The sequence below is a fragment of the Paenibacillus sp. J22R3 genome (assembly GCF_056269305.1).
The window spans coordinates 1-230,686 of record NZ_JBWDNS010000001.1 but is presented as its reverse complement, the minus strand read 5'-3'; the positions used below and the strand labels follow the sequence as shown (position 1 = coordinate 230,686).

Sequence of the window (230,686 nt, the reverse complement as noted above, 5' to 3'; positions counted from 1 at the left end):
CTCTTACATCGATCGCGCAAAATTCAAAGTCCAGCAGACCCTTTATCCGTTCACCTTCTGCTACTGCGTTGGTGAATACAATATCACCATGAATCCATTGCTGCGGCAAGCTCTTTATCCGATCTTTTAACAAAGTTAATTGTTCTCGTTCACATAGAAGTCCCTCCAGCCTCTCTCTGCTGTTTAAGAGGCATTCTGAGCGCTCACTCAGCCCCATTAGAACTTCTGTCGACATGGAGCCATGTGTTTCTTCCAGCTCGTAGTAAGGTTTATATTGGGGACCTATTTCCCCATTTACAGATTGCGCCAATGCCTGTGAGAGCTCTCCAGCCGCATTACCTAATCCAAGCAGATGTGAATCGAGCTCTGGCGTCGGCCTATTCCCGTTAATAAACCGATATAATGCCGCCAGCTTGCCATTCGAGCCGATTGTAATCGTACTGTTTAAGTGATTATGTACCGGCAGAGGCACTTCAAAGGATAGCTTCTGTCTCTGAAGCTCATCCAGAATCGCATGCTCAGTACGAATAAGCGCTTCGTCACGGTGGTTCTCGTATATACGGAGCACGAACTTCTCTGCACCGGAGTAAACCATGCGAGTCGTATTGTTCATTCCGCTCTCTTCTTGTACGAGCTTCCGATTCGGATCAAGCCGATATGCATTCAAGTATTCGGCAAATTCGCCCTCATTGATTTGACCCATGTCAGCTGTTGCCTCCCGTTGGTTACCTTCCCAATCCCCGCTGCTGTTACATCTTATTTCTTCACCTGTCGCAAACCCCGTTTTTCGGCCTTCAGTTTCTCCAGCCTGCCGGTAAGTGTTTGCTGCCAACTCGCCGACAGCTCCGCAATGGCAAGCAATGCAAGCATACCTGCCTTGTCCTGTTTATCGATATGCATCACTCGGTTCGCTTCTGCAATCGTAATCGCAGCCGGATGCCTGCTCGTCAGTAGCAGCTTGTCCCCCAGCTTTACATGACCTTCAGTAAGCACGCGCAAGTAGAACCCGGTATAACCGTTCATCTGCACCTCATGTGCAAGCTCAGGCAATTGATGCTTCATCCCGAGCTTGTAGCAGGGCTGTCTCGGCTGGCTGACTTGGACCACGGTATCGCCTACGCTCCAAATATCTCCGATACACACTTCAAGCTCCGTCAGTGCGGATACGGTGAAATTTTCGCCAAAAGCACCTGGGAGAACCTCGCGCTGCCAGCGGTCTTTCCAATAAGGGAAATGTTCGGCCGGATACACGCAAACGGCTTTATCTGCTCCGCCATGAAAAACAAGATCACCTTGCCCATCACCGTTCAGCCCGGTACGAGTGAGATAAATAGGCTGTGTTCCGATCGGTTCCTTATTGATGCCCGTGCTTATATCTTTCTTCCCGAATTGTACGGTTTCCGGCAGACCCGTATTAATCGAGATCAGTGTTCCTAGCTCCATCCCTGCTCCTCCTTCATCAACTACGGTATATTACAACGAATTATACGCCGAAATATGGAAGCCAAGCAATCTTTAATGCCGTTAACAGTAGCGATTTTGACATGTTTTCCCCTATTCGATCAGCTTGTTACAGAACGTGTCGAAAGCGCACTTTTCGTGTTGTTTCATGCGCTTCCCCGGGAAATATTCACGAGCATTTGGGGAAATATTTTCCGATGACAGGTTTATTATTTCCCCATGCTCTTGGCTGTATTTTATAAGATCGAAGGTTGATTTCTAATGTTGCGGGAATTTTCTTTCAATTCTGATACATTCATCGATGGACCTTCGGCTGAACCGAATGGAGCCAACAACCTTGAACGGCAGCTTCTTCAGCAATGCGCGGTATTTCCACTCGATTAGTAAGCCGCCGATCAACACTGCGAAAGCCAAGTAGAGAAGGAGGACAGAATCCATAAATGCGAATGCGGCAGCTGCACTTATCGAAAGCCAGCTGAGCGCGATCGCATCCACATACATCCCATACGCACCGAGATTCCACGGCCCCTTAAGCTTCGCAAGATTCCTATTCGTTATTTCCCCATACAGCTTAGCTCCAATGGGTAATGCCAGTGCAATATGCAGCGCTCCTACACTTAATAAGATCAGCTGTAGAAGAGTGTGTTGCGGAGTCATTGCGCCTGCAGACAACGATTTGAGCACCAATGAGAATACGCCTGCACCTATAGATACGGCAAGCACCGCACGAAGTGGCGTTCGATAGAGCACTGAAACGGCCGAAAGTCTGCCTGAGTAAGGCGCGGCTTCATCTCTCGCCATAGCAAATAACGTACGTGAAGCTGCTGCCATTGAAGCATTCCCATTCATCCACACAAACGAAACGATAAGCAGCAGTAGGATCGCGTTGCTTAGCGCTCCCCATTTGGTCCATAGAGTGACGAACCAAGCACTTATGTCCGAATAGGAGGTCAGCCCCTCACTCCCAACCGGAAACCACATAAACAGAAGCACGAATAATATAAATCCGAATAAACCAAGCATTACCGATGAGAAGAAGATTGACCACGGAACGATAATACGAGGGTCCCTCGTTTCTTCTGCCATCTGCCCTGCAAAGTCGCTGCCCAGAAAGAGCCGCTGCAGCATGAGCATCCCGATTACCATCACTGGTTGACTATCGCCGACAGTAGCGCCTGCGATTGGGTCATTACCAGCCAACATTTGAAACGGATAGCTAGCCGGCCATGCTGCAGCAACGAAGAAAAGAATGATTGTAAACCATAACAACAGCTGCAGTCCGCTAGAAATGCCCGCGATTTTACCCAAGGAGTGAACCCCTCTTATATTCAGAAGAGCTTGCGTGAGAAACAGCACAATTAGGAGCACATAATACAACTCCCCGCCGCCTGCATACCCCAACCGCTGCTCCATCACGTTATAGATCCAATCTGCCAGAAGCAGATTCGTCGTTACCAGCATGAAGATCGTGCCTAGAAAATGCAGCCAGCCCGACCATAAGCCCATTCGTCGTCCGCCGGCCGATAACGCCCAATGATAGCAGCCGCCTGCAGTAGGAACGGCAGAAGCAAGTGCCGCAAGCGAGCTTGCCGTTACGATGCCGAAGCAGGTGAGGATTGGCCAACCGATGCCGATTACCGCAGGGCCGCCTGCAGCTAAGGCAGGACCCATAAACAGGACCGCTCCGCCGATAAACGATAAGGATGTAAAGGACAGCCCAAACAAAGATAAACCGCCGATATGCCGAGTAAGCTGCTGTGCGAATCCGATTCCGTTCAGATCATGCTTATCCTGCATATATCGCACATAGGGCGAGTAGTGATGCAAGGATTGGTGCAAGGACCGCTTAGCGCCGCGTTCCGCCGTCCGTGCGAGGAATAGGGAGAGACCACATGCGCATACGAAAATCAAACAACCTGCCCACAGCAAAAACAATGTCTCCACCCCCATACTTGACTCTATGAGCGAGACAATCCCAACAGCACAACTAAAAAATCCGCCTGCATTGTAGCTGCCAGAACGGATTGGACCTTGCATGATTATTCGATTGGAGATGGGTTATGCTCAACTTTTCAATCCTATTTCCTCAAGCTGTTCAACACATGACACTTTACTTGCTCGATATCAAACGGCTTGGTGAAAAACGATTGCACGCCCAGCTGTTTGGCTGCCTCCATTTTGAGCGGATCTCCGAATGCAGTTATCATCGCGACCTGCACATGTTCGTTCCATTGACGAATCCCTTGCAGCGCTTCTATTCCGTCCATATCCGGCATCTTCAGATCAAGCAATATGAAGTCAATCTCCGTTGAACGAACGGTATCAATCGCAGCAGCACCATTGATCGCCTCATAGACAGTCAAACCTTCAAGCTCGAACAATTCTCGCAGCAGCATACGGATTGCCGCTTGGTCGTCAATGATGAGAATACTGAAATTCGCCAAGTTATCACTTGTATCCGTCTCTTCATCGACTGTCCGTTTACGCTCTGCTGAAGCTTGCTGAGTATTGAAATGGTGCTTTTGGCTTTGATGGTCGCAGTCAATGACGGGTTTATTATTCTCGTGCTGTCTTCGTCTGATCAATGTGAAAGTCAGAATAAAGCATATTGGCAGCAATATGAGAACATAAATCATAAGGATCTCCTCTAGTACAGTTAATTGTTCACATCCATACGGCCAAGTGGACCGTTCGGATTAATGATATCGCTTAGGTCATAGACGGAAATCGGAAAGTACGGAAACCCGAATGCATAAGGAGTAAGCTCATACAACGCAAAATAGATGACAAGCGCGCGATCTGCGATATAGAACGGTTGATCCGGCCGAATGGCGTTGAACGGCTCTAAAGTGGCGATTTGTCTCTCATCGATTTGAGCCTTGATGATATCTGACAGCCTGCCGACATAATTACTGCCTGGTTTGAAAAGCTCCGACAGCGTGTATGACTTGCCTGTGCCTGTATCGAACGTAAGCGACTCCTGAAGCGTTAGCCCATGAGCCCCGCCTGTAAAGGCGTAATTAAACAACGATAAGCTTAGAATGTCCTTCTCGTTCGTCTTGATCTCGAAATACCCTTGCATATCGGCGCGCGGATCCTCAAGAGAGCCTTGATTTTGCACAAGCTCGCTTACCGTTCTGCGTATTTTTCCGTTAATTGAATTGCGTGCCGCTGTGTTGTGAAGTCCGCTTACGACCGGAACCCATAGCTCGGCTTTCGGGAACGTGACGCGGGAGGCATGAATAACGGCCGGAAACTGAAATGCCATGATGGAACACCTGCCTATTCTAGGTTAATGCTCCATTGTATGCCGCTTCCTATTTAGATGACTCTTCTCATCTCATGCCATTCAATGCCCCCGTGCGTGGATGCCGAAACGGCTGCGTATTCGAACCCGAGACCTTCATAGAAAGCGATCAAATGTTGTTCACACATGAGAACGATCGAAGCGAGCTGATCGGATTCGGCTTGTCGTATAAGCGCTCTCATAAGCGCAGTTCCGATGCCGTTGAATCGATGCTCGGGAGCGACTGCGACGGACAGGATAACGAGGTGGTTTCCACCGGTTTCGGCACTGTGCGCACTCTTCACCGCATCACTCTCACAGCTGCTTTCATCTGTGCGAACACCGCAGGAGAGCCCGATAAGCTCGTTGTTCTGCCAAGCCGACCAGAAATAGCCCGGGAAATGCTGTTGTCTGAACGTAAAAGATTCCCTCGTTGCCGCAGCTTCAACAGAATAACAAGCGAGCTCCAGCTTATGGGCGGCATCCAGCTCAGTTTGGTCGATTGGCCGCAGCTCGTAATTGACGGAAGTACTCACAGCAGCATTTTCTCCCGCTCCGTCATTCTTCTTCCCTTAATATCCAGCACGATCTTCCCGTTATTCAAGCCGATAATCCGATCGGCGAAACGTTCTGCCCAGTCGCCTTGATGCATGACCGCAACTACCGAGATCCCTTGCGTCTGGCACATCTTCTTCAAATCGGCCAGCACTTGCTCTGCCGCATGCGGATCCAAGCCGGATACCGGTTCATCAGTAAGCAGCGTCTTGGCGCCGTGGACCAAAGCGCGTGCCATCGCAATACGCTGCTTCTCCCCGCCGCTCAGCTTGTCGCCCTTCTGATGCGCCTTCTCGAGCAGCCCCATCTTCTCGATCATATCCATGGCACCCATGTAGTCATCGCTGCGAATCATGCCTGTCACTCGCCGCCAGATCGGTGTTTGATGCGATGTGCCGATGAGCACGTTCTTAAGCGCGGTACGCTTGCCGATTAAAGTTGGCTTCTCTTCCAAATACGCGATTTCACGGCGGATTTTCATTTTGCCAAGCAGACCTTTTTTGAGAATGTCGACGCCGTCCACGATGTAGGTTCCGCCGCTCCACGACTCTCTCATTGCCAAGCATCGGAGAAGCATGGACTTCCCGCTTCCGCTTGCCCCCTTGATGGCGATGAATTCACCGGGCTCTATGTTAAAGCTGATCCCGGATAGCACCTTCGGCCCGCCCGGAATTTGTTTGGATAATTGATCGACTTTTATCATGAGTGGCGCTCCTTTATGAATGCATTTGCTGTTGAATTCGCAGAGTTCTATGTAAGCTATTAATCTAGTTTAAGTTAAAAAAATAATAGTTTCCATACGAACAAATGTTTGCTATAATAAAAACAAGAACACACGTTCTAAATTCCCGCCAATTGTGAGGAGGCTAACCATCATGAATAACTGTGAAAACTATCGATTTATTGAAACGCATCGACCTTTCCGGGATCTAACTTTTAAGTTTTATTCCAACGGCTCTTTGACCATTATCGACAACAGTGCTGAAGAGGTTATTAGCCCCCGCGAATTGAAAGGGGCAAGCTATGATTTCTATGTTCGCAAGAGAATCGCTTATATTAAGCAGGATCTTACTGCTAAATTAAATAAGTATGCTTAACATCTCACAGTCTCTATATGTGTTCGCAGTTTCCCTTTGATTTCTGACTGCTGTGCATATAGAGACTGTTCCCTGTCCCTGCCCTGCCGTATATATTAAGGCAGCTGTTTGTTAATGCCGTTTAAGCTGGAGGGTCTGCTCGCAAGTTTCTCCAGCTTCTTTAATGAGGAAGAATAATCTCTCCCTTCTGATTCACTGCCATGGTTTTTCTTATTGCTGTTCCGATTTGTTGGCATACATCATTCACCTCCACCTACAGTATTTGTAAATCTTCCCAGTACTATTCGATTTGACGGCGAATCCCAAGATGCGGTAGATTGAATCTACACAGCGAAATCATCTGGGAAGGAGCCGTGCCTAAGATGAAACAAAGTATTTTATTCGATCTCGATGATACGCTAATTTACTGCAACAAGTATTTCTACTTCGTCATTGATCAATTTACAGATCTCATGTCAGACTGGTTCAGAGGTTATGGAATTTCGGCTCAAGAAATTCGTGACAAGCAAACCGAAATCGACATTGCCGGCGTACATGTATCCGGCTTTAAGAGCGATCACTTCCCACAATCCTTTATCGGAACTTATCAGCATTTCTCCGATCTACTGGGCAGAGCACTATCCCCTGTAGAGGTAGACATGCTGTGGAAACTAGGAAGAAGTGTTTATGAACATGAGGTTGAGCCTTATCCGTTCATGGAAGAGACGCTGGACGAACTGGCCTCAAAGGGGCATGAGCTGCACCTGTACACCGGTGGAGAAATGTTAATTCAACAACGCAAAATCAAGGAGATGCAGCTGGAGCGGTATTTTGGTCCACGCATCTATGTGCGTTCAATGAAGAATGTCGAAGCGATGGAGAACATTCTGCGCGAAGGCAAATTCGATCGCAAGTCGACTTGGATGATCGGCAACTCCATCCGTACTGACGTAATACCCGCACTTACTTCGGGCATACACGCTATTCACATGAAGACGGATTCCGAATGGGCGTACAATATTGTCGGCATTGATGTGGAGCCGAAAGGCGCATTCTTCACCTTAGACCAGCTAAGGGATGTTCCGACAAGTATTCATACTTACCTGAACCAGCGCGGTCCTAACTAACCAACAACAAGAGGCTTGTCCCGCACAGGAGCGATTACCACTCCTGTGCGGACAAGCCTCTTGTTCGTTCTTACGGAGCAGGTACAAATTCTACTGCTCCGGTTGTCGTATTCGTTAAGGTTAGTTTGCCGGATTCGCTGGTACCGTCTTCCCGCTTGAACGCGGAAGAACGCGTCGCGCCGCTCACCGCCAGCGCCTTCGCCATCGTTGCCGTTACCAGGCGTCCCTGCTGTTCTTTCCAGATGACGAATGTACAGCCTTCCCTAAATCGCAAACAGCCATAGCCGCGTTTACCTTCCACAAGCTCACCGCCGCAGCCCGGCCGTGGACAAGATGCAATCACCTTCGGCATGCTTGCTGACGGTTCCGGAGATGCTGCAGTACGTGTCGCTGCAGCAGCACGGGTTTGGGAGCTGCCGCTTCCAGTCGTTGAAGTGCTTGCCGACTTCGAGCGAGATGCAGCTGTGTTCCTAGCAGTTGACCCCGAGCTCGACCCAGTCTCCGTAGACTTCGCCGTCTTCCCCTTCGAAGAAGCCCTTGTGCTCTTCTCGCCAGAACCAGAAGCTTTCGCCCCCTTGCCTCTGCCTTTAGCTTCTCCGCCCGCTTGCCCCGGCTCCTCGAATAGGCTCGCATCCGCTTGGCGTTGATGCTTCACTTTGCCGACAATCATCTCGGCAAACTGCTTCACCTTCGCAATGAACTGCTCATCCGATGCTTCGCCCTTCGAGATCTGATGGAGGCGCTGCTCCCACCTGCCTGTCATTTCCGGCGAAGCGAGCAGTTCTACACCGGCGCCGCGAATGAGCTCGATTGCTGCGCAGCCCTTCGTCGTGATATCGAGCCGCTTGCCTGTAGGCTTAATATAACCGACATACTTGAGCCTCTCGATCGTCGCCGCACGAGTTGCCGGTGTACCCAGCCCCGTCTGCTTCATCGCATCTCGAAGCTCTTCATCCTCAATCGCTTTGCCGGCACTCTCCATCGCTTTGAGCAGCGTGCCTTCCGTATACGGCTTCGGCGGTTTCGTCGCCTTCTCCAGTGCATCTGCGCTGTCACAATGGACTGCTGCATCGGCATCTACCGAGAACGGACGATCGGTTTCAACCAGATCATCCTCTTGATCGTCCGTCGCATCATCGGATTTCTTCTTCGACTTGCTCTTTGCTTTGCTCGCGTTGCCGTCATCCTGATCGCCTAACACGACGCGCCATCCCGCATCCAGCTGTTCCTTGGCGCGCGTGCGGAACTGCTCCTCTTCTACCTCTGTCAACACTTCATGATTGTTATAGACGGCAGGAGGATAGTAATGAGAGAGGAATCGTCGAACGATCATATCGTAAATGTGCTGCTCTTCCGTGCTTAAGGTGCCGGGACGCTTAGGCGTCGGCAGGATCGCATGGTGATCCTCGACCTTAGCCGGATTACAGACGGCTTTGTTGCCCTTATGCACTCTGCTGCGATCCGCACCATTAGCAAGATCTCCGTAAGACGTTTGTTTAAGCATGTTAAGAACATTCCCCATTATGGGGAGGTTCTCTTCCGTCACATAGTTGGAGCTTGTCCGCGGATACGTAATCACTTTGTGTTTCTCATAGAGCGATTGCGCGATGTCGAGCGTTTTCTTCGCCGGATATCCATATCTGCCGTTCGCTTCGCGCTGCAGCAGTGTTAGATCGTATAGCCGAAATGGATATTCCTTCGATTCGGTCACCGTATAGCTGATAATCTTAGCCGGTTTTCCGGATACCTTCGCGGCCAGCGCTTCAGCTTGCTCGCGTTTCGTTATCCGGTCTCCCTGCCAGACGCCTTTATAAGTAAAGTCTCCCTGACTGAATGAAGCTTGAACGACGAAAAACGTCTCACTGTCAAAAGCCGTAATTTCTTTATGCCGATCGTAGAGCAGCGCTAATACAGGTGTTTGTACGCGTCCGACCGACAGCAGCGTTTTGTGGCGGATGGTAAATGCCCGCGAAGCATTCATGCCAACCAGCCAATCCGCTTCACTTCGCGCCTTCGCCGCACGTGTCAAATCATCATACTCCTGATCGCTGCGCAGCCCATCAAACCCGCGCCGAATCGTCTCCGGCGTCAAATCGGAAATCCACAGCCGATCTGTCGGCTGCGGCATTTTCAAATATTGCCGGATCAGATGGAAGATAAGCTGACCTTCACGCCCGGCATCGCATGCGTTAACAAGCCGGTCACAGCGCTTCGACAGCTCGCCGATTGTAGCAAGCTGATCCTTCGTCCGCGCATTCGGCCAAAGCTTAAAGCGATCCGGAATGATGGGCAAATCCGCTTCATTCCATCTCTTATACTTGGGGTCGTACTGATCCGGCTCTGCGAGACTGACCAAATGGCCGATCGCCCACGTAATAATGTAGTGCTCGCCTTCCAAATAAGCGCGTTTGTTCTGCGCCTTCGGCTCCACGACTGCGGCGATTGTCCGACCCATATCGGGTTTCTCTGCGATAATCAATGTTTTCAAGCAATCGCCTCTTTACCGTTCGTTAACCGACATAATCTGACGTTTCATCGCTTCCAAAATCGTCCGAACGCCTTTCGACCAATTGACGTCTTCGGCATATTTCGTATTGATCCAAGTGAGTGCGTCGATATCATCAGGTCTTCCTTGACTTTTATGTACAATCGTATTGCTCGCGATCTTCGCAGATTCGCTGATTGTTGTATTAAACTCTTTCCAGCTGTGAAACACATTAAACGGATTGTTGGCGATCTTCTTCGCATCTTTGTGCGTCTTCGGTACAAAAGCCTGTTCTTGTCCGGTTATCGCAAACAGCAATAGCGGATGGATATCATGCTCCTTAGCCGCATTAACGATGGTACTGAGATACGGTTCCTCGGCAAGCAACGACGATTTCCCCGCCAAATACCGCACAAGCCGTTCTTTATTAATTTCCACATACCTCAGCTCATTGGGAAGTTCATTCTTATACTTCTGCACGATCACATCGGGCGGCGGCTGGGAAACCGGGCGGCTCACAACCATAGGTTGTCCTGTCTTAGGGAGCTCTGCAGGAGCAGTTGGCGGATGTAGGGTCCACCAGCCGTAGAACAACGTCGACACGCTTAGCGCCACCGTAAGGAACATATACGTACTCGGCTTGCTTCTGCTGCCAATACGGCCATTACGGCTGCCAGGAAGCGTGATAATCTCTGCCATCCGATCCGGCGCGCGATAATAGCCTGCCACAGTGCCGACCACTGCATCCCAAGCTTCCACTTGCATATGAGGAGAGTTCGCAATATGAATGCCTTCTTCAACGATGCCTTTGAACACTTCAGACTCGATCGTCACGCCAAGTCGCTGCTCTACCCACTCGTGCAAGGCATGGAAAAGCTGAGGATCACGATAATCGAGCCTCAGGCATGCTTCAAAAATATGCTTCTCATGAACAGGAACTTGCTTCCGAACCGCAATGCTCCGCAGCAACTCGGTCGAAACGCTCATCTTATGAGCTTGTGGAAAATCAGGTAATTGTCGCAGGACGATACGCTGCATCGCATCCGCAACGATTTCGGCTCGGCGGTCGCTAGGCAAGTCACCGTACTTATGCTGGACATAATGTCTGATTTTATGAATATCCGTCGGCGTTAGAACACCTGCAGCTGTGGTGCGCAATCGAATCTCCTCCCACCAAGAAACGATAACCTACAGCTCATTTTACCACATCTTACCTTAACCGCCGATAGAGAGATTTGCAATCCGTGCTTGAATTTCTGCAGATTCAATATACGTTCTTATCTGTTCCTTCTCATCAGAGGTGAATTGAAACTCGCAATCGCAGCCCTCATCCAGAGGTACGATCTGAGCAATTACGCCGCTGTGCGTACATATAACTAATGCCGTTAAATCAACTAGCCCGTCAGGGACAGGCGTTGTTTGATCCACGATCATGCGCAGCTCAAGATCAATCCATTGATCGTCACGTCGTTCTATGCGAGGAATGAATGTCATAAATCGCAGCTGAGTAATCTGCTCGGAACCGTATTGTATCATCTTCTTCATTCCACTCCTTCGTAAAACGAAATAAAAGCGCCCGTAGGCGCTTTGCATTCCGAGTTCCTTCGTTCATTAAGGAAGCATCGTTGTTCCCATCAAATAACGGTCCACTTCACGCGCAGCCTCGCGGCCTTCGTTGATTGCCCAAACAACCAAGCTTTGTCCACGGCGCATATCGCCTGCAGCGAATACTTTATCGACGCTCGTTTTGTATTTGCCATATTCGGCTTTTACATTCGAACGACGGTCTTGTTCAAGTCCAAGCTTCTGAATCAGCGTGTTCTCAGGACCTTCGAAGCCGACCGCGATCATAACCAGATCAGCTGGCCAAACTTTCTCCGTACCTGGGATTTCCGTATAGATTCTGCGTCCTGTTTCATCCACAGTACGCTGGATTTGCACGGTGTGCAATTCTTTCAAGTTGCCATTCTCGTCACCTACGAATTTCTTCGTCAGTACGGAGAATGCACGAGGGTCTTCACCATATAACGCGCGAGCTTCCTCTTGTGCGTAGTCAAGCGTGTACACGTTAGGGAATTGCGGCCATGGGTTCTTCTCTTGATCACGTACCAGTGGTGCTTTGCCAACCGTACCGAATTGCGTTACCGATTTACAACCGTGGCGTAGTGCCGTTGCCACACAGTCAGTACCTGTGTCGCCGCCGCCGATAACGATAACATCCTTATCTTTAGCCGAAATATAATTACCGTCTTCCAAGTTGGAATCCAGGTAGCTCTTGATTGTACCGTTCAAATAATCCATTGCCAAGTGAACGCCGTTCAAGTCGCGGCCTTCGATGTCAACCTCGCGAGCCTTAGTAGCACCGCCGCAAAGGACAATAGCATCAAATTCATTCATCAGTTGTTCAGCCGGTACGTTTGTGCCAACCTCAGCATTCGTTACGAAGTTAATGCCTTCAGCTTCCATCAGATCCACACGACGCTGAACCACTTTCTTATCGAGCTTCATAGTTGGAATACCGTAAGTGAGCAAGCCGCCGATACGATCTGCACGCTCATAAACCGTTACAGTATGGCCCGCTTTGTTAAGCTGTGCTGCGGTAGCCATTCCGGCAGGACCGGAACCTACAACGGCAACCTTCTTGCCTGTACGCATAAGCGGCGGCTGTGGAACGACCCAGCCTTCTTCGAAGCCTTTATCGATAATGGACTGCTCGATTGTTTTGATCGTAACCGCATCGCCGATCAGGCCAACCGTACAAGAACCTTCACACGGAGCCGGGCAAACACGGCCGGTGAATTCCGGGAAATTGTTCGTTTTGTGCAAACGATCGAGCGCTTCGCGCCAAAGTCCACGATAGATGAGGTTATTCCATTCCGGAATAAGGTTGTTCACCGGGCAGCCCGATGCGCCTCCCGGAAGCTCGATGCCTGTATGGCAATAAGGCGTACCGCAATCCATGCAGCGCGCGCCTTGCGTTCTTAGCTGATCTTCACTGAAATGCTTATGAAATTCATCCCAATCCTTAATCCGTTCCAGCGGATCGCGGTCAGCAGGCAGTTCGCGTTTGTAGTCCATAAATCCAGTAGGTGTAGACATGATCGCTTTTCCTCCATCCATTTTCCCATTACCGAATGTTCGTTATCTCTCTAAAACTATATCGGGAATCGACATTGAATTCAATATCAAACTTTACCATATAAAACCTGATAACTATTTACAATATCTTAGCAACTTGGCTTAACGCAATAAATGGATTTTCCGTACAATCATTTGCACTTTATCACATAATGTTAGGCTTTTGCCAAACAAATAGTGAATGCTCTACCGAGCGTTCCTGACATATGTAACGATTGTAAAATCATAGGCGTTCTTCTCATCCTTCGAGAAATGCTCCCGATCCTGTACGGTCCACTCATCTATCCGGAAGGTTGGAAAATGCGCGTCCCCTGCCACATCAGCTTCGACTTCCGTTAACCACAGCTTGTCCGCATAGGGCATAAACAGTGAATATATCTCTGCGCCGCCCATGATAACAAGCTCTTCGCCTTCATTGCTGCCATACTGAGTCAACACTTCTTCAACGGAATGAGCAACCTCACAGCCATCCGGCTTGTAATCCATGCTGCGAGTCAGGATCACATTACGACGATTCTTGAGCGGACCGTTAAGCGATTCGAAGGTCTTACGCCCCATTACAACGGTCTTACCAGCTGTAGAACGACGAAAATGGGCCATTTCTGCCGGCAAACTCCATGGCATGCCGTTGTCGATCCCGATCACACGGTTGCGCGCCATTGCGGCAATCATTGCAATAGTCATAATCGGCACCCTCCCCTATATCGCGACTTCAGCTTTAATCGTTGGATGATGCTGATAATCGGCAATTTCGAAATCATCATACACATAATCGAGAATCGATTCCGGCTTCCGCTTAATGATTAGCTTCGGCAGCGGCAGCGGTTCACGAGTCAATTGAAGCTTAACCTGCTCGATATGATTGCTATAGATATGAACATCGGCGCCTGAATAAATAAAATCCCCAACTCCAAGATCGCATTGCTGGGCGATCATATGCGTAAGCAGCGCGTATTGCGCAATATTAAACGGCAAACCCAAGAATGTATCGGAAGAACGCATCGTCAGCATACAAGAGAGTTTTCCGTTAGCCACATAGAATTGGAATACAAAATGGCAAGGTGGAAGCTTCATATTCTCGATTTCGGCTACATTCCATGCACTGACAATATGGCGCCTGGAATCCGGATTATGCTTGATCGATTCTATTACAGCAGCAATTTGATCGATGCGACGACCGTCGGGTGTCTCCCACGCCCGCCACTGCGACCCGTAAACAGGACCCAGATCGCCGTTCTCATCTGCCCACTCATTCCAAATCCGTACGCCATTCTCTTGCAGGTAACGAACGTTCGTATCGCCCTTAAGGAACCAGAGCAGTTCATGAATAATGGATTTCACATGCATCCGTTTCGTCGTGACCAGCGGGAAACCTTGATTCAAGTCGAATCGAAGCTGACGACCGAACACGGATCTCGTTCCTGTTCCTGTACGATCCTCTTTAACAACCCCGTTATCCAAGACATCCTGAAGCAAATCCAAATAAGCCTTCAACGTCCGTTAACCCCTCTCCATCTTTCGACAAAAACCGTTTCCTATTAGTGTACCATTTAAAGGCTCTTCTGTCTGTCCTGTTTTCGCTGCATTCTTAGTTCGTATCGATCCGGTGCGGACAGATGAAGCGCCTGTTCTTCTTCATTCTGCGGAATGATGCCTGGAACAGGGGTCGGCTTGCCTTGCCCATCGAGCGCAACAAAGGTGAAGAAGGCGGTGACCGCTGTTTTGCGCTCCCCCGTGTAGACATGCTCGGTTTGGACCTTCACATAGATTTCCATAGAGCTTTTACGAGTCCATGTTACAAAAGCTTCTACGTCGATCATATCGCCTACTTTAATCGGTGCAACGAAATCCAAACTATCTGTCGATGCGGTTACGACCGGCCCCCGCGCATGGCGCATGCTTGTTATCGCCGCGATCTTATCCATGTATTCCATTACTTTGCCGCCGAACATCGTTCCGTGGTAATTCGTATCCGACGGGAAGATCAGCTGCATCATCGTTGATCTCGATTCGTCCGTTGTTTTCTTCATCACTTCGTTCGTCATTGCAGGCTGCCTCCTTGGCTAAATACTAAAGAAGAAAGAGGCCCAGCTGCAGAACAACTGCGGCGTGACCTCTTGTATTCCTGTAAGCCTTGGTTATATATAGATTAGCTTGTTATTTGGCAATTGCGTGAATCGGATGTCCAAGCGCCACTTCAACCGCATCCAGAACGATTTCGCCAAGCGTTGGATGTGCATGGATCGTCAGAGCGATATCTTCAAGCGTCGCGCCCATTTCGATTGCAAGTCCTAGCTCTGCGATCATGTTGGAAGCTTCAATACCGGCGATTTGGGCACCAAGTAAGAGACCGTTATCCGCATCTGCGATTACTTTGACAAAACCTTCGTTTACGCCAAGGGACAATGCACGTCCGTTGATGTTGAACGGGAATTTGCCGACCTTCACATTGTGGCCTTTATCCTTCGCTTCCTTCTCGCTGTAGCCTACGCTAGACAATTCAGGATCGGAGAATACCACAAGCGGAATGCACTTGTAATCGATTTTGCTTGGTTGACCGGCAATGACTTCTGCAGCAACGCGGCCTTCATACATCGCTTTATGCGCAAGCGCAGGTCCTGCGATAATATCGCCAATTGCGAAGATGTGTGGAATGCTTGTACGGCATTGCTCGTCGACTTCGATCATACCACGATCGGTCATCTTCACATCGATCATATCAAGGCCAAGCTCACCATCTGTATTTGGACGGCGTCCAACCGTTACAAGCAAGTAATCTGCTGTAACTTGTTTGTCTTCGCCACCCACTGTGTACGTAACGGTTACATCGTTGTCAGTTTGTACGGCACTCTTCGCTTGAGCACCTGTTACGATATCTGTTTTGGTGCCTTTAAGCTTCTTCGCTACGAGAGAAGACATGTCGCTGTCAAAGCCGGGAAGAATCGAATCGGAACCTTCGATTACCGTAACCTTCGTACCGAAACGAGCATACATTTGACCAAGCTCGATGCCGATGTAGCCGCCGCCGATAACAACGAGGCTCTTCGGAATTTCAGGCAAGGACAATGCTTCTGTCGAAGAAACGATACGGCCGCCGTAAGGGAATGCCTTCAGCTCGATTGGACGGGAACCTGTTGCAATGATGCAGTTCTTGAAACGGTAGCGCGGAGCTTCTTGCTCATTGAATACACGTGCTTCCGTATCGCTGATGAACATCACTTCGCCGCTGAAGAATTGAATTTTGTTAGCTTTCAACAGTTGGCCAACGCCGCCGGTCAATTTCTTAACTACGCCGTTCTTGAACTCTTGAACTTTGCTCCACTCCACTTTCACATCGGAAGCCGTGATACCGAAGGAAGAAGCGTGAGAGATGGATTCATATTGGTGGGACGCCGAGATCAGCGCCTTGGACGGGATACAGCCGACGTTCAAGCATACGCCGCCTACATATTGTTTATCTACAACAAGCACACTTTGGCCAAGCTGCGCAGCGCGAATTGCCGCTACATAGCCGCCAGGGCCTGCTCCAATGACTAGCAAATCAATATCGAGTGATGCATCTCCTACTACCATGGTTTTAAACCTCCATTACAAGTAATTGCGGATCAGCCAGCAGCTGTTTAATGTAGTTCATGAAGTTTTGCGCTGTTGCCCCATCAATGAGACGGTGGTCAAAACTTAGGGAAAGTGCCATAACCGATGCAGCTACGATTTCGCCGTTCTTCACAACCGGTTTCTCGGAAATACGGCCTGTACCAAGAATAGCAACTTCAGGGAAGTTGATAACCGGTGTAAAGAACATGCCGCCTGCGGAACCAATGTTAGTAATGCTGATCGTGCTGCCTCTCAGTTCGGTAGCTGTAAGCTTACCGTCACGACCGCGAGTAGCCAGATCTTTGATCGCATCTGCAACCATCCAAACGTTCTTACGGTCAGCATCCTGGATAACCGGAACGATCAAACCGTTATCTGTATCGGTAGCAATACCGATGTTGTAGTATTTCTTGTACACGATCTCTTGTTTCTCTTCATCAAGCGTCGCGTTCATGATCGGGAACTGACGGCAAGCCGCAACAAGAGCCTTTACGATGAATGGCAGGTAAGTCAGCTTAACGCCTTTCTTCTCTGCGATCGGCTTCGCTTTCGTACGAAGCTCAACTAGTGCAGTAACATCTACTTCATCCATCAGTGTAACGTGAGGTGCTGTGTAGACCGATTTAACCATCGCGTTCGCAATTACTTTGCGAATCCCTTTGAATGGTACGCGCTCTTCAGCACGGTCGCCGATAACGACTGCCGCTTGTGCAGCTGGTTTCGAATCAGCCGATGCCGATGCAACGGCTGCATCTTCTTGAGCTGCCGGAGCTGCTTGTGCCGCCGTGCCGCCGCCTGCAGCAATTGCAGTAACGTCCTCGCGCGTGATGCGGCCGTTCTTGCCAGAGCCTGCTACGCCGGACAGATCAACGGCTTGTTCGCGAGCGAATTTACGCACGCTAGGCGTTGCCAGAACCAAACCACCAGCTGCTTTAACTGGAGCCGATGCTGGTGCTGGTGCTGCTGGCGCCGGAGCCGCTGCAGTTGTTGGTGCCGGTGCTGCTACTGGTGCTGGTGCTGCCGCAGGTGCCGGTGCACTGTGGCTGTCGCCGGCTGGTGCTGCTTGCTCAGGCACTTCGCCTTCTGCATCAATGATCGCGACGATATCGCCAACATGGCAAACCTGTCCGTCCTTTACGAGCACTTCAAGCACTTTACCATTTACAGGACAAGGAACTTCTACGATTGCCTTGTCATTCTGTACTTCCATGATGATATCTTCATCCGTTACTGTAGCGCCTGGCGTAATATGCATTTTGACGATTTCGCCTTCATGCAAGCCTTCGCCCAGCTCCGGGAAACGATACTCGAATTTTGCCACGTCCCGTGACCTCCTTCTCAGTCTTCACAACCTGCTCTATGGTGGGTTTATCTATTAAAAGTTCAGCACTTGGTTAACTGCTTTAATGATGCGAGCAGGGCTTGGCAGCCATGCGTCTTCCACTTGTGCGAACGGGTAAACCGTATCCGGACCCGCTACGCGAAGTACCGGTGCTTCCAGATGAAGGATTGCGTTCTCGTTGATTTGAGCAATGATTTCCGCAGCTGCACCGGAAGTTTTCTGTGCTTCTTGTACAACGATTGCACGGTTTGTTTTCTTGATCGAAGCAACGATGGTTTCGATATCAAGCGGAAGCAGTGTACGAAGATCGATAACCTCCGCTTTAACGCCGCTCTTCTCAAGCTCTTCAGCAGCCTTAACAGCTGTATGAACCATAAGACCGTAAGCGATGATCGTGACATCGGAACCTTCACGAACAACATTGGCTTTACCGATCTCAACCGTGTACGCCTCTTCAGGCACATCTTGACGGAAAGCATGGTATAGGTTCAAATGCTCCATGAAGAATACAGGGTCATTGTCGCGGATAGCCGCAACAAGAAGGCCTTTTGCATCATAAGGGTTGGAAGGCACGATTACTTTAATACCAGGCGTTTGAATCGCCAAGCCTTCAAGGGAATCGGTGTGAAGCTCAGCTGCCTTAACGCCGCCGCCAAATGGCGTACGGAATACGATTGGCGAGTTATAGCGTCCACCCGAGCGGTAACGCATACGCGCTGCTTGGATAAACATTTGATCCATGGCTTCATAGATAAACCCTACGAATTGAATTTCTGCTACAGGGCGGAAGCCTTGAAGCCCCATCCCTACTGCCATACCTGCAATCGCAGATTCAGCAAGCGGTGTATCGAATACGCGGTCTTCGCCGAATTCGCCTTGAAGTCCTTCTGTCGCACGGAAAACGCCGCCAACCTTACCAACGTCTTCACCGAAAATGTATACGTTCGGGTCATTCTTAAGCTCCACACGCATTGCGTCGCGGATCGCTTCTTTCATATTCATTTGAGCCATTGTCGCGAGTTCCTCCTTAGCTAACTTCGATAGTCATCCCATTTATTGGAAATCGGCCTTTTGCGCTTCCAGGTGAGCAGGTGTGTGCTCGAACATGGAATCAATCAGTCCGTTCACAGTCATTTTCTCTGTTGCTTCTGCTTTCTTGATATGCTCGTTTACAGTCGCTTTCGCTTCCTCTTTCACGCGGGCTGTATCTTCATCCGACCACAGACCCTTCTTCTCAAGGAATTTCGCGAAACGAGTGATTGGATCTTTCAGGCTCCATTCGCCCTCTTCATCCTTCGTACGGTATTTCGTCGTATCATCCGCCATGGAATGCGGACGGAAACGGTATGTCAGCATCTCGATCAGCGTAGCGCCTTCGCCGTTACGGCCGCGCTCTGCAGCGTCGGATACTGCTTTGATAACAGCAAGTACGTCCATACCGTCAACTTGCACGCCGCGAATACCGGCAGCAATTGCTTTGTGTGCAACCGACAATGCAGCCGTTTGCTTCGCGTACGGTGTTGTGATCGCATAACCGTTGTTTTGAACAACATAAATGACAGGGAGCTTGAATGCGCCGGCAAAGTTCATGCCTTCGTAGAAGTCGCCCTCAGAAGAACCGCCATCACCTGTATAAGTGATCGCTACGCGCTTCTCGCCTTTTTTCTTAAATGCCATTGCAACGCCGGTAGCATGAAGAATTTGAGCGCCGATAATGATTTGCGGCATAAGAACATGAACGTCCGCAGGGATTTGACCACCGTGCTGATGACCACGGGAGTATAGGAATGCTTGATACAGCGGCAATCCGTGCCATACGATTTGTGGCATGTCGCGGTAGCCCGGGCAGACAAAATCGTCTTTGTTTAGTGCATATTCGCTTCCGATCATGGAAGCTTCTTGACCCGAAACAGGTGCATAGAAGCCAAGACGGCCTTGTCTGCCCAAGTTTACGGCACGCTCATCCCATGTGCGTGTGAAAACCATACGATACATAATTTCTTTCAATTGCTCATCCGACAAATTCGGCATAAGCGCTTCGTTAACAATTTCCCCTTCAGGAGACAAAACGGAAAGTGGAGTTACAGGCTCCGTCTGAACTTCGTAAGGCAGCTTGCTCATATTGTTCACCTCAGTTGAATATTTGAAAAAACGAGTATCCCTGTTATAGAATGATTATAAACCTGTTTAACCAAAATGGTCAAAGCATAAAGCACAATAAACCGTTGTATTTTGCAACATTTGATCTATTAGCCTGCCAAATTGTATATGTAACAGAACTATTGAACTAGTAGTACAGTATAGTACAACAGGGCATATTTCTAGCAAAAGCTTCATTTGTTTCCTCCCTTTTGTTTACCCACAACACGTCCAAACCATGCAAGGACAAAGGAGTTTTTATTCATGACCGATCCTCGTTATTTGAAAAGAACGATTGTAAAGGATGTCATTACCAGTCGGTTGCTGCCGGAAGGCTCCCGTGATCTACGGGTATATTTACCACCTGGCTACAATGAATTGCTCAGCTACCCGGTCGTCTATTGCCAAGACGGTGAGCAATTTTTCAATTTTGGCCGTATTGCGACGATTGCCAACCAACTCATTCTGGACGAAGGCATTGAGCCTTTCATCATTGTCGGAATCGATGTCGACATTAAGCTGCGCACGGCCGAATATGCGCCTAATGGAGATCGGCATCACGGCTATGTCAGCTTCATCGGCGAAGAACTGATTCCATACATTGAGTCCAAGTACGCAGCCAGACGAGACGCAGGCGCTCGGATCCTTGCCGGCGATTCCTTAGGCGGATCCGTCAGCCTTCACATTGCGCTCACCTACCCCGAATTGTTCCATCAAGTTATTTCCTTGTCCGGGGCGTTTTATCCCGCTTCACGAGAGATTGCTCGGAAAGCTTCCGATCTGAACAAGCTCGAACTATTCATGATCGTAGGGTTGCAAGAAACGGCGTTTAAATCAGACAGCGGCGTATATGATTTTGTCGCGATTAACCGTGAGATGAAAGCAATTCTTGAAGCACAAGGCGCCACAACCCATTACAGCGAGCATGATGGCGATCATGTGTGGGGCTTCTGGCAGCAGCACATTCCGGATGCGCTGAGAACGTTCTTACATCCGGAAGCCTGATTGACTCTCCTATGCAAAAAGACCGCATCCCATCTTTTCAATGGCATGCGGTCTTTCTTTATTTTACAGTTGATGTTCGTGACGAATTCGCTCCAGAAGATTCTCGCAGCCTCTCGATACAAGGCCGTAGACCTCATCGAAATTGCCTGTGTAATACGGGTCAGGCACATCTTTGCTCGATTCATCGGGCAGCAAATCCATGAATTTGAATACTTTGGCATGTAGATCGGAACGGCTCCCGAAGAGCGCATGAACATCTCGCTCATTGGCACTGTCCATGCAAATGATATAGTCGAAGGTCTGATAGTCGTCGATAAGCACTTGTCTAGCTCGCATTCCCTCGTACGAAATTCCGTAACGCTCCAGCAGCCCGCGCGTACCTTCATGCGGCGGCTTGCCGAGATGCCAATCTCCCGTTCCGGCGGAATCGACTTTGATCCGGTCCTCCAACTCACGCGCCTTCAGTTGATGCCTCAGCACCGCTTCGGCCATCGGCGACCGGCAAATATTTCCCAGACAAACAAATAATACGCTAATCATGATCCTTCTCCTTTTTCTTGCTCAATCTTGGCAGCTTCAGCGCGCTCTTTATCCGAATGGACCGACTGCGCGAGCGCGTATTTCAAGGATCGCCTCGGCAGCCGCCAATTGTAATGTACGGATAGCATTCTGAAAATAATGACGATGACGAATAATATCAATAATTCCACAGGGGATTCGAAGAATCCCAAGCCAATCGCAGCGCCTGCGGCGAGCGCCCAGACCGCATAAATCTCATCGCGCAGCACCAGAGGCTTTCGACCCGCCAGCACGTCGCGAATCATTCCACCGCCAATTCCGGTCAGCATGGCTGCAACCATAACCGCACTTAGCGGGTACTTGCCCGTTGCATACAGCGCCCCTTGAATCGCAAACGCGGATAACCCGATCGCATCGAAGAAAGCTTCGCTTTTCTTCCATCGGTTAATCCACTTGACCGGCATGACGAACGCGATCGTCATTGCGATTACGGCCGTCTTCAACAGCATGCCCTGCGTCCATATCGTCGTAATCGGCACATTGATCAATAGGTTACGGATTACACCGCCGCCAAATGCAGTAACCAGTCCGAGCACATACACGCCCAAAATATCATACTCTTCTTCCATTGCTACAATTGCGCCGCTGACCGCAAATGCAATCGTTCCGATAATGCTGAATACGGTAAAAATGTCCATGTCCATCTGTAGATTCATTGCTTGATGCCTCCGCGTGTCTCCGCTCAATATGATCCTTACTCATTTTAGCCGCGGCACGTCGAATCTACAAGCGTTACATTTTTCATTTCGTCCGTATTTCGGCTGGCCAATGATTCTCATGGGAAGTATACTGTCGTAAAACGCTTCTGGTTCTCGAATGAACCAGACTAATGGCAAAGGCAGGACTTCAAATGATTCCTAAACGAATAGTTATTTTTACAGGCGGACGCCTTGGCCCGTGGGCCCTTGATCTCCTCACCACTGACGATGTACTGATCGGAGCGGATGCCGGCGCATTATTTCTAGTCGAGCATGGCTTGCGGCCGCATGTTGCGCTTGGCGATTTCGATTCCGTTACACCGGCCCAATTGGAATACATCCGCGCGAACAGCGGCGAAACACATGATTACGATCCAATTGATAAGGATTACACCGATACGGAGCTCGCTTGGCGTCTGGCGCTGTCTAAGCGGCCGCAGCAAATCGTCATGCTAGGTGCTCTCGGAACAAGGTTCGACCACTCGCTGGCGAATGTTCACCTGCTCCGAATGGCGCAGCAGCAAGGTATTGCCGCCTCGATTGTAGACGAACACAACTGTATACAGCTTACCGCAGATCAGACAAAGCTGTTTAACAGCAGCTACACTTACGTATCCTTATTGCCGTTATCCGAACGTGTGACAGGCATTACGCTGACTGGTTTTCAGTACCCGCTGCATGAGGCTGAACTCGAAATCGGACAATCACTCGGCATTAGCAACAAACTGTTAAGCGAGGAAGGTCAAATTTCCATCAAGCAAGGGCTGCTGCTCGTTATACAAAGCCGGGACTAAAGGTGACTATCATGGAATGAAAAGCCACCTTATCATGCTCTTTCGCCACAATCAAGCTTTTGGCTCATCCGGCGGTATGATGATGGATAGTCCCGGGACATATTTGCGCCCCATCAGCTTGCGCGTTTTACGGTTCTCCTTCGATTCGAACACGATATCCATATCATAGCCCTCTTCCAATTCCGGGTACAGCTGCGTACTCGGAATATAGAGAGACAGCCTCTTGCGGTTGAAGGTCATCTTATTCTTCTGAACCTGCACAACCACATCGCCACGCTCATTCGCAGGTTGGAATACGATTCCCGTCCGTTTGAGTGGATAAATCCAGACACAATCCCCGACTACGAAAGGTTTCTTGGCGCCTGCTTCATTCGCAGCTTCCTCATTTCTCTTAACTTGAGCTTTCGTATCTTCTTTACCAACGGCCCGCTTCAGCTCGTCATCCCATCGTAACGCAGACTTGGAATCAAACTCCGCAGCATTCAACGTCCGATGCTGTTGCGTGGAATGTGCAGATTTGGCTGCAACAACGCGCTCCTCTGCACGTTTAATCACACTCTCAGGCAAACCAAATCTCCTGGCAATTGCAAAAGCATAACTGTCCCCTGCTTCTCCGATTTCAAGCTTGTAGACCGGCTGCAGCGTATCGGCATCGAAAGCCATACGTGCATTCGTGCACCCCTTCATGACGGAGGCAAATCGTTTAATCTCGTTAAAATGTGTCGTGGCGGCCACGAGCGAGCCGCGCTTCAGAAGCTCCTCCAGAACCGCTATGGACAACGCAATTCCTTCGCCCGGATCTGTGCCGGCTGCCAGCTCATCCAGCAGAATTAGCGAGCGACCATTCGCTCTGCGAAGCATGTCGCTGAGACATTCCATGTGCGCGGAGAATGTGCTTAACGATTGCTCGATGCTTTGGCCATCACCGACATCCGCCATAATAGACTGGAATAACCCCAGCTCCGTACCAGCCTCAGCAGGGATAAGCAGCCCGGACTGTACCATTAAGGCGAATAAACCAATAGTCTTAAGTGCGACGGTTTTGCCGCCGGTATTAGGCCCGGTAATGATGAGCTGACGCCATTCGCCGCCGATTTCAATCGTAAGTGGTACTGCTTTGCCGCCTAACAGCGGATGTTTGGCGCCAATTAGTTTCACATATGGTTTGTCTACAATCGCAGCTTTAATGCCGTTATAGGTGCGGGACAGCTTCGCTCTGGCAAATATAAAATCAAACGATGCCATCGCCTCCATATTCCACCTTAGCGAGTCACTCTGCTCCTCCGCCAGATCTGAGAGCTGCGAGAGAATCAATGTTCGCTCGCGTTCCTCCTCACTCTTCCACATTTGCCATTCCGCCTGCAGATCGGCCACGTCGACCGGTTCAACGAACAACGTCTGACCGCTTGCAGACTCATCCCAGACTGTACCCGGCACCTGCCTGCGCAGCTCCCTCTTCACAGGGATCACATAATGACCGTTTCGCTTGCTGACTAATTGATCCTGCAGCGCATTCTTGTATTTCCCCAGCAGTTGATTCAGCTTGCGCTCAATTCGCTCTTCTGCGGCTGCGAGATGCCTGCGAATGTCAGCCAAAGCCGGAGACGCTTGATCAGTCAGCGAGCCATGCCTGATGCAGCGCTGCAGTTCCTTCACAAGCTCAGGACAATCGTACATCGAATCGGCATAACTGCTGATTGTCGGTGCAGTCAATCGTTTACTGTCCATATATCGTTTCATTTGTCCGATTGAGGTGAGCCAAACAGCCAAATTGCCGAGCTCCTGCTCGCTGTAGATTTTCCCCTTTCCCAGCAGTGCCATGAATACTTCCATGCCCTCCATTGCCGAAATCGGAACGCTTGCACCGGTTGCCAGCAGTGCCGCCGCTTCCTCCGTTTCACCAAGCCACGCTTTCACTCGGCCGGGTTCTGCGCTTGGTTCATGCCGTTCGGTAAGGGCTCTTCCGGCTTCAGAAACGGTATATGTGAGCAGCATGGCTTTGATTTTATCGAATTCCAATTTCGTCATTGATGCGTTATTCATTTGGTTACCCATCCTTTTCGATGTTTATATTTACATACAACAAAACAGGGACAGAACGCATACGCATCCCATCCCTGTTCATGGACTTCTCGGTAAACTCCCTCTTCGATTCGACGAGAAAACCCTCTTCCGGCTAGCGGAATGCGGACTGCCCGTAGAACGAAAAAAGGCGTGCTCGAAAGAGCACGCGAATTTACCGTCCAGTAGGAGGCGGAAATTGTCATGTTCTTAACTCATTGGTTCCACGCCTTCGTGAGATATAACCATATAAACCTACTCCAACAGGAGAAAGTCCACTTGTATATCGTACAAAAGCCGTGGATCCGGCCGCGCTTCAGGCGCCGGATAATATCCAATTTAGAAGTTAAGAACCATAACCCGCATCAAAATTTCCCCTTACTGCTTAAAGTTAACTTAATAATAGCGTCATCACTTCGACCAAGTCAAGCGGCAATCGCCTAGACGATGACGGTAAGCCTTGCATGCGCAAATGTAACACCAGCAGGCAATCCATAGTCTCGACGTAGATCAATATCATGCGACATATGCGTAAACATTGTTCTTACCGGCTTTAGCTCTTCGAGTAACACCAGCGCTTCTGTAACATCATAGACGGAACGCGTCTCGAATGGATATGGCTCCTGATAGAAGCTCGTCCCAAGAATAAGGAGATCTAACTCTGCGAGCGGCACCAGCTCTTCGCCCTCAAGCGCAATGGAATCTGAGCAATAGGCGAATGACTTTCCACGCTCGGCATGCGTGAATCGGAACGCGTAAGCATAGCCATTCTTGCCATGGTTCACTTTCCATGTCCGCACTTCCCAGCCGCCGAATTGAAGCGGTCCCGTGATTGGATGAAATTCAATATGAGACCTCAGCCACGGAAAGCGGGTCAATATCTCGTCAATAACATCAGGCATCGCATAAGCTTTCCCTTTGCATCCGAGCCATCTGCATAGATCCGCCCATTCCGGGAGCCCTGCGATATGATCGAAATGAGCATGCGTAATCATAACCGTATCGATCCGTTTGAGACCTGCCGTTTCCATCTGACTGCGCCAATCCGGGCCGCAATCAATCAGCATCGTTCCAAACTCTTCATCGGCGAGATGAACGAGTGAACGCAATCTGCGGTTCACAGCGCCGGATCTCGCTTCTTCACAAACCTCACATGAACAATAGACGCGAGGTACCCCCATTGCATCACCTGTTCCCCAGAAGGTGATTGTCGTCGCCAAAATCGCTTCCCCCATTCCTGCCTGCGTTGTTGAAGCACTGCCTCTCTACAGTGGTTTCAGTGCAAGCTTGGATTGACCCTTCAAGCCTTCGACCATGGCATACCATTCATCCGGTTTATTAGGCAGAGCCGAATAGTATTCCGTTAAGAACGCCACCACAAGCGATGCTTCTAGCTCAGTACGGTTCTCGTCCTGAGGCAAGAAACATAGATCAAGCCCCCCGACAGCCGCACCATCCTCTTCCCAAGATGGATGTACATAAGGGAAGTCAATCCGCATATAGCCGATATGCGACAGCACTTCGCGACGTACAAACGGATTCATCGGATAGACGCCGCCGAATTCATATTCCGCAACCGTTGGGTTGTAAATTTCCGCAAACATGCCTATCGGCTCGGTTCCGCTTTGCTGTGCCAAACGTTCTAAATCACGTGAGCGGTTGCGCATCAGAAACCGACCTACGCCCAGCCCCGGACGACCGACAATTGTAAAGTCCGTCATCGCGACTTGCATACCGGGATAGTACCGATATTCCGTAGTTCCGACAACCTCTCCATCGTGAACCGCTACATAGACATGAATGCTGGGATCTTCAAGTGGTCCAGCCCATTTCTCAAAGGCGAGCACTTCTTCCTTCGGAAAAATCGTTTTCATCAAATCATGCATGCTCTTAAATAATGGATTGTCGATTGATTGAATGCGTATGTAGTCCATGACTTATAACTTCCTCTCTATTCGGATATAAATGGATTCTTCCACTCCATGAGTGCGGCGTATCCGCAGGATTCTTCATCCTCCAGATAGTGCTGGGCAACGCCGACAGGCAGACGACCGCATCGCAACAGAAACGAGATCACGGGATCATTGTACAAGCCCGTAGTAACTCCTGTTAAGTAATCTTCGGCAGATACGGTATCCGAATACCGATGATAGCCAGGCATCCGACCGCCGCCAAGCAGTCTCCTTAACCGGAGATGAATGACGACCTCGTACATGCTTTGCATGAGCCATTTACCGATACCGGCTTTACGCATTTCCGGAATAACGCACAAATCAACAACATATAACGTGGTGCCATCCGGGTCGTGATTGCGAATGTAGCCGCTGTCCGTGACAGCCTCCCAGGTATGTATGCCTTCCAGCAGCTTCTCGCTTACAAGAAGTCCCGTCATAGACCCGATCAATCTGCCATCCATTTCCGCACATAGCGCACCTTCCGGAAACCGGATGATGTGCTCTCGGAGCTGCGCCTCATTCCACCAAAGTTCGGAGGGAAACGGAGGCGGAAAGGATTCTCGTTGAATGGCAATCATCCCCTCTATATCAGAGAAGCTGTAATTGCGAATCACAATCTCGATTGGTTTGCCCATAAGGTAGACAATCAGCCCTTTACGCATCGCTTGTTGTCCCCTTCCTCAGGTAATAATGCCCGCGATTAAGACCAATCACAGTATAAATCCGTGCGGCGATCACGCCAAGTCGTAACCGATCCGGCAGCACGTACATCATGAAGCAGCTGAACATTGAGGTCGGCGACAACAAGCATATCATCATTAATGACACCTTCTGTCATGATGCCGGCAGGAGGGAATGGAATGTCGTTTGGCGAGATGACTGCAGCTTGACCATAATTAGCTCTCATAAAATCAACCTTGCGCAGTGACCCTACCGTACCTGTCGTCACAATATAAACCTGGTTCTCAACTGCTCTTGCATGACAGCAGTAACGCACCCGGTAGAATCCATGCCGATCATCGGTGCAGGAAGGACAGAAAATAATGTCCGCCCCTTTCGCTCTGGCCATCCGGACCACTTCCGGAAATTCGATATCGTAACAAGTAAGCATCGCAATTGTGCCATACTCTGTATCAAATACGCGCAAGGATTCGCCATGCGACATGTTCCATTCCTCGCGTTCGGTCGGCGTCATATGAAGTTTTGCCTGCTGCTCCACACGGCCGCTTGGGTAGAACAGATGCGCAGCATTGTTCAGCTTGCCGCCTCCGGCATCAATGACATGAGTGCCGCCAACGATGTGCACTTGATATTCAGCTGCAAGTGACTTAAACAAATCGACGTATTGTTCCGTAAATTCAGGCAGTCTTTCAATCGACAATGGTCGTCCCTCATCGTCTCCGATCGAGAGCAATTGTGTCGTGAAAAACTCCGGAAACAGAATAAATTGAACTCCGTATTCAGATGCATTACGAACATAGTGCCGAACTTGATCGGCAAACTGTTCGAAGCGTTCGATATCCGCCAGCTTGTACTGGACGGCGCAAACACGCAAACTCCCCATAGTTCTCCCCGCCTTTGTTAGCTTTTGAATATTTATTTGCGCAATGGCAGCGCAATCGAGATGGTTGTACCTTGTTCAGGCTTGCTGAATACATCGATTTGACCTTCATGCAAATCAACAATCCGCTTGGCGATGGACAATCCAAGTCCGGCGCCGCCTGTGGATCGGCTTCTGGCGCTGTCTACGCGGTAGAAGCGCTCGAACAAATGAGGAATTTCGTCCTCGGGAATGCCCATTCCTTTGTCCGAGACCGAAATCCGAATGACGCCTTTATTAGTGCCAAGCGTAACATCGATCGGTTCCTTGCTGTATTTGATCGCATTGTCAATGAGGATGACAAGCAGCTGCCTGATTTTGTCCTTGTCTCCGATCATCCGAACATCTTGTTTGCCTGTATGTACGCGAATCATGCGCTGGAATGTGATGTGCAGCATATCCGCAGTTTCATCCGTCAGCTGAACGAGATTGAAGTTTTCCAAATTAAGCCAATCTTCTTGCTCGGCTTGCGCAAGCTGAAGCATCGATTTGGTCAAATTTTGCAATCGCTGCGATTCCTTGCTGATTGCTTCAATTGCCTCATCACGGATGTTGACGTCATCTCGTCCCCATCTCTTCAGCATGCCTGCATAGCTGGTAATAACCGTTACCGGTGTTCTAAGTTCATGCGATGCATCGGCGACGAACTGCTTCTGCCGCTCGAATGTGCGATCCAGTCTGTCGATCATCTGATTAAAGGCGCGCGCAAGTTGAAGTAATTCAGCAGATTGATCGCGCTGGGCAAGCTCGATCTGTCGCAGCTTCCCGCTGCGGTCAATCTCTCTCATCGTCTGCACCATGTGCTGAATCGGTGACGTTAATCTCGAAGTAAACCAATAGGTGCCGAAGATCGCGAACAAGATCGCCCCGATGCTGGTGATGGTCAGCGCAATAACCAGAACCTGTAAGTAGCTGTCGAGCAGCGTCAGCTTACGGTAGAGCTCGAGCGTACCGATCACTTGACCGTCATGGAAGAGCGGTACCTTCATATACAGCACACGTCGACCTTCAAGGAAGAACATCCCCGTATCATGCTGACCCGAGAATTCCGACTTCAACGCAAGCAACTCGGAGTCGGAGCCTTGTGAATTCACCGTTCTGCCGCTTCGATCGACGATACGAATAAGCTCGCTGATGTTATAGAAATCCCGCAACAGCTCGCCATTGGCTAGCTGCGTGGGGTCAACAATTCGGGGATCCTCGAGCAGTATGTTTACTTTATTCGTCAGCAGTTGGTCCTCACTGCGAATCGTGATTTTTATCACAAATAAATAAACGAAGATGTTAAACAGGATCAATATAAAGATAAGCCAAAAAATCGTAAAAAACGTAAATCGTCTGCGCAGCGTCATGCATCCGGCTCCTTGAGCATATAGCCGACACCGCGAACCGTGTGGATGAGTTTATGGCGGTACCCTTTATCGATTTTCTGGCGCAAATAACGGATGTATACATCCACCAAATTCGTTTCGCCTATGAAATCGTAGCCCCATACCTCGGACAAAATATCTTCTCGTGACTTCTCTTCATTGCGATGCTCAGCCAGATAAACAAGCAGCTCGAATTCACGCGGAGTGAGCTCAATCGCGAGATCCTTACGGAATACTTTGCGCGTACGCAGCTCAATGGAGAGATCGGCTGCCTTCAGCACATCCGGACTCTCCGTCTCCTTCGGCTGCTGCTGGAAGATACGGAGCAAATTGCGAACGCGCGCCAGCAGTTCTTCCATCGCGAACGGTTTGGTAATATAGTCATTGGCGCCATGCTCGAATCCGCTTACCTTGTCCGGGATCGTGTCACGTGCCGTTAATAGAATAATCGGGATTTGATTGCCGGATTGCCGCAGTCTGCGCAGCACTTCAATTCCGTTTAGCTCAGGGAGCATCACGTCGAGCAGGAGCATATCCCATTCGCCGTTGTTGACTTGTTCAAGTCCGCTCCTGCCGTCTGCGGCACGACCGACCGAATAACCTTCATGCTCCAGCTCAAGCTGAAGAACCCGTGCAATGCCGTCCTCATCTTCGATGACAAGAATGCGTTCATTCATTCTCGCTGTACACCCACTTTGTTATAGACTTAATCAGGACTAGCCCGTTCCCACTATCATAAAGAAGCAAATGCGCCATTGCAAGCAGCAAAGCCGCCAAACCTAACGCTTGGCGGCCTTGCTCTCTACCTTCTAGTTCATGGCATGCTGCAGCGACCATTGTTCAACATCCCATACCTTCGTTACCCAATCCTCGTAGAAATCAGGTTCGTGGGAAACCAGGATAATGGTTCCTTTGTAGGACGCGAGCGCACGTTTAAGTTCTGCTTTCGCGTGGATATCCAGATGGTTGGTCGGCTCATCGAACGCAACCCAGTTGCTTTCACGCATGAGCAGCTTACACAGACGAACCTTCGCCTGCTCGCCGCCGCTGAGCTGGTTCAGCGCGCGCGTGATATGCTCATTCTTCAAGCCGCAGCGTGCTAAGGCAGCGCGTACTTCATGCTGATTCATGCTGGAAAACTCGTTCCACACATCATCCAGCGGCGTTAAATTCGGCGCTTTCACCTCTTGCTCGAAATAAGCAGGGAACAGATAGTCACCGCGGTAGATCGTGCCGTCAAGCGCATCGATTTTGCCTAGAATCGTCTTCAGCAAGGTCGATTTACCTACGCCGTTACTACCGACAATCGCAATCTTATCTCCCCGCTCCACAAGCATATTCATTGGCGGAATCAGCGGTTTTCCGTATCCGATCGTAAGCCCTGTAGCCTCGAAAACAGTCTTGCCGCTTGCACGCGCTTCTTTGAATACAAAGGTCGGCTTAGCAGCCTCCTCCGGTTTCTCAATTCGGTCAATCTTATCAAGTTGTTTCTCACGGCTCTTCGCCCGGCCGCTGGTCGAAGCACGCGCTTTATTCTTCTGAATAAATTCTTCCTGCTTCTTGATATATTCCTTCTGTTTCTCATACGCATCGATATGCTGCGCTTTGTTCATGTCCGCCATCGTTAAGAACTTCTCGTAATTCGCCGCATAACGTGTGAGCTTCGTGAACTCCAAATGATAAATGACATTTACGACTTCGTTCATAAATCCCGTATCATGCGAAATAAGAATAAAGGCATATGGATAGTTCTTCAAGTAGTGAGACAGCCATGTAATATGCTCTTCATCCAAGTAGTTCGTCGGCTCATCGAGCAGCAGCACCATCGGTTTCTCCAGCAGCAGCTTCGCCAGTAGTACCTTCGTACGCTGTCCACCGCTTAGCGATGCGACATCACGATCAAGTCCGATGACACTGAGGCCAAGCCCATTCGCCATCTCGTCGACCTTCACATCCAGCAAGTAGAAGTCTCCGATTTCAAGCTCCTCTTGAATTTCGCCCATACGAACGAGCAGTACTTCAAGCTGATCGGAATCGACATCTGCCATTTGGCCGGCGATATCATTGAGCTCCCGCTCCAGTTCCAGCAAAGGAAGAAACGCATCTTTCAGCACATCACGGATAGTCTTGCCTGGTAAGAGCTTCGTATGCTGATCCAGATAACCGTATCTTACGCGAGGCGTCCATTCTACCTTGCCCTCGTCTTTTAGCAATTTGCCTGTCAAAATATTCATCAGTGTCGACTTGCCCGTTCCGTTCGCACCAACCAATCCGACACGTTCGCCGGCGAGCAGCCGGAAGGATACATTCCTGAATAAAGTGCGGTCGCCGAAGCTATGGGATAATTCCTCTATCGTCAATAAACTCATGTTCAAGCTCGCTTTCCAATGATAATTAAGCGCCTTACTTGCGACGCTCGCAACTCATTGTATCACAGGATGTGATGGAATGTGCCGAGAGTTCGCAACTATTTCTTGCAAAATAGGCTGAAAGGCGCGTTCCAGAAGGCTTAGCCAATTTTTGTTGGAGGTTGCCCACTTGCCTGACCATAGCAGTTCGGCTAACTGATCTGCCGGAAGCAGAGGCACAGAACACGCAGGTTTCTCCGGAATAGCGGCCAACCATTCACTCCGATTGCGAAATGACATATCTTTGTTTGCGACCCAATAGGTCCTAAGCCCAACCTTCGAGCGTTCAAAACAAATACGATCGGCCTCTTGCAATCGCTGCGGCGTCCATTTGAATGGAGATGGATCAACAACGAATATCAATTCATCGCGTTGCGTCAATTCCAGCGTTAATTCAGAGGAGTTGGTCCATTTGCCGGAAATATCGGTTAGAACTACAGAAGAGTTCGATGATTCTGATAGCAGCCGATATTTAAGTGTAGGTTCCGCATCTGCAGAATGGCGTTTGTCAGGCTCCAGTGCATGCCATTTCGTATGCCCGGATGGTGAATGAAAGGATCGATATTTGCTTTGCCACGCTTGCTGAGATTTCGAGCGAAGCCGCTTTTGTACTTCCGGCGTGTACAATAAAGCATGCCATTCCGGTTCGAGCTCCAGATGTTCGATCGCTGTACATGAGATGCCCCGCTGCTCGAGTAAATGTGCCAGCGTAATAGTTGCGAAGGTCGCACCTGCGCCCGGTGACAGTGAAGCAACCATGATTGATCGTCGATAATTTGACTGAATAGGAACAGTTTGACCACTTAACTGATGTGATGGAACGGGCTCGTTGCCCAAACAAGCTTCAAGAGCAAGCTTGGCTTCCATCATGGAGCTATATCTGCATACCGGATTTGGATCGAGCATACGGTATATCACTTCGGTCATCTTGATGGGCAAATGATAAGGTAAAGTATTGAGCCTCGGTGGGGCAGTTCCGTCTGTTGTTATGTAGCGATTGCCTCCGCTAAGCAAGTAGTATAGCAAGGCTCCTAAGCCAAATACATCCGTCCGCGCGTCACTCTGGTACTCTCCTTCCTGCTCAGGGGCTGCGAATCCCGGCGTTCCCAGCATAACCGTATCCTGTGCTTGTCCCGGCTTAAATTCCCTGGCAATGCCAAAGTCGATTAACCGCACAAAACCGCCACGATCGATCATCACATTCGTCGGCTTCAAGTCTCGATGAATAATCGGAGGATGCTGGCTGTGCAGATAGTGCAGTGCCTCGCACAGCTGACTTCCGATTGCAAGGGTGTCTGTGAAACGAATATCACCGCCGCGAGATGTCAGGTAAGCTTGAAGTGTATTTCCATCGATGTAATCCATAACCACAACTTCACAGTCCAACTCCTCGACCAGTGGAAAATAATCCACAATCAAAGGCAAATGGGGATGGTTCAAACGCATCAGAAGTTCCGCCTCTTCTGCCCCGTTTACTCCTCCGAGCTTATGGATTGAAGCGACCTTAAGCGCACGGAGCTTCCCATGCAAGCGCAGATCCTCTGCCGCGTACACCTCACCCATTCCGCCTCTCCCAATTAATCCGGCAATGCGATACCTACCTCCAATGATAATGCCATCCTTAAGCAAATCCTGATTTTCATTAGCTGTGCTCATCCACTACCCTCCCAAATGCAAAAAAACATCTCGAATGCACAGACATGGTCTGCTCATTCGGGATGCTTTCCCGACTAAATCGTATCTTCTACCGTTTCACTAAGTATAACGTAATTTCATCGCGATTGTGGAACAATTGCTTCGCTTTCTTCAGCTCAAAGGCCGATTCCAGCTTCGCGATCACGTCTCGAATCGTCTGCAGCGGCTTCTTATGCATCAGCTTAATCGTGATGATTGCAGTTGCTCCATCTGTCAGCGCATCGGTTTTCTCTAACACAAGCTTAGCCATCTGCATCGGGCTCCAGCTCATATCACAGACGAGCAAGTCGAACGTATTCGACGGGAAGTTAACATCCGACGCATTCTTCTTCATTTTCGTAAGACGCGGGTATGCGGACAGTGTTGGATGCAGCTCTGCAGGGTCAATCGCCGTCACGCGCAGTCCGCGCTCCAGCAGCAGATGTGTCCATCCGCCCGGTGCGGCGCCGATATCAAGCGCTTCACGGAACGTTTCGAAGTAGACCTTGAAAGCCCGTTCCGCCTCCAGCAGCTTGAACTTCGCACGCGAAATCTGACCTTCCTCACGTTGAAACCGGACAGCACCGCCCGGCCAATCCGACAACTGCTCGGCTGGAGTCCCCCACCCTACATACAGCTCCTCGGATGCTGCGAAGATGGAGAAAATTTGATCAGGCGACTGCATGGTCGTTTCTCCGCCCAGCTCCATAATCACTGCATCTAACACGGCCTTTGTATCGGCAGCAGAGTAGATGAATGGCGTTCCATCCATCCGTCTGAGATGGATCGCTGTCGTCCCTTCCTCACAGCGCATTCTTGCACTGCGGATTAGCTCCGAGAGTGCATGCAAATCATCGGCATTACCATGAATCGGCAATGCGCGGTCAATCGGCTGTATATGTCTTAAGAAAATCGGTTCGTTCGTCTGGATAAGATCCAGCATCTCTTCTCTGCTTAACGGAACCTCCATCTTGAATACTTCGCCTGCGATAAGCTGCGTAAATTTAATGCCATTAATTTGCCTACGAAGCTCTTCCATTGCAAGCGACGCAAAACCATGATTAGCTGTTCCAATCCAATGACTCACTACTGTTTGCCTCCTGATAATGCTCGAATCCATGGCCGGTCATCGGCCCATTCTACGGCCACCGGCCAGTCGTACGCGCGGCTTAGCCATTCCGGACTAAGCACTTCCTTCTTCGGACCCGCAGCTACGATGCGTCCGTCCTGCACTAATGCCACATGAGTAAATAGCGGTATGATTTCTTCCATATGATGTGTCACGTACACAACGGTAATGTCACGCTCAGCCAGTCTGTTCAAATCAAGCAGCAGCTTCTCACGCTCGTACAAGTCTAAACCCGCACAAGGCTCGTCCATAATAAGCAGCTTCGGATTGGACATCAGCGCACGTGCGAGAAGCACCTTCTTCCGCTCACCTTGAGAGAGCGTAGCCAATGTTTGATCTGCCGTATACAGCAAGCCCACTTCATCTAAGTGACGCAGCGCTTTCTGACGCACCTCTTCATCGATGGTCTGGTAGAAACGCAGAAACGCGTACTCCCCGGTCGCGATAACTTCCCAAACCGGATCTCGCAGCGTCAGTTTCTCCATGACCGCCTGGCTAATATAACCGACTTGCTTACGAATCTCCCGCACATCGCATTCTCCGAAGCGATTGCCGAGCACGTCAACCGTTCCGGAAGAAGGGAACTGGTAGCCGGTCATCATCTCCAGCAGCGTTGTTTTTCCGCAGCCGTTTCGGCCCAGAATAACCCAGTGCTCCCCTTTGTTGATTTGAAGATTAACGCCATCAAGGATTTGTCTTTCTTCACGGCGGAATGTGATATCTTGCAATGTAATCATGTTCACGGTTTTCCCTCCCAGAAGTTCACATGAAGCAGGTCAGCGCTATCTGCTCACCGCAGGCATTGGACCATTATGGATTTGGATGTTTATCGGTGCATGCTGGGTTATCAAATGGACCATTTGCATTCTGCCTGCAAGACTGGACGTATGAAAGTAGCAGGTGCGCGGATATCGTCCACTGGATACGATATATTCTGCAACGGCAAGGCCACTCGGCTGCCCCCAGCCAAGCTCAAAGTCGAGCGAGAGGATATCCACATCCTCATGCTGCAGCAGAAGGATGCATTCAGAAGCCGTCTTCGCAAGAACGAAACCTTCCGGACATGGCCGATAATCGTCTAAATATACGTTAATCATGCTTCGCTCTCCCCTCCTAACCGCTGGATCAGCTCCATCTGTTCTCGGTGCGTACCATCTTCCCCGGATGGAGTTTCCAGCACGAATGGCACCTGCTTCAGCATCGGATGACGCAGCAGCCAGGTCAAGCCTGCTTCGCCAATATAACCTTCACCGATTCTCGCATGACGGTCTCTCTTATCCCCGCTTGGATAGACGGAATCATTCAGATGAATAGCAGTCAGCTCTGAAATCACACCGAGCTCTTGCGCTTTGTCCATCCATGCAGCGTCAGGGCTTCCATCCCAAACTCCACTGGCGAAGAGATGGCATGTATCTAGGCAGAATCCGATCTTGTGCGGGTCTACGCACAGGCTGCGAATTTGAGCCAGCTCTTCCATCGTAGTCCCCATGAAAGTATGATCGCCAGCTTGATTCTCTATGAGCAGCTTCGCTTTACCGGCCCATTGAGATGTAACCGTACTTAACGTAACTACTGCATTGCGGTAGCCCTCAAGTGGATCCGGCCCTTTATAGACGCCAAAATGCACCACGACGCCCAATGAACCGCAAGCTTCGGCAATAGCGAGATCATTCAGCAGAGATTCCACCGTTCTCGCGCGATGCTCTGCATCTTCTGACGCAATATTCGTCGGATAAGGAGAATGTGCAATGGAAACAATCCCGCGCTCCTCACAGAAGACTGCACACTGCTTTGCTTCTCTGTAATCGATGTCTTTAAAGGAAAGACTTCGCGGATTTTTCGGAAAATATTGATAAGCGACAGCTCCATTCGCTGCCGCTCGCCTTGCCGCTTCCCTGTAACCGCCTTTGGTGGAAACATGAAATCCGGTCCGCATCGGCGTCTACCTATCCTTCTGGCAAACCGGGCAATAGAACATCTTGCGCGAGTTGATTTCTTCTTGCACAATCGTTCCACCGCAGTTTAAACAAGGTTCTCCGCCGCGGTCGTAAACCAGGCAATGGTTGTTATAACCGCCGGTAACGGTGTCCTCATTCGTAAAGGGCATCTCCATATAACCGCCATGCGCTAATGCCGATTGCAGCACCTTGTGCATCGCGTTATAAATACGCTCCCACGATTCCGGCGCAAGCGCAGATAGTTTCGCATCCGGGCGAACTCTCGCTTCGAAAGCAATCTCGTCTGCATAACAATTTCCTATGCCCGCGATAACCCTCTGCTCGACAAGGGCTGTCTTCAGCGATCCTCTGCGTCCCTTGAAACGCTCCTTGAATTTCTCTAGCGTCAGCCATTTGTCGAACGGCTCCGGTCCAAGATCGGCCAAACGAGCGATTGTTTCCTTCACCGTCAGCAGATGGATATAACCAAGACGCAATCCGATAAAGCACAGCTCCCCTTGCGGGAAACCGATCATAACCTGCACAGTGCGTTCCGTGCGCTGCTCTGGATCAATGCCCCGTGTTTCATAACGAATCATACCGCCCAGCATTAGATGCAGCAGCAGCCGTTTTCCGTTATCCAGGTGTAGAATCAACATTTTGCCGCGATGCTCCACGAACCAAACGGTTCTTCCGATTAGCTCCTGCTCGAAGGTTTCAACAGGAACGTTAATCGATTTCTGACGCGTAACCTGCACATTCATAATGGGCTGACCGGAGATTCGCTCCGCCAGCATCTTGCGATAATGTTCCATTTCCGGCCATTCCGGCATCGTGCTTCTTCCTTCCTAACGGCTCTGCTGCCCACTTGCCAGCTGATCGCCTATAAACTGCTGCAATGTATGTAAATTATCAATAATGACCGTTGGTTCACAGCCGGCTGCCGCAAGCAGTTCCTTATAATTGTCGCCTGTTGCAAGCCCTGTTAAAACAAGGATCGACGGACAATCTACGGCTTGCGCCGCTGCGATATCCGTTGCTGGATTGTCACCGATCATCCACGTCTCGGATGCTTGAAGTCCCAGCCGTTTCAGTGCAAAGTCCATTAAGATTGCCGATGGTTTTCCTATTACAATAGGTTCGACACCGGATGCTGCCCGAAGCATCGCACCAATAGATCCCGCCCCCGGAACTAAGCCATGTTCAGCAGGTACTAGCAAATCCGGATTCGTCAAAATATAGCTTGCCCCGCTGCGGATATAAGTGACCGCTTTGGCCACTTTATCGTAAGTAAGCTGCTTATCAATGCCTTGCACGACGATATCCGGCTCTTCTTCTACCAGCTGCAAGCCGGCATCCTGCAGAGCTGTTCGCAATCCATGCTCTCCAATGACATGTACTCGTGCACCCGGTTGCCGCTCTGCGATGTAGGCCGCAGCACCTTGCGCCGAAGTACATACCTCAGATGGATTCGTCTGGATTCCCATCGCACTAAGCCGAGCAGCGAAAGCCTCCGGCGTAGCGGAAGAATTGTTCGTTACGAATAAGAATTGAATGTCTAGCCGGCGCAGCTCCGCAATGAGCGCATCCGCTCCCGGAATCATAATGCCGCCATGATACATCGTTCCGTCCAAATCTATGAGCAGACCGCGTAGCGAATTGACGCTCATGAATGTCCACTCCTTCTACGTTGCTTCTGTTATTTTGTTTATCTTCATGCGTAGACGGTCAATCCGTTTACGAAGCACATCGAGCTCAGTTCTCCGATTCCCCTTAAGCCGCACACCTGTAAGGCGCCGCTGCGCGATCGCAAATGCTGTTTCAGCCAGCTCTAGCGCTTCAGCCAGCTGCTTCGTCTTGTGCTCATAATACATCGCAAGCTCAATATGCGCTTCATAATCCGGCCAAGCAGCATGTGCTGCTTCATCTACAGCCTTCTGCCACAATACCACAGCACGCTGCCAATTTCCACATTTCTTGTCTCGTTCCGCCAGTAAACACAAGCCTTTGAGCGTTGGACGGGGATGTTGGGCCGCAGCCGCATACAGCGGCTCAGCCAGGACTGATTTTCCCATTTTCTCCAGCCATAGCCCTGTTCGCAGCAGCTCCTCCGCTTCCTCCGGCATCTGAACCGTTCCTGTTCCTATTCTACCGCCAAGCAAGTGGCCGAACCGGATTGCGAGCGCAGCCAGAGAGAGCATATCGATTTCATTGTGTTGAAATACGCCCAGCAGCGGCTCAGGCTTTCTGTCCGCTAAATATTGAAAATAGATAGCCGGTGCGAGTGAACCCGGTACATCGTCATGTCTGGTAATGCCAAGTCGTTCTTCTTCCACATGACTTAACCGACAGGATACCAGCGTGTTCCGCCAGACAGCTCGGGAAGGATGCAATAAATCGATATGGATTGGCTCCCATTTGAAATTGCGGAAGCCGTTTAGTATAAAACGATTGAATAAGACAGGCCAATCGAAAGTCCGACCATTGTAAGTTACTAAGTGAGTGAAGCTGGGCAGCAGGTTACACAGATATCCGATCATCGCCCGTTCCTCCGCCGGATGACGGATAAGCATTTGCTCGACAATGAACACATCATCCTGCAAATAAGCAAGCCCTACCATGAAAGGGACATTGCCCGCGCCGACTCCGAGCCCGGTGGTTTCTAAATCAAGAAACAACAGATTCGTATAGCCGAGGTCAGCGGAATCGGGTTTGCGAAAAGCATCGAGATTGATCTGAGCTTCGGAGAGCTCGATCAGCTCATGAATACCGTGCTTATGCGTCAGAGGATAGCGGCTTTCCCGTACAAGAAATGCGCCTTCCGTCGATTGCACAATGCGCACACCGAGCTCATCCCACTCCGGAGATAACGTGTCATCATCGGCCTCTGCTGATGGGACAGCACCGACAGATGCTGCATGAGCCTGCTCACCGTCCTGTAAGACAGCTGCCTCGTCACCCTCAGCAATAACGGACGATTCCGCCGAAGTAACCATACCGGCAAGTCGTTCTTCTTGAGCAACTTGCGCGTTCTTTAATCGCAGCAGTCGATCCCGTAGCCCGCTCATAATCCCTCCAAGATGAACAGCGATTTGTTCTTCGCATTCATGCCTACGATTTCCGTGCCGATACAGGAAGGACAGCCCGCTTCACATGGGCATTTCTGAATGAGATTTTTCGCTGCTGCTTTGATATCATCGAATCGCTTATATACGTCTTCCGCTAACCCTATCCCGCCGGGATAATGATCATAGATAAATATTGTCGGCAGCTGCGAATGTTCAGCCCTGATCTGTGAAACGACATGGATATCGCTTCGGTCGCACATGACATGAACCGGCACAATATGCCGGATGACATTCGATATGCCCATTAACAGCTGTTCCAGCGTTTTGGTTTCGATCGAAGGGTCAACCTCGCTAATCTCTACCCAGGTGGCGCTGGTATGCAACTCTTCTTCCGGAAGCTTGATTGGGCCGTATCCGATATTCTCGAAACTCGATAAACGGATTTTTTTGTACATCGTAGCCATGACATTAACGGCCGCGTCGCCGTAATGAATGGATGACATTTGTCTTTTCTTCGATAAATCGATGGACAAGACCTTTAATTTAACCGCCAGATTAGCGTCCGTATAATACTCTACGTCGACTTCCCGCACATAAGCTTTCTTGTGTTCCCAATCCAGCTTCTCTACTTGGAACTGCACGCCTTCATGCAAATAAATCGCTTCATCATGCAAGAGGGTCATGGCGCTGAATCGGTCCATCTCGCCGATAATTTTAACATTTCCTCGTTCGGATTGGTCGATAATGACTACATTTTCTTGCGCTGCGGAGCGCAGGCTCACTTCATGGGCAGGGAAGGACTGATTCGCCCAGTAGAATGCCCCTCCGGCTTGCGTAAGAACTCTCTCTTCTACTAAATATTCAAGAATATCAGTAATTTCCAGCGGACCGAATTCTTCCCCCAATTTGAGTGGAAGCTCGTAGGCCGCACATCGCAAATGGTCGACCAGAATCAATAGATTCTCCGGGTTAATGCGTGCCGATTCCGGGGAACGTTCAAAGAAATACTCCGGATTCTGCACGACATATTGGTCTATTGGTGTATTGCTTGCTACCATCACTACCAGAGCCTCGCCATGACGTCTACCGGCCCGGCCTGCCTGCTGCCAAGTACTGGCGACGCTTCCGGGATACCCAGACATAATGCACACCTGCAACTGCCCGATATCCACGCCAAGCTCAAGTGCATTCGTACTGACTACGCCAACGATTTCACCGTTCCTTAACCCTCGTTCAATTTCGCGGCGCTGATTGGGCAGGTAGCCGCCTCGATAGCCCCGAATGGATTTGGCGCCTAGTTCGTTCTTCACTAGCTCCTGCAAATGACTTAGAATGAGTTCTACTCGGACTCGGCTGCGCGCAAACACGATCGTCTGCACTTTATTGGCCAGGAATTGTTTAGCTAATTGGTTTACCTCTACGGTTGCACTTTTGCGAAGATTTAAAGGCTTATTGATGATAGGAGGATTATAGAACACAAAATGTTTTCTTCCCCTCGGGGCGCCGTTATCGTCAACCAATCGCATGGGTTGACCTGTAAGTTGTTCAGCCAGCTCCTTCGGGTTCGCGATCGTCGCCGACGTACAGATGAAGATCGGGTCACTGCCATAAAACTTACAGATTCTCCGCAACCGGCGAATGACATTGGATACATGACTGCCGAAGACGCCTCGATAAGTATGCAATTCGTCGATGACGATATATTTGAGATTGCTAAATAAGCTGATCCATTTCGTATGATGCGGAAGAATAGCGGAATGCAGCATATCCGGATTCGTAATGACAATATGACCGACGTTCTTAACAATTTGCCGAATTTCCGGAGAAGTGTCTCCGTCATAGGTAAAACTTTTGATGTCGACTCCCATTTCTGCAATGATTTCGTTCAATTCACTCTTCTGATCCTGCGCCAGCGCTTTCGTAGGGAACAAATATAACGCGCGGCTTGCGTCGTCCTCGGCGATCGACTGCAATACGGGGAGATTATAGCAAAGCGTTTTACCCGATGCCGTCGGGGTTACAGCGACCATGTTCTCGCCTTTACGAATGGTTTCGTAAGCGGTGTACTGATGACTGTATAACTCTTCGATTCCTCGTTTACCTAAAGCCGCTTTAATTCTTGGATCTACGCTCTCGGGCATCGGCCTTGTTCTAGCTTCTATCGGTTCAACTTCGTGCCAGTTGATGACATTCTCGTTTGCTCGTAACTCTTGTATGAGATCAGATAAATTCTTCTTGCGCAGCATAATTATAACCCCCGTGATAGAACGACTGTTCCCCTCATTATAACCGCTTGGGTTAAAATAAAAAAAGCCCTATTTTTAACAAACGACAGTAGCCGCCCTCTCGCAGCCTGCGATCGGACGGCTTCTGGACGATCTCCACTAGTCGCCAAGGGTTGTTCTATGTGGAACGCTTCACTTGGAATTCTGCATAATCGTACGCTGCGTCAGTATGCGGGAAAATCGTCCGGGCATCCGCCACCAGCTCCGCTACGGCTTCATCGTCGAATCGCGAGCTGAAGTGTGTGACCACCAATCGCTTAACCCCTGCTGCAGCCGCAATCTCTGCGGCTTGACGAATCGTAGAATGGCCGTATGCAGCCGCTTTCTCCTCCATTCCGCCTGCAAAGGTCGCTTCATGCACGAGCAAATCGGCACCTTCGGCCAGTCGAATCGCATTATCGCATGGCGTTGTATCCCCGAGAATGGTGACAATCCGCCCTGGCAGTTGTGGACCTACAACATCTGCCGAGGAAATGGTACGGCCATCCTCAAGGGTAATGGATTCACCGCGTTTGAGCTTCCCGTATAGCGGACCTGGCCGAACACCAATCTCAGCAAGCCGCGCCAAATGAAGCTGTCCTTGCTGCGGACGCTCGGTGATGCGGTAACCGAAGCATGGCAATCGATGCTCCAGCTCTGCTGCCTCAACTACGAAACGATCATCCGCCGCTATCTCGCCTGCTGTGACCTCTATAACTTCGAGCTCATAACCGAGATGAACCCCGCTATGTTGGAAGATCACGTTCAAATATTCTCTTAACCCGGCCGGACCATAGATCTGAAGCGGACCTGCCCCTTCAAAATACGTCCGACTGCTTAGCAGGCCGGGCAATCCATAGAGATGATCACCATGCAAATGGGTAATGAAAATTCGTTCCAATTTATTAAGCTTCAATCCGCCGTGCAGCAGCCGATGCTGCGTGCCTTCGCCGATATCGAACAGCCAGAACCCGCAATGCGGTTCAGGAAGACAGAATGCAATGGAAGTCACATTGCGAGTTTTCGTTGGTCTTCCTGCGCTTGTACCGAGAAACGTGAGCTGCATGTGCATGCTCCCTCCAATCGCAATCCATATGCTATCTATAACAATACCCTCCAAAGCTGCAGCTTAACACTGCAAGTTCGGAGGGTACCTATGCTATCCGTTACGCCTTCTCTACGTTGAAATACTGCGCTTCCGGATGGGCGAATACCATCGCGGATACGGATGCTTCCGGCTCCATCATGAAACCTTCCGTCAATTGTACGCCGATATCCTCAGGTTTCATCAGCTCAAACAGCGGCTGTTGGTCTTCCAGATTCGGACAAGCCGGATAACCAAACGAAACCCGAATACCTTGATAACGAGCACCATGGCGCTGTTTCATCGTCATTTCCGGATGATCCGGGAAACCCCAAGTATCGCGCATCAAATGATGGACACGTTCGGCCATTGCTTCCGCAACTTCAAGTGCAACAGACTGCAAGGCATGGGAGCGCAAGTAGTCTCCGTTGTCTTTCAGTTCAGTTGCTTTCTCTCTTACGCCTTCGCCCGCTGTTACAACGAGGAAGCCGACGTAATCCATCTCGCCGCTCTCCACCGATTTCAAGAAATCTGCCAAGCAGAGATACGGCTCAACTTGCTGACGAGGGAACGTGAAACGTTTGATCTCGACACCGGGCTGACTCGGATCATAAATAATAATATCGTTGCCCGACGATTGTGCTGGGAAGAAACGGTACATGCCGTTAGCCTTCAGTAATCCTTTGGCAGCATCGGCAAGCAGTCCGTCAACCGTTTCCTTCAAATTCACGGCTTTCTCATTGCCTTCAGCAAGAAGCGTATCCACGTTGCCCTTTAAGCCCAAATGATGGCCAAGCAGCATCTGCATATTAATATAAGGCACGATGTGTGGAATCGGGACGTTACGAAGAACATGACGCTCTGTATCCGGCGGAATATAAACCGGCGCATCCTTGGACACATTCGATTGCACGGCTCGAGTCAGCTCAGGCAGAGGCTTCTTCTCCACTTCTTCCAAGTAGCCGGAAGCTTTGAGCGCAGCCATCTCCTCCTCGTAGACAAGGCGATGTTGTTTGTCCATCAGCTTGTTGGCGATGTCCAGACCATCCATAGCATCCTTCGCATACAGTACCAACCCGTCATATTCCGGTCCGATCCGATGCTTCGTGAATTTACGAGTGAGTGCCGCGCCTCCTACCAGAATCGGAGCTTCAATGCCTGCACTGCGCAAATCCTGCGCGGTCAATATCATCTGCTGCGCCGATTTGACGAGTAGACCCGAGAGGCCAATCGCATCAACCGGCTCTTTGCGGTAGGCTTCAATAATTTGTTCAGGCGGCACTTTAATGCCTAGATTAATAATTTTGTAGCCATTGTTGGATAAGATGATTTCGACCAGATTTTTACCGATATCATGGACGTCACCTTTAACGGTTGCCAGTATGATTTTACCTTTAACGGCTGTTTCATTCTTTTCCATGAACGGCTCCAGATACGTAACAGAAGCTTTCATTACTTCGGCGCTCTGCAGCACCTCAGCCACGATCAGCTCATTTCCATTGAACAGCCGACCGACTTCCTCCATCCCTCTCATCAGCGCGCCGTTGATGATTTCAAGCGGTGCATACTTCTTCAGCGCTTCATCAAGATCCGGATAGAGTCCTTCCTTCGTACCTTCGACAACATAAGAAGCAAGGCGCTCCTCCAACGTCAACGTGGAGATCTTCTCTTTCTTTACAACTTTCTTCTCACGGAAGGCTGCAACGAACGCTGCCAAAGTCTCATCGTTCGTATTATAAATCAATTCTTCAGCAAGACGGCGCTCTTCTTCCGGAATGGATGCATACCGCTCCAGTTTCTCCGTATTCACGATTGCATAATCAAGTCCGGCCTTCGTCGTGTGATACAGATAAACAGAGTTGAGCACTTCACGGCCCGCATCCGGCAATCCGAACGAGATGTTACTTAAGCCGAGAATCGTCTTCGCCTTCGGATACTTCGCTTTAATCATCTTAATGCCTTCAATGGTCTCAACTGCAGAACCGATGTACTGCGGGTCACCGGATCCAACAGGGAACATGTTCGGGTCGAAAATAATATCTTCCGGATTCATGCCATATTTCTCAGTAAGCAGCTCGTACGAACGAGTAGCCACTTCCATCTTCGCTTCGCGTGAAACCGCTTGTCCACGCTCATCGATAAGAATACAAACAACCGCTGCCCCATAGCGATGTATGAGCGGGAGAATTTTCTCGAACTTGGATTCGCCATCCTCCAGGTTAATGGAGTTGATGATCGCTTTCCCTTGGGAATACTTCAAGCCGAGCTCAATGATATGATCATAGGTGGAATCAAGCATGAGCGGTACTTTAATCTTCTTTACAACTTCAGGCAGAAAATGATGCACTGCATGCGCTTCATCAATATCCGTATCCTGCAAGTTTATATCAATAACATGTGCGCCGCCCTTTACTTGTGCACGGGCAATTTCGGACGCTTCATCATACTTCTCTTCTTTAATGAGGCGTTTAAATTTACGTGAGCCGGAAATATTCGTACGCTCACCGATCATTATGGGACGGTTATCTTCTTCAATATAAACCGTCTCGATACCGGAAACCGCCGGCGGATGCTCCCCCGGTTTCGTACGCGGTGCGTAATTTGCCAAGGTTTCAGCCATAGCACGGATATGATCCGGCGTTGTTCCGCAGCAGCCGCCAGCGATATTTATCCAGCCATGCTCGGCAAAATCAGCGATTTTCCTCGCCAGCGATTCCGGCGATTCGTGATAATTCCCATTCTCATCCGGCAAGCCGGCATTCGGATAACAGCTGACTGCAGCATGCGAGATTGCCGAGAGTGAACGGATATGGTCACGCATAAACTCCGGTCCTGTCGCGCAGTTAAGCCCAATCGAGATTGGATTCATATGCTCAAGCGAGATATAGAAAGATTCAATATTTTGTCCGGCTAATGTCGTGCCCATCGGCTCGATTGTACCGGAGATCATGAGTGGAAGCGTAATGCCTGTTTCTTCGAAAGCTTTATGAATACCGATTGTGCCGGCTTTTACGTTCAGTGTATCTTGTGAGGTTTCCAGAAGCATGGCGTCGACGCCGCCTTCAATTAGGGCGAGGGCTTGCTCGTAATAGCTCTCGACCAGCTGATCAAACGTAACGCCGCCTGTTACGGACAGCGTCTTCGTAGTAGGTCCAAGTGCTCCGGCTACATAACGCGGCTTGTCCGGCGTGGAGTATTTATCTGCAGCAGCACGCGCAAGAGATGCCGCAGCAAGATTGATCTCTCTTGCTTTCTCCGGAATATCATATTCAGCAAGAACGACGCTCGTCGCGCCGAACGTATTGGTTTCAAGAATGTCTGCACCTGCAGCTAAATAATCTTCATGGATGCCTTGAATAACATCGGGACGTGTCAGTACGAGCATTTCATTACAGCCGTCCAGTTCTTCGCCGCCAAAATCCTCCGGCCCCAGATCCGCCTGTTGAATCATCGTACCCATAGCCCCATCGAGGATGAGAATTCGTTGTGCGAGCATATCCTGCATTGTCGGTTTCGTCAAAAGATGCACTTCCCTTCCGATAATCCAACTCACTGCCTTTACCCTAGCCAAGGCGTGGTCGATTCAGCAAAAATCATTTCCCTATACTCTACCAGAATTCACCGCGCGTGCAAAGAACCTTTTCAGGTCATTCGTTTTGTTCTATAATTATTCTGATCGGAATTACGATTTTTGTGAAAAGAGGGATTAAACGATGGCAGAAATTCGAATTCGCAGCACGGATGAGCGCATCTCCGGCGAAGAGAACGTCCGCGCCTTTCTAGAGAAGCAAGAAGTACTTTATGAGCACTGGGATGCAAGCAAGCTTCCAACTGAACTTCATAACAAATTTGTATTGAATGATGAAGAGAAGCAAACGATCCTCAGCACTTACGACGATGAAATCCGTGACCTTGCAGCGCGTCGCGGCTACAAAATTTGGGATGTCATTTCTCTGTCTGATGCGACCCCGAACATCGAGGAATTGCTGAAGAAGTTTGAGCAAATCCACATCCATACCGAAGATGAAATTCGCGGCATCGTGTCCGGACGCGGCATCTTCATCATTAAAGGTGACGAGGAAACCGGATATTTCGACGTTGAGCTGGAGGCCGGCGATGTCATATCTGTTCCGGAGAACAAAGCACATTTCTTCACGCTGATGGATAACCGCGAAATCATCGCTGTTCGCCTCTTCATCGAGAAGGACGGCTGGGTTGCCCAAAATATCGAAGATCCTACTTTCGCCTAATAACCTGTTTCGAAATAAGAAGACCCGTCCTCGGACGGGTCTTCTTTGTTGTGGTTTTATCAATGCTCCTTGCCCCCGAGTTACAGAAGCAAAGGCAGCAATTCTTCCAGATGTTTGATTTCATGCGAAGGAATAATTTCATCTGAACGCGTCATGCCGTGGCGATTAATCCAAACGGATGTCATGCCAATTGTATTGGCTCCCAGAATATCCGTTGTGAGCTTGTCCCCTACCATAATGCCATGGTTTGGCTCAACGCCGAGACGCTCTAGGGCATGATGGAAAATCGCAGCAGCAGGTTTGCCTTGGCCAAATTCACCGGAAATAATAATATGATCAAAATAAGGCACGATCGCCGGAACGCCAGCCAGCTTCTCACGCTGAAGATCAGGCGATCCGTTCGTCAGCAGCAGGAGCTTGTACTTGCCTTTGAGCTGATCCAAGATTGCAAACGTCTCTTCATATACATAGGGACGACTGCGACGTTCAGCCGGGAACTGTTCAGCGAGCTGAGCTCCGAGCTCTGCGTCGTCCACGCCGAGCGCCTTCAGGCCACGTGTCCAAGCTTCGCGGCGATAGGCCGGAGCGAGCTGCTGAAGCTTGCGGAACTCTTCTTGTTCCCCTTCCAGAAAGTTCGCCCACAGCCCCTCAAACGGATTGATTCCGATCATCTTGGTGAATGGGAACGTTTCATAGGATTCATAGAGTGCGCGAGCTTCACGGCGTACCGCGTCTTCCAGCGCTTTCGCATCCACTCCGGTTTGTGCTGCAGCGGTTAGACAGGTCGCATCGAATGCTTCCTGTACGCTTCGATCATCCCATAATAGTGTATCGTCGAGATCAAATAATACTGCTTGTTTAGCCATAATCGTGTCTGCACTCCACTTCCGAATTATTTTTCAGTAAACGAAATACCATGTTGAGCGGAGAACGTCCGCAGGCGTTCCGACATTTGATCCGTTGGGAAACGGTTAATGACGCGCGAGAACACCCAATTTCCGCCTTTATGCTGCTCAACAACAATGTAGCCCTTCTGAGAGGAGATGGCTTTAATGTTGTTTACATTGATCGAGCGATCGCCTGTGAACCGGCGGGAGCGGATATAGTCACTGCCAACCGATAGATACGGGCGGCGCAGCGTGAATAGCAAAGCTAGGATGACATAACAACCTACAGTCAGCCAGAACATATTGCCAGTCTGCTTGTACGTATCCGCAGTAACAGTCACGATTACATAGAAAAGGATGAACAACAGCAGGAATGCCGGCATCAAATAGCTTCTTCCTTTAAAAGTGTCGAGCTTCTCTGCACTTGATTTGGCAGCCATGAGCGGCGCCTTTCCATGCTTCTTACGTTGTTTGTTAATTTCTGCTTGATTCTTCTGTACTTTACGTTCCCACGATCTTGACAAGGGTGTTCCTCCTTCATAATCTTCAACACGCTGTAATCGTCTTACTCTAAGTTAGATCGGTCTGGCGAATTTCGCAATAAATCGGTTCGGATACTCGCTTGGCAATGCGCTTACTTCATCCAGCTTGTTCCATACGGAATCCGGCATCGTCCAACCGATCGCACCCATGTTATCTTCAAACTGTTCCAATGTGCTTGCCCCAAAGATTGGAGACGTAATCCCTTTGCGTTGCAGCAGCCAGGACAGCGCAACTTGGGCAGGTGTACGATCTAGTTCCTTTGCTGCGCTTAGCACAGCGTCAAGCACTGCGAAATTACCCTCGTTAGCACGAACTGCCCAGGAGCTCTCGCCTTGCTTGGACGTTAATCTTCCACTTACAGGCTCTTCTTGCGTATATCTGCCTGTCAGAAAGCCTCCGCCTAGCGGTGCCCATGGGATAATTCCTACATTCTCTTCCAAGCATAAGGATAACATTTCGCGGTCCATTTCACGACTGACTAAGCTGTATTGCGGTTGAATGGAGATGAATCGGACATAACGATTCCAATCGCTGGTGGACAACGACTTCATAAGCTGCCAGGCGAAGAAATTGGAACAGCCGATATAACGAACTTTTCCTGAAGTAACCAGATCATCAAGAGCGCGAAGCGTCTCTTCAATCGGTGTTGCGTGATCCCACACATGCACTTGATAGAGGTCGATATAGTCGGTATCAAGTCTCTTCAAGCTTGCTTCGACGGCATCCATAATATGCTTTCTTGAAACACCGACGCCGTTTGGGTGATTCGCAGTCGCGAATCTCACTTTCGTTGCGAGCACGACTTCTGAACGTCGATCTTTGATCGCTTTACCTACAATCTCTTCAGAGCGGCCGGATACATACACGTTCGCAGTATCAAGGAAATTGCCGCCTTTCTCGAAGAAACGATTCATCATCTCTATGGAATCCGTCTCGCTTGTCGTATTACCGAACGTCATTGTACCTAAGCAAAGCTCCGATACGGCTAAACCGCTTCGGCCAAGTAAACGATATTGCATGCTACATGTCCTCCTTCAAATAGACTGCTGCTAATGCTTGATCGTATCTTCCCCGTTCTCTTCATCTTCCACATATTTAATGGTATCGAGTTGATTCCGGAAGTTATTCTTGAAATTCTCAAGGTATAGACGGCGAAGCTCGTCGCGTTCGACCAGTTCCTCCGGCGACAACCCTACGGTTTTGTTCTTTCTGGATAGTTCATTAATACGGGCGATAATCTTTTCCATTTCAAATAAGCTCCTTCCCTGATTCGGCCAACATGTCATTCTTTACTTTGACATTTTTAATTGCCCATTGTCAAGGCGAAATGGCCCTCTCTGAGGCTTGTTTTCACTTGTCTTCTCCATCCTCTTTCCACCTCGGGTGCACCTTATAATTACGTTATGCCGCCAGAAATAAAAAAAGCCTGAGCAATAGAGACTCAGACTTCTGAATGTAGATTCCTATGGATCATTCTTGTAAGTATGTATTGATTCTATTGAAGCTGTTTCGGCGAGCCCAGTTATTCAACAGGGATAATTAAGGATTGTCCGGCTTGCAGCGAGCTGGAGGTTAAGTTGTTCCGTTGTTTCAAGTTAAAAACAACATGACGAATATCTTCGCCTTCCTTACGAATACTGCTAGCGATGTTCCATAGTGTGTCACCTGAGCCAACAACTACAATCTGTTCCGAAGCAGTTGGCGCTGCAGGATATTCACTGTTCGCTTGGCTTGTCATCAGTGAGAGTCCTGTGAACAGCAGTACGAAGAACAGTGTTGCTGCGGCTAGTCTCATTAATAGGCGTTCTGTTCTTCTCTCTTGCCAAGTACGCTTCACAGCGCGAGTATTCCGTGTATTGCGAGCTTCACCTTTATAATTAGAAGAGTAAGTGGACATCGTTGTCATCATTCTCCAGCACCCCAAACGTTTGTTCTATTTGATAAATCAAGAATAACACGAACGTTTGTTTGTGGTCAAGCGTTTTTGGAACATTTGTTCGTAAAAATATGCGAACCTGTGTTTCTCGAACTTATGTTTGTACGAACTCCGGTTCTGTGTTATAATTTGACACAAATGAAACTTTGGAGTGATTCCGGTGTCGAAACTTTCAAACCGCCAGCAGGCGATACTAGAATTCATTAAGACGGAAGTTCGCGAGAAAGGTTATCCGCCTTCCGTTCGCGAGATCGGTGAAGCGGTCGGACTCGCTTCCAGCTCTACAGTCCATGGCCATCTTGATCGCCTGGAGAAGAAAGGCCTTATTCGCCGTGACCCAACTAAACCTCGCGCAATTGAGATCTTGGACGGCGAAGACAACGAGATTCCATTCCCGCTTTCCATTGCTAAGGTTCCTGTGGTAGGTAAGGTAACTGCCGGTGTACCGATTACTGCAACAGAGAACATCGAGGATTACTTCCCCCTTCCGGCTGACAGGGTTGGCGACCACAATGTATTCATCCTGAACGTTGTCGGTGAAAGTATGATCGAAGCAGGCATTCATAACGGCGATTACGTCATTGTCCGCCAACAGCAAACCGCTTCCAACGGCGATATCGTCGTTGCGATGACAGAAGAAGACGAAGCAACTGTTAAGACCTTCTATAAAGAGAAGGATCATATCCGTCTGCAGCCGGAGAATTCCACGATGGAACCGATCCGTCTGCGTAACGTCTCCATTCTCGGTAAAGTCATCGGGCTTTTCCGCGACATCCACTAACAAACAAATGATAAGGGGCATTTCTTCTCGCTGCAGCAGCGTCAGGAAATGCCCCTTTTTCTGTCACCCGTCACGCAACGCCGATGTACCTCCATTATGTCAGCTAACCTACGATTTCGCGGAATAACAAATGACGATAGGTGAATTTACTTCTCTTGTATTTGAAGCTTAAGGCTATGCCGGAGAAATCAATTGCTATCGATTTAAGCGCGCATGCTGTTACTTTTTGTCGAATCAAGGCTGCCAATCGTGTTCGATTATTATTGTTCACGGCAGCCGCAACAGCAGCTGCGTATGTTGAAGAGGAACGAAGCGCTTTATAGAAAGGCAGAATTGCTCTTGCAATAGCTCGATGAATCGGGGTTGAGAATGTGAATTGGGTCGTTCCGGGCGGAATCGTCGTTCCGATGGAATATTGAAGAACTGGTTCAGGGAACTCAAAATCAAAGAAGTAACCTATGGCATTCGTAGAGAACCCATTTAATTTAGCAGAAGGCACAACCGACTTAAATAGAGCGGATAAGGTATCTAAATCCGCGCCGCGAATAGCCTTGGACCATTTCAGGGCATAGGAATAGTTCAGTACGATCTTCCTTAAGAATGGCACCATAGTTGCTGCTACATGGGATAATATCGCTCCGGTGAGTCGAAACCGTTTCTCCTCTTTTGTCGCCGCTTGCTTCTTCACATACGCTGCCTCCTTCATGAATCGAATGGCTATTGTGGCATCGTATGCGAAAGCAGAGGTACAAGTGCGGAAGCACTAATACTCGAAGACACAAAAAACCCTTGATACCATACGGCATCAAGGGTTTCTTCGGTTCTAGTAGAGCGTCAAGTACTGATCGCGTTCCCACTCGTGGATTTGCGTGCGGTACATATCCCACTCGATTTCTTTAAGCTCATAGAAATGGGCAAGCGCGTGATCGCCAAGCGCTTCACAAATAACTTCGCTGCGAAGCAGCTCAGTCAATGCTTCTTTCAGGTCATCCGGCAAGGTAGGGATGCCCTCTTCGATACGCTCCTCATCCGTCATCACGTAGATATTACGGTCAGTCGGAGCCGGCAGCGGAGTTTTGTTGCGGATACCATCAAGACCTGCTTTAAGCATAACTGCAAGCGCCAGGTATGGATTAGCTGCTGGATCTGGACTACGAACTTCGATACGCGTGCTGAGACCGCGCGAAGCCGGGATACGGATCATCGGACTGCGGTTGCTTGCAGACCAAGCCACATAGCAAGGGGCTTCATAGCCAGGAACCAGACGCTTGTACGAATTTACGGTAGGGTTCGTAATCGCTGAGAAAGCACGTGCATGGTTCAGCATGCCAGCCATGTAATAACGAGCCGTTTGGCTAAGGCCCAGCTTGTCGCTCTCATCGTAGAACGCATTCACATTGCCCTTGAACAACGATTGGTGACAGTGCATACCGGAACCATTGACACCGAAGAGCGGCTTCGGCATAAACGAAGCATGCAGTCCGTGCTGGCGTGCAATCGTTTTGACAACCAGCTTGAACGTCTGGATTTGATCGGCTGCTTTGATCGCATCCGCATATTTGAAGTCGATTTCGTGCTGACCCGGAGCCACCTCATGGTGAGAAGCTTCGATTTCAAAGCCCATTTCTTCCAGCGTCAATACGATTTCACGGCGGCAGTTTTCCCCCAGATCCATCGGCGCAAGGTCGAAGTATCCGCCTTGGTCGTTAAGCTCTGTAGTCGGATTGCCCTTCTCATCTGTTTTGAATAGGAAAAATTCCGGTTCTGGTCCAACGTTCATCGCAGTAAAGCCAAGCTCGTCCGCTTCTTTCAGAACGCGTTTCAGAATGCCGCGCGGATCGCCGGCAAATGGTGTACCGTCAGGCATATATACATCACAGATCAGACGGGCAATACGATCTTCTGCAACCCATGGGAATACAACCCATGTATCCAGGTCCGGATAGAGGTACATGTCGGACTCTTCAATCCGCACATAACCTTCGATGGACGAGCCGTCGAACATCATTTTGTTATCGAGTGCCTTTTCCAGCTGACTTACCGGAATTTCGACGTTCTTGATCGTTCCCAGCAAATCGGTGAACTGAAGTCGAATAAACCGGACATTCTGTTCTTTGCAAATACGTCTGATGTCATCTTTGTTGTAGCTCACAGAATCATCTCCTTAAAGGCTAATTGGTTTGAATTACTTTTTGTTATAGAAACGGGACAGCTGGCCTTGAATCATAGATGCTTTGCCAGGTCTCTTCTCTAGCAACTGCTGCTTAAGCAATCGATGCAATTGGGCATCGGAGAGCTCGCGACGCTTCACTTCCGACAGCTCGCTGACGACGGTCGCGTCTTCGGATTCCTTGGATACAGGGTTCATTACTTGCTTAATACCCGCAATGTTAACGCCCTTCTCGATTAACGATTTAATCTCTAGCAGCCTCTCCACATCGTTGAACGAGAACAGCCGCTGGTTCCCAGACGTACGAGCGGGAACGATAAGTTCATGCTGCTCGTAGTAACGGATTTGCCTCGCGGTCAAGTCGGTCAACTTCATGACGATGCCGATCGGAAAAAGCGCCATATTTCTGCGTATTTCGTCACCCATGTCGCATCAACCTTCCAGTTTCTGATATATGCTACCATTGTACCGCTCTGCCAAAAACGTGTCAAGTCGTGTAAGGTTTAATTACAACCAACTCGCGTTCAGCAAGTACCGTTAAAGCATTCAGAACACCGTATTTGACATGCGCGTAAGTAAGCCCGCCTTGCATATAAGCGATGTACGGTTCCCGGATCGGAGCGTCGGCTGACAATTCCAAACTGCCCCCCTGCATGAAGGTTCCCGCAGCCATTATCACAGGATGCTCGTACCCGGGCATATCCCACGGTTCCGGTACCACATGAGCATCGACCGCCGATGCTTTCTGCACACCTTGTACAAAGGCAATCAGCTGTTCCGCTCGATCGAAGCGAATCGCTTGGATCAAGTCCGTTCGCGGCGCATCGTAACGCGGATTGCTCTCGAAGCCGAGCATCTCGAACATGGCCGCGCCGAAGACGCTGCCCTTGAGCGCTTGTCCGACCAAATGAGGTGCCAAGAACAAGCCTTGGTACATCGCACGAAGCGTCCCGAGCGTGGCTCCAACCTCGCCGCCGATTCCCGGTGCTGTTAGTCTGTACGCCGTCAGCTCTACAGCTTTCTTCGTGCCGGCAACGTATCCGCCGGTCGGGGCAATACCGCCGCCCGGGTTCTTGATCAGCGAGCCGGCCATTAAATCAACGCCGACTTCCGTCGGTTCCAGCTCTTCGGTAAACTCGCCGTAACAGTTGTCCACGAAGACGTACACGTCAGGCTTTAATGCCTTCACCTGTTTAACCATTTCTCCGATTTCAGCAACCGTGTATGATGCACGCCAGTCATATCCGCGCGAGCGCTGAATGCCAATGACTTTAGTCCGCTCTGTCATGCGTGCCGCGACCGTCTCCCAGTCAATCGAGCCATCCCCTAATGGAGCGACCTCCCCGTAGCCGATGCCGAAATCCTGTAGGGAGCCTTTCCCATCACCGGGTTTACCAATGACTTTATGCAGCGTATCATACGGTTTCCCCGTTATGTATAACAGCTCGTCCCCCGGACGAAGAAGCCCAAATAAGGCGCAGCTGATCGTATGGGTACCGGATACGAAATGAGGCCTGACAAGCGCCGCCTTCGCGCCCATAACGTCCGCATATACCAAGTCCAGTACTTCGCGTCCACGATCGTTATAGCCATATCCCGTCGACCCGTTGAAATGATAATCGCTGACGCGGTGCTTCTGGAAAGCATCAATAACCTTCCACTGATTGCGCTCACTGATGCCATCGATTGAACGAAAAACAGGGGCGGCCTGCATCTCTGCAGCCTCCGCCCACTTCGTTAACTCTAACCAATTTTCACTCTCTTGCTGTTTCACTTTCCTCTGTCTCTCCTCATGTATCTCATCTTTATCGAGTTGTTATACTTGTTCCGCATAAGCTGCAAGACGGTGCCCGTGCACTTCGAAATCTTGCTTGTTCAGTTCTACGGTCAGCTTAATAATGTCCCCATCGACAGCTTGCTCAATGACGTCGCCTGTGCGGTAAGCTAACGCGATCAGATCGCCACGATCGGCCGGCAGCTTGAACACACGCGTATCTCCGCTGAGCTTATCTTGAACCGTCTGCAGCAGTCGCTGCAAATCATCTTTATTGAACGCGCTCATGACGAGCGTATCTTGTCCGCCTGCACGAATGAACTGATGATCGTCACCTAGGCACATATCGATCTTGTTATAGACCATAATCGTCGGTTTGCCGTCAGCGCCAAGGTCACGCATGATGTTGTTCACGACGGAGATTTGCTCCTCGCGCATTTCAGATGCACTGTCAATGACATGAAGCACCAAATCCGCTTCGCATACCTCTTCCAGTGTTGCCCGGAAAGCCGCAACCAAGTCATGCGGAAGATTCTGAATAAATCCTACCGTATCCGTCAGCACCACTTCTTTGCCGCTTGGAAGTTCTAAGTTCCGGGATGTAGGATCCAGCGTAGCGAATAATTGGTTCTCAACATATACGTCGGCTTGCGTCAATTCTCGCAATAGCGTTGATTTACCTGCATTCGTATAGCCTACTAAAGCAACCTGCTGCACGCCGGACTTCCGTCTGCGCTCACGGTGTAGCGTACGGTGCTTCACGACCTCATCCAGCACGTTCTTCAGATCGGTGATCCGATCCCGGATATGACGGCGATCGGTTTCAAGCTTGGATTCACCGGGACCTCGCGTCCCGATACCGCCGCCAAGCCGCGACAGATTCTTGCCGTGGCCGGAAAGTCGCGGAAGCAAATAGCTAAGCTGAGCAAGCTCAACTTGAATGATCCCTTCACGCGTCTTTGCTCGCTGAGCGAAGATATCGAGGATCAGCTGCGTCCGGTCGATGATTTTCAAATCCAGTGCTTCCTCCAGGTTACGAACCTGTGCGCCGGACAGCTCCTGATCGAAGATGGCCGTTGTTGCACCCAGCTCCTCCGACATTGCCCTTAGTTCCTCGACTTTGCCTTTACCGATAAACCACTTTGTATCGACTTTCTCTTTGTTCTGCGTTATCGACGAGAGCACTTGCACGCCTGCTGTTTCGGCCAAGCTCACAAGCTCCTGCAGAGAAAGCTCAGGATCGCTTGAGCCCCGTTTAATATTCGGTGTCACCAAGCTGACAAGTATCGCTCGGTCTTGTAAATCCGTATCGGTATCATACGTAGATTGACGCATAGGTTGATTGCCACTCCTTCATACGTGCCTGTTACTTTTCCCACTTTAAATCTTCCGGACGAACCGCCATCAGCTCTTGTTTCCCCGGCGACCCTGTAGGATACTGATTCAATAAACGCACCGCTTGGTGCCGAAACGCCTTCTCGATCACGTTACGCACATAGCGTGCATTGCTGAACGCAAACATAGTCATCGTTTTCTCTTGCATTAAATGCTGACGCAGCTTAAATACAGACTGCGGCATGAGTGTATAGTCCCGATCCTTCGCCATCAGCTCCGCAATTTGAATCAGCTGATCAATCGAATAATCCGGGAAATCGATCTGAATCGGAAACCGCGACGGAAGTCCGGGGTTGGTTAAGAGGAAATGCTCGATCTCAAGCGGATATCCGGCCAAAATCAACACAAATTGGTTCCGATGATCCTCCATCGCTTTGACCAACGTATCGATCGCTTCTTTTCCAAAATCCTTCTCCCCGCCTCGAGCCAAGCTGTACGCTTCGTCCACAAATAACACGCCGCCCAGCGCCTTGCGCACCAAATCACGTGTTTTCTGCGCCGTATGCCCGATATATTCCCCGACGAGATCCGCCCGCTCTACCTCGATCATATGCCCTTTAGAGAGCACGCCCATCTTGTTAAACAGCTTGGCAACGATTCTCGCAATCGAAGTTTTGCCGGTACCCGGATTTCCTGTGAAAATCATATGATACACATGCGAGCCGCCTGTCAATCCGGCATCTGAACGCATCCGGGTAATCTGCAGCAGCGCATAGATTTCATAAATAAGCAGCTTTACATTATCAAGACCCACCATCGAATCAAGCTCACGCCCGATTTCGAGAAACGGATCATTGGCGGATAACGGTTTGGCAACCGCTACCGGTTCACTCTCCAGCGCTTGCGCCGAGCTGCTTGTGGATGCAAAAGGCTCACTGCTTCGCAGCACCACATTGATCTGCCGCGAAGGTCTGCCGCTGCCGTTCCCTCCTGTTGATACAACTCGTTCGTCCATCTGCTTCATCACCTATCCTTCGCTGAATCATCGGCATAAGCTGCACGTATAATCCATTGTATTCTAGTGATTTCAGCCATATTAACAGTTTTCAAAGGGAGCCGCGCTCCGCTCTACATCAGAACGAATTCGGCAGTTGGACGCCCATTCGAAGCAGCAATTCATCCATTTTCCACTTCGTAAATGCCAGCACTTCACGAGATTGATTGAACGCAATAGACAAGACTTGAGACTTCAGACCAATTGCAGTCGTTTCTGCAGGGTAGTTCAGATAGGAAGCGATATCAGCAGCTCTCGGAGCGTGAAAATCATGCGATACAACCAGCAGACTCGTCCAGCCCCGCTTCATCGCCAAAGGCTTGCTGAACAATAAATTCTCGTAGGTGCTTCGGGAGTCTTCCTCCAGCACCAGCCGTTCAGCCGGAACCCCTTTGGACACCAAGTAATTCCGCATCCCTTCTGCTTCTGAAAGCGTTGACCCATTATGATCATGTCCGCCGGACAGAATGAAATACTTGACGTTGCCCTGCTTGTACAATTGAAGGCCCAAATCTAACCGCTCACGCAGTCCGGGGCTTGGCTGATCAGACCATAACGCTGCACCCAGAATGATAGCAGCATCCGCTTTGGGGACAGGCTTAGGCATCTCATAGCTGTTAATGACCCACAGCAGATAAGCACACCAGAATGCCCCTAGGGCCATGACCCAAGCGCAGATTCGCAACAGGAGGAAGAATTTGTTCGTCCGTCTGCGCGCACTGCGCTTATGGGTTCGTTTAGAAATGACCGTTTGCTTCATGATTCACTTAGCTCACCGTTCTGGGCAAGTGCCTTTCGATGTTTCAGACTAAGTGTGAAATAACGGAACCGTCCGTTACGTATCGTGGACAAGAGTCGGCCCGCTGTCTTGCGTGCGAGCGCGGCATCTTTGTTCGTCACCGTTCCTTGACTCACGGCTTCCTCCAGTTCATCTTCATCCAGAAGGAATACCTCGCCGCTCGGAAGCACGACAACATCCAGATACAAATCATCGAACCAAGGCACCTGTTGATCCGTCAGACCTTGTGTCTTGCAAATATCGATATACCATTGAACGACCCGGTTCTTATCATCGAACATCGTCGTTACGACAAAGTGTTCACCGCGAGGGAAATGCTGCATCCACAAATATCCGCGGTCAGCCAGGCATAATTTCCGCCCATTGTATTCTTTCCAAAGCGGTTCGCGCAATTCGTGAATGCGGTAGAACGTCACAAGTCCTTTAAACTCGTCTGCGTCCATCGCGAGGCACGTATAGCTTCTACGCAGGATGCGGCGCCAATTGGCTCGGTCAGAAAATTTTCGTTTCATACGGAACGACCTTTCCGTTAGGATCGCGCCCTTAAGTTGCGGCGCAGAACGCATACAACTGCACGACTGGTTCCTGTCAAATACTCATGCAGCAGGGTAGAATTACCTCATTAAAAAAAGCTTACCACAACTTACCGTCTATCTCCAGCGACCCGGGAAAATAAACCAAGCCCTCCTTGTCCGAGTATAAAAATATGGAGAACAGCGCGGCTGCTCTCCATGTGGGACTTGCTTATTTCTCCGAAATGCTGACAGATTCGATCGTTACATCCTCTGTCGGCTTGCTGTCCGTCGGTTCGCCATTACCAGGTCCAACCGGCGTATTCGCAATTGCCGTAACAATATCCATCCCCTTCGTAACCTTACCAAAGATCGTATAATTCGGCTGCGTGTTCAGGAAATCAGCGCCGGTACCAGTGCAAATAAAGAACTGGCTGCCGCCGCTTTCAGGCTGCCCTGTATTCGCCATGGCAAGAATGCCTGCCTCGAACTTATGTCCGTTATTAAACTCATCCGGGATCGTATAGCCGGGACCGCCTGTTCCGTTACCCAGCGGATCTCCGCCTTGAATCATGAAATCCTTGATGATCCGATGAAATTTAACGCCATCATAGAATTTCTCTTTAGAGAGGAATACAAAGCTGTTAACGGTTTGGGGTGCATCCTTTGCAAACAGCTCTATAGTGAACTCACCTTTGTTTGTCTTGAATGTGGCGTTGTAGGCCTTCTCCTTGTCGATCGCCATAGCAGGCATCTCCGACCAGGACTTCGGCGATTCTTCCTCGTTTGCAGCACCGCCGGTGGTGGTGTTATCTACTGATTCTGTAGGTGTACCTTGGTTCTCTTGAACCGAGTTGTTGGTTTTGGCTCCACATCCAGCCGTAACAATTAACATGGCTGATAGGATGAATACGAGTGCAGTCCGGTTCATCATAATCTGAAAATCCTCCAAGCGTTGCGTAATGGTAGTCAGCATCAGTCAGCAACTGTGTCGATGACTTAGCTGCTTCGTTCAGTTATGGCGTCGTAGGAGGGGGCGAGTTAGTCGCCCCGTTCCCGTTGCCATTCGAGTTTCCCGCTCCCGGATCAGGCTGGCCATCCGCCGGAACGGAACCGTCACCTCCCGGCATATTGCCGGAGTCGCCTGTTCCGTTCCCAGGCGTATTGCCATTCCCTGGATCGGTCGGCTGACCACCGTTACCCGGCGTTTCTCCGCCATTTCCAGGGGTTTCTCCGCCATTGCCCGGCGTTTCACCACCGTTATTCCCATCACCCGGCGGAGTTGTGCCATCGCCTGGCTCTCCATCGCCGGGAGGCGTTTCATTGCCGTCACCCGGTGGAATTTCTCCGCCTGGCTCATCCGTTGGCGGCGGTGTAATTTCCGTTTCCGGAATTTCCACGGTCAATTGATCGGAAGGTTTCCCTTCCATATTTTTGTTCGCGTCGTAAGCCGTCACATAATAGGTATAACTCATCCCAGGTGCAACGGTCATATCATCAACAGCCGGCTCTAAGGAATCAAGCAGTTTCGTAAATTCCTTCTCACTCGCTTCCTTCCGATACACGTGATACTGAACGCCTTCCCCTTCAATTGGCGACCACGACAGCTTCACAAACGCAGCAGCCTCATCATAGATCGCGTTGAAATTCGTAATGCCAACCGGCGGTTTCTCTTCTTGTACATCGGAAGGTTTAGCGAAACTGTCTTTCTTGACACCTTTAATGGCATCTTTCATGACTTTACCGAACATGGCGGCGGATTGCGCACTGCTCTTCTTGATCATATGATTCTTGTCCGTAATATCATAGCCCATCCAAACAACCGCTGTCCATTCAGCGGTATAACCGGCGAACCAGGCATCGCGATTATTACCTGTTCTCAAGCCCGGAATACCATGCTGCGTTGTACCTGTTTTACCTGCTACCGGACGATCAATACGTGCTGCCGTACCGGTACCGCCCTTCTCGGTTACAGCCTGCATCATATCTGTCATGTAGTAAGCTGTTTTCGGACTCATCAGCTGTTCAGGTTGAGGAGCGTCATATTGGTAAAGAACCTCCTCGTTTTTATCGGTGATTTTGATCAAAGCATGAGGATCTACCGATTTGCCTTCATTAGCAAAAGCGCTGTACGCTCTTGCCATATCAAAAGGAGTAACCCCATTAGTTAATCCGCCAAGACCGATTGCTAGGTTGCGGTCTTTGGAGCTGTCGAGCTCGAAGCCCATTTTGTCCGCGAACTTCAGTCCGGTTTTCACGCCGAGTTCATTTAACAGCCATACAGCTGAGGCGTTGCGGGACTCTTTCAACGACTGCCGCATGGGGACAGGACCGATGTATTTCACTTTGTTCGAATCGGACGGGCAGTACGAGCCGTAGCACGTTTTCACATCCTGCAGAATCGACCAAGGGAACCAATCGCCGCTCTCAATCGCCGGTCCGTATACCGTGATCGGCTTAAAGGCCGAACCCGGCTGGCGTGGCTGAACCACCCGATTCAATCCTTTGTTCACATAGTCGCGGCCGCCGATCATCCCTTGAATCTCACCGTTTCGGTGATCTACGATGATCATTGCACCTTGCTCCTGCTTGTCGTCGACACTCTTCTCGAAGTTGTCGTCATCTTCAAATTCACGCGCCATAACCGACTGGGCTTGCGTATTCAGCGTCGTATAGATTTTATAACCGCCAACCCGCAGTTCTTCTTCGGTTAAACCGCTTTTCTCTACCGCTTCATCGACGACGTAATCAATGAAAGTAAGGTTGGAATCGTCCGTCGTACTTGTTTGATTTGCCGGACGCTTATACTCAACGGCTTTCGCTTCATCCATCTCAGCCTGCGTAATATAACCCTGGTCAAACATAAGCTGCAGAACTACCGATCGTCTCTCTTGCGAATTAATCGGATTATTAATCGGGTTATAATTGCCCGGTGCCTTCGGAATTGCCGCTAAAGTCGCCATTTGCCATAGCTTCAGATCTTTAAGCTCCGTATCAAAGTAAAAGCTTGCTGCTTCTTTAATCCCATAAGCACCTTTACCGAAGTAAATCCGGTTCAAATACATCGTAATGATCTCGTCTTTGGTCTTCTTATGCTCCAATGCAACGGCTATGGAGGCTTCCGTCGCCTTACGGAAGAAGGTTTTGTCCTGGGTCAGGAACAAATTCTTCGCGAGCTGCTGGGTAATTGTACTGCCGCCCTCTACTGCACTGCGAGCTACGATATCTTTGACAACCGCTCTTCCGATTGAATAAAGGTCAATCCCGGAATGTTCCTCGAAGCGGCGGTCCTCTGTCGCAATTACGGCTTCTCTCATGAGCAATGGAATTTCGGCAAACTCCACCGTTTCGCGATTTCCGCCGGCCTGAGACAGCTTGGTCACTTCTTTGCCCTTCGCATCATAAATCGTCGAAGACTCCGGCAATATGAATTTATCCTGGTTCTCGGCCAGAATCCGTTCGCCGTTCAAAATAATCAACAAATAACCGATGATGCCGCATACTATGGCAACCGCTCCGGTAAAAAACAGCCAGACGGCCCATTTACGTTTTTTGTTGGTTTTCTTGCCTTTCTTCTCTACCTTCTTGTTCCTCGTGCTGCGTGGTCCATCAGCCATAAGCTCAGGTCCCCTCCAGTTCTCTCACACCTAATTGTGCACTCTCTCTATTTATACCCTATATGTCTAAACGGCAACAGGAGGTTTGAAACATCTTCATCACGTGCTTTCCTGCCCGCCAAAAAAAAGAACAACCCTGCACGTCGCAAGGGTTGCTCTGTCGTGCCGCTATCCAATTAAACGTTACATGTTCTGAAAAGGTTTCAAAACATGCGCTCCGGAAGTTACGCTTCGTTGTCTTGAACCTGCATGAGCGAAACATTGCGCTGCGGGGTAAAGGTCGAGATCGCATGCTTGTACACCATTTGCTGACGGCCTTCGCTGTCAATGACGATCGTGAAGTTGTCGAATGCTTTGATGACACCGCGGATTTGAAAGCCGTTCGTCAAATAAACGGTTACCGGCACGCTGTCTTTGCGGAGTTGGTTCAGAAATGTATCCTGAATGTTGATTGATTTGTTCATTGCGCGTTACCCCCATCGTCAAAAGGTTGGTTAAAAGTATATTCAATATCGATCTTAAACTTTCCTGCTATTATACCATAAATTGCTTGCAAATTCTTGTGAAAATTTTCATCGGTATCAACCCAATGGATATCGTTCATATGCCGGAACCAAGAAAGCTGTCTTTTGGCAAAACGTCTTGTATCGCGTTTCAGCAGTTCAACGGCTTCTTCAAGCGTGAGATGACCTTCTAAATAAAGGACAATTTCCTTATAGCCAAGTCCGTGCATCGAGACGGCATTAGCCGGAACACCGTCATCCAGCAGCCTCTTCACCTCGTCGACAAGCCCTTCATCCATCATGGCATCCACTCGCTCGTTGATCCTTGCATACAGCTTCGCACGGTCCATTGTAAGTCCAATAATACAGAGTTCGAACGGGGAAGTCTTTTTCTGTCCTTCCAGCTGCTGCGAAACCGTCGTACCTGTCAAATGATGAACTTCTAACGCGCGAATGACGCGGCGTTGGTCGTTGGGATGCAGCCGATCCGCTGCCTCCGGGTCGACGGCGCGAAGCCGTTCATGGAGCGCTTCTGCCCCATGCGAAAGCGCATAGAGGCGCTGCTCTTCCCGATAGGCATCATCAGAGCCTACTTCGGCAAAATCATAGCCATAGGCGACTGATTCCACATAAAGGCCTGTACCGCCTACGATAAAAGGCAGCTTGCCCCGGCTCTCAATCTCCGGAATAAGCGCCGCGCAGCGCTCTTGAAATTCCGCGACCGAGAAGGAATGGGTCGGCTCGCAAATATCGATCAAGTGATGCGGAATGCCCTCCCGCTCCTCAGGTTTGATTTTGGCAGTACCGATGTCCATTCCTTTATACACTTGAATGGAGTCGCCGGAAATGATTTCGGCATTGAAAGCTTTGGCGAGCTCCAGGCTTAATCTTGTTTTACCGACTGCTGTCGGGCCGATCAGCACAAGCAGCTTTGGCTTGTTGCTCTCTGTATGTGTTGTCGCTGAGCTCATGTTGGCAGAATCACTCCGTAAGCTATTTTATTCATATGCCGCCTTTCAAAGCCCAGCCGCCGAAATTCTTCGCTGCCTTGGTGCTCCTTGAGGACAACCATTTTGCGGGCTACACGGGTGGCCTGACGGACCGATTCTTCTTGAAGCGCATCGTTGTTGGCGAGTCCTCGCAAAGGCTGTAACGCTGATGAATCGTGCATCGGCTTGCGGAACATCGGGTCAAAGTAAACGATATCCACGCTCTTATCCGGCAATGCGGCCAGATAGTCGAGATGGTTCGTATTGCGCATTTCAATTCGACGCAGCGCTGCGTTCACATCCGCGTGATCGGTCTCGTAAGTCTTCAGCCCTTCACGAACGACAGTGTATAACATCCGTTCGCTTTCAATCGCCGTTACGCGGCCTTCCTCGCCAACCGCATAGGCAAACACCAGTGCATCTGAGCCGAGACCAGCCGTACAATCAACAACATGATCGCCAGGCTGACAGCCGGTTAGCGAGATAAGCGGATCTGATTCGCCTTTGCGCATCCGTTTCACACGTACATAAGCCATGCTGGGATGAAAATACAGCGGTTCTTCCGATTCCTCATAATAGCGCAGTCCCCGGTCGTCTGCAACAAGCAGGCGATTGTCGCCATATTTCGTTCTGAGCAGGCTAAGCGAGTCTTGTTTGCGAGGGACATAGCGCCCTCCAAGCTCTTCTGCCAGCCCGGCTGCATAGGCGACCTGATCAGGTGTAGGCTTGTGCGGCGTCGTTACGATCATGACATCACCCGCTTAAACATCTTCTCCAGCTGATAGGTGGTCATATGAACGACAATCGGCCGGCCGTGTGGACAGGTGTAAGGCTGGATACATGCCGCAAGTCTATGCAACAATCCTTCGCCTTCCTCACGCGTCAATCTATCATTAGCTTTAATCGATGCTTTGCAGGAGCACATGATGGCAGATTTCTCACGCATCTTGCCAATATCGATAGATCCGCGTTCGCCGATCAGCCACTCTGCCATTTCTTCGATGACATTGTGTTCTTCGCCTTCAGGCAGCCACTCCGGATAGGAGCGAACCAGGAACGTATGCGCCCCGAACGGTTCAAGCTCGACGCCGGCCTCCTGCATGTAATGCAGCTTACCCTTCAAGGCAACAGCCTCCGCTTGGGTGAACTCCATTGTCAGCGGCACGAGCAGCTGTTGACTTGCCTGCTCCGGCCTGCTGAATTTCTCAAAGAAATACTCGTAATTGATTCGTTCATGCGCCGCATGCTGATCAATCAAGAAGAGTCCTTCTTCGTTCTGAGCGATGATATACGTGCCGTGAAGCTGGCCGATCCAATAGAGCTCAGGGAACGAAGGCGTTGCAGGATCACGCGCTGGCTGAGATTCAGCCGCATAGCTTGAAGCGACGGCACGCGCACCGGTGAAGTCGCTTGCTGCGCTGCCTTGCGCAGAGTCAGACTCAAGCGCATCCACGGCAGCGGCGGTCAAAGCAGACGCATTGCTTTGCTCTGAAGTTTGGCTCTCTGCGCTGTTCGGCGCGTAGTCCAGCCCGGATTCCCGTGCGATCGCCCCCTGCGCGCTTGGTGGCGCGTAGAGACGCTCGGTCGCATCCTTAGGAATGGCAGCAGTTCGATTGACTCCTGCTTGCCAATCCGGGGAATAACTGCGGCTCTCTTGACTGCGAGAGCTTCCGATCCCCATCGACTGCGCCTTATCCGACAAGGTCGAAGTCTGATACGACTGCCGCGCTTGCGGTTGTTGTGTCGCTGCACCCTTGGGATCACTCGGATTGCTGCTCGCAATCGCTTCTTCGGCAATTTGAAGTGCTGCCGCGATTTCTGCTGCGGAAACCGACAGACCGCTTGGCGTGGCAGTTAGAGGCGCTGCTGGCGGCGCTGCCTTCTGGAACGTATCATCCGGTTGATGGAAGGAGATACGATCCTGGACAAATAACGGCTTTGAGCGTTCCGTTGTCGCAGCCGGACCTGGAATATGCCGCTGCTTGCCGAGCGCGCGTTTGACGGCTTCCTCAATGAACTCACGCAATTCGGCTTCTTTGCTGAATCGCACTTCCATCTTGGAAGGATGAACGTTGACATCCAGCAAGCTCGGATGCATGCCGAGCTCGAGCACAACCATAGGAAATCGGTTAATCGGAAGCAGCGTGTGATAGGCTTGCATAATCGCTTGATTAATTACGAAGCTCTTGATATACCTGCCATTCACGACGATCGTTATCCCGTTGCGGTTCGATCTCGTCTGCTCGGGCTTAGAAATATACCCCTGCAGCTCATAATCCGGATGTTCGCCGGAAACCGGCAGCATCGCCTTGGCCGTCGCCGTACCATAAATCGCCGCGAAAGCTTGCAAACGATCACCGCTTCCAAGCGTGCGAAGCAGCAACCCTCCGTTATGCTTTAAGGTAAAAGCAACTCCCGGATGTGCGAGAGCTAAGCGGTTCACGTAATCCGCGATGTGACCGATCTCCGTTTGGATCGTCTTCATATACTTAAGCCTGGCAGGTGTATTATAAAACAGCTCGCGCACGCTGATATCCGTTCCTTGCGGCGCATTCGCTTCTTCATTCGCAGTAATGCTGCCCCCTTCTATAACCAGACGGCGGCCAAGTCCGGTTTTCTCCGGTGATGACACACATTCAACGCGGGCTACGGCGGCAATACTCGGAAGCGCTTCGCCGCGGAAGCCCAGGCTTGCGATGCGGAACAAATCTTTACTGGAGGAAATTTTACTCGTTGCGTGTCTGTAGAACGCCGTCTCTATATCATCGCCCTCAATGCCGGAACCGTTATCTGTCACGCGCACAAGGGTTAGTCCACCTTCTTCGATTACGATATCGATGGCACTGCTGCCTGCGTCAACCGCATTCTCCACGAGTTCCTTAACAACGGACGATGGCCGCTCCACCACTTCGCCTGCGGCGATTTGGTTGGCTAATTGCTCGTCCAAAATACGGATTTTGCTCATCTCGACCATACACCTCCTGAGCTATCATTGCTCGTCGTTTAGCTTGAGCTTCATATCATTCAGCCATTGCATCGCTTGCATCGGCGTTAAATTAAACAGGTCCAGCTTCCGCAGCTGCTCAGCCAGCTGTTCTGCGCGGGTATTACCTTTGCGCTGCTTGCCTGCGCTTGGAGCCGTTTCTTCAAATATGGAGAGTTGCACGACTCCAACCGTTGCTGCAGGTTCGGGAACATGAACAGGTTCAACGTTGCGAGGCAATTCCACTGCTGCGGGAACCACTTCTGCCTCTTCAGAAGGCGCTGCGTATGCTGCGGCAGCCTCTGCGACATAAGGAAGCTTAACCGCAGCGGCGGCAGCAGCCAGGTTTTCTTGATCCGTGTGCAGCTCCAGTAAGGAATACGCTCGCTCGATTATGCTGCCTGGCAAGCCTGCCAGCTGCGCGCAATAAATGCCATAGCTGCTTCCGGCCGCTCCGGGGACCAACTTGCGCAGGAAAGTGACATTGTCGCCGGTTTCCTGAACAGCCATGCAGGCATTCGCCAAACGCGGAAGCGTATCTCCCAGATGAGCCAATTCATGAAAATGCGTCGAGACAAGTGCTTTACAGCCGACTTCATGATGGACGAACTCAATGACCGCTTGCGCGATTGCCATCCCTTCTCCAGTCGATGTTCCGCGCCCCAGCTCATCGATAATGACTAGACTTTGAGCCGTTGCTTTCTCCGTCATGATTTGGATGTCCTTCATCTCCACCATGAACGTACTTTGGCCGCCGATCAGATCGTCTGCTGCGCCGATACGCGTGAAGATGCGATCAATAAGCGGGACCTCCGCGAATTTCGCCGGTACGAAGCAGCCGATTTGAGCCATGATGCTGACCAAGGCAACTTGGCGCATATACGTGCTTTTTCCAGCCATATTCGGTCCGGTAATGAGCAGCATGGAGGCTTTATCTACACCCTTAGCAAGCGATGTATCATTCGCAATGAACGCTGCGTCCATGACCGCTTCGACAACGGGATGACGACCTTCCTGCACGACAAAATCATACCCTTCCGTCACATTCGGCTTCACATAACGCTGCTCGCCGCTGACGGTAGCCAAGGATTGGAACACATCAAGGGCAGCCAGCACTTCTGCGAGCTTCTGAAGACGGTGCAAATGAGCGCTCAGATGATCGCGGAGCTCAACAAATTTGGCATACTCCAGGTCAACCATTTTATCTTCAGCTTCGAGGATCAGTGTTTCTTTCTCCTTCAGCTCCGGTGTTACGTAGCGCTCTGCGTTCGTTAGCGTCTGTTTGCGTTCATAACGGCCTTCAGGAAGACTGCCAATGTTCGCTTTGGACACTTCTAAGTAATAACCGAATACTTTGTTGTAGCCGATCTTCAGTGACTTAATTCCGGTCGCCTCACGCTCTCTGCGTTCCAGCTCTGCCAGCCATTTCTTGCCGTTCACGCTCGCTTCGCGAAGCTCGTCCAAGTAGCTGTCGTATCCGGCTCGGATTAATCCGCCTTCGCGTACGGAAACAGGCGGCTCTTCCACGATGACCGTCTCAATCATCTCGGCCAGATCCGCGCAGTGATCGACGTCCTTCACCAGCTTGCGTAAAGTCTCAGAGTCTGACTCCGCACAGAGCGCTGCAATGGCAGGCACATGCTGGAGGGAAGACTTCAATGCATTCAGATCACGACCGTTGGCACTTCCATACGCTACCCGCCCGACTAGCCGCTCCAAGTCATAGATTTCATTCAATTCACGGCGCAGCTCGTCACGCAAGATAAAATTGCCATACAGCCTGTCCACCGCTTCAAGCCGCTCATCAATCGTCGACTTCGACAGAAGCGGTTTATCGATCCACCTTCTCAGAAGCCTGGCGCCCATCGAGGTGCGCGTACGATCCAGCAGCCATAGAAGCGAGCCTTTCTTATTACGGTCGCGTACCGTTTCAACCAGCTCCAGGTTGCGTCTCGTAAACGGATCAAGAATCATATATTGGTTCGGCTCATAGACGGAGATCCGTCTGACGTGACCCAGCGAGCGCTTCTGCGTCTCGTCCAGATATCCGGTCAGCAAGCTGACTGCGCGATGTCTGGCAGGGGCCAGCGAATCCAGCGTCAGTTGACTGAATTGCTGCGCGAGTCGATCCGAATCCATCGGCGTTCTCTCCGTGAAGAGAACCGGACGGTTCCAAACCGCTGCTGCCAAGCGAAGCTGCTCCATCGCTCCCGCGTCTCCGACGATTTCAGAAGGATGGTACACGTTCACTTCATCCGTTAACGCTTCTTGCGCAGCGGAGAACGATGTAACATAAAGCTCGCCAGTCGTTAAATCACAAGCGGCAACGCCGAATGCGCCGCCAAGCTCTGAGACGGCTACGATGAAGTTGTTCGCTTTATCCGCCAGCGACTTCGATTCCATCACCGTACCCGGCGTTACGACTCGGATAATCTCACGGCGCACGACACCTTTGGCAGCGGACGGGTCTTCCACCTGTTCGCAAATCGCAACTTTGAAGCCTTTCTCGATTAATCGGGCTATGTATCCCTCAGCGGAATGATAGGGTATGCCGCACATCGGAATTTTCTTGTCGCCCCCGCCTTCACGGCCGGTTAGCGTAATCTCCAGTTCCCTAGATGCATTGATCGCATCGTCAAAGAACATTTCATAAAAATCGCCCAGACGGAAAAACAGAATCGCGTCCTTCGCGCCTTCCTTGATGCCCAAATATTGCTGAATCATCGGGGTATATGCAGTCATGCGGCCCCTCCTATATGAATTTACGTAGATTTGCGTGCTATGAACAAACAGACCTTCATTATAACAGAAAAAGCACTCCGGTTGGAGCGCCTTAGTCTACTCTACACATTATTGCTCCTTGAGCTACTCATTCGCCGCTGGCACACCTTTCGAGGGATTGTGTTGCTCCTAGAGCAACACATCTATACCATCGCCTTACTCAATCGTCCGCACCGAGCGGTTCGCATGATTAGCTGGAGATCTGTCCTCCCCATTCCCGACGGGTATACGCCACTTCATGCGCAGATCCGCCTCCGGGTCCCACTTCTTCCCCTCGCGAATCGCAATGAACAGCGGTTCGATCCACTGAGCCAGTTCACGATAGGAACTCGTCGAGGCCATCGACGAGGCTAACTGATCCAGACAGCCGCGCAGCTCCTCGCTGTCACCAACGTAATAAGCGGCAACATACCGCTCCTCTTCCGCTGGACAGTAGCTGAGCGTGTTTGTTTCACGCGCGCAAAGCAGCGCCAGGGCAAAAGCTGCCTTCGCAGCAAGCGGCGAAACAAGCCAGCTCGGCAGCGTGCGATACTCGAATCCGCCATGCGGCTGAAGTCGGAAATCGCCAAGAAAGCCGTATTTCGGACGGCGCGCCTGCTCCGCCCAGGACTCGATCATCGCTAACGGGAACGCGATATAGCTGTCCAACAGTCGCAGCAGCCTTCCCGTCAAGGAAACACCGCTTAGGTGGATGTGGCCGCCTAACGCAAACCCTGCCGCAGGCATCCCACCTGCCGCCCAGCGAAGCGGCGGTTCGCTCGGGATTCGCTGCGAGGCTTGCTGCAGCAGCTTGCGGATGTTTCGCGCAAGCTCATCCGGCGTTACAGCCGGTGCCGGCCGGAGCTCGGCGATCGGGTACCGAATCTGCCCTCGCACCACTACGGCATCACAGCCCGCTCCATGACCGCCTTCCAGGTAACGGGCCGCCGAAACCACTCTGCCATCCCCATCAAGCAGCAGAAACTCCGGATCAGCCCCAATCAGAATGGATGATGAAGCAGTTGTTCCCGCCACAAGCTCAGCCTGTAGTCGCAGCACCGCTTCCTTCCAACGTCCCTTACTATAGTCCGCCAACGACGGAAGCATGATACGTGCGACAAAACACCGCCCCTGCTCCCCCTCAGCAAGCTCGACGATCCCATTATCCAAGCCGCAAGCATAGAGCGCACGAACGGCTAATCGAACGAAAGGTTTGTAACGTGAGTCCTCCGGTAGGATCTCCTTGTTCGATGCACCCGGCAGCACCTCAGCCTGGCCACCAATTCGCTTTCGCCTCCGCTCCACCGCGATAGGGAGCAGCTGGAACAACGACACATCATAACTCGCGACTCGATTCTCTCCCGACTCCTCTGGCCACGTCGCAGCGCCTGCACGCACGAGCCGCCTGCGCACCTCCTCCTCGTCCCAGACCGAGAAAGCCGCAGCGCCGGCATTGATGACAATCGGCTGCTTGGCCAATTCGCGCCATCCGTCAGCCAAGCCTATCCCATTGCGCCCCACAAGGACAGCGTCCCCGGCGTCCGGACCGCCATCCCAACCTGCCCTTTCCGAGATTCCGCCGAAAGGTACCCATTCCGCACCACTGCTCATCCATACCCTGCCAGCCATCGCCGCCAACTCCGATCGCTCTCTTTTGCAATAAACACGCGTATTCCCCTATTTATCGAAAAAAAAGAGGGCTCTCGCCCTCGAATCTTTCCCCGCTCTCGCATACGATACATTAACCTAACTGTAACCCGCTAAAATTACAGTTCGTCGTCGAGCAGCTCCGGATCCAAATCTTCAAAGTCACCATCATCACCGTAATCGTAATCTTTGCCGTCATCCGAACCGCCCGGCAAAGTAGCTACCCACACCTTCGTTTCAGCCACCAGAACGACCGCAAACTCGCGCTCCACGCGAATAACGACGCTGTTCCCGCTGGACGAAATGTTAGCTTCGATACAATTAGGCTCTTGCGTCGACTCCGCAGATACTTCCTCGGTCGAAGCCCGGTGCTTCGGATCGAGATAGGAGAGCGGCACATGCTCGACGTAGGATAATGTTTCTTTCGCTACGTCAGTCTGCGAGTTTTTGTTGTAAGAATACCAGATGTTGACATCGTAAGTACCGATAACTTCGATCCCGTCTCCGGAACGGACCGCCTCATATTGGTGATTAATAATCCAAGCGCCCAAGATGCTAGTTGGGTGATGAGGCGGCGTAACGTTATGAGTTACTGTGGAAAACTTACGACCTTTGCCGCAGACAGCTTTGGTAATAATTTCTCTAGCCTTAAGCTGTTTATCTGCATAAGCCATCGATCTAACCTCCTCCATACAATCATTCAATTAAAGTGTATGCAGGACATTCGTCTAGGGTGACTATTTCTTTTTGACATGTACAAATTTTATAGGCTAATTCATATTATTAGCAGAATTCCATTAAACGTTTGCTTCGCGCGCCGCAGCCTTCAGGCTGTTTTTTTGTTTTTTGAGCCGTTTTGCGATCGAGAGATAGCGCTGGAGCTCATGCACCACATGCAGCAGCGCCGCTCGCATTTCGAATTCATTGCGGGTTACGGGAAGCGGCATAGAAGGGAAGCGGGATTCCAGCTGCAATCGCATCTCATCGACTTTTCCCTCGTACACCTCAGATTTCACATCGTCAGCCAAATGCTCGAACAGCTCTGCAACAAGCTCGCCCTGCGGCAATGATTCATAGACTAACGCCAATTGCGTTAACATCAAACTGATGGAGTCCAGCTGCTGCTGGCGCATGTCAAAATAATTCGGCCAATAGCGGCTGTACGCACTGCCTTGCCCCCATACCCGATTCTCGCGGGCGATCTCCGAACGCCGGATGCCTTCCTCAATCGCCCGCCCCGCATCAAGCAGCTCTTCTCCGTTCCACACAAGGGACGGCGAACGAAGCGTCGCAGCCATCGTTTGAAAGATTCGGCCGAACTTCTCCTCCGTCACATGCCGGAGTTCAACCAGTTTATGCTCCTCTTTGGGCATATAGAGAAAATTAATGACGGTTGCCCAGCCCAGGCCCGTTAAAAGCAGCATGATTTCGTTGCCGATCAATGCAGTCGTAACTTCTTCCTTGGCATAGACGTGGAAGACAATAACCGCACTCGTTACGATACCGTCCTTGAGGTGAAACCGAGACAAGATAGGAAAAGCAAACAGCACGAAGATCGAAATCGTCCAGAGGTGGAACCCGAGCAGCATAAATAATAATGAAGCAAAGAACAATCCGAGCACGGATGCCATGAATCGGTCAAAAGCGCTTCGTAACCCTTTCATCCTGGTGACTTCTACGCCGAGAATGGCGAGTAAGCCCGCAGACAGCGGCGGGTCTAGACCGAGATAATGTGCCGTATACAGTGCGGCAAGCGCCGCTATAGCTGTTTTGATAACGCGGATTCCCATAATTGCTCCTTAGCCGATAGCCGCTAACTTATTTTGACACTATCGTACCCCTCTCGTAAGAGGCGAGTCAACTATACGCTTTGAATACAACAACGGCATTATGTCCGCCAAAACCAAACGAGTTACTCACGCCAATTTGCAGTTCAGCCTGCCTTGCATGATTCGGTACATAATCCAGATCGCATTCCGGATCTGAATTCTCTTGGTTGATCGTCGGCGGAATGATGCCTTCCTGAATACTCTTCATTAAGGCAATCGCTTGAGCGCCGCCTGCAGCGCCAAGCATATGACCTGTCATCGATTTGATCGCTGTTATCGGAATGTGGCTGGCTTTCTCACCAAAAACCCGCTTAATTGCAATCGTCTCGGATAAATCCCCGATAGATGTGCTCGTTGCATGCGCAAAAATGACGTCCACTTGATCAGGATCAACAGCAGCCTCCCGAAGCGCTGCCTTCATGGCCAGATAGGGTCCATACCCTTCCGGGTGGGTCGCTACCATATGATACGCGTCTGAGCTTGCACCATACCCGATAATTTCGGCATGAATGCGTGCATTCCGCCGCTTCGCATGGGATTCCGATTCCAAAATCACGATCCCCGCGCCTTCTGCCATTACGAAGCCGTCACGTCCCTGATCGAACGGTCGGCTTGCTTTGTCCGGCTCATCGTTGCGCGTAGACAACGATGTCGCGTTGCCGAAGCTGGCTAATGAAATTTCCGTAATAGCCGCTTCTGCGCCGCCTGCAATTACAATATCCGCAGCTCCACTTCTGATCAGCCTAAACGCTTCGCCGATGGCAGTATTGCCAATGGAACAGGCGGTCACCGGTGAGAGCGTCGGACCATGTGTCCCATAACGGATACTGATCATGGCTGCTGCCATGTTCGATATCATCATCGGCACAAGTGTTGGGCTCACGCGTTCAGGTCCGCGTTCGTGCAATACGGCATCCTGCTGAAGCAGGGTTTCGATCCCGCCAATTCCCGAGCCCACGTAGACGCCAATGCGTTCCGCATCAACCTCATCCTTCTGCAGTCCGGCATCCGCCCACGCCTGATCTGCAGCTGCCAGAGCGAACTGACAGAATCGATCCATGCGCCTTGCTTCCTTGCGACCGAACCGTTCCTCCGCATCAAAATCTACCACAGTACCGGCAATCTTCGCTTTATGGCGAGTAACGTCAAATCGATCGATCGGCCTAATACCCGACCGCCCTTTAATCAATGCCTGCCAATACGTATCAATATCAGAACCCAGCGGCGAAATAATCCCCATACCGGTTACAACTACTCGTTCCATCGTACAACTACCTCCTTCAAATTCTCTCTTGTGATGCTATGGTGTCATATTCATTATCCTATTACAAGTTGTCGTTTATCCTAGTATAATAAACACCATACTATTAGTATCAGGTCTTAGAAGGAGGTGCGGTTTTTGAACAATCGTTCCAGACTACAAGCGTTATCGACATTCCTCAAATCGAAGCGTACATCACTATCCCCCGAAGCGGTCGGATTACCCGCAGGCGGACGCAGAAGGACACCGGGCCTTCGCAGAGAAGAAGTCGCGCAGCTAGCGGGAGTTAGTCATACCTGGTACACCTGGCTTGAGCAAGGTCGCGATATTAAAGTGTCCATGTCTGTACTAGACGCCATATCGACAGCACTGCGTCTAACTTCCGATGAACGAAAATATTTATATGCCTTGGCTCTCGAAAGCGGGACAGGGCTAAGCAGCGTGCTGGAGGAAACTGTCCAAATCAGCCCCTCGCTGCGCCGCATCCTGCAGGAGCTTCGCAGCTGCCCAACCATTATCTCGGATCGGCATTGTCAGATCGTCGGATGGAACGAGGCAGCCTCCCATGTCTTTATGAACTTCGAACAGCTTCCTCCCACTGAGCGCAATATGATTGCTCTCTTGTTTGAACGCCAGGAATTTAGACGGCTTGCAGGTAATTGGGAGCATTTCGTCAGCGGATTTCTGGCTATCTTTCGCGCTTATTACGGACAGTACGTAGATGATGAATGGTACGAGCATTTCCTCAGCCGAATGAAGCAGACACAATCCGACTTTGCCGCGTTATGGGAGAAAAGCCAAGTAAGTGCCGCTCCGGAGGTACTGATCGAATTCCGTCATGCTAAGGCAGGCAAGATGCTGTTCCAACTAACTTCCCTACAGGTTCACGGTGAAACCGATTTACGATGCAGCATCTATACCCCGGCGCCTGACTCCATGACCGAGAGGAAATTAGAGCAGCTCATGGCCAGAGAATCTGCTGAGTCGGAGTAGCGCCGCTTGACATGCAAAAGACCGCCAACCTGCGATTACTCGCAAGCAGCGGCCTCTATCCTACAGTTTATAGATAGCCGTGTATTTCTTCTCCAAATAACGAACCAAGTAATCCGGATCAAGCGGCTTACCTGTTATGTCGTTGATCAGCTCGGACGGTGTTCTCAGCTTGCCATACTGATACACTTTATCGGTGAGCCACTCTTTTATCGGATGCAAATTGCCTTTCGCGACATTTTCCCAGAAATCCGGCATTTCGCGCTCCAATGTTTCCGTCATTTGAGCAGCATACATGTTGCCAAGGGAATAGGATGGGAAATAACCGAATGCTCCGCCGGACCAGTGCACATCCTGAAGAACTCCTTCTGCATCCGATGGCGGTTCAATGCCCAGATATTCTTTATATTTCTCATTCCATAGCTTTGGAAGCTCGGATGCTTTCACACCTTCATTAAAGATCAGCTTCTCCATCTCATAACGAATGATAATATGCAGGTTGTAGGTCAGTTCATCCGCTTCAATCCGTATGAGAGACGGCTGCACGACATTCGTTGCGCGGTAGAAATCTTCCATCGGCACGTCAAGCTGATTCGGGAAATGCTCCTGCAAGTCTCCATAATACCGGCTCCAGAAGTTTAAGCTGCGGCCGATTACATTTTCCCAGAAGCGGGATTGCGATTCGTGGATGCCCATCGACGTGCCTGTGCACAGTGTCGTACCGACCAGGTCTTGACGAATATTTTGTTCATATAAGGCATGGCCGCCTTCATGGATCGTGCCGAACAACGCGCTGGTCACATCATCTTTGAGATAACGCGTCGTAATCCGAACGTCACCGGGATTTAGCCCGGTCGCGAATGGATGCGCGCTTTCGTCAAGTCTGCCGCCGTTGAAGTCAAAGCCCATTTGATTCAAAATAAAGGTGCTGAATTTCTTCTGCGCATCCTTCGCGTACGTCTGCTTCAAGAAACCCGTTTCCGGTTGATGCGGCGATGCAGCGATGGCAGCAGCGAGCGGTACCAGCTTCTCGCGGAGACCCCCGAACACATGGTCCAGTTCTTCCGTGGTCATTCCCGGCTCATACATATCCAGAAGCGTGTCGTAGCGTGTACCTTTCACGCCCCAAAGGTCGATGAATTGATTCGTGTATGTAATGATCTTATCCAGATAGGGCTCGAACGACGCGTAGTCGTTGTTCGCTTTGGCTTCTTCCCAGAAGGTTTCCGCCTGCGAGGTCAGCACCACATAATCTTGATACATCTTAGGCGGAATCTTCACGCTGCGATCATAATCCTTACGGGTTTCCGTTACCAGACGCTTATGAACCTCATTCAATCCTTCATAAGTACTCGGCTCTTCCAGTGCTGTCAGCCATTCACCGAGCTCCGGAGCAGTAGCAAGCTTGAACATTTGACCGGACAAATTACCGATCGATTGCGAACGAACATCCATTCCTTTACGCGGCGCGCCGGTACGTAAATCCCAAGAGAGCAGGGCAATTGACTCCTCGTAACTTTTAATTAGTCCAATCCGTTCTACAAACAATTCCAATTCTTTCGTGCTATTTGTCATCAAACTGTCATCACCTTTCCATAACGTTTAGCCGCTACTACTTGATCATACTTTTTGCAAACCGTATAATCAACCTAATCCTGGCTTTGCACGCAACCTCTATGGAAGGAGTTTTGACATGCAATTTTCATTTACTTCATCTGCGATCGAGCAATTGTCTCCTTATATGCAAGGCGGCAGTAAACATCTTAAATTGCTTTACGACACGGAAGGCTGCGGCTGCGTTGTCAGCGGCGTACCGACCTTGCAGCTTCTTGAGCATGCGCACCCGGACGATCGATTAGGCAGCGGAACTCCCTATTCCGTATGGTACGAACCCCGTTACGAGGTGTTCTTCGAGCCAAACCTTAAGATTGACTATAATGAAGCGCGCCATTCGTTCAGCTTGAAGAGCGACAGCCAGATTTATACCGCCAACTTGCGGTTCATGAAAGTGTAAGACGATTTACTAAATAGAGAAAGCCTTGTTCTTATAATTGGATGGAGGGAAACGAATGAATAGACTCAATGACATTCTAGCCTTTAATGAACAATTTGTTGCCAACGGTGAGTATGAGAAATATTTGACCGATAAATTCCCACAGAAGAAGATGGTCATCGTAACGTGTATGGACACTAGACTTACCGAGATGCTGCCGAAGGCGCTTAATCTACGCAACGGCGACGCGAAGATTATTAAGAACGCCGGCGCCATCGTGACGCAGCCATTCGGAAACATTATGCGGAGTATTCTCGTTGCCGTATATGAGCTTGGGGCTGATGAGGTCGTTGTGATTGGACATCACGAATGCGGGATGACAGGACTCAATCCGGAAGTGGTCATTTCGCATATGCTCGAAGGCGGTGTTTCTGAAGAAACCATCCGTACGCTTCGCAACTCGGGCATGCACCTGGAGCGCTGGCTGACCGGCTTCGACAACGTGCAAGACAGCGTGGAACGCAGTGTTGGCATCATTAAGAATCATCCACTACTCCCGGCTCAAACTCCGGTGCATGGCTTGATTATTCATCCGGAGACCGGCAAGCTGGATCTGGTTGTTAACGGTTATGAGACTTCTGCCGAATAAATCATTAGTAATCGAAAAAAGCTTAGCTGACAAGCCTGCCGCATCCTGTGCAGAACTTGATCGCTAAGCTTTTTCTGTAGGCTGCCTACCGCTTCTTCTCCTTCGCTGCGGTAGCGCGTGCGGCAATGACATCGCTTCGATCGCGAAGCGTGTGGCGATTAATGAGCGCTTCATCCATTCGGCTCGGCGCCCCCCAGACATACCCTTCCCGCTCCGCTGCCACTACGCTTCGAGCGTGCAATTCCGGATCAACAATCGGCAAATTCATATCTGTAAATGGCAAAGAATCCTCGATAGCCTCGATTCTCTCCGCTATCATCGCAATCAGTTGCTCGCCGTCTAGCCCGACTTCGTTCAGCAGCTTCGCATCCAGCCGCAGCTCAGCTTGACGCATGATCTTGAGCGCCCCTCGGGTATTGTGCCGTCTATGATGATAGGAACCGACTGCAATCTGAATGAGCCCTACCCAGATCGAACCGAGCGGGTCCCCTGCATGCGCCTTCCAATATTCCTCGAGCAATTCATGGCATTCAAAATAATCCCGTGTCGCATGAAACTCGACCAAAAACGACTCATATGCCGCCGGATATTGCTTCGATTGCACCCATATCCCCCATTTCCGTAAAATCATTCGCAAAAAGAGAATGAAAACTGAAACCTTTGATTATATTAGACGTAATTGTACTGATTGGCAATATCAGCTGTTCTTGCAGCATATCAGGAGGAGACTTACAGATGAAAAAGGGTTTATTATTGCTGATGGCTTTCGCGCTTTTTTTCGCGTTCAGCGCTGGAGCGGTTGATGCTAAGCCGAGAGGCAAATTTTCTTCACCGAAGAAGAGCTACACGTCAACCCCATCCAAGCCTGCTGACAATGTAAACAAAAGCACTAGCGGGACAAGCGGATCGACAAAAGCAGGGGCAGCAACAACAGGCAAACGCGGTTTCTTCAGCGGCGGCAGCTTTATGAAAGGGCTTATGATCGGTGGACTTGCCGGTCTATTGTTCGGCGGCATGTTCGGCAATCTCGGATTCCTCGGCGACATGTTCGGATTAATCATTAATGTGATTGCAATCTATATTGTCATTGTCGCGATTCGGGGTATATTCCATTACTTCAAGAATCGCCGCAAACCTTCGCATCCCGATCAGCGGAGACCCTACTAAGTTATGAGAATTTACACGGATGAGATTATAAACGCTATTTGCCTCCACATGGCAGATCGTAGAGGCGTCTCTCCGACGGATGTTGAAGCACAGCTGTCATGGGACGAGGAATACGGATACACTGCGGAGGTTTGGGTTCAAGGTCGCAGTCAATACTTGGTGGAAGCGAATTTGCTGGAAGCCATTGAGCAATATTTGTTAAAGCAATATCAGCTGCGGAAATTCCGTTCCCAGATTACACTGGATGCGGATGAAGAGTTTTGGGCAGATATTGAGGACTAACTCGAAGCGGGATTGGCGCGGATGCGCCGATCCCGTTTTTTGCTTGTAAATATCGGAAAATGTCATTTTCTTCGCAACCTCCTCCCCTATTCTACGTCTAATAGAGTAGATTCAGAGAGGAGTGTTATATCAGGAGATGGTTATTCGTAACAAATGGACGTTTATAATCGCGGCTGTATTAGTTGTTCAAGCTATTTTGTCGACGATATCAACGACCAGTAGCGATGCTGCTGTTGCAACCACGGACAATACGACTAAATATCGTGTCTACCACAACGATGCTGCCATGAAGGAATTTGCAGCTGAGAGCAGTGCAGTTGCTTACGCTAAGCAATTTACGTACACACATGTTGAAAAGATCGCGAACCGCGAATGGGTTTGGGACAACCTTCCGAAGTATAAAGTGTATGAGAACGGCGTAAGTTCGAACGGCCGGGAATTCCGTACGTTGGCTGAAGCCCAGCTTTTTGCAAGTAAAGTCCGTTTCGCGCAAATCCGCGACTTGGAGAAGCCTGGATTCATTCAAAGCAATTATCCTAACTATCAAATGTATCAAGGTGATAAAACGCTGGCGAACTGGTCGTTCGTGACCCTTGCTGATGCGAAGAAAGCTGCTAAAGCTTACGGCAACATGCATATTATGGAGCTGGCAACTAATCAGTGGGTTTGGGATAACCTGACTGATGCACAGAAAGCCGTTCAACGTAAAGCCCCGCTGACATACAGCATTGTAACGGACAGCGTTCAAGATGGCGCGCCCGCATACAGCTTCTTGCTGGATGCGATCCGTGCTTCATACAAAGTACCTGGCAGCAGTGTCGTAAATAGCGCAACAGGTCTAATTATACATACCAATATCCCAACGTTCACGGTCGTCCAATCCGGCCCGGTGGTGGCCTCGTACTATAGCATTCAAAGTGCGATTCAATATGCCAAATCCTTGTCCGGAGCATATGTCGTGAAGAACGGGCTTACTTGGTGGACGAATGTTCCTTATCTGACTGTTTATCAAGGTGACCAGAAGCTGCGCTCGTTCCATACTCGTAAAGGTGCAGTGGACTTTGCCAATACGTACGCCGGGTCCACCGTTATGACAACAGATCTCCGAGCGATCTGGAACAATAAGAAGTCGCTTCAGCTTCTGGGGTGGAACGGTACATCCCGTACATCGACGGTGATGGATCAAGTCAGCAAAACGCAAGGACTTGATATCGATTCTCCATCTTGGTTTGAGCTTTCGGGTGCAGATGGAACCTTCACGGATACTTCGGATCCGGCACTCGTGCAATCGATCAAGGCCTCCGGCATCAAACTGACTCCGCTCGTAAGCAATCAGTTCGATGCGGTGCTGACAAGCGCGTTTCTACGGAATGCGACTGCGAAGAATACGTTCATCACGAACCTCGTCAGTAAGCTTACGGCACTTGATGTCGATGGTGTGAATATCGATTTTGAAGGCATGGCCGGAAAAGATCGTGACTTATATACCGAATTCGTTCGTACGTTTACAAGCGCTGCGCACAAAGCCGGATTAACGGTATCGATCGATCTCCCTAGAGGTGACGTAAGCTGGGATGCCAAAACCGCTTACGATCAGCGTGCACTTGCCGAAATCGTGGATATGATCATGATTATGGCCTATGACCAGCACTGGAAGGGAAGCGACGAAGCCGGGTCCGTTGCTGAACTGACTTGGGTGGAGCAAGGCGTGAAGCAATTTCTAGCCTACGGTGTCCCCCGCAGCAAGCTGATGCTTGGCATTCCCTTCTATGTGCGAGAATGGCGTGTTGATGCTGCGGGCAAGCTGGTGGACAACAAAGCCATCTTCATGAGCGAACTGCCTCGCATCATTGCGGAACAAGGCGCTACTCGCACGTTTGACGCCACTGCCGGACAATGGAAATACACTTATGCGGGACAAGATGGGTACACGCATGTATTCTGGGCAGAAACTGCCGACACCGTGAAAGCACGCGTCAACATTGCGAAGGAATACGATTTAGCCGGCGTTGCCGCTTGGCGTCTCGGCTATGAGCAAGCAGATCTATGGACGATGCTGCTCCAAATGAAGTAACGGCAATCGGTCAAGTAGTATTTCGGTATTTCGTTATGGTATTATAGATTGAAGTTATCGTTCGTAACATCACTTCAAATCAGTTAGGAGATTGCTGTATGTCTAATCTAAAAGAAATTCAATCCCTCGATGAATGGAATGCGGCATTTGAAGCATCCGGCTCTCGTCCTTTGGTCGTATTCAAACACAGTACGACATGTCCGGTTAGCGCGAATGCGTACACGGAGTTCTCGAATTACTTGAAGAATAACGAAGCGGCTTCGGCTGATACGGACTTTGTTCTTGTCAAAGTCATTGAATCCCGTCCGGTGTCGAACCAAATTGCCGAAGATACTTCAGTTAAACATGAATCCCCTCAAGTGATTCTAATCAAGGATAAAGCGAAGTATTGGACTGCCTCGCATTGGTCCATCACGGAAGCTCATATGTCTGCGGTAATGAATTAATCGACGAAGACCCCTGATAGAAGCGTGAAGACGCTTGATATCAGGGGTCTTTTTTTATGCTCTAATTAAAGTTTTAAAAACCATATATTAGAAGTTGCTATGACAAATGTCCAAGCGAGCAGGTGTAAACATGCATTAACTAGTTAGAAATATGGATCGGAGGGTTCTAACTATGGCATGTGATAACTCTGCTACTGCTTTGACCTGCTGTACGAATAACGAATATGTGCAAGACAAAGTATGTACTCCATGGAGCGGTACCGTCGTTGCAACCGATGTATTGCTTATCGTCTACGTAAACAATATCAATCAAAATTTAGTGGGAACGGGCTATATCCAATATGATGTCGGCGCAGATGACATCGTTGTGGATGTACTTAACAGCGCAGGCGCTCCAATGGTTACTCCCCTCACCCTTTCTCCCGGCATGAGTTTAGCTTTTACTTACCGCCGCTTCAGTTCAATCCGATTAACATTACCCGGCGCGTCCGCTGGTACTTACCAAGGCGAATTCTGTATTACCACTCGTTATGCCATTTAGAGAATCCATCCATCCAGAGGAGGGACATATAATGTGTAATTCGGCACTTAGTTGTTGTTCAGACAAAGTCATGGTGCAAGATAAAGTGTGTACGAATTGGCAGTTTACGGCTGCCGGTACACAGACCGTATATGCGGATAATCTATCTCAAATCATTACAGGCACGGGATATGTCAAAATCGAATCCAGTACGGGAACGATCACGGTCACCTTTATCCGAAATGCAGCTACGATTCAAACTATTATTATACCTGCAGGCAGCAGTACGTCCTTTACAGTCGGCCGCTTCGATACGATCAACTTAACGGCAACAGCGGCGGCGCAAGGTGAATTTTGCATTACCATTCGATACAACCTCTAAACCAAGTGAAGGCGGCTCTCTACTCAGAGTAGAAAGCCGCCTCTTTTTATGGATGGTACCGATGTCAACTTTGCAGGGTTAGCGTAGTTGAGATTACATATTTTCCCTCGATATAGGTTGAATCGCTGCCTTGTGAAGGGACACGAACGGAAATGACCGATTGCCCGATATAATTAACCGTGCTTCCCGGGGGCACAATCAAATGCCTCGTATCTCCCCCCACAATGTCGATCTCCAAAGCTTGCGTACTTTTTTCATTTGAGAAAATGCTGATTTGGGATAATGTCTGCGTGGAGGACACATTCAGCTCCCACAGTTGAAACTCGGGCTGTTCCCCTTGAAGTAATAGATTGCCGCAGCATTCTTTATCAAACCTATAAGACGTCTTGGGCTTCTTCGGCGGATCCGGCGGATGAATATAAGGCGGCTGCGGAAGGATGATATTGTTTGTTGTTGGCGGACAAAGCGGCGTTGGATGAGATTGACAGATTCGTCTGTGCTTGTGTCCACACTTCATATGTGGTGCGCTATTTTTTCTAGGTACGCAGGAGGGTCGCTTCTTGCGACATAATGTCTTTTTCAGCTTCCTCCCCCTCTTTCAGAAACCTATAATCACGATGCTTTCTGTTATTAAATGCCTGCTCATCACGCATTGCCATTGTTAATAGGATTTTATTTCCACTTTGATTAGGTCAGCTCAAACATCGACCAAACAACGCCTCGAGTGGCCCCGCTTCCTATATTGATTGATATCGTCAAACCATCGGAATTGTAAAATAACCCCACTACATCTCCGGCTGTCAGCGCAACATCTCCGGCCAATGTGATTTCCCCGTTTCCGAGCACAGCTCTTAAAGTCAACAGCAGCACAACATTCACGTTGAGTACGGGTAGTAGGCCACTTACTAAATTGGTCGCCGTTGGCGCGGTACGCTGCACGGCAAAAAAAGGATTGATTCCGGCGCCAAGTGTAACGGAAATTGCAGCAGTTGTTATATAGTTGATGGTCGCTTTGATCGCATATCTACCTGTTACTGGTACCGTAAAATTACCTGTTACCGGATTAAACGCCGCATTCCCGTAATATGGACTGGCGACTGACCAGTTCGTTAGCTGGGTACTTGCAGCAATAGTAAGCGTAGCTAAGAACGCAGAAAAACCAATCGCTGCAAAATTCGGCCCTGTCGCTCCTGTCACTCCTGTCGCTCCCGTTGCACCCGTCGCCCCCGTTGCACCCGTTGCTCCCGTTGCACCCGTTGCTCCCGTTGCCCCCGTCGCTCCCGTTGCTCCTGTCACTCCTGTCGCTCCCGTTGCACCCGTTGCTCCTGTCACTCCTGTCGCTCCCGTTGCACCCGTTGCTCCCGTCGCCCCCGTCGCTCCCGTCGCTCCCGTTGCCCCCGTCGCTCCCGTTGCTCCCGTCGCTCCCGTCGCTCCTGTCGCCCCCGTTGCTCCCGTTGCTCCAGTCACTCCCGTTGCTCCCGTCGCCCCCGTTGCCCCCGTTGCTCCCGTCGCTCCCGTTGCTCCCGAAGCCCCCGTCGCTCCCGTCGCTCCCGTTGCACCCGTTGCTCCCGTAGCTCCCGTCGCTCCCGTTGCTCCCGTCGCTCCCGTTGCACCCGTTGCTCCCGTAGCTCCGGGCGGACAAACTGGGCAGCATTGCCCGCCTCCTCCTTTCGAGAGACCGTCGCAGCTCAGCATAGATGAGCCTGAACAAGAACAATGTCGGCGGAGCGAGCTTTCCATGAAAACGTCGCCTGATTTCGAATTACCATTTGGCATGACTTATGCCCCTCCGTTCCATAGACCCTCAAAGTCTACTATCTCTATATTTCTTAGCTGCACTAGTACCAGTAGATGGTCATCTCCGTTCATCGCTTGTACTCAAGCCCGCATTTCACCAAAATTGGCGATTAACAGGTACTAAAAAAGCCTGTCACATGAGTGACAAGCCCCGTTCTTCGACCTCATCTATTAACCGACTTCCGTTCCCTTACTGACCTATACATTTTTTGGTTGAAATGCAAATAATCAAAGAAACTTGCCACTGTTGTGACAAGTCTCTTTGAACCTCTTTATGCAAACACCATATTCTTCCCGTAGAAAATTTCGTCCATTTCCCACTTTACGCTCTTCTCAATTTCCAGCTGCTCTTCCTTGCTGAGTGTGTCTTTCGTGTATCCGAACAAATAATTGTTCAAATCAAACTCCCGCAGCTTGCATTTCGTGTGAAAGATATTTTCCTGATACACATTCACATCAATCATCTGATACAAATCTTGAATTTCAGCCGGAATATAGCTTTGAATCGAACTGATTTCATGGTCGATAAACAGCTTGTACCCGTTGATATCCCGCGTAAATCCCCTCACTCTGTAATCGATAATCATAATGTCGGTATCAAAGGAGCGAATGAGATAGTTCAGCGCTTTAAGAGGTGAAATTTCACCGCAGGTAGAGACGTCTATATCGGCCCGGAACGTACTGATTCCTTCATCCGGATGATATTCGGGATACGTATGCACGGTGATATGGCTCGTATTCAGATGCATGGCAACGCCACTGGGAACGGGTCCGGGCGATTCCTCGAATGATTCGTGAGTCGCTTGCTCGAGCGGACCTTCCGAAACGAGCATCGTCACGCTTGCCCCTTGCGGCTCGTAATCCTGCTTAGCTACATTCAGCACGTGTGCTCCTATAATTTCGGCTACCGTCTTCAATATCGAGGTCAGTCGATCCGCATTGTATTGCTGGTCTATGTAAGCGATATACGATTCGCGCTCTTCTTTCGTTTTGGTAAAACAGATATCGTACATATTGAAGCTTAACGACTTGGTTAAGTTGTTAAAGCCATGAAGCGTAATGCGCTGCTCTGATGTTAATGGCAATTGGGCTCCCCCTAAGTGTAACGCCTCCGGCGCGGAAATAAACGACTGTATACTTAGAATGGGAAGTCCGGGCAGCTTCTATCCCAGAATCGGATTATTTTTCTTCTCTTGTTTGGTTAAGCCTGTTGACACCTCAGCGAACATGCATGGTCCCCATGCCGCGGAACAGAACATTATGACGCCAATTTGGGGCGGCATCCGCGAAGCGCATTTGCGGAAAGTGTTTCAACAGCGCAGTTAGCGCGATTTCACCTTCCAGTCGAGCAAGCGGTGCACCTAAGCAGAAATGAGCGCCGGAAGCGAATGCCAAATGTCGATTCGGCGTACGCCCGATATCGAATTGATTCGGATTCGTAAACTGGGCAGGATCGCGGTTTGCCGCACCAAGCATCACTTGTACCACCTGCCCTTGACGAATCGTCTGGCCTCCAAGCTCATAATCGACAGATGCAAGGCGTGAAGTCATCTGCACCGGACTTTCATATCGCAATCCTTCCTCAACCGCGGAAGGAATAAGACCGGGATTTTCGAGTAAACGCGCATATTGTTCAGGGTGGTTCAACAAAGCAAGCACTGTATTTCCAATCAGATTCACCGTCGTCTCATGACCGGCTACCAGCAGCAGCACGCATGTAGCGATAAGCTCCTGCTCGGTTAGCGCATCTGCTTGTTCTTTAGCGGCCAGTAAATCGCTAATCATATCTTCACGCGGGGAAAACGTACGTTCCGCAATTAAGCTGCGGAAATACGCTGTAATTTCGACGGCAGCCCGCACGGCTTGTTCTGCGAAATCAGGCGTTTGATCACCGCCGCCTTCGAGTATTCTGGCAAAGGTATGCGACCATTCCTTAAACATCTCCCTGTCTTCCGGTGGTACGCCAAGCATCTCGGCAATGACGATAACCGGCAATGGAAATGCGAAGGATTGAATGAGATCAGGCTGAGTCTCTTCTGCCATCTGCTCGGCAAGATGCTCCGCAATGGAGCGGATATTCTGCTTCAGCCTCTCCATCGATCGGGGTGTGAAGGAGTGGCTGACAAGCCCGCGCAATCTTGTATGTGTCGGTGCATCGCGAAGCAGCATCCAGTTATCCAAGAGGTTATTTACCGGCTCCCATGGCGTATTCTGCGACTGCGGCGGCTGTTCTTCTCGCTGGTGCTGCGGCATCGCGTTTCGGTTCTCTCGGACAAACAGCGGATCTTTCAGAACACGGTTGACATCCTCGTAGCGGGAAACCACCCACATATTGTGCCATTCCAGATATCGAACCGGTTCTTGCTCGAGCAAATAGCTATAGAACGGATAAGGATTATCATGCACTTGTACGTTATAAGGCCCAAACCATGATGCGATTTCCGAGGGTTCAAAGGTACGCGATTGATTTTGCAACAGCTCCACGCTCCATTTCTAGTGTTGAGGCTAAGTACTTACAACCTTTGCTCCATCATGTCCGCGATCTGATTCGCGTTTACATCCGATGATTTTCTCAATCCTTGGATCACTTTCGTCCTTCGTTCCGTGGAATGATTTTGACTTAATTTCCATTTCCCTTCGAAGCTTGTGATTCTTAGCTTGAATCCGACGATCATGTTCATGAGCTGCTCATTAAATGAGGAACGAGTATCTGTTGTCCACGGTGTTTCCATAGAAGCTTCGTAGGTGCTGATTGTTCGGTTCAAAATTCCGGCAAGCTCATCTTGAAGAGTTACAGGTATATACTCGCCGTACGCATGAACAGCTGTATAATTCCAAGTGGGAACGGTATTCCCTTCTTGATACCAGGTCGGAGAAATATAAGTATGAGGGCCTTGAAAAACAACCAATACTTGGCCATCTATGTAAGTCCAATGAGGATTGGTCTTGGCCATATGTCCAAGCAGATAATATTGACCGCTGTCATCTTGCTCGATTAGAAAAGGCAAATGTGTCGCGTAGGGTACTCCATCCGTCTGCGAGAATAATGTGCCAAAGCTATGCGCTTTAATGAACGACACCATCGCCGGAATGTCCGTCACCTGAAAATGTTTGGGAATATACAACTGCTCCACCTCCTTATACCTATTTTTTTACATGCACATAGTACGTGAACACGCAGACAAAAGTTGCACCGTTTGATGGGTTGAACAAAACAAGAAAGGCGAATAGCTTGTTTGCTATCCGCCATGACATTTCAAGTTATTGTCTCTTCTGCACCGGAATCCATATTTCGCTTCTATAGGTCGGCGACGTCATATCTTTACTCTCGTGCCACACCAGCTCAGGGCCTTGTGCTTGCTCGTAGCTGGATGACGGAAACCATTCGGAGTAGATCCGTCCCCATACATTTTGCAGCGTTTCCGGAAACGGTCCCACTGCTTCGAATACGGCCCATGTAGTTGGCGCCACTTCCAGCTTCTCCATATCTTCCGGACATTCGAGCGTTGTAGCAACGCCGATATAGTGATCAAGCTCCCCTTTCTCCTCCATACGCCCTTCGGAGAAGTTCGTGGAAGCACTAAGCATCCCCTTAGGCGAGATATTAGACAGACTCTTGAGCTTCTTGATTTTCTCCTCCGTTAAGCTCCCCGCCATGGCTGCAATTTCCGGGTTAACACCGTTGAATAGGATCGGGACCCGTTTCATTACCCCTACTATTCGGAAAGCTTCTTTCTCTTCGATACGGAAAATCATTTTATCTCCTCCTCTAATCGTTAATTGAAACGTCATTCTCGGAAAAGCTTGTAACGTTTGACCTTTGCTTCTTGCTTCCGTCGGCGTTAGGCCATGCAAGCCTTGGAATGCTCTTGTGAATGCATCCGGCGAGTTGTACCCGTATTTCACGGCAATATCGATGATTTTCGTCGTTTCATTGCTGCTGCTTTGCAGCTCGAATGCTGCAAGAGTAAGGCGCCTGCGACGAATGTACTCCGACAACGACACGCCTGAAAGGAATGAAAACATCCGTTTAAAATGAAATTCAGAGCACATCGCCAACCTTGCGACTTCTTTGAAGTCAATCTCCTCCGCCAGATTGTCCTCCATATAGGCGATGGCACGATTCATGTCTGCCAGCAAATTCATGGGTTCCTCCCTCCTACTTCTATAAAGTAACAGAACGTGTGCAGTGTAATCCGACTATTGGTGCACGATAATGCAGGATGCTTTCATCTATTTATGTATGGATGAATGTTGATCGATTAACGAATGCGCCGTGTTTATCTAGTACAGGAATGATCAAGCTTGAATCAAACTCGGTAGCCAGCTGAATATCATCCTCATATCCGATTGCAATCAATTCTTGACCTGAGCTGCAGGACGCAACCATCTGCGTTAGCTCACCTTTGCATGCTTCGAATACAGCTGCCGCGCTCTTCGCTTCAGGTGATAATTCGAATGCACCGAGTCGACTCAGAATCGCGCCGGCTGCCAGCATGTCTTCGAAACTAGGCCGCAGACTCCCGTCACTCCAACGCTCTCCGGCGGCGATAACCGTTACAATACCGCCTCGCTCACGTATATACTGCGCAACTGCACTCGCATTTCGCAGACAAGCGGCAATGACTTCACACTGGCTGTCTTTAGCGATAAACGAGCATGTCGCGCCATTAGGCGAAGGCAGCACAATTCGGCTGTTTGCTTCAAGAAGCGCTAATCTAGCCGGTGATAACGATATCGGTTCGCCGCGTTTGCCCGCAAGTAAAGCTTGCTTATCACGAGCATAATCTGCTGCTGAGGCATCCTTGAATCGATAGGGGAAGACAACACCTTCGCGGCTGAGAACGATATCTACACAAGTCGTAAAAGAAAGAACGTCTATGATGACAACAAGGTCCGAGACAGGAGCTAGTGCACGAACACCTTCATATCCCCATTCGAAACGAACTGTATATTTGGTTTGCTGATAAACTGCAGAGATTGTCATATTATCACCTCGCGGGTAAATTCTATCTCCTAGACTTTACCACAGCACAGTCCGCTATATTGAGAAATAAGACGAAATCAGCCATAATCAATCCTATATCCGCTCTAGGCGGCAATGGGAGCTGAATGAACATGACTACTTATGACGACGATTTGAAGAAACGACTGCGGCGAATGGAAGGCCAAATTCGCGGCGTCTTAAATATGATGGAAGAAGGCCAGCATTGTAAGGACGTAGTCGCCCAAATCTCGGCTGTCCGGAGTGCTGCCGATAAAGCAATCGCTTATGTTGTGGCCAAGAACCTGGAGCAGTGCATCAGGGAAGAAAATGAAAGCGGCGGCGATACAAGCAAGCTTGTGGAAGAAGCCATTTCACTGCTGATCAAGAGCAGATAATGCGTTGCCTCAGGCAACAGCAAAAAACCGCCTGATCCACGCTATTCGCGGATCAGGCGGCTCTTCTGACTAGGATCTCTTCTTACGCGTCATCACATCGAATATAACGGCAGCTGCCAATACGGCTCCGCGAATCATATATTGATACGAAATACCGACGCCAAGCAAATTCATACCGCTTGATAGGGAAGCCATAACAATCGCTCCAATGATGGAGCCCGTCACTTTACCGACCCCGCCTGCTGCGGATACGCCGCCGACATAAGCAGCAGCAATCGCGTCAAGCTCGAACAGTGTACCTGCTGTTGTCGTAGCGGATTGCAAGCGTGCTGTGAACAAGATACCGGAGAGCGCCGAGAGCATCCCCATCGAGCCGAATACGATATACGTAATCTTCTTCACGCTGATCCCGCTCAAATGCGCGGCCTCCGGGTTGCTGCCGACTGCATAGATGTGACGGCCGAGCACGGTTTTGGACGTCAGAATTTGATAGATCACAACGACGAGCAGCATAATGATGACCGTCCAGGAGAAGCCGTTATAGCCTGCGATGATCCATGTGATATAAGCAATAATGGCAGATACGAATACCAGCTTCACCATGAAGATGTTCTTGGAGGTGACTTCAAAATTGTACTTCAGTTTGTTTCTGCGCTTCGACACTTCCATCACAATGTAAAGCAGGATAATACATAGGCCGAAGATTAAGGAAAGCAGGTTTAGTCCGTTAATCTTCACAATGGAAGGGATAAATCCGTTCCCGATTGCGTTAAAATGCTCATCTTTGATTATAATGGTCCCTGTTTTCTCGGTTACGTTAAGCAGTGCGCCTCTGAAAATCAACATGCCCGCCAAGGAAGCAACGAAGGAAGGAATGCCGATTTGTGCAACCAGGAATCCGTTAAACAGTCCGACTACAATTCCGAGTACGAGGATGATCGGAATGGTCAGATAGAAGGGTACCCCAAGCTGCGTTAAGAAAATCGCTGCGATTGCGCCGAGAAATCCTGCTGCAAATCCAACAGACAGATCAATGTGCCGAATGACGATAACAAGTGTCATCCCTACAGCAAGAACTGCGATATAGCCCGTTGCATCAAGCAAATTGCTGATATTCCGTGATGACATGAATAAACCGTCTGTCATGATAGAGAATGTGAGCATGATGACGAACAAGGCGATATACATGCCATATTCACGAATATTTACTTTAATTAACGACTTTGCTTCGTTATAGAAATTCACAAGTCTTCCCCCTATTGCGTTGCAAAATGCATGATTTTTTCCTGATCGGCTTCTTCTATGGACAGCTCGCCCTTCATGCGGCCTTCTGCCATGATGTAGATGCGGTCACTCATTCCCAATATCTCACCGAGCTCGGATGAAATCATAATAATGCTCATTCCCTCACTGATCAGCTTGTTCATGATGGTATAAATTTCAAATTTGGCGCCGACATCGATTCCTCGAGTCGGTTCATCCAGAATGAGCAATTTCGGACCGACAAACAGCCATTTGCCCAGTGATACCTTCTGTTGATTGCCGCCGCTTAAGTTGCCGACGATTTGCTCAATGGAAGGGGCTTTAATATTTAACGACTGCTTGTAGCTATTCGAGATATTCACTTCTTCATTGCTGTTTATAAATCCGCGTGATGATATCTCATGAAGATTCGCAGCTGTTAGGTTGCTCTTAATATCTTGAATCAGGAAGAGACCATCACCCTTGCGGTCTTCCGTCACATAAGCGATACCTGCGGTAATGGCATCCTGCGGATGCTTGAATACGCATGATTTGCCATCCAGAACCATCTCGCCCTGCAATTTATACGACTTCGGGTTACCGAAAATGCTTTGTGCCAATTCCGTTCGTCCGGAGCCCATCAAGCCGGCAATGCCGACGATTTCTCCTTTTTTAACGTGCAAATGAACGTTCTTCACAACGCTTCGACCCAGCTTCGGATCATAGGCAGACCAATCTCGGAGCTCCAATATCGATTCTCCGAATGTCTTGTCAGCCCGCTTCGGATAAATATCGTCGATCTCACGACCAACCATGTTCTTAATAATGATGCTTTCGGTAATTTCGCCTTTGGATGCATCGAGCGTACAAATCGTTTTCCCATCGCGCAGTACAGTTGCCTTGTCAGCGATTGCAATGACTTCTTTGAGCTTGTGTGAAATCATAATGCATGTAATCCCTTGGTTCTTCAGTTCACGCAACAATTGCAGCAGATTCTCACTGTCGTCCTCATTCAGTGCAGCCGTAGGCTCATCCAGAATAAGCAGCTTCACTTCTTTGCTTAATGCTTTGGCAATCTCGACCAGCTGCTGCTTCCCGACGCCCAAGTCTTTAATCAAGACCTCAGGGTTTACGTTCAGCTTCACCTTCTGCAGCATTTCTTTGGCTTTGACAATCGTTTGATTCCAATCTACGAACGCGCCATTCTTCACTTCATTGCCTGCAAAAATATTCTCGTACACCGTCAAATCCGGGAATAGAGCCAGCTCCTGATAGATGATGGCAATACCCGCTTTTACGCTGTCACTGATTTTCGAGAAGCTTTGGACGCCGCCGTTATAGACGATATCGCCTTGATAAGTGCCATATGGGTAAACTCCGCTTAACACTTTCATCAGCGTCGACTTGCCTGCACCGTTCTCTCCGATCAAGCAATGGATCTCGCCCTTTTTAACTTTAAAGCTTACATTCGAAAGTGCCTTAACGCCTGTAAACTCCTTGGAAATCCCGTTCATCTCTAATATGAATTCACTCATGTCAGTCGCTCCTTACCCAAACAAGGCTTACAAGCAAGGAATAGTGATAGACGGTGCTATCACTATTCCGCATTACCTGCTGGTTATCTGCCGTGCTTACAGCCCTTGGAAATCTGCTGCTTTGTAATAGTCGGAATCGATTAGCTTTTCTTTCACGTTTGCTTTGTCGACTACGATTACGTCCGTTTGTTTGGCCGGTACATCGATCTTGCCATTGTTGTACGAACCTGTTGTATCAGGAGTATTGCCATCCAAGATGGATACCGCCATACCCATTGCGTCTTTAACCAAGTTACGAACATCTTTGAATACGGTCATCGATTGTTTGCCGTCAATCACGTATTGAACAGAAGCTTGCTCCGCATCTTGACCTGTAACCACGAAGCTTGTAACCGCTTTATCAGAACCGAATACGTCAGCGATCGAACGAGCCGTACCATCATTTGGTGCCAAGATCGCCACGTCGCCTTTCATGTCAGCTGCTGCTGCAGTCAAATGGGTTTGGGCTTTGTTCTTCGCTTCGTTTGCATCCCAGTTCGTTGTTACTTGACCAATGATTTTGCTCAGTTGATCACGGGATAGTTCAGCTGTATCCTTCAAGCCTTCAGCTTCACTCGAGTTTGCTACTTTGAATGTACCGTCAGCGATCTTAGGCTGCAGCACTTCCCAAGCACCTTGGAAGAACAAGAATGCGTTGTTGTCGGAAGCAGCGCCAGCGTACAAGTAAAGCGGCTCGCCGTTTCCTTTGGCATGGTCGACCAGGTATTGCGCTTGTGCTTTACCAACCGCTACGCTATCGAATGTTACGTAGTAGTCAACTGCATCTGTTTTAGTAATGAGGCGATCATAGGAGATCACTTTAACGCCGGCTTCTTTAGCAGCTTCAACTGCAGATGCTGCAGCATCGCCGTCTTGCGGACAGATAATAAGGACTTGGATGCCTTTATTGATCAGCGTCTCTACGTTCTCTTTCTCTTTGGCTGAAGAGCCTTGGCTGAACAAAATTTCCGTTGAATAATCCGTGCCGTCCAGTGCTGCTTTAAAGCGCGTTTCATCCTGCACCCAACGCGGCTCATCCTTAGTCGGCAATACGATACCTACACTTACCTTTTTGCTGTCGCCGCAAGCAGCGACGATTGTTGCAAGCAACATAATGACCATTACTAACGCGATTGATTTGAAGCCTTTTTTCATGATTGTTTTCCCCTCTCGATATACTAAAGCGTTTACAAAACCAACTATAGCATCGGATATTCACCTTGAAAGCGCTAACTTATAGCACTTTTTTCATACCATCTGCACTATTTTGATTTTCACTGCTTATCGGGCAAACAAAAAAGCGGAAGATCAGCTCAATCGCTGATCTTCCGCTTCTACTGCTTACTCTGTCCGATAAATATCTGCCCGCTGGTGGAAGCCATCGGCAATAATCGTTGCATCCATGTTCATTCGATCGACTGCGATCGGTTCAAGCAAGATGGCCGGCACATCGATTTTCTTGTTGAAAACGGTCTTGTCCGTGCTCACCTTCTCGCCCTTCGCCATCCGTACAGCTAAGTCTGCTGCAGCTTCCGCAAGCTTCGGAATCGGCTTATAGACCGTCATCGTTTGCGTACCTTCCACGATTCGCTGCGCGGCCGCGAGCTCGGCATCCATCCCGGAAACAGGGATTCTGCTAGCCATTTGCTGAGCGGCAAGTGCTGCTATGACTCCGCCTGCCGTACCGTCGTTAGCTGCAATAACGGCATCGATGTCATTATGATTGGCTTTCAGCGCCTCTTCCATATTCGCTCTGGCATTGGCAGGGATCCATTCCTTCGTGAATTGATCATAGACAATACGTATGTCTCCTCGATCCACGAAAGGCTTAAGCACTTTCATCTGGCCTTTCTTGAACATATGAGCATTGTTATCCGTATCTGCCCCTTCAATCAGCACGTAGTTCCCTTTGGGTACCTTAGACACAATGGCTCTCGCCTGAAGCTCGCCGGCCTTCTCGTTATCAAAGGAAATATAGAGATCGACATTGGCATTTAAGATCAACCGATCATAAGAGATCACTTGTATGCCCGCTTGATGGGCTTTTGCGACAATGGCTGCTCCGGCTTCCGCATTATGAGGTACGACAACGAGAACATCCACGCCGCGCGAGATCATATTCTCCGCTTGGGCAATTTGTTTGGCGTCGTCGCCATTGGCCGCTTGGACATCCACCTCTGCACCGAGACCTTCAACAGCAGCTTTGAACAAATCCCGATCCTTCTTCCAACGTTCTTCCTCTAACGTATCGAGGGACAAGCCAATGACCACCTGCGCATCACTGACTTGTTTGGTCGGAGTTTCCTCGGTCCCCGCTCGTACACCTGCACCGGTTCCGCCAAGTGAGCAGGCAGACAGCAGTACAATAACTCCCATTAAGCTCAGCAGCAGCTTCACTTGCATTCGATTACAATTTGGAATTCGATGGCGATGCCTCACGGTTAACCTCCCTTTCCACGCTCTCCTACAGCTGCTTCTTGTCTACCGGACGCAGCAGTTGTTTGCGATAATCTGTCGGTGAATGTCCCACGATCTTCTTGAAGACGCGGCTGAAATAATTGGGATCATTGTATCCGATTTCGAACGTAATTTCCTTCAGGCTCATCTCCGACTCCAGCATCAATTGCTTGGCGGCCTCCATGCGGCACTCGGTCAAATAGTCAATATAATTCATGCCAAACTGTTCCTTGAACAGCTTGCTCACATAGAAAGGGTTCCTGTCCACGACAGCTGCCAACCGTTCCAGTGACAAGTCTTCATGGGCGTGTTCCTTAATGTAATGCTTCAGCTTGAGAAGAAGGCCCGTCTCCAAATCACCGTTGTTCCGTGCCGCCGCTTCCGCAATGCTCGTAATGAGCACTCGCGTCTCTGCGCGAAGCTGCACATAATTCGTCGTTTGACCTTGGTAATATAGCTTTTGAATAGCAACACCCATTTCCTGCAGCATCCGACTGACGATGACCAAGACTTCAAACACACGCTGCTGCGCGATGGCGACACGCTCTCCCGCTCCTTCGTACACATCAATCATCTGCCTGACCAGATCGGCCGCAGCCTCAAAATGACCTCGGCGAACGTCTTCCAGCACATTTTTCTCCAAATCCATCGTCAATCGGCTGATCGACTTGCTGTCATGACGAGGAAGATCCTCAAATAAGCAGAACCGCGCAGGCAACGATAGATCAACGGATGCCAGCATCGACTCATGATACGATTTGCGCAATTCCTTCAATTCTCTGTACAATCCGCCGATTCCGGCAAAAGGCTCATACCCGCTATGACGCAAGGCTGCCTGCACGAGTTTCCGGCCCATGACAACAGCGTAGCTGCGGTAGGACTGCTCGCCTTCCATGAATAGAATGATTGGAATTTGATTACCGGTAATTTTGCCGATCCAGCAATGAACGTTCCAATCGGCTAATTGCTTCACGATGACGGCGTGCAGTCCTTCCAGCTCTTCATGTCGGCCGTGCTCAGGGCGGCCTTCATGTGTCGACTCCGAGAGCAGCAAATTAATGACGAAGCCGCCTTTCGTCGCGGGCAGACCCAATAAATGAATCATCTCACTCAGATGCACAGACGGAGCATCGTCAAACAGCAGCTGTGAAACAATATCCGCCTCCACGATAGGAAGCATTCTGCGCAGACGCTCCGAATCCATACGCCGATGCTCGGATTCCATCCGGTTGCTCAAGATGTCATGAACGACTTTCCCGATCGTTTCTTGAATAACCGTCGTCTTACTGGGTTTAAGCAAATAATCGCTTACCCCCATTTGCAGCGCCGATCTGGCGAACTCGAACGTGTCGAATGCCGTAACGACAATGAACTTCACCGTATCGTTAAACGTCTTAATGCGTTCAATCGCTTGAAGCCCGTTAATGCCGGGCATCTTGATATCCATCGTAATCAGATCCGGCTTAAGCAGCTCCGCCGATTCGATCGCTTCGCGTCCATTGGAAGCCTGTCCGACAATTTCGACCTCTGTGAAGCTTGTTTCGATGATCCGCTGGAGAGCCATACGCTCGATCGGCTCATCATCAACAATCAATATCCGTATCATAGCTTGGGCTTCCTCGGAAGCGTTAACGTAATGCATGTTCCTTCTCCGATCTTCGAGTCAATGTGTATAATCTCTTCAACTCCATAGAACAGCTGCAGCCTATGCAGCACATTCCGAATTCCAATTCCGGTGGAATGACCCTTATAAATGGAATTATCCGTATCCGCCAGAAGCCGTTCAATCTGCTCAGCGTCCATGCCTTGACCTGTATCGGACACCTCGACCGTGACATGCTCCTCATGACTCTTCACGCGAAGCGTTAACGTGCCGCCGTCTTCAGACGGTTCAATCGCATAGATAAATACATTCTCCGCAAGCGGCTGTAGAATGAGAATCGGCACATCGATATCGAGCCCCGCTTCTTCAATCTCCCGGACAACCTTCAGCCGATCACCGAATCTTGCTTTCTGAATCGCCAAATATTCTTCCAGCACCTCGACCTCGTCTCCAAGCGTCACTCTGCTGTCCATCCGGCGTAAATTGTAGCGAAGCATCCCGGCAACCGAGCTGATTAACTCGCTTGTTTTGTCTGCGCCGGCGAGATAAGCCTCCTTCGAGAGCATATTAAGCGTATTGAATAGAAAATGAGGATTGATCTGGCTCTGCAGGCTCTTCAGCTCACTCTCCTTCAGCATCAGCTTATGCTTGTGAAGATCATATTCCAGCTGCGCCTTACTTTGAATTTCATCGAACAGATTGCCGATATTCAGACGCATCGTGTCTAACGTTTTGGCTAGGAACGACATGTCATCATTGTTATTGATTTCAATGGGCTTGTGGAAATTGCCCCGCGAAAGCTCCCTCGCTGACTGCGTTAGTTTCAGAATCGGCTGCGTCACGCTGTTCACGAACCGGAAGGAGAAGATGAGCAGCATGAGCGATACAAGCGCGAGCGTCCAGAAGCCCATCTTGAGCAAATCATCACTGCGCTTAATAATTTTGCGATAAAAGGCATCATAGGTCTTCTGTTCCCCGCTGATCAGCGTCAGGGTCGCTTCCGAGATATATTTGGAAATGCTCGATGCCTCATCGAACTTCTTCGCTACCTCATCCTCGTTGTTGTCTTTCTGAAACCGGACGACCAGCCCCATCGCCTCGGACTGGCTCTCCAGCATATGCTGAAAGTTATCGAGCAGCATCGCATTGTTCGCGTTGCGCAGCCAATTGAGCTCCGATTTGGTGTGCTGCAGCTCATTATTATCGTCGAAATACTGCTCCAGACTCTCTTGGGAGAGCGATATCCTGTAGTTGTTGAGAGAAGTAAGTGCCTGCTGGCTTTGCTCCGAGGCTTGGTTCATCAACAGATAGCGCTGCAAAATCTCGTTATATTTCTCTACCGTCCGCTGATTAAACAAACTCATAGACAACCAGATGACAGCCATGATGATCCAAATGAGAATAGACAGCAGCAGCATTTTGTTGCGAATCGTATTCACTTCGCACCGCCTCCTTCCCCGGAAGAGGCTACAACACTAATCGGCGTAAAATAGCGCTTGTTCAGCGGAAGCTGCTCGCTGTCCAGCCAGCGTTTCATCAAATCGACGCTCATCTGCCCCATTTCCTCATAATGCTGGGACAGACCGGATTCAATCAGTCCTTCTTGGATCAATTTGACCGTTTGCGGTGAATTGTCGAACATGAATACTTCATATTCATGCATACGTGAGCGAGATTCGCCGGCCTGCACGATGCTTTTCCCCGAGTCGGTCGGCAGTCCGATGAAAGCATTCACCTTCGGATAATGATTCAGAATATCATTGGTTTGTGCATTAGCCTGCACATGCTCGTTATCCTTTGATGCATACACGAGCTGAATTCCATTGTATTGAGCCAACACCTCACGCAAACCCTTCTGCCGCAGCTTGTCCGTGTCCGAGCTCTCCATGTTCGTAATGACACCGACAGTCCCTTGCCCGTTCAATGCTTCCGCGATATGTTTGCCCATCACGATGCCTTCCTGGTAATGATCCGAACCGACGTAGGTTTTCCTCAGACTACCCGGCGCATCGGAATTAATCATGACAACAGGAATGCCGCGAAACGTCGCCTTATTGACGATCTGCACGAAATCGGGTCGATCCACACCTTCAATGATAATGCCATCTACTTTGGAAGCGATTGCAATATCAACCTGCTTAATGAGCTCCTCGACGTTCGAGCGGTATACCCCCCAGAAGTCAATCAGCATGCCGTGACCTGCCGCTGCTGAACGGGCGCCTTTCTGAATTTCGTTCATCACGTAGCTGCCCTGCTCCTGTGAAATGATGACAATATGCGGGGAAGTCTGGTTGCCCGCACTCTCCATATTGCCCGACATCCCGAGATCGTCGTTACGATATAACATCAAATATAAAGTAATTGTCAACGCAACCAGGCAGATGCCCACGAATAAGGTAAAGAAAATAGGCTTTTTCATATTTTCTCCTAAGTCATTAGCGATTTTCACGTAATTCTATCACGATTCACCTATTCTGCACAGTTCCTCGCCAAACCGCATCATCCAAGGTCAATAAATGATCGGCTATACTCATGTTTTCTAATCCAACGGTAAATGATACAATATGGCAATGAAGACCAAATTTCTTCATCCAAACCACTGAAGGAGTGAATGGAATGTCAGTTGATGCTTACCTGAATTTTCAAGGAAATACCCGTGAAGTCATTGAATTTTACGCGGAAGTCTTCAATACTGAAATTACGAATTTGACGACATTTGGTGAAATCCCGCCGAATCCGGAATATCCACTGCCTCCCGGCATGGAGAATGGCATCATGCATGCCCGCATGACTGTACTTGGAAGCAACCTCATGTTCTCGGATACGTTCCCGGGTATGCCTTTTACGATGGGGAACAACATTAGTCTTGCAATCGTTTCAGATGACGCTGACGAACTCAGACGTATTTATGGGAAACTAAGCGAAGGCGGATCAAACAGCATGCCGCTTCAAGAAACGTTCTGGACGAAGCTGTATGGCGTCACAACGGATAAATTCGGCATCACATGGCAGTTCAACCAAGGACTATAACTTCGATAAAGAAACGGGACAAGCCTTTGACGGCTGTCCCTTTTTTTCTGTCCTAAAATTGATGCATCCGTCTACCTGACACTAACATAATCCCCTCCCCCATAGATTCATATAGTGTACTAATAGGATGGGAGGATGAATGATGGTTAGATTGCGCAAAGGTACGACAATTATAAACATCACCTACAACTACAACATCTCGATTCACAACGATCGTCGCCGTTTTACCTGGATCCAGAAGGCCCAGAGCGGCGGGCAAATCAACAAAGACGTAGGGTTTAACGCCAACCAAGGCGGCCAGAACGCGGTGAATCGCAGCAAAAACATTCAGAAAGGGCCGCGGCCGGACAATGGGACGACAAGCGGTCTGAGCAGCGTTTGGCTAAGTAAACAAGTGAAATAACAGCGATGTAGAGCGTCCATTGGGACGCTTTTGTTTTTTTGTCAACATGCTGAATATGCATAAAAAGGATAATTCAGGATAAATTATTCAAATTACATTTCTACATTCTTTTTTTATCATGAGGCTAAAAGGAGCACCATACAATGAAAATTCCGTTAGAACCTAGCATCTCTATTAATGAGCAATTGCTAAAAGCCATCTTCAAGGATTGTTCCGATGTCGTGTTCCATTCCTCTTCAATGCCAATGCAGATCGAAATGCTCGCGTTATACATTTCCGGTCTATCCGATACGAGCCATCTAGAGGATGTGATCCTCAAGGAGTTCATGAGCCTCTCTCCGGAACTTGTAAAGTCGAATGGCATCGAACAAGTCATACAAGCAAGCTTTCTCCCCGTTAGCAAAACCAAGAAGGTAACACTCCTATGCGAGATCGAAGACAGCGTCTTGAAAGGCGACATCGTTTTTCTTTTTGACGAAGTGGATTATGGTATTGCAGTAGCCGTGAAAGGGTCGGAAAGAAGAGGAATTGAAGACCCCCAATCTGAGCCGGTTATACGCGGACCACGCGAGGGATTCGTGGAGTGTCTGCAAACCAACACAGGATTATTGCGAGTTAGACTTCGGACCTCCAGTTTAAAAATGGAAACCCTATCGATCGGCACTCTCTCGCAGACTGATGTCGTAATCGCTTACTTAAAAGATATCGCGAAAGAGGATTTACTCCAAGATGTTCGTAACCGTCTTGGTCAAATCGAAATCGATGGTGTGTTGGAATCCGGATATATCGAAGAGTTTATTACAGATACCCCCTACTCTCCTTTTCCGCAAGTTCAGAACACCGAGAGACCCGATGTGGTAATCGGTAGCCTTCTTGAAGGCAAAGTAGCCATTTTGACCGACGGTACGCCTATCGCTCTGGTGGTTCCGATGACCTTCTGGACTGGCTTGCAAGCAAGCGAAGATTATTATGAACGATCGATCGCTGCGACGCCTCTTCGCTGGCTTCGCATCCTATTTACGGCTGTTTCCTTATTTCTACCTTCCCTATATGTTTCGTTAGTCAGTTATGATCATCCCATACTGCCAACAAGCCTGCTGTTAAGCATTGCTTCTTCGCAAAAGATGTCTCCATTCCCTGCCATTATTGAAACGCTTCTGATGGAAATAACATTTGAAGCTTTACGCGAAGCCGGGTTACGGCTTCCCAAAGGTGTTGGTTCTGCAGTCACCATCGTCGGCGGTATCGTCATCGGACAAGCTGCTGTTCAGGCCGGTTTTATATCAGCTCCAGTGGTTATCGTAGTGGCTACGACAGGAATTGCATCGTACATTATTCCCCGTTATAATTTTGGACTTGCCTTCCGACTGCTCCGATTCCCTCTGCTATTGCTGGCAGGTTTCATGGGTTTCTACGGATTAATGATCGGCATTATCGCGATCATGATCCACTTGGCTGCGCTGCGTTCCTTTGGCGTACCGTACCTCTATCCAGTCGCACCGCTATCCCTGGACGGATTAAAGGATGTATTCGTCCGGAAACCATGGTTCAAGATGAACTTGCGTCCCGAAACTGCTGCTGGGCAGAACCGATTAAGGATTCCACCGAGAAAACAGCCCGATTCGAGCAATCAGAACGACTAATTGAACGCGGAGGTACGGATGATTAAAGCAGAGAAGCTCACACAGTGGCAATTTGTCATTATTATTAGCGTTGCGGTTCTGGGGACAGAGGTATTCAACATTGCAGCCTTCCCTGCGCATTATGCAAAGCAAGATGCATGGTTGTCCGTTTTGATTGCCCCAATTACAAGCATTTGGTGCGTATTCGTTTCGACTACGCTAGCTGCAAGGTACCCCAACATGACGATTATTGAGTACAGCAGAAGCATTTTGGGAAAGTGGTTCAGTGCATTCGTTGGAGCCTATTACTTCTGCTTTCTCTTTGTATATACATCTGCCATTTCAAAAGTGATTACCGATCTCATCGCCGTGATTTCCCACCAACTAACTCCACATGTCGTACCTTTACTTATGCTTTTCATCGTTTGTGGTATTGCTGCTTGGTGCGGAATTGGAGTCATCGGCCGATGCGGCGAGATTATTTTTCCGATCGTGATCTTGATTGCTTTCATCATTTTTTTCATTTCGATTCGTGACTGGGATCGTATGAATCTTCTGCCTGTCGCAGAAAATGGACTACTTCCGATTATAAAAGGGGCTTCTGTACCCAGTGGTTGGCAAGGAGAGATCATTCTTATTGCATTCTTAATCCCTTTTATGAATCAACCCCGACATGCTCGCAAAGCATCCCTTTATTCAACCATGATCATCACAATCCTCATGCTCAAGACCGTACTGATTTGCACGCTTATTGAAGGCCCGCTCGTATCCAAATTTACTTTTCCTTATGGAGCACTGATCCGCTACATCAGTTTAGGGGACGTGTTAGAAAGGCTCGACCCTGTTTTTTTTCCAATATGGGTCTCCTTTGGTTTTCTTAAGTTAGCCATATTTCTCTTTGTTACTTGTCTCTGTGTTAGTCGGATAAGCAAAGTTAAGAATCAGCGGGCCATTACACTGCCTGTGCTTCTGCTTGTTTTTATCGGCACAATATGGATCATGGAAAAAGCACCTGGGATGGATGTGATCTTGCAGTTCTACTTTTATTCCTTCCCTATAGCAAGTTTCATTGCCGCAAACCTGATTCCAACCGTTCTATTATGCATCGATTCGATCCTGTCAAGTCGGAGGGTTCTCCATGAGACTTAGAAACGCCATCGTCGCTTCGATTATCGCGAGTTTGGTGGTGATTACCGGATGCTGGGATCGAAGAGAAGTGAAAGGTTTGGCGATCGTTACTGCAAGCGGACTGGATTTCAATAAGGACGGAACGTTGACGCAAAGCATTCAAATCGCGATTCCGACGCCTTTGCAATCGAGCGGAAGCAGCGGTGATCCAAAGTCTTTTTTCGTCATCGCTGCAGAAGGAAAAACCCTTGCCGATGCGCGCCAAAAATTGCAGGAAAAAGTCCATTTAAAGCTCTACTATTCGCATCGGAGAGTCATTATCATTGGCGAAGAAATGGCAAGGCACGGTTTGGAAAAAGTTTTTGATAGCTATGTACGCGAAGTGGACATGAGGACGAGAAACATGGTGTTCGTGGCCAAAGGAGTAAAGGCCATGGAACTTCTTAATTATCCGGTAGCGCTTGAATCTATCCCTGCGGATCAATTTCAAAATCTGCACAAGCAACCATCAGGCAGGGCAACGACAATCTTGAACTTTAATGCAATTGCTTCCACTGAGGGAATCGAACCTGTTATGGGGGCATTCCAGGTTATTCATACACAAGGGTCAAAGGGGGCTTCTCCCTCATCTTCGAAGGAACCGCACATTAAGTTATTTGGTGTAGGCATATTTAAGAATTTGAAGTTAATCGGCTTTTTTAACGATGAAGAAACTCGTGCTTTGAACTGGGTCACAAAAAACATGTCGAATTCGTTTCTTACCGTGTACGTTCCACAAGGAGATGGCAATGTTAGCGTACAAATCCTGTCTTCCAAACACAGTCTCAAACCGGAACTTAAAGAAAATACGATAAATATGCACGTGTCTATTCAAAGTAACTGCGAGCTTATCGAGAACGGGAGCAAGCTTGACTTTAGTGAGCCGCATAATATTGAGCTCTTGAATAAACTTCTGTCTTCTCAACTCACCACATCCATTGAAAAATCCGTGAAGAAGAGCCAGCAGCAATACAAGGCTGATATCTTCGGATTCGGTCGTAACATCCATGTCAACAATCCTTCGAAATGGAAACGACTTTCACCTTCATGGACAACCTTATATCCCACAGTAAACGTAATCATTAACTCTAAAATATCTGTTATTGGAACAGGCTATGACAAATTGCCGTTGTACCGAGATGAGAAAACAGGTGACGTAGACTAATGCAGATAGTAAATGTGTTGTTATTCTTAGCAATCGTGGCTATCGTGACGTACTATCAAGTCCGCAAACTCGTTCGCAACCGAGAAACGAGAGTTGGGAGCATCTATATTACGTTAATGATCATTGTTGTGCTGATGTATGCATTCGTGTTCTTAAACAAAACGTCCACGTTTAATCCGATGAGTCTCTTCACCATTCTATTCGAGAAAATCGGAAGATATTTCATAGATAATTAACTATTAGCTTATCAAATGACAAGCACTCGTCCAAAAAATTGAACGAGTGCTTGTTTCATTTTGCGAATGTCGGTACTTGGAAAAACAGATAAAAATTTTTATCAAAAACTCTTATATTTGTAATTTGTTTAATGCAAGGATAGGTTCTACAATATCCTGTATGGTCCGAATTGCGTCCGCCAATATGCAGATTCCGGATTCCAAACAACGAAGAGGAGATTGAATTGAAATGAAAATAACTTCTGAGAAAACCATTCGCACATGTATCGAAACCGTAGACCGCGATGCATGGAACGATATGTTCCTTGCCGCTCCTGAAGATTATGCCGCTAGCTCGAACCTGTCGTATAGTCATTTTGGAACAAGCCTTGGGATCGCAGATAAAACGATTCCCATCACCGAATTTAATCGCGTTATTGGTTTGGGCATTGAAGAACCGATTACGGAGACGATTCTCGAAGAAGCTATTGCTTGGATGCAGGAGCATGCAATCGCGAGTTTCTCGCTTCAAGTAGCTCCTACTGCCTCTCCGGATTCTTTCCAAGATCTGCTGGAGAGCAAAGGACTTGTCAAGAGCGGTCATGGCTGGGCAAAGTTTTACCGTGACGGATCGCCTGCAGAACTACATCCGCTTCCAACATCGCTTGAGGTCCGGCTCGTCGGAGCCGAGAATGCGGAAGACTTTGGTAAGACAGTACAAATGGGTTTCTGCGCACCGGAAACGATTGCTCCTTTCATGTCCGCTTTGGCAGGACGGCCTAATTGGAAGGCATACGCTGCATACGACGGAGATACTCCGGTTGCAAGCGGAGCCATGTTCATTAAGGACGGCTGGGCTTGGTTGGGTTGTGATGCAACGCTATCCGACCATCGCGGAAGAGGCGCACAGTATGCTCTAATCCATAGAAGATTGACCGATGCAATCTTGGCTGGCGTTACGGGGTTCACCGTTGAGACCGTTCAGCCGGCAGAGGGGGAAGAAAACAATTTCAAATCTTATTGCAATTATCTTCGTGCAGGCTTCAAACGCATGTATGTTCGTCCGAATTACCTATTAAAAAATGACTAATACAATCGCTTGAAACAAAACAAAACATAATAAACCAACTCTTGTCCAATTGGACAAGAGTTTCAGACTGTAGAGAAACCTACGTTTTTTCAAAACGGCTGGTTTCTGGAGCGTTGAAATTAATCCCTGCTTGCTTCGTATATTTTTTGTGCTAAATAGGCTGGTCTTGTACGTGTATATGTAAAGTGGTCCCCATCACCAACGATAAGGCGGAACAAACCGAGTCGTGTTGACATGTGGGGATTCCATCCGTAACCTTCCCCTTGCGGCAATACGTTATCCTGGTAGAAATATACATAGCTTTTGGGGATTTGCAGCGTATAGAACGTTTTTAGATCCAGTTTCTCAAAAAGTGGTTTAGCGGGCTCCGGTAGGACACTTGTATAAAAGAGTTTAGCGTCCTCCGTTGTTGCCGTATTTACAAACAATGACCGAAATATATCGAATGGAAGCATAATCGTATCGTCAGCTGACATCGCTCTGAGTTGTTCAAAACCCTGCACTGTTTCGGGTGGAATTTCATCAATCACAGATTCTCCGTCCTTTAATACGAAAGCATCCCAGAATACTAACCGCTTGATCCGTTCGGGCACCTGTTCGGCGACTTTTTGGATAACGGACCCGCCAAAGCTGTGCCCAACGAGGATAAAATCTTGTAATTGCATCTGTTTTATATAATCAACAACTGATTTTGTTATCATCGCATGCGTAACATTTTTATTGCTATTGATTCCATGTCCTGCGTATTCAGGCGTATAAACAATGTGTCCTTGACTTCGCAGTACGGCGGCTACGCCATCCCAGAAATGCGCGTCAGCCCAGGAACCATGCACCAGTACAAAAGTAAGCTGCTGACGTGCAGGTATCAGATAGTTTCCTCTTCCATCTTGCGGATAACCCCACCATAAATGTCCAGCTCCAAAATAAGGGTTGTAATAATGCCCTTGTGGTAGGAATGGATACGGATTTGGAATTTGATTATTCCACGAAGAATATGGCATCACGATAAACATCCTCTCGTAAGCGACTTTATTGAGTTTATGCTTATAGTGACTTGAGGATTCACACTTCTGTAACCAGCCCGAAATTGTCCAAAAAAAAAGCTGAACCCGGTAAAATACCAAGCTCATGCCCTTATCTCTACTCCTTTATTTGGTCACGCTATGCAATCTCCATGGATCAAACTACTTTTCGGCATTCAATCCTTTAAGGGATCTATAATTCACTTTCGAGCGCCATTCTATTTAAAATCGTTATTCTTCCTCGAGATAGTTTGATAATATCCTCCCTCTCAAGAGACTTCAAGGTTCGGCTAATTACCTCACGTACTGTGCCTAATTCTATTGATAAGCAGTCATGTGTAATTTGTAAACTGTCAGCTTTACCTTTTTGCTCAGACAACTCGATTAGGAAATCCGCAACTCTTCCTCGAACGGACTTGAAGTACGCGCTGTCTAGCAGGCTTCCAAAAAGCACAATACGTTTGGCTAATAATTGAAAAATAAACTGTCTTAAAATCGAATAACGCTCCATCCACTCGCGAAAAATATTCGCTTGTATCTTTAGAGAAACCACAGGAATCTCTACGCATGCTGAAGCCTCAAACTTAGTGCCGCCTAAAATACATGAAATCATCAAAGGACAACATTCACCATCATGAATTCTATACAATGTGATTTCTCGACCACTGGAACTTATTTTAAACATTCTTACAGTGCCCTCTAATACCAGATAGATATAATCCAATAATTGCCCCTCTTCTATAATGGCATTCGGTTCCATTTGAATGACACTAATACCATCCTGATTCCAATCCTCTTCCGTTATGTCTGCCATGCTTGGGAATGCGGATAGGATTTGCGACAAACACCCAGACTGAATCAATCTATCTCAGCTCCTTCATTAATACTCGAGCAATGATAACATAATGGAAAGTAGATATTCCGTGACATTAGTTACTTTATAAGTTGGTGTTTCTCAAAAGAAAAATATTCAATTAGTATGATTTGCAATAGTCATTTACGAATTAGGTATGTTTTATCCCTAAATTACAAGGAAGTATTTAATTTCTACAATTTGTGGTCATAAAATTTTCTCATTGGTTGCCTCGCTAATTCTCTCGATGAAATCATTAATAACAAGTACGTGTTTATGCTTGGATTTGAATCCGATAAACAATTCGTTGCGTACATTCATATGCTCGAACAGCATTCGCCATCGGGGTTCTGCTAATTTGTGATGGTTGAGCATATAGGTCGGGAGTAAACTAAATCCAGCTCCTCCCTCAATAGCTCTTAAGATTAAATGTAGACTCGGGATAACATGGACGGGTTCAATCCTTGGCCTCGACTTAAAAAAGTCTCTCCAGTACCTGCTAATAATCGGAAGCTCGAGTCCATAGCTTATCCATTGTTGTTCCGAAAGCCATAATTCCATATCCTTCAAGAATTTGAATTCAGGAACAATTGTTTCGAATGGAGCTACAATGACAAAGCTTTCCTCCATAAGTCGTACATACTCAATACCCGGTGTCAAATTTTTTTTAGTGGTTAATATAATATCTACAAGATCTTCTTTGAGAAGCTTCAATAAATGGTCGGCTTCGCCAAAGTACGTAATCGTGCTTAATTTCGGCAACGATAACCGGGATATAATTTTCTCAGTGAACAACTCATGCGTTGAACCGATCCTAATAACCTCCATAGTTGCTGACAGATTCAATTTCAATCCCATTGTCTTCTCCTCTAAAGCTTCGATTAGGGGGACAAGATGAGAGTATAACTGCTTGCCACGTTCAGTAGGAGCGATCTTTCTTGCGGTTCGAGTGAACAATGGTTCACCAACTTCAGCTTCCAGAGAAGCAAGGTGCTGGCTCAACGCCGGCTGTGTCATAATCCGGGTCTTCGCGGCCTCGGTAACCGAATTGTGTTTAAAAATGGCGATAAAACTTCTGTACCATTCAAAATCGACCATAACTTCACCTTCTTCTATCCTTCATGATTTTGAGATACATACATGCAACAAAATGAGAAAAGCAAGACCGATCGTACCATTTTTTTATTTCATTAAACCGTAACTTTAATCACATAATTCGGTATGCTTTATTTAAATTTCTAAGTGATGTAAGAGCGTCCGAGAGGACGCTTTTTTCTGTGCTATGGAGGTCAAATAATTATTACTTTGACACATAGAGTAATCTGTGATAAATTTACTCCATCAGATAGAACTATGTCAGATAGAGCACTATGTGGCAGAGTAAATGACAGATCTATTTATTTTGTACAGGAGGACCACACATGATTCGAAGTGATATCATTCGCGGACATCTCGATGCGATCATTTTGCGGCTGATTTATGAAGAAGACCGCTATGGCTACGAGATTTCCAAAGAAATCAGTTTGCGGACCGGGGATCGATTTCAAATCAAGGAAGCCACACTGTATGCGGTATTCCAAAGGCTTGAGCGCAAAGAGCTGATTGAATCGTACGTTGGCGACATATCGCACGGCAGCAAGCGGCGTTATTACAAGATTACGAAGCTCGGCAAAGCTTATTTGAAGGAAACGGTTGAGGAATGGATTGAAATCAAAGAGATCGTCAATATTTTCATGGAGGGATTGTAGGATGAAGAAGATTAGCGCACATGTAGAGGAATGGTTTTTTGATATTCCGGACAGCGAACAGAAGCAATCGATGCAAGAGGAAATCACGCAAAATTTAGAGGAAAAAGTATACGATTTGATGCGCCGCGGCAAATCCGAGGAAGATGCGATCAATAAAGCCATCGTGGAGTTCGGCGATATCTCTGATATCAAATTGGAATTCGGCGCGAGCAGCCAAGACCCCGTTTCAGCACGAAAGCAATATGGACTGCATTTGGGTTTCTCGCTCTGGGGAAGCGGCCTGATCGTCGCCCTCATGGTGTTCATCAACATGTATTACACACCTGGCACGATTTGGTTTGTATATCCTACATTCGGTGTAGCTTGGTGGCCGCTTGTCATGTTCTACAAGTGGCTCGGCTGGAAATAAGGAGGTCGTGAGATGACAAGTCCCCGCGTCGCTTTTGCCGTGATGGGCAGTCTGATGAGCATTGCATTTCTTATTCTCGTCAACCATCTGACTTCCCCCGGCTATCTGTGGGTTATTCACCCCGCTTTCGCCATTATTCAATGGCCGATTGCCATGTATTTCGCCGCTTCCGGCAGGATCAAAGCCTACTCGGCCGTAACCAGCTTATTGATTATCTTGTACCTCATCGTGGAGAATATTGCACAAAGTCCTGGTCATCCGTGGTTCTTGTATCCGGCCTTCGCCATTATTTGGTGGCCGATCATCATGTATGCCGGCCGCTTCGCGGCTACACTTCAGATGGCACTTATCGGCAGCTTCTGCATCATCATATCGTACGGCGCGCTGAATTTGCTGCTGTCGCCTCAGTTTCCATGGATCATCTTCCCTGCTTACGCTGCGATTTGGTGGCCGATGTCCATTTACTTCAGCCGCGATCGCAAGTGGTTTGAGTTTGCCTTATGCGCCTCGCTCCTTACCAGCGCTTTATTCGTTATCCTGAATGCCGTTACGTCACCGGAGGATATTTGGGCAATCTATCCCATATTCGCTGTCATCTGGTGGCCGCTCAGTATGTATTTCTACGCCAGACGCCCTCCCGTTTGATCGCTTAAGGCATAGGATGCTATAATGTTCAAAAACATAAAACGGAGAATGACCTATGCCCTCACACCTCATGAAAAATAATCAAGTCAACGCACGTATTCAAGTATCCCAAGCTGTCGCAGCCGATGCCCCTGCCGTTATGGAGCTGCTCGTCGGCACAGCGACTTGGCTGAAGAGCACAGGCTCTAAGCAGTGGAGCGCCTTGTTGAACGGCGACGATCACCATAACGTAACCGGTCATATCGACAAAGGGGAACTGTTCCTCTTCAAGGATGGCGAGGTTCTGGCCGGCATCGTCCTGCTTATGCAAGTTCCCGGCGACTGGGATCTTGGCTTATGGGGCAAGGAAGGTCACGAATCGATCGTTTACCTGCACCGCTTGGCGATCAACCGCGAATATGCCGGACAAGGCCTCGGAGCTGATATCGTTCGCTGGGCCGAGGAAGGCGTATCGTTCCCAGGGAAGGATCGCATCCGTCTCGACTGCATCGCAAACAACGAGAAGCTGAACGCCTTCTACAGCGGTCTCGGCTACGCGTACAAAGGAACCTCGCCCAGCGGGTTCTGCTTGTACGAGAAGTTTTATAGCTAGTTTTATCGAAGCTGTCTCAAGTCTAAGCGACTTTGAGGCAGCTTTTTGTTATTGTCAGAGTGGATCTGCTTGAGTCGGCTAAATGTTGCAGACGAGGCATCATTTTACCCCTCCTTAAGGGCAAAAACAGCTTTATGTTGACCAAACTGCAACATTTCTCAGGGGTATCGCAGCTAAACAGTTTGTTGCGGCTAAAATGTTGCAAATAGCGCATCATTTACTTTGCGAGCCCTCTTTAACCACTGAAATGTTGCATAACTGGCAATATTTTCAACAGTGAGGCTGGGAGAAGTTGATTGGAGTAGCATGATTAGAGGTGCTGCAAAGTTACTGGTCGCGAGCCTGCTTAGGACCGGGGAGCGACTTTCACCGTGAGAAAATCGAGCAACAGCTGTGCATTTTTGATCCCTAGACTTCTAACGAACCGCAGAGGCCTTATTTGTTCCAAAAACCCCGCTCTGGAATTCTAACGAACCCTACAGGCCTTATTTGCTCCATAACCCGTGCATTCCGCACAATTTCACGAAATAAGACCCCTGTGGTTCGTTAGAATTTTGAAAGTGTCCATTTCTTCAAAATAAGACCGCTGTGGTTCGTTAGCGCCGCGGGGGCCGGGAGAAGCTGAAGAGTTTGACTGGAATAGTATCACTCGAATCATTTGATCCGCAATCCGGGCTTCTAGAATGCCCAGTTGCCGCTGCGGAACAGCGGTTCCGAAGTACCGTCCTGTAGAACGCCGTCGATATCCAGATCCTCAGTACCGATCATGAAATCAACATGCGTTAAGCTGTGATTCAAGCCGCGCTCGGCAAGCTCCTCCTTGCTCATCGACAAGCCGCCTTCCACGCAGAACGGGAACGCGAAGCCGATCGCCAAGTGACAGGCTGCATTCTCATCAAACAAGGTGTTGTAGAACGTCAGGTTCGTATCCGAAATCGGCGAACGGTAAGGTACCAACGCAATCTCTCCCAGATAGTGTGAGCCTTCATCCGTTTCAACCAGCCCTTTGAGTGCCTCGTAACCAACCTCAGCTTGATAGGCCGTGATTCGTCCTTCCGTGAAGGTAATCGAGAAGTTGTCAATCAGATTGCCATTATAGCTAAGCGGCTTGCTGCTGACTACCGTTCCGTTCACGCTTGTTCGCAGCGGCGAAGTGAATACTTCCTCCGTTGGCATGTTCGGAATAAAGGTTGTCCCCTGTCCGTTGCGTGTCCCTGCGCTAACCCAAATATGACCTTCGGGAAGTCCGATCGTCACATCGGTTCCCGCCGAACCGCGATAACGCAGTTCTTGGTATCTGCGCTCGTTCAGCCGGCCTGCCTTGGAGCGCAGATTGTCAGCATGCTCGCGCCAAGATTGAACCGGATCTGCCGCATCCACCCGCGTTGCTGCGAAGATCGCTTCCCACAGGGCATCGACGCGCTCCGTGGCAGGAAGTGCCGGGAATACCTTCTCCGCCCATTCCAGCGTAGGTACAGCGACGATCGACCATGAGACTTCATTGCTAAGCGTAAACTTACGGAATGGCTGCAGCGCAGCTTGCTGCGATTTGGTTGCAAGACCAATCCGTGAAGCATCGACTCCGTTTAGCAGATCCGGGTTCTCGGCAACGACCCAGAGAAAAGCCGCTCCTTCTTCCGCCAATGCCACTCGTCCCTTCGCATGCCATTCCGGATAATAGGAAAGTCCCTCTTCCGGCGATTTCTCCAGGCGCGTACGTGTAATTAACTCGTCGCTCCAATCGACATGTACATAGCTTGCTCCTATTTCATAGGCACGTTTCGCCACTTCTCTGACGAACTCAGCTGCTGCGATTTGCGAAATAATACAGAGCTTCTGACCGGGCTGAACGTTAACGCCGACCTCTACGGCTAGTGCCGCGTATTGCTCCAGACGATGTTGGAATGATTTCATGTTATCGACTCCTTTATGTATCGGTAATTCGGCAATTCCTCTCCCCTAATACCGATACCAATTATAACAGTGCCTGATTAGCAGATGCAAAAAAACACCTGAACAGCCTCCAACTACGGGCAGCCGTTCAAGTGTCATCGCTCATTTATGTCGTTTGAAATTGTGCATAGTGAAGTCTGCTGTAATGGCCGCCGGCTTCAAGAAGCTCTTCGTGCTTGCCCTGTTCCGATACGCCATCCTCCGTGACAACGACGATACGGTGAGCATTCTTGATCGTAGCCAAACGATGCGCAATGACCAGCGTCGTACGTCCTTGCGACAGCTCTGCAAGAGACTGCTGAATCGCGGACTCCGTCTCCGTATCCAGCGCTGAGGTCGCTTCATCGAGAATAAGAATAGGCGGATTCTTGAGGAACATCCGCGCAATTGCCACACGCTGCTTCTGGCCGCCGGACAGCTTCACGCCTCGCTCGCCGACAATGGTGTCCAATCCATCCGGTAAGGACAGAATGAACGCTTCAAGCTGTGCTCGCTTCGCAGCTTGCATTAACTCGGCGTCAGTCCCGTCCATCTTGCCGTATTTGATGTTATCGCGAATCGTACCCGAGAACAGGAATACATCCTGCTGGACAATACCGATTCCTTTGCGCAGCGAATTCAGCTTCATATCGCGGATATCGCGTCCGTCGATCGTTATGCCTCCTGCATCAACATCATAGAACCGCGGCAGCAAGCTGCATAACGTTGTCTTGCCGGCTCCGGAAGGTCCGACGAACGCTACCGTCTCCCCTTCTTGGATCGTTAAGTTAATATGCTCGAGCACTTTAGATTCATTTTCGTAGCCGAAGCTGACATCTTTGAACGCAATGTTGCCGCGCAGGTTCTCTACAACGATAGCGTTAGGTCGATCCGCGACCTCTGGATCGGTCTCAAGCAGCTCGACGTACCTTCTGAAACCAGCGAAGCCTTTCGGATAACTCTCGATGACTTGATTGATTTTCTCAATCGGTCCAATAAACACGTTTGCCAGCAATAAGAACCCGACAAACTCACCGATCGTCAACTCTTGCTGAATGACGAACCAAGTCCCGCAAATCATAACAAACAGCGTAACGAAACGCTTCAGCACATAACTAATCGAGATGTTAGCTGCCATAATCTTATAACTCAGCAGCTTGGTGAGACGGAAGCGAAGATTGTTCACTTGGAATTGCTCTTTCTCGAACTCTTCGTTCGCGAAGGATTGAACGACACGCATGCCGCCGACATTATCTTCGACACGTGCATTAAAGTCCGCGATGTCGCTGAAGAGCTGATGGAACGCTTTGGTCATCTTCTTGCTGAAGAAGATCGCGAGCCAAATCATAAGCGGCACAAGGACAAACGTCAGCAGTGCCAGCTTCCAGTTGATGAACATCATAAGCGTGAATGCGCCAACCAGCGTCATTACAGCTATAAACAAATCTTCCGGCCCGTGATGCGCCATCTCGCCGATTTCCATCAAGTCATTGGTGAGGCGAGACATTAAGTGACCTGTCTTATTGTTATCGAAGAATCGAAATGAGAGCTTCTGAATATGATCGAACAGCTTGCGACGCATATCCGTTTCAATATTTATTCCAAGCATATGTCCCCAGTAAGTAACGACGTAATTGAGCAGTGCATTCAAAGCATAAATCGCGAGCAATGCGATGCATGCCCATGTGATAAGCCCCCAATCCTTGCCCGGAAGCAGCTTATCCACGAATTGATTGACTGCAACGGGGAATCCAAGCTCCAGAAACCCAGCGAAAATGGCGCAGAAGAAATCAAGATAGAACAGCCTCTTATAAGGCTGATAGTAGGACATAAATCGTTTAAGCATAATGAACTGACTCCCCCTTCTCTGTTCTTCTTGGTAGAAATAACATTATCTTGACCTTGTTAGCAAATAGAGAAAATACGGCGCCCCGATAATAGCAACCACGATTCCGGTTGGCACATCGTACATACGAGCGAGCGTATCTGAAATGATGAGCAGCAACGCTCCGGTAATCGCCGAAGCCGGCAATAAATAGGCATGCTGCGGCCCGACAAGTCTGCGAGCCAGATGAGGTCCGATTAACCCAACGAAGGCGATTCCACCGCCAACCGCTACGCAGGAAGCGGCCAGTGCGACGGCTGCCCCGTACAGATACAACCGTTCGCGGTTAAGTGCAGTACCCAGTCCGGAAGCAGTTTGATCCCCTAGATTCAGCACGTCCAGCACACGCGCCTTGCAATGGACGAAAGGCAGCAGCACGACGATCCAAGGCAATAACGCCAGGACGAAACGCCAATCCATCCCCAGCATGCTGCCTGCCAGCCATACCTGCACGAACTTGAATTGATCGGGATTGAGCTTCAGCGTCAGTACGAGCATGAATGCTGAAATTCCGGCAGCTACCGCGATTCCGACGAGCAGCAGTCGAATGGTCGAAATGCCGTGATGACGTCGATAAGAGAGACTATAGATGAGCGTTGCTGTCGCTCCTGCTCCAATCATAGCAAGAAGAGGCAGCAGAAATATGGCATGGTTTATCGGTGTTACGGATATATACAGAATGACGATCAGTCCCGCTCCGGCGTTTATGCCGAGGATGCCGGGATCGGCCAGCGCATTTCGCGTAACTCCTTGCAAAATACAGCCGGACACCGCGAAACCGGCGCCGATCAGCAGTGACATGACGATCCGAGGCAGACGGAACTGATACAGGATCAGCTCCTGTTTAGCCGTTCCGGATCCGAATAGAGTATGGATCATCTCACTCGGCGAGAGCCTCAGTGTGCCCGTACTCATGCTAATAAGGAATATAATGAGAATGAGACCGCCTATCCATCCCATAACTGTGTAAGCCCGCTTCTTCCGCGCCTTCTCTGCAGGAGTGACTGTATAGGCATCCATTACAGCTCCCTCCTTTCATTAATGGCTAAGTAGAGGAAGAACGGAACTCCAATAACGGCAATTAGCGCGCCTAGAGGCGTTTCGGAATACGGATTGAACATCCGGGCACCGATGTCGGCAACGATGAGCAGCAGCGCCCCCAGAACGGAAGAGCATGGAATGATCCAGCGGTAATCAACGCCAACCAAATATCGTGCAATATGCGGAATAATGAGTCCAACGAATCCGACAGCCCCTACGACGCTGACTGAAGCTCCCGCCAGGATTAGCACCAGAATCGTACCGATTAGCTTAATCAGCCCTGTGCGTTGTCCGAGTCCAATTGCAATATCTTCACCGAGACTTAACAGTGTAATCGAACGCGAAATCATGACCGCAACGATTATGCTGCCGAGCACCCAAGGCCAAATAATCCGAATTTGCGCCCATTCCACACCTGCCATTCCGCCTGCGAGCCAGAAGGCCAGCTCCCGACCTACTTGATAATGAATGGCGATAGCGTCGCTTATGGCGAGCAGCAATGCCGTTACGGCAGCACCTGCAAGAACTAACCGCACCGGCGTAAGACCGCCTTTGACAAACGCTCCTGTCCCAAACACAAGTCCTGCAGCCGCGGCAGCGCCGAGGAAAGAAAAGAACATAAGATTCACGAATGACATGCCCGGAAAGAACGCAAAGCAGACAGCAAGCATAACCCCTGCGCCTGCATTAATGCCTAGCAAGCCTGAATCTGCCAGCGGGTTGCGCGTCATTCCCTGCATAATCGCACCGGCTGCGGCAAAGGCCGCTCCTGTCAGCGCAGCTGCGAGCACGCGTGGAATCCGAAGCTCTCTGATGATTTGGTGTTGTGTCAAATCCGTATTGAAGTGAAAGAGCGCATCCCATACGGTCGATAACGATGTGTCTGCAGCGCCGACACAAATCGAGATGGCCGCAGTCAATACAAGTGCAAGAGTTCCGAAAATCAGAATAAACAAGGCAGCGAGTGGCCGGGAATGAATGACCGGTTGCTGTGACTGTGAGGAAGAATGAACGTCCACTTCAAATAAACCACCTTTACACGAATGACGAACGAACCGAATTGCGATCATTGAGAATTATTTTCATTTCCATAATAAAGAGTTCAGCGCCTCTTGTCCATTTATTTGACGATTGTTTCCTAAGAACGTGCAAGATTTACGCGAAAATGCTCGCATTCTTTGAACGAGTTTCAGATGGAGGTGACTCTCATGGATCAGCGTATTAATCGCGGGATTGATCGACTGGTTCGCCTGTTGCTCCGCAAACAAAGCCAAGATGGCAGTTGGCGTCTTGGTTTTATTGATAGTGGAACAACCACTGACGCTGCTGCGGTCATGCTTCTTACTAGTGCAGGTATTCATAAGCCGGCCTTGGTCGCTTCCTTATGTGAGCGAATATTAGCCAAGCAAAGTGCAGACGGCGCTTGGCGTGTATATCCAGACGAAGAAGGCGGCAATCTCGCCGCGACGGCAGAGTGTTATTTTGCCTTACAATTCGCCGGTCTATCACCTTCCCATTCTCCTATGAAGCAGGCTCGCGATCGGATCTCCGAGCTCGGAGGGCTCTCCCGCATTGACAGCCTACTGACCAAGTTCCTGCTCGCGATTGTCGGTCAATACGAATGGCCGCGCTGGTTCCCGGTTCCGCTTTCCCTTCTGCTGCTGCCCCCGAGCGCACCGCTGCACTTCTATCAATTCTCCGGTTATGCCCGTGTTCACATGGCCCCCATGCTGCTGCTCGGTTCTGCCAAGCCTGCATTCACCTTGCCACACATCGAACCTCTTCGCTCCCATCATGGAGATCTGTCGCTTCAACAGCTGCTCGCGCAGCAGAACAGTTGGCAGCAGCATATCAATATGCGAATCCCCTCCATCACAGGACTGTCGCCGCTTACAGCCCTTAACAAGCAAGGCACGGCTCGTGCGCTGCAATATATGCAGAATCGCATTGAGCCGGACGGCACGTTGTACTGCTACGCCAGCGCGACCATTCTTATGATTCATGCGCTGCGTGCGTTGGAATACGACATCCGACATCCCCTCATTATGAATGCAGTTTCAGGGCTCGAATCACTGCTGATTCGCGACGATACTAACCTTCTAACGACGCAGAACACGACCTCAACCGTATGGGATACTGCATTAATCAGCCACACACTCCAAGATGCAGGCGTTAACACGAACCATACGAGCATTGGATCCGCCGGGAATTATTTATTGAAGCATCAGCATACCAAGCTTGGCGACTGGAAGCTGAATGTGGAACATCCGCTGCCCGGAGGCTGGGGCTTCTCCGAATCGAATACGATGAATCCGGATCTCGATGACACCACTGCAGCTTTGCGCGCAATTGAAGGACTCGCACATTCCGCACCTTACCGGCAAGCTCGTGAACACGGTCTGCAATGGCTCCTGTCCATGCAAAATTCCGACGGTGGCTGGGCTGCTTTCGAGCGAAATGTGAACAGTCGTTTAATCAGCTGGGTGCCGCTAGACGGAGCAGAGGATGCTGCAACAGATCCGTCTACGCCGGATCTGACCGGCAGAACGCTTGAATATTTGGGCAAGCATACAGGGCTGACAACCAGTCACAGCCACTTCATGCGCCGAGCTGCAGATTGGCTGTATCGTGCACAGCAGACAGACGGCTCATGGTACGGCCGCTGGGGCGTCTGTTACATCTATGGCACTTGGGCCGCTCTCACCGGTTTGATCGCTGCCGGCGAGTCGCCGAACCATCCTCAGATTCGCAAAGCCGAAGAATGGTTACTTCGGATCCAACACCCGGATGGCGGCTTTGGAGAATCTTGTCGAAGTGATCATGTGAAGCGATTCGTCCCGCTCTCCTATTCGACACTATCGCAAACCGCATGGGCGCTCGATGCACTTATCGCGGTAAGCGTGCAGCCTTCACCCGCCATGGAGCGAGCATGCGATTTCCTGCTTCGCGCATTGGATTCGGAGGACTCGCTCCCGCGGAAGTATCCAACCGGGGCAGGTTTACCAGGTTATATCTATACGCAATATGAGAGCTACCCGCTCGTATGGCCGCTCCTCGCGCTTGCGAATTATCGCAGCAAATTTGGAAGCAGCGCACTGCCTGCCACATGACTCTCGCGACAATAAAAGGGACTATTCCGTTCACACGCAATCGTGCGACGGAAAGTCCCAAGTAGCTCAATAAGTTCGATTAACGCTGCAAACGCCAGTACATATCATTCAAACGAAGTTCATTGCGGAAAGCCAGCGGATTCGTCGAGTTGTCGATGATGACACACTCAATGCCTGTCATCTCTGCCCAGTCCACCAACTGCTCAGCCGTAACCTCGTACGAGAAGACCGTATGATGTGCACCGCCTGCACGGATCCACGCTTCTGCGGAATCTTTAAGCGATGGCTGCGGCTTCCATAACACTCGCGCAACCGGAAGATTCGGCATATCATGCGGCGTTGCTACGGCATCGACAATGTTCACAATAAGGCGGAAACGATTGCCGACATCAATAAGCGATGCATTCACGGCTTGGCCGCTGCGACCGTTGAAGGTCATGCGTGCTGGATCAGCTTTGCCGCCTATGCCAAGCGGGTGAACCTCAAGGCGAGGCTTGCCCTCAGCGATCGTCGGGCAAATTTCGAGCATATGCGCGCCAAGAATGAGTTCATTGCCCGGCTCGAGATGATAGGTATAATCCTCCATAAAGGAAGTCCCTTTATTGCCCGCAATCGTCTTCATTACGCGTGTCAGTGCTGCCGTCTTCCAGTCGCCTTCACCACCGAAGCCATAACCTGCCTCCATCAAGCGCTGTACGGCCAGCCCTGGCAGCTGCTTCATACCGTGCAAATCCTCGAACGTTGTCGTAAACGCGGTGAAGCCGCCCTCTTGCAGGAATGCTTTCATCCCAAGCTCAATGCGTGCCTGTTCCCGAATTGATTCCCATTTGTCGGCGTTGGAACGAGTCTCCGGAGTAATTTCGTATGTCGCTTCGTATTCGTCAGTCAGCGTGTTCAGCTGCTCTTCCGTCACTTGCGCAATGCACGCTGCCAAATCGCCGATTCCGTAGCCGTTAATCGACCAGCCGAACTTAATTTGAGCTTCTACTTTGTCGCCTTCCGTTACAGCAACTTGGCGCATGTTGTCGCCGAAACGTGCTACTTTGAGGGAACGGCCTTCTGTAAAAGCAACCGCTGTGCGCATCCAGCCGGCGATCCGACCGCGCACCTCAGTATCTTCCCAATACCCAACAACAACTTTGCGGGCAATCCCCATTCGAGCACCGATAAATCCATATTCGCGATCACCGTGCGCGGATTGATTCAAGTTCATAAAATCCATATCAATGGTATCCCATGGGATATCGCGGTTAAACTGAGTGTGTAGGTGCAGCAGCGGCTTGCGAAGCTCGGATAAACCGGCGATCCACATCTTCGCGGGAGAGAAGGTATGCATCCATGTGATCAGACCCGCGCATTGCTCATCTGCATTAGCTGCAGCGCACAAGCTATAAATTTCTTCGGGAGTGGTCAGTACAGGTTTAAACACAACTTCATAAGTAATCGCTTCATCGCGATCCAACCCCTCAGCGATAATGCGGGAATGATCGGCAACCTCAAGCAGCGTTTCCGGACCGTAGAGATGCTGACTGCCGGTAACAAACCAGAATTGATAACGTTTAACTTGTATCACGTGAATACTCCTCCTCAGGATCCTGAATGAAATCAACTTGTACGAACATGATAGAAAAATCAAGCAGCATATCAGTCCGCATTCAGATCTTTAAGCCTAATTCAAGCTAAATATCCGAATATGTACAGCCAATAACTTGTACGTACAACCACCAACAACCTCATTGTACGCTCCCTCAGATCGGTTTTCAATACTTAATTATTAACGATTCTATACTTAACACTTGACACTGATACACTTTGTATCATAAATTACTATTAGTGGGGCCGAAGTGTAGCTTTTTCACTAGTACTAGATGTGAAGATTGAGTAAGGAGCTAGAAACTATGACGATGGGAGATCGATTAAGGGAACTGCGACTTCGAAAGCATATTTCACAAGAAGAAGTCGCGAGACAGATTGGCATTACCCGTTCTGCTTACAGTCATTACGAAATTAACAACCGCCAGCCGGTCTACGAAACGTTAAAGAAGCTTGCGATTCTGTTTAACGTTACTCTGGACTACATTATCGGCGGAGAGGCTGCAAGACCGGAAACGCCTGTAACTCCAGAAGCGATCGAAATTATCCGTATTCTAAACGGCATGGATCAGGAACGCCGAAAGCAATCCATCGATCGAATGATGGCGGTTATCAGGCAAGCTGACTAACGCTTCGCAGGGTTGCAGGCAGCGCGAACCAGATCATTGTCCCTTTATCCAAGGTACTGACAGCACCGATTGTGCCGCCATGTGCTTCAACAATTTCTTTGGCAATCGCGAGCCCCAAGCCGCTGCCGCCTTCTGCTGAGTTCCTGGAAATCTCTTTCTTGTAGAACCGGTCGAAAATAAAGGGCAAATGCTCTTCCTCAATTCCGCTGCCTGTATCGCTAACCGTTACGATGGTCCGGTTTGCTGTCTCATCGAAGAAAAAAGAAAGCGCTATCTCGCCCCCCTTCTCCGTATGTTTGATCGCATTGTAAATGACATTCGCAATCACTTGATCCATTCTCGGCAAATCCAGGCGCAGCATGATGCGGTTCTGTTGTTCCATTTCATGGGCATGTCCCTCCTGCTCGGAGTGCGCACTGTGAAAATCGCATCTGAACCGCATACCGCTGCTTATGACATCGATTTCGTAAAGATCATGCAGCTGTTGAATCCAGTGACCAAGCGGAACATTCGCAAAGTCGAACCTCGTCTGTCCAGCCTCCAGCTTCGTCAGCTCGAACAAATCGTGAATCAACCTGTTAAGTCCGCCGACCTTCCCAAGCATCATGCGCAAGTAGCGCTGCTGCTGCTCCTCCGTTTTGACAACTCCATCTTGAAAAGCTTCCAAATACCCTTGCAGAAGGGTAATCGGCGTGCGCAAATCATGCGAAATATTCGTCATCAAATGCCTTCTGGACGATTCTGATCGATGCAAGACTCGATTCGTTTGCTCCAGCGATTCATTCGCCGCACTCAGCTCCATCGTCCGCTCTTCAATCCGCTCCTCCAAATGCGCATTCAGCTCTCTCAGCTCACTTGAGACATGCTCTGCTCGATACATGGCGCTTGAGAATCTTTTTGAAATAATAAAAGACTGCATCAGCATGAAGAAGAACAATCCCAGCGGTATAAGCTGTGCATATAGAAACCATTCGTTGTAGAACAGCATGTCATTAAGCACCGTTACTACGAACACCGCTACCCCTGTAAGTACAAAAGCAGAGCCGATCCGCTTACGAACTTTAGCCGTAATTAGAACGATCAACGTATAGATGCTCACCGCTACGACGAAGATTTGAAACAATGAGATCTGCTTGGTGTACACGATTGCCGGGGTGAACAGCACGAATCCGACCAAGGAGGTACCGATCCCGATTACGAATGGGATGACGCGCTTGGAGGCGTCCATCGGAAATAACCGGTAGACGTACAAATAACCGGCTAGTGCGCTTAGTGAGAATGCGATATATTCGATCTTCATTCCAATCTCCCAGGAGAGCGGAATCAGCTGTAAAATATAATTTTCACCGGTTACGCCTGCTCTTGCGGCAATGAATAAGCATAGCAAGCCAAAATGAATCGTAAATCGCTCCTGCCTGCGGAAAGCATACAGACCGATGTGATAAATCCCGATGATTAATAGACTGCCCAGAATGAGGATCTCCTGGACAGATGCTTTCATCTGATTCGCCACGAGCGCATCGCTGTTGCCCATCTTGAAGGGAACCCAAATGCCCCCTTTGCGATGCTGGAAGTTGGACACCTGCACGACAAAATCAAGCTGCTGCTTGCCATCTGCATGAAAGGATACAATCCGCGGGAATTGCTGCGCTTTCGAAGTGCTTCTGCTAGTCCCGACTATGCCTTGCTCGGCAAGCAGCTTACCATCGATCCAGAACCTATAGCTGCTGAAAATATTCGGTACGCGTACAGCCAGCACACGATCCGTAGGTTGGATGAGTACAGATAATTTATATGTAGCATAACCTTGTCCATTCTTAATCCCGCTGTTTCCCGGATAGCTGTTCCAGGAACGCGGCACCGTTACATACTTGCCGTTGTCTCTTATCGCAAGCTCTGGGGTCAGCAGTTCCCCGCTGAAGAACGTCCACTCCCCGGTCAACGGGAGCTCGCCATCACGGTCAAACGACCAATTTCTAAGATCTAGCACACCTTGCTTCGCAGCAGGATTCTCCCCGCCGCTCGGGGCACTGCAGCCTGCGAGCAGGAGCATGGGGAACAAAATGAGGATAAAAGTTCGGAATAATCGGCGAATCATAGCAGCCTCCCGGAAAATCGTTGATTGCTCACCCCTCCCTCCATTCGCTATAATAGCCTAGGAAGAGGGGGAAGATGGAGATGAATGGTAGCAAAATTCTTGTCGTTGACGATGAAGCCGATATTACCGAGCTGATTACTTTATATATGGAACGAGAAGGTTTTGAAGTACATACGACAGACAACGGTGAAGATGCCGTCCTGCTCGCAGCCGGGCTAAAGCCGGATATGATCCTGCTGGACATCTCACTCAAGAATCTGGATGGTTTCGAAGTGTGCAAGCACATCCGAGCGATTTCCAACGTTCCCATATTGTTCATAAGCTGTAAGAGCGATGATACTGACATTATACATGGACTTACGGTAGGCGGCGATGATTATATGACCAAGCCTTTCAGTCCAAGTCAGCTTGTCGCTCGTGTTAAAGCACACCTGCGCCGCCAATCTGTGATCGGTCAATATTCGATTGACCGCGCTGTAGGCGAAGTGCTGGAATACGATGGTTTACGAATTGATTTGCCTGCACGGACCGTTCATCTGGGCAGCAAAGAAGTCTTCCTATCGGCTAAGGAGTTCGAGCTTCTTGTCCGCTTAGCCAAAACACCGAACCGCGCTTTTGCACTCGATGATCTGTACACGATCGTTTGGGGACATGATAGTATGGGCGATACTCGCACATTAATGGTTCATGTCAGCAATTTGCGCAAGAAAATCGAGCCCGACCCTGCTAACCCGATCTACATCGTCACCGTTCGGGGAGTAGGCTACAAATTCAACGCCAAGGAAGGTTACAACACACATGTACAACGCTGATTTATGGAAAGATTACGAACTACTCGATACCGGCAATGGCGAGAAGCTTGAGCGCTGGGGCGGTTACGTGCTGCGCAGACCAGACCCACAAGTGATTTGGCCGATCGCGAATGAATCCGGATTGTGGAAGACAGCAGATGGCCACTATCACCGAAGCTCCTCAGGCGGCGGAGAATGGGAATTCCGCACGAAAATGCCGGAACGCTGGTCCATCTCGTACGGCGAGCTAAAGTTTCATATTAAACCGACTAGCTTCAAGCATACCGGACTATTCCCGGAGCAGGCTGTCAACTGGACCTGGATGATGGATAAGATCCGTAAAGCCGGTCGTCCTATCCGCGTGCTGAACTTGTTTGCTTATACAGGCGGAGCTACTGTGGCAGCAGCTGCAGCCGGCGCGGAAGTGTGCCATGTCGATGCCGCTAAAGGAATGGTTCAGTGGGCCAAGGAAAATGCCGAGCTATCCGGTCTCAGCACAGCTCCTGTTCGATACATAACCGATGATGTATTCAAATTTGTGCAGCGCGAGCAGCGCCGCGGCAGTAAGTACGACGCCATCATTATGGATCCGCCTTCCTACGGACGCGGACCAAACGGCGAAACCTGGAAGCTGGAGCAGAATCTCTATCCGTTTCTTGAGTTCTGCACGACGATACTTACAGAGAATCCTCTGTTCGTGCTAGTGAATTCGTATACCACAGGACTGTCGCCAACAGTTCTTCACAATATGCTGCATATGACGGTTGGCCGTAAACATACCGGCTCCATCCACTGCGGCGAGATCGGCATCCCTATTTCCGCATCCGGGCTTACACTGCCATGCGGTATCTTGGGACGTTGGGAGGGTAAGTAAGATGGGGAATGACCCAATTACAGTGCCGGCCCCGCTTCTGCCTGTGCTGTATGAGGACAACCATCTGCTTGCCGTCATTAAACCTCCGGGAATGTTATCACAGGCCGATGAAACGGGCGAAATGGATATGGTTACACTGCTGAAGGACGACCTTAAAGCTCGTTATCAGAAACCGGGCAATGTGTATGTCGGACTTGTACATCGTTTGGATCGTCCCGTAGGCGGCGCCATGCTGTTTGCGAAGACATCCAAAGCAGCTTCCCGTCTGTCAGAGTCTGTTCGCAGCCGCTCATTCGATAAGCTGTATGTAGCCGTTGTTCATGGCTCCCCTGCGGCGGCCAATGGCCGATTGCGTCATTACCTGCGTAAAGATGCCGGCAGAAACATCGTGACCGTTCATCAGAAGCAGGTTCCGGAGTCCAAAGAAGCCATTCTGGATTATGCGGTTGTCGCCAAACAAGGCGGACTCTCTCTTATCGCCGTGAAGCTGCTGACAGGCCGCTCGCATCAGATTAGAGCCCAGATGGCTGAAATCGGCTGTCCGCTCGTCTATGATCGCAAATACGGCGCTCCTGCCGTTCAAGGCGAACAAGATATAGCATTATGGTCGACATCCATAGGAGTAGCGCATCCCGTAACGAAAGAATGGCTAACCATTCATGCCTTGCCTCCGAAGACGGAGCCGTGGAGCCGGTTTCGCGATGACGATTTCATCCGGGCACGTTCAATTCTGCCGCTGGAAGGAATGTAGGCCTATGTATAGACACAAATTAGGGCTGCTCAGCCTACTCGTCCTCGCCCTGCTCTTGCTAAGCAGCTGCGGGAGCGGTCCGCACTTGGAGCCTGATCCTGAGAATCAACCGGAAACGGTGCAGGAGCCTCCTCCGAAAGTGGAACCTCCGGCATCCGAAACCAAACCCGACCAGGCACCAGACAACGCTGGGGATACCGCTAATCAATCGCCAAATGATGACGGCAATTTATCCCAACCTGATAATCAAGACGCTGAGAGCACGCCTCCAGCCCCTGAGAAGTCGGTTGATGCGCTTTGGATCGCCGTCGGTGACATTATGATGCATATGCCGCAGCTTCCCGGTGCCTATAACGAGAAAACGAAGAAATACAATTTCGAGCATTTCTTTAAGCCGATGAAGCCGATTCTCGAGCAAGGCGATTGGACACTAGCCAATCTCGAAACACCGATTGCCGGCAAGTCGCTCGGTTATTCCGGTTATCCACGCTTCAATGCGCCGACCGAGCTTGGGGATGCGCTCAAGTATGCCGGCTTCACAACCGTTACGACAGCTAACAATCATGCTCTCGATCGCGGTGCCAAAGGTATCTCACTGACGCTTGAGAAGCTGGATGAGCTTGGCTTCGAAACGAAAGGCACGGCACGCTCGCGGGCGGAAGCCGACCGAATTGTTATTGCAAAGCGCAAAGGCATCGCAATGGGGCTGCTCGCTTACACATACGGTACGAACGGCATTCCACTACCCAAAGATCAGCCGTACGCCGTATCCTTGATCGATGAAGCGAAGATCATCAGCGACATCGAGAAGCTGCGCACGGCCGGCGCTGACTTCATTACGGTCGTGCTGCATTTCGGCATTGAATATCAGACGCAACCGAATGACGTTCAGAAGAATCTGGCACGCAAGCTGATCGCAGCCGGTGCCGACATCATTGCCGGCTCGCACCCGCATGTTGTTCAGCCCTATGAGATTGTTGAAGCGGCTGAACCCGGCGGCTCCGTCAGAAAAGGACTCATTATTTATTCCATGGGTAATTTCATTTCGAATCAACGCGGCGATTCAAAGGATTATGGTGTCGTCTTCAAAGTCAACATTCACAAAGACGGTCCCACAGGTAAAACGTCGATTCAGAATGTCGAGGCCCTGCCTACTTGGGTGCACCGGGTTACCAGCAAAGGCGTGACCAACTATAATGTGGTTCCGCTGCAGCAGGTTATTGCCTCCAAGTCGCTTAAGGATCTCTCAGGAGCGGATTACTCGACACTCAAACAGATGTACAACCAGCTCATGAAAAGACTCAAATCCATGTCAGGCAAGCCGTTCCAGGTAACTGACGGACTAAACCAATAGACTTTCAAGTAGTGGCTGAACCGGAATTTCCGGGACAGCCACTTTTCTATTTGACTAAGGTTTAAGAACTACAATAGATACAATTAATAACTGATGTATGATTGAAAATGTTGCACCGCATAATCAAAAGGCCTGTACACAGCAGTTCCACGTCGGAACATACTGATGCACAGGCCTTTTTCTATTGCAGAAGCCCTCTCAGGCCTTGCTTGTTTGATCACATATGTACAACCTAAGAATTGGCTACCTTGCCAAGCAGATAAACCAGCAGCTGTTGATTATGGGACGAGATCCGGTCAAGCGCTTCACTGATGTACGCATCACGAATGGCGATACCGCGTGCAGCTTCGACTTGACCTTTGTCGGTCACGGTCACCCAAACGATACGTCGATCACTCTCATCACGGTTACGCACGACGAGGCCGCCGCGCTCCATTCGGTCAAGCAGCGTCGTTATAGCAGCGGGTGTCGTTTCCAAGTATCCGAGCAAATCCGAGGGTTTCATCGGTTGATGCACCAGCAGCAGCTCCAATACACTCAATTGTCCTTCCGTTAATCCGGGAGCCAGTTCTTCCTCCAGATGCGACTTCCATTCCTTCGTCATCTTCATCCACAACCGGGCAAATTCCGCAGAAACGATGACCATCACCCGCCTTCTGTCCGATTTTATCTTATACCTTATTATACCATGCCGAAATGTCGAATATAAGGTTAATGCAGTTAATATTTTGTCTGACTAATCGCTACAAAAGAGAACCATTTGACAGGATTAGACATACATTGGTGGTATAGGCTGTTGTACCGGCTCGAAATTAGGAATGGAGCGTGATCCGCACTATGGAGGAGCGCAAGCTCGAACTTGTACGTAAACTATCGCAAATCGGCATACAAAAAGACCCACAATGGGTTGATCGGCTTGATGAACCAGCCCCATTGTGGGTCGTGCTTGAGCTTATTGTAGAAATGATGGAGCGACGTGATTCTCCCCACCAGCCATTTGATTGAGCATTACAGATCGGCGCGAACAAAGAACGTCGTCAATACATCCTTCTTATCGACCGCTGTTACCGCGCGGCCAGTCGATTTCCGATCATCAATCGGCGCTTTCTCTGTCGAAACGATCTGATTGGTGCCGGCTGCCGATAGCAGCACCAGGTCACGTGCTTCCTTGCAGTGAAGACCGCCGATGAGACCGACACCATTCGAGCGGACACGAGCGCCTTCTTTAAACTCGAAGGTTGCGACGCCTTTGCCGCCTCGACCTTGAATCGGATAATCAAGCAGCAAGGAACGTTTGCCGTAACCAAGCTCCGTGAGGACAAGCACTTCGCCTTCGTCACCAGACACCCACTCTGCAGCGACAATTTCATCGCCATCACGAACGGTAATGCCTCGAACACCGGCAGCTACGCGGCCCATCGGATTCACTTCACTCTCAGGGAAACGGATACTCATGCCGTTCTTCGTAATGAGCAGCAGCTCCTTGCTGTTGTCGCTGAGCGAAACACGCAATACATCATCACCATCAGCCAGCTTCACAGCCGCGATGGCAGTGGAACGCGATGATTTATATTCCTTCAGCTCCGTCCGTTTCACTTGTCCTCGTTTCGTGACGAAGACCAGCGTACGATCCGGCACTTCAAAGTCCTTCACAGGAATGACGCTAATGATGCTGTCGTCCTTCGGCATCGGCACGACGTTAACGACCGCAGTCCCCGTATCCTTCCACTTAAACTCCGGAATTTGATGGACAGGCAGTTGATAATACATCCCTTTGCGCGTGAACAGAAGCAGCTGATCAATTGTATTCACATCAAGCAGCGTGCGAATAACGTCGCCTTCCTTAACGCCTGCGCTTCCGAGCTCGCCGCCGGAACGAGTGAACGATAGCTTCGAAGTCCGCTTGATATAACCGTCTTGGCTAAGTGTAACCAGTACATCTTCAGCAGCGACGATTACCTCAAGGTTAACCTTCAGCTCTTCCACTTCACCTTGAATGCCGGAGCGACGGTCGATGCCGTATTTCTCGCGAATTTCCATCAGCTCTTCTTTGATTACAGAGCGCAGCTTCTTCTCGCTGTCTAGAATCGAACGCAAATACGTAATTTTCTTCTGAATATCCTTCAATTCTTTCTCAATCGAAGTAATCTCCAGATTCGTTAGACGGTATAATTGGAGCGTCAGAATCGCATCTGCTTGGCGCTCTGAGAACGTAAACTTCGCCACCAAGTTCTGCTGTGCATCCTGCCGATTCTTGGACGCTTTAATCGTTGCGATGATTTCATCCAGCAGGTTAAGCGCCTTCGCCAAACCTTCCAGTACATGTGCGCGGTCTTCCGCTTTCTCAAGCTCGTACTTGGAACGCTCGGTTACCACTTCTCTCTGATGCGCGATGTACGCGGTCAGCATATCCTTCAGACCGAGCTGTTTCGGCGTTTTGTTCACAATCGCAACCATGTTGAAGTTGTAGGCGACCTGAAGATCTGTTTTCTTCAGCAAATACGCCAATATTCCTTGCGCATCCGCATCCTTCTTCAGCTCGACGACAATGCGAAGCCCGTTACGACCGCTTTCATCACGAACCTCGGCGATGCCTTCGACCTTCTTCTCGATCCGAATGTTCTCCATTGCCGTAACAAGGCGCGACTTGACGACCTGATACGGAATTTCCGTAATGACGATCTGTTGGCGTCCGCCCTTCATGTCTTCGATCATCGATTTGGAGCGGTGATAAATCCGGCCCTTCCCGCTCAAGTAAGCATCGCGGATACCGTCCTCACCCATGATGAGTCCGCCTGTAGGGAAATCGGGACCCTTCACAATATCCATCAGCTGTGCAAGCTCGATGTCCGGGTTGTCCATTACGGCATTACAAGCGTCGATCACTTCACGCAAGTTATGCGGCGGAATTTCCGTCGCGAAACCGGAGGAAATCCCGCTAACCCCATTAACGAGCAGGTTGGGATACCGCGATGGCAGCACAACCGGCTCTTTCGTCGTATTATCGAAATTGTCTTTGAATAAGACCGTTCGTTTCTCGATATCACGAAGCAGCTCCATCGCAATCGGCGATAGACGTGCCTCGGTATAACGCATTGCTGCCGCCGGGTCATCATCGATCGAGCCCCAGTTTCCATGGCCATCAATGAGCATATGCCCCATTTTCCAGGGCTGTGCCATACGGACCATACCTTCATAGATGGAGGAATCGCCGTGCGGATGATAATTACCCATTACATCACCGACCGTCTTGGCCGATTTGCGATACCCTTTGTCAGGCGTGTTGCCTGCATCATACATCGCGTACAAAATACGCCGCTGCACCGGTTTCAATCCGTCTCGTACATCGGGAATGGCGCGGTCCTGAATGATGTATTTGGAATAGCGCCCGAAGCGGTCACCCACGACCTCCTCAAGATACGCCGGCAAAAACTGTTCCAGGATACTCATGCCGAAACTCTCCTCAACTGTTATTCAACATATTCGGTAAAATCAACATTCTCAACGATCCAGCGTTTACGCGGATCTACTTTGTCGCCCATGAGCGTGGATACGCGGCGTTCCGCCTTAGCTGCATCTTCAATTTGAACTTGCAGCAGCGTACGCGTCTCTGAATTCATCGTCGTTTCCCACAACTGGTCGGGGTTCATCTCGCCGAGTCCTTTATAACGCTGCAGCTCAAAGTTCTTGCCGAACTCCTTCAAATAATTCTGGAGCTGCTCATCTGACCAAGCGTACCGAACGGTCTCAAGCTTACCGGATTTACGCGTAATCTTATAAAGCGGCGGCTGCGCAATAAAGACGCGGCCCAAGTCAATCAAAGGCTTCATATAGCGGTAGAAGAACGTCAGGAGCAGCACTTGAATATGCGCGCCGTCCGTATCCGCATCCGTCATAATGATGATTTTGCTATAATTACACGATTCCGCGTCGAATTCAGGTCCAATGCCTGCGCCGATCGCCGCGATAACCGCCTTGTATTCGTCGTTTTTAAGAATATCGAGCAGCTTCGCCTTCTCCGGATTCATCGGTTTTCCCTTGAGCGGAAGAATCGCTTGAAACTTGGAGTCACGGCCTTGCTTCGCGGAACCGCCTGCGGAGTCACCTTCTACGATAAACAGCTCCGTACGGGTAACATCCTTCGATTGTGCCGGCGTCAGCTTGCCGCCAAGATTGGAGCTTTCGCTCTTCTTCTTGCCGCTGCGGATTTCGTCACGCGCTTTACGTGCAGCCTCGCGGGCTCTGGATGCCTGAACCGCTTTCTTCAACAGCATTTGCGCAACTTGCGGATTTTCCTCCAAGAAAACCTGCATTTTGTCAGAGACGATCGCATCTACAACACTTCTGGCCGAAGAGCTGCCGAGCTGATCCTTCGTTTGACCCACAAATTCAACTTCGGACATTTTGATGTTAATGACCGCCATCATGCCTTCGCGCAGGTCATTGCCGTCGAGGTTCTTATCTTTCTCCTTGATCATTGCGTTCTTGCGCGCATAATCGTTCATTACACGTGTATACGCGGTTCGGAATCCGGTCTCATGCGTACCGCCGCCGCGTGTTGGGATTGAGTTTACGAACGAGGCCAATGTTTCGGTGTAGCCGTCGTTGTATTGCAAAGCCACCTCAACTTCAATTTCATCACGTTCACCAGCAAAGTGAACGACATCATGCAGCACCGTTTTGTCTTCATTCAGAAACTGAACAAACTGACGCGCGCCGCCTTCATAATGAAATTGGTCTTGTTTGCCGCTGCGATCGTCCTTTACCGTTACCTTCAACCCGGAGTTCAGGAACGCGATCTCCTGCAGACGCTCCGAAAGCGTATCATAATTAATTGAAATATTACCGTGGAAAACACGTGAATCCGGCTTAAAAGTTACTTTCGTGCCTGTACGATTCGTATTCCCGGTTACGACGAGTCCTGTTACGGGTTCTCCGACATGCTCTTTGCCCGCATCATCGATCCAATACTCGAAGCGCTGCTTATGTATTTTACCATCGCGGTAAATTTCCACTTCAAGCCACTCCGACAACGCATTCGTTACGGATGCGCCAACGCCATGCAAACCGCCGGATTTCTTATATCCGCCGCCGCCGAACTTACCGCCCGCATGCAAGATCGTAAAGACAACCTGAGGCGTGGGAATACCGGTCTTATGCATGCCGGTAGGAATACCGCGGCCATTGTCCTTTACAGTAATCGACCCATCATTATGGATCGTTACGTCGATGGCAGAGCAGAACTTTGCCAGATGCTCGTCAACCGCGTTGTCGACGATTTCCCAGACAAGGTGATGCAAGCCCGAAGTGCTCGTGCTGCCGATATACATCCCGGGCCGTTTCCGAACAGCGGTCAGCCCTTCCAGCACCTGGATGTCGTCTGCACCATAGCTGTCGGCACCCAAATTCGCTTCGCCCGCAAGATTTAACTGCTCAGTCATAGGGTCCTCCTAATAAAATTAATTGCGCTTCCTTGCATTCTTTTTCCATTCAAGCCGATTCGCTCACTTCAAGCTATTCTAATTCATGATGTCCTGTTTCGTAAAGACACCGAATGAAACGATAAGTCCGATTGCCGACCAAATCGCGAGGATAATCAAGGAAAATGAAAGTGTCATGCCTTGAATTGGCGGCGGGGAGCCTGCTAAATAATCCGTTAGCTGCAAATTGACCGCGAAAACATATTTGGCGCTTTCCCATGATGATGACATACTCGACAAGATCGTACCTGCGATGACAGCCGCCATCATCGTCACGATACTCGCCGCCGTGCTTCGCACAAGAACAGATACCATGAGCGCCAGAATGGCAACGGTCATGGATGAGACCCAGATCAGTCCGCCCTCCATGAGCACGAACAGCCACTGTGGAACGGCATGTACATACGAGCTCTCCATTGTAGAGCCTTGGATGACAAATCCTGTAAACACCGGTATTTGCCAGCCGGAATACCCGAATACCGCGCCTGATATAAGATAACAGAGAATGGCGCTGACCACAACGGTTAATGAAACATAGAACGTTAAAGCGATGAGCTTGCTCAGTAAAATTTTCCAACGCCTTACAGGTCTTGTGAGAAGCATCTTTATGGTTCCTGTCGAACGTTCGCCGGACACGAGGTCAGAGGCGATGGCAAGCACCAGCAGTGGATAAAAGAGCGTTACGGCATTCGACATAAAGCTTCGAGTAAACGTTACACCGTTAGGTGAGTTAGGATTTACATCGTGATCCAAATAATACTGAAGCTGTTGAACGGCAATTCGGCGGTTACGCTTCCACTCTTCCGGAATGCGTTCGCTTGAGAGCATATTTTGATACTCATTGATCTGCTGAACAAGCTGATTCCGCCAATCGGCGAAGTTTTTGCGATTGGTTTCCGCAATTTTCATTTGGGCATAGGTAAAGATGGGAATGAGTACGAGCAGAACAAGTACAACTACGTAGAAACGCTTCTTCTTCCATATCTTGAGCGTCTCATTCTGAATGAGCGGCAGCAGTCTATCCAATGCTCTCACCTTCCGTCATTTGCAAAAATAGTTCTTCCAGCGTTGGCGTTATCTTCTGTACCGACACGATGCCAATACCGGCATGTACGGCTTTCTCAACAATAGCCGAAATAGATTCAGCCCCCATAGAGGTGATGATGGCATCTTTCAATCCTGCCAATATGCTTTCATCGATTCGATGCTCGCCTTCACCAATTAATCGGATATTAGTCTCTGCTGCAAGCAGCTTCCTGCCCGCTTCTGTATCATCGAATTGCCAGACGACATAGCTGCCGGTCTGATTCACAAGCTCGTCAACGGAGCCAACTGCAAGCACTTCACCGTGACTGATAATCGCAACACGGTCGCACATCAGCTGAATTTCGCTTAACAAATGGCTTGAAATAAACAAGCTCATCCCCTGATCCGCGAGCATACGAACAAACTCACGAAGCTCTTTAATCCCTTTCGGATCGAGACCATTCGTCGGTTCATCCAGGATAAGCAGCTTCGGTCTGCCAAGCAGCGCTTGTGCAATGCCAAGACGCTGACGCATGCCAAGCGAATACGTCTTCACTTTATCGTGAATGCGCTGCTGCAAGCCGACGATAGCGACAACCTCAGCAATGCGTTCTTGTCCAATCCCACGCTGCATACGGGCAAAATGCTCTAAGTTCTCCCAGCCGGTCATATAGGCGTAAACCTCTGGGTTCTCTACGATACAGCCGATATGGCTGAGCGCTCTCTCCGGATCACGCTGCACATTGCTGCCACAAATCAGGATCTCGCCTGAGGTTTGCTTAATCAGTCCGACAAGCATACGAATCGTAGTTGTTTTACCTGATCCGTTGGGACCAAGAAAGCCGAAGATTTCACCGTTTTTCACTTCAAAAGAGACGTTTTTTATGATCATTTTACCGCCAATCCGCTTCTTCACATCTTTAACGGAGAGGACGATTTCTGTTTCCGGAATGGTTTGTACGCTCATTAGACAGGTCTCCTATTTCAGCGACTGCACGATACGTGCCGCAATTTGTGCGTAGCCTTCGTGGTTGGGATGAAAATGATCGCTCGACAGATAAATATCAATGGACCGTTCAAACATATCGAATGAAGGCACCAAGGTCATGTTCGGATAGTTGTGCAGAATCGAATAGGCTTCCTCGTTCCACTTCTGAACTTCCAGACTGCCGTCTCTAAGGTCCGTAATATTATAAAATGGGTTATATAGGCCTGTGTACACCACTTGCGCGTTAGGATTGATTTCGTGCAGCAGCTTGATCACTTTCGACAATCGGTCGATGCCTTTGGGCAGCTCCTTCTTCAGCGTATCCAGACTAATTTCTCCCGTCACGTCACCGGCTGATTGACCGTTTGCGATTTGGAATAAGTCATTTCCTCCGATAGTGAAAACAATGAGATTAGCTTGCTGCAAAGAATAGCGATACCCCTTGTCCGTACTAAGCAAATGCGCGAGTTGATCGGCCCTCAAGCCGTTTATAGACAAATTGTTGTTCAATTTGACAGGAATCAGCGGATATTTCTTCTTAAGCAGCGTTACGACTTGCTTGACATAACCTTCTCCTGTAGCATCGCCCGTCCCCTTCGTGAGCGAATCGCCAATCGCGGTAATGTTGATGGCCTTGCTGCTGCCAAGGTTGCTTGACTCCGGCTGCGCCGGCTTCCCCTGCTCCCCTGTGTAAACTTCTGCTTGCGGATACAGCATATCCTTCACCGCATAGCCAAACCCGCCGATCAACAGCAATGTCGAGATCAGAGCTGAAATACCGATCGTTGTCCATAACACGCCGGAAGATGCACTTCTCATGTTAATAACGCTCCTTCTACCTATATCGAACCCTTAACGGTAAATTAATATTCTTTTTTAAAGTAATGCTTTCAGCTGTAATTTGCAAATTCCTCCAATTGCGGCAGGTACAAAAAAAGCCGGTATGCTCTGCCAGCAGCCCTTGGAAGGAATCTGCTGGCAATAGTTTCGGCATACTCGGCGTGTCTATCGCACGATTTATTCGTAGTTGATCGTAAGGGATTGTGCCGCTTGTTTAGCTAACTCACGCGCCTTTATGCAGTCGTCAGCAGAGCTGAGGGCAACAGCCATGCGGCGGCCCGGTTTCGTAACCGGTTTGCCAAACACACGAATCTGCGTATTCGGTACACTCAGCGCTTGCTCAAGACCGCCGATTTGGAATTGCTCCGAATCGCGATCTGCTTTGAGCGTATACGATGCACCAGGCGTCAGTAGACGGATGGATGGAATCGGGAACCCCAGAATCGCTCTTGCGTGAAGCGCAAATTCGGAGAGATCCTGCGTAACCATCGTAACCATGCCCGTGTCATGCGGACGAGGTGAAACCTCGCTGAACAGTACGCCATCCTTCGTTAGGAACAGCTCGACGCCGTAGATGCCGTAGCCGCCAAGCTCCTCGGTTACTGCACGCGCAATAGCTTCGGCTTCTTCGATTTGTTGAGCCGACATCTCATGCGGCTGCCAGGACTCGATGTAATCGCCGTCCTTCTGTACATGTCCGATCGGCGCGCAGAACGACGTGCCCGATGCCGAACGAACCGTTAACAGCGTAATCTCCGATTCAAAATGGATAAATCCTTCGACGATGACACGCGTTTTCTTCGCGCGTCCGCCTTCCATTGCATAGTTCCAGCAAGCTTCAGCATCCCCTTCTGTTTTGCAGACGCTTTGCCCTTTGCCGGATGAGCTCATAATCGGTTTAATGACGCAAGGCGTACCCAATTCTGCAACAGCAGCTTTAAGCTCGTCCAGCGTATCCGCGAAGCGATATGGCGCTGTAGGCAGACTCAGTGTTTCCGCTGCCAAACGACGAATGCCTTCGCGATCCATCGTCAGAAGCGCTGCGCGTGCGGTAGGGATAACGCGGTAGCCTTCCTTCTCCAGCTCCACCAGAGCGGAAGTCGCGATCGCTTCAATCTCCGGTACGAGCAGATCCGGCTTCTCCTTCTCAATCAATGCGCGAAGTGCTGCGGGATCCAGCATATCGATGACATAAGAACGATGAGCTACCTGCATCGCAGGAGCGTTCTCATAACGATCGACAGCGATCGTTTCTACGCCAAGGCGCTGTGCTTCGATGATTACTTCTTTGCCAAGCTCGCCTGAACCGAGCAGCATAATTTTACGAGCCGTAGATGAAAGCGGTGATCCATACATATAGAAAAAGAACCTCCTGGAAGAAATGTTTTCTTCCATTGTGGAGGTTCTTTGGCGAAAAATCAAGAATTATGCCGATAAAAAACGATACTGTGCTTCAATCAAACCATTATAAGTGCCTTTGTGACGAATTAGTTCGTCATGGCTGCCTTGCTCTACGATTTGACCATGATCCAGAACGACGATACGGTCCGCATTACGAATCGTGGATAAACGATGCGCTACGATGAAGGAAGTACGGCCTTGCAATAGTTTCTTGAGCGCCTCTTGAATTTTGAGCTCGGTCTCGGTATCAATGCTTGCAGTCGCTTCATCCAGAATCAAGACGCGTGGATCTGCCAGCAATGCTCTGGCAAAGGACAGCAGCTGGCGTTGTCCCATCGATAGGCTGTTACCGCGCTCTTGCACTTCCGTGTCATAACCATCAGGCAAACTCATGATGAAATCATGAGCATCGACGGCCGTAGCAGCTTTCACAATTTCATCGTCAGTGGCGTTCAAGCGGCCGAAACGGATATTCTCGCGAATCGTACCGGAGAAAATAAACGTATCCTGCAGCACGACCCCAACCTGCGAACGCAAGCTCTCAATACTGACGCCCCGAATATCGATGCCATCGACTCGTACGGCGCCTTGCACCGGATCATAGAAGCGGCAGAGCAGGTTCATTATTGTACTCTTGCCTGATCCTGTATGTCCGACAAGCGCGATCGTTTGTCCGGCTGTTACGTCGAGTGAGATGCCCCGAAGCGCAGGACGGCCTTTCTCGTATTCGAAGATAATGTTGTCGAATGACACATCTCCGCGGATACGTGGCAAAGCGCCTGCGTTCTCTTCCTCGCCGACGGTTGGCTTCTCGTCGATAAACTCGAAGATCCGCTCTGAGGATGCCATGGCGATCAGCAGCTGTGCGTACATTTGACCCAGCCTGTTAATCGGCTCCCAGAAGTTGCCGACGTAGTTGGCAAAACCAACCAGCACCCCGACCGTAATCGCACCGACTTGAATGAGATGCGAGCCATACCAGAAGAGAATCAGCGTACCGATCGCGGATGTGACTTCGATAATCGGACCGAATGCTTGGTTAAGAGCAGAAGCTCTGTTCCAGGCTTTAATATTCGTGTTATTGATGTTCGTGAAGAAGCTGAAATTGGATTTCTCCTGCGTATACGCTTGTGTTACGCGCATGCCTTGAATACTTTCGTTCAAATGCGCATTGATTCGCGACTGCTTCATCCGTACATCCTGCCAAGCGAAACGAATCCGTTTGCGCAGCGCCGTGGAAACAACGAACATGAGCGGTACCGTAATCATGATGGCAATGCCTAGCTTGAAGTTCCATGCCAGCAAAATGATGACGATCCCGACGAGCTGCACGCAATCCATCAACAAGTTGACTACGCCGTTCGTAAACAAATCCTGCAGCGCATTTACGTCATTCGTAATACGCACGAGAACGGAGCCTGCCGGGCGTTTATCGAAGAAACGAAATGAAAGCTTCTGAATGTGTTTAAAGAGATCTTCACGCAAATCATAAATGACTTGCTGGCCGATTACATTCGTATACTTAATCCGGTACGTGTTAGCTGCCCATTGAATAATATAGAGGGTCAGCATCATCCCCGCGTACATGTAGAGCTTGCTGAGACTTGGATCCCCACCGTCCTTCGGCTGGATCGCTTCATCGATCGCCATGATGATGATCGCGGGAATGGCCAGACGTGTGAGCGTCCCAAGCACCATCATGACGATAATGACAGGCAATAATTGTTTCCGATACGGTTTCATATAAGAGAACAAACGGGTAATTTGAGACCAGTTGAACGGTTTCTCGATCGCATCGTCGTCCTTGTAGATGAAACGCTCATGACTGCCTCGCGGCTGCCCTTTCTGTTGCTGCTGCTCCTCACTCACTGTGCGACCCTTCTTTCTGCTGCTAATTCGACTGTGGCGGTACTGGGACGGTCTGCATATTGGATGTTATACGTGTCCTGATACGGGCCGGCCTCAGCGACTAATTGCTCATGCTGCCCGCGCTGTACCACATGACCATTGTCGAAAACCAGAATTTCATCCGCATGACGGAGAGAAGAAATTCGATGTGCAATAATAAAGGTTGTTCTACCCGCCATCAGCTCGCTGAAGCCGGCTTGAATTTCATGTTCGGTTTCCATGTCTACGGCGCTTGTAGCATCGTCGAGAATGAGTATACGCGGGTTCTTGATCAGCGCCCGAGCAATGGCAATCCTCTGTTTCTGACCGCCTGAGAGTCCCATGCCGCGCTCACCGACGATCGTGTCATACCCTTCGGGAAGCTCCATGATGAAATCATGCGCTTTTGCCAGCTTCGCGGCTTCAATGATTTGATCCATCGTGACATCTTTAATCGCGTATGCGATGTTGTCGCGTATCGAGCAAGAGAAGAGGAACGTCTCTTGAAATACGGTCGCGATTTGGGAACGAAGGCTTTCAATGGAAATGTTGCGAATATCTTCGCCATCGAGCGTAATGGAGCCCATCTTAATGTTATAAGCACGCATGAGCAGCTGAATGACCGTTGACTTACCGGAACCCGTTCCGCCGAGCATCCCAATGACCATGCCCGGTTTCGCATCAATGTTCACCTGGGTCAACGCAGGTGCTTTATCCGCATAATTAAATGTCACGTTATGAAATTGCACGTGACCTTCGATTTTGCTCTCGTCCAAGATTGTCGGAGATTCGGCATCTTTCACATGTACATACTCGTTGAGCAGCTCCAGCAACCGTTCACCGGAAGCTTTGGACTGCGTGTAGTTATTGATCAGGAAGCCCATAGCCCACATCGGGTTGATGATATACCAGAGCATACTGAAGAAGGCAACCATCTCACCGAGCGTAATCGAACCCCGGATAACGAGCGTACCGCCGGCAACAAGCAGAATAACGGCACATACGCTTGCAAGCAGCTCCATGACAGGGAAGAACTTTCCCCACAAGCCGGATGCGGCAATTTGGTTTTGTTTGTAAGCCGCACTGCGTGTCGAGAATTTATCCATTTCGAACGATTCGCGGGCAAATGATTTAACGGTACGAACACCTGTGATGTTCTCTTGAACCGCAGTTGTCAAATGGCTCATGGCTTGGCGCATTTCTCTAAATGCCGGATGAATGACTTTCTCGAATCGGAGTGCCACAATGACCAGAACAGGCATGGTCACAAGCGTGATCAGCGTGAGCTGCCAGTGAATGGAGAACATCATCGCAGCGCCGAAGATAATCATGAGAAACATGTTGAAAATTTGCGCAAAACCGAATGCGATGAAATTTCGAACCGCTTCCAAATCTGCGGTCAGCCTCGACATCAAGTCGCCGGTTTTGGCTGTGTCGTAATACTGAAACGACAGCGATTGCAATTTCGTGTAGCAGGCATTACGAAGTCTGAAAGCGACGCGGTTTCCCAGGCGACCGCCGAAGAGTCCGTGTAGAAACTGAAGACCACCCTTTAAGGTAACGACCCCGACGACAGCGAGCGATAATGCTGGCACCCACTCAAATGTTTTGGGAACGATGACTTTGTCGATCAGCACTCGAAGTAAATTAGGATAAACCAATCCGAGCGCGGTAGCGCAGATCAAGAAGGCGATCGAAGCAAACAAATTTCTGCGTTCGACCCAGTAATACGGTTTAAGTTGCCTGAAGACGTCCAATGGGTAACCCACTCCCTGTTGCAATTTTATGAACCTTTTTATGAATATGAATGAATATTAACAGCATGAGTTCCGTACGGCAAACAGAGTGCTGGGGCATATAGTTGACAATATTCGCTTCCTCTTCCATCTCGGGTAAAGTTTGGGGGGTATTCTCCGATATCGTCGTAAATCATTGCCAACATGCGCATATTGCTCCGTTTTTGCACATTTGCCTCTGTTTTTGCATGATTTCATTTTCACAAAATAAAGAAGCTTATCCGCCTCAAATCGAGCGCTGGATAAGCTTCTTTTCTTCTTGCAATGGATTTAAATGGCAACCAATGCAGTATGAACACTGCGCAGTTCTTCTACGTCTGCATGATCAGACAAGGAGGCGAGCTTCCCTTCGCTGAAGGCATCCAAGTCCTTGCGGAGTGTATCCGCACCATGCACCATCACTTGATTCCAAAGTTCTGTGTAGCGGATGCTCCACGCTTCTTCAGCAGCCTGCAGCCAGCGCTGCATCGGCGCCGTCAGCTGGGTTTCCAGTTCGCTGCGCAGCGCAGCTTTGCCATCGCCTTCGAAGAAATAACGCGGTGACTTGAACTTGCTCCAGAGCAGCTTCGCATCGATTTCCTTCGCTTGCCACGGAGGCTGCGCCTCCGGGCTCTCCGGCTGCACCGGTTTGAAGTCGGACGCTTCGAAGCCTTGAAGCTGTGCGCCGGCTTCTGCGGCAACCTCCGTGAACTTCTTCACAGCGAGTTTGCCCAGCATGTTATCCAGACGAAGCGAAGTAGCTTCAAGCTCCTGTGCAAGCTCGATCTGCAGCAAACGCTGCAGCTCCAGCCAGGATGTCCACATCGCTTTACGCAGATCACGTCCATCGTCTTGCAGAGACGATGGATTGAACGCGAAGTTATAATGGTCGCCGAAACGGAGCTGCACACGCTGCAGCACGTAGAAGAGCAGCTCCTTCAGCTCTTGCTGCAGCTTCGCGTTCGCCTGGGGTTCGTTCAGTTCATCAACAACGCTGCGAGCACGCGCTGTATGCGCGATAATATCAGCCTTTGCCTGTTCGCGGCTAAGCGCATCTCCGGATGCCGCTTCGAGCCAGTTCGCAATCGTGCTGCGGGCACGAGCAAGCTCTTGCTCCGCCGCCGTAACGGCCAAGGCGCCGAGATCGCCGCTCGTAAAGCTTAAGAAAGAGGCTTCAAACGCGCCAATGCCGGACTGTTCTATTAGTGCCTGATTGTTCGTGCGTTTCCCATCCAGAGCCTGAAGGCTGGAGACCGGGAACATGCGCGGGAATCGAATACCGTGCTGCTGCAGGTTCCGTTCCACATGCGCAAGAACGCCGTCTCGCTCCTCTTCGTCCGCCGCCAGATCGGCTGCATTGACGATGAAGAACATTTTATCGAGCTCGAATTGATCCTTCACGCGGCCAAGCTGCAGCAGAAACTGACGATCGGCCTGCGAGAAAGCATGATTATAATAGGTGACAAACAGAATCGCGTCCGCGTTCTTAATATAATTGAAGGCTACGCCTGTATGCCTTGCATTGACCGAGTCCGCTCCCGGCGTATCCACAAGCACAATGCCTTGCGCCGTCAACGGATTGCTGTGATGCAGCTCGATTTCGCTGACAAAACAGGACCGCGACTCTTCGGCGACATACAGCTGGAATTCCTCGCCGCTTACAGCCAAACGCTGGCCTAAGTGAGCCTCATGGGCAGCCCAGCCTTTGGCAGCAGCTTTCAAGAAGCTGTAATGCGGGCGTCCGCCGGCATGTACGGCATCCGGAGTTAGTTTATGAATGGTTTGCAGCAGCGCATCGTCGCTTAGCGATTGTGCGTCTTCACCCAGTAAGTTAAGCGAATAACGCAAATCGTCCATCATCGCTTCGCGCGACTTCATCAGCACCGTAGCCGTACCGTGCGGATGCTCCGCGGTTGGCGGCACGATGCGGTTGACCGCAGCCGTCGTCGGATTCGGCGACACGGGCAGCACTGCCTCGCCGAGCAGGGCGTTGGCGAGCGAGGATTTGCCCGCGCTGAACGCACCGAACAGCGCGATCGTGAACCGGCTGCTGCGAAGGCGCTCCGCCTTCTCGCGCATGCCGTGCACGGCCTGGGCGAGCGACGCATGCGGCGCCAGCAGAGCGGCTGCTTTGCTCAGCCGCTCCGCTGCTTGGCGCTGCGGCGCGAGCGCGTCTTGGGAAGCGCCGGGATGTGCCGGCGCTTCCGGGGTTGCGCTGCCTGCGGCAGCGTGCCCTGCGGCTGCTGCCGCAGGCGCGGGCGCGCCGCTGCCGGCGCTAGGCGCAGCCGGCGGCGCCGGCACGGCGCCGGGGGCGCTGTGCGCCCCGCTGCCGAGCGCAGCCGGCTTCGGCAGCGCCGGGCGCGGCGGCGCCGGCGGCAGCAGCGCCGCCAGCCGCGCGAGATGCGCGGCCGCGCGCGCCTGCAGCGCGGCCAGCTGCGCTAGCGCGCCGGCTTGCAGCGCGAGCGCGCTAAGCCGCGCGCGCAGCGGCGCAGCGGCCGCTTCGCCCGCCGCTGCTGCGCGGTCGCTGAGCGCGTCGATGAGAGGCATCGCGCTCTTGCGGAACAACCCCTTCGCAGCCGCTGCAAGCTCGCGGCTGTATGTCATCGTATACTCGTTCCCCATGACAGCCCCTGGGTTTACGAGGGAGATCAACAGATCAGGCGTTAATAACCCGCCGAACGTATCCTTCAACTGCTTCTCGAGGGCCTCATCCCGCCAGCCCAAACGATCTGCCGTCCGTCTCAGCAGATCGATGACATGCCATTCGATGCCGGCCTGCACGAGGTCAGCCAAATCATTGAAGAAGGCTTGAAGCCGGCGCTCTTGCTCAGCAGCAGTCTTCGCACCGGCGAACAGAAGCCCGGCTTTAAACCCGGTCTTGCGGCTCTCCAGAAAGGATTGCGCCAGATCCCGCGTTGCCGCCGGCGTAATATTCGCATTATCGAGGATGCTTTGCACATCCAGACGCGTCTTCACCCGCAAGCTCTCAGCCTCAGCCGCATGAACGCGCAGCTGCTCCTCAAGTCCGGCGATCTCCTCACGAACTCGCTCTGCTTCCCCTTCGCCTCCTGCTTCATCAAGCAGACGTTCACGCTCAGGCTCGGCCAACTCATCCATCGCTTTCCCATGCATCCGAACGACATAACGAGCGGACGCATCTACGCTGCATAGTGCCAGCGGCACCCGAATATCGGCAAGCGATTCGAACAATCCTTCGAGCGCAGCCCACTCTGAATGCCGATGATTCGGCTCACGCAACGACAAATAGACGATCCCGCTCGGTTCCAAATGCCAGTTCCCGAACGCCTCGTCAACACTTTGTTTATACGCTTCAAAAGTTAGTTCGCTCTCGCGATGCTTATCGATTTGATTCACGATCAAATATAACGGCTTGCCCCACTCCTTGAGTTGTTTGGCAAACGTGAAATTGATTTCGGATTGCACGTGATTGTAGTCCATTACATAAAAAACGACGTCCGCCAAATGAAGCGCCGATTCGGTCGCCATCCGGTGCGCGTCGTCAGTGGAATCAATACCCGGGGTGTCAAGCAGCACAGTATGCGTGCCCAGACGCGGGATCGGATAGGACAAGGAAATCGACAATACGGTTTCGCCGTCTTTGCAGTACTCATTGACTTCGTTTACAGGCACCTCTATCGTTTGCTCTTGCCCGTTCACCAGCTTCTTAATGGTCGCTTTCGCTTCCCCGTTCACAATGCTGACGACATTCGCGCTCGTCGGTATCGGACTTGACGGCAGTAATTGCGTGCCGCAAAGCCGATTGACGAGAGTAGATTTCCCCGCTGAGAAATGTCCGCAGAAGGCTACGGTCAACTTACCGTTCCCCAGCTTATCCCGCAGTTCAAGCAGCCGCGCTGCGTCTTGCGCATCCCCGGCGGCTGCCATGATCGGCGATATTTCTGCAAGCGAGGTGTCCAGCGAATGAGCAGCTTTTTCAATCGTTTGGCTCATTTCTCTCTCTCCCTGTTTCCTACTCGTTCAAACGAACTTGAACGTACGAGATGTTATACCAATTGTACTTCAGGCACACAAATCTCAAAAACTTCACCATGCTGAAGAATCGTAATGTTGCGTTCTTTCTCCTTCATGACAACACACTCAGGCTTAACTCTCATACGTTCAATATATTGATCCGGTACGTCGCCTGCTCCGCTTACTGTCACGCCTTCAATGATAATTTCTTCGTTTTCTTGCGGTGGGGACTCCATGATTTGCTCATAGATATCAGAGAATAAAGCGAAGTCTTTCGTGTATACGGAAATGCATTTCATGTGGAATCATCCTTATCCATTATGTTTTGGGTGAAACGTCTTATTACTTAGCCTTTCGGTTTAGAGCAGGTTTCATACGCTGTTTGCCTTCTTTGCATTCATCTAGCATCGGACAAACCGGACAATTCGGATTCTGAGCCTTGCAATGGTATCGCCCGAAGAAAATCAATCGATGATGCGTCTCGGTCCACAATGCTCGCGGAACCAGCTTCATCAATTTCTTCTCGACTTCAAGCACGCTATCATCAGCCTTGGCAAAACCAAGCCTCTTGGATACACGCTCCACATGCGTATCCACTGCAATTGCCGGTACCCCAAATGCATTGGATACCACGACATTTGCGGTTTTTCGGCCTACGCCAGGCAATTTCGTCAGTTCCTCATGCTGCTGCGGTATTTCTCCGCCATAGTCATCTAAGAGCATCCGGCATAGTTTCTGGATAAACAAAGCCTTGTTGCGAAACAGTCCAATCCGCCGGATGTCGTGCTCAAGCTCATCCAATGGAACAGCCAAATAATCAGCCGGTGTCTGATACTTTTGGAACAAATCCGCCGTTACTTTGTTGACTGTTTCATCCGTGCACTGCGCAGACAACAGAACTGCGATCGTTAGTTCGAACGGATTGCGGTGATGGAGCTCGCAATGTGCGTCAGGGAACATCTCACCGACCACACCCAAAAAATGATCCATTTTCTCTTTCGCCTTCAACCGATCTCTCACTCCTAATTGAACCATCGATTCAAAGTGTAGCGAATATTGTCGCATTAATCAACCGCAAATGACCCTTAAATGACTGAATTTGTGCAGGATTTCACAGAATTGCAAAATAAAAATGTCCCGGCAGATTTCACCGGGACATCTGTCATTCATGCCGTGCTTACACCTTCGCGATTTCGACCAATACGTTCTGGTAGAAATACAGCAGAAGCGCATCGCCGTCTTTCAATAGAGCGATCGAAATTTGCTGGTCGCCTTGGGTAATTTTCGTAGACGACGTTACGGTATACGTGTTCAGCTCTGTAAGAGTAGCTCGCTTAACAGATAGCTCGCCAGTAGCAGCGTTATACTTCCAGAACTTCTTGCTAATACCGCTGTTTACCGTAACGACGACGCGGTCTTTAGCATCCTTCTTCACTTCAACGCGGTCTCCGATTTGAAGAACTGCAGACGAGCTGCCTGTCAGTCCGTTCTTCACAACGGTATAAGAATCGCCTAGCGTTACGCTAGAAACAACTCCGGTATTATCAACGATCGTCATGGAACCCGTATTTACTCCCGTAAGCTTGCCATAGGTGACTTTAACAAGTTTAAACGAAACGGGACTCGAGCCGACATATTGAACATTGCCGGTTTGACCTGACTTCAGATCAGCCAGTGTGACCTTATCGCCGCGTTCATTGTAAAACTCCATCGCAGACGCATTCAAATCCAGGATTGAACCGTCTGTTGTTTTCACCTTCAAACGTTTGCCTGCAACCTCAGCCGCGAATACGCTCGTTTGCAAGGACGTATGCACCTGCAGCGTGATCACTTTATCTTGATTCGCATTTAACAGTCCTGTAACGGTATCGCCTACTTTGACATCTGCAATCGTAGAAGATGTTTTACCTGCTATTTCAATGGAATTCGGCAGCTCCAGCGGCAATGTGATGATAGCTCCGTTGCTCTGCGTGATCGAAACTTGGCTTGTATTAATGGCTGTCACGGTTCCGCTGTATTTGTATACGAATTGAATGAGGACAGCTTTATTATCGGTTACTCCGATCGTCAACTTCCTGTTCTTGGCCAGAAGCGATCCTGCAGCACTAACAGCAACAGTTGATCCATTTAGATCGATCCTTGTTTTATCCGTCAAGTAAACCGACATCGGATTACCGTCTTTATCTTTAAAATCCAAGATCCTCGTGTCCGTTTCATAGTTTCGAACCGTTGCGCCAATCATCAACGTTACATTACGATTTACTACTTTAATCGCAACAACCTGATCGTTCGAATTCAGCGAGATATCCAGGATATCCCCTTTAACGAGGTCAGCAATGGTAGTACCCGTCAGACCATCGATGGTTACATCGACCAGAATGGATACGAACTTCGCTTCCAAGGCGCTTTGCGCAGTTCCGGCATTTTTGACATACTGGATCGTCTTGCCGTCACTGCTCGCAGAATAGAATTCTCCACGAATTAGCTTAGCCGACGTTTGTGTAATCGTGATTTTGGTCACCAACGAATTCTTTACTTCGTACGAAATCGCATCGCCAACGCGAAGCTGAGACAATCCGCCGTCCAAAATCTGTCCCTGCCAGATTACATCCACTTGAGGCGAGACATTAAATTTGTACTCAGTTCCGGTTACACTGTCTTTCACAGTTACAGCTGACGCAGCCGTATCAACCGCGCTGATTGTACCTTGCGCATTATTGTTAATCGGTGCCGATTGCACTTTAATGGAGAGCGCTTGTGGTTTCGTTCTGTATGTATCGCGCGTAATCTCCACTTCGCTGTCTTTCGCAAGTGCGCTCGGTTTAATGACTGCACCGGCTCCATCTGTCACAACGGTTGCGCTGTTATACGTGATGGCAACGGGCTCATCATTGATCCATACCCAGATCTTACTATCGTTAACCAGGACGCGATCCACGGTCCCTTTAAGCTTCTCTACCTGCTTAGCGGCATCAAGCTGCTCGACGTAAAGTGCTTTATTCCCGCTCGAGATCACGAGCAGTTTCGTATTTGCTTCAAGATCCGCCACCTTTGAAGGTTTCTCGGAATCGAAGCGGTACACGTAAGTATCAGGCGTCATCTCAATCGCCGATTCTTTGTCATTCTGAAAGAGATGAACCGAAGTTGCATCTATGCTAGTCATCACAGCGGTTTGCTGACCCGTGTAAGTAACCGGGAATTGCGTTTCTGCTCTGCTGAAGATGGTAGCAATTGACGCGCGAGTAATGAACCCTTTGGGATCAAAACGATCTGCTGTAATCCCTTTGATCAACTGCAAGGATACGGCAGCATTCACATAACCCTTGTAACCCGCCCCTACCTTGCTTCCATCGGAGAAGCTAATCGTATCATTCGCAAGCGCCTCGGCTTCCTTCTGCTTGCCAATCGCTTTCACGATCAGTTTCGTAATCCATTCACGCGTTGCTTTCTGTGTTCCCCACGCAGAGCTGGGATTCGCTTCTGCAAGTTCGAATTCTGCCTTTTGGTCTAGCAAACCTTCTTGAAAAGCAAGAATGATATAGGGTTTAAAATAAGTGCTGACCTCAAACGTATCCGGGAAGACGATGGCATCATCCACCTTAACCTCTTGCTCTTTACCGATAAAACGGATGGCAAGTGCGATCGCTTCCTGCTGCGACACGTTATCAGCCGGTTTGAAAGCCCCGTTCGTTCCTTTGACGATCCCTTGTGTGGCGAGCTTAGCAATATGCTTCTCTGCCCAGTGGCCGGCAGGTACATCGCTGAACCTTGAAGTCGAAGCTGTGTCCGCATACGCTAACGAACCGCCTACTGCAGAAAACCCTGTAAGTACTGAGAAAACCAACATCGATGAAACCACTTTAACCCATTTCTTCTGCTGCGGCATATTCTGTGAGCTCCTCCTTATGGTTTAGTAATGGGATGGTCGATTTCTTCATGGCCCATTAAACTATCGACTGCTTCACCATCAACCAATAGATCGATGGACGTAACATCCTGCAGCTGGAAATAGGTGCGTGTCAGTGCTTGAATAGCAAGCATTTCGCCTGGCGCGCCTAATCTAGCTTCATCAGGCAAATGAAGGTCAAGCGTGACGGCTCCTCCGTCTTGTTTCGCGCTCAGCAGCTCGGCATGTTTCCATAACGACGCTTCGCCCTTTACTCCATCCTTCTGGAGTGCAGTAAACATCACTTTCAACTTGTCCTTCGGATCCGCATACTCGATATCCGACTTCTGCTCATGGAGCTCCATCATTTCGTCGTCCGTATAGAAAACGGCTATCTGCTCTTTAACAAGTGCAGGTTCATCCGGCTGAGCTGGCTCCGTTTGAACATTATTAGTTTCCTGTTCCTGATCTTGTTCATTCGAAGTATTGTTAGTTCCATCTGCCGGCTGTTCTTGAACCGCTCCGCCTTGCGTCAGCGGTTCTGCACGATTGCCGCAAGCGCTAAGCGGTACGATAAGTGCGGCTGCAACGATTACCGATAATAATGAAGTAGTAATATGACGTTTCATCGGCATTCTCCTAGCTTAGTTTTAAATATTCTTTAATGCCCGCTACGATTTCCGCAGCAATCTTGTTCTGTTTCGCATCATTGAAGAGTACGGAAGTGTCTCCACTGTTAGAGAGATAACCCGCTTCCAGCAATACGGCTGGCATCGTCGTCTTCTTAATTACTCTGAAATCCGCTTGTCTTACGCCACGATCCTTGAAGCCTGTCCCTTGAACCAGATACTTGTGCAAGACCTTCGCCAAAGCGATACTGTCCCCGCGTGAGTAATACGTCTCTGAGCCCGAAACCGTTGCACTTTCCGTCTTGTTTGCATGGAACGAGATAAACAGGTCAGCTTTTAGATTGTTTGCAAAAGCAGCGCGATCATCAAGCTCCACGAAAGTATCGTTGGAACGTGTAAGATACGGCTTGATCTTCGCTTCTTGATCAAGAAGCGCTTTTACCTTTAACGTAATGGCAAGGTTGTATTCCTTCTCCTGCCGTCCGTTCACGCTAAGCGCACCGGGATCTTTCGCGCCGTGACCTGCATCGAGCACTACTTTATAAACCTTATCCCCCGGCGTTACCGGCGGAGTAACAGGCGGTGGACCGGTTTGCTCCAAAACATCAATACGAATGGATTGATCTTCTTTGACGGTCTGGACATTGGTAGGCGCTAGTAGGTCCAGAACCACCCTAACCGTATCCGGCTTGTCCGAATAATAGGAGTACCGCACCTTCTGAAGTGTCGGATGCGAATCGATCAATAATTCGCCAAGCTTAGTCAAACTGTTCAGCTGCGTGAAGGCAGGCGTAAAAGCAGAATTAAAGTTCATATAAGGCAGGTCGATGACAACACGCTCTGGGTTATGCAGCACCTCTGTTTTGACATCTTTGAAATCGCCTTCATAGGATAGGTAAATACTGCCTAAACCATTATACTCGATTGATTTGAGACTTGCAGAAGTATCTGACGGTGGATCTACGACCGGCCCTTCACCGTTTCCTGGATCCGTTCCCGGGTCCGGCGTTTCGGTTGGCGGATCTACGACCGGTGGCGTTACAACCGGCGGAGTCACTACGGTTTGCTGAAAGAGATGTACAGAGCGGGATGGCTTGTCCCAATATACACTTAACCCGAATTGCTCACTGATAAAACGCAGCGGCACCAACGTAGAGCCGTCTGTATTGAGAGCTGGCGCGTCTAGAGAGACTTCCCGGTCGTTCACTATGGCATTCTTACCGCCAATTGTCAGAACCATGTTTGTTTCGCCGTTGGAGATGGTTACATTCGGCTTCTCCCATGCCACATCAAAACCAAGCCCTTCCGTCACCGTTCGAATTGGAACGAGTGTCGAATCGCCAACAATGCGGGGCTCAGCAGCACTTTGAAGCTGTTTTCCATTCAGATAAAGCTTTGGTGCTTCCGCTGCTCCCACGAGACTGGGGAACAAAGAGATCAAGAGCGACAACAGCAACACAGCGGACACAAACTTCTTCATCCTTCACCTCTAAAACGATTTATTTCGTCTCTCAGCAGCCTGAATTCGACGATAACTGTAGACAATGATTAGACGCAGTTTGTCAGAAAAAGTTGCGTATTCAGGAAAAATGTAACTATCTAGTATGAAGTAGATAATATTCACCGCTGAGAGTTACATTTCCCGGCTCTCAGCCCCGCGCTGACAGCGAAATCGACCTACAACAAAAAAAAGCCGCCCTAATCATCAAACGATGATTGGGGCGGCCATGTTTAATTTAAAATGCGACGCGGCTTGCTTCGTACGCGGAGATTTTGTCTTCGTGCTGAAGCGTAAGGCCGATATCATCAAGCCCTTGAAGCAGGAATTGGCGGCGGTGCTCATCGAGGTCGAAGTCGATGTGCAGTCCGGCATCATCTGTCAACGTCTTGTTTTCCAAGTCAACATTCAGCTTGTAGCCTTCCGTCTTCGTCGTGCGTTGGAACAAGTCTTCAACTTGCTCTTCACTCAAACGGATTGGAAGAATGCCGTTCTTGAAGCAGTTGTTATAGAAGATATCTGCGAACGAAGGCGCGATAACGACTTTAAAGCCATAATCGAGAATCGCCCAAGGCGCATGCTCACGGGATGAGCCGCATCCAAAGTTAGCGCGGGAAATCAGAACTTCCGAACCTTGGTAACGAGGTTGGTTAAGGCTGAACGTATCAATTACGTTACCTTGCTCATCCCAGCGCCATTCGAAGAACAAGAACTGGCCGAAACCGCTGCGCTCAATGCGCTTCAGAAATTGTTTAGGAATGATTGCATCTGTATCTACGTTAACACGATCTACCGGGGCAACAAGACCCGTTAGCTGTTTAAATTCTTCCATGATCGTTAACTCCTCTCGTCTCTCTTGCTAATGCAATCGATATCCCCATATTTTGGGCAATTCAATTGCAGTGTTACTAGTTCAATACTTCGGATTTGATTTTCCAGTCACGAACGTCTGTGAATTTACCCATGATCGCAGCAGCTGCGGCCATTGCCGGGGAAACCAAGTGTGTACGTCCGCCGCGGCCTTGACGGCCTTCGAAGTTACGGTTGGATGTCGATGCGCAGCGTTGACCCGGTTGCAGAACGTCTGGGTTCATCGCAAGACACATGGAGCAGCCTGCGTCACGCCATTCGAAGCCTGCTTCAGTGAAGATCACATCAAGGCCTTCTTTCTCAGCCTGGATCTTAACGCGGCCCGAACCCGGAACAACAATCGCTGTAACGCGGTCGCTTACTTTATAGCCTTTGGCAATTTCAGCAGCGGCGCGCAAATCTTCGATCCGACCATTGGTGCAAGAACCGATAAAGACGTAGTCGATGTCGATCTCACTCATTGGCGTACCAGGAGTAAGTCCCATATATTCAAGTGCTTTCTCAGCTGCTTTACGCTCGTTCTCAGTTGGAAGCTCGGCAGGTACCGGTACGTTCTTCGTAATGTCAGTACCCATACCCGGGCTTGTACCCCAAGTTACTTGCGGGATCAAGGAATCTACGTCGAATTCAAGAACGGTATCGAACTCAGCGCCTTCATCTGTCGCAAGCTCAGCCCAAACTGCAATTGCACGATCAAACGCTTCGCCTTGCGGTGCGTATTCACGGCCGCGCAGGTAATTGAAAGTAGTTTCGTCAGGAGCGATCAAGCCAGCGCGCGCGCCTGCTTCGATGGACATGTTACAAACCGTCATACGCTCTTCCATGGACAGGGTACGGATAGCTTCGCCCGTGAACTCCATTACATAACCGGTACCGAAATCCGTACCGTATTTGGCAATAACGCCAAGAATCATATCTTTAGCGGTTACGCCGGGTTTGCGGCTGCCTGTGTAACGAATTTCCATTGTTTTGGCTTTGGATTGCTGCAAGCACTGCGTTGCAAGAACATGCTCAACCTCGGAAGTACCGATACCGAAAGCAAGAGCTCCGAAAGCGCCGTGCGTGGAAGTATGGCTGTCGCCGCAAACGATTGTTTTACCGGGATGCGTCAGGCCAAGCTCTGGTCCCATAACGTGAACGACACCTTGGTCGATGCTGTCGAGGTCGAACAAGGTAACGCCGAAGTCCTTACAGTTCTGAGTCAGTGTATCAATTTGCTGCTTCGAAATTGGATCCGTAATGTTGAAACGATCTTTCGTTGGTACGTTGTGGTCCATCGTTGCGAAAGTAAGGTCCGGACGGCGTACTTTACGACCTGACATACGAAGGCCTTCAAACGCTTGCGGAGAAGTTACTTCATGGACAAGCTGCAAATCGATATAGATTACGCTCGGTTTACCTGCATCCGAATGAATGACGTGATTATCCCAAATTTTCTCAAACATCGTTCTTTTCGTCATTATATTCACCTCATAAGTTCATTTGCTCGTAGCAATAATTCAATGTAGCCATCATAACATTTCTTTCTTCATTGATCTAAGATATAATATCTATAACAGCAATAGGTACGGCCTATGAAGATAAATCATGTAAAAACTTGGTTCTGGAGTGGTCAATCATGGAATTTCGCCAGCTGCAATACGTCATCCAAATTGCCAAAGAGAAGAATTTCTCGCGCGCAGCGGAGAAACTGCATATAGCTCAACCGTCGCTCAGCCAGCAGCTGTCGAAGCTGGAGAAGGAAATCGGCGTGCTCTTATTCCGCCGAACCACAAACTCCGTTGAGCTTACGCATGCAGGCGCGGTGTTTGTTGATAAAGCGCAAAATATTTTGGACAATATCGAACAATTGAAACAGGAACTCGACGACCTTGCTCATATGCGCAAAGGGAAGCTCGTTGTGGGCAGTTTATCCATTACCGGCTCTCACGTCCTGCCAACCGTATTGCCTATCTTCAATAAAAGGTATCCCGAAATCGAAGTTGTCCTTGTCGAAGATACACCATCCAAGCTGGAGCAATTAACCGCAAGCGGCCAAACCGACCTCAGCTTACTTGCACTGCCTCTATTCGAGCCGTCACTGGAGTGGGTTCCAATTATAGAAGAGGAAATCGTGCTCGCAGTTCCGCCTGATCATCCTCTTGCAAAGATTAATGAACCGATTCACATCGAAAACTTAAGTGCCGAACCTTTTATCGTATTGAAGAAAGGCCAGGGCTTCCGGCAAAATGTAATGGAGCTGTGCGAACAAGCAGGCTTCGAGCCGCGCATCGTATTTGAGAGCACGAATATCGAAACCATCCAATCTCTCGTTGCCGCTGGAATGGGAATCACATTCGTGCCAAAGATGCTCATAAGGGATAGAGACGATGAGCGAACGCCTGTCTATTTGCCGCTTTCTGCTCCCACACCGATCCGTACACTCGTCATTGCAAGCCGTAAAGGCCGCTATCTGTCGAGAGCGGCCGAGGCTTTTATTGAAACGATGAAAGCTACATTAATAAAGTGAAGGACGGCGGTCTTCGAATACCGGAATCTTGGCGCGGACGGCGTCTACGAGGTCCAGATCGATTTCCGCTCTCATGATGACTTCGTCTTCTCCAGCTTCTGCCACAATTTCGCCCCATGGATCAATGATTAAGGAATGCCCGAAGAATGAACTCGTTCCGCTCGTTCCACAGCGATTGCATGCGATAACAAACATTTGATTCTCGATGGCTCTGGCTGTTAACAGGGTCCGCCAATGATGCAATCTCGGGTTAGGCCACTGGGCCGGAACGAACAAGACTTTAGCACCGCCAAGCGCTAGCTTGCGCGCGAGCTCCGGGAACCGGATGTCGTAGCAAATCATCATGCCTGCTTCCGAACCTGCCACTTCGAGCGTTCCGAGCTTCTCCCCTGCTTTCAGATGCTTTTCTTCATCCATGAGACGGAACAAATGAATTTTGGAATAGTCCGATACTACTTCACCGTTCTCATTGAACGCATAGATCGTATTATAAACGCCGCCATCACGTTTCTCCGCAATGGAACCTCCAATAATTTGAACTTGGTGTTCGCGGGCAAAAGCTGACAGAAGCGCCTTTGTGCGTTCTCCATCTTGATCCGCAATCTGTTCGATCTGCTCAAGTGCGTAACCGGTATTCCACATCTCCGGGAACATGATCAAGTCAGGCTTAACCGGGCCTTGAACGGCTTCGTTCAGCCTTTCCTCCAGCCTTGCAAAATTCGCCTCGGGATATCCCGCATCAACGTGCATTTGCACGATCGCAAGCTTTAATTTCCTCTCACTCATTCGATTGCCTCCTGAATTGCTCAGTTTTACCTAATCATATCGTCTCATGCTTCGCTGTCAAGATGGGCACCGTAAGGAGGAAACCATCCTGTACCGATTAAGGAGACTGCGTAAATGAGAAGATGGAGTACAAAAATTGTATCTGCCCTTGCACTGCTTTTGTTTCTGGTTCTTCCTGCTGTCGTCAGCGCCGGGGCACTGGATGACCACGATACCACGCAGCGGCCAGTGCAGGCTTTCGATGTCGTTGCGGGCAAGGTTGTGAAGAGCGTCCCGAACAATGCCGAGTTTCAAGGTTACGCGAAGTCATGGCTGAATTCCGTTACCGGCATGTCGCCAAGACTGCAGGCAGAAGACAAATGCGGTTATGTGTTCCGTATCCCGCTTGATCAACCGACTGCTGTGAAAGCAGGAGCACTGCAGGTCATGACACAGGATGTGTTCCTGTTCTATTGTCCGAAGAAACCGCAGCTGCTGCTTATTTTCGACGAGAACCGCAAGCCGTATCTGCTTCAATTCAAAGCCAATATCAAACCATTCCTCAAAGCGATGGATCTGTAAGAGGTTTGCCCAGCAACACGCAAGGTTCACTCCACCTCGCCGCTAAGAAACCAGGCGCTCGACACTCATTCCAACATTATGCTACATTTAGGGTTAGATTAACGGTGGAGTGATAACTATGGATGGAATAAAAACAGTTCAAATCAATCCGGCAGACCGGATGACCGGTTTGCCGGCACAATTCTTTGCCGGACTTGTCCGCAAAGCCAACGCGCAAGCAGCCAAAGGCCGCGATGTCATCAATTTGGGGCAGGGCAATCCGGATCAGCCTACACCGCCTCATATCGTAGCCGCACTTCAAGAGGCAGCTCCGAACCCGATGTATCATCGTTATCCGCCTTTCAGCGGATATCCTTTTCTCAAACAAGCGGTTGCACAGCGGTATAAAGAAGACTATGGCGTCGACCTCGATCCGGAGAAAGAAGTTGCCATCTTGTTCGGCGGCAAAACAGGTCTGATCGAAATTAGCCAATGTTTGCTGAATCCCGGCGATATCTGCCTCGTGCCTGATCCCGGCTATCCGGATTACTGGTCCGGGGTTGCACTTGCGGGCGGCAAGATGGAATATATGCCCCTGACGGCTGACAATGCTTTTCTACCGGATTACAGTGCGGTATCTCCGGCTATTGCGGATAAAGCGAAACTTATGTTCATCAATTATCCGAACAATCCGACTGGGGCAACAGCTGATCCGGAATTTTACAAACAAACCGTGGAATTCGCTGCCAAACATGGCATCGTCGTTGCGAGTGATTTTGCTTATGGCGCAATTGGGTTTGACGGCAAACAACCTGTTAGCTTCTTGCAAACACCTGGAGCTAAAGAAGTCGGCGTTGAATTCTATACGCTGTCCAAGACTTACAATATGGCCGGCTGGCGTGTCGGCTTTGCCCTTGGTAATCCCGAAATCATTTCATTGATCAATCTCATTCAAGATCATTACTATTGCAGTTTGTTCGGCGGCATTCAAGCTGCTGCAGCTGCTGCGCTTACCGGCCCGCAGCAATGCGTGACCGATCTTGCTGCTGCTTATGAGAGCAGACGAAACGCCCTATTCGGCGCGATGGACGAGATTGGCTGGAAGGCTGCGAAGCCAAGCGGTTCTTTCTTCTGCTGGCTGCCTGTGCCTAAAGGCTATACCTCCTCTTCCTTCTCTGATCTCGTTTTGGAGAAAGCCGATGTCGTACTCGCGCCGGGAGTCGGGTTCGGCACGCATGGAGATAATTATGTGCGACTTGGACTGCTTGCCTCTGAAGAACGGCTGCAAGAAGCGATTCACCGCATCGGCAAACTGGGTCTGTTCGAATAATCTAATAATATTTTTCACTGCGCCCATAAAGCCCGTCTTTATGGGCTTTTCTTTGCTTTACAGTACCAGGCAGAACATGGTATGATTCTCTTTAATTAAAAACCATTAACGTCTTGATGGGGCCAAGTATGCACTCCGCAATGCGACAGAGAGTAAATTCGTTCGCTGTGAGAATTTACCGTTATTGCTGCAGAAACCTTCCCCGGAACGGCCGGCGATGAGTCGGACAGCGACCTGCTGTTATCAGGTCTAAGAAAGCGGAACGGCATGCCAAACATAGCCGTTAATAAAGGTGGTACCGCGGAAGTTAAACTTTCGTCCTTTGTATATACAAGGATGAGAGTTTTTTTTATTTTCTAGGAAAGGTTTGGGGAGACATATGACAGATACCATTGTAGTCAAAATCGGCAGCAGCTCCTTAACCTCCGATGAAGGCGGCATTAATCGGGAACGAATCGCCTTCTTCGCGCATGAGCTCGCTGCCCTCCATGAAGCAGGCTACCAAGTACTGCTCGTCACCTCCGGTGCCATCGCCGCCGGATTCAAGAAAATCGGCTATCATACCCGTCCGAAGCTCGTCCACGAGAAACAAGCGGCCGCGGCCGTCGGTCAAGCCCTGCTCATGCAAGCGTATCAGGAAGCCTTCGCATCCTACGGCAACAATGGCGGCATTGGCGTTGCTCAAATTCTGCTTACTCGAGCGGATTTCTCCAATCGCAAACGGATTCAGAATGCACTGATGACCATTGAAGAGCTGCTCCACCGGCGCATGCTTCCGATCGTGAACGAGAACGACACCGTAGCAACAGATGAATTGAAGTTCAGCGAGAACGATACGTTATCCGCGCTTGTCGGCAATCTTGTGAAAGCGAAGCGGCTCATTATTTTGACCGATATGGATGGCCTGTATACGGAAGATCCGCGCAAGAACCCGAATGCCGTTCGTTACGATCGTGTCGAGCAAATTTCCGATGACATTCTGCGCGTCGCCGGCGGAGCAGGATCAGCTGTCGGAACCGGCGGGATGCGTTCGAAGATTGAAGCAGCACGTATCGCGATGCGCGGCGGTGTTCCGGTATTTATCGGCCGTGTCGTGGAGCCCGGCGATTTGAATCTCGCCGTATCCGGAATCGGCAAAGGGACGTATTTCGAAACGAGCCAGCACAATCTGACGACAAAGAAACAATGGCTTGGCTTCCATTCCATGCCGCAAGGCCGCATCTTCGTCGATCCCGGTGCAGAACGAGCGTTGCTCGAAGGCGGCAAAAGCCTGCTGCCTGCCGGCATTCGAACCATTGAAGGTGATTTTCATCCCGGCGATGTCGTTGAAGTGTATAATGAACAGCAGCAATCGCTTGGCCGTGGCGTCGTGAACTATGCAGCTTGGCAGGTGCAAGCCGTTGCCGGCTTAAGTACGGAAGAAGTTCGCAGACGTGTTGAAGTAACTCGAATAGAAGTCATCCACCGTGATGAGTGGGTCACACTTAGATCTTAGACGACAGGACTTATGAGGGAGAGAGACCATATGAGCGAAGTACGGGAGAAAGCGGTCCTTGCCAAACAAGCAGCGGGTATTATGAACCGATTAACGACGAATCAGAAGAATGAAGCCCTTCTCGAAATGGCAAATGCCTTGATCCGTCATCAAGATTCAATTATTCAAGCGAACCGAATCGACATTGAACGCGGACGCGCAAACGGAACGAGCGAATCGCTGCTTGACAGACTGACGCTTACATCGGCACGTGTCGAAGATATCGCCGAAGGACTTCGCCAAGTCGTGCAACTGAACGATCCTGTAGGTCTTACTTTGGAATCCTTTGAACGTCCTAACGGACTGCGTGTCGACAAAATCTCTGTTCCGCTCGGCGTTATCGGAATGATCTATGAAGCTCGTCCCAACGTAACGGTCGATGCAGCCGGACTATGCCTTAAGACAGGCAACTCCGTCGTCCTTCGCGGTGGATCTGCTGCGCTGGAATCCAACCGCCGCATCGTCGAAGTGCTGCAGGGCGCGCTTGCCTCCACTTCCATGCCTGCTGAAGCCCTCCAACTGATTGAGGACCCATCGCGTGCATCCGTTGACGAAATGCTGAAGTTAAATGGGCTGCTTGACGTCGTGATCCCTCGCGGCGGCGCATCATTAATTCGAAATGTTGTTGAAAATGCGACTGTTCCCGTCATTGAAACAGGCGCCGGCGTTTGTCATACTTACTTGGACGACAGCGCGAAGCCTGCGATGGCGTCGGATATCGCCTTCAATGCTAAGGTTCAGCGCCCTTCTGTATGCAACTCTATGGAGACGCTGCTCGTCCATGAAGCTTTCGCCGAACGCCATCTTCGTGAACTGGCTGACCGCTTCCTTGCAGCTAATGTCGAGCTCCGCGGTTGTGAACGGACACTTGCCATCGTCCCTGAGGCTAATGCTGTAACCGAATCGGATTATGCAACGGAATATAATGATTACATTATGAATATTCATATCGTTTCCGGCATAGATGAAGCCATGCAGCATATTAGCAAATACGGCACGATGCATTCGGAATGTATCGTCACCGAGAATCAAGAGCACGCTGATCAGTTCTTGCAGCAGATCGATGCGGCTGCGGTCTACCATAACGCTTCCACTCGTTTTACGGATGGCTTCGAATTTGGCTACGGTGCCGAAATCGGCATCAGTACGCAGAAGCTCCATGCCAGAGGACCAATGGGTCTGCCCGCACTGACATCAACCAAATTCCGCATTTACGGCAGCGGACAAATCCGCGGATAGAACAGGAGGATTCACGATCATGACGTTACTTTCATCTTCTAGTGTTTCGATCGCAATCGGATCGCTTAAAATGTGTTTCTATGGTGCAGGCTCCATTGCCGAAGCGATGGTTCGCGGACTGCTTGACCGCGGCCTGACCGAGCCGGGTCAGATCAGCATGATGAATCGGCAAAACGCCGCACGTATGGAAGAGCTCACGTCTAGGTACGGCGTGAATACTTCCTCTCTGGAAGCGGAGAAATCCGTCATGCTGCAGGAAGCAGATATTGTATTTCTTATGATGAAACCGAAGGATGCTGCCGAAGCCATCCTTCAAGTGCGAGATCTTCTGCATCCGGGTCAACTAATCATCTCGGTTATTGCAGGCATGACCATTCGCACGTTGGAAACATTGCTCGGCAAACCGATGCCGATTGTACGTACAATGCCGAATACGTCGAGCACGATCGGACTTGGAGCTACCGGAGTCAGCTTCTCTGCTTCCGTTACGGGCAATCAGCGTGACCTTGCCGAGACGATGTTTCAAGCGGTTGGCTTAACGGCGGTTGTGGAAGAACAACTGCTTGAGGTTGTTACAGGGTTGTCAGGAAGCGGACCTGCCTACGTGTACTACCTAATGGAAGCTATGATTGCAGCAGGCAGCCAGCTTGGCTTAACTGAGGAAGCCGCACGAGAGCTGACTGTTCAAACCGTACTAGGAGCCGCACATATGGTGAAAGCTACTGGGGAGAACCCGGCTGATCTGCGCCGCAAAGTGACCTCTCCTAACGGCACGACACAAGCTGCAATTGAGAAACTAGATGCTAACCATTTCTCGCAAGCGGTCATTAGTGCGATTGCACGTGCTGCGGAGCGTGCTGCGGAAATGGGAGCAGAGATTGAAAGGAAAGCGACATCATGAGTGAGCAAGCCGTATGTATAGCAACTTATCGTTGTTACGATGACAAAGCAGATTTTCATAAGAAAGCACAAGGAATAGCTGTCGGCCTGACGGTCGGAAGCTGGACGGATCTGCCGGAAGCGCGTAAAGCCGAGATGGAGAAACATCTGGGCCGCGTCATCTCCGTAGACGTTCATGAAGGCTCCGCTCCGGGAGAGCGTTATGCCGATTTGCGCATTGCCTATCCGGATGTGAATTTCAGCCGTGACCTCCCTGCCCTGCTCGTTACGGTATTCGGAAAGCTGTCCATGGATGGCAAAATCAAACTGCTTGATCTCGATTTCTCAAGCAGCTTTGTTTCAGCATTTCCCGGACCGAAATTCGGTATCGAAGGTGTACGTAAACTGCTAGGGGCTAACGAGCGTCCACTATTAATGAGTATCTTCAAATCCGTTATCGGTCATGATCTGCCTAACCTGCGTGAGCAGTTCTATCAGCAAGCGCTGGGCGGCGTAGACCTCATCAAGGATGATGAGATCCTATTCGAGAACCCGCTTACGCCTCTGGAGAAACGTGTAGAAGCATGCATGGAAGCTGCACGTGAAGCTGAACAGGTTACCGGCCAGAAACTGCTGTATGCAGTGAACTTGACCGGCCCGACTTCCAAGCTTGCTTCCCAAGCGAAGAAGGCAATCAGCGCAGGCGCGAATGCACTTCTGTTCAACGTGCTCGCGTATGGATACGACGTGTTGCATGAGCTAAGCAGCGATCCGGAAATTTCGGTACCGATTGCGGCTCACCCTGCAATGGCCGGCGCCTTGTACCCTTCCGTGCACTACGGCATCGCCGCACCTTTGCTGCTGGGCAAGCTGATGAGACTAGCCGGAGCGGATCTTGTTCTATTCCCTTCGCCGTACGGCTCCGTCGTCATGCCGCGCGAAGAGAACTTGGCCGTGCAAGCGGCATTGATCGACCCGGCCCTGCCGGTAGCACCAAGCTTCCCAGTCCCTTCTGCGGGCATCCATCCCGGACTGGTCCCGCTTATTCTGCGCGACTTCGGCACCGATGTCGTCGTCAATGCAGGCGGAGGCATCCACGGACATCCGATGGGAACAGCAGCTGGCGGACAAGCGTTCCGCATGGCGATTGAAGCCGCAAGAGCAGGCATCTCACTGCCTGAAGCAGCTGCGAAGCCCGGTAACGAAGCGCTTCAAGCTGCGATTGACAGCTGGGGGTACAAGGAATAATGAGCATGAACAATAACATGTCATCCAGATCCCCGCAGCGCGTTATCTTTTGCGATTTTGACGGCACCATTACAGAGAACGATAACATCGTTGCCATTATCAAACATTTCAATCCGCCTGGCTGGGAAGCGATCGTAAACGACATCGTCGGACAACGCAAGACGATTCGTCAAGGAGTTGGCGAGTTGTTCCAACTGCTGCCTTCCTCGATGAAACGAGAAGTGGTCGACTATGCCATTTCCAACGCTGCCATCCGTGCCGGTTTTGCCGATTTGCTGCAATATTGCAAAGATCACGATATCGAATTCTACGTCACGAGCGGCGGCATCGACTTCTTCGTTTACCCGCTTCTTGCGCAGTTTAACATTCCGGAGAATCACATCTATTGCAACGGCAGTGATTTCTCAGGCGATCAAATCGAGATTACATGGCCTCACCCCTGTGAAGGCGAATGCAAGACAGATTGCGGCATGTGCAAAACAACAATTATTCGCCGCTTCCCTAAAGGTCAATATGAGCGCATTCTTATCGGCGACAGCGTGACGGATTTTGAAGGAGCGAAGCTTGCTGATGTGGTATTCGCCCGCGCGCATTTGACGCAGAAATGCAAAGAGCTCGGACTTTCCTATCACGAGTTCAAGACGTTCCACGACGTCATCGACGTATTGAAATTGCAGGAGGCGACAACTTAACGATGTCATTTGCACAGATCGCATTAGAAGACAAGCAGCGCGTGCTTGCAGAACTAACTGAAGTTAAGAGCCTCTTCGCTTCCCGCGGCTGGTTCCCGGGAACGAGCGGCAATCTTTCGATTCGAGTAGGCGACTACTCGCCGGAGGATTTCAACTTTGCCATTACCGCAAGCGGCAAGGATAAGTCGCTGTCGACACCGGAGGATTTCCTGTTCGTCGATCAAACAGGCAAACCGAGCGAGCCCACTCGACTCAAACCTTCGGCTGAGACGTTGATCCACTGTGAAATCTACCGTCAAACGGGCTGCGGCGCTATTTTCCACATCCATTCCGTCTATAACAGCATCGTCTCCGAGCTCTTCTGGGAGCGTAAATCGATCCCGGTTGACGGTGTTGAGCTTATAAAAGCATTCAATATTTGGGAAGATGATGCCCATATTGATATCCCGATCGTGTCCAACTTCACGCATATCCCGAGCATCGTACCGGAAGTTACGGAACGACTTGATCCACGCATTCCCGGTATCATGCTGCGGAAGCACGGTATTTACGCTTGGGGCGCGAACGCTTTTGAAGCGAAACGCCATCTTGAAGCGTTCGAATTTCTGTTCGAATACGTGTACCGCTGGGAATTGCTGCACCGCAAAGGTTAGTCTTCGCAGCACGATGAAAAAGGCGATAGAGTCAAGCTGCATGCAGCTTAACTCTATCGCCTTTTGTCTGATACCGAGCTCGACTTCAGCTGCTGGGCAGCCAGCACGGCTAACTCGATCTTATTAATCGCGCGACAGTGCTCTTCGGAAATAACAAACACCTCTGGCAACGGCAGCTGTTCGAAATATCTTTCCACCTCGCTTGTTTCCTGAAACCAATCTTCACGGCTGCCTATCTCTACGGGTACATCCTGCCAGGCTGCAGTCAGCTCCGGACTGGCAAATTTCTTTGCCCTACGCTTCAGTTTACAGCCATCCAGCTTCTCTACGTAACTTCTCGTCGATTGGGATCGCAATTGCTTCGTAAATAAATGCGGCGCATAATCAGCTCTTGAGCCGGTATGATGCACGGCTCGCACGAATGCCAGTACACCGCGATGCACCTCCGGAACGCCATATAGAATGGCATACAATCGCTTCCCGAATTCAATTCTCTCCTTGATGTTGCGGAAATTCTCAATCACCAGCCCCGCAAGTTTCATAGCTCCTTCGTTCGGCGCGCCATAGGGCATAAATACAGCATTGGTTTGGAGTGGCGTCTGCAATAGGAATGCTGGCTTGCGTAAGACATGCTCCTTGAAGTAGGTACTGCGAACAAGAGGAGCTTCAATGACATGCTGCTCATTCACAATTAGTGCCGTGGTCAGAATGGCTGCATCTTTGCGGCGCCAGAACTGCGACCAAACCGGACGCATGAAACCTGACACGCCAAAGGCAGGCAATAACGAGAAGAGCTCACGCCCTTCCTTCCGCGATGCCTCGTAAAGTAACAGCTGAGGATAAGCATCTTGAAAAATCATAGCGTTCGCACGTTCCAGGAGAAGAAATGTCTGCTTGCGATAGGCGCGATCAAGCAGCCGCGGCAGCAGCTCCCCCTGCAAGTCAGTCATATTCCAGCCGCCATTGCGGGAAACCACATGGGCCAGCAGCGCCCAATGCAGCTCAGGACTGCGAAAATAAACCGCGCGGTACGCCTCCGTGCGAGTCACGTTATTCTGATTAGCAATCTCCGTCTCATGGCGAATCCGATGAATCCATGCACGTTCCTGTTCGTTATATAAGTCAGATAAGGGCTCAGTCGGCGATTCTGCTCGCTGTTCACCGTGTGACTTCCAACCCACTCGCAGCTCTCGGACCAATTCTTGCTTGAGCTCCATTGGAATTGCGTGCTGAGCCAGCTTCGAGGAAGCCTCTTTCGCACGCCGCTTTGCCGCTACATAAGCAACAATGCGTGCAGGCAAACTTCGCAAGCCAAGTATGATACGCTTCATTACAGAATGGTTATTGCTGCTTTGATGCTCCATGCGCTTCGCCACTCCTTTCTTTATGGGGCGACATCCGTTTCTTCTTGTCCACGGGTATACAATTAGTATGGGCTTCTCTACAATCAATTAGCCGCCCGTAGTATACTGAAGAGAATACGACGAATAGGTGCAGGAGGTTAGCAGACGATGTGTGGACGTTATACCATTACAGTATCTTTGGAAGAGCTAATGTTACGTTATTGGATTTCTTCCACGAATGTGCCTTATCATCAGCCCAAATATAATGTTGCCCCTGGTCAAATGGTATTCGCCATCGTTGGTGACGGCACGCAAAACCGGCTAGGTGAGCTCAAATGGGGGCTTGTCCCTTCCTGGGCAGACAGTCCGAAAGTTGGCAACAAAATGCTCAATGCACGCGCCGAAACGGTCTGGGAGAAACCTGCCTTCAAGCAGCTTATTCGCCGCAAACGCTGCATCATACCGGCCGATGGCTTCTATGAATGGCGACAGGATGAGAAGGACAAGCAGCCCATGCGCATTGTGAAGCGCGACCGCAAGCTCTTTAGTATGGCCGGGTTATATGATACTTGGATTTCCCCGGATGGGATTAAACTGAGTACCTGTACCATTCTGACAACGACGCCTAATGAGCTGATGGCTCCAATCCATAACCGGATGCCGGTTATCCTCCATGAAGAGCATGAAGCGATGTGGCTTGACCGTTCGATGCAAGATCAACAGCAGCTTAATGCGCTGCTCTCCCCGTTTCCATCTGAGCTGCTTGAGGCCTATCCGGTTGGCAAAACAGTCGGCAGTGTTGCGAATGATGATGCGTCGTGTATCGCTCCCATCTGAACGCGCTGGATGAGAGCAAAAAAAATCCGCCGATCCAAGGATCAGCGGAACATAGCCCATAGTTTGATAAGGTGGATCGTGTTTGAAGGATCGATTTTCTGACCAAGTATGAATGCAATCAATTGCTCTTCTTGCTGCTCCGTAAGGGACTCTTGCAAGATGCCGGCTGACGTCTTCACCAGCTTCTTTACTTTCGTGCGATCCTGTAAATCATATTTGGAAACACCATTTAACAGCATCTTCATACGATCCTTCACGACCGGATTCTTCATCTTCAATTTCACACGCTCGACCAACTCAGGCCGGATACCATATTTCGTGTAGCTCATCTTAGGGCTAGCACCTCCGTCGGCTTATTAAAGCCATTCGTTGTACTATATGCTGAGACAGCCACTTTCAAAACTAGTCCAAGAGTTCCCCTTGAAAAAGTTGATCTTTCTTCAACAAGTCACGTACTCTGGCATAAGCCGCTTCCGTCCAGAAATCCGGCTTTGCCGTAATGTCGGCCGCATCGTCCCTGGCTTCCTCGAGCACGGCAAAGTCGGCCGCCATATCGGCAAGCTTAAAGTCCGGTACACCGCTTTGCTTCGTGCCGAAGAAATCCCCGGGTCCCCTCAGCTCCAAATCCCGTCTCGATACCTCGAAGCCATCATCCGTCTCCGTCATGATTTTCATCCGTTCACGACCGATCTCCGACTTCGGATCAGCTATTAAGACACAGTAGGATTGATGTCCGCCACGACCAACGCGCCCGCGCAGCTGGTGGAGCTGGGACAAGCCAAATCGCTCCGCATCCATAATGACCATCAGAGTAGCGTTCGGCACGTCGACCCCGACTTCGACGACGGTGGTTGCTACAAGCACATGTACTTCATTCTCGCTGAATGCGCGCATGACTTCATCTTTGTCCGAGGTAGTGAGTCGTCCGTGCAGCAAGCCTATCTTCAGATCTGGGAATGCTTGCTGGATTTGAATATGCAAATCTATGGCATTCTGCACGTCCAGCTTCTCCGATTCCTCGATGAGCGGGCATATAAAATAACACTGGCGCCCTGCCTCCACCTCACGCCGAATAAATCCAAGCACGCGTTCCAGCATATTATGCTTCACCCAATTTGTCTGGATCGGCTTACGACCCTGCGGACGTTCCCGCAGCGTAGATACATCAAGGTCGCCGAACGCCGTAATGGCAAGCGTTCTGGGGATCGGTGTCGCTGTCATCGTCAGTACATCCGGATTCATCCCTTTGCGGCGCAGTACGCTTCGCTGGTTAACGCCAAATCGGTGCTGCTCATCCGTTACAACTAAACCCAGACTGCGGAAATTAACGCCTTCCTGAATAATCGCCTGCGTACCCACGATCACATCAATCAGCCCCATTTGCAGCCCTGCCAGTACATCCCGCCGTTTCTTCTCCGTCAAGCTGCCTGTCAGCAGCGCTACCTGCAGCCCAACACCGCCTAGAAGCTTCTGTAAGGAACGGTAGTGCTGCTCCGCTAATATCTCCGTCGGTACCATTAGTGCCCCTTGGTGACCTGCTTTGTAGGCGGCAAACAGCGCGATAGCCGCTACGACAGTCTTACCGGATCCAACATCTCCTTGCAGCAAGCGGTTCATACAGGAGGGATGACGCATATCAATCAAGATTTCGTTAACAACCTTCTTCTGTGAATCTGTCAGCTCAAAGGGCAGTGTCCGCACGAAAACCCGTATCGATTCCGCATCAACCACATGGGCGACACCATCCATTCGTTTACGATTAATCGTACGGTACGCCTGCAGCTTTAACTGGAACAAGAACAGCTCCTCGTAGACGAGTCTGCGACGAGCCGCCTGCCCTTGCGCTATATCCTCGGGCTGATGAATTTGCTTCACCGCATCTCTGCGCAGCATGAGGCCATGCTTGTCCATCAATTCTACAGGCAGAATCTCTTCCACCATCGTCCCATATTGGAGCAGCGCTTGTGCCATGATTTTGCGTATCCATGGCTGTGTCACACTGCCGCCAACGGAGTATACCGACTGGAGAGTGCCTGAGCGCGAAGCGCCTTTATCAGGGAACTCGGACTCCGATACCGTAATTTGCAGCCGCTGCTGCTCCCACTTGCCCGTCAGCACGATATCCCGGCCGGGAACCAGCTGATCCTGTAGAAAATGTCGATTAAACCACACGGCCGTCACTAATATGCCGTCGATAACTATTTTACAGGTTAAGCGAGTCTTAGCACGGCCGAGCCGCTGCAAGAGCGGATTGCCCATAATCTTGCCTTCAACGGTCGCTTTCTCCCCATCCTTCGTTTCCCCTAAGCTCCGAATGCGATAGTCTTCATATCGAAAAGGAAAATAATCCAGCAAATCCGCGATCGTATGAACGCCAAAGGCGTGAAGCTCTAATTCTTTCTGAGCACTCACGCCTTTCATTTGCCGGACCGTTATTTGATCCAGCTTCATCCCCATTACCTCACACCCGCGTAATAAACAATGCAGCGGCACCGGGACCGGCATGTGTTCCAATAACAGAACCGATCTCTGTTTGCCTGATGCTGCGTATGTTCAGCTGTCCTTGCGCCAGAGCTGCAAGCTCAAGCGCCAGCTCGTTCTTATGTGTCCACCCGACTGTCATTTCAATTGGATCATTGCCGAAGTCTTTCTTAAACAGATCGATAATGCGCTGCATCGCTTTCTTCGTCCCGCGCACCTTATCTACTGCCATTACTTCGCCTTCGCTGTCAATCGTCAAGATTGGCTTTATGTTGAGGATCGAACCAAACAAAGCTGCTGCTTTGCCAATTCGGCCACCTTTCTGCAAATACTCGAGTGTGTCCAGCAAGAAATACATGCGACGATCTTGAATCATATTTTCCACTTTGGTCACAATGGCTTCTTTGGTTTCACCCGCAGCGGCCATCTCAGCCGCTTTAACAGCCAGCATCCCAATGCCATACGACGCGGATTTGGAATCGATCACCGTAATATCGCCGGAAACTTCAAGTAAGTTAGAGCCCAGAACCGCCGATTGATAAGTGCCGCTTAGTGCAGAGGACAAATGAATGGAGATGATAGAGGTGTCCTTTCCTGTACCGAGCACGCGCTCGTAGGCTTCCATGAACTCTACCGGTGAGGGCTGTGAAGTGGTTGGCAGCAGATCCGCTTTGGCCAATCGCTCATAAAATTGATTGTTCGTGATGGTGACTGCATCGAGATACGTGTCCTCGCCGAAGAGCACCTTAAGCGGTACCATCTCGATATTATGCTGCTCACGGACACGCTTTGGAATATCCGCCGTACTGTCCGTTATGATCTTGATTGCACCCATCTGAGCACCCCCTATTCCACTGCAAATAGATATGGATAAAGCGGTTGTCCGCCTTCGTGTACTTCGAGCTCGGCATGTGCAAAGGTATCGGCTGCCCATTGTACGAATTCCGCAGTTACAGCCGCATCTGCTTGCTCTCCTGTAAGGATCGTAACAAGCTCGCCGCCGTCTTCCAGCATTCTGGCAAGCAGCTCCCGGCAAGTTTCTTGCAAGCTTGGGGAAGCGGTCACAATGGACTTTTCCAAGATGCCGATATAATCGCCTTCATGGATGGTAATGCCGTCAATCGAAGTATTCCGTACAGCATTCGTGACTTGACCCGAACGTACTTGCTTCGCAGCCTCGCTCATCGCTTCCGTGTTCTCTTCAGCAGTTCCGTCTTCCTTGAAGACCAGAACAGCCCCAAGACCTTGCGGAATATTCTTCGTTTGTATGACGGTTACATTTCGTTCACACAGCTCTGCGGCTTGCTGCGCAGCCAAGATGATATTGCCGTTATTCGGCAGCAGATAAATATGTTCAGCCGACAGTGATTCAATCGCATTGACGAAATCCTCTGTGGATGGATTCATCGATTGTCCGCCGGAAAGCACGATATCCACGTTGTTATCCATGAAGATCGATGCGATCCCTTCGCCCATGGCCACTGCAATGATGCCGAATGCTGCCCACTCATGAGCCGATTCCGCTGTGATGGACGCTGCAGGCGTGCCTGTCAACACTTCCGAAACAGCTAGCCCAAGCGCTGCTTCCTCTACAATCGTCGTTTCCTTCAGGGGATCTTCGTGAACTGCAGGGGCGGATGTCGTGCTGCTGTTCAGATGCGAGGCTTCTTCATGAAGAAGCTCACGATGCTGCTCACGCATGTTAAGAATATGAATTTCAGTCAGCTCACCGTAAGGCAGCGCGTAGTTCAGCACATCTCCCGGCTTGCGCGTATGAACATGAACTTTAATGATTTCATCGTCCGCAATGACAAGGATCGAATCTCCGTCTCTGCTAAGCATGCCTTTGAACAAAGCTTCATCGAAGCGCAGCGTCTGACGGCCTGCCAGCTTCCGATTAATGAAAAATTCCATATCGTATAAAAATTCAATATTCTCTGTTTCCAAGCGAGATTGTGCACTGGAAAGCACTTGGTTAGAACGTGGGACTGATGGTGCAGGCACGGCCTTCATTGCCGGGAACAGCTCAGGTGATGCTGCTTCCGAACCATTATGACTTTCATCCACACTGCCCATGTTTTCAGTTAGTGCACGCAGGAAACCCTCATAGATACAAACAAGTCCCTGACCGCCGGAATCCACTACGCCTACTTGTTTAAGTACCGGAAGTAAATCAGGTGTACGTGCTAGCGATTCATTCGATTTGGTAACAACCTCGCGCATCATCTCTGTCATATCTGTTGTGCGCTTTGCGATCGACACCGCATGTCTAGCCGTGTCTTTCGCAACGGTTAGAATCGTCCCTTCAACCGGCTTGACGACAGCCTTATAAGCCATGTCAACTCCGTTCTGAAGTGCAGCAGCAAACTGAATCGGATCGATTTGCTCCAAGTTGACGATACTTTTGGCGAACCCCCTGAATAACTGTGACAAAATAACGCCGGAATTCCCGCGTGCACCCATAAGCAACCCTTTAGAAAGCGCTTCCGCAACTTTGCCTATTGCTGGGGAGGATTTGCTCTGAAGCTCGCGTTTTCCTGACGTCATCGTTAAATTCATATTCGTCCCGGTATCACCGTCCGGAACCGGGAACACATTCAGCGCATTAATGCGCTCAACATTTCTTTGCAAACTTTCCGCTCCGCTCAGTACCATACTTGTAAAGTCTGAGCCGTTAATAAAGCGTTTAATCAAACGTATTACCCCTTCCTACCGAGATACCCGTACGCCTTGGACAAAAATATTGATGACGTCTACCTTGACGCCGATGACCTCGTTCATCACATATTTCACTTTCGACTGAATGTTATGTGCGACCTCGGAAATTTTTGTGCCGTAGCTAACGATGATGTACAGATCAATGTGTAAGTAGTCGTTCTCTCGGTGGACTTCAACACCGCGCGATAAATTATCTCGACCAAGCAGCTCAGCAATTCCGTCTTTCAGCTGCTTTCTTGAAGCCATCCCTACCAGTCCATAACAATCCAGTGCCGCTGAGCCGGCAAGAACGGAGATAACATGGTCGGTTATGAATACATTGCCTAAATCCGAATTAATCTGCAGGGGCATGGAAAACCACTCCTTCACCGTTATTATTATGGACTAAACAACATTGTACTATAAATAATGACGATTTTGAAGCCCAATGCCCATTTTACGACCATTTTCTGCATTTTAAGCGCTTTATATACCTTAGAGTATGAAACTTGAAATGCTTGATGAATGTGATTTGTTATGTTATTATATTGGAGTCTGTTTATTTGCAGTGAATCTTCAAGGGAGGTGTATTCCATGTCTCGCAAATGTGCCATTACGGGCAAAGGCCCAGGGGTAGGCAATCATGTTTCGCACGCTAACAACAAAACTCGCCGCACTTGGGGCGTTAACGTTCAAAAAGTTAGAATTCTTGTTAACGGTAAACCAAAACGCGTTTACGTCAGCACTCGTGCTCTCAAAGCCGGCAAAGTAACACGTGTATAACGGCATTAAGCCATGGACAAAAAGCACCTGATTCAATCAGGTGCTTTTTTGCATGTCTAGGCACAGGAGGGACCGATTGCTGTGCGCTGTGCTCAGGATGCTGCATGTCGAACCGTTCCTTTGTTTTGGCTTCAAGGCAGCATTCACAGCCGCTAGTTCTTCTGGAACGTATTCAGAATCGCCTTCACGAAGCCACCCAAAAACTTCGGCAGCTTGATCGTGTAAAATTTCATGCTCCACCCCTCCTAAGAGTTTTGCGTCGTGTGCGTGAGCAAAACGTTCTTCGTCTGCTGAATAAACATCCGTAACGGTCCTCTCAGCCTTAATTACACAAATAAAAAAGGCTACAAGAACGTTCGTTCATGTAACCATCCTATGCGATCTATGATCGTCCTATTCCAAACCCGAAGTCATCCTCCGGCTGCTAGGTAGTAGTCATTGGATGCGCCCTAGCGTAAAGCACAACGGCAATCACTATGGTAAAGATAAGAAAGAACAGCAGCGACATCACACCAAATACGATCCGCGATCGCAATGATGTAAACCGCTTAAAATAGAAGATTGCAATAACAAGAGCAAGAATGGAGAAAAGAAAATTGACGCCGGTCTTTACATTCGGAAATATCGCCAGCATCAGTCCGCAGCCAAGACTAAAGAGCGTACATAGCAGGCCTTTCTTCAACCAATCGGGCATCTTTAGTCCTCCTAACGCAGTGCTGAAATAGCCGCTCCGCGATCCTGTTCAGTGAATATGGCATTGCCGGCTACAAACACGTCAGCGCCTGCTTCTCTGACAAGCTTAGCAGTCGTTGCATTAACGCCGCCATCGACCTGGATCAGCATGTCTCCAAGCCCTCGAGATTCAAGCAGTGCTCGCAGCTGACGGATCTTCTGCAGCGATTGAGGAATGAACTGCTGCCCCCCGAAGCCCGGGTTTACGGTCATAATCAGCACCATATCCAAATCGTCCAGCACATTCTCCAGCACGTTAATCGGCGTTGCCGGATTCAGCGCAACACCGACAGGCAATCCGGCTTCTTTGATTTGGTGAATAACGCGGTGCAGATGAACGCATGCCTCGGCATGTATCGTAATCCGGTCCGCTCCTGCAGCTACGTAAGAGGCGATATGCAGCTCCGGACGCTCGATCATCAAATGCACATCAAAAACAAGCTTAGTGGCTGGCCGTACGGCACTAATGACTAGTGGTCCGAACGTTAGTGTTGGGACGAAATGGCCGTCCATGACATCAATATGAATCCAATCCGCTCCGGCACGCTCCACGTCTTTGATTTCTTCTGCAAGTGTCGCAAAATTAGCCGACAGTATCGATGGTGCTATGATAGACATTTCAGTACCTCCGCTTTTTCTCTTTCATTTCCTCCATGAACAGCACGTAATTGCTGTGGCGGCTAGGTGCGATTTCACCGCGCCCCAGCGCTTCCAGCACCGCACATTCAGGTTCATGAATATGTGTACAGCCTCGGAATTTGCATCCCGAAGAAAGCTCGTGCATTTCTCTGAAACAAGTACCTAATTCTTCAATGCCAAGCTCGGCAAAATCCAGTTGACTAAACCCAGGTGTATCCGCAACATATCCCCCGCCGATATCGACAAGCTCTACATGACGAGTAGTATGTTTACCACGTCCAAGGCGATTGCTGATTGCGTTTGTCTCGAGCGTGAGGCCCGGTACGAGCGCATTAAGCAGCGAGGACTTCCCCACGCCTGATTGACCGGCGAACACCGCCAGATGGCCTTGTAGACGCTCTGCCAGTGCCGGAGTGCCATCACCTTGCCTTGAGCTCGTCACAAGCACCTCATAACCGATCGGCCGATAGATACGAAGCACATCGTTCATGGCACTGCGTGCTTCTTCTGAATCCTCGCCATCCTCGGCGAGATCCTGCTTGCTGAGACAAAGCACCGCTTGGATGCCGGCATGCTCGATATGAACAAGAAACTTATCCAGAAGCTGCAAATTCAGCACTGGCTCCGTCACCGAGAAAACCAGTACAGCAAGATCAATATTAACAACAGGCGGTCGAATCAGCTCTGAGCTGCGCGGCAGGATTCGATTAACGGCTCCCTCGCCGTTCTCCGTCTCTTCGTATTCAACGACATCACCGACAAGCGGCGATTCGCCGCGTTTCTTGAAGATGCCGCGCGCCCTGCACTGAATCGGCTCCACATCGGAGGAAGCATCGAGCGGTCTTACATAATAATAACCGCTCAATGCTTTGACAATTCTTCCTGTTAGATCGGACTTGCTATTGGTCGGTCTCGTTTGTGGTCGTATTGCCATCGGTAGGATTCTCCTCAGTTTGCGCCGGCTGATCTTCAGGCGGCGTTTCGGTGCCTGGGACCGTTTCCGGCGCTCCAGTTTCACCCGATTTTACATCTTCATACGTTTTGGAGAAGGTATCGGTAAATTGATTATCTCGATAAATGGTAACCATCGCTTCCGTGTTTGGATCAAGCACGACCTTAACCGGGAAGGACTGCGTATCTTTAATTTTCCGTTTACCCCATTCAATATTCTCACCGCGCGCATCCGTATATGTAATACGGATCTCGCTCGTTTTGCCAGCCACTGCCGGCGAAATGACGATATTGAAGGTGTATTCGATTGCTTCCTCTGGTAATCCAGAGCTTACCGTAAGCGTAATATCAGCTCCCTCGGATACCGGAGCCTCAGGATCGAAAGGGTACTGTGCGATTACAGTTCCTTTCTCTTTGTAGCTTGGTTCGCGCACGATGTCGGCCTCGTTAATCTTAAGACCTTTTGACTTCAGAAGCGCGATCGCTTCCTTCTCCGACTTATTAATCAGATTCGGCATTGGGAATGTTTCTTTCCCTTGGCTGACCGTTAAATTAAATTTAACCGACTTCGGATCAAATTCAGCACCAACTTCTGGGCTCTGTTCCAATACAGTGCCCGGCGTCTCATCACTGAAAGTTTCATCCTTGGTAATACTGTCTTGGGCTACGCCAAGCGCAACCAGCGCTGCTACCGTATCCTCATAGGACTTCCCGGCATAATCTCCGGCTGTCGCCAGTTTCGGCCCTTTGCTGACGTACAGCTTAATGAATGAGCCTACCTTCACCCGTTGATTCGGTTTCGACTGCTCGTATACAACGTCCTTCGGAACCCCTTCTTTATCGGTATAAATCGAGGGCTCTTCCACTTTAAGTCCAACACCTTCGAGCGTTGTGCGGGCTTCCGTCTCCGTCATATTGACCACATACGGCACATCGACCTCTTCAATATCAAACCAACTCAGAACAGTCATGGCTCCCCAGTAAACAAGAGCAATAATAATCAAGGTTGAAGCAACCGTCACGACAGGCTTGACCCATTTGCGTTTGCGCGGCAATTCTTCCAGACCATTCGAATTCCAACGATCCTGATCCGACTGATCTGCGGATATCTTCGCTTTCTCAGCCGGTGTGCCGCCACTCTGTTCGGTTCTCACACTCGATATCGTATCCGTCATCTTATCGGCAATGCTGCCGCGAATCGCAGGCATGACACGCGTCTCGTCAAAATCGGAATTTGCGAATGTAATCTTCGGTTCTTTCAATCGCTCTGGCTGCAAACAAGTTTCCAGATCGCTGAGCATCTCCTTGGCAGACGCATAACGTTCAGCCGGATTCTTCCGCATCGCTCGCAAAATCACATTCTCTACACTTTGCGGTATGTACGGGTTCAGTGTTTTGGGCTCGGCGAATGTTTCTTGCAAATGCTTCAGCGCTACGCTGATCGGGCTCTCACCCAAGAAAGGCAGCTTCCCAGTCACCATCTGGTATAGCACGATACCAAGCGAATACAAGTCGGACTTCTCGCCGGTTACGACACCCTTCGCATGTTCCGGTGAGAAATAATGAACAGAGCCCACCACAGAACCTGTTTGGGTAATTGTCGAAGAGGTTACCGCGCGCGCAATACCAAAGTCGGTTACTTTCACGCGGCCATTCTTGCCGATAAGTATATTATGTGGTTTGATGTCACGATGAATGATTTGATTATAATGCGCGTGCTCAAGTGCATCGCAAATTTGAATCGCAATCCGAACCGCTTCCTCGGTTTGCAACGGCGCACGTTCTTTAATAATTTCGTTTAAATTGTTGCCTTCGACATATTCCATCACGATGTAATGCGTATCGTCTTCTTGTCCGACATCATAGATGCTTACGACATTGGAATGCGAAAGAGAGGCTGCCGATTGCGCCTCGCGTCTGAAACGACGAATAAATTCTTCATCATGAACGAATTGTTGACGCAGCACTTTAACCGCAACATGACGATTGAGCAGGATATCATGGGCTTTATATACAAGCGCCATGCCGCCTCCGCCGATGCGTGTAATAATTTCATATCTTCCGCCTAATTCATGTCCTATCATGTCGATCACCCCTCGAGCTCTGTGTCTTCGGCATGATGCAGCAGCACTACTGTAATATTGTCGTCTCCGCCGGCTTCCAGCGCCAGTTGTACGAGCCGATCTGCTTTTTGATCCAAGGTGAGATCATCCTGCCCTAAAGTCTCCATAATTGCTGAAGTACTCGCCATTGTCGTCAGACCGTCGCTGCATAACATAAGCAAATCTCCGGCTCGCCAGGAAGTGCAAATGATATCTACTTCAACCTCTTCATCAGTGCCGAGTGCACGTGTAATTACATTTCTTCTCGGATGGACCGCCGCTTCTTCAAGCGTGATTTGACCCGATTTAACCAATTCTTGAACAAGCGTATGATCCTCAGTCAGCTGAGTCATGACGCCTTCTCTCCATTTATAAACCCGGCTGTCGCCGATATGACCGATGACTCCGTTATCGTCTTGTATAAGTGCGGCAACGATTGTTGTTCCCATATTATGAAATTGCTCGTTGTTGGACGCCATGTCAAAAACAACTTCGTTCGCTTGCAGAATAGCCTGGCTCATCAGCAGCTTACGCTCCTCCAAAGACAGCCCAGAATTAACATTCTGAAGCGCCTCTCGGAAGGTATCCACCGCCAATTGGCTTGCCACTTCGCCTGCCTTGTGACCGCCCATGCCATCGGCAACTATTGCCACGGTCAGGCCGAACTCATAAGAGTCCGACCAAGCCGTGTCTTCATTAATTGATCGAATACGCCCAACATCGCTCCGATAAGCGATCTTCACAACTCATCACCCCGCCGTAGACTCCATATGTTTAGCACGTAGTTGTCCGCAAGCTGCTGCAATGTCATGACCTTGTTCTCTGCGGATGGTGGCATTGATATTGTTCTTCTCCAGAATGCGGTGGAACTCGAAAATCTGCTCGCGCGGGGTACGCACATAGTCACGTTCCGGCACGTGATTGACCGGAATCAAATTCACGTGGCAAAGCATGCCTTTCAGTACGTCTGCCAGTTCTTGCGCATGCTCGCTTTGGTCATTCACACTGCCGATCAAGGCATACTCAAACGTAATCCGGCGCCCTGTCTTCGCAATGTAGTAGCGGCAAGCTTCCATCACTTCTTCGAATGGGTAGCGGCGGTTAACCGGCATCAGCTTCGAACGGAGCTTGTCGTTAGGCGCATGAATGGAAATCGCCAGATTGATCTGCGTGTTCTCTTCGGCGAATTTATACATGCTTGGCACGATGCCGCTTGTCGAAACTGTAATGTGACGCTGGCCGATATTCAGCCCTTTCTCATGGATCATGTTACGAAGGAACGTCATTGTTGGATCATAGTTCTCAAACGGTTCACCTGAACCCATGATGACGATGCTGGATACACGTTCATTCGTCGCATCAAGCATTTGCTGTGCCACGACCACTTGCGCCACGATCTCGCCGGCTGTAAGGTTACGTTTCAGACCGCCAAGCGTGGATGCACAGAATGTGCAGCCGATTCGGCAACCGACCTGCGTCGTCACACAGATGCTGTTTCCATAGTTGTGACGCATAATTACCGTTTCGATTGCATGATTGTCATGCAAACCGAAGAGGAACTTCACCGTACCGTCTTTGGATTCGAATTTCGTAATCTCAGTCAACGTAACGAATGCAAATTGCTCCTCCAGCTTCTGGCGAAGCCCCTTCGAGAGATTGCTCATCTCTTCAAAACTGTTCACCCGTTTCACATAAAGCCACTCAAACAGCTGCGTGCCACGGAAAGCGGGCTCGCCATTCTCTTTCATCCAATCTTGCAATTGATCTAACGTATAGTCGTAGATGAACGGTTTCATCGATTTTACACCTGTTTCTTTTATCAAAATATGTGCTGAGCCCTCTTGATAAGAGTGCCCCTGATTATTTTACCACAAACGCCCATAACAGGCCACTTGATGCTGTCATGAGCGTTTGGAGGGTTTGAAACTGCTTAGTGAACCCGCTTCAAACGGGCAATGAAGAATCCGTCGCTGCCAAATTGCTGCGGCAGCAGCTGAACCATGCCGCCAAAGCTCTCATCGATAACTTGACCTTCTTTAAGCGGCTGCAGGATATGTGCTGACCAGTCAGCATCGAGTTTGTAATCGGGCTGACTTGCCAGAAACTTCTCGATCTGCCCCTCATTCTCTTCACGTTCAATCGTACATGTACTGTAGACCAGCGTACCGCCCGGCTTGACAAGCTTGGCCGCCACTTGCAGCAGATTAGTCTGCAAGTCTGCAATCGCGTGAACATCAGCTTCACTCTTCGTCCATTTGATTTCAGGCTTGCGTCTAATCACACCGAAACCTGAGCAAGGTGCATCTAGCAGCACTAGATCAAAGCTCTGCGGCTCGAATCGCGAAGCTAGCTCCAGCGCATCACCGGTAATCGCTTCAATGGCGTTCAGACCGAGGCGCGCGGCTTGCTCTTCAATCAGCTGCTTCTTGTGCGGATGAACGTCGTTCGCGTACACTAGCCCACGATCCTCCATCAGCTCGGCCAGATGCGTCGTCTTCCCTCCGGGAGCCGCGCAGCAATCCAGCACTTTCATACCCGGCGCCGGCGCACACACTTCCGCAACTAGCATGGAGCTCTCGTCTTGGAGTGTCCATAGTCCGGACTGATACCCCTCTGACTGAGCGAGATTACCGCCTCCGTTAACGATGACTGCTGCATCAGCAAGCTTCGAAGCAACAACGTCCAACCCATTGTCTGTGAGTAGGCTGATAGCTTTCTCACGAGATAACCGCAATGGATTCACGCGCAAGCTGCTGTGCGGCGGCTCATTGCCGGATGCGCAAATTTGCTCCGCTACAGCCTCGCCGTAGCTGTCGATCCAGCGCTTAACGAGCCAATCCGGGTACGAATGCGTGATTCCGATCCGTTTGATCGGATTCGCATGCTCAATAGGTTCTTTCAGCTCGGCCAAGCTGCGCTCCAAATTACGCAGCACGCCGTTAACCATCCCCGAAATTCCGCTATGACCTCGGCGCTTCGCAATGGAGACCGCCTCGTTCACTGCGGCATGCGCCGGTATCCGATCAAGCAGAAGCAATTGGTATGCGCTCATGCGCAGCAATACCAATACCCAAGGCGTCAGCTTGTTGAAGCCTTTCGTTACGAGAATGTTCAGCCTGTCATCCAGCAGACGCTGATGTTGTATTGTGCCATATACCAGCTCTGTAGCAAGACCGGCATCTTGCCGTGACAGTTGTGCATCCTGCAGCGCACGATTGAGCTGCAAGTTGCTGTACGCTCCCGCTTCAGCCACCTTCACCAGCGTATCGAGAGCAACCTCGCGTGCTGTTTTGCGCCTTGGCTGCTGTTTCACACCACTCGCGGCGCCGTTTGGTTTCTTACCGCTCCTGCCTTGCCCGGTCGCTGCGCCTCCGGTCCCTTTGCTGCGATTGTTCGGTCCGCCGCTCATTCTTCGCCACCGCCGAACACTGTGCCTGCTTCAAGTCTGGCACCTTTCAGCCATTCCACGGCATCCATGGCTTTCTTCCCAGCAGGTTGAATATTCGTCAATAAGAGTGACCCCTCGCCTGTTTGTACAAGGATGCCTTCTTCAGACAGTTTCGTTACCGTTCCGTGCGCCGCTTGTTCATTGTTGCTGTGAGTGACTACTCGGCAGCCCCATACCTTAAACGGCTCACCATTCCATATCGTAAAACCACCTGCCATCGGGGATAGGCCGCGAACCTGATTATAGATCTGACTTGCCTTGCGGCTCCAGTCGATCCGCTCATCCTCCCGAGACAGGTTTGGCGCGTATGTAGCTTCATCATGATTTTGCACGATTCGGTTCGCTGTACCGGCTTCAATTGCTGGCAATGTTTCTGCGAGCAGCTTCGCGCCTGCATCCGTTAGCTTCTCGAACAGCGTACCTGAAGTATCATCATCTGCAATCGGCACCTCGACTACACTGATCATGTCACCTGTATCCAAACCTTCAGCCATATACATAATGGTCACGCCTGTAACGCTCTCGCCATTGATAATGGAGCGCTGGATCGGAGCACCGCCGCGATAACGCGGAAGCAAGGAGCCGTGAACATTAATGCAGCCTAGACGCGGAACTTCCAGCACCGCTTTCGGCAAAATCTGTCCGTAAGCGGCAGTGACAATAAGGTCCGGCTGCAGCTCGGCAATTTGCTGTACGGTATCGGATCCGCGCAGACGTTCCGGTTGTGCAACTGGAAGGCCGCGAAGAAGAGCCGCTTCCTTAACCGGAGGCGGCGTCAACGTTTTTTTGCGGCCTTTCGGGCGATCAGGCTGTGTGACCACCAGCTCTACGGTATGTCCTGCGGCAAGAATAGCCTCTAAAGATGGAACGGCAAACGCTGGCGTTCCCATAAATACGATTCGCATCTATTCACTCTCATTCCGGGGAGGACGGCTCGCCGTATCGTAGATCGATACCGCAATATCCGTAAATAGTACGCCATTCAAATGGTCGACCTCATGCTGAAAAGCGCGCGCCAAAAAATCAGCCGCTTCCATCTCAAACGTTACGCCGTTACGGTCCTGCCCTTTTAGTTTAATGCGTTGTGCACGGTTAACATCACCGCTGATTTTGGCAATACTTAGGCAGCCCTCTGGTCCGAGCTGTTCGCCTTCAGCCTCGATAATCTCTGGGTTTACCATTTCAATCAAACCATGATCATCGCCAACATCGACGACAATGACGCGTTTGGAAATGCCTACCTGCGGTGCAGCCAGACCTACTCCGTCTGCGTCGTACATAGTCTCCGCCATGTCGCGGAGCAATTTATGCAAATTCGCATTAAATTTGGTTACCTCTACCGCGCGCTCGCGCAATACCGGATCCGGATCTTGAACAATCAGTCGAATAGCCATCTTATGACCTCCTATAATAAAAATTCTACTTATAATATCACTTGCGGATCTACGTCAACGCTAATCTGCACCGGCGGTTGACCCTGGGGTCCCGAAATCATGCTGATTGCCTGCTTTAACAGATCGATAGCCCCGACGTTTCCACGATATTTTATCATACATTGAAAACGATAGCGATCTTTCATGCGCGGAATGGGAGAGGCAACAGGCCCTAATATATCAATAAAACGGCTGCCGTCACTATCGATCCAGCCTTTCACACCGGACTCGTAAGCCAGCTGTCGAAGCGTGGATGCAAGTTTATCTCCTGCCGTAATGAGAAGCGCCAGCTGCTCATCCGATAAGGTCACTACAATAAGCCTGCAGAACGGCGGGTACGACATGAAGCGTCGATGCTTCAGCTCCTCCTGCACGAATGCGGCATAATCATGATGCTGGGCCGAAACGATCGCATAATGCTCCGGATTGTAGGTCTGCACGACGACTTCGCCAAGCAGCTCATGCCGCCCAGCCCGGCCCGCAACCTGCGTCAACAGCTGGAACGTTTTCTCCGCAGCGCGGAAATCAGGCAAGTGAAGTGATGTATCTGCGGCAATAACGCCTACCAAGGTAACGTATGGAAAATCAAGCCCTTTGGCTACCATTTGAGTACCGAGCAGCACATCTGCCTTACGCTCGCCGAACATAGTCAGCCATTTCTCGTGCGAGCCTTTCTCGGTTGTCGTATCCACATCCATCCGAATGACGCGAATGCCTGGAAACAGCTTAGCCAGCTCCTCTTCCACCCGCTGCGTGCCTGTTCCGAAGAATCGAATATGCTCGCTTTCGCAAGTCGGGCATTTCTCAGGCGCTTGTTCGGCATGACCGCAATAGTGACAGCGCATGACGCGCGACTTCTGATGGAAGGTGAGCGAAATATCGCAGTGCGGGCATTGCGCCGTATATCCGCATGAGCGGCACATGACGAAGGTTGAATAGCCGCGCCGATTCAGCAGCAGCACCGACTGTTCGCCTTTCTCCAGCCGATCAAGAAGCGCTTCATGGAGTTGGCGACTGAACATGGAGCGATTGCCTGCTTTGAGTTCGTCTCGCATATCGATGAGATGAACCTTAGGCATCGGACGATTGCCGACCCGCTGCGGCATAGGCAGAAGCGCGGCTCCGCTTGATTTAGCTGCATCTTCTGAAGTGGATGAAGCCGAAGCCGAAGTTGCTGCGAGTATTCTTGAAGCAGCAGCAAAGCTTTCCAGTGAAGGCGTTGCCGATCCCAGTACGACAGCAGCGCCATGCTGCCTGGCTCGTCTCACCGCAACATCTCGCGCATGATACTTCGGACTTTCCTCTTGTTTATAGGAAGACTCATGTTCTTCGTCTATGATAATTAAGCCTACTCGCTGGAACGGAGCGAATACGGCCGATCTTGCCCCGACCGCAACTTGGGCGCGACCTTCGCGAATCTTCCGCCATTCGTCGTAACGCTCACCGTTGGATAGGCGGCTATGTAAGACGGCGACCAAATCGCCGAAACGTCCTTTGAACCGCTCCACCATCTGCGGTGTGAGGGCGATTTCCGGAACGAGCACGATAGCCTGCCGCTCGTATTGTAAGCAGCGCTCGATCGTTTGCAGATACACTTCTGTTTTCCCGCTGCCTGTTACACCATGGAGCAGAAATACACGAGATGCTTCTTCATCCAGCGCTTCCGCGATTTCTTCATAAACGGCCTGCTGTCCTTCCGTTAACGGAAGCGGTTCAGTCCGTTTGAAGTTGCGTCCTGCGTAAGGATCACGCTGCTGTTCGACTTCGCGGAGCGTAATCAAGCCTTTATCTGCAACTGCGCGGATCGTGCTCGATGTCGTCGACAAGGTCTCAACAAGCGCAGTCATTGTAATCGGCTCACGGTTTTCCAGCATATAGCGAAGAACTTCTTGTTGTTTGGCGGCGCGAGCAGAATAATTCAGTAACGCTTCTTGAGCCAACGCTTCGTTATCAGGCGGGTAGATCGTCAGCACTTTACGAACGGACAACCGATCCTTAATTGAAACCTGCTCCGTCAAAATCCCTTGCTTAATTGCCTGCTTGATTGCAATTGCATCCTCCGGAAAACGTTCCTGTAAAGCCGCCATCCGAACCGGTCCGCCGCTCGCTCGTATAAACGCGAGCCACGGCGCTTCTCCAACACCTGGCTGAAGCCAAGTATACTCCTGTTCCTCTTCTGCTATCGTCACGACGGAGTCGGCTTTCCCTTTGAGCGCTGCAGGAATCATCACTTGTAGTGCAGTTGTAAGCGGGCAGAAATACTTCTCGCTGATCCATTGTGCCAGCTCGACCAAATCAGGCGAAAGAGGCGGGATGTGATCCAGTAGTTCGGCAATCGGCTTCAGCTTGTTAACGTCTACATCCGCATAATCAGCGAGCCCAATTACGAATCCTTGCAGAACGCGTCCTCCGAATGGAACACCTACTCGACTGCCGATCTCCACCCAGCCAAGCAGTCCCATGGGTATCGTATAGTCAAAAGGCCGATCCGTCGCACGGCTCGGCACATCTACGATGACTTTGGCAATCATTCCGCGGCCCCCTTGGCCGCTGCTGACTTGGCTTGCATCCGCTGTGTAATGATGCTCATTAACCGGTCTGCCACTTCTCGTTTGCGAAGCATCGGCATCGCCTCCACAAGCCCTTCTTCGCCAAACAGCTGCACAATATTCGTATCGACGTTGAAGCCTGCGCCTTCTTGCGATACATCGTTTGCAACAATGAGATCGCAATGCTTGCGAACCAGCTTATCCATTGCATAATGCGCCACTTGATCGGTTTCGGCAGCGAAGCCAACCAGAAATTGATGCTTCTTCTTCTCGCCAAGCGTCTTCAGGATGTCAGTCGTTCGCTCCAGCTCGATGACGAGCTTCTCTTCGCTTTTCTTGATTTTGCGATTCGCACGTACAACGGGCCGATAATCCGCGACTGCCGCTGCTTTAATCACCAAATCTGCAGTGTCATATCGTTCCAGTACTGATTGCAGCATGTCCTCGGCAGACTCAACATGTACGATGTTTACGCCTTGTATAGGCTCTGCGCTTGTACGAGCTGCAATAAGCGTGACGTTCGCTCCACGATTCGCTGCTGCTTCCGCAAGAGCAAAGCCCATTTTGCCGGAAGAGTCGTTGGTTAGGAAACGCACAGGATCCAGTCGTTCCACGGTTCCGCCTGCCGTAACGATTACTCGCTTACCCGCTAGATCCTGGCTCTGCTCGAACCACTGCTTCACAGCCTGTACGATTTCTTCCGGCTCCGCCAAACGACCTTTGCCAACATAGCCGCATGCGAGTAATCCGGTGCCAGGCTCCACGAAGCGTGCTCCGCGTTCCGCGAGCAGCGCCATGTTATGCGCAACAGCCGGATGATCGTACATATGGACGTTCATGGCAGGCGCGATAAGAATCGGCGCTGTCGTGGCCAGAAGCGTCGTGCTCAGCATGTCATCACCGATGCCATGCGCCATTTTCGCTAATATGTTGGCAGTGGCAGGCGCGATCACAACCAAATCCGCACTGTCCGCCACATTGATATGCGCGACAACCGACGGATCGAATTCGTCAAACGTATCCGTATATACGGTATGACGCGACAGTGTTTGCAAGGTGAGCGGCGCAATGAACTTCGTTGCCGATTCCGTCATGATAACACGTACATTCGCACCTGCTTGCACCAATCTGCTGCACACGGTCGCCGCCTTATAGGCTGCGATTCCGCCGGAGATGCCTAGTACAATTGTTTTCCCTTTCAGCACCTATGATCACTCCTCTTACGCTGTAGCATCATGGATTGAACCATTCTAAAATGTTAAAAAAATAACAACCGCTAGGGTTGTTATCGTTGTGCTTCATGAATTTCTTAGTCCTTCTTGTTCAGCGTGCTCTCCACTACAAGAATATCTTGGTAGATTTCTTCGAGGGCAATTCCCACATACTTATGGGATCTTGGGGAACGAATTTCTGTCTTGCTTCCGTCACGAAGCATCCTTGCGCGACGCGATGCAGCGACAACCAAGGAATACTTGCTGTCGACCTTCTTCATCATTTCATCAATCGATGGATATAACAACGTTCCTTCACCTCACTCATGCTAGGCTTTCTCGGAAGCTTCTTTCACTTCCTCAAGCTCTGCGATAAATCGGTCACGACGGCAATGCTCTGCTACGATGATGCTCTGTATGCGATGACACGCAGCGTCAATCTGATCATTCACGACTGCATAATCGTAATAATGAATAAGATTCATTTCTTCCACCGCTACTGACATGCGATGGTCAATAATATCGGCATTCTCAGTTCCCCGTCCGGTAATGCGCTGCTTGAGCACATCAAGAGAAGGCGGCACCAAGAAAATAAAGACACCTTGCGGAAACTTCTCTTTTACTTTTAACGCGCCTTGCACTTCAATTTCAAGAATGATATCTTTGCCCGAAGCAAGTGTACGCTCAACAAAATCACGCGGTGTGCCGTAGTAATTACCGACATATTCCGCATGCTCCAGAAGGGCATCCTTCGCAATCATGTCTTGGAACTGTTCTCTTGATTTAAAAAAATAATTAATGCCGTCGATCTCACCTTGACGGGGAGAGCGTGTGGTTGCCGAAACGGAATAAATGAGGTCACTCTGCTTATGCCGAAGTTCGGAACAAACCGTTCCCTTGCCTACGCCCGATGGGCCGGATAATACAATTAACAATCCTCTGTTCATATTACTCCCCGTCACTATTCGTCGTGATCGTCATCCTTAGTCGACAACCGATGAGCAACCGTCTCCGGTTGTACGGCCGACAGAATAACGTGATCGCTGTCCGTAATAATAACAGCGCGTGTGCGGCGTCCATATGTAGCATCAATCAGCATATGACGGTCGCGAGCTTCTTGGATAATCCGTTTAATCGGCGCCGATTCCGGGCTTACAATCGAGATAATTCGATTGGCGGAAACGATATTTCCGAAACCGATATTAATGAGCTTAATGGCCATTTCTGTTCCCCTCCGGTATCTCCCGTGCATGATCATGCAATTGAACACGATGTATAGATAAGCGCAAGAATGATGGAGTCGAATCTTCTGCCGGAACCTTTAAGTTTGATGACAGAATATTGCATTATTCTTGACGAAAAATGTCCGGAGCATACGTTCGGCCAGCTGATTGCTTACAAGATTTGAAGCGATAGTCAGGTCCCCTATTCTATCGCATCCGAAGCGGCATGGCAAGTGCATCCAATGACTATTCTAATTCATTTTTACAATACGAACAAGTGTTATTGCATAAACACAAGAAGAAACGGGCTTAACCCGTTTTTTCACTCGTTTTTCTCCAGACATAATCTGTCAGCTGCACCGTCATCTCATAGAACATAAACGGCGTGATCAGATAGATGCCTTTGAAATATTCCAATGCGGTATCCAGTAATTCCTCCGCGATCCGAACACCTTCCGCTCGTCCTTCTTCGCCTTCCAAACCGGCCATCCGTCTGCGCACATCATCAGATAGCTGAATACCAGGAACCTCATTGTGCAAATATTCGGCGTTGCGACCACTCGCAAGCGGCATGATGCCAATGAAGATCGGGACGGTCAAATGTTTCGTCGCTTCCGCCATGCGGACGATCAGCTCTTTATCATAAACCGGCTGCGTCATGATGTAATCTGCACCGGAATCTATTTTCTTCTCGAGACGCGCAATAGCCTTATCCAGATATTTGACGTTTGGATTAAAGGCAGCGCCTGTAATGAAATTCGCTTTCTGCTTGAGCGCTTTGCCCGAGAATGCGATGCCTTCATTCAACTGATTGATCATACGGATCATCTCGAATGAAGTCAGATCGTAAACGGAGCTGGAATCCGGCAAATCACCGAAACGAGCTGGATCGCCGGTCACGGCTAAGACATGGTCGATGCCAAGCGCATCAAGACCCATCATATGCGACTGTGTACCGATCAAATTACGATCGCGACATGCGATGTGAACAAGCGGGCGAATTCCCACTTGATGCTGAACGAGCGACGCGAGTGCAATATTGCTCATCCGCGTGACAGCCAGCGAGTTGTCTGCCATGGTCACGGCATCCGCTTTGATTTCCTTGAGCGCTCTGGCACCATCCATAAACTTCTGAATGTTGAGGTCTCTCGGCGGATCAAGCTCTACGATTACCGTGTGGCGCTCTTTGACCAAATCCACGATCGTTGGTTCCGATACGGGTTGCGGCGCCGGTTCCAAGGCGATACGTTCCAGCTGAACCGGCTGCTTCTGTTGCTGAGCCTCAGGCTCAAACGGTTGCGGCGCGTACCCTTCCAGCGACTTCGCAATAGCCGCGATATGCTCCGGTGTAGTTCCGCAGCAGCCGCCAATAATCCGAGCGCCTCGATCTGCGAATTTGCGAGCCGATTGTGCAAAATATTCCGGCGTCGCCGAGAACATATATTTGCCATCCACATAATCCGGAATTCCCGCATTCGGAAAAATGGAGAGCGGCAAGACGATATCGCCGACGATTGAATCGATTGCACGCATAATGCCGTTCGGGCCGCTTCTGCAGTTAAAGCCCACCACATCTGCGCCTTCTTGCTTCAAGTTGTTGAACGCGATGGCAAGCGGATGACCGTCTTGCGTAACCGCTTCTTTCTCCACCGCAAATTGGCAAATGACCGGAACATCCGTGAGCTTGCGAGCGACGCGAAGCGCGAGCAATGCTTCCTCAAGATCATAGAATGTCTCTAGCAAAATGCCGTCAACGCCAGCATTCAGAAGCGCATCCATTTGCTGATGAAATAGCTGCTCCAGCTGCATGGCCGCGATATTCTTTCGTTTGCCTGCTCGGATCGAACCGACAGCTCCGACTACGTAGGCATCGCTGCCCACTGCGTCACGCGCAAGCTGAACACCCGCTCGATTGATCGCCTCGACTTCATGATCCAATCCATAATGCGAGAGGCTAGCCAGATTCGCCGAGAACGTATTCGTCTCGATGACCCGCGCCCCCGCTTCATAATAACGACGGTGCACATCTGCGATGACCTCTGGACGCAAGACATTAAATTCTTCGTATGAAACGCCGACAGGGAACCCCATCCCATAGAGATAGGTTCCCATCGCGCCGTCCCCGGTCAAGATGCGCGCTTGTAGCGCTTCCCGTAAATCCGGTTTCATTTTCAAAACTCCTTCATGCTATCCTGTGATTCCTTAGATTGTACCACGGAATACTTCTGCCGCCGGTCCTGTCATATAAACATAATTGTTCTCTTCATTCCACTCGATCAGCAAGTCTCCGCCTTTCAGCGACACCGTTGCTGTGCGATCTGTATACCCGTTCAACACGGAAGCAACTACTGTTGCGCATGCTCCGGTTCCACATGCAAGAGTAGGTCCTGCGCCGCGTTCCCATACCCGCATATCGGTGAAGTCTTTCGAACGAACCGTTACGAACTCCACATTGATTTTGCGAGGGAACATCGGATGTACTTCAAGCTTCGGCCCCCATGCTGCAAGATCAAAGTTAACCGCATCCTCTACATAGATAACACAGTGCGGATTGCCCATCGATACTGCTGTAAATTTGAACTCGCGTCCATCCACTTCGATCGATTGGTTAATGACCGGATTGGCATCGATTGTCGTCGGCACTTTCAGCCCTTCGAGAATCGGTTGTCCCATATTAACTCGTACCAGTACGGCTTTGCCGTTCTCGACTGTCAGTTGCACTTCTTGCACGCCCGCACCCAGCGTTTCAATGGTCAGCGTTTCTTTATCTGTTAAACCGTTATCGAATACATATTTCGCTACGCAGCGAATGGCATTGCCGCATTGCTCTGCTTCGGAGCCGTCGGAGTTCATGATGCGCATCCGGAAATCGGCATTCTCTGAAGGTAAAATATAAACAAGTCCGTCGGCACCAATGCCGAAAAAGCGATTGCAAAGCTGTACCGCGAGCTCGGCTGCGTTATCCGGTAATTTCGGTTCTCCTTCGACAACGATAAAGTCATTGCCCAGTCCATGCATCTTCGTAAAATTCATCTACTCGCACTCCCTTTTGTCCGATCGAACTCGATGATTGAAATCTCTGGATTCATTATAATTTATTTAGTGTACCTTAATCTTTGCATTATTGCATCACTTTGTTGTACTAAACGGACATCCCCCTAAATCCCCCTTAGAAAGGGGGACCCCGAGGACTCCCGCCCTCTGGACACCCGGAAAATGAATAACGTTTGTGCAGCAGAGAAGCGCTCCCGAGTTCATACGTGCTCATCCTCGCTTTCGTCCCATTCGGGACACGCCTTTACTTTTGGAGCTTACTATCTACCTGGTGTCCCTACGGGACCATCGTAACGTGGTCCGCCTTGGAGACGCATTAGATTCGGTGCGTGCTTGGTTCGCTTTCGTCCCATTCGGGACACGCTTTACTTTTGGCGCTGGGAAGGGCGGGGATTGCCAGTGTGCCGCTTCGCTGCCCAGGCAATCTGTTGGCCGCCTGTTTCCTGGCGGAGAAGTTGGTTTGAGGGGATTGCCGGGCGGCCTCTGCGCGGCCTGGCAATCTGAGAGTCGCCAGTTTCTTGGCGGTTTTCTTGTGGATTGCCGGTTCGGCATCTACGCGGCCTGGCAATCTAGGGGCCGCCTGTTTCCTGGCGGTTTTCTTGTGGATTGCCGGTTCGGCCTCTACGCGACCTGGCAATCTAGGAGCCGCCTGTTTCCTGGCGGTTTTTGTGGATTGCGGGTTCGGCCTCTGCGCGGCCTGGCAATCTTAGGTCCGCCTGTTTCATGGCGGGTTGCCTGCGGCAACAAAATGAAACAAGAAGTCTCTTTTAAGCGACTCCGAGGATGCAAGAGAGTCTTGGCAGTCAGTCTAAGTAAATTCTAACGGTTGCCAGCGAGCCTATTTCAGGAAAAATTCGGGTTTTCAAATGCTAAAGGGTGTGACAGTGGCTATTTACGATAAATGGGTTAATTTCGACTAGAAAAAGCCCAATTAAGCTCTTTGGCAACCGTTAGACAATAACAATGGGCATTTTATTCGAAATAGCCACTGTCACAACCGTTACAATTCGACTGTCGTGCGCAACAAGCACCACACCGCCACCACCACCACCACCACCACAGCCCCGACGCAATACCAAGAACTACAAAGAAACCCGACGTTATGGTGAACGTGGGTTTCTCTACAGACTCAAAGTCGCTACATTAGCACCTCACAATCCGGCTTTTGTTACGCCTAACTACTCAAACCTCTTCCACCACACACCGGTCCACTCTTCGACCACCGGACTGTTGCTTACCTGCACTTGTGTGCTGAGCCAGTCGCCGAAGAAGAAGTTCGTGATGGAGACGGCAGCCTCGACAGTCTCGAAATGATAATCGGTGCGGATCGCCTCGTGTTCGAAGCCGAATTCGTTCTCAAGAGCTGCGTAATAGGCCGTTAAGAAGTCCGGCGGGTTCGGAACCGAAGAGCCGGTGCCGAAGTTTTCGAAGATGATACATGTACCGCCGGGTTTCATCATCCTTCTGATTTCATCCATGAAGACGGACAAATTCGACCTCCAGCCCTCGACGTTACTGCTCGTAGAATAACAGATGGTCCAGCCTGCAGTTACAAGGTCAACACTACTATCGCCCAGAGGTATCTCATCATGCCGAGCAACCGCAGTCTGCCAATTCGTTAATCCAAGAGACGATAACTTGCTTGAAGCCACCTCGAGCATCGCGCCGGAAGCGTCGGTTGCGGTAATGGATGCGACAATCGGAGCGAGCATCGTCGTTAACCGGCCTGTTCCTGCACCGATATCCAGAACTGCTGCCTCGGTTAATGCTGGTACGATTCGTTTGATGATATGCAGCAAATTGTGATTGACATCCTCGAACGAAACCAACTGCTCATAACGTTCCGCTTCACTTTGATAAATTTGATCATGATCTGGCATGCGTTTCCCTCCTATATTGGCTTTCCACGCAAGCTTAAGGGCTGACGCAAGGTGAAGGTCAAATCAATGTTTGCGTACCGCATAGACGACATGAATCCAAAGATTCACCGCATGCGAAACGGTGATATAGTCATGAGTCCTAAACCACTCAAGCAGCTCCTGCCGATTCGTAGGATGTCTCGTGGTATCCGGCGGCCTCAAACTTGAACTACTCAATTCGCCCTCAAACATCAGACCTGCAATACAAATCCTGCCGCCCGGCGCCAGAACACGATCCATTTGATCAAGCGCAAGCAGCTGCTGTTGAGCATTCAAATGATGCAGCGCGAATGCCGACACAACAAGAGTGAACTGCTTGTCCAAGAACGGGAGTGCCAGTGCATTCCCAAGTTTGGCGCTCATAGAAGGAAATCTTGCTCTGCATTTGGCCAGCATTTCTTTGGATTGGTCCAATGCCGACATGGTCGCTCCAAGCGCCAGTAGTTTGCCTGCAAGATTGCCTGTTCCGGTTCCGATATCGAGCCCCTGCTCACCTGACTTCGGCGACACCCACTGTACAATGAAATCGAGCGCCGTTTCATATTCTGCTTGGGACAATACAGCTCCTGTCGAAAGCATAGCTTCCGAGCGATCATAGACCGCTGCGAGCTGATCGAAGTTCCACGTATCCATCCAAGTAGATTGGCTGTACTGAATCTGCTTTAACTCGCCAGTCAATTGAAACAGATCTTCCACGTCCAACTGTTGCTTCTGTTCGAACCTCGCGATCAGCTCATCAAGCATACCGATCGCAAATTTCCACTCCACCCACTTAGCGGTAAGCGCCATGCGCTGCAATTCGAGATAGTGGTGAACGGTAGCAGAATCCCCTTGATCCAGCTTCGTCATTAGAGCCTTTATCTGTTCAATACTAAGTCCGAGCTCACGCAGGGACGAGATCGTTTGCAATCGCCACGCTTCACTCTCCGAGTAATAGCGGTAGCCGTTCTCTTGTCCGCGCTCGGGCTTCAGAAGCCCTTTTGATTCGTATAATCGTATAGCTCGCTGTGTGATATTCAGTCTTTTCGCCAAGTCGTTGATTTTCATGCTCCGCCTCCTGCACCTACTATAAACTATAACCTAAGGTGAAGGTTAATCTCATGCAAAAAGAAACCGGCAGCGCGTAACCACCGGTTTCCATCCCTTATCTAGTCACTGATTTCGGCCCGCTAAGCGGCCAATTTGATTTTTTCTTCTTCTCGGTTGTGCCGAGCACGCTTCCGATCCCCATCATGAAAGTCGGAATGCCCGCTGCTACAAGGACTAAGCACCAATCGCGGAAATCAAGTGGTACGGTCTTGAAAATCGGCTGCAGCGCTTCAATATAGAGCACGCCAAGCATCAGCAGAACAGACGACAGCACCGCGAACAGCAAGTATTTATTTTGCAAAATATTACGGTGGAAGATCGAACGAGAGCTGCGGCAGTCAAATACATGAATGAGCTGTGCCATAACGAGTGTGGCAAAAGCTACGGTTTGTGCATGAATGAGATTATTCGGATCGTTAGGCGCCGTTCGGAGTGTCACCCAGAAGGCGGCCAGCGTACATACGCCGATCAGAATGCCTCGACTAATAATTTTCCAGCCCAGCCTGCGAGCAAATATACTTTCCTTCGCCGAACGCGGTTTCTGCTGCATGAGATCCTTCTCGGCTTGGTCGACGCCAAGAGCCATTGCCGGTAATCCGTCTGTAACCAGATTGACCCAGAGAATTTGAATCGGCACGAGCGGAAGCGGCAGACCTGCCATCATGGCCAAGAACATCGTCAAAATCTCGCCTACGTTGGATGCCAGCAAATAGCGGATAAATTTACGGATATTCTCGTAGATGCTGCGTCCTTCTTCGATAGCAGCCACGATGCTGCTGAAATTATCATCGCTTAGCACAAGCGACGATGCTTCCTTGGAAACGTCCGTTCCGGTGATGCCCATCGCAATTCCGATATCCGCCGCTTTAATGGCAGGTGCATCGTTGACACCATCGCCCGTCATGGCAACGACGTGGCCCTTGCGCTGCAGCGCCTTAACGATACGAAGCTTATGCTCCGGCGACACCCTCGCATACACGTAGATGTTATCGATCAGGCGATCCAGCTGCTCTTCGCTCATCCCGTTCAATTGCTGCCCGCTGATCGCGATGCCGCCTCTTGGCATAATGCCAAGCTGACCCGCGATCGCTTCTGCGGTAAGCTGATGATCGCCTGTGATCATCACGGTTTTAATTCCGGCACGGCGGCAGTTCGCAATCGATTCGCGAACTTCACGTCGCGGCGGATCGATCATGCCGGAGAGACCTACGAAGATCAATTGATTTTCCACATCGGCTTCATCTTCGGCTGCGTCGTGCGATCTTAAATCCCGGTAGGCGAAACCCAAGACTCGCAGCGCCGATTGCGCCATGTCTTCACTGGCATTGTTCACTTTTTGCTTCAAGGTAGCTGTAAACGGAACGACTTTACCGTCCCATAGAATATATGAACATTGCTCCATCAGAACGTCAGGCGCTCCTTTGGTACATACAAGGCGGCCGCCTTGGTGGGTGACGAGCACGGACATCCGCTTACGTTCCGAGTCAAACGGAAATTCTTTGACCCGCTGATACAGTCCTTCAAGCGACTTCAAGGTGACGCCCAGCTTACCGGCAAGGACAGTCAATGCCCCTTCTGTCGGATCTCCTTTCAGCACCCACTCATCTTGAACGAATGTCGTCTTGGATTTCTTGCGCTTAGCATCCTGCTCGTCATCGATACGAGTAACGGATGCGTTGTTGCACAGTGCCGCAATTTGCAGCAGCCTGCGCAGCGGCTGGTGCTGCTTAATATCGACTGCTTTGCCGCCTTCGAAGCAGGAACCGGTCGGCTCGTAGCCGTCCCCGGTAACATCCAACCCTTGACCGCCGATCCACAGCTTCGTCACGGTCATTTTGTTCTGCGTAAGAGTACCTGTCTTGTCCGAACAAATAACCGAAGCGCAGCCGAGTGTCTCCACGGAAGGCAGCTTACGTACAATGGCTCGGCGTTTGATCATTCGCTGAACACCAAGTGCGAGTGCAATGGTTACGATGGCTGGCAGACCTTCCGGGATTGCGGCTACAGCCAAACTGACTCCCGCAAGAAACATCTCATAAGCAGGTTGTCCGTGCAAGATACCTGCAACTACCACCATTACAGTTAACGCCAGTGCAACAACGATGAGAATTTTGCCGAGCTGCTCAAGACGATGCTGCAGCGGTGTTTCCATGGTTTCGGTCTGCTGAATGAGGTTTGCGATTTTGCCCATCTCGGTATTCATACCGGTACGAACTACAATCCCCTTTGCCGTTCCGCGGGTAATCATCGTCCCCATAAACCCAATGTTGCGCATGTCTCCAAGCGGAATCTCCTCTTCCCGGATCACAACACAGTGCTTGTTAACCGGAACGGATTCGCCTGTCAGCGCAGACTCCTCCGCATAACAGCTGTTCGCCTCAATGAAGCGAATGTCAGCAGGAATACGATCTCCGCTTTCCAGCTCTACGAGGTCACCCGGTACTAATTCGCTTGCAGGAACAACTACTGACTCGCCTCCACGCAATGTCTTGGCCAGCGGTGCGGACAATGCTTTTAGTGCACGCAGTGATTTCTCCGCTCGAAATTCTTGCACGAATCCCAGTATCGCATTGATGACGATAATGGCCACGATCGTGATGGCATCCAAATATTCGCCGAGCAAACCGGAAATCAATGTTGCCCCCATAAGCACAAGCACCATAAAATCTTTGAACTGACCGAGGAACAGCATAATCGGAGGAACCTTCTTCCCCTCCGTCAGCTCATTTCGACCGACTTCACGCAAACGTTCCGCTGCTACACTTGGTGCAAGACCGGTATCCAAAGAAGCTTGAAGCGCCTCAGCAAGCTCGCTTGTTTCCAGTTGATGCCACTTACCTTGTTCCATGCCCCGCCCTCCCTCCTGTTACTTGCCGCCTGACGGACAGCCTATATGGCCTAAATGTATTCGGACAAACTGCAAAATATCCCAGCTTGGGACTTAAGTTTTTGTCTCGAATATGGCATGATAGTGAAATGAAACAGAAACAAAGGGGATAAAGAGCATCATGGCATTAGATGGAATCGTTACTCGCGCCGTCACACATGACCTGCAAACCTTAATCGGTGCGCGCATTTATAAAATACATCAGCCCACTTCACATGACCTTGTCTTGCAAATTCGAGGCAATGGTGCGCAGGGCAAACTGCTGTTATCCGCAAACCCGACCTATCCGCGCGTCCACTGGACCGAGCAGACTTATATCAATCCGATGGAAGCGCCGATGTTCTGCATGCTGCTTCGCAAATATTGCGAAGGCGGTGTCATTGAAGCGGTACGCCAGGTCGGAAACGAGCGAATTATCCATCTCGATATCCGTCAGCGGGACGAGCTTGGCGACATGTTCTATAAACGAATCGTCATTGAACTGATGGGGCGTCATAGCAATATCATTCTGCTGGATGTCGCTTCGGAGACGATTCATGATGGCATCCATCATGTCACGCCTGCAATCAGCAGCTTCCGTGTCATCATGCCCGGAACTACCTATGTAGCGCCGCCTGAACAAGGGAAAGATGATCCGCTGTCTGTTACGGATGCTGAGCGATTCACCAATTCGTTGGTTACTGCGGCAGATTCATTGCTTAACCCGCCTGTTCCTGACGAGGATAGCATCCACTTCGGTACAACGCCTAAGCCGCTTCCGGCAAGCTCGCTGACGCCGGATAAGCTGCTGGTCGCGGCATTTAGCGGGATCAGTCCATTGCTTGCCAAGGAGCTTGTCTACCGCGCGGCAAACAGCAATACGGATCGTGTCTATGATTCAAGCGAAGATGTGAAGCGTATGGCACGGCTGCTCTGGCCGTCATTCCACGAGATGATGCAGCAATTCGCTGAGCATCGGTATGAGCCGCAGCTAGTCACCTTGCCTGGCAATGGCAAAGCTTCTTTCTCCGTAACAGCACTAACTCACATTACTGGCGAATGGACTTCATTTGCATCCGTAAGCATCTTGCTGGAAGCCTTCTATGGCGATAAAGCGCTTCGAGATACTGTGAAGCAGCGTGTTTCGGATCTCATCCGGTTCCTCCAGAATGAGCGCAACAAGAATGAGAAGAAGCTGGATAAGCTGGAGGAAACGCTGCGGGAAGCGAGCGAGGCGGATCATCTCCGTATTCTCGGCGAGCTGCTGACGACAAATCTGCATACTTTGAAGCGTGGGGACAGCTTCATAGATACCGTCAACTACTACGAAGAAGAGCAGCCGATGATCACGATTCAGCTTGATCCGCAGCTCACACCATCTCAGAATGCACAGCGATATTTCAAGAAATATACGAAGTATCGCAAAAGCCTTACTATCGTTGCCGAACAGATGCAGCGCACTCGCGAGGAAATTCAATACTTGGCCTCGCTGCTTCAGCAGCTCGAAAGTGCTTCGTTGTCAGATATCGATGAAATTCGTGACGAGCTGGCTGAACAAGGATATATGCGCGCTCGCGAGAAACGCGGTGCGAAGAAGAAGAAACCGAAGCAGCCGGCGCTGCTATGCTATACATCATCCGAAGGTGTGGCCATCTATGTGGGTAAGAATAACACTCAGAATGATTTCTTAACGAATAAGACAGCGGCTCCGAATGACACTTGGCTGCATACCAAGGATATCCCGGGTTCCCATGTCGTCATTCGCGGAACCGGCTTCAATGATCAAACTCTGGAAGAAGCCGCTATGCTTGCCGCTCATTTCAGCCAAGCCAAGTCTTCCAGCTCCGTGCCTGTCGATTATACGCTGATTCGCCATGTGAAGAAGCCAAGCGGAGCCAAGCCGGGGTACGTGATCTACGATCATCAGAAAACATTGTTCATTACGCCAGATGAACAGCGCCTGAAAGAACTGCCTTCCCATATCAAGGCGTAAACTTCCGGAAAATCATAAAGGGGTTATCTCACCTGCCGCAATCTCGCCGGCATGGTTCTGATAACCCCTTTTCTTATTCCCTGCCAATCCGGCTGGTCATGACAACTTCACGGATATATTGACTGCAGAAGCATTCCTTACAGTCATATAATTCGCCGCGCTCGAACCGTCCGCCGAGCTCAAGCAGCGCTGGCTTAATCACTTGTGAAAGCAGCTGTTCCATGGAATGAAGCTCTCTCACTTGTCGATACACCTGATCAGCGCCGTGCAGATCAACTTTCTCCAAGTAGTGCATCAGAATATCGACCGGACCTGCCGAGTACAACTCAGCATTTATGTCGAAGAATTCCCTTGACTCCTCCAAGTTGCTCTTAAGCCGCTTCCGCTCAGCAACCGCCATACCAATTGGCCTGCCTTCTTCTACACGGGATTTCAACCAACGAATGATTCCAATATCGTGCGTCGTGTAACCGCGATAGCCGTTAGGCATACGCAGCGGACTCACCGCCTCGTATCGCTTCTCCCACTTCCTGATGAGCTGTGTGGACAGCCCAGTCAGCAAGGAGACTTCTTTGATTGTGTAAAGCCCGTCAATCATGGCATCTACCTCCGTGAAGGATTGAGTTGACTCAGTACGTCCATCGGGGCAGTCTTGCTTCCCATCTCGCCGTGAAATACGACTCCATGGCGTTCGCCGTGAAAATCGGAACCTCCGGTAACGATCAAATGATATCGAGCTGCCAGCTTTAGATAGCGTTCTTCATCTTCTGCTGAATGATCCGGATGATAGACCTCGATTCCCTTTGCCCCCTGCTTAATGATCGACTCTACGAGCACGTCATTAGCATAAATTCCGGGATGTGCGATCACACTCGTACCGCCGGCTTCTCGGATCCATTCCAATGCTTCAAAAGGATGCAGCCTTGGCGGATTAACATAAGCTGCGCCATCTTCCGCGAGGTACCGGTCGAAAGCCTCCTGCATAGAGCTCACATAGGCTTTGTCTACCAGCACTGCCGCGATATGAGGACGACCGATCGAGCCGCTATCCTTCCCTTGCGCACGTGCCGCTTCCATGACCTCTTCCATCGATATGGAGAGACCGAGTTCACATAACTTCGCAATAATCATATGATTTCGCTGATCTCGAGTATCGCCAAGCGATGCTAATTTCATTTTCCAAGCGGGTGTATCCCAGTTAATGTAATATCCCAGTATATGTATGTCGCGACCTTCGGCTACAGTACTTATTTCTACACCCGGCACAACTGTAATTCCAAGCCGCTCTCCCGCTTCAAGCGCTTCTGACAGTCCATCTACCGTGTCATGGTCTGTGATCGCAATCGCACCAAGGCCGCGAGCCTTGGCCAGCTCAACATTATCCGCCGGCCGCTGCATGCCGTCGGAAGCCGTTGTATGCGTATGCAAATCTGCACGCTGGCTCATCACAGCCATTGATTTAAATCTCTTTCTCTCAAGAAGCTGAGAAAGGTCACCGCAGATATCGGCAGCAGCGCCGACTTCAAGAAAATGGAATAAAATTGCCGTTTAAATCGGACATCCCGAATTGGAATCGTCTTGATTAAACCTAAGGCAACTTCATGTTTAATGGAAGAGCTCGATACAAAGGAAATGCCAAGCCCTGCTTCCACGGCGGATTTCACAGCACCTGTACTTCCAAGCTCCATGACAATTTTCATTTCAGAGAGATCCATGTTCTTCACTCTGAGCTGCTCTTCCATGACGAGACGAGTACCCGAGCCTTGCTCGCGCAGGACGAACGGAAAGCTCATCACTTCCTCCAGATCGACGATTTCTGCAGTCGCCAGAGGGTGCGACTTGCCAACGATAAGCTGAAGTTCATCGCTCATCACGGCTTCCATATGCATGTCCGGATGATTGACAGGCGCTTCAATCAAGCCGAAATTCAGCTGGTGATTGACGATCTCTTCCATTAGCTGCGCCGTGTTCATTACTTTCATGCTAATGGAGATATGCGGGTATTCCTGTCCGAACGGACCAAGCAGACGCGGCAAAATATATTCGCCGATCGTTAAGCTCGCTCCAAGCTGCAGCCTGCCTTTAAGCTGCGTCGTAAATTTGGACATTTGGACGTCCGTATCGCGAATCAAATCAATACTGCGCTGAGCGTAAGGCATTAGGGCACGCCCTGCTTCCGTCAATTCGATTCGCTTCGTGGAACGTTGAAGGAGTTTCGTGCCGAAGTAATCTTCGAGCGACTGCACCTGCATCGTTACGGCGGGCTGTGTCATATGCAGTGCTTGCGCAGCCGCAGAGAAGCTCCCGCGTTCTGCAACGGTATAGAAAATATGGAGTTGATGAAAATTGAGCGCCATGAAGGGCATCCCTTCCTTTCTGTTACCACTCATTATACATGAAACTGCGGCGAAAACTCGCGCTCAAATTAAAAAGCATGAGTGCGAACACTCATGCTTTTTCTATAATTGAGAAATATTATTTCCGTTTCCTACTATTTTTAATTAATGTCATTCTTCTGGAATGCCTGAGCCAAGAGTAATAGGACTTCAAGTCACGTAGTTCAATAGTCTCAGACATTCGACCGAGAAACGTGACTAGAATCATCTTGTGCAACGGGTTCCCTGTCAAATCGGTTTCTTTCTCAAGTACCGCAAATTCGGCAACGAAAACGAGATCGTCATCGATTAGGTACACATCCTGCTCATTTCGATAGTAAGGCTCAATTCTCCCTTGTTTCAAGCATTGCCACATATAGTCTGCAATATCTTCAAAGCCGGTCTTGGCGCTCTCAACGCGATCTGACCAACGACTCTTGGCATGGTTCGTGATGACGATATCAGCCACTTTCTTGTCTCCAAGTACGACGTGGAACGATTCGTAGGTGTTCCATCTATCCGTCATCTTGTCTTTCATTGCGATCCACCCCTCCTCCCCGGCAGTAGGCCTTATGATCTATATGTACTTTCCATTTAATTGTAGCATGCCTGTCACATTTTTCAATATTAAAATAAAGTCTCCCCAAAAATGTAATTTTATGTCTGTTAAAAATATAGGAAAAAGCCCCAACTACAGTAACAGTTGGGGCTTCTTATTCTTACAAACTATAGAATCGTGTCTTATCCGGCACGCCTTGTGTATATTCGGTCTTAATTTCATTGCGGTACGAACGTTCGATCCGCTTCACGAACGGCAGGCGCCCCATGTTGCGAACTACCTCGTCAGCGCGATCTGCGTTCATGTACATAACAACATAGTGCATCTTCCGGGACATGTAATGCACTGTGCCGTATTTCTCCAGCGAACGGGCAGCCTTGAGATCACTGACCCATACAATATATCCGACGCGTTCCGAAAACATGCAAGCTCCCCCGTTTCTCTCTCTTTGCTTATCCGCAGCCCCCGCTGCTGCAGCTGCAAGATCCGCCGCTGCCACAGCTGCCGCCGCCCTTTGGCAGCGGATCATTGCTCGGAACCTTGATCGTCTCCGAAACCGAGCTTGCGATTTGCTTCGCAATATCGTGCAGCAGATCATCCACCTGCTGCTCGGCAGCCTTGAATCGGCTGACGCATTCAATCTCATTCAATTGCCGCTGAATCGCTTCCACTTTATCTTTAGCAGCATTGAAATCCGGATGAAAACGTCCGAACCGCTCGCAATCGACAAATTGTTCTTTCGCTTTGTCGAATTGCTTGACGAGCTGGTGTACCTGCTCATCTTGATCTACTACTGTCTTCCAATATGCATATTCGGCCACTTCAACCGATTGGTTTACCATATCGCCAATTTCGTAGGCGTTTAATAACAGCTGTCCCATATCAAGCGAGGAATGATCATTCATTTCAAGCTCTATAGGGTCTGATAATGGCATTGTTTGCATGATATCCGCCCCTTTATGAACACTTGGCTTGCGCCTAATTGTTATCATACCATATCAATCACCGAAAAAGGTAGAGGAAGGCTGTATCCCGGCGCTAAAAACTACCAATTTCCGTTGGGAGAACGAGCATCATTTCCTGCCACATCTCGGGCATTAGTTTAGCGGGAGCATAACTCTCCTCAAGGACAAAATGTCCCATCACACTCCACCTGCCATCCTCATCCACGATACGTTCGGGAACAAACGGCTTTACAGCGCCTTCACAGCTTAGTTTAACCGGAGTTCGCCAGCTTAACGCCAGTTCCATCAGTTCCCTTCTTGTGGAGCTGTGATAGGCTCTGAACTGCTTCAGCCACATCGAGGGAACATCCTCAATGCCAACGAACATGGCTTTCAGAGGCTGTCTTTCGGTTAACAGTTCATAAGTCTGTACGACATTGCCATTCTGAATAAGCGGCAGTGGTTCTATGTATTCGTTTAATTGCAATGGAATGGCTTGTTCGATCGCGCTGTTCGCTGGAAGCTCAGAAATTGCTGTGAATGCTTGGACTATAATGGCCTGAACGGTTTCAGGCAGCGCTTCCCCTGACGCGGTCTCCAAGAAATCAATTACCCTTTCCTTGGTCGCTTGAAGCAGTCGATCTTGTTTAAAGCTGCGAGAATCCAGTCGATACACAGCCATATGGTCGGTGCGTTTCCGCGTCACCAGCCTTTCGAGCTGCCAGATCGTATGATACGAGCAATCACCGGGAACATAGACATCGCCATCGGGCGTAATTTGCAGCAGCCCCTCTTGTCCGGCTTTTCCCTCAAAGGAGGCGTCACCATTCATCAAGGTGTTAGGCGGTATGAGCCAACGAATTACATGGCTTCCCTGCTCGTCGATCGCGGCTTCCATCCACCCTAATGCGCATAACAAACTGCACCATGCAGTAATAGCTGAAGGCTGACGCTTTGAGAGGGAATCTTGACGGAGTATGTGCTGCGCATCCAGATCCGCGATCCGAAACCACCGATGGGAAGGCAGCATGCAAAGCGAAGCGATCCCTGATGCTGCAGCTGGGCTTCTCTCCAAGAAAATTCGGATGATCTGTGTAAGCAGCTCGGTCTCGCGACGCAATGGATCGCAACCAAGCCAACTGTTCCACATGTCTTCTTGAATGGCGTAAGTGCCCTGCAGCTCATACAGCCACTGATTTTCATATGCGATATCGAGGAAAAAAGCCAGCTGCAGCGGATAAGGTTCTCCCAGTGCAGCAAGTGATAGTTCCGCAATAGCATTCAGATGACTGCTGTCCACAGCAAGCTGATCCGTGCATTTTAAGATCGTACGCTTCGTTAGAACGCCTTTTGATGTTCGTTTCATGCCGGTGTTAACCAGCTCCGCCATTACATGCAAGCATTGGAGGCTTAGAGGCGGCGTATAGCCGTTCTCATCCATGGAAACGATATGCCGCGAATCAATCTCATTCGGGACAGGCATGATATCGGACCTGCGTTTATGCTGAATGCCGATCATCGCGTCGTACCAGGTGAGATACAAATCACTTGGCAGCAGAAACTGTTTCTCTCCCCAGCCCTTGCGAACTGCAAAGACGATTCCGGCTTCCATGAGCTGAAGCAGACCCCAGCGCAATTCTGATCCCGCTACGCCTGAACGAGCAGCGAGGAGCAGCTGCTCCTCGCTAAACAGCAACGGACCAAATGCGCAGAGAACAACCTCTAATGCAATCGCAGCCTGCTTCGATAATGCCGACCATGCTAATTCAGAGCCAGCACGACTCGACATGACATCCGGCCATGTTTGAGTCTCATTGAAGCGCCAAACCGGACAAGCTTTGATTTCCTCGATTTGCGTCCCAGACAGTCGATCCACGATCTCTTGTACCTTCACAGCGCGGCCTCCCGAAGACCCACAATCGACTGCTCCCCATTTGATTGCATGAACGGTTCCATATCAGACCATTCTTTAAGTGCATATCGGTAGCCTTGTTCAAGCAGGAAGAGCTGTCTTCTGCTTGCGTAGTCTGTTTCCTTGGTTCCCTGGGAAACAATCGTGTAGAACCAGGCTTGGTTATCCCCGCGTTTCGGACGGAGAATTCGCCCGATTCGCTGCGCTTCCTCTTGGCGTGAGCCATAACTTCCCGATACTTGAATCGCCACCGCGGCATCAGGCAGATCCACGGCGAAGTTCGCCACCTTAGAGACGACAAGCACCGGAATTTGACCGGCCTTGAATGCATCATAAAGCGCAGCCCGCTCCTCATGCGGCAGCTCGCCGGTTAGGACAGGCGCTTCTAACGCCTCGGCAAGAAGATGCAATTGCGTCAAATATTGACCGATAACGAGCGCCGGCTTCCCTTTATGGAACTGCAGCAGCTCACGTACAACTTTGATTTTGTCCGCGTTTTCGCCTGCTATTCTCACTTTCTCCCTCTCAGCAGCCGCAACATAGCGTTCGACATCCTCATCAGCCAGCGGCAACCTGATTTCAGTGCAAGCTAACGATGCAATCCATTGACGAGACTCCAGCGTCTTCCAAGGAAGGTCGAAGCGCTTCGGACCGATTAACGAGAAAACATCTTCCTCATGACCATCCTCACGTACGAGAGTCGCCGTCAAGCCCAGACGCCGCGTCGCCTGGAGGTCGGCTGTCATGCGGAATACCGGTGCCGGGAGCAAATGAACCTCATCATAGATGATCAGCCCCCAGTTCCGCTCCCCAAACAGTCTCATATTGTTGTATTCATCGCCTTTTCGCCGGCGGCTGGTCAGAATTTGATAGGTCGCAATGGTTACGGGACGCACTTCTTTGGCAGCTGCGGCATACGTTCCGATTTCCTGATCGGTTAATGTCGTTTTATCGATGAGCTCCGCTTTCCATTGGTTAACCGAAGTCACGTTCGACGTCAGAATTAACGTGTCGCAGCGTAGTCGTGCAAGTGCCGCAATACCGATTATCGTCTTGCCCGCGCCGCATGGCAGGACCAGAACTCCGCTACCGCCGTCAGCTTGACCTTCGCGATAGAAGAGATTCACGGCCCGCTCCTGATAATCGCGTAATTGAAACGATTTGCCGCTCGCGGCTTTCTCCCGTATCTCCAATTCGAGCGCTTCACCATGCCGATATCCCGCTAAGTCGATAACCGGATAGCCTAATCGAATGAGTTCCTGCTTAAGCAGTCCTCTGGCTTCGAGTTGGACTTCTCTCTTCTCTTCGCTGCCTGCAGGCAGCAGAAATGCAGCGATTGTCTTATTGGCGCTAAGCAGCTTCAGTAATTCCTCTTCACCAAGCAGGAGGAGCTCCCCCTCTGCGGTTTGCTGCAGCATTAGCTTGCCATATCGATCTGCCAATTTTCGAATCCCGCTTGTCACTTGAAGCGGAATCTCGTAGCAGCTATGTTCGGCGAGTACTTGAATCATGTCCTGAGGTGTCATCCCTGTGGAAGCAGCGTTCCAGAGCGACATCGGTGTGATCCGGTACGTATGTAGATGTCCGGGCCGTTTCACCAGATCGGCAAACCGGCTCAGCTGCTCCCTGGCTGCTTCCGCATCCTGATGCCGTTCATCAAGAAGCACCGTAAAGTCAGCCTGGACACATAAGGGGCGAAGCTCGCGTTTATACATCCCATCATCTCCTTGACTCGCGCATTTGGCATGCATGTCGCCTAATGTTTCTTCCCTCAGTATTGAAAGTTTCCGGCAGGATTATGCATGCAAAAAAGCGATTCGGCGGTTACGCGCCAAATCGCTTCTTCTGACATGTACATTAATGGATGATCGTTTGCTGCTCGCTGTGCATCTCTTGCGATATGCTGCTGAGCGCATCTCCAGCCTCATCGACGTATATCTCTCGAATCGCTAAGTCTCCAATTGCAACAATTCCGATCAAATTCCCATCCTCGACTACCGGCAGACGGCGAATTTGATGAGAAGCCATCAGCTTGCCCGCTTCATCCACCGTCGTCTTGGCATCGATCGTCACGACATCCTTCGTGATCACCTCTTCTACTGCTGTGGAACCGGAATGTTTCTCGGCGTAGCCACGAACGACCAAGTCGCGGTCCGTCACAACACCGATCAATTTCTTCCCATCCACGATGGGGACAAAGCCGATATCATGATCCTTCATCAATACCGCAAGCTCATAAACATTATCCAGCAGTGTCGCTGTCACACAGTCGGTAGACATTAATTCCTTTACTAGTCGCGTCACGATTGCAGTTCCCTCCTTGATGAATCGCACGAACACGTTCGACGTATGCATGGATTTCAACAATAGGTTTGCCGTTTGGTGACTTTTTATGAATTAAACTGAGGCTTGTTCCGCAAAATCCTCCGCCATAGCAATCATGAGCTTCGCTGCATTCAGCATAGCGCGTTCGTCCAAATCAAACTTCGGATGGTGATGCGGATAGGTAGCTCCGCAAGCTTCATTCCCAGCGCCTACAAACATGAAACAGCCCGGAACTTCGCGCAAATAATAGGTGAAGTCTTCCCCGGCCATAATTAGAGCGGATTCCTGTACGCCTTCGGCGCCAAATACCTCAGGTGCCACCTTGAAGAATCTCGCTGCTTCTACCGCATCATTGACTACCGGAGGATATCCATCTCGGTACTCCAGCTCTGCTGTAGCGCCATACATTGCCGCAGTCTGCGTTACGATCGTTCTCAGCCTGTCCTGAATAAACGATCTGACCTCATCGGTGAATGTACGTACTGTCCCTGTCATCCGGCATCGTTCCGCAATGACATTGGCCGTCGAGCCTGCATGAATGGAACCGATCGAAACAACGGCAGGATCAAGCGGGTTCACATTTCGGCTTACGATCGACTGAATGGCTTGCACAATGGCCGATGCGACCAACACGGCATCGACGGTTTCATGCGGTAATCCGCCATGTCCGCCTTTGCCTGCGATATCGATATAAATTTCATCCGGCGCCGCCATGAACGGCCCCGGTTTCGTTGCGGCCAGGCCATAAGGAAGCGGCGTCCATAGATGTACGCCATAGATCGCATCGACGCCTTCGAGCGCCCCGCCGGCAATCATCCCCATTGCACCGCCCGGAGACACCTCTTCCGCAGGCTGGAAGATCAATCTTCTCTCTCCTGCAAAATGTTCTTTATTTTCACTATAGAAGCGGGCAATGGCAAGCATCGTTGCCGTATGCGCGTCATGACCGCATGCATGCATAACACCTGGTACTTGCGAAGCGTACTCAGTCAGTTTCTCGTCTTGGATGGGTAGTGCATCGATATCGGTTCGAAGTGCGATAACCGGCCCTGGCTTATCGCCATGAATAGAAGCGACCAGTCCATAACCACCGCCGACTCTCGTCTTCACTTCGCAGCCCAGTTCTGCTAGCTGCTGCTCAATCCATCGAGAAGTTTCCTTCTCATGAAAAGATATCTCCGGATGCTGATGCAAATACCTGCGCCACTGAACCATATTCGGATAGACAGTTTGCAGCTGTGCCTCCATCTTGTTTGTTATACTCACGCTTACAAACCCCCTCGCTCACAATTGACTTATCCCCTATTGTACCAGAATGAGAGAGTGAACTGAAATTTGTTTTTTGGCGATTTCAGGCAACATTTTTCGTAAATATGTCACTTTTTGCGCCTTGCGGCCACGGGAGTTAGGCTTGCACTGGCCCATGAAAAATACTATCATGAATAAGAAGAAAACCTGTTCTGTAGCTTGAAGGAGGATCACCCTATGATTATTGAGAATACAGGCCTGAACGGCATGACTAGTGAACTCGCGCACCTTGACGAGTCAGCGGAGAAGCTCGGCTTTGTTCGCTGGCAATGGGAATATTACCGCGCTACGTACGATCTGAAGCTGGAAGACCGCACAAATCGTGAAGAATACTTCCTGCGCTTCAATGTCCGCGCAATTGAAGGTAAGCTGGAATCCTCTCACGCTGTGCTGCAAGTGGAATCCGTTTATATCGGACGAGCTACGTTCCCGCATGGTCTAGACTATGAATCGCCTGTACCACAGCCGATTCTGAATGCGGCAACTCAGCGTCTGCAAGAATTGAAGAAATTGCTTGCCTAGCTGGCTATGAAGCCACAAACAACGAAAACAAAGACAATCGGCCTGCGCGGCAGGCCGGATTTCTTGCTTCTGGTACTTACGCTGCTGTTAGTCGGCTTTGGTCTTGTTATGGTGTTCAGTGCAAGCTCCAACACGGCTGTTATTTCGAAGACTTCGAATTTTGACGCTCTGTATTATACGAAGCGACAGCTGATGTGGGCCGTGTTAGGTACGATCTCGATGTTCGTAGTTATGAACATCCCCTATGCCGTATTCAAAAAAGGCTTCATCCTCTACTTCATCCCCGTTATGATTACGCTCATTCTGGTCCCTTTCATCGGCAAAGAATTAAACGGTGCTCAAAGCTGGCTCTATATTGGACCGATCGGCATTCAGCCTACCGAATTCGTCAAGCTGGGTCTCATCCTTTATTTAGGCTCACTGATTGCCAAGAAAGGCGAGAAGTTTAGAGATTTCAAAAAAGGGCTTTTCCCGGTTTTCACCATTATCGGAATCATATGCTTAATCATCATGATGCAGCCCGATTTAGGTGCTTGCATCGTTATCAGTGCATGCTCTATCATTATCATCGTTGCCGGCGGAGCGAACTTGAAGCAATTATTTCTCGCTGGCATTATTATTGGTTCTCTTGTCGCATCCTGGGCCAGTATCTCCATTATGAATGATCATGATGACTGGCAGTACCGAATCAATCGCTTCACGGCGTTTATGGACCCGTTGTCGGATGAACAGGACAGCACCTTTCACTTATCGCGCTCTCTGCAGGCGCTTGGGCACGGCGGCATTACCGGCGCAGGCTTCGGACACAGCGTACAGAAGCTCAAATATCTGCCTTATCCTTACAGCGACTTTATCTTCTCCATCATCGCCGAAGAATTCGGCTTTATCGGAAGTCTGCTCTTCTTGCTCTTCTATTTATTTTTCCTCTGGCGAGGGTTACTCGTTGCTGTTCGATGTCCGGATAGCTATGGTACCATCGTGGGGGTCGGCATCGTCGGTTTATTCGCCGTTCAGACACTCGTCAACATCGGCGGTGTGACAGGCGCAATTCCGATAACAGGTGTAACGCTGCCGTTTGTCAGTCATGGAGGCTCATCGCTCATTGTTTCGTTGCTTAGCATGGGTATACTGCTGAGTATCTCACGAGAGTACAATAAGCCTGACAAGCCACCGCTACAGCGCAGTCGATAAAACAAGAAAGGCATGCCCAGTGGGGCATGCCTTTCTTGTTCCTAGTCCTTATTTCAGCCTCGCAAGCTCCTCGACTTCTTCTTCCTTGAAGGCAACACCTTCAACCTTGATGTTCACTTCAACGACATGAAGTCCTGTCATGTTCGCAACCGTTTCGCGGACATTCTCCTGCAGTTGACGGCAAACCTCTTGAATCGGAATACCGTATTTCACGATAATTCTTAAATCGATCGCGGCTTCCAGCTGGCCGACTTCGACCGATACGCCTTTTTGTGCGTTCTTCCCGCTTAGGCGTTTCGCCAGCCCTTCGGAAATACCTCCCGACATAGCAGCAATGCCCGGAGTCTCAAGTGCAGCCAGTCCCGCGATGGTGGCGACCACGTCGTCTGATATACGTATGATGCCGGTTTGAAGTTCTTCTGTCATGCCACTCACTCCTCGTTCACCTTATGTTTCCATTGTAATGGAATGGCACATCCGAAGCAAGGCAATTACTTTGTTGATTGCATGTTTCTGAATCGTGTACGTAGTAATCAGAGTCGCAAAATAACCGCGATGAATATTCCTCCGGCTTTACGCGAGAATAACGAATAAACGCTTCCTGTAAAATTGTCAATCTTCTTAGAATATTGTCGATTACCAAGTTTACACATTCGCTGTTTTCAGCTATAGTGTTAACAGATTTCCAATATTACCAATTGACGAACGAGGTGCCTTGACTGTGAACCAGAAATTGTTTTTTACATTGCTTATCGGGTTGTTTGTACTCAGCGGAATTAGTCATTATGCCCATTTCGGCACGACCATTGAATTCATTATTTCAGCGGTCGCGATCTTGTTTGTAGCCGGCTTTCTGGGAAAAGCTACCGAGAGCGTCGCTCACTATGCCGGTCAGCGGCTTGGCGGATTTCTGAATGCTACCTTCGGAAATGCGGCGGAATTGATTATTGCCATCTTCCTTGTTCGCGAAGGCCTATTCGATATGGTAAAAGCCAGCATCACCGGTTCCATTATCGGTAACCTTCTACTCGTACTAGGTGCCAGCGTTCTGCTCGGCGGCTTAAAGTACAAAGAACAGAAATTCAACGTGCAGCTTGCCAGCCACAACTCTTCCCTTATGATCTTGGCTGTCATCGCGCTTGCCATTCCTGCTATCTTTATCACTAATCAGCATTTCTCAGTGGAGAACACCAAATTCCTCAGCATAACGATCGCGATTATTCTTATTGTCGCTTATGTGCTTTGGCTCATTTTCTCCATGATCACGCATAAGGACATTCTTGAGGATGTCGAAGAAACGACACCTGATCACGGCGAAGAAGCCGCTTGGTCCAAAAACATGTCCGTCCTCTTCCTCATCCTAGCGACCGTTATGACGGCTTTCGTCAGCGAATGGCTCGTCAGCACCTTACATACGTTTACAGCTGATTTCGGCTTCTCTGAAGTGTTTGTGGGTGCCTTCCTGATAGCGATCGTAGGTAACGCAGCAGAACATAGTGCAGCCGTCATGCTCGCAATGAAGAACAAAATCGGCGCCGCAGTAGAAATTGCAGTCGGCAGCAGTTTGCAGATCGCCTTGTTTGTTGCCCCGGTTCTGATCCTGGTCAGTACGCTGTTTGGACCTACGATGGATATCGTGTTCACGCCAATCGAGCTTACAGCGATTGCCGTGTCCGTCTTTATTGCCAAGTCCATCTCGAAGGACGGGCAGACGAATTGGTATGAAGGCGCATTGCTCTTGATCGTTTACATCATACTGGGTATTTCCTTCTACCTCGTCTAGCTTACACAAAAGACGCTCCGTCAGTTGACGGAGCGTCTTTTGTGTTGCCATAAAAAAAAAGCAGCTGCGATAAATCGCGGCTACCCGTTTAACGCTTCATACAGCTGCGCTAAATTTCTTTCTAATTTGTTAATGATTTCTTTGCCGACAGATTCACCGACAAGTCCTGCACGAATCGCAAAATCGATTTCTCTGGAAAAGCCGTATATTTGAGTGTCCAATACTTCTTCATAAAGCGGACATTTTCTCGTCGCCAAATTTTCCATTTGCACTTCGATCAACTTTTCGATTTTAGTGGCATCCTCGTGAAGGAGATTGAGCGCTTTTTGATGCAGATGAATAAGAACATCGGATGAAGACATCGTACTCCTCCTTAATGCGTGATACTAATCCATTTATCTATTCTTTATATTAGTCGAAAACAACGGAATGTACAAGGTCAAAACAAGAAGCGCCTCACCGATATCTCGGCGAGGCGCTTCTTATGATGATGATGAACTGCTATTCAACTACATTTACTTTAAGATTATGTTTCTCGAATACTGCTGCCAGTGCCGCTTTCGCTTCATCAGCGTCAGCACCGTGGACGTGGAGATCATAGGAATGTCCGCCGACCAATGTCGTGAATAGACCGAGGATGCTCTTAACGTCAATGTATTTATTCTCAGCTTGGAGTACAATGGACGATTGGAATTTGTTAGCCGTTTGGGAAATATCTACGATTGCCGCGTTATTGGACATGGGAATCCCTCCATAATTTAGTTACTTTCGGTAGCTTCATTCATCATAACCCGATTCTTGTATTCCTTCAAGGTAATTTTACTTTAAGTTCTCCGGATTCAGGCCTTCGAGTTCAGGAATGACAAAAAGTCCATCCTTGCGGATCAAACGATCATCGAAATACACTTCCCCGCCTCCGTACTCCGGTCTTTGAATAAGGACAAGATCCCAGTGAACAGCGGAACGGTTGCCGTTATCGGTTTCCTCGTAAGCTTGCCCCGGTGTAAAGTGCAGGCTGCCTGCGATTTTCTCATCGAACAATATATCTTTCATCGGATGCAGGATGTACGGGTTAAAGCCAAGGCTGAATTCGCCGATGTAACGGGCACCTTCATCCATATCCAGAATCTCATTCAGCTTCTCGGTGTTATTGCTTGTCGCCTCGACGATTTTGCCATCTTTGAACGTAAATTTAATGTTCTCGAACGTAGTACCGGAATAAACCGATGGCGAGTTGTACGTGATCGTACCTTGAACGGATTCACGAATCGGACAGCTGAACACTTCACCATCCGGAATGTTCTTCTGACCGGAACATTTCTCTGCACCGATTCCTTTAATCGAGAACGTCAGATCCGTTCCGGGGGAGACGATCCGAACGCGGTCGGTTTTCTTCATCAGCTCTTCGAGCGGGTCCATCGCCTTATCCATTTTCGCATAATCAAGATTACACACATTAAAATAGAAGTCCTCGAACGCTTCGGTGCTCATGTTAGCCAATTGTGCCATGGAATCGTTTGGATAACGCAGAACAACCCACTTTGTATGCTTCACACGCTGCTCGGAGTGAATCGGATGACGGTAATATTTTTCATACAGATTCATTTTGTCGCTAGGCACATCGGCTAGGGAGTTAATGTTCTCACCTGCACGAATCGCTATGTAACCATCCATCGCCTCCATCCGCTTCAAGTCGAACGAGGCCCACAGTTTAATTTGCTCTTCCGTTGCATTCATCAGCATGGAACGCAGTACGGAACGGTCACTGGTCTCAACGAAGGGACGTCCGCCTTTCTTGGCCACTTCTTCGATGATGCATTTCGCAAGCTCTCGCTCCGATCCAATCATATCGATAAGGACGTTTTCTCCGGGTTGTACATCGATGGAGTATCCCACTAAATTTGCTGCAAGCTTCTGCATACGAGGATCACGCATTGTTTAATAACCTCCAATTAATAAATTCATTACCTATCCTACCATTTATTAAGCGCTGATGCACGAAGCTACAATTGGCCGCCTCCCAGTCGCGTAAAGACAATCTTTGTAACTCGTAACTCCTTCCGATCCTGTCCTTCCGCTTTGTACTGCAGCGTCGTTTTCTCCTCTATTTGAAGAGGCAGCAGTTTCTTCCGGTCGATGATCATTCGACAGCTGGATTGCACACGAAGTGTGGACAACATTGCTTCGAGCTGTGCTTTGGAACGGCTGAGCTCTTCATTCCACTCTCTCTCAAGCGAGCCTTTAGATTCTGATGCACGTTTGCTCTGCATCGTATTCTTGGATGCCGAAGCCGCAGGCACTTTCTTCTCAAGGACGCTAAATTCTTCTCGAAGTGTTTGTACCCATGTCTCCTTCGCTTTCGCCTCGTTAGAAGTAATGCGTAATACCGCGGTTCGATTTCCGGATTCTGAGGGCACTAATTCCGTAGACTGAGCATTGTTTTCCACCTGTCTGAGATACTCAAGGGGATGAATCGAGCTGCCAAGCGAATCCGGATTGTTTGCCTTCACCTTAACATTGTTATGATTCTCAACCGTCCCTTGAAACGTCATCGCCTTTAGCGGTGATATGCCGGTAAGACCGATACCCGTATCACCTGTAAAAGCATACCTGTCAACGCCTGACAAGCCTGATACGGATAAGGAAAGCAGCTCTCCCGGCGATTTATTGTCTGCTGCTGAATTGCAGCCGATTACCGTAAGCAAGATTAAACAACAGGACGACCATTTCAATATTTTCATTCGATTCGCCTCCAGCCCAGCCCGTTCTGCCTATCTCACTTAGCGTCTGTTGCATCGCGTGTCTTTATGTAACGAAACAACAAAAAAACGGCAGCCATTAAAGCTGCCGCCGTTTCACCTATAAAATGCTGCTATCCGATCATGATGCGATTACGCCCATTCTTCTTCGCCTCATACAATGCCATATCTGCCCGATTAAATAAAGATTCGACGCTGATTTTCTCTTCCTCGAACGTCCACTCCGATAATCCGCAGGATACGGTCACCTTCGGCTCTGTATGCTCTTCCACCATATTGCGGATCCGCTCTGCGATTCGGTAAGCTTGCATCGATCTAATTTGCGGCAAATATACGGCAAGCTCCTCACCGCCCCATCTCGCAGCGATATCGCTGTCACGAATACAGGAGCGAATCACATCACTCACGATAACGAGAATGCTATCTCCGATGAGATGGCCGTAAGTGTCGTTCACTTTCTTGAAATGATCGATATCCACCAAGACGAGTGACCCGCAAGGGTCTTTCCGCTGGCGATATTGAATCTGCTCGTTCAAATAATTTCGGGCGTACAGCCCGGTTAAGTTATCCGTAATGACCATCCGTCTCACTTCGGCATGCAAGGATGCATTCGAAATCGCCAGACCGATGTGGGTGGTCAGCACCTGCAGCAGTTTGTAGTTCTCGTAGGAGAAATAGTTCGCGTTCTTGTCCGAGACCATGATCACACCGAATAGCTCTGAACCGGACATGACCGGCGCGGCAATTAGCGATCTGGAGCCTGTTTCGTCCATTAGATTGGAATCAACCACTCGCGTGGCCAAGTAGTCAGAGATGATGAGCGGCTCTTTCGTGCTATGAATGATTCCGCAGAAACCGTAATCTGTGGAACACTTCTCTCCTACCACGTTAGGCAAATTACTCGCTGCAATTTGAAAACTTGGGTTTTCAGTTGTCAATTGAATCAAATGGCAGTAATCCGCTTTGAAAATATGGAGCAGCTCCGTCATCGCGAAATCGAATACTTCATTGAGACGAAGCGATTGATTAAGTCGTTTCGCTAACTCATTAATGAGCTGCAATTCGCTGATTAACAAATTGGATTGCTCGAAGAGCTTGGCATTCTCAAAAGCGGAGCCTGCCGTATCTGCAAGCATGACAAGTGCTCGAATCTCGGCATCTTCCCAATGCGCAGTTTCCATAACTAAGCTAAGAACTCCGTAAACGGCTTGTTTGCCGCTCATTGGAATCGCTACCTTCGTGTTGTTCTCCTCGGAGCTGACGATCGGCTGCCCGGAAAGAAACGATCTGGCATAAATATCTTCCGTACTATGCCTAAGCATAAGCGGTTTGACCCGCGGATCGTTATTCACATGGTCTTGCGATAAATACAAATTCACATCTGCGAGCGGATACAGCTCAGCCATATCCTGCAGCAACACCTGGAGTACCATCGAAACATCATTTTGATCATGCAGCCTCTTCGCCACATTAAACATCGTATCTTGATGCCTGGCTTCCTTCTCGCTTAGCTTCTGCCTGTTATGCAAATCTCGGACGACCCTAACATCGAAACGGTGATAGAACATCTGACGAATCAATAGCGCAGTCGTATGCAGCAGGGATTGAAGCTCCTCACAGTTGTCACGAATAATGAGCACTAATCTAGCAATACTTTGCGGTTCAATCGAACGATCAAGTAACGAAACCTCAATTCGATCCGAAATATTCTCTTCGGACACTTGCCCATGTTGTGCAATAACTTGTCCGGAAGCACTAAATAATGCAAGCTCACGCTGTAGCAAAGGCGATTTCATTGCCTGTGCTTCCTCCAACCAGTGTTGGAAGCTTTCCTTGAATAGGGAGATGATTGTTGAATCGCTGCTATCATGGATATCACCTGAAGGAAAGGATGACATTGGCTGCTGCGTATTCAAGCGAATGTCGGCCATATTGTTTGCATTCTTCACCCAATCGGAATTGATGGATTTCACCGCAGCATCACCTCATTCCATATTCGATTTCCATGTAGAAATTTGCCTCTACCATTCTACAACTATACTTGAAATATTATTGAAATGCACTACTTTTGGCACTAGATAAGTAGGTCCTGCGATACAGCAATTATTTATGTTGCGATTCATGAAATTCCCTGGCACTTTTCTAATCCGATTTGCTTGACATTCACCGCTCAACTTATATAATATTTATAGTTGAATACATGGGAACGGTTTTGTGTCACCCTCAAGAGACTGTCGCTAACAGGTCTGCGGCTGAACATACCTGTCAGGACTTCATTGTTTGTACAATGCAGCGTAGACAGCACTCGGCGAAACACCCATTTCAAACATCCCATTTGAAGAAGGAGTTTTACGACACATGTCAAGATATACAGGCCCTAAATTTAAACTAAGCCGTCGCCTCGGCATTTCCCTAAGCGGTACAGGTAAAGAATTGAAACGCGCATTCCCGCCAGGCCAACACGGTCCGGGTCAACGTAAGAAAATGAGCGGCTACGGTATTCAATTGCAAGAAAAACAAAAGCTTCGTCACATGTACGGTATGAACGAAAAACAATTCCGTAACCTGTTTGACAAAGCTTCGAAACAAAAAGGTATTGCCGGTGAAAACTTCATGGCGCTTCTTGAGAGCCGCCTGGACAACCTGGTTTACCGTCTTGGTTTCGCAAACTCCCGTGCAGGAGCTCGTCAGCTTGTATCCCACGGTCACGTAACTGTAAACGGTAAGAAAGTCGACATCGCTTCTTACACAGTTTCGCTTGGCGATGTTATCGGTCTTCGCGAGCGCAGCCGTACAATGAAATCGATCAAAGAAGCTTTGGCAGGACGTAACTTCCTACCGAACTACCTTGAGTTCAACGATGGCGCTTTTGAAGGTAAATTCCTTCGTCTTCCTGAGCGTGCTGAACTTCCACAAGAGATCGACGAGAAACAAATCGTCGAGTTCTACAGCCGTTAATAAATCGAGCGGTCCGAATATTCGGACCGCTCTTTTTTTATACCTATTCCGTTATTCGCTCGGTTTGGACAATTTTGCCGCTACTTCTTGGACAAGTGCTTCAGGCAGCGATGATACCGCTGCTACTCCCGCATCAGATGCAAGCTGTGATTTGTTTGTTAACCCTCTCACAAAGGCATTCAGATCGATGCCCGAGACACTCTTAAGCATTTCCGGCGCTGTTGCCATCAAGGAGGTAACATAGTTGCTTAATCGTGCCGCGCCTTCTCCATGTCCGGTATCCACGATCGTCAACTTGTCGATGGCACGAATCGGATCGGCCACTTTACCGGCCAGCTCAGGGAGCATCTTCACAATGATATCGAGAACGGCTGCTTCGCCGAAGAGCTCGAACGCTCTTGCCAGCTTCTCTTTCGCTTCCGCTTCTGCCAAACCGCGGAGCCGGATAACCTCGGCCTCAGCAGTACCTTTGGCACGCTCTGCATCTGCAATTGCCATACCATCAAGTCGCTTCTGCTCCGCATTCGCACGTGCTTCAGCTTCAATCTTGTATTGCGCCGCATCTGCTTCACGCATCCGCTTCGATTTGTCCGCTTCAGCCGCCTGTTCTACTGCGTAGCGGTCAGCATCTGCCTTCTTCTTCACTTCCGCATCGTACTGTTTCTCACGACGCAATATTTCTTTGCCTTCGATATCAATCTCACGTTCTTTACGAACGATTTCAACCTGCATTTGTTCCTCAACCACTTGCTGTTTCGCTTTCGCTTCTTGAATCGCGTAAGCTTGGTCGGCTTCGGCTTTAGCGGAATCCTGCTCTTTCTTGAATGAAGCTACTTTAAGTTCCTTCGCTTTGGACGCTTCCGCGATATTCGTATCTCGAAGCAGCTCAGCCTTCTGCCCTTCTTCTTCCGCTTTCGCCTTCTGAATTCGCGAATCCCGAACGGCTTCTGCTTCCGCAATGTCAGCATCTCGCTTCACGGCTGCGATACGCGGCTTACCTAACGCGTCCAGATAACCATGCTTGTCGCGAACATCCTTAATGGTGAACGACACGATTTGCAGACCCATTTTCTTCAAATCAAGCGCTGCAATCCCTTGTACCTCTTGTGCGAATTTATCGCGGTTCCGATACACTTCTTCCACGGTCATCGAGCCGAGTATGGCACGAAGATGACCTTCCAATACTTCTTGCGCTTCGCCTTTCAGCGATTCCGTCGGCTTGCCGAGGAACTGCTCTGCTGCTGTTGCAACATCTTCTACTGTACCGCCAATCTTAATAATGGCAACGCCATCGCAGATGACCGGAACACCTTGCTCGGTATATACTTCAGGCGTCGATACATCCAGCTTATGAGAGAGCAGCGAGAGGAAATCTGCTTTTTGGAATACGGGAAGAATGAATGCCCCGCCGCCGCGTACGATTTTGATTCGGCGTCCGGTCTCGTCAATGGCCGCATTACGACCCCCAAGGAAAGTACCGGTAACAATCATCGCTTTATCCGGCCCAACCGTTTTGTAACGCGCCCAAAATGCGAGACCGAGTAAGATAAGAACACCAACAACGACTGCAGGAATGACTAAGTAATCTGGAATCAAGCAAAAATCCCCTCTCGGTTGTTAATTCTACAGCTCTAATAGTGAAACAATTAACGAATGTCCTTCAACGTTAATCACAACGACGCGTGAACCATTCGGGATCAAGACGCCATCATGACTCGAGGCAATATGACTGGTAAGGCCGGCGCCTACTCGAATCAATACTTCCCCATACCCTTTCGCCGGAATCGGAACGGAAACTTCGCCAATCGTACCAGCAAGCTCCTTCATCGAATACCCGGTCGAATTCTCAGTCTTCTGCATTGGACGCACATAGAAGTAATACACCCCTATAGCAGACGCAACCGCACAGAGAATCGATAACAGCAGCACGATTGCCGTGCCCAGCTCAGTATGTCTATCCAGCAGCAGGCCGGCGCCGCCGAGTACAGTAATACCGCCGACGATCGCCATCGGCTGCAAGATCGGATACCCATCCAATGACAGAAAATCAAGCATCCCGTCGAGAGAAGCGCTAAGCCAATCTCCAAGAACGACACTTACAATCGCGAAAAGAATGCCGCCAACTAGGCAGCCCATGAATAAACTCTCCAAAGCACTCCCCCCTTCATTTATAAATTAAACCATATTCTAGTAGAACATTCGGTATTTATTACGCAGTATCTTTCCATAAGTTTCGATGGACAACGACAGTACGGACAAGCTTTGTCGAAATATAGAAAAGGCTCACCAGCAAATCGCTTCGCCAGGTGAGCCTTTATGATCTGCTATTGCAGCACGATTTTAACAATTTTCCGTTTGCCGACTTGCACGATGTCACCGTTCTCCGGTGTTATGGCAGCTGACCAGTCTTCAAGCTTAACTTCGTTGATACGCACAGCGCCTTGCTGTACGCTTCTCTTAGCTTCACTGGAGGATGTCTGCAGCCCAAGAGTCGTAAGCAGCTTGAGGATGCTGATGGAGCCTTCTTCAAGGACATGACTTGAAAGCGGCACTTCTTCAATATCAGTAGGGAGAGCACGTTTCTGGAATACGGTGATAAAATGCTGCTCCGCTGCCTCCGCCGCCTCTTCGCCATGGTACATTCGGACAAGCGTGCGACCAAGCTTCATCTTCGCATCTCTTGGATGTACACTGCCCTTCTCGAGACCAACTCGCAGCGCTTCCAGTTCTTCATCTGCCATATCTGTTGCAAGCTCACAGTATTTGACCATAAGCTCATCCGGAATCGACATCGATTTCCCGTATATTTGATTCGGCTCCTCATCAATCCCGATGTAATTGCCAAGGCTCTTACTCATTTTGTTCACGCCGTCCAAGCCTTCCAGAAGCGGTGTGAGAATAGCAGCCTGTGCGCTCTTGCCATATTCCCTCTGAAGGGTGCGACCCATGAGCAGATTGAACTTCTGATCCGTCCCCCCCAGCTCAACATCGCTTTCCAGCGCAACGGAGTCATAACCTTGCATCAGTGGGTAGAAAAACTCATGGATACTGATCGGCTGACCGGATTGGTAGCGTTTCGTAAAATCATCGCGCTCGAGCATACGCGCAACCGTTACTTTCGCCGACAAAGTCACAACATCTGCAAATTGCAGCGGACTCAGCCACTCCGAGTTGTAGTAAACGGTAGTTTGCGCCGGATCAAGCAGCTTGAAAATTTGCTTCTTATACGTCTCCGCATTGCGCTTAACGTCTTCTTCGGTCAATTGCTTACGTGTCTCTGATTTCCCGGTTGGATCCCCGATTCTTCCGGTGAAATCACCGATAATGAGCTGCACCGTATGTCCAAGCTGCTGAAACTGTCTTAGCTTGTGAAGCACAACCGTGTGTCCGATGTGAATATCCGGTGCAGAAGGATCAAGCCCAAGTTTTACTTTCAGCGGCGTGCCCGTCGCAACAGCGCCAACTACTTTCGCTTTCAATTCATCCTCCGGTACGATTTCAACGACACCGCGGCGAATGACGTTCATTTGTCTTTCTACTTCCTGCTGCTGTTCAGCCGTAAGTTGTTCCCATTTCACCATTACGATCGACTCCCTCCGCGAAATAACAAAAAATCCTTCTGTCCTCAAGGGACGAGAAGGATTTGCTCGCGGTACCACCCTCGTTAGAGTCGCCGGCGCCGGATGTCAGTTGGACTGACGCGGACGCCAATCTGGCGGCTCTCACTTCATTTCATAACGGATTCTATCCGGAAACAGACTACTGGCAGGGCTACTCTAATATTACTCAAGTAGACCTCGTTCGTCCGATCAGCTCGAGGCGGTAATTCAAACTGCAGCGCGTACCGGTTCACACCACCCACCGGCTCTCTGAAATCGTCGATCAGCAGCTCTACTGATGCCTGTCAACACGTTTCAATATGAACTTTTCTTGTTTTAGGTTATATCATACACGTTTAGTAAAAGTCAACGAGAATCCTTATTGTCCATAAGTTTAGACAAAAACGCGTTCTCCACTGCAAACCGTATGGCGATTTATGCTATAATAGCACTGTTAATCGGAGGAGGCTAATCATTTTATGAATCAAGACCGTCAACAGAAAACAAAAGGATACAGCAAATGGCGGACTTTTGGAATCGTGACGCTCGTAACCTTCAAATGGCTATTCATTTTCGGATTATTGATCGGATTGTTTGCCGGAGCTACCGTCGCTGGTTACGTTGCATCCTTCGTCAAGGATGAACCCGTACGCCCTCGCACTGATATTGAAACCAAAATGAACGAAAACGCCGTAACCGGTTTTGTCTACTTCAATGATGGACAAACACCTGTCGGTCAATTGCGTACACAAGAGGACCGCCGGCTCATTAAGAGAGCTGATATCCCTGCACAAGTCGTCAATGCCGTCCTTGCAACGGAGGACAACAATTTCTACTCACATATCGGCGTCGATTTCAATGGCCTTGCACGCGCCGTGAAGCAAAAAGTACTTAACGAAGAAACACAAACAGGCGGCAGTACGCTCACACAACAGCTCGCCAGACGTGTGTTTCTCACCTTGGACAAGACAGACAGTCGTAAAGTAAAGGAAATCTTCCTCTCCATGCGGCTCGAGCGGTTTATGACCAAGGATGAAATTCTGACTGCTTATCTCAACAAGGTTCAGTTTGGTACAGGTAACAGCGGCTATAATCTATATGGTATTAAAGCAGCAGCTAAAGGGATCTTCAATATTACGGATCTGAATCAACTGAACATCGCACAATCTGCCTATTTGGCTGGATTGCCGCAGCGACCGTCGGCCTATACGGCCTTCACCAGCAAAGGCAAATTCAACGAATCCGGCTTCGCCCTTTCGATCGACCGTCAGCATATGGTGCTTAAGCGGATGCTTGAAACAACTCGAATCAGCGCGGAACAATACGATGAAGCAATGGCTTTTGATATTAAAGCCTCGCTAGCCAAGCCTACGGAGAAAGCGTACTCCACTTTCCCCTACTTGATGCTTGAGGCAGAACGTCAGGGTGCAGAAATTTTGCTCATGCAGGAGAACCCTAACCTGACAATTGCGGATGTCCGCAAGAAAGAAAATGCGCCGCTGATTGAAGAAGCGCGGGAGCGCCTGCTGCGCGGTGGATATCACATCTACACGACAATCGACAAGCGCGTATATAATGCCATACATAAAGTAGGCACTAACCCAGAGAATTTCGACCCGGACAGCGAAGAGAAAGGCATGGAGCAAACGGCAGCCGTCATGCTCGATCATAAGACCGGCGCCATCCTGGGCATGCTGGAAGGCCGCGACTTCTACACCGAGCAGATGAACCATGCCACTCAGATGACAAGGCAGCCCGGTTCTACGATGAAGCCGATTGCCGCTTACTTGCCTGCTATCGAGAAAGGCTTAATTCAACCTGCCAGCGTGCTGGATGATGCGCCAATGGTGCTTAAGGATGGACAGAAAGGCTTCCACATCCCGATGAACTTCAATAAGAAGTTTTATGGTCTTGTTACTGCACGTGAAGCGTTAAACCGCTCCTTGAACCTTCCGGCTCTTAAGCTGTTTAACCAAGTGGTGACCATTCCGGAAGCTTGGAAATTCGCCAGAAAGCTCGGCATTACTTCCCTTAAACCGGAAGATGAATATGCGCAAACCGGTGTAATCGGAGGTCTCAGCATTGGTGTTTCTGTTGAGGAGCTCACGAATGCATACGGTGCAATCGCGAATGACGGCGTCTTTAACGATGCTTACATGATTAGCAAAATTACCGATGCCAATGGCGATATCGTCTATAAGCATGAAGCGAAGCCGCTTCGGGTTTTCTCGCAGCAAACAGCGTTCCTCATGACGGATATGCTAAAAACAGTCATTTCAGATCCGAACGGCTCCGGCCATGCTGTGGCATCGAAGTTCAAAAATTACGGCAAAATCCCGGTAGTCGGTAAAACAGGCTCCACGCAAAGCTATGGCGATGTTTGGTTCGAGGGCTACACCCCGGATATCACCCTTGGCGTGTGGGTCGGTTATGAGAAACAAGCTTACTCTTTATCGAAAGACGGCAGAAATCACGCGAAGAACATCTGGGCGCTTATTATGAATGAAGTGACGGATGAACGGCCTGAGTTATTCCCTACCAAGCAGTTCAGCATGCCTTCGGGTATTGTGAAATCAACGGTATCAAGCGTTAGCGGTAAGCTCCCTACAGAGCTTACACGGAGCAATGGTAAGCTGGTAACCGATTGGTTCAACAGCAAATTCCTGCCGAAGGACGCCGATGACGCGCTCGTCAAAATGGCCGTTATCTCGTTCAACGGGGTCAACTACATCCCGCAGCCTTCAACACCTGCAGATATGATTAAGGAACTCACGGTCGTCAAACGCGAGAAACCACTGGATGTACTCATGCAGGAAATTGAAGCTGCACAAGCTAAGCTTCCTGAAGAAAGCCGCAGACCGATGGATATGTACTTGCCGCCGGATGCCGGGCAGGATGCCCCATCCATCGTCGATCCGCGCGTGGAAGACGGTAAGGCCCCTTCTGCTCCATCTAATGTGCGTCTCGAAACCGTGAGCAAGACGAATGCATACCGTATCGTATTTGCTCCGGCACCTGAGAAAGATATTGTCGGTTACCGGTTATACCGCGCTATTAATGACGGGCCTTTCACTAACACAGGCAGCCCGGTTATGACAGGCCAGGAAAGTCGTTTCGTCAATTACGTCAGCGGCTCGGCAACATTCAGCTATTACGTGACTTCCGTTGATATCGCGGGAAGAGAATCTTCCCCAAGCATCATTGTAGCGTCCGGCAGCGGCAGTAATCCGCTTCCACCTACTCCGGATTTCCCGGATCAAGGTGACGTTCAAGGTACAGGTGATGATACCGGCGGCATACTGCTTCCTGATCCGGGGACTTCGACCGGCGAGAGCGGCCTAGCCGCTCCGACCGTCCCGATGAATGTGAAGCTTGAAAGCACCGATATCGGAATTAAGCTGACCTGGTCAGATAATGCCACTTCCGAGCAAGTGATGCAGTACAATGTCTATTACAGCACGACCGAGAATGGCAGATATCGCAAAATCGGCTCAACGGAAGAGGCCAGATTCGAGTACGTTTCTCCAATGACCACAGGTTACTTCCAAGTCAGTGCGGTTAATGAGACTGGCGAATCCAACACCTCCACACCGGTCGGAATCAAATAATGAAAGAAGCCGCCAAGCGCATCATTCGATGCACTTGGCGGCTTTTGTTTATGGAACGCCTTAGTCTTCAATTGTTGACAGGTCGCCTGTCGGGAGATTGAGCTCCCATGCCTTCAGTACGCGGCGCATAATCTTGCCGCTGCGTGTCTTCGGCAGTTTATCTTTGAATTCGATTTCGCGAGGCGCTGCATGAGCGGACAAGCCTTCTTTGACAAACTTAGCGATATCCGCCTTCAGTTCATCAGAGGCGGTGTAGCCTTCACGAAGAGCAACGAACGCTTTAATGATTTCGCCGCGCATCGGGTCCGGCTTACCAATGACGCCAGCTTCGGCAACAGCCGGATGCTCAACGAGCTTACTCTCCACTTCGAATGGCCCTACTCGCTCACCTGCTGTATTGATTACATCATCGATACGACCTTGGAACCAGAAGTAACCGTCTTCGTCTTGATAAGCGGAGTCACCGGAAATGTACCAGCCCTGCAGACGGAAATACTCTTCGTATTTCGCGGGGTTATTCCAAACCTTGCGCATCATCGACGGCCAAGGTGTGCGAATAGCCAGGTTACCCATCCGGTAAGGCGGAAGCTCGTTTCCGCTGTCATCGATAATCGCCGCTTGAACGCCAGGAATCGGTTTACCCATGGAGCCTGGTTTAATATCCATGCTCGGATAGTTACAAATCAGCTGCGCACCGGTTTCCGTCATCCACCACGTATCATGAATCCGCTGGTTGTAGACTTTGAGGCCCCAACGAACAACCTCTGGATTAAGCGGCTCACCGACACTGAGGACATGACGCAGGCTGGAGAGGTCGAATTTCTGAACGACATCGTCCCCTGCGCCCATGAGCATGCGGAATGCCGTTGGAGCGCTGTACCATACGGTAACGCCGTATTTCTGGATTGTGGAATACCAGTCCTGCGGGCTGAAACGTCCACCGCGAATGACATTGGCAGCACCGTTAAGCCAAGGTGCGAATATTCCGTAAGAGGTTCCTGTAACCCAGCCCGGATCGGCTGTGCACCAATACACATCGTCCGGTTGCAAATCCAGTACAACTTTTCCTGTGAAGTAGTGCTGAATCATCGCATTATGAACATGGAAAATACCTTTAGGTTTGCCTGTGGAGCCCGATGTATAGTGAAGCAGAAGGCCGTCTTCACGATCAAGCCATTCCATCTCAGCTTCATCTGCTGCCTTCGCCATCTCTTCTTTAAAATTAACAATGCCTTCTGCTGCTTCGACGCCGTCACCGTAAACGATGACATGCTTCAAATCCGGCAATTCGCTGCGCGGAATTCGCGAGAGCAATGCAGGTGTCGTCACGATTGCGGTTGCACCGCTGTCAAGCAAACGGTCTCTGACGGCTGTTTCCATAAACGCTTCGAATAATGGGCCGACAACCGCACCGACTTTAAGGGAGCCAAGAAGACTGAAATATAACTCAGGCGTACGCGGCATGAAAATAAATACCCGCTCGCCTTTCCCGATTCCGAGTCCGCGAAGCACATTGGCAAAACGGTTCGATTGGCTGGACAGCTCTTGGAACGTATACGATTCGTCTCTAGTGTTATCGCTATAGTAGAGAGCGACTTTGTCGCCTCGTCCCGCTGCTACATGACGATCGATCGCTTCATAGGCCATATTGACCTTGCCCGTTTCAGACCATGAAAACTGTTGTTCAAGCTGTTCAAAACTAAAGTTACCATATGTTTCATCATAGCTTGTCATGTTGGAGCCGGATGCCGTAGCCGGAATCCGTTCTTGATGCATATTAGTCATTCTTTCATCATCCTCCTGCCCATTGTGCAACATTTTCTAGCGAGGTCGGCCTCCGTAACGGCTCCCTCCAAGGAATACGCTTACATATTATATCACGCTGAGCCTAGTTCAACCATGCTTTTCAACCCGTCATTTTTTTGTTATAAGTAGAATAGCACGCGAAAGGAGCCCACATCATTGGAACATCGCAAAAGGATGCAAGCGCAGCAATTGCCTTATCAGGATCGAGAAATCGTCCTGGAAGGACCCTTGCCCGCAGATGCGCTGAAACGGCTTAAGCTTCATCCGCAATTGGATGCATTTCGCAGACCGGAAGAACAAATGAAAGCACTCATTGAAATAGCTGAACTGCCGGAAGGACGGATTATAGCCGCTCGCGATGGCGAAATTATTGTCGGATATGTCACCTTTCACTATCCGGATGAGTTGGAGCGGTGGTCCGAAGGCGGGATGATCGATCTCATCGAGCTTGGGGCGGTGGAAGTTTCCGACGATTATCGTTCGCTTGGACTTGGCAAACGAATGATTCGGCTCGCATTCTCGCAAGAACAGCTAGAGAACGTAATCGTATATACGACAGAATATTATTGGCACTGGGATCTGGAAGGCACGAAGCTGAGTGTCTGGGAATACCGTGCCATGATGGAGAAGCTGATGAAATCCGTCGAAATGGAGTGGGTAGCGACCGATGACCCTGAAATATGCGCCCATCCTGCGAATTGTTTAATGGTCAGAATCGGCAAGGAAGTACCCATCAGCTCAATCGAGCAATTCGACCGTGTCCGGTTCAGGCAGCGGTTTATGTATTAGTGATGCTGCAGCAAGCGGCGGAAAGGAAGATCGGACGCATCATGACGGATAAATCCGTGTACATACATCATCCCGAGGCAGGACGGTATAAATTCAATAAAGACCACCCGTTCGACCCGATTCGCTTAACGCTAACGCATGAATTACTAGAATCTGTCAACGCGATTCAAGCCTCACATTGCATCGATTCTGAGACAGCATCAGACGAGCTTCTGGCGCTTGTTCATCGCTCGGACTATATTGACGCCGTACGTGAGCTAAGCCGCGTTACACCGGCTCCTGAAGCCGTCAAACAAGCCTCTCAGTATGGATTGGACTCGGAGGACACGCCTTTCTTTCCAAGTATGCATGAAGCTGCTGCCGCAATCGTAGGCGGCTCTGTCCTTGCTGCTGACCTTGTGATGCGAGGAGAAGCCGATCACGCCTATCATATGGCGGGCGGGCTTCATCATGCTTTTCCTGAGCGGGGATCAGGCTTCTGCGTCTATAACGATGCAGCGATCGCAATCGCTCATATCCGCAAGCAGTATGGCGCACGCGTCTTATATATCGATACGGACGTCCATCATGGCGACGGCGTGCAATGGACTTTCTATGCCGATCCCGATGTGTGCACCTATTCCATCCATGAGACCGGGAAGTTTCTCTTCCCCGGCACCGGCTTCGTCCACGAACGAGGCATCGATGCAGGCTACGGAACGAGCGTTAACGTTCCTGTTGATCCTTATACAGAAGACGAGTCTTGGCTTGCTTGCTTTAGTGAAACCGTTGCCAAAGTCGCCGAGGTGTTCAAACCGGATGTCATCGTCAGCCAACATGGCTGCGATGCTCATGCCTACGACCCCCTCTCCCATATTCACTGCAGTATGCGCATCTATCAAGCCATGCCCGCCATTATCCATCAATTAGCGCATACCTATGCGGCCGGTCGATGGATTGCAATCGGAGGCGGCGGCTATGACCTCTGGCGCGTCGTTCCACGGGCGTGGGCGCTTGTTTGGCTGGAGATGTCCGATCACCCGCTGGCCGCCCTCCTGCGAGATTCTGACGCGAATGAGCCTCTTCCTGCAGAGTGGCTAAACAAATGGACTCCGCATAGCAGCGATCCATTGCCCACGCATTGGCTGGACCACTTAAAAGATTGGCAGCCTATGCCACGCAGACAAGAAATCGAAGCACGCAATAAAGCGACCATAGCGATTGCGTTATCGCAGTTATAACCAAAAAGGCAGTCCCATGTGACATCCCCGTGCGTACGCGGGACATCATGCGGAACTGCCTTTCTATAGGGAACGATTTACATGTGCTGAATCATTTCGTCAATAATGCGGTGCGAATTAACCGAAGCTTGTACCGTAAATTCTGCAAAATTCACATGCGCAGAACCATCTGCTTTGTCGGACATGGAACGGATGACAACAAACGGGATGTTATTCATCACGCACACCTGTGCAAGAGAAGCACCTTCCATCTCCGTACAGGCGCCGCCAAGTTCTTCGTGCAGCTTCTGCACTTCAGCACGATCGGCAATAAATTGATCGCCGGAAAGCACTTTGCCTTTCACGCTGCGTCCTGGGAATAGTGACTCGCAAGCATCATTCGCAAGTTCTACGAGGTCAGCTGCAGCTTGAAACTCCCATACATCTTGAAACGGAATTTGACCGCGAGCAAATCCGAGCGGTGTAACATCCATATCATGCTGAAGGCATGATGTCGAAACGACAATGTCGCCCACATTCAGACTAGGCTCAACAGCACCTGCAACTCCTGTGAATAAGACGCAATCAACACCTGCATCGATAAGCAGTTGTGTACATACAGCGGCATTCACTTTACCTACGCCGGATTTGCAGAACACGACTTTACGGCCGTGCAGCGTACCCTCTACATATTCAATCCCTGCTTTCACAAACGAGTTTGTCTTCTCGACATGTTTATGCAGCAGATCAATCTCTTCTACCATGGCACCCATGATGCCGATTCTGTTATACGAAGCTGTCATTATTTACTCCCTACCGACTGACGGTTCACAATTTCGTGCGGAAGCACAACTCTAGGGTTCTCAACGGCTTCCTTCTTCATTAGCTTCGTCAGCAAGCGCATCGAAACGGCACCGATGTCATACATCGGTTGAGCGACAGCAGTAAGCTGCGGTCTAACCATGGACGCCATACGGCTGTTGTCCACGCTGATGACCGAGATTTGATCCGGCACTTTAAGTCCGGCATCTTGGATGCAGTGAATCGCACCGATTGCCATTTCGTCCGTAGCGGAGAATACTGCAGTCGGAATGGTTTCGAGCTCCAAGAAATATTTCATCGCATCTACACCGGATTCGTAGCGATAGTTGCCGATTCGTACAAGTGTTTCATCGTAAGGCAAACCTGCTGTCTCCAGCGCACGTTTGTAGCCTTGGAAACGGGCATAACCGTTCGATGGATCCTGCAGCGTACCGCAAATCATCGCAATGCGGGTATGGCCGCTCTTAATGAGCGTTTGAACCGCATCAAACGCAGCTCCCTCGTGATCGATATCAACCGAAGGGATCGTACCGTTCTCGTCCGTCGTTGCACAAAGCACGATCGGTACGTTAGCAGTCTTGAACGCCTGCAAATGCTCGTCCGTTACAGCGCCGCCCATGAACAGCAAACCATCCACCTGCTTCTCAAGCAAGGTGTTGATGACGCGAATCTCTTTATCTTTCTTCTTATCGGCATTACACAAAATAATATTGTAGTGATACATATTAGCAATATCCTCGATGCCCCGCGCTACTTCAGCAAAGATTGCATTCGAGATATCCGGAATAACTACGCCTACGGTCGTTGTTTTCTTGCTTGCCAGGCCGCGCGCTACAGCATTTGGACGATAGCCAAGACGTTCGATGGCTTCAAATACTTTCTTCCGTGTCTGAGGCTTGACGTTTGGATTGTTATTGACAACCCGCGACACTGTCGCCATGGAAACGCCTGCTTCTCTTGCTACATCATAAATGGTTACCGTCACAGTCCTTCTCTCCATTAGTTCAAATTTTTATCTCGCGCCGCATTACTTTACCGTAATGATACGACAAAATATTACTTTTCGCAATGAGTACCGAGATGCTCGTCTAATGTTGAGTAGGTAATGCGCCAGTGAGATGCATGCCAGGACACCTTGCCGTTGATCACTAATATAAGCTGTGGTGACTCGTGTTTGAGGCTAAGTTTCTCTGAAATGAGGGTTGAAAGCGGACGATTGTCCGGCACTAAAACCATGACAGGCCGGAGTGAAAGCGTTATCGCATCTTCCAACCAGTTAGCTACTTCGTCATAAGCACCGCTGCTGATCGAGCAGCTTGTACTATGTTTAAAGACCAGCAAAGGCTGTTGGAAAGAACCGTTGTACGCTTCTTCCCACTGCGCTTCGGTTGTCATCGGAGGGGGCAGTTTCATTCCCTCACTCCCTTCAGGTTCGGCTTCCGTACTGCAGCATGCTACGGCTCAATTGAGCCAGCCGCTTATGTATTTCAGCAGTCCAAGCTTCGTCGCCCGCGGCTTGCGCCACAGCAAACAAATCCAGAAGCATATCGATCCTCTCTTCCGTCATGCGCCGCATGATAGCGAGATCGGTCAGCTTACGCTCGTGATAAGCCTCTACTAACAAATTTGCCCATTCATTCCATTCGTTAAACAGAAACGTCTGTTTTACGGGATGAGCGCCTAGTTTGCCGATTAAACCGGTCAAATCCGGTTTCACTTCCGGAAACACTTCGCTGCGATTGCATGACTTGCAGGAGTAGATGGGAACATTATCGATTTCAACCTTATTCGAATAAATAACGGTACGCAGCTTCATTGGCATGTCGTCGCCGCAAGAACAGCGCTTTTGCAAAGTGGTCCACTCCTTCTCTTAAACAGCAGCAACACCTTAAAGAGTTCAATAGGTGCTGCTCGACGTTAAAGATATTCGACCATTCGCGAAAAAAGTCCTGCTTCTATGCGAGTTGTAATTTTTGCATCATTCGGATAACGCAACCAGTCTGCGCCATCGTTTATTCACAAATGGAAGCGCTACGATAACGACGGCAAGCGCAGCGCCGATCGCGTCATGTTGGATGTCCGCGATATCAGGCGTTCTTCCGGACACAAACGATTGATGATATTCATCCGTAACGCCATAAAGTACACATAGGAGCACGATCAACACTTTGAAACTCCACCGTTCTGCTCTTCGGGCAAATCCATAACTAACTGTTAACGCAAGCACAAAATAAGCGATAAAATGCCCCCAATCGAAACTGGTCATCTGCGGAAACAGCTCCTGGAACCAAGGGAGAAACGTATTCAACTCATCGTTCGTGCGTGAGGAGAGCATAAAAATGGTTGCCATAATAATTACCGCCGGGAGGAAGCGAAGCCATCCCTTCGTCGTTTGCTTCATACTATCACCTTCGTTACAATGGATAAGAGCTTGATGAATCTAGTAATCGTAAACCACTACGTAACTGCCAAAGGAGGAAACCAGATGTCCTTACAAGGAAAAACAATTATTTGCCTGCTCGACGACGAGTTCGAGGATTTGGAGCTATGGTACCCCGTTTACCGTGTCCGCGAGGAAGGTGCAACCGTCCTGTTCGCAGGTCCTGAGAAAGGCCGCACTCATATTGGAAAATACGGCGTTCCGGCCACGGCTGATCTGTCCTTCGACGAAGTCGACGGCAGCAAGATCGATGGCCTGCTAGTGCCCGGAGGCTGGGCGCCGGATAAACTCCGCCGCTACCCGAAGGTGCTGCAGCTGGTGAAAGAAATGGATACGGCGCAGAAACCGATCGGTCAGATCTGCCACGCAGGCTGGGTGCTGATCTCCGCGAAGATCCTGCAAGGCCGCAAAGTAACATCCACGCCAGGCATTCGCGATGATATGGAGAATGCAGGCGCAACATGGATTGATGAGCCGGTAGTTGTAGACGGCCACATCGTATCGTCACGTCGTCCGCCGGATCTGCCGCCATACGCGAAAGCATTCGTAGACGCGCTTCGCGGCAACTAAGTCATATGCGGCAGAAGAACGGACGCTTTAAGCATTTCCAAATCAATTAAGGCGCAGAAGAAGGGCGGCCACCCCACGGTTTGCGCCCCTGGCTAAGTTTAATCGTTAAAATTGGTAGGTTAGGGGGATAGGTAGCGCGAAACAGCCA

Annotated in this window: 212 protein-coding genes and 1 other annotated feature (1 of these 213 cut by a window edge); of the genes, 54 read left to right on the top strand and 158 right to left on the bottom strand. The window is 49.9% G+C overall.

All coding sequences use genetic code 11. The features are described from left to right. The 7 genes from AC0YN4_RS01060 to AC0YN4_RS01030 form a co-directional block, all read right to left on the bottom strand. A protein-coding gene (locus tag AC0YN4_RS01060; RefSeq protein ID WP_475834889.1) for a phosphotransferase crosses the window boundary here: on the bottom strand, positions 1–703 show its 5' portion. The gene continues 311 nt to the left of window position 1, outside the view; 703 of the gene's 1,014 nt are visible here — the first part of the coding sequence; its start codon is at positions 701–703; the stop codon falls past the left edge of the window. A gap of 53 nt (positions 704–756) precedes the next feature. Further along, positions 757–1,443 carry an MOSC domain-containing protein gene (locus AC0YN4_RS01055; RefSeq protein ID WP_475834888.1) on the bottom strand — a complete coding sequence of 229 codons (687 nt, stop codon included), beginning with the start codon at positions 1,441–1,443 and terminating at the stop codon, positions 757–759. Between the two features lie 276 nt (positions 1,444–1,719). Continuing rightward, the gene (locus AC0YN4_RS01050) at positions 1,720–3,405 is read right to left on the bottom strand and encodes an amino acid permease (RefSeq protein WP_475834887.1); all 1,686 of its coding nucleotides are present in this window, start codon (positions 3,403–3,405) and stop codon (positions 1,720–1,722) included. 134 nt (positions 3,406–3,539) lie between these two features. Further along, positions 3,540–4,046: a response regulator gene (locus AC0YN4_RS01045; protein ID WP_475834886.1), complete on the bottom strand. Its 507-nt coding sequence runs from the start codon at positions 4,044–4,046 to the stop codon at positions 3,540–3,542. A 71-nt stretch (positions 4,047–4,117) separates the two neighbouring features. Then, entirely contained in the window at positions 4,118–4,729 is a 612-nt protein-coding gene (locus tag AC0YN4_RS01040; protein ID WP_475780619.1) for a DUF3298 and DUF4163 domain-containing protein, read from the bottom strand. A 53-nt stretch (positions 4,730–4,782) separates the two neighbouring features. Continuing rightward, entirely contained in the window at positions 4,783–5,283 is a 501-nt protein-coding gene (locus AC0YN4_RS01035; RefSeq protein ID WP_475780618.1) for a GNAT family N-acetyltransferase, read from the bottom strand. After that, positions 5,280–6,005, bottom strand: a complete 726-nt coding sequence (locus AC0YN4_RS01030) for a phosphonate ABC transporter ATP-binding protein (RefSeq protein ID WP_475780617.1) — start codon at positions 6,003–6,005, stop codon at positions 5,280–5,282. The genes AC0YN4_RS01035 and AC0YN4_RS01030 overlap by 4 nt, the downstream gene beginning before the upstream one ends. A 172-nt stretch (positions 6,006–6,177) precedes the next feature. Here AC0YN4_RS01030 and AC0YN4_RS01025 point away from each other — a divergent pair, with 172 nt between their 5' ends. Continuing rightward, the gene (locus AC0YN4_RS01025; RefSeq protein ID WP_090985426.1) at positions 6,178–6,399 is read left to right on the top strand and encodes a hypothetical protein; all 222 of its coding nucleotides are present in this window, start codon (positions 6,178–6,180) and stop codon (positions 6,397–6,399) included. Positions 6,400–6,494: 95 nt separating this feature from the next. On the opposite strand, the gene AC0YN4_RS01020 is transcribed toward AC0YN4_RS01025, so the two are convergent. Continuing rightward, entirely contained in the window at positions 6,495–6,635 is a 141-nt protein-coding gene (locus tag AC0YN4_RS01020; RefSeq protein ID WP_475780616.1) for a hypothetical protein, read from the bottom strand. Between the two features lie 126 nt (positions 6,636–6,761). Here AC0YN4_RS01020 and AC0YN4_RS01015 point away from each other — a divergent pair, with 126 nt between their 5' ends. Further along, positions 6,762–7,505: an HAD family hydrolase gene (locus tag AC0YN4_RS01015; protein ID WP_475780615.1), complete on the top strand. Its 744-nt coding sequence runs from the start codon at positions 6,762–6,764 to the stop codon at positions 7,503–7,505. A gap of 70 nt (positions 7,506–7,575) precedes the next feature. Here AC0YN4_RS01015 and AC0YN4_RS01010 read toward each other — a convergent pair whose 3' ends face one another. The 11 genes from AC0YN4_RS01010 to pdhA all read right to left on the bottom strand — a co-directional run bounded on the left by AC0YN4_RS01010 (position 7,576) and on the right by pdhA (position 20,185). Beyond that, a complete protein-coding gene (locus AC0YN4_RS01010) occupies positions 7,576–9,993 on the bottom strand; it encodes a DNA topoisomerase 3 (protein ID WP_475780614.1) in 2,418 nt (805 codons plus the stop codon). A gap of 12 nt (positions 9,994–10,005) precedes the next feature. Next, positions 10,006–11,148 carry a hypothetical protein gene (locus AC0YN4_RS01005; protein ID WP_475780613.1) on the bottom strand — a complete coding sequence of 381 codons (1,143 nt, stop codon included), beginning with the start codon at positions 11,146–11,148 and terminating at the stop codon, positions 10,006–10,008. Between the two features lie 57 nt (positions 11,149–11,205). Then, entirely contained in the window at positions 11,206–11,535 is a 330-nt protein-coding gene (locus AC0YN4_RS01000; protein WP_475780612.1) for a hypothetical protein, read from the bottom strand. Between the two features lie 66 nt (positions 11,536–11,601). Beyond that, positions 11,602–13,089, bottom strand: a complete 1,488-nt coding sequence (locus tag AC0YN4_RS00995; protein ID WP_475780611.1) for a glutamate synthase subunit beta — start codon at positions 13,087–13,089, stop codon at positions 11,602–11,604. A gap of 225 nt (positions 13,090–13,314) precedes the next feature. After that, a complete protein-coding gene (locus AC0YN4_RS00990) occupies positions 13,315–13,812 on the bottom strand; it encodes a dihydrofolate reductase (protein WP_475834885.1) in 498 nt (165 codons plus the stop codon). Positions 13,813–13,827: 15 nt separating this feature from the next. Then, positions 13,828–14,622 carry a thymidylate synthase gene (gene thyA, locus AC0YN4_RS00985; RefSeq protein ID WP_475834884.1) on the bottom strand — a complete coding sequence of 265 codons (795 nt, stop codon included), beginning with the start codon at positions 14,620–14,622 and terminating at the stop codon, positions 13,828–13,830. 56 nt (positions 14,623–14,678) lie between these two features. Further along, positions 14,679–15,173, bottom strand: coding sequence for an acyl-CoA thioesterase (locus AC0YN4_RS00980; protein WP_475780608.1), 495 nt, complete (start codon positions 15,171–15,173; stop codon positions 14,679–14,681). A gap of 112 nt (positions 15,174–15,285) precedes the next feature. Next, complete coding sequence (lpdA, locus tag AC0YN4_RS00975; protein ID WP_090985406.1) at positions 15,286–16,701, bottom strand: dihydrolipoyl dehydrogenase; 1,416 nt, start codon at positions 16,699–16,701, stop codon at positions 15,286–15,288. Between the two features lie 4 nt (positions 16,702–16,705). Beyond that, complete coding sequence (locus tag AC0YN4_RS00970; protein WP_475834883.1) at positions 16,706–18,043, bottom strand: dihydrolipoamide acetyltransferase family protein; 1,338 nt, start codon at positions 18,041–18,043, stop codon at positions 16,706–16,708. Positions 18,044–18,097: 54 nt separating this feature from the next. Beyond that, positions 18,098–19,075 carry an alpha-ketoacid dehydrogenase subunit beta gene (locus tag AC0YN4_RS00965; protein WP_090985403.1) on the bottom strand — a complete coding sequence of 326 codons (978 nt, stop codon included), beginning with the start codon at positions 19,073–19,075 and terminating at the stop codon, positions 18,098–18,100. A 42-nt stretch (positions 19,076–19,117) separates the two neighbouring features. Next, on the bottom strand, positions 19,118–20,185 hold the full coding sequence (gene pdhA / locus AC0YN4_RS00960) for a pyruvate dehydrogenase (acetyl-transferring) E1 component subunit alpha (protein ID WP_090985401.1): 1,068 nt from the start codon (positions 20,183–20,185) through the stop codon (positions 19,118–19,120). 282 nt (positions 20,186–20,467) lie between these two features. On the opposite strand from pdhA, the gene AC0YN4_RS00955 reads away from it, so the two are divergent. Next, positions 20,468–21,208 carry an alpha/beta hydrolase gene (locus AC0YN4_RS00955; RefSeq protein ID WP_475834882.1) on the top strand — a complete coding sequence of 247 codons (741 nt, stop codon included), beginning with the start codon at positions 20,468–20,470 and terminating at the stop codon, positions 21,206–21,208. 63 nt (positions 21,209–21,271) lie between these two features. Here AC0YN4_RS00955 and AC0YN4_RS00950 read toward each other — a convergent pair whose 3' ends face one another. Together AC0YN4_RS00950 and AC0YN4_RS00945 are read right to left on the bottom strand one after the other, a co-directional pair. Next, a complete protein-coding gene (locus AC0YN4_RS00950) occupies positions 21,272–21,748 on the bottom strand; it encodes a low molecular weight protein-tyrosine-phosphatase (protein ID WP_475834881.1) in 477 nt (158 codons plus the stop codon). Then, positions 21,745–22,425: a trimeric intracellular cation channel family protein gene (locus tag AC0YN4_RS00945; protein WP_475781006.1), complete on the bottom strand. Its 681-nt coding sequence runs from the start codon at positions 22,423–22,425 to the stop codon at positions 21,745–21,747. The genes AC0YN4_RS00950 and AC0YN4_RS00945 overlap by 4 nt, the downstream gene beginning before the upstream one ends. Before the next feature lie 212 nt (positions 22,426–22,637). Here AC0YN4_RS00945 and AC0YN4_RS00940 point away from each other — a divergent pair, with 212 nt between their 5' ends. Beyond that, positions 22,638–23,279: a thiamine diphosphokinase gene (locus AC0YN4_RS00940; protein ID WP_475780604.1), complete on the top strand. Its 642-nt coding sequence runs from the start codon at positions 22,638–22,640 to the stop codon at positions 23,277–23,279. Positions 23,280–23,330: 51 nt separating this feature from the next. Here the strand turns inward: AC0YN4_RS00940 and AC0YN4_RS00935 are convergent, their stop codons facing one another. The 19 genes from AC0YN4_RS00935 to metH form a co-directional block, all read right to left on the bottom strand. After that, positions 23,331–25,322, bottom strand: a complete 1,992-nt coding sequence (locus AC0YN4_RS00935; RefSeq protein ID WP_475834880.1) for an endonuclease MutS2 — start codon at positions 25,320–25,322, stop codon at positions 23,331–23,333. 458 nt (positions 25,323–25,780) lie between these two features. Next, positions 25,781–26,575 (bottom strand): MBL fold metallo-hydrolase, encoded by a 795-nt coding sequence (locus AC0YN4_RS00930; protein ID WP_475834879.1) that lies wholly within the window; start codon positions 26,573–26,575, stop codon positions 25,781–25,783. Between the two features lie 30 nt (positions 26,576–26,605). Beyond that, on the bottom strand, positions 26,606–27,274 hold the full coding sequence (locus tag AC0YN4_RS00925) for a GNAT family N-acetyltransferase (RefSeq protein WP_475780601.1): 669 nt from the start codon (positions 27,272–27,274) through the stop codon (positions 26,606–26,608). A gap of 17 nt (positions 27,275–27,291) precedes the next feature. After that, a complete protein-coding gene (locus AC0YN4_RS00920; RefSeq protein ID WP_475780600.1) occupies positions 27,292–27,957 on the bottom strand; it encodes a GNAT family N-acetyltransferase in 666 nt (221 codons plus the stop codon). A gap of 38 nt (positions 27,958–27,995) precedes the next feature. Further along, complete coding sequence (locus AC0YN4_RS00915) at positions 27,996–28,859, bottom strand: carbon-nitrogen hydrolase family protein (protein WP_475834878.1); 864 nt, start codon at positions 28,857–28,859, stop codon at positions 27,996–27,998. Between the two features lie 32 nt (positions 28,860–28,891). After that, positions 28,892–30,247: a HAMP domain-containing sensor histidine kinase gene (locus AC0YN4_RS00910; protein WP_475780598.1), complete on the bottom strand. Its 1,356-nt coding sequence runs from the start codon at positions 30,245–30,247 to the stop codon at positions 28,892–28,894. Further along, positions 30,244–30,942 carry a response regulator transcription factor gene (locus AC0YN4_RS00905; RefSeq protein WP_090985382.1) on the bottom strand — a complete coding sequence of 233 codons (699 nt, stop codon included), beginning with the start codon at positions 30,940–30,942 and terminating at the stop codon, positions 30,244–30,246. Before AC0YN4_RS00905 ends, AC0YN4_RS00910 begins: the two co-directional genes overlap by 4 nt. Positions 30,943–31,074: 132 nt before the next feature. After that, complete coding sequence (locus tag AC0YN4_RS00900) at positions 31,075–32,634, bottom strand: ABC-F family ATP-binding cassette domain-containing protein (protein WP_475780597.1); 1,560 nt, start codon at positions 32,632–32,634, stop codon at positions 31,075–31,077. A 54-nt stretch (positions 32,635–32,688) separates the two neighbouring features. Further along, complete coding sequence (locus AC0YN4_RS00895; RefSeq protein WP_475834877.1) at positions 32,689–34,329, bottom strand: serine/threonine protein kinase; 1,641 nt, start codon at positions 34,327–34,329, stop codon at positions 32,689–32,691. Positions 34,330–34,417: 88 nt separating this feature from the next. Further along, positions 34,418–35,434: an SAM-dependent methyltransferase gene (locus AC0YN4_RS00890; RefSeq protein WP_475834876.1), complete on the bottom strand. Its 1,017-nt coding sequence runs from the start codon at positions 35,432–35,434 to the stop codon at positions 34,418–34,420. Further along, positions 35,434–36,213 (bottom strand): ABC transporter ATP-binding protein, encoded by a 780-nt coding sequence (locus tag AC0YN4_RS00885; protein ID WP_475781005.1) that lies wholly within the window; start codon positions 36,211–36,213, stop codon positions 35,434–35,436. The genes AC0YN4_RS00890 and AC0YN4_RS00885 overlap by 1 nt, the downstream gene beginning before the upstream one ends. A 45-nt stretch (positions 36,214–36,258) precedes the next feature. After that, positions 36,259–36,573 carry a cyclic-phosphate processing receiver domain-containing protein gene (locus tag AC0YN4_RS00880; RefSeq protein WP_475780594.1) on the bottom strand — a complete coding sequence of 105 codons (315 nt, stop codon included), beginning with the start codon at positions 36,571–36,573 and terminating at the stop codon, positions 36,259–36,261. After that, positions 36,570–37,412, bottom strand: coding sequence for a deoxyribonuclease IV (locus tag AC0YN4_RS00875; RefSeq protein WP_475834875.1), 843 nt, complete (start codon positions 37,410–37,412; stop codon positions 36,570–36,572). Before AC0YN4_RS00875 ends, AC0YN4_RS00880 begins: the two co-directional genes overlap by 4 nt. Positions 37,413–37,418: 6 nt before the next feature. Beyond that, positions 37,419–38,246 (bottom strand): Fpg/Nei family DNA glycosylase, encoded by an 828-nt coding sequence (locus AC0YN4_RS00870; protein WP_475780592.1) that lies wholly within the window; start codon positions 38,244–38,246, stop codon positions 37,419–37,421. Positions 38,247–38,261: 15 nt separating this feature from the next. After that, complete coding sequence (locus AC0YN4_RS00865) at positions 38,262–39,083, bottom strand: TIGR01457 family HAD-type hydrolase (protein WP_475780591.1); 822 nt, start codon at positions 39,081–39,083, stop codon at positions 38,262–38,264. 15 nt (positions 39,084–39,098) lie between these two features. Then, positions 39,099–40,481, bottom strand: coding sequence for a ribonuclease H-like domain-containing protein (locus tag AC0YN4_RS00860; RefSeq protein ID WP_475834874.1), 1,383 nt, complete (start codon positions 40,479–40,481; stop codon positions 39,099–39,101). Beyond that, complete coding sequence (locus tag AC0YN4_RS00855) at positions 40,478–42,724, bottom strand: DEAD/DEAH box helicase (RefSeq protein ID WP_475835553.1); 2,247 nt, start codon at positions 42,722–42,724, stop codon at positions 40,478–40,480. The genes AC0YN4_RS00860 and AC0YN4_RS00855 overlap by 4 nt, the downstream gene beginning before the upstream one ends. Before the next feature lie 160 nt (positions 42,725–42,884). Beyond that, the gene (gene rnz, locus AC0YN4_RS00850; RefSeq protein ID WP_475834873.1) at positions 42,885–43,811 is read right to left on the bottom strand and encodes a ribonuclease Z; all 927 of its coding nucleotides are present in this window, start codon (positions 43,809–43,811) and stop codon (positions 42,885–42,887) included. Between the two features lie 100 nt (positions 43,812–43,911). Continuing rightward, a complete protein-coding gene (metH, locus tag AC0YN4_RS00845) occupies positions 43,912–47,349 on the bottom strand; it encodes a methionine synthase (RefSeq protein WP_475834872.1) in 3,438 nt (1,145 codons plus the stop codon). Positions 47,350–47,542: 193 nt separating this feature from the next. On the opposite strand from metH, the gene AC0YN4_RS00840 reads away from it, so the two are divergent. Then, positions 47,543–48,079 carry a 1,2-dihydroxy-3-keto-5-methylthiopentene dioxygenase gene (locus AC0YN4_RS00840; RefSeq protein ID WP_475780587.1) on the top strand — a complete coding sequence of 179 codons (537 nt, stop codon included), beginning with the start codon at positions 47,543–47,545 and terminating at the stop codon, positions 48,077–48,079. Positions 48,080–48,159: 80 nt separating this feature from the next. Here AC0YN4_RS00840 and AC0YN4_RS00835 read toward each other — a convergent pair whose 3' ends face one another. The 5 genes from AC0YN4_RS00835 to AC0YN4_RS00815 all read right to left on the bottom strand — a co-directional run bounded on the left by AC0YN4_RS00835 (position 48,160) and on the right by AC0YN4_RS00815 (position 51,418). After that, positions 48,160–48,945, bottom strand: coding sequence for an HAD family hydrolase (locus AC0YN4_RS00835; RefSeq protein ID WP_475834871.1), 786 nt, complete (start codon positions 48,943–48,945; stop codon positions 48,160–48,162). Positions 48,946–48,971: 26 nt separating this feature from the next. Continuing rightward, on the bottom strand, positions 48,972–49,490 hold the full coding sequence (locus tag AC0YN4_RS00830) for a hypothetical protein (protein ID WP_475780585.1): 519 nt from the start codon (positions 49,488–49,490) through the stop codon (positions 48,972–48,974). A 51-nt stretch (positions 49,491–49,541) separates the two neighbouring features. Further along, positions 49,542–50,528 (bottom strand): aldo/keto reductase, encoded by a 987-nt coding sequence (locus AC0YN4_RS00825; protein WP_475834870.1) that lies wholly within the window; start codon positions 50,526–50,528, stop codon positions 49,542–49,544. 30 nt (positions 50,529–50,558) lie between these two features. Continuing rightward, the gene (locus tag AC0YN4_RS00820; protein ID WP_475780583.1) at positions 50,559–50,756 is read right to left on the bottom strand and encodes a DUF896 domain-containing protein; all 198 of its coding nucleotides are present in this window, start codon (positions 50,754–50,756) and stop codon (positions 50,559–50,561) included. A gap of 275 nt (positions 50,757–51,031) precedes the next feature. Then, positions 51,032–51,418 (bottom strand): LysM peptidoglycan-binding domain-containing protein, encoded by a 387-nt coding sequence (locus tag AC0YN4_RS00815; protein ID WP_475834869.1) that lies wholly within the window; start codon positions 51,416–51,418, stop codon positions 51,032–51,034. 187 nt (positions 51,419–51,605) lie between these two features. On the opposite strand from AC0YN4_RS00815, the gene lexA reads away from it, so the two are divergent. After that, complete coding sequence (gene lexA / locus AC0YN4_RS00810; protein ID WP_475780581.1) at positions 51,606–52,226, top strand: transcriptional repressor LexA; 621 nt, start codon at positions 51,606–51,608, stop codon at positions 52,224–52,226. A gap of 103 nt (positions 52,227–52,329) precedes the next feature. Here the strand turns inward: lexA and AC0YN4_RS00805 are convergent, their stop codons facing one another. The 19 genes from AC0YN4_RS00805 to fabF form a co-directional block, all read right to left on the bottom strand. Continuing rightward, positions 52,330–52,914 carry a hypothetical protein gene (locus tag AC0YN4_RS00805; protein ID WP_475834868.1) on the bottom strand — a complete coding sequence of 195 codons (585 nt, stop codon included), beginning with the start codon at positions 52,912–52,914 and terminating at the stop codon, positions 52,330–52,332. A gap of 135 nt (positions 52,915–53,049) precedes the next feature. Further along, positions 53,050–54,378, bottom strand: coding sequence for a type I glutamate--ammonia ligase (gene glnA, locus AC0YN4_RS00800; RefSeq protein ID WP_475780579.1), 1,329 nt, complete (start codon positions 54,376–54,378; stop codon positions 53,050–53,052). Positions 54,379–54,411: 33 nt separating this feature from the next. Further along, entirely contained in the window at positions 54,412–54,822 is a 411-nt protein-coding gene (locus AC0YN4_RS00795) for a MerR family transcriptional regulator (RefSeq protein WP_090985346.1), read from the bottom strand. 61 nt (positions 54,823–54,883) lie between these two features. Then, complete coding sequence (locus tag AC0YN4_RS00790; RefSeq protein ID WP_475834867.1) at positions 54,884–56,170, bottom strand: methionine gamma-lyase family protein; 1,287 nt, start codon at positions 56,168–56,170, stop codon at positions 54,884–54,886. A gap of 42 nt (positions 56,171–56,212) precedes the next feature. Next, a complete protein-coding gene (hflX, locus tag AC0YN4_RS00785; protein ID WP_475834866.1) occupies positions 56,213–57,505 on the bottom strand; it encodes a GTPase HflX in 1,293 nt (430 codons plus the stop codon). A gap of 31 nt (positions 57,506–57,536) precedes the next feature. Beyond that, the gene (locus tag AC0YN4_RS00780) at positions 57,537–58,520 is read right to left on the bottom strand and encodes an AAA family ATPase (protein WP_090985498.1); all 984 of its coding nucleotides are present in this window, start codon (positions 58,518–58,520) and stop codon (positions 57,537–57,539) included. Between the two features lie 118 nt (positions 58,521–58,638). Further along, positions 58,639–59,319, bottom strand: a complete 681-nt coding sequence (locus AC0YN4_RS00775; protein ID WP_475834865.1) for a YdcF family protein — start codon at positions 59,317–59,319, stop codon at positions 58,639–58,641. Next, positions 59,316–59,870, bottom strand: coding sequence for a ribonuclease FAU-1 family protein (locus AC0YN4_RS00770; RefSeq protein ID WP_090985338.1), 555 nt, complete (start codon positions 59,868–59,870; stop codon positions 59,316–59,318). Before AC0YN4_RS00770 ends, AC0YN4_RS00775 begins: the two co-directional genes overlap by 4 nt. 232 nt (positions 59,871–60,102) lie before the next feature. Further along, on the bottom strand, positions 60,103–60,801 hold the full coding sequence (locus tag AC0YN4_RS00765) for a peptidylprolyl isomerase (RefSeq protein ID WP_475835552.1): 699 nt from the start codon (positions 60,799–60,801) through the stop codon (positions 60,103–60,105). A gap of 85 nt (positions 60,802–60,886) precedes the next feature. Then, positions 60,887–63,487, bottom strand: a complete 2,601-nt coding sequence (locus AC0YN4_RS00760) for a transglycosylase domain-containing protein (protein ID WP_475834864.1) — start codon at positions 63,485–63,487, stop codon at positions 60,887–60,889. A 224-nt stretch (positions 63,488–63,711) separates the two neighbouring features. Further along, positions 63,712–63,951 carry an RNA chaperone Hfq gene (gene hfq / locus AC0YN4_RS00755; RefSeq protein WP_090635997.1) on the bottom strand — a complete coding sequence of 80 codons (240 nt, stop codon included), beginning with the start codon at positions 63,949–63,951 and terminating at the stop codon, positions 63,712–63,714. Beyond that, a complete protein-coding gene (miaA, locus tag AC0YN4_RS00750) occupies positions 63,948–64,961 on the bottom strand; it encodes a tRNA (adenosine(37)-N6)-dimethylallyltransferase MiaA (RefSeq protein ID WP_475780573.1) in 1,014 nt (337 codons plus the stop codon). The genes hfq and miaA overlap by 4 nt, the downstream gene beginning before the upstream one ends. Beyond that, a complete protein-coding gene (locus AC0YN4_RS00745) occupies positions 64,958–65,728 on the bottom strand; it encodes a class I SAM-dependent methyltransferase (protein WP_475834863.1) in 771 nt (256 codons plus the stop codon). Before AC0YN4_RS00745 ends, miaA begins: the two co-directional genes overlap by 4 nt. Continuing rightward, on the bottom strand, positions 65,725–67,944 hold the full coding sequence (gene mutL / locus AC0YN4_RS00740) for a DNA mismatch repair endonuclease MutL (RefSeq protein ID WP_475834862.1): 2,220 nt from the start codon (positions 67,942–67,944) through the stop codon (positions 65,725–65,727). Before mutL ends, AC0YN4_RS00745 begins: the two co-directional genes overlap by 4 nt. Positions 67,945–67,968: 24 nt before the next feature. Further along, positions 67,969–70,704, bottom strand: coding sequence for a DNA mismatch repair protein MutS (gene mutS / locus AC0YN4_RS00735; protein WP_475834861.1), 2,736 nt, complete (start codon positions 70,702–70,704; stop codon positions 67,969–67,971). A gap of 195 nt (positions 70,705–70,899) precedes the next feature. Next, positions 70,900–72,351 carry a putative amidoligase domain-containing protein gene (locus tag AC0YN4_RS00730; RefSeq protein ID WP_475834860.1) on the bottom strand — a complete coding sequence of 484 codons (1,452 nt, stop codon included), beginning with the start codon at positions 72,349–72,351 and terminating at the stop codon, positions 70,900–70,902. Positions 72,352–72,488: 137 nt separating this feature from the next. Then, complete coding sequence (locus tag AC0YN4_RS00725; protein WP_090978422.1) at positions 72,489–73,043, bottom strand: outer spore coat protein CotE; 555 nt, start codon at positions 73,041–73,043, stop codon at positions 72,489–72,491. Between the two features lie 123 nt (positions 73,044–73,166). Next, positions 73,167–74,159: an aromatic acid exporter family protein gene (locus AC0YN4_RS00720; RefSeq protein WP_475834859.1), complete on the bottom strand. Its 993-nt coding sequence runs from the start codon at positions 74,157–74,159 to the stop codon at positions 73,167–73,169. 67 nt (positions 74,160–74,226) lie between these two features. Beyond that, positions 74,227–75,462 (bottom strand): beta-ketoacyl-ACP synthase II, encoded by a 1,236-nt coding sequence (gene fabF / locus AC0YN4_RS00715; protein ID WP_475834858.1) that lies wholly within the window; start codon positions 75,460–75,462, stop codon positions 74,227–74,229. Positions 75,463–75,597: 135 nt separating this feature from the next. On the opposite strand from fabF, the gene AC0YN4_RS00710 reads away from it, so the two are divergent. Next, positions 75,598–76,452 (top strand): helix-turn-helix transcriptional regulator, encoded by an 855-nt coding sequence (locus AC0YN4_RS00710; RefSeq protein WP_475834857.1) that lies wholly within the window; start codon positions 75,598–75,600, stop codon positions 76,450–76,452. 60 nt (positions 76,453–76,512) lie between these two features. On the opposite strand, the gene AC0YN4_RS00705 is transcribed toward AC0YN4_RS00710, so the two are convergent. Continuing rightward, positions 76,513–78,024: a carboxypeptidase M32 gene (locus AC0YN4_RS00705; protein WP_475780565.1), complete on the bottom strand. Its 1,512-nt coding sequence runs from the start codon at positions 78,022–78,024 to the stop codon at positions 76,513–76,515. A gap of 118 nt (positions 78,025–78,142) precedes the next feature. Here AC0YN4_RS00705 and AC0YN4_RS00700 point away from each other — a divergent pair, with 118 nt between their 5' ends. Both AC0YN4_RS00700 and AC0YN4_RS00695 read left to right on the top strand, forming a co-directional pair. Next, positions 78,143–78,463 (top strand): iron-sulfur cluster biosynthesis family protein, encoded by a 321-nt coding sequence (locus tag AC0YN4_RS00700; RefSeq protein WP_475780564.1) that lies wholly within the window; start codon positions 78,143–78,145, stop codon positions 78,461–78,463. Positions 78,464–78,518: 55 nt separating this feature from the next. Then, positions 78,519–79,091, top strand: coding sequence for a beta-class carbonic anhydrase (locus AC0YN4_RS00695; protein WP_475780563.1), 573 nt, complete (start codon positions 78,519–78,521; stop codon positions 79,089–79,091). A gap of 85 nt (positions 79,092–79,176) precedes the next feature. Here AC0YN4_RS00695 and AC0YN4_RS00690 read toward each other — a convergent pair whose 3' ends face one another. Continuing rightward, a complete protein-coding gene (locus AC0YN4_RS00690) occupies positions 79,177–79,722 on the bottom strand; it encodes a DUF309 domain-containing protein (RefSeq protein WP_475834856.1) in 546 nt (181 codons plus the stop codon). Positions 79,723–79,826: 104 nt separating this feature from the next. On the opposite strand from AC0YN4_RS00690, the gene AC0YN4_RS00685 reads away from it, so the two are divergent. The 6 genes from AC0YN4_RS00685 to AC0YN4_RS00660 all read left to right on the top strand — a co-directional run bounded on the left by AC0YN4_RS00685 (position 79,827) and on the right by AC0YN4_RS00660 (position 83,962). After that, positions 79,827–80,258 carry a hypothetical protein gene (locus AC0YN4_RS00685; RefSeq protein WP_475780561.1) on the top strand — a complete coding sequence of 144 codons (432 nt, stop codon included), beginning with the start codon at positions 79,827–79,829 and terminating at the stop codon, positions 80,256–80,258. Positions 80,259–80,261: 3 nt separating this feature from the next. After that, positions 80,262–80,540, top strand: a complete 279-nt coding sequence (locus AC0YN4_RS00680) for a YxcD family protein (protein WP_090978405.1) — start codon at positions 80,262–80,264, stop codon at positions 80,538–80,540. A gap of 136 nt (positions 80,541–80,676) precedes the next feature. Next, a complete protein-coding gene (locus tag AC0YN4_RS00675) occupies positions 80,677–82,614 on the top strand; it encodes a glycosyl hydrolase family 18 protein (RefSeq protein WP_475834855.1) in 1,938 nt (645 codons plus the stop codon). A 98-nt stretch (positions 82,615–82,712) separates the two neighbouring features. Next, the gene (gene ytxJ, locus AC0YN4_RS00670) at positions 82,713–83,060 is read left to right on the top strand and encodes a bacillithiol system redox-active protein YtxJ (protein ID WP_475780559.1); all 348 of its coding nucleotides are present in this window, start codon (positions 82,713–82,715) and stop codon (positions 83,058–83,060) included. 172 nt (positions 83,061–83,232) lie between these two features. After that, positions 83,233–83,601, top strand: coding sequence for a DUF3992 domain-containing protein (locus AC0YN4_RS00665; protein ID WP_475780558.1), 369 nt, complete (start codon positions 83,233–83,235; stop codon positions 83,599–83,601). Between the two features lie 31 nt (positions 83,602–83,632). Further along, positions 83,633–83,962 carry a DUF3992 domain-containing protein gene (locus tag AC0YN4_RS00660; RefSeq protein ID WP_475780557.1) on the top strand — a complete coding sequence of 110 codons (330 nt, stop codon included), beginning with the start codon at positions 83,633–83,635 and terminating at the stop codon, positions 83,960–83,962. Positions 83,963–84,026: 64 nt separating this feature from the next. Here AC0YN4_RS00660 and AC0YN4_RS00655 read toward each other — a convergent pair whose 3' ends face one another. The 7 genes from AC0YN4_RS00655 to AC0YN4_RS00625 form a co-directional block, all read right to left on the bottom strand. Then, positions 84,027–84,479 carry an S-Ena type endospore appendage gene (locus AC0YN4_RS00655; RefSeq protein ID WP_475834854.1) on the bottom strand — a complete coding sequence of 151 codons (453 nt, stop codon included), beginning with the start codon at positions 84,477–84,479 and terminating at the stop codon, positions 84,027–84,029. Between the two features lie 170 nt (positions 84,480–84,649). Continuing rightward, a complete protein-coding gene (locus tag AC0YN4_RS00650; RefSeq protein WP_475834853.1) occupies positions 84,650–85,738 on the bottom strand; it encodes a hypothetical protein in 1,089 nt (362 codons plus the stop codon). Positions 85,739–86,031: 293 nt separating this feature from the next. After that, positions 86,032–86,844 (bottom strand): adenosylmethionine decarboxylase, encoded by an 813-nt coding sequence (gene speD / locus AC0YN4_RS00645; protein WP_475780554.1) that lies wholly within the window; start codon positions 86,842–86,844, stop codon positions 86,032–86,034. Positions 86,845–86,977: 133 nt separating this feature from the next. Then, positions 86,978–88,234: a cytochrome P450 gene (locus AC0YN4_RS00640; protein WP_475834852.1), complete on the bottom strand. Its 1,257-nt coding sequence runs from the start codon at positions 88,232–88,234 to the stop codon at positions 86,978–86,980. A gap of 38 nt (positions 88,235–88,272) precedes the next feature. After that, positions 88,273–88,884 carry an FMN-binding negative transcriptional regulator gene (locus tag AC0YN4_RS00635; protein ID WP_475780552.1) on the bottom strand — a complete coding sequence of 204 codons (612 nt, stop codon included), beginning with the start codon at positions 88,882–88,884 and terminating at the stop codon, positions 88,273–88,275. A gap of 136 nt (positions 88,885–89,020) precedes the next feature. Beyond that, entirely contained in the window at positions 89,021–89,905 is an 885-nt protein-coding gene (locus AC0YN4_RS00630; protein ID WP_475834851.1) for an AraC family transcriptional regulator, read from the bottom strand. A gap of 91 nt (positions 89,906–89,996) precedes the next feature. Beyond that, complete coding sequence (locus AC0YN4_RS00625; RefSeq protein ID WP_475834850.1) at positions 89,997–90,746, bottom strand: 2-phosphosulfolactate phosphatase; 750 nt, start codon at positions 90,744–90,746, stop codon at positions 89,997–89,999. A 131-nt stretch (positions 90,747–90,877) separates the two neighbouring features. Between AC0YN4_RS00625 and AC0YN4_RS00620 the strand changes: the two genes are divergently transcribed. Further along, positions 90,878–91,141: a metal-sensitive transcriptional regulator gene (locus AC0YN4_RS00620; RefSeq protein WP_475780549.1), complete on the top strand. Its 264-nt coding sequence runs from the start codon at positions 90,878–90,880 to the stop codon at positions 91,139–91,141. Positions 91,142–91,210: 69 nt separating this feature from the next. Here AC0YN4_RS00620 and AC0YN4_RS00615 read toward each other — a convergent pair whose 3' ends face one another. From AC0YN4_RS00615 to AC0YN4_RS00585, 7 genes are all read right to left on the bottom strand, one after another. Next, the gene (locus AC0YN4_RS00615) at positions 91,211–92,386 is read right to left on the bottom strand and encodes a sugar ABC transporter permease (RefSeq protein ID WP_475780548.1); all 1,176 of its coding nucleotides are present in this window, start codon (positions 92,384–92,386) and stop codon (positions 91,211–91,213) included. Positions 92,387–92,397: 11 nt separating this feature from the next. After that, positions 92,398–93,918, bottom strand: coding sequence for an ATP-binding cassette domain-containing protein (locus tag AC0YN4_RS00610; protein WP_475834849.1), 1,521 nt, complete (start codon positions 93,916–93,918; stop codon positions 92,398–92,400). A 96-nt stretch (positions 93,919–94,014) separates the two neighbouring features. After that, positions 94,015–95,112 (bottom strand): sugar ABC transporter substrate-binding protein, encoded by a 1,098-nt coding sequence (locus AC0YN4_RS00605; RefSeq protein WP_475780546.1) that lies wholly within the window; start codon positions 95,110–95,112, stop codon positions 94,015–94,017. Between the two features lie 186 nt (positions 95,113–95,298). Continuing rightward, positions 95,299–96,360 (bottom strand): D-xylose ABC transporter substrate-binding protein, encoded by a 1,062-nt coding sequence (gene xylF, locus AC0YN4_RS00600; protein WP_475834848.1) that lies wholly within the window; start codon positions 96,358–96,360, stop codon positions 95,299–95,301. A gap of 61 nt (positions 96,361–96,421) precedes the next feature. Next, a complete protein-coding gene (locus AC0YN4_RS00595) occupies positions 96,422–98,056 on the bottom strand; it encodes a response regulator (protein WP_475834847.1) in 1,635 nt (544 codons plus the stop codon). Continuing rightward, a complete protein-coding gene (locus AC0YN4_RS00590) occupies positions 98,017–99,456 on the bottom strand; it encodes a sensor histidine kinase (protein WP_475780544.1) in 1,440 nt (479 codons plus the stop codon). The genes AC0YN4_RS00595 and AC0YN4_RS00590 overlap by 40 nt, the downstream gene beginning before the upstream one ends. After that, the gene (locus AC0YN4_RS00585; RefSeq protein WP_475780543.1) at positions 99,453–100,436 is read right to left on the bottom strand and encodes a substrate-binding domain-containing protein; all 984 of its coding nucleotides are present in this window, start codon (positions 100,434–100,436) and stop codon (positions 99,453–99,455) included. The genes AC0YN4_RS00590 and AC0YN4_RS00585 overlap by 4 nt, the downstream gene beginning before the upstream one ends. 197 nt (positions 100,437–100,633) lie before the next feature. Between AC0YN4_RS00585 and AC0YN4_RS00580 the strand changes: the two genes are divergently transcribed. The 7 genes from AC0YN4_RS00580 to AC0YN4_RS00550 all read left to right on the top strand — a co-directional run bounded on the left by AC0YN4_RS00580 (position 100,634) and on the right by AC0YN4_RS00550 (position 106,709). Then, complete coding sequence (locus AC0YN4_RS00580; RefSeq protein ID WP_475780542.1) at positions 100,634–101,047, top strand: VOC family protein; 414 nt, start codon at positions 100,634–100,636, stop codon at positions 101,045–101,047. Between the two features lie 139 nt (positions 101,048–101,186). After that, positions 101,187–101,450: a hypothetical protein gene (locus AC0YN4_RS00575; RefSeq protein ID WP_475780541.1), complete on the top strand. Its 264-nt coding sequence runs from the start codon at positions 101,187–101,189 to the stop codon at positions 101,448–101,450. A 143-nt stretch (positions 101,451–101,593) separates the two neighbouring features. Then, the gene (locus AC0YN4_RS00570) at positions 101,594–103,093 is read left to right on the top strand and encodes a spore germination protein (RefSeq protein WP_475780540.1); all 1,500 of its coding nucleotides are present in this window, start codon (positions 101,594–101,596) and stop codon (positions 103,091–103,093) included. 18 nt (positions 103,094–103,111) lie between these two features. After that, entirely contained in the window at positions 103,112–104,221 is a 1,110-nt protein-coding gene (locus AC0YN4_RS00565; RefSeq protein ID WP_475780539.1) for a GerAB/ArcD/ProY family transporter, read from the top strand. Further along, entirely contained in the window at positions 104,211–105,404 is a 1,194-nt protein-coding gene (locus AC0YN4_RS00560; RefSeq protein ID WP_475834846.1) for a Ger(x)C family spore germination protein, read from the top strand. The genes AC0YN4_RS00565 and AC0YN4_RS00560 overlap by 11 nt, the downstream gene beginning before the upstream one ends. Further along, positions 105,404–105,640, top strand: a complete 237-nt coding sequence (locus AC0YN4_RS00555) for a hypothetical protein (RefSeq protein WP_475834845.1) — start codon at positions 105,404–105,406, stop codon at positions 105,638–105,640. Before AC0YN4_RS00560 ends, AC0YN4_RS00555 begins: the two co-directional genes overlap by 1 nt. Positions 105,641–105,869: 229 nt before the next feature. Beyond that, on the top strand, positions 105,870–106,709 hold the full coding sequence (locus tag AC0YN4_RS00550; RefSeq protein ID WP_475834844.1) for a GNAT family N-acetyltransferase: 840 nt from the start codon (positions 105,870–105,872) through the stop codon (positions 106,707–106,709). Between the two features lie 119 nt (positions 106,710–106,828). Here the strand turns inward: AC0YN4_RS00550 and AC0YN4_RS00545 are convergent, their stop codons facing one another. The 3 genes from AC0YN4_RS00545 to AC0YN4_RS00535 all read right to left on the bottom strand — a co-directional run bounded on the left by AC0YN4_RS00545 (position 106,829) and on the right by AC0YN4_RS00535 (position 109,682). Next, complete coding sequence (locus tag AC0YN4_RS00545; protein ID WP_475834843.1) at positions 106,829–107,839, bottom strand: alpha/beta fold hydrolase; 1,011 nt, start codon at positions 107,837–107,839, stop codon at positions 106,829–106,831. Between the two features lie 85 nt (positions 107,840–107,924). After that, on the bottom strand, positions 107,925–108,593 hold the full coding sequence (locus tag AC0YN4_RS00540) for a Crp/Fnr family transcriptional regulator (protein ID WP_475780535.1): 669 nt from the start codon (positions 108,591–108,593) through the stop codon (positions 107,925–107,927). Positions 108,594–108,791: 198 nt separating this feature from the next. After that, the gene (locus AC0YN4_RS00535; protein WP_475834842.1) at positions 108,792–109,682 is read right to left on the bottom strand and encodes a LysR family transcriptional regulator; all 891 of its coding nucleotides are present in this window, start codon (positions 109,680–109,682) and stop codon (positions 108,792–108,794) included. A 323-nt stretch (positions 109,683–110,005) separates the two neighbouring features. Here AC0YN4_RS00535 and AC0YN4_RS00530 point away from each other — a divergent pair, with 323 nt between their 5' ends. The 4 genes from AC0YN4_RS00530 (at position 110,006) to AC0YN4_RS00515 (ending at position 111,978) form a co-directional block, all read left to right on the top strand. Further along, on the top strand, positions 110,006–110,332 hold the full coding sequence (locus AC0YN4_RS00530) for a PadR family transcriptional regulator (RefSeq protein WP_475780532.1): 327 nt from the start codon (positions 110,006–110,008) through the stop codon (positions 110,330–110,332). A 1-nt stretch (position 110,333) separates the two neighbouring features. Further along, positions 110,334–110,741 carry a permease prefix domain 1-containing protein gene (locus AC0YN4_RS00525; RefSeq protein ID WP_475780531.1) on the top strand — a complete coding sequence of 136 codons (408 nt, stop codon included), beginning with the start codon at positions 110,334–110,336 and terminating at the stop codon, positions 110,739–110,741. Between the two features lie 12 nt (positions 110,742–110,753). After that, positions 110,754–111,386: a hypothetical protein gene (locus AC0YN4_RS00520; RefSeq protein WP_475780530.1), complete on the top strand. Its 633-nt coding sequence runs from the start codon at positions 110,754–110,756 to the stop codon at positions 111,384–111,386. Between the two features lie 70 nt (positions 111,387–111,456). Beyond that, positions 111,457–111,978, top strand: a complete 522-nt coding sequence (locus tag AC0YN4_RS00515; protein ID WP_475834841.1) for a GNAT family N-acetyltransferase — start codon at positions 111,457–111,459, stop codon at positions 111,976–111,978. A gap of 678 nt (positions 111,979–112,656) precedes the next feature. Here AC0YN4_RS00515 and AC0YN4_RS00510 read toward each other — a convergent pair. The 4 genes from AC0YN4_RS00510 to AC0YN4_RS00495 form a co-directional block, all read right to left on the bottom strand. Continuing rightward, positions 112,657–113,892 (bottom strand): aminopeptidase, encoded by a 1,236-nt coding sequence (locus AC0YN4_RS00510; protein ID WP_475834840.1) that lies wholly within the window; start codon positions 113,890–113,892, stop codon positions 112,657–112,659. 145 nt (positions 113,893–114,037) lie between these two features. Continuing rightward, entirely contained in the window at positions 114,038–115,756 is a 1,719-nt protein-coding gene (locus AC0YN4_RS00505) for an ABC transporter ATP-binding protein (protein ID WP_475834839.1), read from the bottom strand. A 45-nt stretch (positions 115,757–115,801) separates the two neighbouring features. Beyond that, positions 115,802–116,815, bottom strand: coding sequence for a FecCD family ABC transporter permease (locus tag AC0YN4_RS00500; RefSeq protein ID WP_475780526.1), 1,014 nt, complete (start codon positions 116,813–116,815; stop codon positions 115,802–115,804). After that, the gene (locus AC0YN4_RS00495; protein ID WP_475834838.1) at positions 116,815–117,906 is read right to left on the bottom strand and encodes a FecCD family ABC transporter permease; all 1,092 of its coding nucleotides are present in this window, start codon (positions 117,904–117,906) and stop codon (positions 116,815–116,817) included. The genes AC0YN4_RS00500 and AC0YN4_RS00495 overlap by 1 nt, the downstream gene beginning before the upstream one ends. A 138-nt stretch (positions 117,907–118,044) precedes the next feature. Between AC0YN4_RS00495 and AC0YN4_RS00490 the strand changes: the two genes are divergently transcribed. Then, positions 118,045–119,946 (top strand): terpene cyclase/mutase family protein, encoded by a 1,902-nt coding sequence (locus AC0YN4_RS00490; RefSeq protein WP_475834837.1) that lies wholly within the window; start codon positions 118,045–118,047, stop codon positions 119,944–119,946. Positions 119,947–120,025: 79 nt separating this feature from the next. Here AC0YN4_RS00490 and araA read toward each other — a convergent pair whose 3' ends face one another. Then, positions 120,026–121,516 (bottom strand): L-arabinose isomerase, encoded by a 1,491-nt coding sequence (gene araA, locus AC0YN4_RS00485; protein WP_475781001.1) that lies wholly within the window; start codon positions 121,514–121,516, stop codon positions 120,026–120,028. A gap of 328 nt (positions 121,517–121,844) precedes the next feature. Between araA and AC0YN4_RS00480 the strand changes: the two genes are divergently transcribed. Continuing rightward, on the top strand, positions 121,845–122,168 hold the full coding sequence (locus AC0YN4_RS00480) for a helix-turn-helix domain-containing protein (protein WP_475780523.1): 324 nt from the start codon (positions 121,845–121,847) through the stop codon (positions 122,166–122,168). Here AC0YN4_RS00480 and AC0YN4_RS00475 read toward each other — a convergent pair. Next, on the bottom strand, positions 122,152–124,266 hold the full coding sequence (locus AC0YN4_RS00475) for a sensor histidine kinase (protein WP_475834836.1): 2,115 nt from the start codon (positions 124,264–124,266) through the stop codon (positions 122,152–122,154). The two genes, AC0YN4_RS00480 and AC0YN4_RS00475, sit on opposite strands and share 17 nt — an antisense overlap. Before the next feature lie 80 nt (positions 124,267–124,346). Here AC0YN4_RS00475 and AC0YN4_RS00470 point away from each other — a divergent pair, with 80 nt between their 5' ends. From AC0YN4_RS00470 to AC0YN4_RS00455, 4 genes are read left to right on the top strand one after another with little or no spacing between them, the layout of a single operon-like run. After that, positions 124,347–125,078, top strand: coding sequence for a response regulator (locus AC0YN4_RS00470; protein WP_475834835.1), 732 nt, complete (start codon positions 124,347–124,349; stop codon positions 125,076–125,078). After that, positions 125,065–125,931, top strand: coding sequence for a class I SAM-dependent methyltransferase (locus AC0YN4_RS00465; RefSeq protein WP_475780520.1), 867 nt, complete (start codon positions 125,065–125,067; stop codon positions 125,929–125,931). Before AC0YN4_RS00470 ends, AC0YN4_RS00465 begins: the two co-directional genes overlap by 14 nt. Position 125,932: 1 nt before the next feature. After that, positions 125,933–126,682 carry an RluA family pseudouridine synthase gene (locus tag AC0YN4_RS00460; RefSeq protein WP_475780519.1) on the top strand — a complete coding sequence of 250 codons (750 nt, stop codon included), beginning with the start codon at positions 125,933–125,935 and terminating at the stop codon, positions 126,680–126,682. A gap of 4 nt (positions 126,683–126,686) precedes the next feature. Next, entirely contained in the window at positions 126,687–128,036 is a 1,350-nt protein-coding gene (locus tag AC0YN4_RS00455) for a CapA family protein (RefSeq protein ID WP_475834834.1), read from the top strand. A 232-nt stretch (positions 128,037–128,268) separates the two neighbouring features. On the opposite strand, the gene AC0YN4_RS00450 is transcribed toward AC0YN4_RS00455, so the two are convergent. Then, entirely contained in the window at positions 128,269–128,676 is a 408-nt protein-coding gene (locus AC0YN4_RS00450; RefSeq protein ID WP_090978484.1) for a MarR family winged helix-turn-helix transcriptional regulator, read from the bottom strand. Between the two features lie 197 nt (positions 128,677–128,873). On the opposite strand from AC0YN4_RS00450, the gene AC0YN4_RS00445 reads away from it, so the two are divergent. Next, positions 128,874–129,041: a hypothetical protein gene (locus AC0YN4_RS00445; protein WP_177245690.1), complete on the top strand. Its 168-nt coding sequence runs from the start codon at positions 128,874–128,876 to the stop codon at positions 129,039–129,041. 3 nt (positions 129,042–129,044) lie between these two features. Here the strand turns inward: AC0YN4_RS00445 and gyrA are convergent, their stop codons facing one another. From gyrA to leuC, 16 genes are all read right to left on the bottom strand, one after another. Continuing rightward, the gene (gene gyrA, locus AC0YN4_RS00440) at positions 129,045–131,486 is read right to left on the bottom strand and encodes a DNA gyrase subunit A (RefSeq protein ID WP_475780517.1); all 2,442 of its coding nucleotides are present in this window, start codon (positions 131,484–131,486) and stop codon (positions 129,045–129,047) included. Positions 131,487–131,506: 20 nt separating this feature from the next. Beyond that, positions 131,507–133,477, bottom strand: a complete 1,971-nt coding sequence (parE, locus tag AC0YN4_RS00435; protein WP_475780516.1) for a DNA topoisomerase IV subunit B — start codon at positions 133,475–133,477, stop codon at positions 131,507–131,509. A gap of 78 nt (positions 133,478–133,555) precedes the next feature. Continuing rightward, complete coding sequence (locus AC0YN4_RS00430) at positions 133,556–134,542, bottom strand: ABC transporter permease (protein ID WP_475780515.1); 987 nt, start codon at positions 134,540–134,542, stop codon at positions 133,556–133,558. Further along, positions 134,535–135,509, bottom strand: coding sequence for an ABC transporter ATP-binding protein (locus AC0YN4_RS00425; protein ID WP_475834833.1), 975 nt, complete (start codon positions 135,507–135,509; stop codon positions 134,535–134,537). The genes AC0YN4_RS00430 and AC0YN4_RS00425 overlap by 8 nt, the downstream gene beginning before the upstream one ends. Before the next feature lie 12 nt (positions 135,510–135,521). Next, positions 135,522–136,349, bottom strand: coding sequence for a GDSL-type esterase/lipase family protein (locus tag AC0YN4_RS00420; protein WP_475834832.1), 828 nt, complete (start codon positions 136,347–136,349; stop codon positions 135,522–135,524). A 198-nt stretch (positions 136,350–136,547) separates the two neighbouring features. Then, complete coding sequence (gene purT, locus AC0YN4_RS00415) at positions 136,548–137,726, bottom strand: formate-dependent phosphoribosylglycinamide formyltransferase (RefSeq protein WP_475834831.1); 1,179 nt, start codon at positions 137,724–137,726, stop codon at positions 136,548–136,550. Between the two features lie 69 nt (positions 137,727–137,795). Continuing rightward, positions 137,796–139,640 carry an ABC transporter ATP-binding protein gene (locus tag AC0YN4_RS00410; protein ID WP_475834830.1) on the bottom strand — a complete coding sequence of 615 codons (1,845 nt, stop codon included), beginning with the start codon at positions 139,638–139,640 and terminating at the stop codon, positions 137,796–137,798. After that, positions 139,637–141,415 (bottom strand): ABC transporter ATP-binding protein, encoded by a 1,779-nt coding sequence (locus tag AC0YN4_RS00405; RefSeq protein WP_475780510.1) that lies wholly within the window; start codon positions 141,413–141,415, stop codon positions 139,637–139,639. The genes AC0YN4_RS00410 and AC0YN4_RS00405 overlap by 4 nt, the downstream gene beginning before the upstream one ends. 309 nt (positions 141,416–141,724) lie before the next feature. Further along, positions 141,725–145,405, bottom strand: a complete 3,681-nt coding sequence (locus AC0YN4_RS00400; protein WP_475834829.1) for a dynamin family protein — start codon at positions 145,403–145,405, stop codon at positions 141,725–141,727. A gap of 53 nt (positions 145,406–145,458) precedes the next feature. Further along, entirely contained in the window at positions 145,459–145,725 is a 267-nt protein-coding gene (locus AC0YN4_RS00395; protein WP_475780508.1) for an NAD/NADP transhydrogenase alpha subunit, read from the bottom strand. A gap of 43 nt (positions 145,726–145,768) precedes the next feature. Beyond that, the gene (gene nth / locus AC0YN4_RS00390; protein ID WP_475780507.1) at positions 145,769–146,416 is read right to left on the bottom strand and encodes an endonuclease III; all 648 of its coding nucleotides are present in this window, start codon (positions 146,414–146,416) and stop codon (positions 145,769–145,771) included. A gap of 187 nt (positions 146,417–146,603) precedes the next feature. After that, entirely contained in the window at positions 146,604–149,312 is a 2,709-nt protein-coding gene (locus tag AC0YN4_RS00385) for an S-layer homology domain-containing protein (protein ID WP_475780506.1), read from the bottom strand. A gap of 17 nt (positions 149,313–149,329) precedes the next feature. Then, positions 149,330–149,941, bottom strand: a complete 612-nt coding sequence (locus AC0YN4_RS00380; RefSeq protein ID WP_475780505.1) for a GerMN domain-containing protein — start codon at positions 149,939–149,941, stop codon at positions 149,330–149,332. A 10-nt stretch (positions 149,942–149,951) separates the two neighbouring features. Continuing rightward, positions 149,952–151,421 (bottom strand): N-acetylmuramoyl-L-alanine amidase, encoded by a 1,470-nt coding sequence (locus AC0YN4_RS00375; RefSeq protein ID WP_475834828.1) that lies wholly within the window; start codon positions 151,419–151,421, stop codon positions 149,952–149,954. Between the two features lie 256 nt (positions 151,422–151,677). Then, a complete protein-coding gene (leuD, locus tag AC0YN4_RS00370; RefSeq protein WP_475780503.1) occupies positions 151,678–152,271 on the bottom strand; it encodes a 3-isopropylmalate dehydratase small subunit in 594 nt (197 codons plus the stop codon). A gap of 76 nt (positions 152,272–152,347) precedes the next feature. Next, positions 152,348–153,769 (bottom strand): 3-isopropylmalate dehydratase large subunit, encoded by a 1,422-nt coding sequence (leuC, locus tag AC0YN4_RS00365; protein ID WP_475780502.1) that lies wholly within the window; start codon positions 153,767–153,769, stop codon positions 152,348–152,350. 158 nt (positions 153,770–153,927) lie between these two features. On the opposite strand from leuC, the gene AC0YN4_RS00360 reads away from it, so the two are divergent. Beyond that, complete coding sequence (locus tag AC0YN4_RS00360; protein WP_475780501.1) at positions 153,928–154,818, top strand: LysR family transcriptional regulator; 891 nt, start codon at positions 153,928–153,930, stop codon at positions 154,816–154,818. Here the strand turns inward: AC0YN4_RS00360 and AC0YN4_RS00355 are convergent. Continuing rightward, a complete protein-coding gene (locus AC0YN4_RS00355) occupies positions 154,807–155,604 on the bottom strand; it encodes a carbon-nitrogen family hydrolase (RefSeq protein ID WP_475780500.1) in 798 nt (265 codons plus the stop codon). The genes AC0YN4_RS00360 and AC0YN4_RS00355 overlap by 12 nt on opposite strands. A 114-nt stretch (positions 155,605–155,718) precedes the next feature. Between AC0YN4_RS00355 and AC0YN4_RS00350 the strand changes: the two genes are divergently transcribed. The 8 genes from AC0YN4_RS00350 (at position 155,719) to mtnB (ending at position 163,719) form a co-directional block, all read left to right on the top strand. Continuing rightward, positions 155,719–156,165, top strand: a complete 447-nt coding sequence (locus AC0YN4_RS00350; RefSeq protein WP_475780499.1) for a hypothetical protein — start codon at positions 155,719–155,721, stop codon at positions 156,163–156,165. A gap of 118 nt (positions 156,166–156,283) precedes the next feature. Continuing rightward, the gene (locus tag AC0YN4_RS00345) at positions 156,284–157,474 is read left to right on the top strand and encodes an aminotransferase class I/II-fold pyridoxal phosphate-dependent enzyme (RefSeq protein ID WP_475780498.1); all 1,191 of its coding nucleotides are present in this window, start codon (positions 156,284–156,286) and stop codon (positions 157,472–157,474) included. Positions 157,475–157,853: 379 nt separating this feature from the next. After that, entirely contained in the window at positions 157,854–158,969 is a 1,116-nt protein-coding gene (gene proB, locus AC0YN4_RS00340; protein WP_475780497.1) for a glutamate 5-kinase, read from the top strand. 30 nt (positions 158,970–158,999) lie between these two features. Continuing rightward, a complete protein-coding gene (locus tag AC0YN4_RS00335) occupies positions 159,000–160,247 on the top strand; it encodes a glutamate-5-semialdehyde dehydrogenase (protein ID WP_475780496.1) in 1,248 nt (415 codons plus the stop codon). A 19-nt stretch (positions 160,248–160,266) separates the two neighbouring features. Next, positions 160,267–161,148 carry a pyrroline-5-carboxylate reductase gene (proC, locus tag AC0YN4_RS00330; protein ID WP_475780495.1) on the top strand — a complete coding sequence of 294 codons (882 nt, stop codon included), beginning with the start codon at positions 160,267–160,269 and terminating at the stop codon, positions 161,146–161,148. Continuing rightward, complete coding sequence (locus AC0YN4_RS00325; protein WP_475780494.1) at positions 161,145–162,374, top strand: 2,3-diketo-5-methylthiopentyl-1-phosphate enolase; 1,230 nt, start codon at positions 161,145–161,147, stop codon at positions 162,372–162,374. Before proC ends, AC0YN4_RS00325 begins: the two co-directional genes overlap by 4 nt. A 17-nt stretch (positions 162,375–162,391) precedes the next feature. Beyond that, positions 162,392–163,066 (top strand): 2-hydroxy-3-keto-5-methylthiopentenyl-1-phosphate phosphatase, encoded by a 675-nt coding sequence (locus AC0YN4_RS00320; protein WP_475834827.1) that lies wholly within the window; start codon positions 162,392–162,394, stop codon positions 163,064–163,066. Positions 163,067–163,068: 2 nt separating this feature from the next. Then, entirely contained in the window at positions 163,069–163,719 is a 651-nt protein-coding gene (mtnB, locus tag AC0YN4_RS00315) for a methylthioribulose 1-phosphate dehydratase (RefSeq protein WP_475780492.1), read from the top strand. Between the two features lie 53 nt (positions 163,720–163,772). Here mtnB and AC0YN4_RS00310 read toward each other — a convergent pair whose 3' ends face one another. Beyond that, a complete protein-coding gene (locus tag AC0YN4_RS00310; RefSeq protein WP_475834826.1) occupies positions 163,773–165,095 on the bottom strand; it encodes a DUF2515 family protein in 1,323 nt (440 codons plus the stop codon). Between the two features lie 135 nt (positions 165,096–165,230). Between AC0YN4_RS00310 and AC0YN4_RS00305 the strand changes: the two genes are divergently transcribed. Then, entirely contained in the window at positions 165,231–165,899 is a 669-nt protein-coding gene (locus AC0YN4_RS00305) for an SOS response-associated peptidase (protein WP_475780490.1), read from the top strand. Between the two features lie 41 nt (positions 165,900–165,940). Here AC0YN4_RS00305 and AC0YN4_RS00300 read toward each other — a convergent pair whose 3' ends face one another. The 5 genes from AC0YN4_RS00300 to AC0YN4_RS00280 all read right to left on the bottom strand — a co-directional run bounded on the left by AC0YN4_RS00300 (position 165,941) and on the right by AC0YN4_RS00280 (position 171,449). Continuing rightward, complete coding sequence (locus tag AC0YN4_RS00300; RefSeq protein WP_475780489.1) at positions 165,941–166,228, bottom strand: stage VI sporulation protein F; 288 nt, start codon at positions 166,226–166,228, stop codon at positions 165,941–165,943. A 73-nt stretch (positions 166,229–166,301) separates the two neighbouring features. Next, positions 166,302–168,350 carry an ATP-dependent DNA helicase RecG gene (gene recG, locus AC0YN4_RS00295; RefSeq protein ID WP_475780488.1) on the bottom strand — a complete coding sequence of 683 codons (2,049 nt, stop codon included), beginning with the start codon at positions 168,348–168,350 and terminating at the stop codon, positions 166,302–166,304. 10 nt (positions 168,351–168,360) lie between these two features. Then, the gene (locus AC0YN4_RS00290; protein WP_475780487.1) at positions 168,361–169,215 is read right to left on the bottom strand and encodes a DegV family protein; all 855 of its coding nucleotides are present in this window, start codon (positions 169,213–169,215) and stop codon (positions 168,361–168,363) included. Positions 169,216–169,226: 11 nt separating this feature from the next. Next, a complete protein-coding gene (locus AC0YN4_RS00285; RefSeq protein WP_475835551.1) occupies positions 169,227–171,035 on the bottom strand; it encodes a DAK2 domain-containing protein in 1,809 nt (602 codons plus the stop codon). Between the two features lie 54 nt (positions 171,036–171,089). Next, positions 171,090–171,449 carry an Asp23/Gls24 family envelope stress response protein gene (locus AC0YN4_RS00280; RefSeq protein WP_090978269.1) on the bottom strand — a complete coding sequence of 120 codons (360 nt, stop codon included), beginning with the start codon at positions 171,447–171,449 and terminating at the stop codon, positions 171,090–171,092. Positions 171,450–171,671: 222 nt separating this feature from the next. On the opposite strand from AC0YN4_RS00280, the gene rpmB reads away from it, so the two are divergent. Continuing rightward, positions 171,672–171,860, top strand: a complete 189-nt coding sequence (rpmB, locus tag AC0YN4_RS00275) for a 50S ribosomal protein L28 (RefSeq protein WP_090978267.1) — start codon at positions 171,672–171,674, stop codon at positions 171,858–171,860. A gap of 152 nt (positions 171,861–172,012) precedes the next feature. Here rpmB and spoVM read toward each other — a convergent pair whose 3' ends face one another. The 20 genes from spoVM to AC0YN4_RS00175 form a co-directional block, all read right to left on the bottom strand. Beyond that, complete coding sequence (spoVM, locus tag AC0YN4_RS00270; protein WP_010345573.1) at positions 172,013–172,093, bottom strand: stage V sporulation protein SpoVM; 81 nt, start codon at positions 172,091–172,093, stop codon at positions 172,013–172,015. 191 nt (positions 172,094–172,284) lie between these two features. After that, complete coding sequence (locus tag AC0YN4_RS00265) at positions 172,285–172,554, bottom strand: hypothetical protein (RefSeq protein ID WP_475780486.1); 270 nt, start codon at positions 172,552–172,554, stop codon at positions 172,285–172,287. Between the two features lie 11 nt (positions 172,555–172,565). After that, positions 172,566–173,210, bottom strand: a complete 645-nt coding sequence (gene rpe, locus AC0YN4_RS00260) for a ribulose-phosphate 3-epimerase (protein ID WP_475780485.1) — start codon at positions 173,208–173,210, stop codon at positions 172,566–172,568. Position 173,211: 1 nt separating this feature from the next. Beyond that, entirely contained in the window at positions 173,212–174,165 is a 954-nt protein-coding gene (rsgA, locus tag AC0YN4_RS00255; RefSeq protein ID WP_475780484.1) for a ribosome small subunit-dependent GTPase A, read from the bottom strand. Then, a complete protein-coding gene (gene pknB / locus AC0YN4_RS00250; protein ID WP_475834825.1) occupies positions 174,131–176,266 on the bottom strand; it encodes a Stk1 family PASTA domain-containing Ser/Thr kinase in 2,136 nt (711 codons plus the stop codon). The genes rsgA and pknB overlap by 35 nt, the downstream gene beginning before the upstream one ends. Positions 176,267–176,271: 5 nt before the next feature. Next, positions 176,272–177,027 carry a Stp1/IreP family PP2C-type Ser/Thr phosphatase gene (locus AC0YN4_RS00245; protein WP_475780482.1) on the bottom strand — a complete coding sequence of 252 codons (756 nt, stop codon included), beginning with the start codon at positions 177,025–177,027 and terminating at the stop codon, positions 176,272–176,274. Between the two features lie 6 nt (positions 177,028–177,033). After that, on the bottom strand, positions 177,034–178,080 hold the full coding sequence (gene rlmN, locus AC0YN4_RS00240; RefSeq protein WP_475780481.1) for a dual-specificity RNA methyltransferase RlmN: 1,047 nt from the start codon (positions 178,078–178,080) through the stop codon (positions 177,034–177,036). A gap of 134 nt (positions 178,081–178,214) precedes the next feature. Continuing rightward, positions 178,215–179,693, bottom strand: a complete 1,479-nt coding sequence (gene rsmB, locus AC0YN4_RS00235; protein WP_475780480.1) for a 16S rRNA (cytosine(967)-C(5))-methyltransferase RsmB — start codon at positions 179,691–179,693, stop codon at positions 178,215–178,217. Then, positions 179,690–180,637: a methionyl-tRNA formyltransferase gene (fmt, locus tag AC0YN4_RS00230; RefSeq protein WP_475834824.1), complete on the bottom strand. Its 948-nt coding sequence runs from the start codon at positions 180,635–180,637 to the stop codon at positions 179,690–179,692. Before fmt ends, rsmB begins: the two co-directional genes overlap by 4 nt. Then, positions 180,638–181,126, bottom strand: a complete 489-nt coding sequence (def, locus tag AC0YN4_RS00225; protein ID WP_475780478.1) for a peptide deformylase — start codon at positions 181,124–181,126, stop codon at positions 180,638–180,640. A 29-nt stretch (positions 181,127–181,155) separates the two neighbouring features. Beyond that, entirely contained in the window at positions 181,156–183,696 is a 2,541-nt protein-coding gene (gene priA, locus AC0YN4_RS00220; RefSeq protein ID WP_475834823.1) for a primosomal protein N', read from the bottom strand. Beyond that, a complete protein-coding gene (gene coaBC / locus AC0YN4_RS00215; RefSeq protein WP_475834822.1) occupies positions 183,693–184,919 on the bottom strand; it encodes a bifunctional phosphopantothenoylcysteine decarboxylase/phosphopantothenate--cysteine ligase CoaBC in 1,227 nt (408 codons plus the stop codon). Before coaBC ends, priA begins: the two co-directional genes overlap by 4 nt. A gap of 104 nt (positions 184,920–185,023) precedes the next feature. Then, on the bottom strand, positions 185,024–185,233 hold the full coding sequence (gene rpoZ, locus AC0YN4_RS00210) for a DNA-directed RNA polymerase subunit omega (protein WP_090978245.1): 210 nt from the start codon (positions 185,231–185,233) through the stop codon (positions 185,024–185,026). Positions 185,234–185,254: 21 nt separating this feature from the next. After that, a complete protein-coding gene (gene gmk / locus AC0YN4_RS00205; protein WP_475780475.1) occupies positions 185,255–185,872 on the bottom strand; it encodes a guanylate kinase in 618 nt (205 codons plus the stop codon). Between the two features lie 14 nt (positions 185,873–185,886). Further along, complete coding sequence (gene remA / locus AC0YN4_RS00200) at positions 185,887–186,147, bottom strand: extracellular matrix/biofilm regulator RemA (RefSeq protein WP_020615370.1); 261 nt, start codon at positions 186,145–186,147, stop codon at positions 185,887–185,889. A gap of 310 nt (positions 186,148–186,457) precedes the next feature. Beyond that, positions 186,458–188,317, bottom strand: a complete 1,860-nt coding sequence (locus tag AC0YN4_RS00195) for a bifunctional homocysteine S-methyltransferase/methylenetetrahydrofolate reductase (protein WP_475834821.1) — start codon at positions 188,315–188,317, stop codon at positions 186,458–186,460. Positions 188,318–188,350: 33 nt separating this feature from the next. Beyond that, on the bottom strand, positions 188,351–189,181 hold the full coding sequence (dapF, locus tag AC0YN4_RS00190; protein ID WP_475834820.1) for a diaminopimelate epimerase: 831 nt from the start codon (positions 189,179–189,181) through the stop codon (positions 188,351–188,353). Between the two features lie 1,199 nt (positions 189,182–190,380). Further along, complete coding sequence (locus AC0YN4_RS00185; RefSeq protein WP_475834819.1) at positions 190,381–191,082, bottom strand: class I SAM-dependent methyltransferase; 702 nt, start codon at positions 191,080–191,082, stop codon at positions 190,381–190,383. Positions 191,083–191,145: 63 nt separating this feature from the next. Further along, positions 191,146–192,168: a MerR family transcriptional regulator gene (locus AC0YN4_RS00180; RefSeq protein ID WP_475834818.1), complete on the bottom strand. Its 1,023-nt coding sequence runs from the start codon at positions 192,166–192,168 to the stop codon at positions 191,146–191,148. A gap of 97 nt (positions 192,169–192,265) precedes the next feature. Beyond that, positions 192,266–195,058: a calcium-translocating P-type ATPase, SERCA-type gene (locus AC0YN4_RS00175; RefSeq protein ID WP_475834817.1), complete on the bottom strand. Its 2,793-nt coding sequence runs from the start codon at positions 195,056–195,058 to the stop codon at positions 192,266–192,268. A gap of 160 nt (positions 195,059–195,218) precedes the next feature. Here AC0YN4_RS00175 and AC0YN4_RS00170 point away from each other — a divergent pair, with 160 nt between their 5' ends. Beyond that, on the top strand, positions 195,219–197,069 hold the full coding sequence (locus AC0YN4_RS00170; protein WP_475834816.1) for an Rqc2 family fibronectin-binding protein: 1,851 nt from the start codon (positions 195,219–195,221) through the stop codon (positions 197,067–197,069). A 73-nt stretch (positions 197,070–197,142) separates the two neighbouring features. Here the strand turns inward: AC0YN4_RS00170 and AC0YN4_RS00165 are convergent, their stop codons facing one another. From AC0YN4_RS00165 to AC0YN4_RS00120, 10 genes are all read right to left on the bottom strand, one after another. Then, on the bottom strand, positions 197,143–197,667 hold the full coding sequence (locus AC0YN4_RS00165; RefSeq protein WP_475780468.1) for a MerR family transcriptional regulator: 525 nt from the start codon (positions 197,665–197,667) through the stop codon (positions 197,143–197,145). A gap of 5 nt (positions 197,668–197,672) precedes the next feature. Beyond that, a complete protein-coding gene (locus AC0YN4_RS00160; protein WP_475834815.1) occupies positions 197,673–198,524 on the bottom strand; it encodes a PHP domain-containing protein in 852 nt (283 codons plus the stop codon). Continuing rightward, positions 198,515–199,426, bottom strand: coding sequence for a selenium metabolism-associated LysR family transcriptional regulator (locus AC0YN4_RS00155; RefSeq protein ID WP_475780466.1), 912 nt, complete (start codon positions 199,424–199,426; stop codon positions 198,515–198,517). The genes AC0YN4_RS00160 and AC0YN4_RS00155 overlap by 10 nt, the downstream gene beginning before the upstream one ends. A gap of 118 nt (positions 199,427–199,544) precedes the next feature. Continuing rightward, entirely contained in the window at positions 199,545–199,982 is a 438-nt protein-coding gene (locus tag AC0YN4_RS00150) for a hypothetical protein (RefSeq protein WP_475780465.1), read from the bottom strand. 181 nt (positions 199,983–200,163) lie between these two features. After that, positions 200,164–200,427 carry a YlbG family protein gene (locus AC0YN4_RS00145; RefSeq protein WP_090635781.1) on the bottom strand — a complete coding sequence of 88 codons (264 nt, stop codon included), beginning with the start codon at positions 200,425–200,427 and terminating at the stop codon, positions 200,164–200,166. A gap of 28 nt (positions 200,428–200,455) precedes the next feature. Next, a complete protein-coding gene (locus tag AC0YN4_RS00140; RefSeq protein WP_475780464.1) occupies positions 200,456–200,947 on the bottom strand; it encodes a YlbF/YmcA family competence regulator in 492 nt (163 codons plus the stop codon). 94 nt (positions 200,948–201,041) lie between these two features. Next, positions 201,042–202,841, bottom strand: a complete 1,800-nt coding sequence (locus AC0YN4_RS00135; RefSeq protein ID WP_475834814.1) for a hypothetical protein — start codon at positions 202,839–202,841, stop codon at positions 201,042–201,044. Further along, a complete protein-coding gene (locus AC0YN4_RS00130) occupies positions 202,838–204,574 on the bottom strand; it encodes a DNA repair helicase XPB (protein WP_475834813.1) in 1,737 nt (578 codons plus the stop codon). Before AC0YN4_RS00130 ends, AC0YN4_RS00135 begins: the two co-directional genes overlap by 4 nt. A 142-nt stretch (positions 204,575–204,716) precedes the next feature. Beyond that, positions 204,717–205,163, bottom strand: coding sequence for a CBS domain-containing protein (locus AC0YN4_RS00125; protein WP_475780461.1), 447 nt, complete (start codon positions 205,161–205,163; stop codon positions 204,717–204,719). Positions 205,164–205,256: 93 nt separating this feature from the next. Further along, positions 205,257–206,450 carry an amidohydrolase gene (locus AC0YN4_RS00120; protein ID WP_475780460.1) on the bottom strand — a complete coding sequence of 398 codons (1,194 nt, stop codon included), beginning with the start codon at positions 206,448–206,450 and terminating at the stop codon, positions 205,257–205,259. A 219-nt stretch (positions 206,451–206,669) separates the two neighbouring features. Here AC0YN4_RS00120 and AC0YN4_RS00115 point away from each other — a divergent pair, with 219 nt between their 5' ends. Both AC0YN4_RS00115 and ftsW read left to right on the top strand, forming a co-directional pair. Next, the gene (locus tag AC0YN4_RS00115; protein ID WP_090978214.1) at positions 206,670–207,014 is read left to right on the top strand and encodes a YugN family protein; all 345 of its coding nucleotides are present in this window, start codon (positions 206,670–206,672) and stop codon (positions 207,012–207,014) included. A gap of 6 nt (positions 207,015–207,020) precedes the next feature. Further along, complete coding sequence (gene ftsW, locus AC0YN4_RS00110) at positions 207,021–208,205, top strand: putative lipid II flippase FtsW (RefSeq protein ID WP_475780459.1); 1,185 nt, start codon at positions 207,021–207,023, stop codon at positions 208,203–208,205. A 48-nt stretch (positions 208,206–208,253) separates the two neighbouring features. Here ftsW and AC0YN4_RS00105 read toward each other — a convergent pair whose 3' ends face one another. Further along, positions 208,254–208,631, bottom strand: coding sequence for an Asp23/Gls24 family envelope stress response protein (locus AC0YN4_RS00105; protein WP_090978210.1), 378 nt, complete (start codon positions 208,629–208,631; stop codon positions 208,254–208,256). Positions 208,632–208,926: 295 nt separating this feature from the next. Between AC0YN4_RS00105 and cax the strand changes: the two genes are divergently transcribed. Further along, positions 208,927–209,988, top strand: a complete 1,062-nt coding sequence (gene cax, locus AC0YN4_RS00100) for a calcium/proton exchanger (protein WP_475780458.1) — start codon at positions 208,927–208,929, stop codon at positions 209,986–209,988. Positions 209,989–210,068: 80 nt separating this feature from the next. On the opposite strand, the gene AC0YN4_RS00095 is transcribed toward cax, so the two are convergent. The 5 genes from AC0YN4_RS00095 to AC0YN4_RS00075 form a co-directional block, all read right to left on the bottom strand. Beyond that, complete coding sequence (locus AC0YN4_RS00095; protein ID WP_475780457.1) at positions 210,069–210,350, bottom strand: Fpa/YlaN family protein; 282 nt, start codon at positions 210,348–210,350, stop codon at positions 210,069–210,071. A gap of 139 nt (positions 210,351–210,489) precedes the next feature. After that, positions 210,490–210,729, bottom strand: coding sequence for an HPr family phosphocarrier protein (locus AC0YN4_RS00090; RefSeq protein WP_475780456.1), 240 nt, complete (start codon positions 210,727–210,729; stop codon positions 210,490–210,492). A gap of 78 nt (positions 210,730–210,807) precedes the next feature. Further along, positions 210,808–211,923 (bottom strand): aminopeptidase, encoded by a 1,116-nt coding sequence (locus AC0YN4_RS00085; protein WP_475834812.1) that lies wholly within the window; start codon positions 211,921–211,923, stop codon positions 210,808–210,810. 68 nt (positions 211,924–211,991) lie between these two features. Further along, a complete protein-coding gene (locus tag AC0YN4_RS00080; protein ID WP_475834811.1) occupies positions 211,992–212,729 on the bottom strand; it encodes a hypothetical protein in 738 nt (245 codons plus the stop codon). A 131-nt stretch (positions 212,730–212,860) separates the two neighbouring features. Next, positions 212,861–214,720 (bottom strand): sensor domain-containing diguanylate cyclase, encoded by a 1,860-nt coding sequence (locus AC0YN4_RS00075; protein WP_475834810.1) that lies wholly within the window; start codon positions 214,718–214,720, stop codon positions 212,861–212,863. Positions 214,721–215,105: 385 nt separating this feature from the next. Here AC0YN4_RS00075 and rpsD point away from each other — a divergent pair, with 385 nt between their 5' ends. After that, positions 215,106–215,705 carry a 30S ribosomal protein S4 gene (gene rpsD, locus AC0YN4_RS00070; RefSeq protein ID WP_475780452.1) on the top strand — a complete coding sequence of 200 codons (600 nt, stop codon included), beginning with the start codon at positions 215,106–215,108 and terminating at the stop codon, positions 215,703–215,705. Between the two features lie 51 nt (positions 215,706–215,756). Here rpsD and AC0YN4_RS00065 read toward each other — a convergent pair whose 3' ends face one another. From AC0YN4_RS00065 to tyrS, 3 genes are all read right to left on the bottom strand, one after another. Further along, positions 215,757–217,298, bottom strand: coding sequence for a flotillin family protein (locus tag AC0YN4_RS00065; protein WP_475835550.1), 1,542 nt, complete (start codon positions 217,296–217,298; stop codon positions 215,757–215,759). A gap of 30 nt (positions 217,299–217,328) precedes the next feature. After that, positions 217,329–217,856, bottom strand: a complete 528-nt coding sequence (locus tag AC0YN4_RS00060) for an NfeD family protein (RefSeq protein WP_475780451.1) — start codon at positions 217,854–217,856, stop codon at positions 217,329–217,331. A gap of 173 nt (positions 217,857–218,029) precedes the next feature. Beyond that, complete coding sequence (gene tyrS / locus AC0YN4_RS00055; protein WP_475835549.1) at positions 218,030–219,283, bottom strand: tyrosine--tRNA ligase; 1,254 nt, start codon at positions 219,281–219,283, stop codon at positions 218,030–218,032. 47 nt (positions 219,284–219,330) lie between these two features. Further along, positions 219,331–219,622: a binding site (T-box leader), on the bottom strand. A gap of 161 nt (positions 219,623–219,783) precedes the next feature. On the opposite strand from tyrS, the gene AC0YN4_RS00050 reads away from it, so the two are divergent. After that, positions 219,784–222,912 (top strand): transglycosylase domain-containing protein, encoded by a 3,129-nt coding sequence (locus tag AC0YN4_RS00050; RefSeq protein WP_475834809.1) that lies wholly within the window; start codon positions 219,784–219,786, stop codon positions 222,910–222,912. A gap of 60 nt (positions 222,913–222,972) precedes the next feature. Here AC0YN4_RS00050 and acsA read toward each other — a convergent pair whose 3' ends face one another. Further along, the gene (acsA, locus tag AC0YN4_RS00045) at positions 222,973–224,697 is read right to left on the bottom strand and encodes an acetate--CoA ligase (RefSeq protein ID WP_475834808.1); all 1,725 of its coding nucleotides are present in this window, start codon (positions 224,695–224,697) and stop codon (positions 222,973–222,975) included. Between the two features lie 177 nt (positions 224,698–224,874). Between acsA and AC0YN4_RS00040 the strand changes: the two genes are divergently transcribed. Both AC0YN4_RS00040 and AC0YN4_RS00035 read left to right on the top strand, forming a co-directional pair. Continuing rightward, positions 224,875–225,507, top strand: coding sequence for a GNAT family N-acetyltransferase (locus AC0YN4_RS00040; RefSeq protein ID WP_475780448.1), 633 nt, complete (start codon positions 224,875–224,877; stop codon positions 225,505–225,507). A 2-nt stretch (positions 225,508–225,509) separates the two neighbouring features. After that, entirely contained in the window at positions 225,510–226,727 is a 1,218-nt protein-coding gene (locus AC0YN4_RS00035) for an acetoin utilization protein AcuC (RefSeq protein WP_475834807.1), read from the top strand. 77 nt (positions 226,728–226,804) lie between these two features. Here AC0YN4_RS00035 and AC0YN4_RS00030 read toward each other — a convergent pair whose 3' ends face one another. The 5 genes from AC0YN4_RS00030 to AC0YN4_RS00010 form a co-directional block, all read right to left on the bottom strand. Continuing rightward, entirely contained in the window at positions 226,805–227,509 is a 705-nt protein-coding gene (locus AC0YN4_RS00030) for a 5'-methylthioadenosine/adenosylhomocysteine nucleosidase (protein ID WP_475780446.1), read from the bottom strand. Further along, the gene (gene ccpA / locus AC0YN4_RS00025; RefSeq protein WP_475780445.1) at positions 227,509–228,513 is read right to left on the bottom strand and encodes a catabolite control protein A; all 1,005 of its coding nucleotides are present in this window, start codon (positions 228,511–228,513) and stop codon (positions 227,509–227,511) included. The genes AC0YN4_RS00030 and ccpA overlap by 1 nt, the downstream gene beginning before the upstream one ends. 71 nt (positions 228,514–228,584) lie before the next feature. Continuing rightward, complete coding sequence (gene ytxJ, locus AC0YN4_RS00020) at positions 228,585–228,923, bottom strand: bacillithiol system redox-active protein YtxJ (RefSeq protein WP_475834806.1); 339 nt, start codon at positions 228,921–228,923, stop codon at positions 228,585–228,587. A 31-nt stretch (positions 228,924–228,954) separates the two neighbouring features. Beyond that, positions 228,955–229,380: a hypothetical protein gene (locus AC0YN4_RS00015; protein ID WP_090978177.1), complete on the bottom strand. Its 426-nt coding sequence runs from the start codon at positions 229,378–229,380 to the stop codon at positions 228,955–228,957. Between the two features lie 126 nt (positions 229,381–229,506). Beyond that, positions 229,507–229,878, bottom strand: a complete 372-nt coding sequence (locus AC0YN4_RS00010; RefSeq protein WP_475834805.1) for a VanZ family protein — start codon at positions 229,876–229,878, stop codon at positions 229,507–229,509. 135 nt (positions 229,879–230,013) lie between these two features. On the opposite strand from AC0YN4_RS00010, the gene AC0YN4_RS00005 reads away from it, so the two are divergent. Then, positions 230,014–230,538: a type 1 glutamine amidotransferase domain-containing protein gene (locus AC0YN4_RS00005; RefSeq protein ID WP_091215368.1), complete on the top strand. Its 525-nt coding sequence runs from the start codon at positions 230,014–230,016 to the stop codon at positions 230,536–230,538. The last annotated feature ends 148 nt before the right edge of the window (positions 230,539–230,686 follow it).

Bases quoted from the DNA above. Each gene is read 5' to 3' on its own strand.
- recG (WP_475780488.1), bottom strand. From the start codon at position 168,350: ATGAAGCTGGATCAAATAACGGTCCGGCAAATGAAAGGCGTGAGTGCT.
- AC0YN4_RS00495 (WP_475834838.1), bottom strand. From the start codon at position 117,906: ATGATCGCAATTCGGTTCGTTCGTCATTCGTGTAAAGGTGGTTTATTT.
- AC0YN4_RS00700 (WP_475780564.1), top strand. From the start codon at position 78,143: ATGCAATTTTCATTTACTTCATCTGCGATCGAGCAATTGTCTCCTTAT.
- AC0YN4_RS00720 (WP_475834859.1), bottom strand. From the start codon at position 74,159: ATGGGAATCCGCGTTATCAAAACAGCTATAGCGGCGCTTGCCGCACTG.
- AC0YN4_RS00035 (WP_475834807.1), top strand. From the start codon at position 225,510: ATGCTGCAGCAAGCGGCGGAAAGGAAGATCGGACGCATCATGACGGAT.
- AC0YN4_RS00780 (WP_090985498.1), bottom strand. From the start codon at position 58,520: ATGGACGAACGAGTTGTATCAACAGGAGGGAACGGCAGCGGCAGACCT.
- AC0YN4_RS00005 (WP_091215368.1), top strand. From the start codon at position 230,014: ATGTCCTTACAAGGAAAAACAATTATTTGCCTGCTCGACGACGAGTTC.
- AC0YN4_RS00760 (WP_475834864.1), bottom strand. From the start codon at position 63,487: ATGGCTGATGGACCACGCAGCACGAGGAACAAGAAGGTAGAGAAGAAA.
- AC0YN4_RS00480 (WP_475780523.1), top strand. From the start codon at position 121,845: ATGACGATGGGAGATCGATTAAGGGAACTGCGACTTCGAAAGCATATT.
- AC0YN4_RS00990 (WP_475834885.1), bottom strand. From the start codon at position 13,812: ATGACTATTGCAATGATTGCCGCAATGGCGCGCAACCGTGTGATCGGG.
- proB (WP_475780497.1), top strand. From the start codon at position 157,854: ATGACAGATACCATTGTAGTCAAAATCGGCAGCAGCTCCTTAACCTCC.
- AC0YN4_RS00950 (WP_475834881.1), bottom strand. From the start codon at position 21,748: ATGATTAGCGTATTATTTGTTTGTCTGGGAAATATTTGCCGGTCGCCG.
- AC0YN4_RS00685 (WP_475780561.1), top strand. From the start codon at position 79,827: ATGAAAAAGGGTTTATTATTGCTGATGGCTTTCGCGCTTTTTTTCGCG.
- AC0YN4_RS00865 (WP_475780591.1), bottom strand. From the start codon at position 39,083: ATGAGCGTCAATTCGCTACGCGGTCTGCTCATAGATTTGGACGGAACG.
- AC0YN4_RS00345 (WP_475780498.1), top strand. From the start codon at position 156,284: ATGGATGGAATAAAAACAGTTCAAATCAATCCGGCAGACCGGATGACC.
- AC0YN4_RS00925 (WP_475780601.1), bottom strand. From the start codon at position 27,274: ATGGACTACATACGCATTCAATCAATCGACAATCCATTATTTAAGAGC.
- AC0YN4_RS00795 (WP_090985346.1), bottom strand. From the start codon at position 54,822: ATGGGTGACGAAATACGCAGAAATATGGCGCTTTTTCCGATCGGCATC.
- AC0YN4_RS00375 (WP_475834828.1), bottom strand. From the start codon at position 151,421: ATGAAGAAGTTTGTGTCCGCTGTGTTGCTGTTGTCGCTCTTGATCTCT.
- AC0YN4_RS01055 (WP_475834888.1), bottom strand. From the start codon at position 1,443: ATGGAGCTAGGAACACTGATCTCGATTAATACGGGTCTGCCGGAAACC.
- AC0YN4_RS00905 (WP_090985382.1), bottom strand. From the start codon at position 30,942: ATGAATGAACGCATTCTTGTCATCGAAGATGAGGACGGCATTGCACGG.
- AC0YN4_RS01025 (WP_090985426.1), top strand. From the start codon at position 6,178: ATGAATAACTGTGAAAACTATCGATTTATTGAAACGCATCGACCTTTC.
- AC0YN4_RS00665 (WP_475780558.1), top strand. From the start codon at position 83,233: ATGGCATGTGATAACTCTGCTACTGCTTTGACCTGCTGTACGAATAAC.
- parE (WP_475780516.1), bottom strand. From the start codon at position 133,477: ATGACTGAGCAGTTAAATCTTGCGGGCGAAGCGAATTTGGGTGCCGAC.
- rpsD (WP_475780452.1), top strand. From the start codon at position 215,106: ATGTCAAGATATACAGGCCCTAAATTTAAACTAAGCCGTCGCCTCGGC.
- AC0YN4_RS00775 (WP_475834865.1), bottom strand. From the start codon at position 59,319: ATGAAGCAAACGGTCATTTCTAAACGAACCCATAAGCGCAGTGCGCGC.
- AC0YN4_RS00400 (WP_475834829.1), bottom strand. From the start codon at position 145,405: ATGAGCCAAACGATTGAAAAAGCTGCTCATTCGCTGGACACCTCGCTT.
- AC0YN4_RS00500 (WP_475780526.1), bottom strand. From the start codon at position 116,815: ATGGATGCCTATACAGTCACTCCTGCAGAGAAGGCGCGGAAGAAGCGG.
- pknB (WP_475834825.1), bottom strand. From the start codon at position 176,266: ATGATAGGACATGAATTAGGCGGAAGATATGAAATTATTACACGCATC.
- AC0YN4_RS00320 (WP_475834827.1), top strand. From the start codon at position 162,392: ATGTCATCCAGATCCCCGCAGCGCGTTATCTTTTGCGATTTTGACGGC.
- rlmN (WP_475780481.1), bottom strand. From the start codon at position 178,080: ATGAAACCGTTCATCTACGACTATACGTTAGATCAATTGCAAGATTGG.
- AC0YN4_RS00305 (WP_475780490.1), top strand. From the start codon at position 165,231: ATGTGTGGACGTTATACCATTACAGTATCTTTGGAAGAGCTAATGTTA.
- AC0YN4_RS00105 (WP_090978210.1), bottom strand. From the start codon at position 208,631: ATGACAGAAGAACTTCAAACCGGCATCATACGTATATCAGACGACGTG.
- AC0YN4_RS00080 (WP_475834811.1), bottom strand. From the start codon at position 212,729: ATGAAAATATTGAAATGGTCGTCCTGTTGTTTAATCTTGCTTACGGTA.
- AC0YN4_RS00465 (WP_475780520.1), top strand. From the start codon at position 125,065: ATGTACAACGCTGATTTATGGAAAGATTACGAACTACTCGATACCGGC.
- AC0YN4_RS00490 (WP_475834837.1), top strand. From the start codon at position 118,045: ATGGATCAGCGTATTAATCGCGGGATTGATCGACTGGTTCGCCTGTTG.
- AC0YN4_RS00395 (WP_475780508.1), bottom strand. From the start codon at position 145,725: ATGAAATGCATTTCCGTATACACGAAAGACTTCGCTTTATTCTCTGAT.
- AC0YN4_RS00325 (WP_475780494.1), top strand. From the start codon at position 161,145: ATGAGTGAGCAAGCCGTATGTATAGCAACTTATCGTTGTTACGATGAC.
- rpe (WP_475780485.1), bottom strand. From the start codon at position 173,210: ATGTCTATCATAGCACCATCGATACTGTCGGCTAATTTTGCGACACTT.
- AC0YN4_RS00765 (WP_475835552.1), bottom strand. From the start codon at position 60,801: ATGAACCGGACTGCACTCGTATTCATCCTATCAGCCATGTTAATTGTT.
- AC0YN4_RS00980 (WP_475780608.1), bottom strand. From the start codon at position 15,173: ATGACGAACGAAGTGATGAAGAAAACAACGGACGAATCGAGATCAACG.
- AC0YN4_RS00650 (WP_475834853.1), bottom strand. From the start codon at position 85,738: ATGCCAAATGGTAATTCGAAATCAGGCGACGTTTTCATGGAAAGCTCG.
- miaA (WP_475780573.1), bottom strand. From the start codon at position 64,961: ATGAGCTCAGCGACAACACATACAGAGAGCAACAAGCCAAAGCTGCTT.
- AC0YN4_RS00550 (WP_475834844.1), top strand. From the start codon at position 105,870: ATGAAAATAACTTCTGAGAAAACCATTCGCACATGTATCGAAACCGTA.
- AC0YN4_RS00160 (WP_475834815.1), bottom strand. From the start codon at position 198,524: ATGGCTGTGATGAGCCAGCGTGCAGATTTGCATACGCATACAACGGCT.
- def (WP_475780478.1), bottom strand. From the start codon at position 181,126: ATGGCTATTCGACTGATTGTTCAAGATCCGGATCCGGTATTGCGCGAG.
- AC0YN4_RS00585 (WP_475780543.1), bottom strand. From the start codon at position 100,436: ATGAAAAAGCCTATTTTCTTTACCTTATTCGTGGGCATCTGCCTGGTT.
- mutL (WP_475834862.1), bottom strand. From the start codon at position 67,944: ATGAGCAAAATCCGTATTTTGGACGAGCAATTAGCCAACCAAATCGCC.
- AC0YN4_RS00875 (WP_475834875.1), bottom strand. From the start codon at position 37,412: ATGCGGACCGGATTTCATGTTTCCACCAAAGGCGGTTACAGGGAAGCG.
- AC0YN4_RS00280 (WP_090978269.1), bottom strand. From the start codon at position 171,449: ATGCCCCTGCAGATTAATTCGGATTTAGGCAATGTATTCATAACCGAC.
- AC0YN4_RS01015 (WP_475780615.1), top strand. From the start codon at position 6,762: ATGAAACAAAGTATTTTATTCGATCTCGATGATACGCTAATTTACTGC.
- AC0YN4_RS00470 (WP_475834835.1), top strand. From the start codon at position 124,347: ATGAATGGTAGCAAAATTCTTGTCGTTGACGATGAAGCCGATATTACC.
- AC0YN4_RS00880 (WP_475780594.1), bottom strand. From the start codon at position 36,573: ATGATTAACGTATATTTAGACGATTATCGGCCATGTCCGGAAGGTTTC.
- gyrA (WP_475780517.1), bottom strand. From the start codon at position 131,486: ATGAGTATCCTGGAACAGTTTTTGCCGGCGTATCTTGAGGAGGTCGTG.
- fabF (WP_475834858.1), bottom strand. From the start codon at position 75,462: ATGGAACGAGTAGTTGTAACCGGTATGGGGATTATTTCGCCGCTGGGT.
- hflX (WP_475834866.1), bottom strand. From the start codon at position 57,505: ATGCGTCAATCTACGTATGATACCGATACGGATTTACAAGACCGAGCG.
- AC0YN4_RS00530 (WP_475780532.1), top strand. From the start codon at position 110,006: ATGATTCGAAGTGATATCATTCGCGGACATCTCGATGCGATCATTTTG.
- AC0YN4_RS00995 (WP_475780611.1), bottom strand. From the start codon at position 13,089: ATGTCTACACCTACTGGATTTATGGACTACAAACGCGAACTGCCTGCT.
- ftsW (WP_475780459.1), top strand. From the start codon at position 207,021: ATGAAGCCACAAACAACGAAAACAAAGACAATCGGCCTGCGCGGCAGG.
- AC0YN4_RS00385 (WP_475780506.1), bottom strand. From the start codon at position 149,312: ATGCCGCAGCAGAAGAAATGGGTTAAAGTGGTTTCATCGATGTTGGTT.
- AC0YN4_RS00570 (WP_475780540.1), top strand. From the start codon at position 101,594: ATGAAAATTCCGTTAGAACCTAGCATCTCTATTAATGAGCAATTGCTA.
- AC0YN4_RS00725 (WP_090978422.1), bottom strand. From the start codon at position 73,043: ATGGCTTATGCAGATAAACAGCTTAAGGCTAGAGAAATTATTACCAAA.
- AC0YN4_RS00380 (WP_475780505.1), bottom strand. From the start codon at position 149,941: ATGAAACGTCATATTACTACTTCATTATTATCGGTAATCGTTGCAGCC.
- AC0YN4_RS00350 (WP_475780499.1), top strand. From the start codon at position 155,719: ATGAGAAGATGGAGTACAAAAATTGTATCTGCCCTTGCACTGCTTTTG.
- AC0YN4_RS00835 (WP_475834871.1), bottom strand. From the start codon at position 48,945: ATGGCTAAACAAGCAGTATTATTTGATCTCGACGATACACTATTATGG.
- AC0YN4_RS01040 (WP_475780619.1), bottom strand. From the start codon at position 4,729: ATGGCATTTCAGTTTCCGGCCGTTATTCATGCCTCCCGCGTCACGTTC.
- AC0YN4_RS00770 (WP_090985338.1), bottom strand. From the start codon at position 59,870: ATGAAACGAAAATTTTCTGACCGAGCCAATTGGCGCCGCATCCTGCGT.
- AC0YN4_RS00195 (WP_475834821.1), bottom strand. From the start codon at position 188,317: ATGAAACCGGATTTACGGGAAGCGCTACAAGCGCGCATCTTGACCGGG.
- AC0YN4_RS00690 (WP_475834856.1), bottom strand. From the start codon at position 79,722: ATGATTTTACGGAAATGGGGGATATGGGTGCAATCGAAGCAATATCCG.
- AC0YN4_RS00145 (WP_090635781.1), bottom strand. From the start codon at position 200,427: ATGTTTTCGGAACGCGTCGGATATATTGTATGGGTCAGTGATCTCAAG.
- gmk (WP_475780475.1), bottom strand. From the start codon at position 185,872: ATGAACAGAGGATTGTTAATTGTATTATCCGGCCCATCGGGCGTAGGC.
- AC0YN4_RS00150 (WP_475780465.1), bottom strand. From the start codon at position 199,982: ATGAAAGACAAGATGACGGATAGATGGAACACCTACGAATCGTTCCAC.
- ytxJ (WP_475780559.1), top strand. From the start codon at position 82,713: ATGTCTAATCTAAAAGAAATTCAATCCCTCGATGAATGGAATGCGGCA.
- AC0YN4_RS00625 (WP_475834850.1), bottom strand. From the start codon at position 90,746: ATGACAATCTCTGCAGTTTATCAGCAAACCAAATATACAGTTCGTTTC.
- AC0YN4_RS00965 (WP_090985403.1), bottom strand. From the start codon at position 19,075: ATGGCTCAAATGAATATGAAAGAAGCGATCCGCGACGCAATGCGTGTG.
- AC0YN4_RS00610 (WP_475834849.1), bottom strand. From the start codon at position 93,918: ATGAGTGAATTCATATTAGAGATGAACGGGATTTCCAAGGAGTTTACA.
- AC0YN4_RS00605 (WP_475780546.1), bottom strand. From the start codon at position 95,112: ATGAAAAAAGGCTTCAAATCAATCGCGTTAGTAATGGTCATTATGTTG.
- AC0YN4_RS00130 (WP_475834813.1), bottom strand. From the start codon at position 204,574: ATGTATAAACGCGAGCTTCGCCCCTTATGTGTCCAGGCTGACTTTACG.
- AC0YN4_RS00085 (WP_475834812.1), bottom strand. From the start codon at position 211,923: ATGCGTGATCCTCGTATGCAGAAGCTTGCAGCAAATTTAGTGGGATAC.
- AC0YN4_RS00140 (WP_475780464.1), bottom strand. From the start codon at position 200,947: ATGCAAACAATGCCATTATCAGACCCTATAGAGCTTGAAATGAATGAT.
- xylF (WP_475834848.1), bottom strand. From the start codon at position 96,360: ATGCAAGTGAAGCTGCTGCTGAGCTTAATGGGAGTTATTGTACTGCTG.
- AC0YN4_RS00165 (WP_475780468.1), bottom strand. From the start codon at position 197,667: ATGATTGACGGGCTTTACACAATCAAAGAAGTCTCCTTGCTGACTGGG.
- AC0YN4_RS00515 (WP_475834841.1), top strand. From the start codon at position 111,457: ATGAAAAATAATCAAGTCAACGCACGTATTCAAGTATCCCAAGCTGTC.
- AC0YN4_RS00455 (WP_475834834.1), top strand. From the start codon at position 126,687: ATGTATAGACACAAATTAGGGCTGCTCAGCCTACTCGTCCTCGCCCTG.
- AC0YN4_RS00460 (WP_475780519.1), top strand. From the start codon at position 125,933: ATGGGGAATGACCCAATTACAGTGCCGGCCCCGCTTCTGCCTGTGCTG.
- AC0YN4_RS00895 (WP_475834877.1), bottom strand. From the start codon at position 34,329: ATGAGCACAGCTAATGAAAATCAGGATTTGCTTAAGGATGGCATTATC.
- AC0YN4_RS00290 (WP_475780487.1), bottom strand. From the start codon at position 169,215: ATGGGTGCAATCAAGATCATAACGGACAGTACGGCGGATATTCCAAAG.
- AC0YN4_RS00825 (WP_475834870.1), bottom strand. From the start codon at position 50,528: ATGCAATATCGTTTACTTGGCCGAAGCGGTTTAGCCGTATCGGAGCTT.
- AC0YN4_RS00445 (WP_177245690.1), top strand. From the start codon at position 128,874: ATGGAGGAGCGCAAGCTCGAACTTGTACGTAAACTATCGCAAATCGGC.
- AC0YN4_RS00945 (WP_475781006.1), bottom strand. From the start codon at position 22,425: ATGGACATTTTTACCGTATTCAGCATTATCGGAACGATTGCATTTGCG.
- AC0YN4_RS00185 (WP_475834819.1), bottom strand. From the start codon at position 191,082: ATGCCAGATCATGATCAAATTTATCAAAGTGAAGCGGAACGTTATGAG.
- hfq (WP_090635997.1), bottom strand. From the start codon at position 63,951: ATGAACAAATCAATCAACATTCAGGATACATTTCTGAACCAACTCCGC.
- rnz (WP_475834873.1), bottom strand. From the start codon at position 43,811: ATGCAGCTCACGTTTCTCGGTACAAGCGCAGGAAGACCAACGAAAACT.
- rsgA (WP_475780484.1), bottom strand. From the start codon at position 174,165: ATGGCAATACGACCACAAACGAGACCGACCAATAGCAAGTCCGATCTA.
- AC0YN4_RS00560 (WP_475834846.1), top strand. From the start codon at position 104,211: ATGAGACTTAGAAACGCCATCGTCGCTTCGATTATCGCGAGTTTGGTG.
- AC0YN4_RS00655 (WP_475834854.1), bottom strand. From the start codon at position 84,479: ATGAAGTGTGGACACAAGCACAGACGAATCTGTCAATCTCATCCAACG.
- AC0YN4_RS01020 (WP_475780616.1), bottom strand. From the start codon at position 6,635: ATGCCAACAAATCGGAACAGCAATAAGAAAAACCATGGCAGTGAATCA.
- AC0YN4_RS00180 (WP_475834818.1), bottom strand. From the start codon at position 192,168: ATGAAAATCAACGACTTGGCGAAAAGACTGAATATCACACAGCGAGCT.
- rsmB (WP_475780480.1), bottom strand. From the start codon at position 179,693: ATGAGCGGCGGACCGAACAATCGCAGCAAAGGGACCGGAGGCGCAGCG.
- spoVM (WP_010345573.1), bottom strand. From the start codon at position 172,093: ATGAAATTTTACACGATCAAGCTGCCGAAGTTTTTGGGTGGCTTCGTG.
- leuD (WP_475780503.1), bottom strand. From the start codon at position 152,271: ATGGAAGAATTTAAACAGCTAACGGGTCTTGTTGCCCCGGTAGATCGT.
- AC0YN4_RS00620 (WP_475780549.1), top strand. From the start codon at position 90,878: ATGACTACTTATGACGACGATTTGAAGAAACGACTGCGGCGAATGGAA.
- AC0YN4_RS00355 (WP_475780500.1), bottom strand. From the start codon at position 155,604: ATGAGTGAGAGGAAATTAAAGCTTGCGATCGTGCAAATGCACGTTGAT.
- dapF (WP_475834820.1), bottom strand. From the start codon at position 189,181: ATGAATTTTACGAAGATGCATGGACTGGGCAATGACTTTATCGTTGTC.
- fmt (WP_475834824.1), bottom strand. From the start codon at position 180,637: ATGCGAATCGTATTTATGGGAACGCCAGCGTTTGCCGTTCCATCTTTA.
- AC0YN4_RS00920 (WP_475780600.1), bottom strand. From the start codon at position 27,957: ATGCGTAAAGGGCTGATTGTCTACCTTATGGGCAAACCAATCGAGATT.
- AC0YN4_RS00900 (WP_475780597.1), bottom strand. From the start codon at position 32,634: ATGAGTTTATTGACGATAGAGGAATTATCCCATAGCTTCGGCGACCGC.
- AC0YN4_RS01030 (WP_475780617.1), bottom strand. From the start codon at position 6,005: ATGATAAAAGTCGATCAATTATCCAAACAAATTCCGGGCGGGCCGAAG.
- purT (WP_475834831.1), bottom strand. From the start codon at position 137,726: ATGTATGGATCACCGCTTTCATCTACGGCTCGTAAAATTATGCTGCTC.
- AC0YN4_RS00595 (WP_475834847.1), bottom strand. From the start codon at position 98,056: ATGCATTACGTTAACGCTTCCGAGGAAGCCCAAGCTATGATACGGATA.
- AC0YN4_RS00840 (WP_475780587.1), top strand. From the start codon at position 47,543: ATGGCAGAAATTCGAATTCGCAGCACGGATGAGCGCATCTCCGGCGAA.
- proC (WP_475780495.1), top strand. From the start codon at position 160,267: ATGACGTTACTTTCATCTTCTAGTGTTTCGATCGCAATCGGATCGCTT.
- AC0YN4_RS00695 (WP_475780563.1), top strand. From the start codon at position 78,519: ATGAATAGACTCAATGACATTCTAGCCTTTAATGAACAATTTGTTGCC.
- AC0YN4_RS00885 (WP_475781005.1), bottom strand. From the start codon at position 36,213: ATGATTACATTGCAAGATATCACATTCCGCCGTGAAGAAAGACAAATC.
- AC0YN4_RS00510 (WP_475834840.1), bottom strand. From the start codon at position 113,892: ATGAAATCATTCCAACATCGTCTGGAGCAATACGCGGCACTAGCCGTA.
- AC0YN4_RS00285 (WP_475835551.1), bottom strand. From the start codon at position 171,035: ATGGTACTGAGCGGAGCGGAAAGTTTGCAAAGAAATGTTGAGCGCATT.
- AC0YN4_RS00155 (WP_475780466.1), bottom strand. From the start codon at position 199,426: ATGGCGCTCAATTTTCATCAACTCCATATTTTCTATACCGTTGCAGAA.
- AC0YN4_RS00095 (WP_475780457.1), bottom strand. From the start codon at position 210,350: ATGTCTTCATCCGATGTTCTTATTCATCTGCATCAAAAAGCGCTCAAT.
- AC0YN4_RS00475 (WP_475834836.1), bottom strand. From the start codon at position 124,266: ATGATTCGCCGATTATTCCGAACTTTTATCCTCATTTTGTTCCCCATG.
- AC0YN4_RS00115 (WP_090978214.1), top strand. From the start codon at position 206,670: ATGATTATTGAGAATACAGGCCTGAACGGCATGACTAGTGAACTCGCG.
- AC0YN4_RS00730 (WP_475834860.1), bottom strand. From the start codon at position 72,351: ATGGCTGGCAGGGTATGGATGAGCAGTGGTGCGGAATGGGTACCTTTC.
- AC0YN4_RS00930 (WP_475834879.1), bottom strand. From the start codon at position 26,575: ATGGGGGAAGCGATTTTGGCGACGACAATCACCTTCTGGGGAACAGGT.
- AC0YN4_RS00300 (WP_475780489.1), bottom strand. From the start codon at position 166,228: ATGAGCTACACGAAATATGGTATCCGGCCTGAGTTGGTCGAGCGTGTG.
- AC0YN4_RS00170 (WP_475834816.1), top strand. From the start codon at position 195,219: ATGGCATTAGATGGAATCGTTACTCGCGCCGTCACACATGACCTGCAA.
- leuC (WP_475780502.1), bottom strand. From the start codon at position 153,769: ATGACGAAAAGAACGATGTTTGAGAAAATTTGGGATAATCACGTCATT.
- AC0YN4_RS00915 (WP_475834878.1), bottom strand. From the start codon at position 28,859: ATGGGGAGTTTGCGTGTTTGCGCCGTCCAGTACAAGCTGGCGGATATC.
- AC0YN4_RS00820 (WP_475780583.1), bottom strand. From the start codon at position 50,756: ATGGAAAAGATTATCGCCCGTATTAATGAACTATCCAGAAAGAACAAA.
- mtnB (WP_475780492.1), top strand. From the start codon at position 163,069: ATGTCATTTGCACAGATCGCATTAGAAGACAAGCAGCGCGTGCTTGCA.
- AC0YN4_RS00745 (WP_475834863.1), bottom strand. From the start codon at position 65,728: ATGATCGTAACGACGCCGCACAAGCCTACACCTGATCAGGTCGCCTAT.
- AC0YN4_RS00815 (WP_475834869.1), bottom strand. From the start codon at position 51,418: ATGATGACAACGATGTCCACTTACTCTTCTAATTATAAAGGTGAAGCT.
- AC0YN4_RS00545 (WP_475834843.1), bottom strand. From the start codon at position 107,839: ATGAGCTTGGTATTTTACCGGGTTCAGCTTTTTTTTTGGACAATTTCG.
- AC0YN4_RS00705 (WP_475780565.1), bottom strand. From the start codon at position 78,024: ATGACAAATAGCACGAAAGAATTGGAATTGTTTGTAGAACGGATTGGA.
- AC0YN4_RS00580 (WP_475780542.1), top strand. From the start codon at position 100,634: ATGTCAGTTGATGCTTACCTGAATTTTCAAGGAAATACCCGTGAAGTC.
- AC0YN4_RS00940 (WP_475780604.1), top strand. From the start codon at position 22,638: ATGATTCCTAAACGAATAGTTATTTTTACAGGCGGACGCCTTGGCCCG.
- AC0YN4_RS00520 (WP_475780530.1), top strand. From the start codon at position 110,754: ATGACAAGTCCCCGCGTCGCTTTTGCCGTGATGGGCAGTCTGATGAGC.
- AC0YN4_RS00360 (WP_475780501.1), top strand. From the start codon at position 153,928: ATGGAATTTCGCCAGCTGCAATACGTCATCCAAATTGCCAAAGAGAAG.
- priA (WP_475834823.1), bottom strand. From the start codon at position 183,696: ATGATTGCCAAAGTCATCGTAGATGTGCCGAGCCGTGCGACGGATCGG.
- AC0YN4_RS00050 (WP_475834809.1), top strand. From the start codon at position 219,784: ATGAATCAAGACCGTCAACAGAAAACAAAAGGATACAGCAAATGGCGG.
- AC0YN4_RS00565 (WP_475780539.1), top strand. From the start codon at position 103,112: ATGATTAAAGCAGAGAAGCTCACACAGTGGCAATTTGTCATTATTATT.
- AC0YN4_RS00555 (WP_475834845.1), top strand. From the start codon at position 105,404: ATGCAGATAGTAAATGTGTTGTTATTCTTAGCAATCGTGGCTATCGTG.
- lpdA (WP_090985406.1), bottom strand. From the start codon at position 16,701: ATGGTAGTAGGAGATGCATCACTCGATATTGATTTGCTAGTCATTGGA.
- AC0YN4_RS00425 (WP_475834833.1), bottom strand. From the start codon at position 135,509: ATGAGCGTACAAACCATTCCGGAAACAGAAATCGTCCTCTCCGTTAAA.
- AC0YN4_RS00335 (WP_475780496.1), top strand. From the start codon at position 159,000: ATGAGCGAAGTACGGGAGAAAGCGGTCCTTGCCAAACAAGCAGCGGGT.
- AC0YN4_RS00030 (WP_475780446.1), bottom strand. From the start codon at position 227,509: ATGACAGCTTCGTATAACAGAATCGGCATCATGGGTGCCATGGTAGAA.
- AC0YN4_RS00525 (WP_475780531.1), top strand. From the start codon at position 110,334: ATGAAGAAGATTAGCGCACATGTAGAGGAATGGTTTTTTGATATTCCG.
- pdhA (WP_090985401.1), bottom strand. From the start codon at position 20,185: ATGAGCAAGCTGCCTTACGAAGTTCAGACGGAGCCTGTAACTCCACTT.
- AC0YN4_RS00870 (WP_475780592.1), bottom strand. From the start codon at position 38,246: ATGCCGGAATGGCCGGAAATGGAACATTATCGCAAGATGCTGGCGGAG.
- AC0YN4_RS00660 (WP_475780557.1), top strand. From the start codon at position 83,633: ATGTGTAATTCGGCACTTAGTTGTTGTTCAGACAAAGTCATGGTGCAA.
- AC0YN4_RS01000 (WP_475780612.1), bottom strand. From the start codon at position 11,535: ATGAAGAAGATGATACAATACGGTTCCGAGCAGATTACTCAGCTGCGA.
- AC0YN4_RS00265 (WP_475780486.1), bottom strand. From the start codon at position 172,554: ATGCCCGATTGGTTGAAGAAAGGCCTGCTATGTACGCTCTTTAGTCTT.
- remA (WP_020615370.1), bottom strand. From the start codon at position 186,147: ATGGCCATTAAGCTCATTAATATCGGTTTCGGAAATATCGTTTCCGCC.
- ytxJ (WP_475834806.1), bottom strand. From the start codon at position 228,923: ATGACAACCGAAGCGCAGTGGGAAGAAGCGTACAACGGTTCTTTCCAA.
- AC0YN4_RS00955 (WP_475834882.1), top strand. From the start codon at position 20,468: ATGACCGATCCTCGTTATTTGAAAAGAACGATTGTAAAGGATGTCATT.
- AC0YN4_RS00680 (WP_090978405.1), top strand. From the start codon at position 80,262: ATGAGAATTTACACGGATGAGATTATAAACGCTATTTGCCTCCACATG.
- AC0YN4_RS00010 (WP_475834805.1), bottom strand. From the start codon at position 229,878: ATGGCAACCATTTTTATGCTCTCCTCACGCACGAACGATGAGTTGAAT.
- AC0YN4_RS00090 (WP_475780456.1), bottom strand. From the start codon at position 210,729: ATGTCCAATAACGCGGCAATCGTAGATATTTCCCAAACGGCTAACAAA.
- AC0YN4_RS00505 (WP_475834839.1), bottom strand. From the start codon at position 115,756: ATGCTTAAACGATTTATGTCCTACTATCAGCCTTATAAGAGGCTGTTC.
- AC0YN4_RS00535 (WP_475834842.1), bottom strand. From the start codon at position 109,682: ATGGTCGATTTTGAATGGTACAGAAGTTTTATCGCCATTTTTAAACAC.
- AC0YN4_RS00575 (WP_475780541.1), top strand. From the start codon at position 101,187: ATGATGGTTAGATTGCGCAAAGGTACGACAATTATAAACATCACCTAC.
- acsA (WP_475834808.1), bottom strand. From the start codon at position 224,697: ATGACTAATATGCATCAAGAACGGATTCCGGCTACGGCATCCGGCTCC.
- AC0YN4_RS00630 (WP_475834851.1), bottom strand. From the start codon at position 89,905: ATGAATTTGCTGGCAGACATGAATCGTGCCATCGCCTATATGGAGGAC.
- AC0YN4_RS00935 (WP_475834880.1), bottom strand. From the start codon at position 25,322: ATGAATAACGCATCAATGACGAAATTGGAATTCGATAAAATCAAAGCC.
- AC0YN4_RS00675 (WP_475834855.1), top strand. From the start codon at position 80,677: ATGGTTATTCGTAACAAATGGACGTTTATAATCGCGGCTGTATTAGTT.
- AC0YN4_RS00175 (WP_475834817.1), bottom strand. From the start codon at position 195,058: ATGGAACAAGGTAAGTGGCATCAACTGGAAACAAGCGAGCTTGCTGAG.
- rpmB (WP_090978267.1), top strand. From the start codon at position 171,672: ATGTCTCGCAAATGTGCCATTACGGGCAAAGGCCCAGGGGTAGGCAAT.
- AC0YN4_RS00860 (WP_475834874.1), bottom strand. From the start codon at position 40,481: ATGAGCGGGCTACGGGATCGACTGCTGCGATTAAAGAACGCGCAAGTT.
- AC0YN4_RS00420 (WP_475834832.1), bottom strand. From the start codon at position 136,349: ATGAGAAGTGCATCTTCCGGCGTGTTATGGACAACGATCGGTATTTCA.
- mutS (WP_475834861.1), bottom strand. From the start codon at position 70,704: ATGACTGCATATACCCCGATGATTCAGCAATATTTGGGCATCAAGGAA.
- nth (WP_475780507.1), bottom strand. From the start codon at position 146,416: ATGGATCATTTTTTGGGTGTGGTCGGTGAGATGTTCCCTGACGCACAT.
- AC0YN4_RS00910 (WP_475780598.1), bottom strand. From the start codon at position 30,247: ATGACGCTGCGCAGACGATTTACGTTTTTTACGATTTTTTGGCTTATC.